This is a genomic window from Streptomyces sp. ASQP_92 (assembly GCF_025399895.1).
Lineage (GTDB): Bacteria > Actinomycetota > Actinomycetes > Streptomycetales > Streptomycetaceae > Streptomyces.
Genome location: NZ_JAODUA010000016.1, coordinates 1 through 183,399, shown reverse-complemented (window position 1 = coordinate 183,399; position 183,399 = coordinate 1). Strand labels below are relative to the sequence as shown.

Annotated in this window: 161 protein-coding genes, 2 tRNA genes, 2 pseudogenes and 1 riboswitch; of the genes and pseudogenes, 84 read left to right on the top strand and 81 right to left on the bottom strand. The window is 71.1% G+C overall.

Annotation, left to right across the window (positions count from 1 at the left end):
* A partial coding sequence (locus tag N4G70_RS28335; RefSeq protein WP_261715574.1) for a CAP domain-containing protein occupies window positions 1–698 on the top strand: 698 nt, incomplete at its 5' end.
* An 88-nt stretch (window positions 699–786) separates the two neighbouring features.
* Here N4G70_RS28335 and cobN read toward each other — a convergent pair.
* Window positions 787–4,290, bottom strand: a pseudogene (cobN, locus tag N4G70_RS28330) (cobaltochelatase subunit CobN); the annotation flags it as partial.
* A gap of 429 nt (window positions 4,291–4,719) precedes the next feature.
* Window positions 4,720–4,808, bottom strand: a riboswitch (cobalamin riboswitch).
* A gap of 669 nt (window positions 4,809–5,477) precedes the next feature.
* Between cobN and N4G70_RS28325 the strand changes: the two are divergent.
* The 3 genes from N4G70_RS28325 to N4G70_RS28315 all read left to right on the top strand — a co-directional run bounded on the left by N4G70_RS28325 (window position 5,478) and on the right by N4G70_RS28315 (window position 9,248).
* On the top strand, window positions 5,478–6,899 hold the full coding sequence (locus tag N4G70_RS28325; RefSeq protein WP_399037155.1) for a cobalamin biosynthesis protein CobG: 1,422 nt from the start codon (window positions 5,478–5,480) through the stop codon (window positions 6,897–6,899).
* Window positions 6,900–6,921: 22 nt separating this feature from the next.
* A complete protein-coding gene (locus N4G70_RS28320; protein WP_261715571.1) occupies window positions 6,922–7,563 on the top strand; it encodes a precorrin-8X methylmutase in 642 nt (213 codons plus the stop codon).
* Window positions 7,564–7,721: 158 nt separating this feature from the next.
* On the top strand, window positions 7,722–9,248 hold the full coding sequence (locus tag N4G70_RS28315; protein WP_261715584.1) for a precorrin-2 C(20)-methyltransferase: 1,527 nt from the start codon (window positions 7,722–7,724) through the stop codon (window positions 9,246–9,248).
* Window positions 9,249–9,262: 14 nt separating this feature from the next.
* Here the strand turns inward: N4G70_RS28315 and N4G70_RS28310 are convergent, their stop codons facing one another.
* Complete coding sequence (locus N4G70_RS28310) at window positions 9,263–10,039, bottom strand: cobalt-precorrin-6A reductase (RefSeq protein ID WP_261715570.1); 777 nt, start codon at window positions 10,037–10,039, stop codon at window positions 9,263–9,265.
* A 135-nt stretch (window positions 10,040–10,174) separates the two neighbouring features.
* Here N4G70_RS28310 and N4G70_RS28305 point away from each other — a divergent pair, with 135 nt between their 5' ends.
* On the top strand, window positions 10,175–11,296 hold the full coding sequence (locus tag N4G70_RS28305; RefSeq protein WP_261715569.1) for a cobalt-precorrin-5B (C(1))-methyltransferase: 1,122 nt from the start codon (window positions 10,175–10,177) through the stop codon (window positions 11,294–11,296).
* A 537-nt stretch (window positions 11,297–11,833) separates the two neighbouring features.
* Here the strand turns inward: N4G70_RS28305 and cobM are convergent.
* Window positions 11,834–12,577: a precorrin-4 C(11)-methyltransferase gene (gene cobM, locus N4G70_RS28300; RefSeq protein WP_261715568.1), complete on the bottom strand. Its 744-nt coding sequence runs from the start codon at window positions 12,575–12,577 to the stop codon at window positions 11,834–11,836.
* Window positions 12,574–13,872, bottom strand: a complete 1,299-nt coding sequence (cbiE, locus tag N4G70_RS28295) for a precorrin-6y C5,15-methyltransferase (decarboxylating) subunit CbiE (protein ID WP_261715567.1) — start codon at window positions 13,870–13,872, stop codon at window positions 12,574–12,576. The genes cobM and cbiE overlap by 4 nt, the downstream gene beginning before the upstream one ends.
* 601 nt (window positions 13,873–14,473) lie before the next feature.
* On the opposite strand from cbiE, the gene N4G70_RS28290 reads away from it, so the two are divergent.
* Together N4G70_RS28290 and N4G70_RS28285 are read left to right on the top strand one after the other, a co-directional pair.
* Window positions 14,474–16,477, top strand: a complete 2,004-nt coding sequence (locus tag N4G70_RS28290; protein ID WP_261715566.1) for a translation factor GTPase family protein — start codon at window positions 14,474–14,476, stop codon at window positions 16,475–16,477.
* A gap of 124 nt (window positions 16,478–16,601) precedes the next feature.
* Entirely contained in the window at window positions 16,602–17,483 is an 882-nt protein-coding gene (locus N4G70_RS28285) for a lytic polysaccharide monooxygenase (RefSeq protein WP_261715565.1), read from the top strand.
* A 68-nt stretch (window positions 17,484–17,551) separates the two neighbouring features.
* Here the strand turns inward: N4G70_RS28285 and N4G70_RS28280 are convergent, their stop codons facing one another.
* Both N4G70_RS28280 and N4G70_RS28275 read right to left on the bottom strand, forming a co-directional pair.
* A complete protein-coding gene (locus tag N4G70_RS28280; protein WP_261715564.1) occupies window positions 17,552–17,893 on the bottom strand; it encodes a hypothetical protein in 342 nt (113 codons plus the stop codon).
* A gap of 46 nt (window positions 17,894–17,939) precedes the next feature.
* Window positions 17,940–19,877 (bottom strand): APC family permease, encoded by a 1,938-nt coding sequence (locus N4G70_RS28275; protein WP_261715563.1) that lies wholly within the window; start codon window positions 19,875–19,877, stop codon window positions 17,940–17,942.
* Between the two features lie 168 nt (window positions 19,878–20,045).
* Between N4G70_RS28275 and N4G70_RS28270 the strand changes: the two genes are divergently transcribed.
* The 3 genes from N4G70_RS28270 (at window position 20,046) to N4G70_RS28260 (ending at window position 21,397) form a co-directional block, all read left to right on the top strand.
* Window positions 20,046–20,876: a helix-turn-helix transcriptional regulator gene (locus N4G70_RS28270; protein WP_261715562.1), complete on the top strand. Its 831-nt coding sequence runs from the start codon at window positions 20,046–20,048 to the stop codon at window positions 20,874–20,876.
* Window positions 20,873–21,136 carry a DUF397 domain-containing protein gene (locus N4G70_RS28265; RefSeq protein ID WP_261715561.1) on the top strand — a complete coding sequence of 88 codons (264 nt, stop codon included), beginning with the start codon at window positions 20,873–20,875 and terminating at the stop codon, window positions 21,134–21,136. Before N4G70_RS28270 ends, N4G70_RS28265 begins: the two co-directional genes overlap by 4 nt.
* A 99-nt stretch (window positions 21,137–21,235) precedes the next feature.
* A complete protein-coding gene (locus N4G70_RS28260) occupies window positions 21,236–21,397 on the top strand; it encodes a hypothetical protein (RefSeq protein WP_261715560.1) in 162 nt (53 codons plus the stop codon).
* Window positions 21,398–21,407: 10 nt separating this feature from the next.
* On the opposite strand, the gene N4G70_RS28255 is transcribed toward N4G70_RS28260, so the two are convergent.
* The 5 genes from N4G70_RS28255 to N4G70_RS28235 all read right to left on the bottom strand — a co-directional run bounded on the left by N4G70_RS28255 (window position 21,408) and on the right by N4G70_RS28235 (window position 26,301).
* Window positions 21,408–21,878 carry a hypothetical protein gene (locus N4G70_RS28255; protein ID WP_261715559.1) on the bottom strand — a complete coding sequence of 157 codons (471 nt, stop codon included), beginning with the start codon at window positions 21,876–21,878 and terminating at the stop codon, window positions 21,408–21,410.
* A 160-nt stretch (window positions 21,879–22,038) separates the two neighbouring features.
* Window positions 22,039–23,460, bottom strand: a complete 1,422-nt coding sequence (locus N4G70_RS28250) for an MFS transporter (RefSeq protein WP_399037152.1) — start codon at window positions 23,458–23,460, stop codon at window positions 22,039–22,041.
* A 307-nt stretch (window positions 23,461–23,767) separates the two neighbouring features.
* On the bottom strand, window positions 23,768–24,442 hold the full coding sequence (locus N4G70_RS28245) for a lytic transglycosylase domain-containing protein (RefSeq protein WP_261715557.1): 675 nt from the start codon (window positions 24,440–24,442) through the stop codon (window positions 23,768–23,770).
* A 138-nt stretch (window positions 24,443–24,580) separates the two neighbouring features.
* Entirely contained in the window at window positions 24,581–25,621 is a 1,041-nt protein-coding gene (gene trpS, locus N4G70_RS28240; protein WP_399037137.1) for a tryptophan--tRNA ligase, read from the bottom strand.
* 281 nt (window positions 25,622–25,902) lie between these two features.
* A complete protein-coding gene (locus N4G70_RS28235; protein ID WP_261715556.1) occupies window positions 25,903–26,301 on the bottom strand; it encodes a hypothetical protein in 399 nt (132 codons plus the stop codon).
* Window positions 26,302–26,396: 95 nt separating this feature from the next.
* Here N4G70_RS28235 and N4G70_RS28230 point away from each other — a divergent pair, with 95 nt between their 5' ends.
* The 3 genes from N4G70_RS28230 to N4G70_RS28220 all read left to right on the top strand — a co-directional run bounded on the left by N4G70_RS28230 (window position 26,397) and on the right by N4G70_RS28220 (window position 29,992).
* Entirely contained in the window at window positions 26,397–26,720 is a 324-nt protein-coding gene (locus tag N4G70_RS28230) for a hypothetical protein (RefSeq protein WP_261715555.1), read from the top strand.
* Between the two features lie 145 nt (window positions 26,721–26,865).
* Window positions 26,866–27,870, top strand: a complete 1,005-nt coding sequence (locus tag N4G70_RS28225) for an endonuclease/exonuclease/phosphatase family protein (protein ID WP_261715554.1) — start codon at window positions 26,866–26,868, stop codon at window positions 27,868–27,870.
* Window positions 27,871–28,033: 163 nt separating this feature from the next.
* Window positions 28,034–29,992 carry an FUSC family protein gene (locus N4G70_RS28220; protein ID WP_261715553.1) on the top strand — a complete coding sequence of 653 codons (1,959 nt, stop codon included), beginning with the start codon at window positions 28,034–28,036 and terminating at the stop codon, window positions 29,990–29,992.
* Window positions 29,993–30,747: 755 nt separating this feature from the next.
* On the opposite strand, the gene snpA is transcribed toward N4G70_RS28220, so the two are convergent.
* Window positions 30,748–31,407, bottom strand: a complete 660-nt coding sequence (gene snpA, locus N4G70_RS28210; protein ID WP_261715551.1) for a snapalysin — start codon at window positions 31,405–31,407, stop codon at window positions 30,748–30,750.
* A gap of 216 nt (window positions 31,408–31,623) precedes the next feature.
* On the opposite strand from snpA, the gene N4G70_RS28205 reads away from it, so the two are divergent.
* The 8 genes from N4G70_RS28205 (at window position 31,624) to N4G70_RS28170 (ending at window position 42,202) form a co-directional block, all read left to right on the top strand.
* A complete protein-coding gene (locus N4G70_RS28205) occupies window positions 31,624–32,568 on the top strand; it encodes a LysR family transcriptional regulator (protein ID WP_261715550.1) in 945 nt (314 codons plus the stop codon).
* A gap of 194 nt (window positions 32,569–32,762) precedes the next feature.
* The gene (locus N4G70_RS28200; RefSeq protein WP_261715549.1) at window positions 32,763–34,250 is read left to right on the top strand and encodes an APC family permease; all 1,488 of its coding nucleotides are present in this window, start codon (window positions 32,763–32,765) and stop codon (window positions 34,248–34,250) included.
* Window positions 34,251–34,264: 14 nt separating this feature from the next.
* Window positions 34,265–35,251, top strand: coding sequence for a hypothetical protein (locus N4G70_RS28195; protein ID WP_261715548.1), 987 nt, complete (start codon window positions 34,265–34,267; stop codon window positions 35,249–35,251).
* Window positions 35,252–35,381: 130 nt separating this feature from the next.
* Window positions 35,382–36,863: a VWA domain-containing protein gene (locus tag N4G70_RS28190; RefSeq protein ID WP_261715547.1), complete on the top strand. Its 1,482-nt coding sequence runs from the start codon at window positions 35,382–35,384 to the stop codon at window positions 36,861–36,863.
* Between the two features lie 145 nt (window positions 36,864–37,008).
* The gene (gene metG, locus N4G70_RS28185; protein WP_261715546.1) at window positions 37,009–38,589 is read left to right on the top strand and encodes a methionine--tRNA ligase; all 1,581 of its coding nucleotides are present in this window, start codon (window positions 37,009–37,011) and stop codon (window positions 38,587–38,589) included.
* Between the two features lie 215 nt (window positions 38,590–38,804).
* Window positions 38,805–39,482: a response regulator transcription factor gene (locus N4G70_RS28180; protein WP_120722533.1), complete on the top strand. Its 678-nt coding sequence runs from the start codon at window positions 38,805–38,807 to the stop codon at window positions 39,480–39,482.
* Between the two features lie 108 nt (window positions 39,483–39,590).
* Window positions 39,591–40,223, top strand: a complete 633-nt coding sequence (locus tag N4G70_RS28175; RefSeq protein WP_261715545.1) for a DUF4255 domain-containing protein — start codon at window positions 39,591–39,593, stop codon at window positions 40,221–40,223.
* Window positions 40,220–42,202 carry an ATP-binding protein gene (locus tag N4G70_RS28170; RefSeq protein ID WP_261715544.1) on the top strand — a complete coding sequence of 661 codons (1,983 nt, stop codon included), beginning with the start codon at window positions 40,220–40,222 and terminating at the stop codon, window positions 42,200–42,202. The genes N4G70_RS28175 and N4G70_RS28170 overlap by 4 nt, the downstream gene beginning before the upstream one ends.
* An 817-nt stretch (window positions 42,203–43,019) precedes the next feature.
* On the opposite strand, the gene N4G70_RS28165 is transcribed toward N4G70_RS28170, so the two are convergent.
* The 3 genes from N4G70_RS28165 to N4G70_RS28155 all read right to left on the bottom strand — a co-directional run bounded on the left by N4G70_RS28165 (window position 43,020) and on the right by N4G70_RS28155 (window position 49,838).
* Window positions 43,020–44,438 (bottom strand): hydrolase, encoded by a 1,419-nt coding sequence (locus tag N4G70_RS28165; protein ID WP_261715543.1) that lies wholly within the window; start codon window positions 44,436–44,438, stop codon window positions 43,020–43,022.
* Window positions 44,439–44,667: 229 nt separating this feature from the next.
* Complete coding sequence (locus tag N4G70_RS28160; protein WP_261715542.1) at window positions 44,668–46,239, bottom strand: peptidoglycan-binding domain-containing protein; 1,572 nt, start codon at window positions 46,237–46,239, stop codon at window positions 44,668–44,670.
* Window positions 46,240–46,289: 50 nt separating this feature from the next.
* Window positions 46,290–49,838 (bottom strand): BTAD domain-containing putative transcriptional regulator, encoded by a 3,549-nt coding sequence (locus N4G70_RS28155; RefSeq protein WP_261715541.1) that lies wholly within the window; start codon window positions 49,836–49,838, stop codon window positions 46,290–46,292.
* 287 nt (window positions 49,839–50,125) lie between these two features.
* On the opposite strand from N4G70_RS28155, the gene N4G70_RS28150 reads away from it, so the two are divergent.
* The 6 genes from N4G70_RS28150 to N4G70_RS28125 all read left to right on the top strand — a co-directional run bounded on the left by N4G70_RS28150 (window position 50,126) and on the right by N4G70_RS28125 (window position 54,902).
* Entirely contained in the window at window positions 50,126–51,601 is a 1,476-nt protein-coding gene (locus N4G70_RS28150) for a hypothetical protein (protein WP_261715540.1), read from the top strand.
* A gap of 134 nt (window positions 51,602–51,735) precedes the next feature.
* Window positions 51,736–51,891: a hypothetical protein gene (locus N4G70_RS28145; protein ID WP_261715539.1), complete on the top strand. Its 156-nt coding sequence runs from the start codon at window positions 51,736–51,738 to the stop codon at window positions 51,889–51,891.
* Window positions 51,892–52,208: 317 nt separating this feature from the next.
* Complete coding sequence (locus N4G70_RS28140) at window positions 52,209–53,792, top strand: phage tail sheath subtilisin-like domain-containing protein (RefSeq protein WP_261715538.1); 1,584 nt, start codon at window positions 52,209–52,211, stop codon at window positions 53,790–53,792.
* A gap of 59 nt (window positions 53,793–53,851) precedes the next feature.
* A complete protein-coding gene (locus N4G70_RS28135) occupies window positions 53,852–54,295 on the top strand; it encodes a phage tail protein (protein WP_261715537.1) in 444 nt (147 codons plus the stop codon).
* Window positions 54,295–54,747, top strand: coding sequence for a hypothetical protein (locus N4G70_RS28130; protein ID WP_261715536.1), 453 nt, complete (start codon window positions 54,295–54,297; stop codon window positions 54,745–54,747). The genes N4G70_RS28135 and N4G70_RS28130 overlap by 1 nt, the downstream gene beginning before the upstream one ends.
* A complete protein-coding gene (locus N4G70_RS28125; protein WP_261715535.1) occupies window positions 54,744–54,902 on the top strand; it encodes a DUF6760 family protein in 159 nt (52 codons plus the stop codon). Before N4G70_RS28130 ends, N4G70_RS28125 begins: the two co-directional genes overlap by 4 nt.
* Before the next feature lie 545 nt (window positions 54,903–55,447).
* Here N4G70_RS28125 and N4G70_RS28120 read toward each other — a convergent pair.
* The 3 genes from N4G70_RS28120 to N4G70_RS28110 form a co-directional block, all read right to left on the bottom strand.
* A complete protein-coding gene (locus tag N4G70_RS28120; RefSeq protein ID WP_261715534.1) occupies window positions 55,448–55,681 on the bottom strand; it encodes a hypothetical protein in 234 nt (77 codons plus the stop codon).
* 843 nt (window positions 55,682–56,524) lie between these two features.
* Window positions 56,525–56,746 carry a hypothetical protein gene (locus N4G70_RS28115; RefSeq protein WP_261715533.1) on the bottom strand — a complete coding sequence of 74 codons (222 nt, stop codon included), beginning with the start codon at window positions 56,744–56,746 and terminating at the stop codon, window positions 56,525–56,527.
* A 453-nt stretch (window positions 56,747–57,199) separates the two neighbouring features.
* Entirely contained in the window at window positions 57,200–57,562 is a 363-nt protein-coding gene (locus N4G70_RS28110; RefSeq protein ID WP_261715532.1) for a hypothetical protein, read from the bottom strand.
* Between the two features lie 139 nt (window positions 57,563–57,701).
* On the opposite strand from N4G70_RS28110, the gene N4G70_RS28105 reads away from it, so the two are divergent.
* From N4G70_RS28105 to N4G70_RS28070, 8 genes are read left to right on the top strand one after another with little or no spacing between them, the layout of a single operon-like run.
* The gene (locus tag N4G70_RS28105; protein ID WP_261715531.1) at window positions 57,702–58,589 is read left to right on the top strand and encodes a hypothetical protein; all 888 of its coding nucleotides are present in this window, start codon (window positions 57,702–57,704) and stop codon (window positions 58,587–58,589) included.
* Window positions 58,590–58,633: 44 nt separating this feature from the next.
* Window positions 58,634–59,071: a phage tail protein gene (locus tag N4G70_RS28100; RefSeq protein ID WP_261715530.1), complete on the top strand. Its 438-nt coding sequence runs from the start codon at window positions 58,634–58,636 to the stop codon at window positions 59,069–59,071.
* Window positions 59,072–59,073: 2 nt separating this feature from the next.
* Window positions 59,074–59,799: a LysM peptidoglycan-binding domain-containing protein gene (locus tag N4G70_RS28095; protein WP_261715529.1), complete on the top strand. Its 726-nt coding sequence runs from the start codon at window positions 59,074–59,076 to the stop codon at window positions 59,797–59,799.
* Window positions 59,796–61,724: a VgrG-related protein gene (locus N4G70_RS28090; RefSeq protein ID WP_261715528.1), complete on the top strand. Its 1,929-nt coding sequence runs from the start codon at window positions 59,796–59,798 to the stop codon at window positions 61,722–61,724. Before N4G70_RS28095 ends, N4G70_RS28090 begins: the two co-directional genes overlap by 4 nt.
* A gap of 10 nt (window positions 61,725–61,734) precedes the next feature.
* On the top strand, window positions 61,735–62,175 hold the full coding sequence (locus N4G70_RS28085; protein ID WP_261715527.1) for a GPW/gp25 family protein: 441 nt from the start codon (window positions 61,735–61,737) through the stop codon (window positions 62,173–62,175).
* The gene (locus N4G70_RS28080; RefSeq protein ID WP_261715526.1) at window positions 62,175–64,121 is read left to right on the top strand and encodes a putative baseplate assembly protein; all 1,947 of its coding nucleotides are present in this window, start codon (window positions 62,175–62,177) and stop codon (window positions 64,119–64,121) included. Before N4G70_RS28085 ends, N4G70_RS28080 begins: the two co-directional genes overlap by 1 nt.
* Entirely contained in the window at window positions 64,118–64,684 is a 567-nt protein-coding gene (locus tag N4G70_RS28075; RefSeq protein WP_261715525.1) for a phage tail protein, read from the top strand. Before N4G70_RS28080 ends, N4G70_RS28075 begins: the two co-directional genes overlap by 4 nt.
* 6 nt (window positions 64,685–64,690) lie before the next feature.
* Window positions 64,691–66,013 (top strand): zinc ribbon domain-containing protein, encoded by a 1,323-nt coding sequence (locus N4G70_RS28070; RefSeq protein ID WP_261715524.1) that lies wholly within the window; start codon window positions 64,691–64,693, stop codon window positions 66,011–66,013.
* Between the two features lie 390 nt (window positions 66,014–66,403).
* Here the strand turns inward: N4G70_RS28070 and aspS are convergent, their stop codons facing one another.
* Window positions 66,404–68,170 carry an aspartate--tRNA ligase gene (gene aspS / locus N4G70_RS28065; protein ID WP_261715523.1) on the bottom strand — a complete coding sequence of 589 codons (1,767 nt, stop codon included), beginning with the start codon at window positions 68,168–68,170 and terminating at the stop codon, window positions 66,404–66,406.
* 449 nt (window positions 68,171–68,619) lie between these two features.
* Between aspS and N4G70_RS28060 the strand changes: the two genes are divergently transcribed.
* Window positions 68,620–70,842, top strand: a complete 2,223-nt coding sequence (locus N4G70_RS28060) for a SpoIIE family protein phosphatase (protein WP_261715522.1) — start codon at window positions 68,620–68,622, stop codon at window positions 70,840–70,842.
* Window positions 70,843–70,873: 31 nt separating this feature from the next.
* Here N4G70_RS28060 and N4G70_RS28055 read toward each other — a convergent pair whose 3' ends face one another.
* On the bottom strand, window positions 70,874–71,470 hold the full coding sequence (locus N4G70_RS28055) for a TetR/AcrR family transcriptional regulator (RefSeq protein WP_261715521.1): 597 nt from the start codon (window positions 71,468–71,470) through the stop codon (window positions 70,874–70,876).
* Window positions 71,471–71,598: 128 nt separating this feature from the next.
* Between N4G70_RS28055 and N4G70_RS28050 the strand changes: the two genes are divergently transcribed.
* Window positions 71,599–72,006 (top strand): DUF6463 family protein, encoded by a 408-nt coding sequence (locus N4G70_RS28050; protein WP_261715520.1) that lies wholly within the window; start codon window positions 71,599–71,601, stop codon window positions 72,004–72,006.
* 37 nt (window positions 72,007–72,043) lie between these two features.
* On the opposite strand, the gene N4G70_RS28045 is transcribed toward N4G70_RS28050, so the two are convergent.
* From N4G70_RS28045 to N4G70_RS28030, 4 genes are all read right to left on the bottom strand, one after another.
* A complete protein-coding gene (locus N4G70_RS28045) occupies window positions 72,044–73,021 on the bottom strand; it encodes a pirin family protein (protein ID WP_261715519.1) in 978 nt (325 codons plus the stop codon).
* Window positions 73,022–73,188: 167 nt separating this feature from the next.
* Entirely contained in the window at window positions 73,189–73,650 is a 462-nt protein-coding gene (locus N4G70_RS28040; protein WP_100575483.1) for an SseB family protein, read from the bottom strand.
* Window positions 73,651–73,692: 42 nt separating this feature from the next.
* Window positions 73,693–73,908, bottom strand: coding sequence for a DUF397 domain-containing protein (locus tag N4G70_RS28035; protein WP_261715518.1), 216 nt, complete (start codon window positions 73,906–73,908; stop codon window positions 73,693–73,695).
* Window positions 73,889–74,740 (bottom strand): helix-turn-helix transcriptional regulator, encoded by an 852-nt coding sequence (locus tag N4G70_RS28030; RefSeq protein WP_261715517.1) that lies wholly within the window; start codon window positions 74,738–74,740, stop codon window positions 73,889–73,891. Before N4G70_RS28030 ends, N4G70_RS28035 begins: the two co-directional genes overlap by 20 nt.
* Window positions 74,741–74,858: 118 nt before the next feature.
* Here N4G70_RS28030 and N4G70_RS28025 point away from each other — a divergent pair, with 118 nt between their 5' ends.
* The 6 genes from N4G70_RS28025 to N4G70_RS28000 all read left to right on the top strand — a co-directional run bounded on the left by N4G70_RS28025 (window position 74,859) and on the right by N4G70_RS28000 (window position 83,255).
* Window positions 74,859–75,089 (top strand): hypothetical protein, encoded by a 231-nt coding sequence (locus N4G70_RS28025; RefSeq protein WP_261715516.1) that lies wholly within the window; start codon window positions 74,859–74,861, stop codon window positions 75,087–75,089.
* Window positions 75,090–75,204: 115 nt separating this feature from the next.
* Entirely contained in the window at window positions 75,205–77,034 is a 1,830-nt protein-coding gene (locus tag N4G70_RS28020) for an acyl-CoA dehydrogenase (protein ID WP_261715515.1), read from the top strand.
* Between the two features lie 574 nt (window positions 77,035–77,608).
* Window positions 77,609–78,904 (top strand): M18 family aminopeptidase, encoded by a 1,296-nt coding sequence (locus tag N4G70_RS28015; protein ID WP_261715514.1) that lies wholly within the window; start codon window positions 77,609–77,611, stop codon window positions 78,902–78,904.
* A 97-nt stretch (window positions 78,905–79,001) separates the two neighbouring features.
* Window positions 79,002–79,223: a DUF6458 family protein gene (locus N4G70_RS28010; RefSeq protein WP_261715513.1), complete on the top strand. Its 222-nt coding sequence runs from the start codon at window positions 79,002–79,004 to the stop codon at window positions 79,221–79,223.
* 213 nt (window positions 79,224–79,436) lie between these two features.
* The gene (locus N4G70_RS28005) at window positions 79,437–82,124 is read left to right on the top strand and encodes a BTAD domain-containing putative transcriptional regulator (protein ID WP_261715512.1); all 2,688 of its coding nucleotides are present in this window, start codon (window positions 79,437–79,439) and stop codon (window positions 82,122–82,124) included.
* Window positions 82,125–82,475: 351 nt separating this feature from the next.
* Window positions 82,476–83,255, top strand: coding sequence for a DUF4232 domain-containing protein (locus N4G70_RS28000; protein WP_261715511.1), 780 nt, complete (start codon window positions 82,476–82,478; stop codon window positions 83,253–83,255).
* On the opposite strand, the gene N4G70_RS27995 is transcribed toward N4G70_RS28000, so the two are convergent.
* On the bottom strand, window positions 83,252–85,087 hold the full coding sequence (locus N4G70_RS27995; protein ID WP_261715510.1) for an NHL domain-containing thioredoxin family protein: 1,836 nt from the start codon (window positions 85,085–85,087) through the stop codon (window positions 83,252–83,254). The two genes, N4G70_RS28000 and N4G70_RS27995, sit on opposite strands and share 4 nt — an antisense overlap.
* 77 nt (window positions 85,088–85,164) lie before the next feature.
* Here N4G70_RS27995 and N4G70_RS27990 point away from each other — a divergent pair, with 77 nt between their 5' ends.
* Window positions 85,165–85,659, top strand: a complete 495-nt coding sequence (locus N4G70_RS27990; protein ID WP_261715509.1) for an LURP-one-related/scramblase family protein — start codon at window positions 85,165–85,167, stop codon at window positions 85,657–85,659.
* 431 nt (window positions 85,660–86,090) lie between these two features.
* Here N4G70_RS27990 and N4G70_RS27985 read toward each other — a convergent pair whose 3' ends face one another.
* On the bottom strand, window positions 86,091–86,864 hold the full coding sequence (locus N4G70_RS27985) for a carbon-nitrogen family hydrolase (RefSeq protein ID WP_261715508.1): 774 nt from the start codon (window positions 86,862–86,864) through the stop codon (window positions 86,091–86,093).
* 165 nt (window positions 86,865–87,029) lie between these two features.
* Between N4G70_RS27985 and N4G70_RS27980 the strand changes: the two genes are divergently transcribed.
* Entirely contained in the window at window positions 87,030–87,854 is an 825-nt protein-coding gene (locus tag N4G70_RS27980) for a maleylpyruvate isomerase family mycothiol-dependent enzyme (RefSeq protein ID WP_261715507.1), read from the top strand.
* Window positions 87,855–87,983: 129 nt separating this feature from the next.
* Here N4G70_RS27980 and N4G70_RS27975 read toward each other — a convergent pair whose 3' ends face one another.
* The 6 genes from N4G70_RS27975 to pdhA (N4G70_RS27950) form a co-directional block, all read right to left on the bottom strand.
* Window positions 87,984–89,282: a nitrate/nitrite transporter gene (locus tag N4G70_RS27975; RefSeq protein ID WP_261715506.1), complete on the bottom strand. Its 1,299-nt coding sequence runs from the start codon at window positions 89,280–89,282 to the stop codon at window positions 87,984–87,986.
* 37 nt (window positions 89,283–89,319) lie between these two features.
* On the bottom strand, window positions 89,320–89,982 hold the full coding sequence (locus N4G70_RS27970) for a GntR family transcriptional regulator (RefSeq protein ID WP_261715505.1): 663 nt from the start codon (window positions 89,980–89,982) through the stop codon (window positions 89,320–89,322).
* A 63-nt stretch (window positions 89,983–90,045) separates the two neighbouring features.
* Window positions 90,046–90,513, bottom strand: a complete 468-nt coding sequence (locus N4G70_RS27965; RefSeq protein WP_261715504.1) for a hypothetical protein — start codon at window positions 90,511–90,513, stop codon at window positions 90,046–90,048.
* Window positions 90,514–90,677: 164 nt separating this feature from the next.
* Window positions 90,678–92,069 carry a dihydrolipoamide acetyltransferase family protein gene (locus N4G70_RS27960; RefSeq protein ID WP_261715503.1) on the bottom strand — a complete coding sequence of 464 codons (1,392 nt, stop codon included), beginning with the start codon at window positions 92,067–92,069 and terminating at the stop codon, window positions 90,678–90,680.
* Window positions 92,070–92,079: 10 nt separating this feature from the next.
* Window positions 92,080–93,060 carry an alpha-ketoacid dehydrogenase subunit beta gene (locus tag N4G70_RS27955; RefSeq protein WP_261715502.1) on the bottom strand — a complete coding sequence of 327 codons (981 nt, stop codon included), beginning with the start codon at window positions 93,058–93,060 and terminating at the stop codon, window positions 92,080–92,082.
* Complete coding sequence (gene pdhA, locus N4G70_RS27950) at window positions 93,057–94,241, bottom strand: pyruvate dehydrogenase (acetyl-transferring) E1 component subunit alpha (RefSeq protein WP_261715501.1); 1,185 nt, start codon at window positions 94,239–94,241, stop codon at window positions 93,057–93,059. Before pdhA (N4G70_RS27950) ends, N4G70_RS27955 begins: the two co-directional genes overlap by 4 nt.
* 386 nt (window positions 94,242–94,627) lie before the next feature.
* Between pdhA (N4G70_RS27950) and N4G70_RS27945 the strand changes: the two genes are divergently transcribed.
* The 3 genes from N4G70_RS27945 (at window position 94,628) to N4G70_RS27935 (ending at window position 96,837) form a co-directional block, all read left to right on the top strand.
* Window positions 94,628–95,290 (top strand): response regulator transcription factor, encoded by a 663-nt coding sequence (locus N4G70_RS27945; protein WP_120722491.1) that lies wholly within the window; start codon window positions 94,628–94,630, stop codon window positions 95,288–95,290.
* A gap of 101 nt (window positions 95,291–95,391) precedes the next feature.
* Complete coding sequence (locus tag N4G70_RS27940) at window positions 95,392–95,808, top strand: pyridoxamine 5'-phosphate oxidase family protein (protein ID WP_261715500.1); 417 nt, start codon at window positions 95,392–95,394, stop codon at window positions 95,806–95,808.
* Between the two features lie 15 nt (window positions 95,809–95,823).
* Window positions 95,824–96,837, top strand: coding sequence for a phosphotransferase (locus N4G70_RS27935; RefSeq protein ID WP_261715499.1), 1,014 nt, complete (start codon window positions 95,824–95,826; stop codon window positions 96,835–96,837).
* Between the two features lie 28 nt (window positions 96,838–96,865).
* Here the strand turns inward: N4G70_RS27935 and N4G70_RS27930 are convergent, their stop codons facing one another.
* Complete coding sequence (locus N4G70_RS27930; protein ID WP_261715498.1) at window positions 96,866–98,551, bottom strand: protein kinase domain-containing protein; 1,686 nt, start codon at window positions 98,549–98,551, stop codon at window positions 96,866–96,868.
* Between the two features lie 323 nt (window positions 98,552–98,874).
* Between N4G70_RS27930 and N4G70_RS27925 the strand changes: the two genes are divergently transcribed.
* The 3 genes from N4G70_RS27925 (at window position 98,875) to N4G70_RS27915 (ending at window position 101,909) form a co-directional block, all read left to right on the top strand.
* Window positions 98,875–100,494 (top strand): protein kinase domain-containing protein, encoded by a 1,620-nt coding sequence (locus N4G70_RS27925; protein ID WP_261715497.1) that lies wholly within the window; start codon window positions 98,875–98,877, stop codon window positions 100,492–100,494.
* Window positions 100,495–100,679: 185 nt separating this feature from the next.
* Window positions 100,680–101,231 (top strand): hypothetical protein, encoded by a 552-nt coding sequence (locus N4G70_RS27920; RefSeq protein WP_261715496.1) that lies wholly within the window; start codon window positions 100,680–100,682, stop codon window positions 101,229–101,231.
* Window positions 101,232–101,369: 138 nt separating this feature from the next.
* The gene (locus tag N4G70_RS27915) at window positions 101,370–101,909 is read left to right on the top strand and encodes a bacterial proteasome activator family protein (RefSeq protein ID WP_315904296.1); all 540 of its coding nucleotides are present in this window, start codon (window positions 101,370–101,372) and stop codon (window positions 101,907–101,909) included.
* Between the two features lie 87 nt (window positions 101,910–101,996).
* Here the strand turns inward: N4G70_RS27915 and N4G70_RS27910 are convergent, their stop codons facing one another.
* The 7 genes from N4G70_RS27910 to pdhA (N4G70_RS27880) all read right to left on the bottom strand — a co-directional run bounded on the left by N4G70_RS27910 (window position 101,997) and on the right by pdhA (N4G70_RS27880) (window position 110,088).
* Window positions 101,997–102,974: an NAD(P)H-quinone oxidoreductase gene (locus tag N4G70_RS27910; RefSeq protein ID WP_261715495.1), complete on the bottom strand. Its 978-nt coding sequence runs from the start codon at window positions 102,972–102,974 to the stop codon at window positions 101,997–101,999.
* A gap of 10 nt (window positions 102,975–102,984) precedes the next feature.
* The gene (locus tag N4G70_RS27905) at window positions 102,985–104,064 is read right to left on the bottom strand and encodes a TrkA family potassium uptake protein (RefSeq protein ID WP_261715494.1); all 1,080 of its coding nucleotides are present in this window, start codon (window positions 104,062–104,064) and stop codon (window positions 102,985–102,987) included.
* A gap of 99 nt (window positions 104,065–104,163) precedes the next feature.
* Entirely contained in the window at window positions 104,164–105,525 is a 1,362-nt protein-coding gene (locus N4G70_RS27900) for a molybdopterin molybdotransferase MoeA (protein ID WP_261715493.1), read from the bottom strand.
* The gene (locus N4G70_RS27895; RefSeq protein ID WP_261715492.1) at window positions 105,522–106,448 is read right to left on the bottom strand and encodes a molybdenum cofactor guanylyltransferase; all 927 of its coding nucleotides are present in this window, start codon (window positions 106,446–106,448) and stop codon (window positions 105,522–105,524) included. Before N4G70_RS27895 ends, N4G70_RS27900 begins: the two co-directional genes overlap by 4 nt.
* 129 nt (window positions 106,449–106,577) lie before the next feature.
* A complete protein-coding gene (locus N4G70_RS27890) occupies window positions 106,578–107,933 on the bottom strand; it encodes a dihydrolipoamide acetyltransferase family protein (protein WP_261715491.1) in 1,356 nt (451 codons plus the stop codon).
* Window positions 107,933–108,964 carry an alpha-ketoacid dehydrogenase subunit beta gene (locus N4G70_RS27885; protein ID WP_261715490.1) on the bottom strand — a complete coding sequence of 344 codons (1,032 nt, stop codon included), beginning with the start codon at window positions 108,962–108,964 and terminating at the stop codon, window positions 107,933–107,935. Before N4G70_RS27885 ends, N4G70_RS27890 begins: the two co-directional genes overlap by 1 nt.
* Window positions 108,964–110,088: a pyruvate dehydrogenase (acetyl-transferring) E1 component subunit alpha gene (gene pdhA / locus N4G70_RS27880; RefSeq protein ID WP_261715489.1), complete on the bottom strand. Its 1,125-nt coding sequence runs from the start codon at window positions 110,086–110,088 to the stop codon at window positions 108,964–108,966. The genes N4G70_RS27885 and pdhA (N4G70_RS27880) overlap by 1 nt, the downstream gene beginning before the upstream one ends.
* Window positions 110,089–110,270: 182 nt before the next feature.
* Between pdhA (N4G70_RS27880) and N4G70_RS27875 the strand changes: the two genes are divergently transcribed.
* The gene (locus N4G70_RS27875; protein ID WP_261715488.1) at window positions 110,271–110,759 is read left to right on the top strand and encodes an Lrp/AsnC family transcriptional regulator; all 489 of its coding nucleotides are present in this window, start codon (window positions 110,271–110,273) and stop codon (window positions 110,757–110,759) included.
* A 60-nt stretch (window positions 110,760–110,819) separates the two neighbouring features.
* Here the strand turns inward: N4G70_RS27875 and N4G70_RS27870 are convergent, their stop codons facing one another.
* Genes N4G70_RS27870 through N4G70_RS27860 form a run of 3 tightly spaced genes read right to left on the bottom strand, consistent with a single transcriptional unit; the run spans window position 110,820 to window position 113,801 of the window.
* Complete coding sequence (locus N4G70_RS27870; RefSeq protein ID WP_261715487.1) at window positions 110,820–111,617, bottom strand: hypothetical protein; 798 nt, start codon at window positions 111,615–111,617, stop codon at window positions 110,820–110,822.
* Between the two features lie 49 nt (window positions 111,618–111,666).
* Window positions 111,667–112,260, bottom strand: a complete 594-nt coding sequence (locus tag N4G70_RS27865) for a TetR/AcrR family transcriptional regulator (protein WP_261715486.1) — start codon at window positions 112,258–112,260, stop codon at window positions 111,667–111,669.
* Complete coding sequence (locus N4G70_RS27860) at window positions 112,257–113,801, bottom strand: 3-hydroxyacyl-CoA dehydrogenase (RefSeq protein ID WP_261715485.1); 1,545 nt, start codon at window positions 113,799–113,801, stop codon at window positions 112,257–112,259. Before N4G70_RS27860 ends, N4G70_RS27865 begins: the two co-directional genes overlap by 4 nt.
* Before the next feature lie 199 nt (window positions 113,802–114,000).
* On the opposite strand from N4G70_RS27860, the gene paaN reads away from it, so the two are divergent.
* Window positions 114,001–115,665: a phenylacetic acid degradation protein PaaN gene (paaN, locus tag N4G70_RS27855; RefSeq protein WP_261715484.1), complete on the top strand. Its 1,665-nt coding sequence runs from the start codon at window positions 114,001–114,003 to the stop codon at window positions 115,663–115,665.
* Between the two features lie 94 nt (window positions 115,666–115,759).
* Here paaN and N4G70_RS27850 read toward each other — a convergent pair whose 3' ends face one another.
* The 3 genes from N4G70_RS27850 to N4G70_RS37210 form a co-directional block, all read right to left on the bottom strand.
* A complete protein-coding gene (locus N4G70_RS27850; RefSeq protein ID WP_261715483.1) occupies window positions 115,760–116,446 on the bottom strand; it encodes a TrmH family RNA methyltransferase in 687 nt (228 codons plus the stop codon).
* Window positions 116,443–117,585, bottom strand: coding sequence for an HTTM domain-containing protein (locus tag N4G70_RS27845; protein WP_261715581.1), 1,143 nt, complete (start codon window positions 117,583–117,585; stop codon window positions 116,443–116,445). Before N4G70_RS27845 ends, N4G70_RS27850 begins: the two co-directional genes overlap by 4 nt.
* Window positions 117,586–117,833: 248 nt before the next feature.
* Window positions 117,834–119,333 carry a DUF5819 family protein gene (locus N4G70_RS37210; protein WP_399037095.1) on the bottom strand — a complete coding sequence of 500 codons (1,500 nt, stop codon included), beginning with the start codon at window positions 119,331–119,333 and terminating at the stop codon, window positions 117,834–117,836.
* Window positions 119,334–119,468: 135 nt separating this feature from the next.
* On the opposite strand from N4G70_RS37210, the gene paaA reads away from it, so the two are divergent.
* The 6 genes from paaA (at window position 119,469) to N4G70_RS27810 (ending at window position 124,490) form a co-directional block, all read left to right on the top strand.
* Complete coding sequence (paaA, locus tag N4G70_RS27835) at window positions 119,469–120,563, top strand: 1,2-phenylacetyl-CoA epoxidase subunit PaaA (RefSeq protein WP_261715482.1); 1,095 nt, start codon at window positions 119,469–119,471, stop codon at window positions 120,561–120,563.
* A complete protein-coding gene (paaB, locus tag N4G70_RS27830) occupies window positions 120,560–120,847 on the top strand; it encodes a 1,2-phenylacetyl-CoA epoxidase subunit PaaB (protein ID WP_261715481.1) in 288 nt (95 codons plus the stop codon). Before paaA ends, paaB begins: the two co-directional genes overlap by 4 nt.
* Window positions 120,844–121,563, top strand: coding sequence for a 1,2-phenylacetyl-CoA epoxidase subunit PaaC (paaC, locus tag N4G70_RS27825; RefSeq protein WP_261715480.1), 720 nt, complete (start codon window positions 120,844–120,846; stop codon window positions 121,561–121,563). The genes paaB and paaC overlap by 4 nt, the downstream gene beginning before the upstream one ends.
* Window positions 121,557–122,060 carry a 1,2-phenylacetyl-CoA epoxidase subunit PaaD gene (gene paaD / locus N4G70_RS27820; protein WP_261715479.1) on the top strand — a complete coding sequence of 168 codons (504 nt, stop codon included), beginning with the start codon at window positions 121,557–121,559 and terminating at the stop codon, window positions 122,058–122,060. The genes paaC and paaD overlap by 7 nt, the downstream gene beginning before the upstream one ends.
* Window positions 122,061–123,113 (top strand): 2Fe-2S iron-sulfur cluster-binding protein, encoded by a 1,053-nt coding sequence (locus tag N4G70_RS27815; RefSeq protein ID WP_261715478.1) that lies wholly within the window; start codon window positions 122,061–122,063, stop codon window positions 123,111–123,113.
* A 234-nt stretch (window positions 123,114–123,347) separates the two neighbouring features.
* Window positions 123,348–124,490: an acyl-CoA dehydrogenase family protein gene (locus N4G70_RS27810; RefSeq protein ID WP_261715579.1), complete on the top strand. Its 1,143-nt coding sequence runs from the start codon at window positions 123,348–123,350 to the stop codon at window positions 124,488–124,490.
* 49 nt (window positions 124,491–124,539) lie between these two features.
* On the opposite strand, the gene N4G70_RS27805 is transcribed toward N4G70_RS27810, so the two are convergent.
* The 6 genes from N4G70_RS27805 to N4G70_RS27780 form a co-directional block, all read right to left on the bottom strand.
* A complete protein-coding gene (locus N4G70_RS27805; RefSeq protein WP_261715477.1) occupies window positions 124,540–124,884 on the bottom strand; it encodes a rhodanese-like domain-containing protein in 345 nt (114 codons plus the stop codon).
* Between the two features lie 44 nt (window positions 124,885–124,928).
* Window positions 124,929–125,837, bottom strand: a complete 909-nt coding sequence (locus N4G70_RS27800) for a J domain-containing protein (protein WP_261715476.1) — start codon at window positions 125,835–125,837, stop codon at window positions 124,929–124,931.
* Window positions 125,838–125,964: 127 nt separating this feature from the next.
* On the bottom strand, window positions 125,965–127,431 hold the full coding sequence (locus tag N4G70_RS27795) for a DUF2252 domain-containing protein (RefSeq protein ID WP_261715475.1): 1,467 nt from the start codon (window positions 127,429–127,431) through the stop codon (window positions 125,965–125,967).
* Window positions 127,432–127,712: 281 nt separating this feature from the next.
* On the bottom strand, window positions 127,713–128,372 hold the full coding sequence (locus tag N4G70_RS27790; protein ID WP_261715578.1) for a response regulator transcription factor: 660 nt from the start codon (window positions 128,370–128,372) through the stop codon (window positions 127,713–127,715).
* Between the two features lie 156 nt (window positions 128,373–128,528).
* Window positions 128,529–130,223 (bottom strand): sensor histidine kinase, encoded by a 1,695-nt coding sequence (locus N4G70_RS27785; protein ID WP_399037087.1) that lies wholly within the window; start codon window positions 130,221–130,223, stop codon window positions 128,529–128,531.
* A gap of 436 nt (window positions 130,224–130,659) precedes the next feature.
* A tRNA-Leu gene (locus tag N4G70_RS27780) sits at window positions 130,660–130,742 on the bottom strand.
* A gap of 378 nt (window positions 130,743–131,120) precedes the next feature.
* On the opposite strand from N4G70_RS27780, the gene N4G70_RS27775 reads away from it, so the two are divergent.
* From N4G70_RS27775 to pknB, 6 genes are all read left to right on the top strand, one after another.
* On the top strand, window positions 131,121–131,981 hold the full coding sequence (locus N4G70_RS27775) for a DUF3662 and FHA domain-containing protein (protein ID WP_261715474.1): 861 nt from the start codon (window positions 131,121–131,123) through the stop codon (window positions 131,979–131,981).
* A gap of 10 nt (window positions 131,982–131,991) precedes the next feature.
* A complete protein-coding gene (locus N4G70_RS27770; RefSeq protein WP_261715473.1) occupies window positions 131,992–132,528 on the top strand; it encodes an FHA domain-containing protein in 537 nt (178 codons plus the stop codon).
* 129 nt (window positions 132,529–132,657) lie between these two features.
* Window positions 132,658–134,139 (top strand): Stp1/IreP family PP2C-type Ser/Thr phosphatase, encoded by a 1,482-nt coding sequence (locus N4G70_RS27765; protein WP_261715472.1) that lies wholly within the window; start codon window positions 132,658–132,660, stop codon window positions 134,137–134,139.
* A 26-nt stretch (window positions 134,140–134,165) separates the two neighbouring features.
* On the top strand, window positions 134,166–135,587 hold the full coding sequence (locus N4G70_RS27760; protein WP_261715471.1) for an FtsW/RodA/SpoVE family cell cycle protein: 1,422 nt from the start codon (window positions 134,166–134,168) through the stop codon (window positions 135,585–135,587).
* A complete protein-coding gene (locus N4G70_RS27755) occupies window positions 135,584–137,047 on the top strand; it encodes a penicillin-binding transpeptidase domain-containing protein (RefSeq protein WP_261715470.1) in 1,464 nt (487 codons plus the stop codon). The genes N4G70_RS27760 and N4G70_RS27755 overlap by 4 nt, the downstream gene beginning before the upstream one ends.
* A 188-nt stretch (window positions 137,048–137,235) precedes the next feature.
* The gene (gene pknB / locus N4G70_RS27750; RefSeq protein WP_261715469.1) at window positions 137,236–139,251 is read left to right on the top strand and encodes a Stk1 family PASTA domain-containing Ser/Thr kinase; all 2,016 of its coding nucleotides are present in this window, start codon (window positions 137,236–137,238) and stop codon (window positions 139,249–139,251) included.
* Window positions 139,252–139,335: 84 nt separating this feature from the next.
* On the opposite strand, the gene N4G70_RS27745 is transcribed toward pknB, so the two are convergent.
* The 6 genes from N4G70_RS27745 to N4G70_RS27720 form a co-directional block, all read right to left on the bottom strand.
* Window positions 139,336–140,070, bottom strand: coding sequence for a class E sortase (locus N4G70_RS27745; RefSeq protein WP_261715468.1), 735 nt, complete (start codon window positions 140,068–140,070; stop codon window positions 139,336–139,338).
* A 26-nt stretch (window positions 140,071–140,096) separates the two neighbouring features.
* Entirely contained in the window at window positions 140,097–141,389 is a 1,293-nt protein-coding gene (locus N4G70_RS27740) for a class E sortase (RefSeq protein ID WP_261715467.1), read from the bottom strand.
* On the bottom strand, window positions 141,320–141,958 hold the full coding sequence (locus tag N4G70_RS27735) for an aminodeoxychorismate/anthranilate synthase component II (protein ID WP_261715466.1): 639 nt from the start codon (window positions 141,956–141,958) through the stop codon (window positions 141,320–141,322). The genes N4G70_RS27740 and N4G70_RS27735 overlap by 70 nt, the downstream gene beginning before the upstream one ends.
* Window positions 141,955–142,134, bottom strand: coding sequence for a hypothetical protein (locus N4G70_RS27730; RefSeq protein WP_261715465.1), 180 nt, complete (start codon window positions 142,132–142,134; stop codon window positions 141,955–141,957). Before N4G70_RS27730 ends, N4G70_RS27735 begins: the two co-directional genes overlap by 4 nt.
* Window positions 142,135–142,202: 68 nt before the next feature.
* Window positions 142,203–142,889: a class E sortase gene (locus tag N4G70_RS27725; RefSeq protein WP_261715464.1), complete on the bottom strand. Its 687-nt coding sequence runs from the start codon at window positions 142,887–142,889 to the stop codon at window positions 142,203–142,205.
* 23 nt (window positions 142,890–142,912) lie between these two features.
* A complete protein-coding gene (locus N4G70_RS27720) occupies window positions 142,913–143,692 on the bottom strand; it encodes a DUF881 domain-containing protein (protein WP_261715463.1) in 780 nt (259 codons plus the stop codon).
* 137 nt (window positions 143,693–143,829) lie between these two features.
* On the opposite strand from N4G70_RS27720, the gene crgA reads away from it, so the two are divergent.
* Complete coding sequence (gene crgA, locus N4G70_RS27715; protein ID WP_261715462.1) at window positions 143,830–144,084, top strand: cell division protein CrgA; 255 nt, start codon at window positions 143,830–143,832, stop codon at window positions 144,082–144,084.
* A gap of 291 nt (window positions 144,085–144,375) precedes the next feature.
* On the opposite strand, the gene N4G70_RS27710 is transcribed toward crgA, so the two are convergent.
* Together N4G70_RS27710 and N4G70_RS27705 are read right to left on the bottom strand one after the other, a co-directional pair.
* On the bottom strand, window positions 144,376–145,266 hold the full coding sequence (locus N4G70_RS27710; protein ID WP_261715461.1) for a rhomboid family intramembrane serine protease: 891 nt from the start codon (window positions 145,264–145,266) through the stop codon (window positions 144,376–144,378).
* 85 nt (window positions 145,267–145,351) lie between these two features.
* Window positions 145,352–145,885, bottom strand: coding sequence for a peptidylprolyl isomerase (locus tag N4G70_RS27705; protein ID WP_261715460.1), 534 nt, complete (start codon window positions 145,883–145,885; stop codon window positions 145,352–145,354).
* A 316-nt stretch (window positions 145,886–146,201) separates the two neighbouring features.
* Here N4G70_RS27705 and N4G70_RS27700 point away from each other — a divergent pair, with 316 nt between their 5' ends.
* Window positions 146,202–146,915 (top strand): DUF5324 family protein, encoded by a 714-nt coding sequence (locus N4G70_RS27700; protein WP_261715459.1) that lies wholly within the window; start codon window positions 146,202–146,204, stop codon window positions 146,913–146,915.
* A gap of 648 nt (window positions 146,916–147,563) precedes the next feature.
* Here the strand turns inward: N4G70_RS27700 and N4G70_RS27695 are convergent.
* Window positions 147,564–147,636 (bottom strand) — tRNA-Ala (locus N4G70_RS27695).
* A gap of 152 nt (window positions 147,637–147,788) precedes the next feature.
* Here N4G70_RS27695 and N4G70_RS27690 point away from each other — a divergent pair.
* The gene (locus N4G70_RS27690; RefSeq protein WP_261715458.1) at window positions 147,789–148,337 is read left to right on the top strand and encodes a DNA-binding protein; all 549 of its coding nucleotides are present in this window, start codon (window positions 147,789–147,791) and stop codon (window positions 148,335–148,337) included.
* A 31-nt stretch (window positions 148,338–148,368) separates the two neighbouring features.
* Complete coding sequence (locus N4G70_RS27685; RefSeq protein ID WP_261715457.1) at window positions 148,369–150,237, top strand: serine/threonine-protein kinase; 1,869 nt, start codon at window positions 148,369–148,371, stop codon at window positions 150,235–150,237.
* Between the two features lie 54 nt (window positions 150,238–150,291).
* Here N4G70_RS27685 and N4G70_RS27680 read toward each other — a convergent pair whose 3' ends face one another.
* Both N4G70_RS27680 and N4G70_RS27675 read right to left on the bottom strand, forming a co-directional pair.
* The gene (locus N4G70_RS27680) at window positions 150,292–151,599 is read right to left on the bottom strand and encodes a hypothetical protein (RefSeq protein WP_261715456.1); all 1,308 of its coding nucleotides are present in this window, start codon (window positions 151,597–151,599) and stop codon (window positions 150,292–150,294) included.
* Between the two features lie 135 nt (window positions 151,600–151,734).
* Window positions 151,735–151,869 (bottom strand): DLW-39 family protein, encoded by a 135-nt coding sequence (locus N4G70_RS27675; protein WP_003958712.1) that lies wholly within the window; start codon window positions 151,867–151,869, stop codon window positions 151,735–151,737.
* A gap of 222 nt (window positions 151,870–152,091) precedes the next feature.
* On the opposite strand from N4G70_RS27675, the gene N4G70_RS27670 reads away from it, so the two are divergent.
* Window positions 152,092–152,460 carry a DUF6344 domain-containing protein gene (locus N4G70_RS27670; protein ID WP_261715455.1) on the top strand — a complete coding sequence of 123 codons (369 nt, stop codon included), beginning with the start codon at window positions 152,092–152,094 and terminating at the stop codon, window positions 152,458–152,460.
* Between the two features lie 544 nt (window positions 152,461–153,004).
* Here N4G70_RS27670 and N4G70_RS27665 read toward each other — a convergent pair.
* From N4G70_RS27665 to N4G70_RS27605, 13 genes are all read right to left on the bottom strand, one after another.
* Window positions 153,005–154,546, bottom strand: coding sequence for a LacI family DNA-binding transcriptional regulator (locus N4G70_RS27665; RefSeq protein WP_261715454.1), 1,542 nt, complete (start codon window positions 154,544–154,546; stop codon window positions 153,005–153,007).
* A gap of 13 nt (window positions 154,547–154,559) precedes the next feature.
* Window positions 154,560–154,910, bottom strand: a complete 351-nt coding sequence (locus N4G70_RS27660; protein ID WP_261715453.1) for a helix-turn-helix domain-containing protein — start codon at window positions 154,908–154,910, stop codon at window positions 154,560–154,562.
* Complete coding sequence (locus tag N4G70_RS27655; protein WP_261715452.1) at window positions 154,907–155,929, bottom strand: AAA family ATPase; 1,023 nt, start codon at window positions 155,927–155,929, stop codon at window positions 154,907–154,909. The genes N4G70_RS27660 and N4G70_RS27655 overlap by 4 nt, the downstream gene beginning before the upstream one ends.
* Window positions 155,926–156,525 carry a hypothetical protein gene (locus N4G70_RS27650; RefSeq protein WP_261715451.1) on the bottom strand — a complete coding sequence of 200 codons (600 nt, stop codon included), beginning with the start codon at window positions 156,523–156,525 and terminating at the stop codon, window positions 155,926–155,928. The genes N4G70_RS27655 and N4G70_RS27650 overlap by 4 nt, the downstream gene beginning before the upstream one ends.
* Window positions 156,522–157,433: a bifunctional DNA primase/polymerase gene (locus N4G70_RS27645; protein ID WP_261715450.1), complete on the bottom strand. Its 912-nt coding sequence runs from the start codon at window positions 157,431–157,433 to the stop codon at window positions 156,522–156,524. Before N4G70_RS27645 ends, N4G70_RS27650 begins: the two co-directional genes overlap by 4 nt.
* A gap of 128 nt (window positions 157,434–157,561) precedes the next feature.
* On the bottom strand, window positions 157,562–158,224 hold the full coding sequence (locus N4G70_RS27640) for a hypothetical protein (RefSeq protein ID WP_261715449.1): 663 nt from the start codon (window positions 158,222–158,224) through the stop codon (window positions 157,562–157,564).
* Between the two features lie 86 nt (window positions 158,225–158,310).
* Window positions 158,311–158,541 carry a hypothetical protein gene (locus N4G70_RS27635; protein WP_261715448.1) on the bottom strand — a complete coding sequence of 77 codons (231 nt, stop codon included), beginning with the start codon at window positions 158,539–158,541 and terminating at the stop codon, window positions 158,311–158,313.
* Window positions 158,542–158,564: 23 nt separating this feature from the next.
* On the bottom strand, window positions 158,565–158,753 hold the full coding sequence (locus N4G70_RS27630) for a DUF677 domain-containing protein (protein WP_261715447.1): 189 nt from the start codon (window positions 158,751–158,753) through the stop codon (window positions 158,565–158,567).
* Between the two features lie 16 nt (window positions 158,754–158,769).
* Window positions 158,770–159,024, bottom strand: coding sequence for a hypothetical protein (locus N4G70_RS27625; protein WP_261715446.1), 255 nt, complete (start codon window positions 159,022–159,024; stop codon window positions 158,770–158,772).
* A 140-nt stretch (window positions 159,025–159,164) separates the two neighbouring features.
* Window positions 159,165–161,342, bottom strand: coding sequence for a cell division protein FtsK (locus N4G70_RS27620; RefSeq protein ID WP_261715576.1), 2,178 nt, complete (start codon window positions 161,340–161,342; stop codon window positions 159,165–159,167).
* 166 nt (window positions 161,343–161,508) lie between these two features.
* On the bottom strand, window positions 161,509–162,636 hold the full coding sequence (locus N4G70_RS37205) for a hypothetical protein (RefSeq protein WP_399037067.1): 1,128 nt from the start codon (window positions 162,634–162,636) through the stop codon (window positions 161,509–161,511).
* A gap of 134 nt (window positions 162,637–162,770) precedes the next feature.
* The gene (locus N4G70_RS27610; protein WP_261715445.1) at window positions 162,771–163,073 is read right to left on the bottom strand and encodes a hypothetical protein; all 303 of its coding nucleotides are present in this window, start codon (window positions 163,071–163,073) and stop codon (window positions 162,771–162,773) included.
* A gap of 94 nt (window positions 163,074–163,167) precedes the next feature.
* Window positions 163,168–163,539, bottom strand: a complete 372-nt coding sequence (locus tag N4G70_RS27605; protein WP_261715444.1) for a hypothetical protein — start codon at window positions 163,537–163,539, stop codon at window positions 163,168–163,170.
* A gap of 363 nt (window positions 163,540–163,902) precedes the next feature.
* Here N4G70_RS27605 and N4G70_RS27600 point away from each other — a divergent pair, with 363 nt between their 5' ends.
* Together N4G70_RS27600 and N4G70_RS27595 are read left to right on the top strand one after the other, a co-directional pair.
* On the top strand, window positions 163,903–164,691 hold the full coding sequence (locus N4G70_RS27600; protein WP_261715443.1) for a GntR family transcriptional regulator: 789 nt from the start codon (window positions 163,903–163,905) through the stop codon (window positions 164,689–164,691).
* A 3-nt stretch (window positions 164,692–164,694) separates the two neighbouring features.
* Entirely contained in the window at window positions 164,695–165,456 is a 762-nt protein-coding gene (locus N4G70_RS27595) for a glycosyltransferase family 2 protein (RefSeq protein WP_261715442.1), read from the top strand.
* Here the strand turns inward: N4G70_RS27595 and N4G70_RS27590 are convergent.
* Window positions 165,443–166,198: a GntR family transcriptional regulator gene (locus N4G70_RS27590; protein WP_261715441.1), complete on the bottom strand. Its 756-nt coding sequence runs from the start codon at window positions 166,196–166,198 to the stop codon at window positions 165,443–165,445. The genes N4G70_RS27595 and N4G70_RS27590 overlap by 14 nt on opposite strands.
* Window positions 166,199–166,310: 112 nt before the next feature.
* On the opposite strand from N4G70_RS27590, the gene N4G70_RS27585 reads away from it, so the two are divergent.
* From N4G70_RS27585 to N4G70_RS27570, 4 genes are all read left to right on the top strand, one after another.
* A complete protein-coding gene (locus N4G70_RS27585; RefSeq protein WP_261715440.1) occupies window positions 166,311–166,556 on the top strand; it encodes a hypothetical protein in 246 nt (81 codons plus the stop codon).
* Between the two features lie 508 nt (window positions 166,557–167,064).
* Window positions 167,065–167,283 carry a hypothetical protein gene (locus tag N4G70_RS27580; RefSeq protein ID WP_261715439.1) on the top strand — a complete coding sequence of 73 codons (219 nt, stop codon included), beginning with the start codon at window positions 167,065–167,067 and terminating at the stop codon, window positions 167,281–167,283.
* Between the two features lie 9 nt (window positions 167,284–167,292).
* A complete protein-coding gene (locus N4G70_RS27575) occupies window positions 167,293–168,039 on the top strand; it encodes a GntR family transcriptional regulator (protein ID WP_261715438.1) in 747 nt (248 codons plus the stop codon).
* Window positions 168,036–168,422: a hypothetical protein gene (locus N4G70_RS27570; protein ID WP_261715437.1), complete on the top strand. Its 387-nt coding sequence runs from the start codon at window positions 168,036–168,038 to the stop codon at window positions 168,420–168,422. Before N4G70_RS27575 ends, N4G70_RS27570 begins: the two co-directional genes overlap by 4 nt.
* Before the next feature lie 257 nt (window positions 168,423–168,679).
* Here N4G70_RS27570 and N4G70_RS27565 read toward each other — a convergent pair whose 3' ends face one another.
* A complete protein-coding gene (locus tag N4G70_RS27565) occupies window positions 168,680–169,600 on the bottom strand; it encodes an FkbM family methyltransferase (protein WP_261715436.1) in 921 nt (306 codons plus the stop codon).
* Window positions 169,601–169,993: 393 nt separating this feature from the next.
* On the opposite strand from N4G70_RS27565, the pseudogene N4G70_RS37200 reads away from it, so the two are divergent.
* The 3 genes and pseudogenes from N4G70_RS37200 to N4G70_RS27555 all read left to right on the top strand — a co-directional run.
* A pseudogene (locus N4G70_RS37200) lies at window positions 169,994–170,191 on the top strand (ParB N-terminal domain-containing protein); the annotation flags it as partial.
* Window positions 170,192–170,557: 366 nt separating this feature from the next.
* Complete coding sequence (locus N4G70_RS27560; protein WP_261715435.1) at window positions 170,558–170,887, top strand: hypothetical protein; 330 nt, start codon at window positions 170,558–170,560, stop codon at window positions 170,885–170,887.
* Window positions 170,884–171,738 (top strand): DUF6551 family protein, encoded by an 855-nt coding sequence (locus N4G70_RS27555; protein ID WP_261715434.1) that lies wholly within the window; start codon window positions 170,884–170,886, stop codon window positions 171,736–171,738. Before N4G70_RS27560 ends, N4G70_RS27555 begins: the two co-directional genes overlap by 4 nt.
* Window positions 171,739–171,835: 97 nt before the next feature.
* Here the strand turns inward: N4G70_RS27555 and N4G70_RS27550 are convergent, their stop codons facing one another.
* The 3 genes from N4G70_RS27550 to N4G70_RS27540 all read right to left on the bottom strand — a co-directional run bounded on the left by N4G70_RS27550 (window position 171,836) and on the right by N4G70_RS27540 (window position 177,654).
* Window positions 171,836–173,059, bottom strand: a complete 1,224-nt coding sequence (locus N4G70_RS27550; protein ID WP_261715433.1) for an amidohydrolase family protein — start codon at window positions 173,057–173,059, stop codon at window positions 171,836–171,838.
* Window positions 173,060–173,681: 622 nt separating this feature from the next.
* Window positions 173,682–174,170, bottom strand: a complete 489-nt coding sequence (locus tag N4G70_RS27545; protein ID WP_261715432.1) for a hypothetical protein — start codon at window positions 174,168–174,170, stop codon at window positions 173,682–173,684.
* Window positions 174,171–174,180: 10 nt separating this feature from the next.
* Entirely contained in the window at window positions 174,181–177,654 is a 3,474-nt protein-coding gene (locus N4G70_RS27540) for a hypothetical protein (protein ID WP_261715431.1), read from the bottom strand.
* A gap of 389 nt (window positions 177,655–178,043) precedes the next feature.
* Here N4G70_RS27540 and N4G70_RS27535 point away from each other — a divergent pair, with 389 nt between their 5' ends.
* The 5 genes from N4G70_RS27535 (at window position 178,044) to N4G70_RS27515 (ending at window position 183,277) form a co-directional block, all read left to right on the top strand.
* Entirely contained in the window at window positions 178,044–178,556 is a 513-nt protein-coding gene (locus N4G70_RS27535) for a hypothetical protein (protein WP_261715575.1), read from the top strand.
* A 364-nt stretch (window positions 178,557–178,920) separates the two neighbouring features.
* Window positions 178,921–180,453 (top strand): trypsin-like serine protease, encoded by a 1,533-nt coding sequence (locus N4G70_RS27530; protein ID WP_261715430.1) that lies wholly within the window; start codon window positions 178,921–178,923, stop codon window positions 180,451–180,453.
* A gap of 506 nt (window positions 180,454–180,959) precedes the next feature.
* Window positions 180,960–181,514 (top strand): hypothetical protein, encoded by a 555-nt coding sequence (locus N4G70_RS27525; protein ID WP_261715429.1) that lies wholly within the window; start codon window positions 180,960–180,962, stop codon window positions 181,512–181,514.
* Window positions 181,515–182,050: 536 nt separating this feature from the next.
* A complete protein-coding gene (locus N4G70_RS27520) occupies window positions 182,051–182,458 on the top strand; it encodes a hypothetical protein (protein WP_261715428.1) in 408 nt (135 codons plus the stop codon).
* Between the two features lie 228 nt (window positions 182,459–182,686).
* Entirely contained in the window at window positions 182,687–183,277 is a 591-nt protein-coding gene (locus N4G70_RS27515) for a hypothetical protein (RefSeq protein ID WP_261715427.1), read from the top strand.
* The last annotated feature ends 122 nt before the right edge of the window (window positions 183,278–183,399 follow it).

Sequence of the window (183,399 nt, the reverse complement as noted above, 5' to 3'; positions counted from 1 at the left end):
TCATCGCCGCGCTCGCCGCGGTCGCCACCCTCGGCGGGGCGTACCACTTCATGACGGACTCCGGACAAGCCCCCGCGCGCTCGGTCGCCGACGCCCCGGCCACCCTCACCGACGCGGCCGCCGCCGACGGCAGTACGCAGCCGCTGTCGCCGAGCCCTTCTGCCACCAACTCGCCGCCGAAACCCACGAGTTCGCCCTCGCCCAGCGCGTCCAAGAGCTCCGCGTCACCCAGCAGGCCGGCCGCGCGTCCCACCCCGTCGAAGGCCGCCCCCAGCACCCGGCGCGCGACGCCCCGCCCTGCGGCACCCGGGGTCCCGGCCGATGTCCAGCAGGTGCTCGACCTGGTCAACTCCGAGCGGAGCAAGGCGGGTTGCTCGGCGCTCACCACCAACTCCAAGCTGTACGACGCGGCGCTCAAGCACTCCGAGAACATGGCCGCGCAGAACTTCTTCGACCACACCGACCCGAGTGGCGCGGGCCCCGGTGAGCGGATCACCGCGGCCGGCTACAAGTGGAGTACGTACGGCGAGAACATCGCCCGCGGCCAGGCCGACGCGGCCGCGGTCATGGACTCCTGGATGCACAGCTCCGGTCACCGCGCCAACATCCTGAACTGCGCGTTCAAGGAGATCGGCATCGGTGTGCACCACGGCTCCGGCGGCCCCTGGTGGACGCAGGACTTCGGCACCCAGGGCTAGCGCGGACAGGACACGCGGAGGCGACGCGCGAACGGGGCACGCGAACGGGCCCGGGTCCAAGGACCCGGGCCCGCCGTTCGAGAAGGACTCAGCCCTCGTCCTCCAGGTCGCCCTCGGTCTCCAGGTACACCTGGCGCAGGGCTTCGAGGACCGCCGGGTCCGGCTTGGCCCACATGCCGCGCGACTCGGCCTCCAGGAGGCGCTCGGCGATGCCGTGCAGCGCCCAGGGGTTGGCGTTCTGGAGGAACTCGCGGTTGGCCGGGTCCAGGACGTACGTCTCGGTCAACTTGTCGTACATCCAGTCGGCTACCACGCCGGTCGTGGCGTCGTAGCCGAACAAGTAGTCCACGGTGGCTGCGAGTTCGAAGGCGCCCTTGTAGCCGTGGCGGCGCATCGCCTCGATCCACTTGGGGTTGACGACCCGCGCCCGGAAGACCCGTGAGGTCTCCTCGACCAGGGTGCGCGTCTTGACGGTCTCCGGACGCGTCGAGTCGCCGATGTAGGCCTCGGGCGCGGTGCCGCGCAGGGCGCGCACGGTGGCGACCATGCCGCCGTGGTACTGGAAGTAGTCGTCCGAGTCGGCGATGTCGTGCTCACGGGTGTCGGTGTTCTTCGCCGCGACCGCGATCCGCTTGTACGCCGTCTCCATCTCGTCCCGGGCCGGGCGCCCGTCCAGTTCGCGCCCGTAGGCGTAGCCGCCCCACACCGTGTAGACCTCGGCGAGGTCGGCGTCGGTGCGCCAGTCGCGGGAGTCGATGAGCTGGAGCAGGCCCGCGCCGTAAGTGCCGGGGCGGGAGCCGAAGATGCGGGTGGTGGCCCGGCGTTCGTCGCCGTGCTCGGCGAGGTCGGCCTGGGTGTGGGCGCGGACGTAGTTGACGTCGGCGGGCTCGTCGAGGGAGGCCGCGAGGCGCACCGCGTCGTCGAGCAGGCCGATGGTGTGCGGGAACGCGTCGCGGAAGAAGCCCGAGATGCGCAGCGTCACGTCGATGCGGGGGCGGCCGAGCTCGTCGAGCGGGATCGGCTCCAGGCCGGTGACGCGGCGCGAGGCGTCGTCCCATACGGGGCGTACGCCGAGCAGCGCCATCGCCTCGGCCACGTCGTCGCCCGCCGTGCGCATCGCGCTCGTACCCCACAGGGAGAGCCCGACCGACGTCGGCCAGGAGCCGTTGTCGGCGCGGTAGCGCTCGGCCAGCGACTCGGCGAGCGCCTGGCCGGTCTCCCAGGCGAGCCGGGAGGGGACGGCCTTGGGGTCCACGGAGTAGAAGTTGCGGCCGGTCGGCAGGACGTTGACGAGCCCGCGCAGCGGGGAGCCGGAGGGCCCGGCCGGGACGAAGCCGCCGTTCAGGGCGTGCACGGTGTGGTCGAGTTCGGCGGTGGTCGCGGCCAGGCGCGGTACGACCTCGCGGGCGGCGAACTCCAGGATGGCGCGCACCTGTTGGGGCTGCTCGGCCGGGATCGCCGCGAGGTCCCATCCGGCGTCGTCCATCAACTGCACGAGCGCGCGCGCCTGTTCCTCGGCCTCGTCGGCCGAGGTGCGGGTGGCGGCGGACTCGTCCAGGCCGAGGGCCTCGCGCAGTCCGGGCAGGGCGGTGGTGCCGCCCCAGATCTGGCGGGCGCGCAGGATCGCGAGGACCAGGTTGACGCGGTCGGCGCCGGCCGGGGCGTTGCCGAGGACGTGCAGCCCGTCGCGGATCTGGACGTCCTTGATCTCGCAGAGCCAGCCGTCGAGATGCATGATGAACTCGTCGAAGCCCTCGTCCTCGGGCCGGTCTTCGAGCCCCAGGTCGTGGTCGAGCTTGGCGGCCTGGATCAGCGTCCAGATCTGGGCGCGGATCGCGGGCAGCTTGGCCGGGTCCATGGCCGCGATCTGGGCGTGCTCGTCCAGGAGTTGCTCCAGGCGCGCGATGTCGCCGTAGGAGTCGGCGCGGGCCATCGGCGGCACGAGGTGGTCGATCAGGGTGGCGTGCACGCGGCGCTTGGCCTGGGTGCCCTCGCCCGGGTCGTTGACCAGGAACGGGTAGACCAGCGGAAGGTCGCCGAGCGCGGCGTCGGGGCCGCAGGCCGCGGACAGGCCCGCGTTCTTGCCGGGCAGCCACTCCAGGTTGCCGTGCTTGCCCAGGTGGATCATGGCGTCCGCGCCGAACCCGCCGTCTGCGGTGTTCGCCGCGATCCAGCGGTAGGCCGCCAAGTAGTGGTGCGAGGGCGGCAGATCGGGGTCGTGGTAGATCGCGATCGGGTTCTCGCCGAAGCCGCGCGGCGGCTGGATGAGGATCAGCAGGTTGCCGCGGCGCAGGGCCGCCAGCACGATGTCGCCCTCGGGGTCGCCGCCCTGGCCCACACGGCTGCGGTCGAGGAACATCTCGCCGGGCGGCGGCCCCCAGTGCCGCTCGACGTTCTCGCGCAGTTCCTCGGGCAGGGTGGCGTACCAGCGCTTGTAGTCGGCGGCCGGGATACGGACCGGGTTGGCGGCCAGCTGCTCCTCGGTCAGCCACTCCTGGTCGTGGCCGCCCGCGTCGATGAGCGCACGGATCAACTCGTCGCCGTCGCCGGACACCAGACCCGGGATCTCCTCCTCGGGCCCGAAGTCGTACCCCTCGGCGCGCAGCCGGCGCAGCAGCGCGACCGCGCTCGCCGGGGTGTCGAGGCCGACCGCGTTGCCGATGCGGGAGTGCTTGGTCGGGTACGCGGACAGGACGAGCGCGATGCGCTTGTCGGCGGCCGGGATGTGCTTGAGGCGGGCGTGCCGTACGGCGATCCCGGCGACGCGGGCGGCGCGCTCGGCGTCGGCGACATAGGAGGGCAGCCCGTCCTCGTCGATCTCCTTGAAGGAGAACGGGACGGTGATCAGGCGGCCGTCGAACTCGGGCACGGCGATCTGGCTCGCCGCGTCCAGCGGGGAGACACCCTCGTCGTTCTCCTCCCAGGCGCTGCGCGAGCCGGTGAGGCAGAGCGCCTGGAGGATCGGTACGTCCAGACCGCTGAGCGCGCCCGCGTCCCACGACTCGTCGTCGCCGCCGGCCGAAGCGGTGGCGGGCTTGGTGCCGCCGGCCGCGAGCACGGTCGTCACGATGGCGTCGGCCGCGCGCAGCTCCTCGATGAGCGCGGGCTCGGGGTCGCGCAGCGAGGACACGTACAGCGGCAGCGGCCGGGCCCCGGCGTCCTCGATTGCCCCGCACAGGGCGTCCACGAAGGCGGTGTTGCCGCTCATGTGGTGGGCGCGGTAGTAGAGCACGGCGACGGTGGGCCCCTGAACCGCCTTGGCCGTACGCTCCAGCGGCCCCCACGACGGGGCGGGCGCGGGCGGCTCGAAGCCGTGGCCGGTGAGCAGCACGGTGTCGGAGAGGAACCGCGCGAGCTGGTCGAGGTTGGCCGGCCCGCCGTGCGCGAGGTAGGCGTGCGCCTCGGCGGCGATGCCGACGGGCACGGTGGAGGCGGCCATGAGCTGGGCGTCCGGGGCCTGTTCGCCGGTGAGCACGACAACGGGCAGCCCGCTCGCCGTGAGCCGGTCCAGCCCGTCCTGCCAGGCGCGAACGCCGCCGAGCAGACGGACGACGACGAGGCCGACGCCGTCGAGGAGGCTGTCGAGGAGATCCGGCTCCCTCTGGCCCGCGCCGGTGGCCTGGGCGGGCGGGGGGGTCTGGTTCGCTTGGGCGGGCGGGGCGGCTTGTGCGGCCGGATCGTTCTGGTTCGCCTGGGCCGCGCTGGGGGCCTGCGTGGCCTGGGGGTTCTGGTTCGCCTGGACCGCGCCGGTGGCCTGCGTGGCCGGGGGGTTCTGCGGGCTCAGGGGGGTCAGCGCGAGGCGGGAGGGGTTGGCGAACCGGTAGGGCACCGGGCCGTTCGCTGCGCGGGCGCTGAGGAGGTCCGTGTCGGACGTCGACAGAAGCAGGATGGGGCGGGGGTCCTCTGTGGGCTCCCCGGACGAGTGCAGCATGCGGCGTCAGGCCTTCCTCGGGGTGTCCGCGCCCCGGGTGGTGTCGGAATGGGTCTCCCCGTCCGGGCGGAAGCCCGAAGCTGGGAAGGGGAGTTCCTGACTCACTCGGCCAGGTCCGCGAGGGCCTGGGTCCGGGCTCACAGTGGCGGGACCGCGCCGGAATCACACCGGGCTTCCTCCCCCTGTCGCCGTCGCCGGCGCGTGGCGGGCCGGGTGGCCCGTCGTCTGCATAGTAGCGACCCCGGTCCGCGGTTCTCCGGGCGCGGGCCGGGGCCGCCGCCGTGGGGGCCGAGGCCGACACCCCGCGCCCCCCAAACCCCCTCTTGCGCAGTTCCCCGCGCCCCTGACCCTCTCGACCCTGCGGCCCGTGGTCCCTTCTCGCGCAGTTCCCCGCGCCCCTGGCGGGGTCAGTGCTGGCCCGCAGCGGGGCATTTCAGCCCGTCCGGCGTTTGAGGACGAGCGCCGTTCAGGCGCGATACGGGGTCTGGGGCGGAGCCCCAGGCAACCCCGCTCTCGGCTGCGGACCGTGGTCGCTTCTCGCGCAGTTCCCCGCGCCCCTTAACTACTCGGCGCTGGCCCGCATCGGGCATTTCAGCCCGTCCGGCGATTGAGGACGAGCGCCGTTCAGGCGCGAACGGGGTCTGGGGCGGAGCCCCAGGGATCCCGGAACCGACCAACCCGTTGCACGGGCGGGTGGGTGGGCGAGGTGCCTGGGGTCTGGGGCGGAGCCCCAGGGGGCCCGGAACCAACCAACCCCCGTCACGGGCGGGTGGGTGGGCAAAGGTGCCCGGGGTCTGGGGCGGAGCCCCGGGGGGTTGGGGGCGGGGCACCCCTGGCCGGGCGTGGGTATGCTCGCCGCCATGCCGCCGCCCCCCACCCCCACCACCCCCCAACAGGGCGAACCCGCGACACAGCCCCCCGCCCCGGGCACCACCCGCGACGCACCCCCCGAGGCCCACCCCCTCACGCGGGACCGCAGCGACGCCTGCCCCGGCGCCCTTCGCCTGCACTCCGCCGACGACGGCCGCCTCGCCCGACTGCGCCTGCCCGGCGGCATCCTGACGAACCGTCAGGTCGAGGCCCTCGCGGTCGCCGCCGAGCGCTACGGGGACGGCCACCTCACCATCACCTCCCGCGGCAACGCCGAGTTGCGCGGCATCGGCGAGAGCTGCGGAACCGGACTCGCCGAACTCCTGCGCCACACCCACCTCCTGCCCTCCGAACGCCACGAGCGCATCCGCAACATCGTGGCGTCCCCGCTCGCCGGACTCGACGGCCTCGGCCACGGCACCCTGCTCCCCCGGCTGCGCGCCCTGGACGCGCTGCTGTGCGCCGAGGAGTGGACCGCCGCCCTGTCCGGCCGCTTCCTGTTCGCCCTGGACGACGGCCGCGGCGACGTCGCGGGCCTCGGAGCCGATGTGACCTTGCTCGCACAGGCCGGGGACGCACCGGCCAGGGACGCACAGGCCGGGAACGCACAGGCCGGGAACGCACAGGCCGGGAACGCGGTGGTCGTACGCGTCGGGGCGAGCACGCTGAAGGTGGCCGCATCCGACGCCCCCCGCGCGGCCCTGGAAGCCGCCCGCGCGTTCCTGGCCACCGCGGCCGCCGCGGGCACCGGCGCCTGGCGGGTACGCGAACTCCCCCCGGGCCACACCGTCGACCTCGCGACCGCCCTGGCCCACGCGAACATCCCGGCGGACCCCACCCTCGTACCACCCGCACCCGCACCCACACCCGCGACCACACCCACCCCCGGCATCCTCGCCGGCCCCGAAGGCGCGTACACCGTCGTCGTGGCCCCCGTCCTCGGCCGGGTCTCCGCCGCGCAACTGCGGGCGCTCGCCGGCCCCGGCGGCGAGGTCAGGGTCACACCCTGGCGCGGGTTCGTCGTCCCCGGGTTCGACGAGCGCGGCGCCCGCGAGCGGCTGCGGGAACTCGGCGACGCCGGATTCGTCACCGCGCCCGACGCACCGTGGGCCGGGGTCGGGGCGTGCACCGGGCGGCCCGGCTGCGCCAAGGCGCTGGCCGACGTGCGCCGGGACGCCCTGCCGGGAACGGGCGGACTTCCGGTCCACTGGTCCGGGTGTGAACGCCGCTGCGGCCGTCCGCACGGCGACTGGGTGGATGTGACCGCGACCGCCGACGGCGTCTACACGGTCGCGGTGCGGGGTGCGCGAGAGCGTCAAGTACCGCTGGAGGAAGGCGAGTTGACGCAAGCGGTGGCCGCCGCACGGAGGGCACCACACGGGCCCCCACGAACCACATGACCACTCCGGGGACAACGACGAGATGAGCGAGAGCACAGTGTTCGACTACGAGAAGGACGGCGCGGAGATCTACCGCCAGTCCTTTGCCACGATCCGCGCCGAGGCGGACCTCACCGGTCTGCCCGCCGACGTCAGCCAGGTCGCGGTCCGCATGATCCACGCCTGCGGCATGACGGACCTGCCCCGCGACCTCGGCTTCACGCCCGGCGTCGTGGCGGCGGCCCGTGAGGCGCTGCGCGCCGGGGCGCCGATCCTGTGCGACGCGCGGATGGTGGCCAGCGGAGTGACCCGCAAGCGGCTGCCCGCCGACAACGAGGTGCTGTGCACCCTGGCCGACCCGTCGGTGGCCGAGCTCGCCGCGAAGATGGGCACCACCCGCAGCGCGGCCGCCCTGGAACTGTGGCGCGACCGGCTCGACGGCGCGGTCGTGGCCGTCGGCAACGCGCCCACCGCGCTGTTCCGGCTGCTCGAAATGATCGAGGAGGGCGCCCCGCGCCCGGCGGCCGTCATCGGTGTGCCGGTGGGCTTCATCGGCGCCGCCGAGTCCAAGGACGCGCTCGCCGCGCACCCTTCGGGCCTGGAGCACCTGGTGGTACGGGGCCGGCGGGGTGGCAGCGCGATCGCCGCCGCCGCACTCAACGCGATCGCGAGCGAGGCGGAATGAACGAGAGCGCGATGAACGACGAGACCAGCAACGACAACGCGAACACCACCGGGGCCGGGAACGCGAACGGGAACGGGAACGGGAACGGGACCGCAAACACCAACACCAAGGCCGACGCCACCGCCACCGCCACCGCCACCGCCACCGTCACCGCCGCCATGAACACCACCGCCGGCAGCGACGGCACCGGCGGCCGTGCCACCGGCCGGCTGTACGGGGTCGGGCTCGGGCCCGGCGACCCGTCCCTGATGACGGTGCGCGCGGTCGAGGCGATCGCGCAGGCCGATGTGGTCGCCTACCACTCGGCGCGGCACGGCCGCTCCATAGCGCGCTCGATCGCGGCGAAGCACATCCGGGCCGACCACATCGAGGAGAAGCTGGTCTACCCGCTGACGGTGGAGACCACCGATCACCCCGGCGGCTACCGGGGCGCGCTCAACGACTTCTACGAGGAGGCCTCGGCCCGCCTCGCCGAGCACCTCGACGCGGGCCGTACGGTCGCCGTGCTCGCCGAGGGCGACCCGCTGTTCTACGGCTCGTACCAGCACATGCACAAGCGGCTCGCGCACCGCTATCCGACCGAGGTGATCCCCGGGGTGACCTCGGTGAGCGCCGCGGCCGCCCGGCTCGGGGAGCCGCTGGTGGAGGCCGAGGAGGTGCTCACGATCCTGCCCGGCACGCTGCCGGAGGAGGAGCTGACCGCGCGCCTGGCCGCCACCGACTCGGCGGTGGTGATGAAGCTGGGGCGTACGTTCACCAAGGTCCGCCGGGCGCTCGAGCGTTCGGGGCGCCTGGAGGAGGCGCGGTATGTGGAGCGCGCCACCATGGCGGGCGAGCGTACCGGTCGACTCGCCGACGTGGACCCGGAGTCGGTGCCGTACTTCTCCGTCGCGGTGCTGCCCAGCCGGATCGACGCCACTCCTCCCGTGCGCGAGCGGGGTGAGGTCGTGGTCGTGGGTACCGGGCCCGCCGGGCCGCTGTGGCTGACCCCCGAGTCGCGGGGCGCGCTCGCCGCCGCCGACGACATCGTGGGCTACACGACGTATGTGGACCGGGTGCCCGAGCGCCCCGGACAGCAGCGGCACGGCTCGGACAACAAGGTGGAGTCCGAGCGCGCCGAGTTCGCCCTCCAACTGGCCATGCGCGGAAGGCGGGTTGCCGTGGTGTCGGGCGGCGACCCGGGCATCTTCGCGATGGCCACGGCCGTTCTTGAGGTGGCCTCGCAGCCCGAGTACGCGGACGTGCCCGTGCGGGTCCTGCCGGGGGTGACGGCGGCGAACGCGGCGGCCGCCCGCGCGGGCGCCCCGCTCGGCCACGACTACGCCACGATCTCGCTGTCCGACCGGCTCAAGCCGTGGGACGTCATCGCGGAGCGCCTGCACGCGGCGGCCTCCGCCGATCTCGTCCTGGCGCTCTACAACCCGGGCTCCGCCAGCCGCACGTGGCAGGTGGCCAAGGCCCGTGAGCTGCTCCTGGAGCACCGGGCGCCGGACACCCCCGTCGTGGTCGCCCGCGATGTGGGCGGCCCCGGCGAGCGCGTCCGCATCGTGCGCCTGGGCGAGCTGGACCCGGCCGAGGTCGACATGCGCACGATCCTGCTGGTCGGCTCCTCGCAGACCCAGGTGGTGCGCCGGGGCGGCGGCGAGGAGATCGTCTGGACCCCGCGCCGTTACCCGGAGGGCTGAGCCCGCGCGTACGGCTACCGCCGCCCGGGCCCGTTCGTCCGGTGCGGGTCGCTGAACCGGCGCACCCAGGCGGCCGCCTCCTCGGGGGTGGCCGCCACGCTCACCCCGTCCGGGACGGGCGGGCGGCGCACCACGACGACGGGGAGACCGGCCTCACGGGCGGCGGTGAGCTTGGGGGCGGTGGCGGCCCCGCCGCTGTCCTTGGTGACCAGCACGTCGATCCGGTGCGTCCGCAGCACCTCCCGCTCTCCTTCGAGGGTGAAGGGGCCCCGGTCGAGCAGCACCTCCATGCGGGCGGGGAACGGCGGCTCGGGCGCGTCCACGGACCGCATGAGGAACCACAGCGCGTCCAGGCCCGCGAAGGCGGCCAGGCCCATGCGTCCGGTGGTGAGGAAGACGCGGCGGCCCAGCGCGGGCAGCAGGGCGGCGGCCTCGTCGAGGGAGTCCGCCGGGTGCCAGCGGTCGCCTTCGCCGGGGACCCAGCCGGGCCGGCGCAGCGCGAGCAGGGGAACATGGGCGGCGGTCGCGGCGAGCGCCGCGTTGAAACTGATCGTCCGGGCGAAGGGGTGGGTGGCGTCGATGAGTGCGTCCACCTGGTGCGTACGCAGCCACCGCGCGAGCCCCTCGGCGCCGCCGAACCCGCCGACGCGGACCTCTCCCGGAGGCAGCCGGGGCTCGGCGACCCGTCCCGCGAGCGAACTCGTCACGCGCATGCCGGGGTCTTCCGCGTCGTGCAGCAGGTCCGCCAGCCGACGGGCCTCGCCCGTACCCCCCAGAATCAAGATGTGCACAGGTTCCGGTTCCGTTCGTGAGTGCGTGGGTGACCGCGTGAGTGAGTCGCGAGTACGTGAGTACGTGAGTGTGAGGCCGAGGGTCATGAGTGTGACGAGTGGGGCCGGGGCCGTGCGCGGCCGGGGGTGCGGGGCATGAGCGAGGCGAAGGGCGGGCGCGGCGCCCAACTCAAGCACACCGGTCTGCGGTCCGGCTGGACGACCGGGGCGTGCGCGACGGCGGCCACCACGGCCGCGTACACCGCGCTGCTGTCCGGTGACTTCCCCGACCCGGTGACGATCACGCTGCCGCGTGGCCAGACGCCCGCATTCGCGCTGGCCGCCGAGGAGCTGGCCGCCGGGTGGGCGATGGCGGCCGTGGTGAAGGACGCGGGCGACGACCCGGACGTCACGCACGGCGCGCTGATCCGCTCGACGGTACGGCTGCTGCCGCCCGGCTCGGGCGTGGTGTTCCGGGCGGGCGAGGGCGTGGGCACGATCACCCTGCCCGGGCTGCCCCTGCCGGTGGGTGAACCGGCGATCAACCCGGTGCCGCGCCAGATGATGACGGAGCACGCGACGCGGGTGGCGGGGGAACACGGCGCCTCGGCCGACGTCGAGATCACCATCTCCGTCGACCACGGCGCCGAGATCGCCCGCTCCACGTGGAACCCGCGCCTGGGCATCCTGGGCGGCCTGTCGATCCTGGGCACGACCGGCATCGTGGTGCCGTACTCGTGCTCGGCGTGGATCGACTCGATCCGGCGCGGGGTGGACGTGGCGAGGGCCGCGGGCCGCACCCATGTGGCGGGCTGTACGGGCTCGACGTCGGAGAAGACGGTGGTGGCCGAGTACGGGCTGCCCGAGGACGCCCTGCTCGACATGGGTGACTTCGCGGGCGCGGTCCTGAAGTACGTACGCCGTCACCCGGTGGACCGCCTCACCATCTGCGGCGGCTTCGCCAAACTGTCGAAACTGGCCGCGGGCCATCTGGACCTGCACTCCGCCCGCTCCCAGGTGGACAAGCCGTTCCTCGCGGCCCTGGCCCGCGAGGGCGGCGCGAGCGATGCCCTCGCTACGCAGGTGTCGACCGCCAACACAGGCCTTGCGGCACTCCAGTTGTGCACGGCGGCGGGCGTCCCCCTGGGCGACCTGGTCGCAGCCCGGGCCCGCGACGAGGCGCTCGCGGTGCTGCGGGGTGCGCCGGTGGCGGTGGACGTGATCTGCATCGACCGCGCGGGAACGGTGGTGGGCCGCAGCACCCCCACCGGCCCCTGACGGGTGTGGCCGCCCCCTACCCACCCCGGGGCTCCGCCCCAAACCCCGACGCGTTTTCCCACCCACCCGCCCGTGCAGCGGGGTTGGTCGGTTCCGGCCCCCCTGGGGCTCCGCCCCAAACCCCGAGGCACCTCGCCCACCCACCCGCCCGTGCAGCGGGGTTGGATGGCCCGGGCCTTCCTGGGGCTCCGCCCCAGACCCCGATCGCGCCTGAACGGCGCTCGTCCTCAAACGCCGGACGGGCTGAGGTGGCCTGCGCGGACCAGCACCGAGCAGTTACGGCCCGAGGTGGCCGATGCGGGCCGGCACCGAGTAGCCAGGGGCGCGGGGAACTGCGCGAAAAGCGAGCACGATCCGCAGGATCAAGCGGGTTTCAGGGGCGCGAGGAACTGCGCGAGACGCGACCACGATCCGCAGGTGGACGGGGGTTTGGGGGGCGCGGGGAACTGCGCGAAAAGCGAGCACGATCCGCAGGTGGACGGGGGTTTGGGGGGCGCGGGGAACTGCGCAAGAAGCCCCGGCCGGCCCGGCCACCCCCTAGCAGCGGTGCCGATCCGCCGAGTACAGATGACTGTCCCGGAACTCGGCCGCCCCGAGCGTACGGCCCACCAGAATCACCGCCGTACGCACCACCCCCGCCTCCCGCACCTGCCCGGCGATGTCGGACAGCGTGCCGCGCAGGATCAGCTCCTCGGGGCGGGAGGCGAAGGCCACGACGGCGGTGGGGCAGTCGGCGCCGTAGTGCGGGAGCAGCTCCTCGACGACCCGATCGACGTACCCCGCCGCGAGGTGCAGGACGAGCAGCGCCCCACTGCGCCCCAGCGTCGCGAGGTCCTCGCCCTCGGGCATGGCCGTCGCGCGCTGCGCGATGCGGGTCAGGATGACGGTCTGCCCGACCGTGGGCACGGTGAGCTCCCGCTTGAGCGCGGCCGCGGCCGCGGCGAACGCGGGCACCCCCGGCACGACCTCGTAGGGCACCCCCGCCGCGTCGAGCCGCCGCATCTGCTCGGCGACGGCGCTGAACACCGACGGGTCACCGGAGTGCAGCCGCGCCACGTCCTGCCCGGCCTCGTGGGCGCGTACCAACTCCCCGGTGATCTCATCCAGGTTGAGCTGCGCGGTGTCGACGAGCCGGGCCCCTTCGGGGCACTCGGAGAGGAGTTCGCGCGGCACGAGGCTGCCCGCGTACAGACACACCTGGCAGGAGGCGAGCGTACGGGCGCCGCGCACCGTGATCAGGTCGGCGGCGCCGGGCCCCGCGCCAATGAAGTACACGGTCATGTGGCGTCTCCTGAAGGGGTGTTGAGGGATACGGAGTCAAGGGGGTCGGAGTCGAGGGCGGCGGGGCCGGGGGACGCAGGGCCCTCCTTGACGACCGCCCACTGGGTGACCGGCATGGCCTGGCGCCAGCCCGTGAACGTGCCGACCGGCACGGCGTGCGCTACCGCGAGCCGGACGAGTTCGCCGCCGTGGCGCCGGTACCAGTCGGCGAGCAGCGCCTCGGACTCCAGGGTGACGGTGTTGGCGACGAGCCGTCCGCCGACCGGCAGCGCGTCCCAGCAGGCGGCGAGCAGACCGGTCGCGGTGAGTCCGCCGCCGATGAACACGGCGTCGGGGGTGGGGAGTTGGGCGAGTGCGGCGGGCGCGGCGCCGGTGACGACCCGCAGCCCGGGCACGCCGAGCCGGTCCGCGTTGCGCGCGATGCGCTCGGCCCGTACGGCATCCCGCTCGACGGTGAAGGCCCGGCAGGAGGGGTGCGTACGCATCCACTCGACGGCGATCGAGCCGGAGCCGCCGCCGATGTCCCAGAGCAGCTCGCCGGGCGCGGGCGCGAGCGCGCCGAGGGTGGCGGCGCGGATGTGCCGCTTGGTGAGCTGGCCGTCGTGCTCGTACGCGGTGTCGGGCAGCCCCGGCACGGCGCCGAGGCGGAGGGCGTCGGGGGCGCGCCGGCAGTCGACGGCGACGAGGTTGAGGGGGTCGCCGGGAGGGACGTCCCAGCCGTCGGCGGTCCCCGCGACTTCCCTCTCCTCCCCCGACCCGAGTTGTTCGAGCACCCGCATGCGGCTGGGCCCGAACCCGCGGTCGCGCAGCAGGGCCGCGAGGTCGCGCGGGGTGTCGGCGCCGGCGCTCAGCACGATCAGGCGCCGCCCGTCGTGGAGCGCGGCGGCGACACGGGCGAGCGGCCGCCCGACGACGGTGACCACCTCGGCGTCCTCGACGGGCCAGCCGAGCCGGGCGCAGGCGTACGCGACGGAGGAGGGGTGGGGGAGGATGCGGGGCGGGGCGCCGAGCGCCTCGGTGAGGGTGCGGCCGATGCCGTAGAACATGGGGTCACCGCTGGCCAGCACGGCGATGCGGCGGCCCGCGTGGGCCTGGAGCAGCGTGGGTACGGCGGGGCGCAGCGGGGTGGGCCAGGCGATGCGTTCGCCCGCGCACTCCGGGGGCAGCAGGGCGAGCTGGCGGGGGCCGCCGAGGACGACGTCGGCGGTGGTGAGCGCGTGTCGCGCGGCGGGGGTGAGGCCGGCCCACCCGTCGGCCCCGATTCCGACGACGGTGACGTGGGGGGTGGGGTTCACGGTGGGCGTACCTCGGGGTGGGGGTGGGTCGCGGGTACGTTTCCCCCCGACGCCCGCACTTTACTGTCCACCCCGACCCCCACGCCCCCCGGGTCCAGCCCCCAGCCCCCTGCGCCCCTCGCACCCCGTTCCCCCTCTCGCGCAGTTCCCCGCGCCCCTAAAACCCGCTCGCGGCTGCGGACCGTGCCCGCGTCTCGCGCAGTTCCCCGCGCCCCTGAAACCCCCGGTCACGTGCGGACCGTGCCCGCTACTCGCGCAGTTCCCCGCGCCCCTTAACTACTCGGTGCCGGCCAGCACAGGCCACCTCAGCCCGTCCGGCGATTGAGGACGAGCGCCCTTAAGGCGCGATACGGGGTCTGGGGCGGAGCCCCAGGAAGGCCCGAACCATCCAACCCCGGGTCACGGGCGGGTGGGTGGGCGAGGTGCCTCGGGGTCTGGGGCGGAGCCCCAGGGGGTTGGAAAAGGGGTGGCCCGCGCAAGTCCCACCCCTCTAGCGTGGCCCGCACCACACCCCCCACCCCGCAGGAGCAACCCGTGCGCCGTCCCTCCGAACCCGCCCAGAGCCCCAACCTCCCGGCCCCCTTCGGAGAACCCCGCACCCATGCCCACCCCCACCCGCACCCTGAACATCGGCATCCTCGCCCACGTCGACGCCGGTAAGACCAGCCTCACCGAACGCCTCCTGTACGACACCGGCACGATCTCCCGGCTCGGCAGCGTGGACGGTGGGGACACCCAGACCGACACCAGCGCCATCGAGCGGCAGCGCGGCATCACCGTGCGGTCCGCCGTCGCGTCGTTCCGCGTGGGCGGCACGCAGGTCAACCTCATCGACACCCCGGGCCACAGCGACTTCGTCGCCGAGGTGGAGCGCGCGCTGGGCGTGCTGGACAGCGCCGTACTCGTGCTGTCCGCCGTGGAGGGCGTACAGGCCCAGACCCGTGTCCTGATGCGCACCCTGCGCGAGGCAGGCCTCCCGACGCTGATCTTCGTCAACAAGATCGACCGCGCGGGCGCCCGCGTCGAGGGGCTCCTCGCCGACGTCCGCCGCAAGCTGACCCCCCACATCGTGCGGATGACGGACGTATGCGACGCGGGCAGCCGGCACGCCACCACCTCCCCACGCCGCGCCGCCACGGCGGCCCAATTCGCTGCGGAATGCGACGAGTTGCTCGCCGATCACGACCACGACATCCTCACCCGCGTCGTGGACGGACCACCCCTCACCCCCGCCGAACGCACCACGGCCCTCGCCGACCAGACCGCCCATGCGCTGGTCCACCCCGTGTACTTCGGCTCGGCGATCAGCGGCCAGGGCGTCGCCTCCCTGATCGAAGCCCTGGCAACTCTGCTCCCGCCCCCGCCCGCGACAGCAGCTCCCACCGACACCCCGCCCCGGGGCACGGTCTTCGCCGTGGAGCGGGACGAGGCCGGCCACAAGACGGCGTACCTCCGCCTCTTCGAGGGCGCGCTGTTGCCCCGTCAGTCCGTGACCTTCACCTCCCCCGACCCCGTCGGCACAGGCGCCAACACCACCACCCACACCGGCCGCCTCACCGGCCTCGAAGTCGTGGGCAGGGAGGACGAGCCGGGTACCGTCCGGCTCATCGCCGGGGAGATCGGGCGACTGCGCGGCCTGCCCGGCATCCGCGTGGGCGACCAGCTCGGCCGCCCCACCGGACGGCGCCGGCACTTCGCCGCCCCCACCCTCCAGAGCGTCGTACGCCCCCGCGAGCCCGGCCCCGCGATGGCCGCCCGGCTGCACTCCGCGCTGAGCGACCTCGCGGAGCGGGACCCGTTGATCCGGGCCCGTACCGAAGTCGGTGGGGCCACCTCGGTGTTCCTGTACGGGGAGGTGCAGAAGGAGGTCATCGCCGCCACGCTCGCCGACACGTACGGCATCGAGGCGGTCTTCGAGCCCAGCCGTACGGTCTGCACGGAACGCCCCGCCGGCACCGGCGAATCGATGCGGGAGCTCGCCCATCGCGGGCCCGCGCCCACCGGGCACTGGGCGACCGTCGGGCTGCGCGTGGAAGCGGCCCCGTACGGCACCGGGAACAGTTTCCGCTACGAGACCGAGCTCGGCGCGCTGCCCCGCGCCTTCCACCAGGCCATCGAGGAGACCGTGTACGAGGCGCTGCGCGCGGGCGGCCCACGTGGCTGGGCCGTCGCGGACTGCGCGGTCACCTTGGTGCGCTCGGGCTTCGACAGCATTCTCAGCACGGCGGGCGATTTCCGCGCCCTCACCAGGATCGTCCTGACCCAGGCGCTGAGGGAGGCGGGGACACTGCTCTACGAGCCGTACCAGGCCTTCGAGTTGGACGTCCCGGCCGACACCCTCGCGGCCGTGGCCCGGCAGCTCACGGCGCTGGGTGCGCTCATCGAGGAGAGCGGGAGCACGGCCACGGCCGGGGTCTGGCGGCTGCGCGGCACGGTCGCGGCCCGTCGGGTGGCGGACATCGAGCGGCGCCTTCCCGGCCTGACCCACGGCGAAGCCCTGTGGTGGGCCCGCCCCGCCGACGACCGGCCGTCGTCCCCGCCCCACACCCACGGGGACGGGCACGGGCACGGGGGCCAAGCGATCTCGCCCGCCGGGTTGGCGTAGACCTCTTGCCACTTGGTCCAGACCAATGCCAGGCTGCCAACTACCGCTCCCGCGCGGGCACTTGGCCGCGCACCGCTCCGCCGCACCTGGTCCCTCCCTGCCCTCCCCACCCCAAGGAGCCCCCATGTCCCCCCGGCTGTCCCCCCGGCACACCGCAGCGACCCTCACCGCCCTGGCCGCCTCCCTCACGCTGCTCGCCCTCACCCCCGGCGCCGCCGCAGCGCACGGCGCCGTGTTCAATCCGGTCAGCCGGATCGCCGCCTGTTACGCCGAGGGCCCGGAGCATCCGGTGTCGCAGGTGTGCAAGGACCTCGTCGCGGATTCGGGCACCCAGCCGCTCTACGACTGGAACGAGGTGAACATCGCCAACGCCAACGGCCAGTCCCGCCAGCTCATCCCCGACGGCAAACTCTGCTCGGCCAACCGGGACAAGTACCGGGCACTCGACTGGGCCCGTACCGACTGGCCGTCCACCAGCGTCGCGGCGGGCGCGTTCGACTTCAAGTTCCGTGCCACGGCGGCCCATTCGGGCACGATGACGGTGTACATCACCAAGGCGGGCTTCGACCCGACGAAGCCGCTGAAGTGGTCCGACCTGGACACCACGCCCGTCGCCGTCTACCAGACCCCCCGCACCGCGACGGACGGCTACTACACCTTCACCGGCACGCTGCCCGCCCGCACCGGGCGCCACATCATCTACAAGGTCTGGCAGCGCAACGACAGCCCGGAGGCGTTCTACAGCTGCTCCGACGTGGTGTACGGCGGCGCCGCCAAGGCCGCCGCGGCGCCCACCGAGCAGAAGATCGCCGCGGGAGCCGGCCACTCCACGGTCAGCCACCACGGCCACGGCGGCGACCCCGCGACCCCCGCCCCGGCCACCGCCACCCCGGCCAACTCCGGTTCGGGCGACGGCCATTCATCCGCTCCCCAGGCCGTGGCCGCCGCCTCCACCGCGGGCGTCGCGGCCGGCGGCTTCCTGCTTCTGCGCCGCCGCCGCGACTGAGCCCGTAAAGGGACCGCCACGGCGGGGCCGCCCTCCCCGCTCGCGCCGCCCCTGACCTCCGCGGCGCGTCATCGCCGCCGTTGCCAGATCGGTTCCTCGTGCCGGAGCCTGTCCCTGCGGCGCTCCACCCAGTCGAAGAACTCCTTCGGTTGTGCTTCGTACGCGGCCGACAGCAGCTGATAGAGGCGGACGGCGTCGGCGTCCATCTCGTACTCGCACCCGGGACACGCGCGCCAGTCGCCGCGTGCCCGGGTGAGATCAGCCGCACACCGGGGACAGGCCGGGTCAACCGCGTCTACGCAGGCTGGGAAGTCCCGCAGGGGTAGCAGATCCACCAGCCGTCCTGTGTCTTCGTCATCTGTTGTCCGCAGTTCGTGCACTGCATCGGTCTTCCTCTCGAAGGTCCGCATGGCGTACCACAGGAACTGGCTACCCAGCCAGGGGCGTGGCCGATACCTACCCCTGCGGGGGACGGCGCGCGGACCGCAGGCGGTAGGGCACGTCGATCACGGTCACCCCGGACATGAACAGCAGCCGCGCCTTGAGCCGCAGCGCGTTCTGGTTGTGCAGCGGCTGCTCCCACCAGTGGCCGACGATGTACTCGGGGATCACCACCGACACCATCGCGCCGGGCTCGGCGTCCGCCGTCTCCTTCACATGCGCCAGGACCGGCCCGACGACCTCCCGGTACGGCGAGTCGATGATCGTCAGCGGTACGCCCAGGTCGTACGCGGTCCACTGCTCGCGCAGCCGGTCCGCGTCCTCGTCGGCGGCGACGGTCAGCGCGGTCAGGGTGTCGGGCCGCAGAGCCTGGGCGAAGCCGATCGCCTTGAGGGTGGGCGCCTGCACACTGGAGACCAGGACGAACGCGTGATGACGCGAGGGCCGGGGCGGTTTGGCGTCGGGCCCGACGGCGATCTCCCGCGCCACCTGGTCGTAGTGCCGCCGTACGCCCTTCATGCCGAAGAACAGCACCGGCATCGCGATGACGACGAGCCACGCCCCGTGCGTGAACTTCGTGATCAGCACGATGACGAGGACGAGCCCGGTCAGGGTCGCGCCCACCGCGTTGATCGCGAGCGAGCGGTGGATGTGCCGCCGGTTGTCCCGCCCCCTGTCCCGCACCTCGGGCGTCGCCAGCTCCTTGCGCCAGTGCTTGACCATGCCCGCCTGGGACAGCGTGAACGAGACGAAGACGCCGATGATGTAGAGCTGGATCAGCCGCGTCAGCTCCGCGTCGAACGCCACGATCAGCGCGATCGCGGTGAGCGCGAGCAGCACGACCCCGTTGGAGTAGACGAGCCGGTCGCCCCGGTTGTAGAGCTGGCGCGGCGCGTACCGGTCGCGCGCCAGGATCGAGGCGAGCATCGGGAACCCGTTGAACGCGGTGTTGGCCGCGAGCACCAGCACGCCCGCCGTGAACGCCTGCACCAGATAGAAGAGCAGGTCCGCGCCGCCGAAGGTCGCGCGGGCGATCTGCGCGAGCGCGGTGGACGGTGTCGCGCCGGGCGCGAGCCCCAACTCCGTTGGATCGGCGGCCACATGGACCCGGTAGGCCATGGCGAGCGTGGTGATCCCGACGAACATCGTCACCGACAAAAGGCCCATCACCGCCAGGGTGTTGGCGGCGTTGCGGCTCTTGGGCTTCTGAAAGGCGGGTACGCCGTTGCTGATCGCCTCCACGCCCGTCAGGGCCGTACACCCGGACGCGAAGGCGCGCAGCGCGAGCAGCACCACGGCGATCCCGGCGTAGGTCCCGGTGGCGTGCAGGGGCAGGTCGGCGGATTCGGCGCGGATGGTCGCGCCGGTCGCGAGCCGCACGGCGGCGAACGCGAACATCAGATAGATGACACACACGAACCCGTACGTGGGAATGGCGAAGATCCGCCCGGACTCGCGCACCCCCCGCAGGTTCATCACGGTCAGCAGCACCACGAACCCCACGGACAGGGCGACTTGGTGGGGTGCGAGGGACGGCACCGCGGAGGTGATGGCCGCGACACCGGACACCACCGACACCGCGACGGTCAGGACGTAGTCCACGAGCAGCGCGCTCGCCGCGGTGAGCGCGGCGGTCGGCCCCAGGTTCTCGGCGCTGACCACATAGGCGCCGCCACCCCCCGGGTAGGCGTGACAGGTCTGCCGGTAGGACGCGATCACCACCACCAGCAGGAAGACGATGGCCGCCGCCGCGTACCAGGCCAGATGCAGCAGGCCGGCCCCGCCAAGCGCCAGGATCAGCAGGATCTCCTCCGTGGCGTACGCGACCGAGGACAGCGGGTCGCTACAGAAGATCGGCAGCGCGAGCCGCTTGGGCAGCAGCGTCTCCCCCAGCCGACTGGTGTCCAGCGGCCGCCCGACCAGCATCCGCTTCACGGAACTCGAAACTCCCATGACCCAGGAAAGTAGCCGTAATGCCGCATACGTGACGGTTTGCCGCACCGGATCGCCAGCAGGCCCGCCGTTTTCACATTCCGTGCGTCTCGCGTCACCCTGTGCAGCTACGCTCGGTCCCGGTACGTCCCGTTCCGACAACGACGTTGGCGCACAGGGGAGTTGCTCATGACGCGACCCAAGGACCTCAACCCGTGGGACTCACCCCGCGCGTTCTACGGCACGGAGCTACGACGCCACCGTGAGGCCGCCGGGCTCTCCCAGGACGAGCTGGGCGCCCTCGTCTTCTGCTCCGGCGCGTACATCGGCCAGATGGAGAGCGCGACGCGGCGCCCGCCGAAGGAAATGGCCAAGCTGCTCGACGCGGTGCTCAAGACCGACGGCATCCTCACCCGGATGTGCGAGGCGATGGAGCAGGCCTCCCAGCACGCGGAGTACTTCCGCCTCGCGGCCGAGCTTGAGGCGATGGCCTCCGCGATCTGCGAGTACGCGCCGATGATCGTGCCGGGGTTGCTTCAGACGCCTGAGTACACGCGGGCCCTGATCCGGGCGTCCCGGCCGTTCGCGGGCGAGGAGTTCATAGAGAAGAGCGTCGCTACGCGTCGGGAGCGGGCCCAGTTGCTGGACGGGCCTGAGCTGCCGGAGGTGTGGTTCATCGTGCACGAACTCGTGCTGACCACCGCGGTTGGCGGAGCAGAGGTGATGCGAACCCAACTCGCCCACTTCATCGAGCTGATCGAGCAGCATCGCGTACTGGTGCAGGTCATCCCGACGGCGGAAGGGCCGCATCCGCTCATGGATGGCCCGTTCCGGGTCATGGACTTCACCGACGCACCCCCGGTGGTCTACACCGAATCCGCTTACTCCGGGCAGTTGTTGGACAGTCCCGCCCTGGTAGCCAGCTATGTGAAGACCTACGATCTGGGAAGGGCCGCCGCTCTGCCGCCGAAGGCATCCCTCCAAATGATCCAGGCGGCACTGGAGGACTACGCAGCATGAACATAACGCCCCCTCTGACCACCGCCCGCTGGCGGAAGTCGTCCTACAGCAACGCGGAGGGCGGGAGCTGCGTCGAGGTGGCCGAAGGGGCATGGCGCCGGTCTTCGTACAGCAACGCTGACGGAGGGAACTGCATCGAGGTCGCGGACGGGTTCGGGGACGTCGTCCCCGTGAGGGACAGCAAGGTCCCGAGCGGGCCCGTACTGCTCGTGGACGCCGCCGCGTGGTCGCGGTTCGTGGGGGCGGTCAAGGGGGCCTGAAGGGTCCGTACGTAGGATCCGGCCATGGCGATCCCGCAGCTTCCACCGGTGGTTCCGGAGTCATGTCCCTTGTGTGAAGGGGCACTTGAGTCCGTCGAGTTGCACACGACCAATGCCCCGACTGCTCACTTCACGGTGAAGTTCTACCGCCCGGACAAGATGTTCGCGAGCAAGAGCTATGTGCTGGCCCTGGCCTGCCGGGAGTGCGGGCACGTCCTGATGTTCCTGGAGAACCGGGGCATCCTGGCGCCGAAGGAGTAGTTCGGCGGGGTCAGACGGTCGTGGCCTGGGCGTGGCGGAGGGTGCGCAGGATGAGCCACTGGTCGCCCCAGGCCATCGCGGTACCGATGACGGCCATGACGATGCCGAGGGTGATCTGCCCGGTGGCCGCTCCCAGGGCGAGGCCGGCGATGCCGAGGCCGTAGCGGACGACGAAGCGGACGGCGACGAGGCCGATGGCCAGGAAGCGGGTGCGCTTGTTCTTCCACAGGGCCTTCATCGCGCGGATGCGGGGCCGCAGGATGGTGAAGGCGAGCACGATCTGGACGATGGCGACGACCGGGATCAGCGCGTACAGGACCGGGTAGGCGCGGGCGATGTCGAAGAGGCCGGAGAAGAGGCCGACGAGCGGGAAGTACCAGTTGGGCAGGCCCAACAGGGGCGCCTCGGCCGGGGTGTTGGTGGTCTTGTCCGAACCCTCAAGAACCTGAACCGGCATCTCCATCGCGACCGTGGCGCTCATGGCGTTCCCCTCACCTTGTTCCCAGTGACCCGCCGGCCCTTGCCGACATCACTGATCCTCCCGTGAGGGGCGGGGGCGGCGGCAGAGTGAAGCGTCCTGACTGCCGCAGGACAAATGTCATCGCCACCCTGCCGTCGCTCGCCGTGCGCCGGTGCCGGGTTCACATGTGGACGGGGCCCTCCGTGGGGCCGACCGCCTGCCTCGGCGGGCCCTTGCGGTACAGGATCACCGACACGACCAGGCCGAGCGCGAAGAAGGCGGCCGACCACCAGTACGCGGTGGAGTAACTCTGGAGCTGGGCCTGGACCCTGGCGCCGGGGGTGGGTTGGCGGCCCACCAGATAGCTGGTGGCGGCGCTGGTGGCGAGCGTGTTGAGCAGGGCCGTACCGATCGAACCGCCCACCTGCTGGCTGGTGTTGACCATCGCGGAGGCGACACCCGCGTCGTGCGCGGCGACGCCCGCCGTGGCCATGCTCATCGCGGGGGCGAAGATCAGGCCCATGCCGACGCCCATCACGAGCAGCGGGGGCAGCACATGGGCGGCGTAGCTGCTGGTCGCGTCGAGGGCGGTCATCCAGGCGAGCCCGGCCGCGCCGAGTCCCATGCCGAGCGGCACGATCGGCTTCGCGCCGAACCGGGGGACCAGCTTGTTCTGCGCGACCACGGAACTCACGATCATCGCGAACACCATGGGCAGGAAGGCGAGGCCGGTGCTGACCGGGGAGTAGCGCAGGATCTGCTGGAGGTAGTAGGTCAGGAACAGGAACACGCCGAACATGCCCGCGCCGGAGATGAACATGGCGAGGTAGGACGCGCCCCGGTCCCGGTCCAGGACGACGCGCAGCGGCAGCAGCGGGTGCTTGGCCCGCGTCTGCCACCAGGCGAACGCGATCAGCAGGACGCCGCCGACCGCCAGGAATCCCCAGGTCTGGGCCGAACTCCAGGCGTGGGTCTCGGCGTTGGAGAACCCGTACACGATGCAGAACAGTCCGGCGGACACCAGGACCGTGCCGGGGATGTCGAGCTTGGGCCGGTCGCTGGGGGCTCCGGGGTGCAGCAGGCGCAGCGCGCCGAGGAAGGCGAGCGCGGCGAAGAGGAGGTTGACGTACAGGCACCAGCGCCAGTCCAGATACTCGGTGAGGATGCCGCCGAGCAGCAGTCCCACCGCGCCGCCCGTACCGGCGACCGCACCGTAGATGCCGAACGCCTTGGCGCGTTCCTTGGGGTCGGTGAAGGTCGTCGTCAGGAGCGAGAGCGCGGCCGGGGCGAGCAGCGCGCCGAAGACGCCCTGGAGGGCGCGGGCGGTGACGAGCACCTCGAAGTTGGGGGCGGCGCCGCCGATCGCGGAGGCGACGGCGAAGCCGACGAGGCCGATGAGGAAGACGACTTTGCGTCCGACGAGGTCGGCGATCCGGCCGCCGAGCAGCAGCAGCGAGCCGAAGGCGAGCGCGTACGCGGTGACGATCCACTGGCGGTTGCCGTCGGAGAACCCGAGATCCTGCTGGGCGGAGGGCAGCGCGATGTTCACGATGGTCGCGTCCAGGACGACCATGAGCTGGGCCAGCGCGATCACCCCGAGCACCAGCCAGCGGTGCTCGTGCCGGGCCCCGGTGTGCGGCGCCTGGGGCGGCGGCCCGCCCTCGCCGGTGTACGCGGCAGGGGGTGGCGGGGCGGCCGGGTGCGCGCCCGAAGGTGGGGAGTGCCCCTCGACGGAAAGCGCGTCGGACGCGGCGGCTGTCCGCTCGGCGCGTCCGACCTCGACAGAGTCCTTGGTGTGACGGCCCATGTGCCGGTCTCCCTCGGTGATCTCCCGTTGGTGATCGCCCCTTCCTCACGCTAAGTGAGGCACAGCGGTTCCGCCACGCGAGTGAGGGATGGGCCTCCTGGGGTCATCCCGCGACGGCGGCCCCGGCCTTCTTCCAGTTGTCCCGCAGCCGGGTCAGATAGTCCGAGGCCTGACTGCCGGGCTTCGCGCCGCGCGCGAAAGCCGCCATGTTGCCGCCACCCGCGTTGTAACCGAGCGCCATGAGCTCGTCACGGGAGTAGCCGCCGGCCCAGTGCGCGGGGAGCTGCGCGGACATGTCGTGCAGATACCAGGCCGCCGCCTCCACGGCGAGCGCGCGGTCGTCGGGCAGCTCCTCCCACGTGCGCGAGGCGAAGGGGCGGCCTCGCTTGGTCTGGTCGAAGGCGGCCCGGTGCATATTGGCGATGCCGAACGCCGCGTCCGGCTTGTACTTCTGCCAGCTCCGCTCGAAGGCGGGGTCGTGCGGCTTGTAGTCCTCGTTGTAGAGCACGGCCATGAGCAGTTGAGGGCTGATGCCCGCCTTCTTGGCGTACGTCCGCACCTGGGGCGCGTAGGCGGCGGGATCGTAGGCGCCGCTCGACGCCGACGCCGAGGGGCTGGGCGAGCCCCCGGCGGACGCGGAGGCCGACGGCTTCCCGGCCGCGCTCCCCGGCGCCGCCCCCGACCCGCCCGTACATCCGGACACCATCACCGCGGCGACCGGCACCACCAGCCACCACCCCCACCCGTCCCGCACACCCCGCCCGCCCTGCCCAGCCATCGCCGCCCCGTCCGTCGGGACCGGGTCCGTCGCACCCGGTCCGGGAACGGCCCAGTCTAGGAAGGCGCGACGGCGGACGGGGCGGGGTGAGGGGGTGGGGCGAGGGGGCAGGGCAGTGGGGCAGGGCAGTGGGCGGGCCTAGCGGAACATGCCCATCGCCTCCCTCACCTCGGCCAGCGTCGTCTCGGCGACCTCGTTGGCCTTCGCGTTGCCCGCGCGGAGCAACTCCCTTACATAGCCCATGTCCTGGGCGTATTCGGCGCGCCTCGCACGCAGCGGGGCGAAGTAGGTGTTGACGGCCTCGGTGGCGGCGGCCTTCAGCGCGGACGCGCCGCCGTCGCCGATCTCGGCGGCCACCTCGTGCGGGTCCCTGCCCTCGCACAGGGCGGTGAGCAGGACGAGGTTGCTCACCTCGGGGCGGTGCTCGGGGTCGTAGGAGATCAGCCGGGCCGCATCCGTCTTCGCGCCCCGGATCAGTCGTGCCGTGTCGTCCGAACTCGCTTTCAGGGCAAGGGAGTTGTTGCGGCTCTTGCTCATCTTGGTGCCGTCGGTGCCGAGCAGCAGCGGGGCCTCGGAGAGCAGGGTGCGCGGCTCGGGGAAGACCGGGCCGTAGCGCTCGTTGAAACGGCGCGCGATCGTGCGGGTCAGCTCCAGGTGCGGCTCCTGGTCCTTGCCGACCGGCACAAGGGTCGCCTTGCAGAACAGGATGTCGGCGGCCTGGTGGGCGGGGTAGGTGTACATCAGACCGGAGACGGCGGACTGGCGCGAGTGCGCGATCTCGTCCTTCACCGTGGGGTTGCGGCCGAGCTCCGCGACCGACACCAGACTCAGGAACGGCAGGAGAAGCTGGTTGAGGGCCGGGACGGCGCTGTGCGTGAACACCGTCGCGCGGGACGGGTCGACGCCCGCGCCCAGGTAGTCCAGGACCAGGCCCTCCACATGGTCCGCCAGGCGATCCGCCACGTCCCGGTCGGTCAGCACCTGGTAGTCCGGGATCACCAGGAAGAGGTCCACGCCCTCGTTCTGGAGCCGGACCCGGTTGCGGAGCGTGCCGAAGTAGTGGCCCAGGTGCAGGGGGCCCGTGGGGCGGTCGCCGGTCAGGACGCGGTCGGTGACCCGTGCCTCCGGGCCGGTGGGCATGGTGGGCGTGGTGGCGGCGGGCGTGGTCAGGGTGGTCATCGTGGGCTCCTCGTGGGCCGTGGCGGGGGCAGGGGTGGAACGGGCCTGGACGGCGCGCCCCCTGCGGGACCCGGCGAGGGCGAGGGGCAAACAAAAAGGGCCGTCCATGGTTCGAACGGCCCGTCGGCGATGTCGCGCGTGGATGTCGTGGCCGCTCCTAGGAGGAGCGCCACCAGCAGAGCGGAGTGCGGTGCTGCGATGCGGACGACATGGGTTCACTGTAGCCCGGGGAGGCGGCCGGGGCCCAGGGTTTCGAGGACGCGCGGGCCGAGCCGCCGCCGTCAGTCCTCGTGCGTGTAGAACACGTAGAACGCCACCAGGAACATCCCGCCGCCGAACACCGCCCCGATCCCCGACGACCGCAGCACACTGTGGTCGGCCAGGCTGTACAGGAAACCCATCGCGCCGCCGAAGAGCGTGCCGTACGCGGCCGCGCGGAGCTCGCGGGGCAGCGCGGACTGGAAGCGCAGGAGACAGAGGCCCAGGACCATCACGGCCACGCCCGACACGACGCCGAGGACGATCTGGCCGCCCGTGAGCACGCCGCCGCCGCGCTGGATCTGAGCGGCGTAGAGGCCGTACACCACGCCCAGGACCACGGGGGTCGCGAGGACGGCCCTGCTCAGACGGTGTGGAGCCGCCCGGCGGCTCGTGACGGGTACCGAAGCGTGTGTGGCCATGGCGGCACTCCTTCCGCTTGCCCGGGGCACGGGCGCGTCCCCCATCCAGCCCACACCCGCGCGCGCCGATGGGCAACCCGGGATGTCGTGGACGGGTGCCCAGCTTCTGGTCGACGGCTCCGATCGTTGTGGCGGCCGCCCTGGTCCCGCTCGTCGCGGTACGCCGCCGTCGCGCCCTCGTCGCGGTGGGGATCGGGCTCGCGGTCGGCGCGGCGGCCGTGCGGGTGCTGGTCGCCGTCGGCCGGTCCCGCACGCTCGACGGACTTCCCCCGGACTCCGACCCCTCGGCGGCGGGGACGGTCTACGACACGCTCACCGATGTCCTCAGCACGGCGTCGTGGGCCGTCCTCGCCCTCGGCCTCGCGCTCGCCCTGGGGGCGTGGCCGGCCGGCCGGGTGGCGGCGCGCCGGAGGGCGTGAACGGGCGGGGGCCGGTGGAGGGTTGGCGGGCGGTCGCGGCGCGGCGCGCGCACACGGTTGAGCGACCGTGCCCGATGGGCGGCCCTCCTTGAGGGAGGATGCGAGCGCTGTGACCGGATAGCGGGAGGCGGCCGCCTTGGACACCATGAGCACCACGACCATGCCGGACCGGGTGGTGGCACCCGCACGGCGCCGGCACCCCTGGCGGGTGGTGTCCTCGCTGGCCGGGGCGCTCCTGCTGGCCGGGGTCAGCGCGGTGGTGGGGTGCCGGGCCGCCGACTCGGACGGGGTCACGCCCGTGCCGCAGGCCCTCGCCTTCCTGCCCTGGCTGCTCGTGCCGGGCGGCGCGGGGCTCGCGCTCGCGGCGTTCGGCCGGTGGCGTACCGGCGTGGTGTGGGGCATCGCGGTGCTCGCGGTCACCGGCTGGTACACGCAGCCCTACGGGGACGCCACGACGCGGCCCAGCGGCGCGATCCTCGCGGAGTTCCAAGTCCTCACCGCCAACACGGAGTTCGGGTGGGCGACGGACGATCTGATCGCCACCGTCCGGCGCGAGAAGCCGGACCTGGTGTTCGTCCAGGAGTGCTCGTTCCGCTGCGCCGACGCGCTGGCCGCCGAGCTGCCCGCGTCCGTCTATCCGTTCCGCGATGTCGTCCGGGAGGACGGCTCGGCGGGCTCGGCGATCCTGAGCCGGTTCCCGCTCGAGCCGGCCGAGCGCATCGCGTCGGTGATGGCCATGCCGGGCGCGGTGGTCACCATCGGCGGGCGGGACGTACGGATCCAGCTCGCGCACCCCTCGCCACCGCTCCCCCGCGATGAGGCGAAATGGCGTCAAGAGACGGGCAGGCTGAGGGAGTTCGCGCGTTCGGCGCGCGGCGGGCCGGTCATCGTGGCCGGGGACTTCAACGCGGGCCAGGACCACGCCCTGTTCCGCTCGCTGCTCGACACGGGCGCCCTGCACGACAGCGCCCGGCTCACCGGCCAGGCGCGCACCTGGTCGTGGCCCGCCGACCGCACCACCCCGCTGCGCACCCAGATCGACCACGTCCTGGTGAGCGACGACTTCAAGGTGGGCTCCGCGCGCTTCCTCACCCTGCGCGGCACCGACCACCGCGCGCTGCTCGTACGGCTCGGCCTGTACGGCGGCTGACGCGGACACCGCCGGCCACCCTGCCGGACGTGAGCGGTCGGCCGCCCGTCCCGATCAGAACCGAAAGAATTCTCCACAATTATCCACAGGCTGTGGACAACATTTACGATTCTGTTGATCGTCCCGTTTGCGTCGAGTGATCTTTTTACGGTGTTGTGTGCTCATGGCTGATCAGAAGCGGGCTGAGGGCGGCACGCGGCAGGGGCGGCTCGCGCCGCCGGAGTGGCTCATCGGAGGGCTGCGGCCCGCGCCCGCGCCGATCCCCTGGCCGGCCGTCGCCCGCGCGGCGATCGCCCTTGCCGCACCGCTGGCCGTGGGCCTGGCGACCGGGCAGAGCGCGTACGGCGCGCTCGCCTCCATGGGCGCGCTCAGCGGGGTCATCGGCGACACCGCCGACGCGTACCGCATGCGGATCTACAACATCGCCGTGCCGCAGCTGTTCGGCGCGCTCGGCGTGACCGTCGGCAGCCTCGTCTTCGGACACGGCTGGCTCGCGGTGGCCGCCCTCACCCTGGTCGCGCTGGTCTCCGGGATGATCTCCTCGATCGGCGCGGTCGCCTCGGTGGCGGGGCTGCTGCTGCTCCTGAACGCCGTCGTCGGCGCCGGCCTGCCCATGCCGGGGCCCTGGTGGAAGGCCCCGCTGCTGCTCGCGCTCGGCGGCCTGTTCGTGCTGCTCCTGAGCCTGCTCGGCTGGCCCCTGCGGCGCACCGAACCCGAACGGGCCGCCGTCGCCGGAACCTACCGCGCGGCCGCCGACGCCATCGAGGCCGCCGCGACCGAGGCATACGACACCCGACGCCAGGCCCTCACGCACTCCCTCAACACCACCTACGACCTGATCCTGGGCCGCCGCGCCCGCGAACACGGCAGAAGCGGCGAGCTCGTACGCCTGCTCGCCCAGCTCAACGCGCTGATCCCCCTCGTGGAGGCGGCCCCCGCGGTGCATCTGCGCGGCTGGGGCGTGGACCCCGCGATCCCGGCCGCCGTACGGCAGTTGGCGGACGCGGTCGACACCGGCAGCACCGCCACCGCCGACCCCGAGCTGCCCGCGCCCGTCACCCCGGCCGAACGCGCCCTGGACATCGCACTGCGGCACGCCTTCACCGTCGTGCACCACCCCGACCCCGACCAGACCAACATCGACGACCGCCTCGGCCGGCCCGCCGCGCTGCGCATCCGGCTGCGCCGCGCGACCCGCAACGTCCTTCTCTCCGGCGCCTCCTGGCGCTACGGACTGCGCCTCGCGCTGTGCATCGGGCTCGCCCAGGTGCTGGTGTCCGTCGTCCCGGTGGAACGCTCGTACTGGGTCGCGCTGACCATCGTCTTCGTCCTCAAGCCCGACTTCGGCTCGGTCTTCGCCCGCGCTTTGACGCGGGCCGTCGGCACCGCGGGCGGCCTCCTCATCGCGGCCGCCGTCCTCGCCGAGGTGCCGCGCGGCTGGTGGGACGTGCCGGTGCTGCTGCTGCTCGCGGCGCTCATCCCCGCCTTCTCCGCGAAGGGGTACGCCTTCCAGACCGCGGCCATCACCCCGGTGATCCTGCTCCTCTCCGACGTCCTCAACCACCAGGGCTTCGAGCTGGTCATGCCGCGCCTGTGGGACAGCCTCATCGGCTGCGCGATCGCACTCGTCGCGGGCTATCTGCTGTGGCCCGAGAGCTGGCACACCCGCATCGGCGCCCGGCTCGCGGACACGGTGGCGGCGACGGCGGAGTACGTGGAGTACGCGTTCGGCTCCGAGGACGACCGCGCCGAACGGGTCCGCCGGCGGCGCCGGTTGTACCGGGACCTGTCGACCGTACGCAGCGAATTCCAGCGGGCCCTGACGGAACCGCCCCCCACCGGGCCCCGGGCCGCCGCGTGGTGGCCGCTGGTCGTCGCCGTCGAACGCATCGTGGACGCGACGACGGCTGCGCGGGTCCGCGTCAACCACGGGGCGGCCTGGCCTGCGGCGCGGGAGGCGCGGGATGTCGCGGAGCAGCTCCGCGGGTTGGCTCGGGGGTTGCGGGAGAGCGAGAATCTGGTGGCGGTTCGGGTGCGGCTCGAAGGCGACGCGGAGGGTGTCCTCGCCCCCCTCCGCCAGGAAGTCCTGGCCGCCCGAGCCATCGCGTCCCCCCGCCGGTGAGCCCCCTCCCCCCTCCCGCTCCTGCGGACCGTGCCCGCGTTGTGCGCAGTTCCCCGCGCCCCTGAAACCCGCTCTCGGCCTCGGACCGTGTGGGGCTGGTCGCGCAGTTCCCCGCGCCCCCAAAAACCCTCGGTCGTCTGCGGACCGTGGTCGCTTCTCGCGCAGTTCCCCGCGCCCCTTAACTACTCGGCGCCGGCCAGCATGGGCATACCCAGCCCGTCCGGCGATTGAGGACGAGCGCCGTTCAGGCGCGATACGGGGTCTGGGGCGGAGCCCCAGGAACCCCGCTTTCGGCAGCGGGTCGTGGTCGCTACTCGCGCAGTTCCCCGCGCCCCTTAACTACTTGGTGCCGGGCAGCACGGGCATACCCAGCCCGTCCGGCGATTGAGGACGAGCGCCGTTCAGGCGCGATGCGGGGTCTGGGGCGGAGCCCCAGGAGGGCCGGAACCGATCAACCCGCTGCACGGGCGGGTGGGTGGGCAAAGGTGCCCGGGGTCTGGGGCGGAGCCCCAGGAGGGGCTAGAACAGAGGGAGTTGGCCCGGTGACGGGGGGTGGGGGAAGGCCGCCAGGGTGGGCTGGGCCGCGTTCAAGGGGGCGCGGCGTTTGGAGCCGGGGCAGAGCACCAGCTCGCCCCCCTCCCACGTACGGGGATCGTGGCGCACGAACTTGCCCGCCACCACGGCCACCTCACGGCCGCAGGACGGGCAAGAACGACGAGGAGAGACGCTGGGCATCCCCCCATGCTGCCAGAGGGCTACGCCCCCGGCTTGAACGCGGACGCGAGCCCGTTGCGCCACAGGCTGTTCACGCGGGACTTCTCCGTGCTGTTCGGGTACGCGTTGCGGCACGACGTACCCGGCCCACCGCCCGACATCAGCTCACTGCACGGCCCCGAGTAGTGGTCGGGAAGCCCGAGCACGTGCCCGGTCTCGTGCGCGACGACCCGCACCGAGTAGTACTGCTGGTTCTGGCTGTAGTCGAGGAAGATGTAGCCGTTGCCGTGCCCGTCGGTCGAGGCGTACGAACCGTTCTGCGGGTCGTTGCCCTCGTAGTACTGGAAGTCCGCGCCGGAGCTGCTCTCGGCGAGCCGGACGTTCTGCACCGAGGAGTTCCAGATCTGCGCGGACTGCGATATCTGGGAGCGGAAGCTGGGCGCGTTGGAGGCGCTGTAGTACACGGTGACGGAGGCCGCCAGCGGATTGGCGGCACGCTTCTTGGCGACCGACTTCATGACGGCGTCGTAGAACGCCCGGTCATTGGCGGCGGTGTGCTTCCCGGCGGCGGTGTAGTGCGCGGTGGAGGCGGCGGTGGGCGCGTCGGCGGCCGGGGTGGCGGCGGTGGCGGGGATCGCGCCGAAGCCGGCGAGGGCCAGGCCCAGGGCTGCGGACACGGCGAAGGTACGAGGGTGTCTCATGGGGGGTTACCTATCGTTGGGGGGTTCCGCGTCCGGCTGGGTGGGCCGGGCACGGGTGGGGGTGTTCGCTGCGTGACGACGTTCGGCGATGTCGTCCCGGTGATTGTGGGGGCCGAAGCGGCGCACGGGAATGATGCCGATCTGCGATAACTCCCGTGTATCGGAGTGGTTTTGGCCATCTGGTGCGATGCCCCGGCGCGCCCTAACGTCTGCCGCATGGACCTGGAGGTGAGACACCTGAAGGTGCTGTGCGCCATCGCCGACGCCGGCAGTCTGCACGGCGCCGCGCGCGCCCTCGGCACCAGCCAGCCCGCCCTGACCAACCAACTGCGGCGCATCGAGAACACCTTGGGCGGTCGTCTCTTCACGCGCGAGCGGACCGGCTGTGTGCCCACGGCACTGGGCCAGGGCGTGGTCGGCCGGGCCCGCCCGCTGCTCGCCTCGCTGAACGCGCTGGTCACCGAGACCCGGGCCGCGGCCGCCCGCACCACCGGGGGCGAGCGGCTGCGCATCGGCTCCACCGCGAGCCGCGCCATCCCCGGCTGGCTGCGCCGGCTGCGCGAGCGCCTGCCCGGCACCGAGACGGAACTCCAGGTGGCGGTTTCGGCCACCGCACTGCTGCGTCGGGTCGCGGCGGGTGAGCTCGACATGGCCTTCGTGCACGAGGTGGAGGGCTGTCCGCTGCGGGTGCCGCCCGGCCTCGACATCCGGACGCTCGTGGAGCGCGAGCCGCAGTTCGTGTGCCTGGCCGTCGAGCATCCCGCGGCCCACCGCGCGGTCGTGGACCTGGGCGACCTGGCCGCCGACCAGTGGATGGTCGACCCCAGCGTGGACGGCGAGTGGGAGGGTCTGCGCCGCGTCCTCAACGCGGCGGGCCTCAACCCCCGTGTCCTGCACGGGGACTATCTGACGGCGGCCGGCCTGGTCGCCACCGGCGAGGTCGTCACCATGTGCCAGCCCACCTCACGGCCCCGCCCCGACATGGCCGTCCGGCCGCTGCGCGGCGACCCGCTGGGGGTGCGCCTCTTCCTCGCGGTACGCAGCGGTGAATACCGGGGCGAACTGGCCGGGGCAGGCGCCGACTTGGCGGCGTCGTACTGGGAGGCCGCCTCCCACTCGCCCGCGTACCGGAACTGGCTGGAGGAGCGGAGCCGCCGCTAGCACCGGGCGACGGGCCCGGTGCGTATCTCCGCCACCCGGAGCATCCGAAAACTGGAAACGGAATTACGCTCTCCGGCGGTCTGGATCCGCGAATCGGCGACTACGATGCGGTCCACTTCGGGTTGTTGGAGTACAGAAAGCCCGGAGTTTCTGACATACCGCCATATGTCGCGCCGTCAAAGGATGTTCGGGCCATGCGTACCACCACCGGGGGCCGAGGGCTTCAGTCCGACGCGCTGTCCACGTTCGACACCGTTGTCATGGCGATCGCGGGCAGCGCCCCCGCCTATTCGCTGGCCGCCACCTCCTCCGTGCTGGTGGGGGCGGCCGGGCTCGCCAGCCCGGCGGCACTGCTCTACTGCGCGATACCCATGCTCGGCATCGTGCTCGCCTTCGGGCGGCTCGGGCGGATCGACGTCAACGCGGGGGCCGCCTACTCCTGGGTGGGGCGCACCCTGCACCCCTTTCTGGGGTTCCTCAGCGGCTGGGCGCTCGTCGTCGCCGCCACCTTGTTCATGGTGGCCGGATCGCTGCCCGCCGGGGAGCTGACCCTGGGCCTGTTCGACCCCGCGCTCGCCCAGAACACCGCCCTCGCCACCGCCACCGGCGCCGGCTGGTTCCTCTTGATGCTGGCCGTGGTGCTCGGCGGCGCTCGGCTCTCGGCGCGGGCCCAACTCGTGGTGTCAGGTGTGGAGTTGGCGATTCTGGGCGGATTCTCCGTCGCCGCCCTCGTCCATATCGCCGCGGGTGACGGAGTCGTCCCCTTCGCCTGGGGATGGCTCGGCTTCGGACACTTCGACGGGGTCTCCGGGTTCGCCGTGGGCACCCTGATCGCCGCGTTCTACTACTGGGGCTGGGACGTCACCAGCAACCTCAGCGAGGAGACCCGCCACAGCCGGCGCACCGCCGGGCTGGCCGCGCTGGTCGGCGTCGGCGTCGTCTTCGCCCTGTTCCTCGCCTTCACCATCGCCATGAACGCCCTGCTCACCAGCGACGAGATCGAAACCGGCCAGTCCCATGTGCTGGCCCTGCTCGGCGCCCGGATCTGGCCGGGCGTCGGCGGCAAGCTCATGGTGCTCGCCGTGGTCCTGTCCACCGTCGCCACCCTGGAGACCACGCTCATCCAGGTCACCCGCTCCCTGTTCGCGATGGGCCGCGACCGTACGATGCCGGGCGCGCTCGGCACCGTACACCGACGGTGGAACACGCCGTGGGTGGCGATCGTCGCCGTCGGGGCGGTGGCGCTGCTGCTGTTCGTCGCCTCCAACGCGCTCGGCTCGGTGCGGGACATCATGTCCGACGCGCTCGCCGCCATCGGCCTCCAGACCACCCTGTACTACGGACTGGCCGGCCTCGCCGCCGTCGTCGCCTACCGCAGGACGCTCACCGAGTCCGTCGGATCCTTCCTGCTCGGCGGGGTCTGGCCGCTGCTCGGCGCGCTGTTCATGTTCTGCGTCTTCGGCGCCTCACTCACCCGGCTCGGCGCCGCCGCCCTCACCATCGGCATCGGCAGTCTGCTCGCCGGGCTCGTCCCCATGCTCTGGTACTGGCGCCGGGGCAGCGCCTACTACCGCCCCGCCCGCCTGGACGCCACCCGCTCCTTCGACGCCGGAGCCGGACGCCCCAACACCCCGACCCGCGCTCCCAGTTATCTCAACGCCGGCCACCCCACCGACTTCTGAGAGGCGGTCCGCGCATGGCAGCACTGCGCCGCCGCTCCGACCGCAGGGCGGCCCCGCGCTTCGACCCCGACCTCGGCGACCGCGCGCTCACCGTGGCCCGGCACGACATCGCCATCGGCCGCTGGCAGGGCGTCCGCGACCTGCTGCGGGCCACCGGCGACAACTGGCCGCTGCGCTCCCACCGCGTACGGGCCCTGGCCGGGGCCGCCGCCGGCTCGTCCATCGTCGAGGCCTGGCGGGCCGCCGAACCGGACAGCCCGGACGCGGCGGTCCTGCGGGCCGCGACCGAGGTCACCCGCGTCTTCAACGGCGCCATCGCGGCCGGACGCGGCGCCGGAACCGCCCGCGACCGCGTCGACGCCGCCGTCCTGACCTGCCTCCGCGCCGCCCGAGCCCGCCCCGCCGACCCCACACCGTGGGCCTCGCTGCTCACCGTGGTCCGGCTGTACGAAGGCGGCGTGACCCGGCGCGAACTGCGCTCCTGGTGGGACGAGCTGCGCCGCCGCGACCCGTACCACCTCGAAGGGCACGTCCAGATGCTGCGCTACTTCTCGGCGCGCTGGCACGGCACACACGGCTCGATGTACGACTTCGCGCGGGACGCGGCGGGCGCGGCCCCGGCCGGCTCCCCGCTGCCCGTACTGGTGCAGATCGCCCGGGTAGAGGAGTACCGGTACGTGTCCGACGCGGCGAAGGGGCGGCCAGTGCGGGGCTTCGGACAGCACTGGACCCATGAACTCGCCGTGACCGAGCTGCACCGCACCTACGACCGCTGGCTCGGCGGACGACCCCCCGGCCCGATCCGCGCGGAAGAGGCGGCCGAGCTCAACTACCTTGCGCACGCGGCCAGTTGTGCGGGACTGGCGCCCGAGGCGGAGGCGCTGGTCGGGCTGCTCGGGGAGCGCGTCGCGACCGTACCCTGGGTGTACACCGGAGACCCCGCCCAGCAGATCCTGCGCTGGCGCGGCCGGGCCGGCGACCGGAGCCCCCGGCGGACTTGACCCGCCCCTTTCCGGGAAACCCCCCGCCGGGTCGCTAACCTTACGTGTCTGCGCTGGCCAGGGGTCTCATCCCGGATCCGTGGCGCAGTGCGGTACTTATCGCACCCAACTCATGCGAAAGGCCTCGCCCATGGGCATTCGGAGCTTGCTGCGCAAGGTGTTCGGACGCGATCGCACGGAGCGTGCCGAGCAGACGGCGGCTTCCGTACCGCCCCAGTCGGAACGCGCCCCCGAGGCGGTCGAGGCACCAGCCACCACGACGGCTGGAGCCACCGCCCCGCCGTCCGTCCCGGCGCCGGGACGGCGCGACCTGTCCCCGGCGGAGGCCCTGGTGGCCGCCGCGTTCGACGGACCGGCCCCGGCCGACACGTCCCGCCCCTCGGAGCCGTCCTCTCCCTCGGACTCCTCCCTTCCTTCCTCGGACTCACCTTCTTCCTCGGACTCCCCCCGGGCCGACACGGCTCCTGAGCCGGCCGTCGCCGAGGTACCGCAGCCGCGTACCGAGGCGAAGCCGGAGAAGGTGGCTGAGCCGGAGAAGGCGGAGGAGCCGAAGCAGGCGGAGGAGCCGAAGCAGGTCGAGGCGCCGGCCGAGGAGCCGGAGGTTGTCGCCGCCGAGGCCGAGCCCGAGCCCGCGAAGGCCGAGGCCGAGCCCGTCGTCGAGGCCGAGCCCGAGCCCGCGAAGGTCGAGGCCGACATCGCGCCCATCGCGGAGCCGGAGCCCGAACCGGAACCCGAGCCGGAGCCGGAGCCCGTTCAGGCTGACCCGGAGCCGGAGCCCGAGCCCGTGAAGCCCGAGCCCGTGAAGACGGTGGCGAAGTCGAAGGCGAAGGCGAACGCGAAGGCGGAAGCGAAGGTCGCCGACGCGGAAGCCGAGGCCGAGGACGAGCCCGAGGCCGGCCCGGCCGAAGGTGCGGCCGAGTCCAAGCCCGCCCCTTCCGCGCAGGCCGCGCCCTCCGCGCTGTCCGCCGCCAAGGTCAAGTCCCGCGCCCCGGGGCTCGCGGGCGCCTACAAGGCGGCCGGTGCCGCGCTCAAGAAGGCGGGGATCGCCGGGGCGCGGGCCAAGGTGTACCTCGTGCTCGACCGGTCCGGGTCGATGCGCCCGTACTACAAGGACGGCAGCGCCCAGGGCCTCGCCGAGCAGGTGCTCGCGCTCGCGGCGCACCTCGACGAGGACGCCACCGTGCACACCGTGTTCTTCTCGACCGACATCGACGGGTCGGTGGACCTCACCCTCGACACGTACGAGGGTCTCGTCGACGAGACGCACGCCGGGCTCGGGCGGCTCGGCCGGACCAGCTACCACCGGGCCGTCGAGGAGGTCGTCGAGCACGTCGAGAAGTCCGGGCACGAGGGGCCGGTGCTCGTCGTGTTCCAGACGGACGGCGCCCCGGACGCCAAGCTGCCCGCCCGCCAGGCGCTCGCGGACGTCGCCGACAAGCCGCTGTACTGGCAGTTCGTGGCGTTCGGCGAGGACGACTCGAAGGCGTTCGACTTCCTGCGCACCGCCGAGGGCGACCACGACCACGTCGGCTTCTTCCACGCCGGGCCCGCCCCGCGCGAGCTGAGCGACGCCGAGGTCTACCAGGGGCTGCTCAGCTCCTACCGCCCCTGAGGCGCCGCACCACTCCCCTCACGGAGCCCGTCCCCTTTTCTGTTCTGCCGGGGGCGGGCTCCGTCGTTCGCCGGCGAGCCGTCGCGCGTCCGGCATCCGGACATCCCGGGCGGTCGCGGTGACCCCGGCGGATAGCATTCAGCGCATGCCTTCGCCGACGTACTACGTTTCGACGCCCATCTACTACGTCAACGACGCCCCGCATCTGGGCCACGCCTACACCACCGTCGCCGGTGATGTGCTCACCCGCTGGCACCGCCAGCGCGGCGAGAAGGTGTGGTACCTGACGGGTACCGACGAGCACGGTCAGAAGATCATGCGGACGGCCGAGGCGAACGGCGTCACCCCGCAGGAGTGGTGCGACAAGCTCGTCGGCGAGGCGTGGCAGCCCCTGTGGGAACACCTGAACATCGCGAACGACGACTTCATCCGCACCACCCAGAAGCGGCACACCGACCGGGTGCAGGAGTTCGTGCAGGACCTGTACGACAAGGGCGAGATCTACAAGGGCGGTTACGAGGGCCCGTACTGCGTGGGCTGCGAGGAGTACAAGCTCCCCGGCGACCTGATCAGGGCGGAGGACGGCACCGAGCTGTGCGCCATCCACAAGAAGCCGGTGGAACTTCTCAAGGAGGAGAACTACTTCTTCAAACTGAGCGAGTACGGCCCGAAGCTCCTTGAGTTCTACGAGGCGAACCCCGGCTTCATCCAGCCCGAGTCGGCCCGCAACGAGGTGCTCAACTTCGTGCGCCAGGGCCTTCAGGACCTGTCCATCTCGCGGTCGACCTTCGACTGGGGCGTGCCGGTGCCGTGGGACCCCCAGCACGTGATCTACGTCTGGGTGGACGCGCTCCTCAACTACGCGACGGCGGTCGGCTACGGCGCCGACCAGGCCCGCTTCGAGGAGATCTTCCCGGCCGACGTGCACCTCGTCGGCAAGGACATCCTGCGCTTCCACGCGATCATCTGGCCCGCGATGCTGATGGCCAACGGGCTGCCGGTGCCGGGGAAGGTGGCGGCCAACGGCTGGCTGATGGTCGGCGGCGAGAAGATGTCGAAGTCCAACCTGACCGGCATCAAGCCCCAGGACCTGACCTCGCACTTCGGCGTGGACGCCTACCGCTGGTACTTCCTGCGGGCCATCGCCTTCGGCCAGGACGGCTCGTTCTCCTGGGAGGACTTCACCGCCCGCTACACCTCGGAACTCGCCAACGACTACGGGAACTTGGCGTCCCGGGTGGCCGCCATGGTCGGCAAGTACTTCGGTGGCGAGCTGCCCGCTTCGGTCGCCGACGGCGCCGCCGAGCGCGCCGTCCAGGAGGGCCTGGCTCGGGCCGCGGCCGAGGCCGACCGGCGCATCGGCGACGAACTCGACTTCCAGGGCGGCATCCTGGCCGTCTTCGACTTCGTCAAGCAGGTCAACGGCTACCTCACCGAGCAGGAGCCGTGGAAGGTCGCCAAGGACGAATCCGCCGAGGGCCGGGCGCGGCTCGCGACGATCCTGTACACCGCGGCCGAGGCGCTGCGCGGGGTCGCGGTGCTGCTCAACCCGGTGATGCCGGACACCTCGCAGAAGCTGTGGGACTCGCTCGGCGCGGAGACATCGCTGGGGGCGCTCGCCGGCCAAAGGGTCCAAGAGGCGAGCAACTGGGGCGCGTTGGCGCCGGGCGCGAAGGTCACCAAGGGCGCGGTGCTCTTCCCGCGCCTTGAGGAGAAGCCCGCGTAACACGGCGCGCGGTGCGCGGGATGGCGCGGCGCGGTGAGCCATGCGCCAGGTGCGGGGCCCGGGATCGGTGGATCCCGGGCCCCGCACCACTTTTCCTGACGACTTCTCCCCTCCCTGGCAGGATCCGTGGCCCATTCAACGGTTGTTGATTCGCTGTTGATCGGGGCCGCCCAAGCTGTGCGGGTCGGTACGCACGGGGAAGGAAAGGACAGGGAATGCCATTGCTCGCGAATCGTGTCACGGTGACCGTTCACGCCTCCGATCCGCTGAGCCGGGCCGGGGTCATCAGCCACCTCCAGCACCAGCCGACGGTAGAGGTCCTGCGGGACACCCGGGAGAGCCGTGAGACGGACGGCCGCCCGGCCGATCCGGCGGTGGCCGTCATGCTCGTCGACCAGGTCGACGACACGGCCTCCGCGGAACTGCGCCGCGTGGTGCGCGGCGGCGAGCAGCGCGTGGTGCTCATAGCCCGCGAACTGCGCGAGCCCGATCTGCTGACGGTGGTCGAGTACGGGGTACGGGCCATCCTGTGGCGCCACCAGGCCACCGAACAGCGCCTGTTGAAGGCCGTGCACAGCGCGGCGCGCGGCGAGGGGGAGCTGCCGCCGGACCTGATCAGCCGACTGCTCGTCCAGGTCGGACGGCTGCGCCGCTCGGAGACCACCTCCGCCTCCGCCGGCTCCTCCTCGGCCGCGCCGCTGTTCGGTATGGCGCCGCGCGAGGTCGATGTGCTGCGCCTTGTCGCCGAGGGGCTCGACACCCGGCAGATCTCCGAGAAGCTCGCCTACTCGGAGCGGACCGTCAAGAACATCCTGCACGCGCTCATGACCCGCCTCCAGCTCACCAACCGCGCGCACGCCGTCGCCTACGCGCTGCGCGAGGGCTACATCTAGCCGCGACGGCCCGCGCCGCCGCGACCCCGGCCGCCGCGGGCCCGCTCCGCTCACTCCTCGTCGCGCCCGTCCGGCGCGGCGGGTCCGGGAACTCGGGAAATTGGCTCAATGATCCACGAAATCGACGAGGCGCTGCGGCGCATCCTGCGCGGCGGGGCGCTGCCCGAGGGAACGGGGGAGGTCGTCTTCGAGGCACCCACCCGCGACTGGGCGGCCCGGCGCAACACCCCCACCCTCAACGCCTACCTCTACGACATCCGCGAGGACGTGGGCCGCCGTGAGCGCGGCTCGTACGCCGAACGCGACGCCAACGGCGTGGTGCTGCGCAGGCGGCAGCCGCCGCGCTGGTTCCGGCTCTCCTATCTGCTGACCGCGTGGACCAGCCGCCCCGAGGACGAACACCGGCTGCTTTCCGGGGTGTTGGCGTGCCTGCTGCCGCACGAGATGCTGCCGCAGGAGCATGTGCCGCGGGCGCTCGACGCCTACAACGTGACGCTCCCGATCACCGTCGCGGTGCCGCCGGCCGAGTCGCGCTCGCTCGCCGACATCTGGTCGGCGCTCGGCGGGGAGCTGAAGCCCTCGCTCGACGTGGTGATCACCACGCCGTTCCCGGTCACCCCGGTGTACCCGGTCGCGCCGCCGGTCACCGAGGGCGTCATCACCGTACGCGGCCGCGACGGGGTGCCCGACGACGCGAAGCCGCGCCGGATGCGGACCCCGCAGGAGGGGGGCTCCCGGTGAACGAGGCCGCTGTCGCCCTGCTGCTCCGGCTCGACCATCTGCGGGCCACGGTCGCGTCCCTGGTCGCGTCCCGCTCCGCCGACGACCCCAGCGCCCAGGACCCGTTGCGCGGCCTGTACGTCTCGGCCGAGACCGCGGCCCGCCTCGCCGCGGCCCCTGCGCCCCAACCCCCGCTCCCGGACGACTCGTTCGAGCCCGCGCCGGGCGACCGGCTCGACGCGCTGGCCGGCGGCTTCGGGCTGACCGCGATCGACATGCGGCTCCTGGTCGCGGCGCTGGCCCCCGATGTGGACCGGCGCTTCGAGCCGCTGTACGGCTACCTCAACGACGACGTGGGCCGGCGCAGGGCCTCGGTCGCGCTGGCCCTGGAACTCGCCGGGACCGGACCGCACGACCCCGCCGCACGCGCCCGGCTGCATCCGGCGGCGCCGCTGATCAGCGGCGGCCTCCTGGTCCTGGAGGACGAGGAGCGGCCGCTGCCGGGGCGGGCGCTGCGGGTCCCCGAGCGCGTGGTCGCCCACCTCCTGGGCGACGACACCCTGGATGGTCAACTGAAGGACGTCAGCGCCGAGTTGCTGGCTCCGGGCGGGGCCGCCCCCGGGTCCGGGCTCGCCGCGCGGATCGCCCTGGCCCCGGCCCCGGTCGCCGTCCATCTGCGCGAGCGCCGGGCGGGCAGCGGCGCGGACGCGGTGACCGCCGCCCTGCGCGGCGCCGGGCGGGCCGTCCTGCGCCACCGCCCCGAACGCGCCGACCCCGCCGCCGCGCGCGCCCTGCTGCGCGAGGCCCGGCTGCGCGGGGCCGGTACCGCGGTCGTCGTCGAGCTGCCCGACGAGCAGCCCGGACCGCTGGTCCGGGAGCTGGCGGTGCCGGACGTGACCGTGGTGTTCGCCGGGACGCTCCCGTACGACCCGACCTGGGCCCCCGCCGCGGGCCTGCTCGCCCTGGAGGACACCGCCGTCGAAACGGACCCGCTGACCGCCTGGACCGAGGAACTCCCCTCGTACGAGGGCGACTTGGCGGAGGCCGTGGGGCCCTACCGGCTCGGTGCCGGACAGGTGCGGCGGGCCGCACGCGGGGCACTCGCGCTCGCCGGGTTCGAGGGTGTTCCGGTGGGGCTCGGCCATGTGCAGAAGAGCGCCCGGCTCCTGTCGGCGCCGCTGCTCGACCGGCACGCCCGCCGGGTCCGGCCCGCCGTCGGCTTCAAGGACCTGGTGCTGCCCGAGGAGCCCCTCGCGATGCTGCACGAGCTCGCGGGCCGGGCCAGGCACCGCGACCGGGTCCTCGGCGAGTGGCGGCTGCGGACCGGCGGGGGGCGCGGCCGGGGCGTGGTCGCCCTGTTCGCGGGGGACTCCGGAACCGGCAAGACCCTCGCGGCCGAGGTCGTCGCGGGCGAGCTCGGCCTGGACATGTACGTCGTGGACCTGTCGTCGGTGGTCGACAAGTACGTGGGCGAGACCGAGAAGAACCTGGAGAAGATCTTCGTCGAGGCCGACCGTACCGACTCGGTGCTGCTCTTCGACGAGGCGGACGCGGTGTTCGGCAAGCGATCCGAGGTCAAGAGCTCGCACGACCGGTACGCGAACCTGGAGAGCGCGTACCTGCTCCAGCGCCTCGAAGCCTTCGACGGCATCGCGGTGCTCACCACGAACCTGCGGGCCAACATCGACGACGCCTTCACCCGCCGTCTCGACCTCGTCGTGGACTTCCCGTTCCCGGACGTGGCGCTGCGCGCGACGCTGTGGCGCGGCTGCCTGGCGGGGGTGCCGCAGGAGGAGGGCCTGGACACGGAGCTGGACGCCTGCGCGAAGGAGTTCGAGCTCGCGGGCGGCGCGATCCGCTCCGCGGCGGTGACGGCGGGCTATCTCGCGGCGGGCCGGGGCTCAGCGGTGACCGCGGCGGACGTACGCGCCGGGGCGCGCCGCGAGTACGTGAAGTCCGGCCGACTGGTGCCGGGGGCGGGCACGGCCTGGGCGCCGTAACGCGCCGCTGACCAGCTCTCTTCCTGACGCACGGAAATCTATCCTGGCCGGAGTAGACATTGCGCTGTCGCATGGCTATGGTTTCTCTTGTAGCCGAGATCAACAAGGCCCGGCAGAAACGAACTGCCGGGCAGCAGGACCCCCGCTCGCGGGGTGCAGTACGCAGTGCGGTGCGGTCGTGGAGTGTCGAAGCCAGAGCGGTTGCAGGACGGCGACGGGACTGACGACCGGACCGGGTGGCCCGCAGTGATCAGGGGCCGCCACCGGCAGTGCCAGCAGTACGCAGTATCAGTAGTTCGCAGTACCAGCAGGTCGCAGTATCTGAAGTACGCAGTACCAGCAGTACGCAACACCAGTAGTACGCAGTACCGGTAACACCAAGCAGTATCAGCAGTACGCAACACCGCAGTTCGCAGTACCAGCAACACCAAGCAGTACGCATCACCCGCAGTACGCAGTACCAGCAACACCAGCAGTACGCAGTACCGGTTCAGCAAGTTCAGAGGGAAAGAACGGAGGAGTTGAGCGCCATCAGGATCGCCCGGGCGGTAGGTCGGCCCGGGTACCGCAGGACATCGATAGCGAGGTGGTCTCCGGTCACGCATCCGCGATCCCCGCACGCCCGACAGCTCCCAGGCCGGGTCGGCGGAAAACAGTAGGCCGACGCAGGAACAAGGTCGGCAGATGGTGTAGCAGTTCCTTCGGGGCCCGGGTGCCGTATGGCACCCGGGCCCCTCAACGTGTTCCGGCTCCTCAACGCGTTCGGCCCCCTCCGTGTCGGAGGGGGCCGCGAGTCGTCCGGGTTGCGCCCCGGCGCCTACGGGACGATGCGCCAGCGCTGCTGGTCGGCGGGGAGGGCGCCGCAGGGGCGGACCTCCGAGACCTGGAGCACCTTGTCGTTGGGCGAGAGGTCGGACAGGCACCAGCCGCCGTCCCTGCTGACCAGACGCACGAACCCGTCCGCCCCCTCGATCGGCTGGATCGACCACTTCTGGTTGCTGGTCATCTGCCCGGTGGTGAGGCTCGCCTTGCCTCCGGAGGCGCCCCACATCTGGATCTGGTTGCCCTCCCTGGTGTTGTCCGCGACGGCCCAGTCCTCGGACGACGAGCTGAACGCGAACTCGTCCTGCGGCAGCGGCCGGACGTACCAGTACTGGTCCCAGACGGGCTGGTTGCGGATCTCGTTCGCGGTGTAGACGTAGCGGCCCTCGGGCTTCTGGTCGGTGGCCGTCGTCAGATACAGGCCGAGCCCGGACTGGATGCGCACCAGCTTGTTGGGGTCGTACTGGGGCTTCTTCGGACCGCCGCCGGCCGGCTTGCCGCCACCGGGGTTCTTGGGCTTCGGCTGCTCGGCTGCGGGGGCCGCGGGTGAGGGCACCGTGGACGGGGCCTTCGGCGGGTCCGAGGGGGGCGGCGGCGCGGACGGCAGGGGGCTCTTGGAACCCTGCGGGAGCGGTTCCTCCTTGGCCGGCGGTTGCTCGGAGGCCTGGGTCTTGACGCCCAGGTCGTGCTGGAACCAGATCACCGCGAACGCCACGAGCGCCGCCACCAGGAGCGAGCCCACGGTGAACACCCAGCGCGGGAGCACCGACGGCTGGACATAGGTGCCGCGCAGCTCCTGCGGGGTGGCGTCGCCGGACCTCAACACCGAGACGGTGAAGGGGTGTTGGCGTACGCCGCCGACCCAGCTGACGTTCACCGCGGTGAGCTGCACCTCGGCGAAGCCGGCCCGGCCGGGGTCGACCTGGATGGCGGTGGGGTTGGCCTCGACGGTGACGGAGTCGCCATTGTCGCGGGTGGAGAAGGAGGCGGTCAGCGGCTGGTTGCCCAGGTTGTCGACGGCCACCCGCACGCGCGCCCGGCGCCGGCCCCGCACGGTGCGCGGGACCAGTTCGGCGCGGAGCTCGGAGAACGGGCTGATGGTGAGGCGGCCCTCGACGACATCCGCCTCGTGCGGGTGCTCGCGCGGCTCCACCCGGATACCGAAGGGAGTCGGGCCCGCCACCGCGTCCGGGGTCCGGGGCGGCGCGAAGGTGACCTCCGCCGTGCCCTCCGTCCCGGGGTAGAGCCGCAGCACGGCCGGCTCGACACTCGCCCACCCGGCGGTGTCACCGACCGGCGAGAGCCGGTACTCCTCGACGGTGTCCCCGGTATTGCGCACCCGAAGCCGCACGACGGCGCTGTCACCAGGGGCGACGGTGGTGGCGGGGGGCTCCAGGGCAGTCCACATACTCACCCCCCGAGTCAAGTGCCACGAGCGGTGAAGTACAGGGCCGGAAGGGGCAGTTCCGGGGGCAGCGCTCACTGCCCGACCGGCCATCCCCGCTGGTCCGGCGGCCCCTGACCGGGGCCGCCGAAGGGGCCTGAACCCGGACGGTTGCGGGGGAACAACCGCCCGGGAGTCTGTGGTGCGAGCAGCCTCTCAGGCCGCGATCAGCAGCGCCTAACGTCCACTAACGTCCGCGCTAACGGCCCGGGACACCGCGGTCCTTCACATCGCCGCCGACGAGCCAGTTGATGGTCTTCTGGTCGGCGACACCGGTCGTGGGCAGGCCGACGTAGGACTGGTAGTCCTTGATCGCCTTGGCCAGGTTGCCGTCGGACTTCATCGGTGCGCCGCCCTGCTGGGCGGCCTTGAAGTAGTCGATGCCCTGCTTGGCGTAGCCGCGGTCGCGGTCGAGGTCGGCGTCGGAGATCTGGGACTGGTTGGCCCACCACAGGGCCGCGGCGAGCTGCCTGACCTTGAAGTTGTTCGCACCGGCCTTCACGTCCTCGGCCTGGATGCCCTGGGCCCACATCGAGGCGAGGGTGGCGCGGCCCAGGGTGCCGGGCTTCTTGTCGGTGGCCGTCAGCTGGCGGCTGCTCTTCTGGTCGCGCATGACGTGCTGCTGGTAGCAGGCCAGCGAGGTCTGGGTGGCTTTGTCGATGATGCCCGCGGTCCAGCCCGGCCGGAGGGTGCACTCGTTGCCGAGGGTGGCCAGGCGGTACTGGGCGAACGTGACGATGTCGTCCGGCTTGTATCCCATGTCCCAGACCGGGCCCTGGGGCGCGTTCGGCGCGGCCTTGGGCGCCGCCTTCGGGGGCGGCGGCACGACGGGCGGCCCGGCGCCGAGGTCCGAGGCCGCCGCGTCACCGCCGCCACCGCCTCCACCGCCGCCCGCGCCGGCACCGGCCGGGACCGAGGCGCCGGGCTGGACCGGCGGCACGGACGCGGGAGCCGACGGCAGCGGGGACTCGGCGCCCTGCGGCACCGGCTGCGCGCTGGAACCGGCCTGCATCTCGCCCGTCGCCGTGTTCACCTTCGGCTGGAAGCCCATCCACAGCGCGACGAACGCGACCGAGGCCGCCACGAGCCCGCTGCCGGCGACGAGCAGCCAGCGCGGCAGCACCGGGCGCTGGTCGAAGGTGCCGCTGACGGCGAGACCGGTGTCGTCGCCGGAGCGGCGCACCATCAGGGTCAGCCGGTGCTGTTCGCTGCCGCCGGTCCAGCGGACCTGCTGCGGCCGGATGACGAGCTTGGCGAACGCGGCCCGGCCGGGCGCGACCTGCACCGAGTTGGGCGCCATCTCGTACGTGAGGCGGTTGGTCTCGTCGCGCAGCGTCAGCGACGCCGTGAGCGCGGTGTTGCCCAGGTTGTCGACGGCGACCGAGGCCCGGGTACGGAACCGGCCCACCAGGACCGAGGGCAGCAGTTCGGCACGCAGCTCACTGAAGGGCGCGACCGTGACCTGACCCTCCAACACATCGCGGACGTCGGGGTGTTGGCGGGGTTCCACGCGGATGCCGTACGAGGCCGGGCCGGCGGGCGCGTCGGGCGAGCGCGGCGGCGCGAAGGAGATCTCCGCGGTGGCCTCGCTGCCCGGGTACAGGCGCAGGGTGTCGGGTTCCACCCGGGCCCAGCCGGCGGGGGCGCCCACCACCGAGAGGCGGTACTCCTCGACGGTGTCCCCGGTGTTGCGCACGCGCAGTCGCGCGGTGGCCCGCCCGCCGGGCTCGACGGCGACGGCGGCCGGGTCCAGAGACGTCCACATGGTCATGGGGGAAGGCTAGGGGGCGCGCCGTGCGGCCCCCTGCCCAAAAGGCTCTGTCAGAGGGCAGCCCGTGCTGCACTCGCGGCCCCGCGCGCCGGGCTGCCCGGCGGGACGGCCGGGCGCCGGGGTGCGGGCGGCGCCGTCCACAGGAGCGAGGTCAGCTCGTCGGCCTCGGCCGCGCCCCGGGCGCTGAGCAGCCGGTGCGCGGTGCGCAGCGAGGCCAGCGCGGAGAGCGCCGGTGCCTCGCCGAGCGCGAGCAGTGCCCGGCCGCGGGCCGCGAGCGCGAGACCCCGGCAGAACGGGTCCCCGAGCTCACCCTCGATGGACAGGGCCTGTGTGGCACAGGCCGCCGCCTCCCCGGGCCGCTCCCTGGCCAGCGCGCAGTGCGCGAGACGGGCCCACGCCAGCGCCTCCCAGCGCAGGTCGCCCACCCACTGGTGGTGCTGGCGCGACTCGCGCAGATGGGCCGCGGCCCGTACCGGGCGGCCGCCCGCGAGCAGCGCGCAGCCGATCTGGTACAGGACGTGCCCCAGCGTACTGCGGTCCCCCAACTCCCGCGCGCCGCGCAGCACTTCGTCGGCGGCGGACTCGGCGCGCTCCTTGTCCCCGAGCAGCATGTGGGCGCGTACGCCATGGGCCAGGACGCGCACCGCGTCGCCCCGGCTGCCCAGGTCGACGTAGCGGGCCCAGGCCTGCTCGAACAGGGGCAGCGCCTCGGCGGGGCGGCCCATCGCGGCCAGGATCATGGCGAGTTCGTGGGCCGCCTCCGACTCGGTCAGCGGGTCCGGCGCGAGCGCCGCGAAGCGCAGCGCCTGGCGCAGGGCGCGCTCGATGCGCGGGTAGGTGTCGGCGCCCTGCTGCGGTACGGCGGCGATCAGGCGCAGCGCCCGGGCCGCCGACCGGGAGTCGCCGTGGCAGTGCGCCCCGGCCAGGGCGAGCCGGGCCGGGCCCTGGAGTTCGCGGCGCCGGGCGGTGCCGAGGACCAGGTGCGCCCAGCCGGTCAGGAGGTCGACGGCGGGCCGCAGCGCCTCCTGGCCCAGGTCCTCCCAGGGGCCCTTGCCCAGGGCCTGCTCGGCGGTGGCGCGGATCAGCTGGTGGGACTCCTGGAGCCAGGCGCGGGCGGCCTCGGCGTCGGCGGGCCGGTATCCGGGGGTGCGCGGGGCGTGCAGGAGGTCGGGCAGCATGCTGTGCGGGCGCAGCCGGCGTACGGCGTGGGTGACCGTGGCCAGGAGGTGGTCCAGGAGGCGGCGCTGGGCGGCGGGCCGCTCGGCCGCGTCGGGCGAATCGTCCAGAACGCGCCGGGCGAAGATCCGTACCAGGTCGTGGAAGCGGTAGCGGTCGATGCCGCAGGCCTCCAGGAGACCGGCGTCGACGAGCGCCTCAAGAGCGTCCTCGGCGGCGTCCTCCTCGATGTCGAGCAGCACGGCGGCGGTGGTCCGCCCGAAGACCGGCACGGCGGCGGCCGACGCCAGGCGGAAGGCCCGGGCGACGTGCGGGTCGAGGCCCTCGTAGCTGAGCCGGAAGGCGGCGTCGATGCCGAGCCCGTCGGCCTCCAGCTCGTCCAGGCGGTGGCGCTCGTCGCCGAGCCGGGCCGTCAGGTCGGCCACCGCCCAGTCGGGGCGGGCGGCCAGGCGGGCGGCGGCGATCCGTACCGCGAGCGGCAGGCGTCCGCAGGCGGCGACGAGCCGGCGGGCCGCGTCGGGGTCGGCGGCCACCCGCTCGCCGCCCACGATCGTCTCCAGCATCGCCAGCGCGTCCCGTTCGCTCATCGCCTCCAGGTCGAACAGCCGGGCGCCGGGCAGCCCGACGATCCTGGTCCGGCTGGTGATCAGGACGGCGCTGCCCGGGGTGCCGGGCAGCAGGGGCCGGAGCTGGGCGGTGTCGTGCGCGTTGTCGAGCAGGATCAGGACGCGGCGGCCCGCGAGCAGGGAGCGGTACAGGGCGCCCCGCTGGCCCGCGTCGTCGGGGACGGCGCCCTCGGGCACGCCGAGGGAGCGCAGGAGGTGGGTCAGGACGTCCGCGCTGTCGGCGGGCTCGGCGGCACCGCGCAGGTCGGCGTAGAGCTGGCCGTCGGGGAAGGCCCTGCGCATCCGGTGGGCCGCGGTGGTGGCGAGGGCGCTCTTGCCCACGCCGCCCAGACCGGTGAGGACGGCCACCGCCATCGCCCGGACCTCGGACGCGCCCTGGAGAAGGGTGGTCAGCTCGTCGAGAGCCCCGTCCCGGCCGGTGAAGTCCCTTATCGCGGGCGGCAGTTGGGCCGGTCGGCATCGGGGCGTCTCACCCTGCCCGGCGCCTGAGGACGAGCGGCGTTCAGGCGCGGACGGGGTCTGGGGTTCGACCGGGGGGCGCTCCTCGGGGACGGCGGGGATGCGTTCGGCGTCCGGGCGCCGGGGCCCGGCCGCGTGCGGAGCAGGGGTGGTGGAAATCCGTTCCGCGGCAGGCCTTTGGGGATCGGTCCCGTGCGGGGCCGGGGTGCTGAAGGGCCCCTCCACGGGATGCCGTTGGGGGTCGGCCGCGTGCGGGGCCGGGGCGACGGGGGGCCGGGCCGCGAGCGGTTGGCGGGCGTCGTGCGCGGTCGGAGCCGTGGGGATCCGTTCCGTGGCGGGACGCCGGGGGTCGGCCGCGCGCGTCGCCGCGTGGTTGAAGGCGCGTTCCGCAGACGGCTGTTGAGGGTCGGCCGCGCGGGGGGACGCGTTAGTGAAAACGCGTTCCGAAGACGGCTGTTGGGGGTCGGCCGGGAGTGTGGCAGGGGTGCGCCCGGGGGCCGTCGGGGGCTGGTGGCGGTTGAGCAGGCGGGTGTGCAGGGCGGCCAGTTCGGGGCCGGGCGGGACGCCGAGTTCCTCGTTCAGGGTGCGGCGGGTCGTCTCGTAGACGGCGAACGCGTCGGCCTGGCGGCCGGCCCGGTGCAGGGCCAGCATGAGGAGGGCCTGGGTGCGTTCGCGCAGGGGGTGTTCGGCGGCGAACGCGCGCAGCGAGGCGATGGTGGCCGCGTGGCGGTCCAGGGCGAGGGCGCCGTGGAAGTGGTCCTCGCGGGCGGAGAGCCACAGTTCGGTGAGCCGGTCGCGCTGGCGCTCGGCGTGCGGGCCCGGAAGACCGGCGAGGGGGCTGCCGCCCCACAGGGCGAGCGCGCCGGTGAGCTCGTGGTGGGCACCGGCGGTGTCCCCAAGCCCGCGCAGCCGGGCGGCCTCGGCGAGCCGCGCCTCGAAGACGGCGGTGTCCAGGGCCGTGGAGGGGACCCGCAGCGCGTAGCCGTCGTCGGCCGACACCAGGAGGCGGGCCGGGGTGCGCGCGGGGCGGTCCGGTTCGAGCAGGGTGCGCAGCCGCGACACATAGGTGCGCAGGGTGCCCACGCCGCGCGGCGGCAGCCGCTCGCCCCAGATCGCGTCGAGGAGTTCCGGCATCGAGACCGGCCGGCCCTCGCGGAGCAACAGGACGGCGAGCAGGGCGCGTTGCTGGGGCGGACCGAGCGGCAGGGCACGGCCGTCGAAGTCTCCCTCGACCGGCCCGAGCATCCGAAAGCGCAGGCCGCCGGTCACACCCCCGGCCACGCCGCTGGATATGCCCCCGGTTGTGCCGCCTTCGCCCGTTCCGCCGGATTCCGTCACGCGCCGCCGCCTCTTCCTCTTCCTCACCCGGCCGACTCGTCCCCCGACGTTTGCCCTTCCGGCCCCCGGATCCTGTTCGTCCGGCCCACCGAAACGCTACGCCAGGACCTTCCGAAGGCCCGCATCAGCACATGTATCGCACAAGGAGTTGGCTTGAACTGCCCCTGTATCCCGCCGGTAACCGGTCGAAAGGGCACCCTCCCTGCCCCCAAGACGGGCCGAACGCCTCCTGCGTTCCGTTGTACTCGTGCGAAGAATCGCGAGCCGACGAGCAAGGGGGGACCAGCGTGCGGATCGGGCTGCACCAGCGGGCGGAGCGTCAGCGGGGCACCCCGGGGACCACTCCCGTCCGGCAGGACACCGCGCTGGCCGAGCTCCACCGCACGGCGGGCAACGCCGCGTTGTCCCGGCTGCTCGCCCCGGCCGCGCCCCGCGAGCGGGAGTCGGCACCCGACGAGCGCGAGTCCGTGCACCTCCAGCGGATCGCCACCCACGAGGGCGGCAGCTACGACGCCCAGGACCGGCCGGGCGAGCGCGGCCCGTTCTTCGTCGCGCAGGGCCCCGCGCCGAGGGTCGCCATGGGCGGCGGCGGCGAACCCCGGGACATTCGCGAGCGGTTGCGGTACGAACTCGCCGAGGTGGGACCCGCCGACGCCCCGCTGCGGGTGGCCGACGACGGGACGCTGGCCGTGCACGGGGTGGCCGAGCCCAAGGAGTTCTACGCGGTCCAGGCCGTGGTGGACAGCGCCAACGAGGCGCTGCGCGCGGTCGGCAGCACCGTGGAGCTGGTCGCCGGCGGCCGCAGCATCGGCGTCGGCGCCCACCGGCTGCTGCGGGTGCGGCCGAGCGTGGTGCGGGACGCGACGGACAAGAGCCAACTCGGCCCGTTCGTCTCGCTGCTGCGCTCCACCTGCATCTCGGTGGCGTGCAGCCTGATCGGCTCCGAGCACGCCAAGCGCGCCCAGGCGGTGCTCGGCGGCGGCGACGGAAACTTCCTGCTCACCCCCAACTCCGACAGCGACGCCCGCGCCAACCGGCTGGCCGACGCCGTCGCGGGGGACACCGCCTCCACCCTCGACGTGGACGGCGCGGTCGCCGCCGCCGACGGCGCTCACACACCCGGCCCCGACCTCGGCCGCCGCTACGGCGAAGCCACCCGGGACGGCGGCCGGGACGCCACCGAGCAGCGCCTTGGCATCAACAAGTACGCGTCGCCCGGCCCCGGCGACGGGTTCGCGATCTTCAGCATGCTGGCGCAGGACGGCCTGGACCACTCGGTGGCGCCGGCCGCCGAGCGCGGCGAGGACGTCTGGGGCTACCACTTCGCGGCGGTCGTGGCGCGCTCCCTGGACGGCACCTGCCAGGTGACCCTGGAGAACTACGCCCGCAACGAGTTCGACGCCAAGGCCCGCTCCGAGCTGTACGAGGTGCTGCTCCAGCGGGCCAACGCGAGCCGCGGCTGGTTCGCGCAGCTCAAGCCGCTCCTGGAGAGCGACGACCAGCATGCCTTCAAGGCGAAGTTCGACGAGGTGCTCGCGGCACTCGTCAGCGACCCCGAGGTCAGGAAGAAGCGGGGCATGCCACGGCTCCAGCTCCAGCAGGACTTCGAGGACCACACCTGCCGCTCCTGGTTCTTCCGGGTGTACGGCGGCGGTCCCGGCGAGAGCTTCCACGAACAGCAGGCGGCCTCCGGCTACTTCAACAACCCGATGACGCTCCGTGTCGCCCGACCCCAGCCCGGCATGAACTCGGCGGCACAGTAAGGGAGTTGGCGCGCCCATCCCCTGGCAGGTCGGGCGTCGGGGGAGCACGCTGCTGAGAGTACGGACAGCCACCGCCCTCACGGACCGGGGAGCCGTGGAGGAAAACCGGCAGACGTGCCTAGGGGGTGCGGGCCATGGGTGACAGCAGTGCGGAACAGCAGGCGGCCGAGGCCGAGCGGCGCAGGGAGGAACTCCTGGAGAAGGTCCGCGAGGCGAACCGGCTGAGCGCCGGGCGCCTCCCGTCCGCCGGGGCCCCGGCGGCGCTCGGCGGCGACGAGGACGAGAGCTGACCGAACCTCCGTGTGTCCACGGCGGACGCGGGTACCGGGTCCGCAGTCGCCGTACCCGATCCGGCCGGGCGAACCCGCTCCGATGACCGGAAGGGCAGCTTGTGCTGCCCTCGTCCACGCACCTTCTTCCCTCCCCGCGGCGCCCGCGCTACGCGAGCCTGGAGGGGTAATGGGCCGGTGGCAGCGTTTCGGGGGGCGGGACAACCGCATGCGGCTCGGATTCGGAGTGAGCCGTCCGCCCCGCGCTCAGTTGGGCCCCTCGGCTTCGGGGAGCCGGCCCACACCTCCGTACACCCAGTAACAAGGAGCAGCTTCCCGTGCCCAACTACCTGTCCCCCGGCGTCTACGTCGAGGAAGTCGCCAGCGGATCCCGCCCCATCGAAGGGGTCGGCACCTCGGTGGCCGCCTTCGTCGGGCTCGCGCCCGTGGGGCCGCTCAACGAGCCGACGCTGGTGACCAACTGGTCGCAGTACGTCGCCGAGTTCGGCGAGTTCACGGACGGGTACTACCTGGCGCACTCCGTCTACGGCTTCTTCAACAACGGCGGTACGGCCGCGTACGTGGTCCGCGTCGGCGGCTCGGACAACGGGGTCGGCCAGGCCGCCCCGCAGTCCTCGGCGACCGCCCCGCAGGCGATCACCGCCGGTGAGGCCGTGGCGCTCGGCACGTTCAAGGTGTCCGCGATCGCGGCCGGCTCCGGCGCCGGCGGCGCGCTCACCGTCGAGGTGCAGGACGCCGAGGGCGAGGGCAACGGCGACCGCTTCAAGCTGGTCGTCAAGGACGGCGAGACCGTCGTGGAGAACTTCGACGTCAGCGCGAAGAAGTCGGCCCGCAACTACGTCGTCACCCAGGTCAAGCAGCGCTCCAAGACGATCTCCGTCGAGGAGGCCACGGCCGGCGCCCAGCTCGCCAAGCCGGACGCGCAGGCCATCACCCTGGCCCCGCCGGCCGCCGCGCCCGCGCCGGTCTCGCCCGGCGCCACGGTCGCCCGGATCGAGTCCGGCCAGTTCATCGGCGACTCCGCCGACCGCACCGGCTTCGGTGGCCTGGAGGCCTTCGACGAGATCAACATGGTCGCCGCGCCGGACCTGATGGCCGCCTACCAGCAGGGCCTGATCGACCTGGAGCAGGTCAAGGCCGTCCAGCTGGGCCTGGTCTCGCACTGCGAGCTGATGGGCGACCGCATGGCCGTCCTCGACCCGCCGCCCGGGCTCAACGCCCGCGACATCCGCAAGTGGCGCATGGAGGTGGCGGGTTACGACTCCCGCTACGCCGCCCTGTACTACCCGTGGATCAAGATCTTCGACCCGTCGAGCGGCCAGACCAAGGTCGTCCCGCCGTCCGGCCACATGGCCGGCATCTGGGCCCGCAACGACTCCGAGCGCGGCGTGCACAAGGCTCCCGCGAACGAGATCGTGCGCGGCGCCGTCGACCTGGAACTCCAGATCACCCGCGGCGAGCAGGACCTCCTGAACCCGGTCGGCGTCAACTGCATCCGCGCCTTCCCGGGCCGCGGCATCCGCGTCTGGGGCGCCCGCACCCTCGCCTCCGACCCGGCGTGGCGCTACCTGAACGTGCGCCGCTACTTCAACTACCTCGAAGAGTCGATCCTGATCGGCACCCAGTGGGTCGTCTTCGAGCCGAACGACCAGGCGCTGTGGGCCCGCATCCGCCGCAACATCTCCGCCTTCCTGGTCAACGAGTGGCGCAACGGCGCCCTGTTCGGCCAGCGCGCCGAGGACGCCTTCTACGTGAAGTGCGACGCGGAGACCAACCCGCCGGAGTCGGTCGACCTGGGCCGCGTGGTCTGCGAGATCGGCATCGCGCCGGTCAAGCCCGCCGAGTTCGTCGTGTTCCGGCTCGCCCAGTTCTCGGGCGGCGGCGGCGAGCTGGAGGAGTAGGACCGACCCTCAACTCGCTTGGCCCCCAGCCGGTTTCGCACGAACAGGAGTAACCCAGCATGTCGCTTCAGCCCGGTGACGCTCTCACCACACACAACTTCGGCCTTCAGATCGACGGCATCATGGTCGAGTACTTGCAGGAGGTCAGCAGCCTCTCGATGGAGCAGGACGTCATCGAGTACCAGCAGGTCTCGGCCGACGGCAAGCCGATCATCAAGAAGCTGCCCGGCGTCAAGAAGGCCGGCGAGTGCACGGTGACCCGCGGCGCCACGCAGTCCGCCACGTTCTCCGAGTGGATCAAGGAGTCCATCGACGGGAACATGGGCTCGGCCCGCAAGAACGCCTCCATCATCATGATGGACTACCAGGACAACCCGGTGAAGCGCTACCACCTGCGCAACGCCTGGTGCAACAAGGTCGAGATCAGCGCGGTCAAGGCCGGCGACGCCTCCGCCATGACCGAGCAGGTCTCCATCACCTTCGAAGAGCTGGTCATCGAGTAATGCGCCGCGAAGGTCCTGGAGTTCCCGGCGGCGCGGTCGCCGGAGCCGAGACTCCGTCCGCCTCGGGCGGTGCGCGGGACACCCTGCGCACCGAGTTCGAGTTCGAGCTGCCGCGCGGCTACGTCGACGAGTCGGGCACCGTGCACCGGCACGGCGCCATGCGCCTGGCGACGGCCCGCGACGAGCTGCTGCCGCTGCGGGACGTACGGGTCCGCGAGAACCCGGCGTATCTGTCGGTGGTCCTGCTGGGCCGGGTCATCACCCGGCTCGGCACGCTCGGTGACGTCCACGACGGCACGGTGGAGAACATGTTCGCCTCCGACCTCGCCTTCCTCCAGGACTTCTACCGGCAGATCAACGCCGAGGGGCACACCCGCGCGGCCGTGGCCTGCCCGCACTGCGAGCAGTCCTTCGAGGTCGAGCTGGCCGGGAGCCGCCTGGGGGAATCGTGACGTACGCGGCCGACCGGATCGAGGAGGAGACCGCGTACCTGGCCTACCACTTCCACTGGGACATGGACTCCATCCTCGATCTGGAGCATGCGGACCGGCGGTCGTACGTACGGCGGGTGGCGGCACTGGTGGAACAAGGCGAAGGGGAGCGGTGACGGGGGATGGGCCTGTTCAAGCGCCGACGTAATCGGCCGGAGGCCGGGGACGGCGGCGGTGCCGGGGGCGCCGGGCAGGCCGGCGCGGGCACGGGGGCTTCGCTCGCACCCTCCTCGCCCTCGTCCGCACCCGCTCCCGCCCCGGCCTCGGCCGACGGGGGCTGGGCCGCCGCACCCCTGATGCGGCGCGCCCTGGCCGCCCCCCGGCTCACCGCGGAGTCGGGCTTCGGCTCGACCCTGGCCGCCCACCAGGACCTCTCCGTCGTCCGCCCGCTGACCCACGCGGTCTCGCCCACGGCACCCCATGGCGTCCTCCACAACGCCCTGACCACGGTCGCGGGCGCCCCCTCGCCCCTTCCGCTGCAACTCCTGCGCCTGCCGGTGGCGGGCCGGCCGAACCCGGAGGCCCCGGAGGCCGGGGAGGCTTCGGTCGAGGGCGAGTTCACCCCCGCGCCGGGTTCGGCTCCGGCCCCGGTTTCGGGTTCGGCACCCGTTCGGCGTGCGACTGCGCCCACGCCCGCGCCGGGCAACGCGACACCGGCCGTTCAGCGCGCCGCCGTGCCTTCGGGCGGCCCGGCGAGCGGTCCGGCCGGGGCGGCGCCGGTGAGTGGTCCGGGGGCGGCAGGTACGGCCCCGGCGGTCCAGCGCTCCGCCAACTCCCCCTCGGCCACGCCCAGTTCGGCTCCTGGCCTGCGCCGCCCGGCCGCGCCCTCGACGGGCTCGGCGAACACCCCTGCCGCCCCGGGCACTCCGGCTTCCTCGCCTTCCCCGTCCGGCACGGCTCCGGGCGGCCGGCGCGCGGCCGCGTCCCCGGCGGGACCCGCGCACGACCCTGCCGTCGCGCCGGGCGCGCCTGCGGCTCCTCCAACCGGCCCTGCACAAGGGCATGTTGATCGCACTGTGCGCCCAGCCGAGAGCACCGGCCTGAGGACCGCCTCGACACCGGGACCCGCGTCGCGCCCGGCCACCCCGACCGCCCCCGCCGCACCGGCCGTGCAGCGCGCGGTCACGCACCCGAGCGCACCCCCGGGTACGCGCCCGGGCGCCACCCCCGGCCCGGGTCCCGCCGTGCAGCGCGCGGTCACGCCTCCGCGCGCACCGGGAGCCAACCCCGCTTCTTCGACTCCCGTAACCAGTTCGCCCATCAGCTCAACTCATGCTGGTGAAGCGGTAGTTGACCCGTCGACCCGCGCCGCGAACGACCCGCGTCCCGCGTCGTCCTCCGCCACCCCCGGCCCGGGCCCCGCTCCCGACGTGCGGCGCGCCGTCACGCCCCCGCGCGCCTCGACGGGATCCCCCGATGCGACGCCGTCGTCGGTGACCCCCAGCCCCGCCCAGCGGCGGGCCACCCCCGCGTCCGGCCCGGCGAACGCGAACACCCCCGGCCCCGCGCCCGCCGTACAGCGGGCCCAGCCGCGCGCCGCCACGCCCCCGGCACAGGCGAACGTCCCGCAGGCCGACCCCGGCCGCCCCCGTCCGAGCGGGACCGATGCCTCGGAGCAGGCGGGCCCCGGCGGGCCCCGCCCGACGCACTCCGCCCCCGCCGTACAGCGGGCGGCCACCACCCCTGAGAACCCCGGCCGTTCGGCCACCCCGGCCGCATCCGGCCCGGCGCCCGCCGTTCAGCGGGCCACGCCCCAGACCCCGGCCGCACCCGCCCCCATGCCCGTACGCGGTGAGGGCCCCCGGCCGAGCTCGGCCACGGAGAGCTCCCCCACGCATCCGGCGCCCCCGGTGCAGCGGGCCACCCCCGCACCACCCGCGCCCGGCCGTGCGGACAGGCCGGTTCCGGCGAGCCCCATCGGGCCCCCGATCCAGCGGTCCACCGCCGTTCCGCCCAGCACGACGGCCGACCCAGCCCGGCGCCCCGGCGTGAACCCGACCGGTTCGCAGAGCGGCCCGGCGTCCCGGGCGGCCGACGCCCCCACCTCCGTGCAGCGCGCCGCGAACCCGGCTCCGGGTGCGGCCGGGACGACCGGGCCCGCCCGTACGGCTCCGGGTACGGCGTCCGGCTCGACTCCCGTCGGGGCGACTCGCTCGGGGTCGACTCCCGTCGGATCAGCTCCCTCAGGGGCGACTCCCGCCGGATCACCTCCCTTCGGTGCAACGCCCTCGGGGTCGACTCCCGCCGGAGCGACTCCTTCGGCATCGGTTGCCCCGGGGCCTGCTCCCACCCGGTCGACCCCTTCGGGGCCGACTCCCACCGCGTCGGGCCCCGCTGGCTCCGCGCCCTCGCCGTCAACTCCCTCTGCCGTACGCCCAGTTGGGCCTGCCTCGGTCCCGCCGGGCAGCCCCGCTCAGGGCGCGTCCGGGGTTTCCCGGGGGTTGGGCTCACCCTCGTCCGGCCCGGCGGGTCCCCGCTCGGCGGAGGGTGCCCGGGGTGGGTCCGGGGTGACTCCTGCGGTGCAGCGTGCGGTCGCGGCGCCGCCGAGCCGCGCCGATGCCGCTCCGCTGTCGTCGAGCCCGCATCGGGGCGCCCAGAACCCGCCGCACGGCAGCCCCGTGAACGACGCGATGCCGGTACGCGGCACCGCGCCGGGTGGCTCGGCTCCCGTATCGCCCATGCCGGTGCGCGGCACCGCGCCGGGTGGCTCGGCTCCCGTATCGCCCATGCCGGTGCGCACCCTGGCTCCCAGGGGGTCGGCCTCCGTGCCGACCACGCCGGGCGGTGGCGTAACTGATGGCGGCTCAACTGCCGTGCGCCCGCTGCCCGTTCAGCGGGTCGCCGCGCCGGGGCGGTCCCTCACGTCCGCTCCTCGGGCGGTGCACCCCTCGCATCACCTCGATCCCGTCGGTGTGGTGCGACGGCCCAGCAAGCCCGTCGAGAACACCCCCGCTCCCACACCCGCGCCGGAGCCGGAGCCCACTCCCACTCCCGCCCCGGCCGCTCCCCCCGTCCAGCGCAAGCCCGCCGTGCGCCGGGTCAGCCGGGTGCAGAGCCAGGGGCCGGACGCGGCGCGGCGGCGCCCGCTCATCGGGGCCCCCATCACCCCGGCCCCCGCACCGCCGCAGGCCCCCGTGCCCGTGCCCTCTCCGTTCGCCGCGCCCACCCCCGCGTCCACCCCCGTGCCGCCCGTCGTCCAGCGGGCGACCACCCCGGCACCCGCGGTCGAGGCGGTGGCTCCGGCGGAGCCCGCCGCCCCGCTGCGCAAGGTGCGGCTTCCGGGACCGACTCCCTTGCAGCGGGCGCCCCTCGCGGGCCCCCCGCTCGCCTCGGCCCGTCCGCTCACCACCCGGCACCAGAGCGTCCCGAGCGCCCCGGGCCCGGTCGTCCCGCCCTCGCCCGCCCCGCTCCGGCACGCGCCCGCGAGCGCCGACAGCCGTCCGGTGGTGCCGTTGAACGGCCCCGCCGCCCGGCCCGGCACGGCGCGGCCCAGCGTGCAACGGGCCGCCGAGCCGACCCCGGCGCCCGTCGTGCCCGTACGCCGCAGCAGCGCGCCGTCCGCCCCTCCAGCGCCCGCGCCGAGCCCGCCGCCGCCCGCCCCCGCCCCCGTACAGCGCCGGTCCGATCCGCCCGTACAGCGCACCGCGACGGCCACCCAGGCCGCCGCGCCCGTACCGGACGCCGATCAGCCGTCGCCCGACATCGACGCGCTGGCCCGCCGACTCGTCGCCCCGCTCTCCCGGCTGCTCCGCGCCGAGCTGCGCGGGGACCGCGAGCGGATCGGGCGCCTGCGCGACCGCTGACCCGCCCCGCCCTGTGACCCCTCCCACCGACGGAAGAACACCCGATGCCCTCCACCCTTGACCCCGGCTCCACCGTCTTCTTCAAGCTGACCATCGACGGCCAGAACCTCGGCCTGTTCAACGGCTGCGACGGTCTCGCCTCCGAGGTCGAGGTGGAGCAGCGCCAGGAGGGCGGCAACAACGGGTTCGTGTGGCAACTGCCCACCCGGGTCACGTTCTCCACGATCCGGCTGACGCGTCCGCTCACCGCCGACACCTCGAAGGTGGCCGCCTGGATCTCCTCGCTGGCCACCGGCATCACCCGGCCCACCGCCCAGATCGCGGCGCTGCGCGCCGATGGTTCGATCGTCGCGCAGTGGGGTCTGGTCGAGGTGCTTCCGGTGCGCTGGACGGGGCCGAGCCTCGACCCGGCGAGCCCGGGCGTGGCCACCGAGACCCTGGAGATCGCCCACCACGGCTTCACCGACGCGGGAGGTGCGTGAGCATGGCCGCTCCCGTCGGAGGCAAGGCCGCCAAGGGCCTGTCCCGCGCCACCCTCGCCATCCACCAGCCCCCCACCGACCTGGGCGGCTCCATGGGCGGGCGGATCGGCGAGGTCAAGTTCCAGTTCAACCCTTCGCAGGTGCAGTTGGGCCGGTCCGCCAACTGGATCACCACGCCCGCCATCTCCTACAACCGGGGCGCGCCGCCCAAGTTCACCGGCGCGATGCCGGCCTCGCTGCAACTGGAGGTGTTCCTCGACGCCTCGGGCACGCCCAGCTCCAACACCGTGCAGAACCAGGTGGAACTGCTGCTTTCCTGCTGCGAGGTGACCTCGCAGAGCATCAGCGCGAAGGCGCCGTCGCCGCCGTGGGTGGAGTTCAGCTGGGGTTCGTTCTCGACGGTCCAGTTCGTCGCGTACGTCACCAGCGTGAACGCCAGTTACACCCTGTTCAGCCCCAACGGCATGCCGCTGCGCGCCACCTGCACGCTGGCGCTGACCGAGGTGGCCAGCGAGACCAAGCGCCAGAACCCGACCTCGGGCGCCCTGTCGGCACGCCGGGTGCACCGCACCGTCGCCGGGGACACGCTGGCTTCGCTGGCCTGGCGCGAGTACGGCGACGCCACCCAGTGGCGCACCATCGCCGAGGCCAACGAGATCGACGACCCCATGCGGCTGCGTCCCGGCACCGAGCTGCTGCTGCCTGCTTCCTCGGAGGGCACCACGTGACCGAGAAGACCTTCACCACCGTCCTGCACGTCCAGTTGAACGGCACCGTGCTGCCCGACCCGCTGGCGCTGCGGCTCGTCGAGGGCTGGGTGGACTCCTCGGTGAACGTGCCGGCCGCCTTCCAGCTCACCTTCAGCGACAAGGACTCCAAGCTCACCACCAAGTTCCCGATGCTGAAGATCGGGGCGAAGGTGATCATCAGCCCGTTCACCGACGGGCGGCGCGGCGACCCGATGATGACCGGCGAGGTCACCGCCCTGGAGATGGACTCCGAGCCCGGCAGCGGCCGCCATCTGCTGGTGCGCGGCTACGACCCGGGCCACCGCCTCCTGCGCAACCGCCGGGTCGAGGGCTACCCGAACATGACGGCCTCCGACATCGTGCGCCGCATCGCCGGGCAGAACGGCCTCAAGCTCGGCAAGATCGAGTCGACGTCCGCGGTGTACGACCTGGCGACCCAGCCCAACATCACCGACTGGGACTTCCTGTCGCGCCTGGCCGCCGAGAACGACGTGCGCCTGTCCTTCGACAACCAGGGCAAGCTCAACTTCGCCGGACTCGACCCGGCCTCCGGCGCCCCGTCCGACACCACCCCGGCCGCGCAGAGCCCGTACGTCCTGGACTTCGGGGCGAACAACCTGCACAGCCGGGCCACGATGACGGCCGCCGGGCAGGTCAGGAAGGTCAATGTGCGCGGCTGGGACATGCGCACCCGGCAGAAGTTGCAGGCGCCCGTGCCCGCGGTCACCAGCAAGGACATCTCCGCCGACATGACCCCGGGCCAGGTCACCCTGCCCTTCGGCGCCTCCGAGCTCACCGCCACCCAGGTCCCGTACACCACCCTGTCCCAGGTCACGCATGCCGCGAAGGCGCTGGCCGACGACGTGACGGGTGCCTTCGCCGAGCTGGAGGTCGCCATCACCGGCAACCCCGAGCTCAAGCCGGGCACCCCCATCGCCGTGAAGGGCGCGGGCTTCCCCTTCGAGGGCAAGTACACCGCGACCGGCGTACGTCACGTCTTCGCCTCCGGTGACCTGTACACGACGTGGCTGACGGTCTCGGGCCGCCAGTTCCGTTCGCTGTACGGGCTCGCCTCGGGCGGCACCGAGCAGGCGCCCCCGATGCCGGGCGTCGCGGTCGCGCTCGTCACCAACACCAAGGACCCGCTGCGCATGGGCCGGGTCAGGCTGTCGTTCCCGTGGCTGTCCGCCACGTACGAGAGCGACTGGTGCCGGGTCGCCCAGTTCGGCGGCAAGGGCGGCGGCGGGCTGCTGCTGCCCGAGGTCAACGACGAGGTGCTGTGCGCCTTCGACCGCGGCTCCCTGGAGCACCCGTACGTCATCGCCGGGCTCTACAACGGCATCGACAAGCACACCCGGGAACCCGACAACTACCCGGCCGTCGACCCGACCAGCGGCGAGATCAACTGGCGTTCCCTGACCGGCCGCAGCGGCCACACCGTCGAAATCCTCGAATCGGGCGGGGCCGCGCGGATGGAGAGCGGCATCCGGCTGCGCACCGGCAAGGGCCGGCTGCACATCCAGATGAACGAGGCCCGCACCTCCCTCACGATCAACAGCGACGGCAGCGTCGAGATCAAGGGCACGCGCAGCGTCGACATCGAGGCCGGCGGCAACCTGTCCCTGAAGGCGGGCGGCAATCTGAGCCTGAAGTCGGGCGGCGCCATCGAGATCGACGCGGGCATGGCCATCAACGTGAAGGCGGGCCTGGCCCTGGACCTGAAGGCGGGCGGCGAGGCATCCCTCGGCGCGGGCGGCCTGCTGGCGCTGAACTCGGTCGGCGCGACGACCATCAACGCGATCGCCAACATCACCATGGACGCGGCGACCATGGCCGTCAACGCCTTGGGCGCCTACGCGCTGAACTCGCCGGCCCCGGTGGTCAACGGCATGCCCATCATCTAGGAGAGTTGAGATGAGCGAACACTTCGTCGGGGCCGGCTGGGCGTTCCCGATGCGTACCGAGCCCGGCGGCGGCATCGCGCTGGCCCGGCGCGACCGCGAGATCGAGGAGTCCATGCGCCTGGTGCTCGCCACCGCGCCGGGCGAACGCCCCATGCGCCCCGAGTTCGGCTGCGCCGTGCACGACCTGGTGTTCGCGCCCGTCAACGACGCGACCGCCGGGCGCATCCGCTACGAGGTGCGCACCTCGCTCGACCGCTGGGAGCCCAGGATCGAGGTCGAGGACGTCACGGTCACCCCGGCGCCCGACGAGCCGACGGTGCTCCACATCGACGTGCGGTACTCGGTGCGCGGCACCAACAACCCGCGCAGCCTCGTCTTCCCCTTCTATGTGATTCCCTCCGAGGGCGGCGACCAGCCAGGCCCGACGGCCGGCGAAAGCGAACGACACTGATGGCCCTGCCCGCACCCCACCTCGACGACCGCCGCTTCCAGCAGTTCGTCGACGACGCCAAGCGCTACATCCAGCAGCGCTGCCCCGAGTGGAGCGACCACAACGTCTCCGACCCGGGCGTCACCCTCATCGAAGCCGTCGCGCACATGGCCGACCAGGTCGTGTACCGCCTCAACCGGGTCCCCGAGAAGAACCAGCTCGCCTTCCTCGACCTGCTGGGCGTGACCCTGTTCCCGCCGTCGGCGGCCCGCGCGTCGGTGACGTTCTGGCTCTCGGCGCCCCAGGCGGAACCGGTGGTGCTGCCCCGGGGCACCGAGGTCGCCACCGGACGCACCGAGACCGAGGAGGCGGTGGTCTTCGCGTCCGTGGACGATCTGACGATCGTGCCCTGCACCCTCACCCACGTCCTGCGCCAGCCCGCCGGCTCCGCGCCCGAGGACTGCTCCCAGGACGTGCTCGGCAACACCGACGTCTCGGTGTTCAGCCCCAGCCCGCTCCCCGGCGACGTGCTGCTGTTCGGCCTGTCGGCGGCGCTTCCGCACTGCACCGCCGTGCTGCGCCTGGAGAGCCGCGTCGACGGCGTCGGCGTCGACCCGCGCCAGCCTCCGCTGGTGTGGGAGGCGTGGACGGCGGACGGCTGGAGCGAGTGCGAGGTCGCCGAGGACACCACCGGTGGCCTCAACCGCCCGGGCGAGGTCGTCCTGCACATGCCGACCACGCACGCCGTGTCCCGGATGGGCCGCGTGGAGGCGGGCTGGCTGCGCTGCCGCGTCGTGGAGGCCGCCGCGGGCCAGCCCTTCTACAGCGTCTCGCCCACCGTGCGCGCCGCGTCCGCCTTCACCATCGGCGGCACCACCCAGGTCTCGCACTCGGAGTCGGTGCGCGACGAGTCCCTCGGCGATTCCGAAGGCGTCCCGGGTCAGCGGCTGATGCTCGCGCACGCGCCCGTCGTCGGCGGGGTGCGCCTGGAGGTCTCGGCGGGCGAGGGCTGGGAGGAGTGGGAGGCGGTGGACGACTTCGCGTCCTCCAGCCCCTTCGACCGGCACTTCACCCTCGACGCGGCCACCGGCGAACTCGCCTTCGGCCCCTCGGTGCGCCAACCCGACGGCAGCGTACGGCAGTTCGGCGCCGTGCCCCTCAAGGGCGCCGCCATCCGCGCCTCCCAGTACGGCACCGGCGGCGGCCGCTCCGGCAATGTGGCCCGGGGCGCCATCCAGGTGCTGCGCAGCTCCATCCCGTACATCTCCCGGGTGGAGAACCGGGAGGCGGCGCGCGGCGGGGTCGACGGCGAGACCGTCGAGGAGGCCAAGACGCGGGCGCCGATCGCGCTGCGCGCCCAGGAGCGCGCCGTGACCGCCCGCGACTACGAGGAGCTGGCCCGCCGGGCCGCCCCCGAGACCGCCCGCATCGCGTGCCTGGCGGCGGACTCCACCGATGCGGGCGACAACGCGGTACGGGTCCTGGTCGTGCCGCAGGCCGTGCCCGACCGGGGCGGACGGCTGCGCTTCGAGCAACTGGTCCCGGGCGACGAGCTGTTGGGGCGCGTCACGTCGTTCCTCGACGACCGCCGCCCGCTGGGCACCCGCCTCGCGGTGGGGCCGCCGTTCTACCAGGGCGTCACCGTGGTCGCCACCCTGCACGCGTTCCGCGCCGCCAAGGCCGACCACGTACGCGACGAGGCGCTGAACACCCTGTACTCCTACCTGGACCCGCTGACCGGCGGCGCCCACGGCACGGGCTGGCCGTTCGGCCGGCCGCTGCGCGCGGGCGAGATCTTCGCGGCGCTGCAACGGGTCCCGGGCGTGGAGCTGGTCGACGAGGTCCTGCTGCACCCGGCGGACCCGCTGACCGGCCGCCGGGGCGACGCCACCGACCGCATCGACCTCTCGCCCTCGGCGCTGCTCTTCCCCTTCGACCACCGCGTCCGCGTCATCGAGGCGCGATGAGCGCGCGCGGATCCGTCGACGGCCTCGCCTCCTCGCACCCGCTGGGCGCCCAACTGCCCGCCGTGTACGCGGACGACGACCTCGCGCAGCGCTTCGTCGAGGGCCTCGACGTGGTCCTGGCCCCGCTCTTCAACGTCCTGGACTGCCTGGAGGCCTACTTCGACCCGGCGCTGGCCCCCGAGGACTTCGTGGACTGGCTGACGGGCTGGGTCGGCACCGAACTCGACGGCACCGAGCCGCTGGAGATCCGCCGCCACGCGGTGGCGACGGCGGTCTCCCTGCACCGGGTCCGGGGCACCGCCCAGGGCCTGGCGCGCGCCGTCCAACTCGCCTTCGGGGTACGCCCCGAGATCAGCGAGAGCGGCGGCGCGGCCTGGTCGGCGCGGCCGCTGGGCCCGTTCCCCGGCGACCCGAAGCCGTCCCTGCGGGTCACGCTCCGCCTCTCCGACCCGTCCTCCGTCGACCCCCACCGCCTCCAGGCGGTGGTGGCGGCGGCCCGCCCCGCCCACCTCCCTTTCACGGCCGAGGTATCCGCGAAAACCCTGACTCCCGAAGGGAATTGACCTCTCATGACCACCCCGGCCATGGTCCCCTGCCCCGACTGCGGCACCCCGGCCCGCGCCACCGGCCAGTCGTTCTGCGACTCGTGCGGAGCCTTTCTGCGCTGGTCGGCCCCGGCCGCCCCGCCGTCGAACGCCGACACCGAGACCGCGTCCGCGTCGGCGCCCGCCACCGGAACGGCCCCGGAGGCCGTGACGACCCCGATCCCGGCGGTGGCGAACCCCGACGGGGCGAGCGCCGCGAACCGCGCGGCCCGCTCCGGCGCCACGAGCCCGGCGAGCCCGGCGAGCTCCGTGAACGCCGCGCCGAAGCAGCCGAACGCGGCGGGGGCCGCGGGGTCCGCGGGGTCCGGTGCGGGTGCCTCGGCCGGGGACACCACCCCGCTCCCGGAGGTGACCCCCGGGGCACGCCCCGCCGCCCCCGCGGGCGCCCGCCCCGAGGCGCCCACCGACGAACCCGTCACCCCGCACCCCGAGACGCGCGCTCCCTCGGTGTCGGACGCGGCGCGGGCCCTGCTGGTCCCCGTCGAGGAGCCGTCCGCGCGGGCGCCCGAGGCCCCCGGGACCGTGCTGCCCGGCCGCCCCGAGGCGGCCCGCCCCAAGGTGCGTGCGGCGACCCCGGCGCCCGCCCCGGAGAACGGCACGCCCTGCCCCGCCTGCGGCACCCCCAACCACCAGCACCGCAGCTTCTGCCGCAGCTGCGCGACCCCGCTCACCCCGCGCCGCGAGGACAACGCGACGGGCCCGTACGCCGGCCAGCGCCCGCCGCTGCACCGGGACCGCAAGCGCTGGATGGCGAGGGTGCTGACGGCCGCGGCGGTCGTGGCGCTCATCGCGGGCGGCGTCTTCGGCGGCCCTCCGGCGGCGCGGGCCGTACAGGACCACTTCGCCAAGCGCGTGGCGGTCCACCCGGCTACATGGACGGCGTCGCACTGGGACCCCAAGCACGGCCCGGAGCTGGCGGGCGACAGCTACTCCAACACCTGGTGGGGTACGGGCTACGCGGGTGACGCGCAGGGCACGTACCTGGAGGCGACGTTCGGCCAGCCCACGGACCTGCTGGCGCTGCTGATCACCCCGGGCACGTCCAAGCGGCAGGGCCAGCAGTCGGAGCAGGCGCGTCCGCAGGAGTTCGACCTGCTGGTGACCGACACGAGCGGCAAGGCGCACCTGTCGCACCGCTCGATCAACGACGGCGGGGTGCAGCGGATCGACGTACGGGTACGGGATGCGGCATCGGTCCGGCTGACCCTGCGGTCGGCGTTCGGGGCGGCGAAGGACAAGCAGGTGGCGATAGCCGAACTGGAATTCTTCGCCCGCTCGAAGAACTAGCCCCCGGCCCCCTGGGGCTCCGCCCCAGACCCCGATCGCGCCTGAACGGCGCTCGTCCTCAAACGCCGGACGGGCTGAGGTGGCCTGCACTGCCCCGCACCGAGTAGTTAAGGGGCGCGGGGAACTGCGCGACCAGCCCCTCGCGGTCCGCAGACGAAATCTGGTTCTGGGGGCGCGGGGAACTGCGCGAAAAGCGACCGCGGCCCGCGGACGAAGGCAGGGGTTTTTCAGGGGCGCGGGGAACTGCGCAAGAAGCGAGCACGGTCCGCAGGATCGAGGGGGATTGGGGGGCGCCCCCCACCCCCCGGAGGGTTTCGGGAAGGGGCGGGGCGGGGCGAAAACAACCAACCCCCCGGGCCACCGCCCAGGGGGTTGGAAAGGGCCACGCCCTTACTTGTCAGCCACCGGCTTGCGCAGCGCGATGTTCAGCTCGCGCAGGCGGGACTCGTCCAGCTCCGTCGGCGCCCCCATCATCAGGTCCTGCGCGTTGCCGTTCAACGGGAACGCGATGGTCTCCCGGATGTTCGGCTCGTCCGCGAGCAGCATCACCATGCGGTCGACCCCCGGCGCGATACCACCGTGCGGCGGCGCCCCGAGCCGGAACGCCTTGAGCATCCCGCCGAACTCGCGCTCCACGGTCTCCCGGTCGTACCCCGCGACCTCGAACGCCTTGAACATGATCTCGGGCTCGTGGTTGCGGATCGCGCCCGAGGACAGCTCGATGCCGTTGCAGACGATGTCGTACTGCCAGCCGAGGATGTCCAGCGGGTCCTGGGTCTCCAGGGCTTCCAGACCGCCCTGCGGCATGGAGAACGGGTTGTGCGAGAAGTCGATCTTGCCGGTCTCCTCGTCCTTCTCGTACATCGGGAAGTCGACGATCCAGCAGAACCGGAAGACGCCCTCCTCGAAGTACCCGGCCCGCTTGGCCGCCTCGACGCGTACGCCCGACATGATCTTGGAGACCTCGTCGAACTCACCCGCGCCGAAGAACACCGCGTGCCCGGGGGCGAGGCCGAGGCGCTCGGTGAGCACCTTGACGTTCTCCTCGGTGAGGAACTTGGCGATCGGGCCGGACAGCGAACCGTCCTCGCCGACCCGCACCCAGGCCAGGCCCTGCGCGCCGAGCGAGACGGCGTACTCGCCGAGCCCGTCGAAGAACTTGCGCGACTGCCCCGCGACGTCCGGCACCGGCAGGGCACGCACGTGCTTGCCGGCGAACGCCTTGAACTCCGAGCTCTCGAACACGTCGGTGATGTCGGCGAGTTCGAGCTTGGCGCGCAGGTCGGGCTTGTCGTTGCCGTACTTCAGCATCGACTCGCGGAACGGGATCCGCGGGAAGGGCGACGTGACGTGGCGGCCGCCGCCGAACTCCTCGAAGAGCTCGGTCATGAGCTTCTCGATGGGCTGGAAGATGTCCTCCTGCTCGACGAAGCTCATCTCGACGTCGAGCTGGTAGAACTCGCCCGGCGAGCGGTCGGCGCGGGCGTCCTCGTCGCGGAAGCAGGGCGCGATCTGGAAGTACCGGTCGAAGCCGGAGATCATCAGCAGCTGCTTGAACTGCTGCGGGGCCTGCGGCAGGGCGTAGAACTTGCCGGGGTTCAGACGGGAGGGGACCACGAAGTCGCGGGCGCCCTCGGGGGAGGTCGCCGCCAGGATCGGCGTGGCCATCTCGTTGAAGCCGAGCGCGACCATCTTGGAGCGGATGGAGGCGATCACGGCGCTGCGCAGCATGATGTTGCGGTGCATGCGCTCGCGGCGCAGGTCCAGGAAGCGGTACTCCAGGCGCCGCTCCTCGTTGACGCCGTCGTCCGCGTTGATCGTGAACGGCAGCGGGTTCGCGGCGCCGAGCACCTCGACCTCGCCGACCTCGATCTCGATCTCGCCGGTCGCCAGCTCGCCGTTCACGTTCTCGGCGCCGCGCGAGACGACCTTGCCGTCGACGCGCACGACGGTCTCCTTGGACAGCTTGTCCAGGGCTTCGGCGCCGGCCGTGCCGGGGCGGGCGACGAGCTGCGTGATGCCGTAGTGGTCCCGCAGGTCGATGAAGAGAATGCCGCCCAGGTCTCGGCGGTTGTGCAGCCAGCCGCTCAGCCGGACGTCGGCGCCGACGTCGGAGGCGCGGAGCTCACCGCAGGTGTGGGACCGGTACCGGTGCATCGTTCATCCAATTCTTCGCGAGATTCTTCGCGAGACAGGCGGGAATCAACCCGCCCAGGTTACCGCCCGGTGCACGGCCCCCTCCCCGCCGAGGACCAGCACCCGCCGCCAACCCCCTGGGGCTCCGCCCCAGACCCCGTATCGCGCCTGAACGGCGCTCGTCCTCAATCGCCGGACAGGCTGAAATTCCCCGACGCGGGCCAGCACCAGTACTGCCAGGGGCGCGGGGAACTGCGCGAAAAGCGACCACGGCCCGCAGCCGACCGAGGGTTTAGGGGCGCGGGGAACTGCGCAAAAGGCGGGCACGGGTCGCAGGATCGAGAGGGTTGAGGGGCGCGAGGAACTGCGCGAAAGGCGGGCACGGGCCGCCCGCACCCGGAGAACCCCCACGGGGCCTCCGGCCCCGCCCACGGTGGCGGCAGCTGCGTACATCTTCTTAAATAGGGGCAATGCGCACAGAGGACGTCCTGGCCGCGATCGCGACTGGCCTGTGGCGCTGGGACAACGCCTCCGGGACGGTCACCCTCGACGCCGAGGCCGCCCGGCTCCTGGGGCTGCCCGCGCAGCGGGTGACCCTGAGCGAGGCCGCCGTGCGCTCCCGCTTCCACCCAGTGGACTGGAACGAAGTCGACGGCATCGTCCACCTCGCCCTCGCCGAAGGCACCCTCGCCGAGGTGAGGCTGCGGATCATGGACGAGAACGGCCGCGTCCTGCGCACCGTACGCAGCCGTTCCAAGCCGATGCTCAACGGCAAGAACTACCTGCTCATCGGCACCATCCAGGAGGTCGCCGAGCCCCAGCCCGGCACCACCGCCGCCCAGCCCTCCATCACCGGCGACTGGCGGCGCTCGCGCGAGGCCTTCCTGCTGGACGCCGGCCGCGCGCTCGCCGAGGCCCGCTCCACCTCCGAGGTGCTCCGCGTCGCCGCCTCCCTGTCCATGCCGGGCTTCTCCCCCGACGGCCTCGCCGTGTTCGGGGTGGCCGGCGAGCGGCTGACGATCATCGGGCACCACGGGCACAACCCCGGGGACGACGGCCCGTTCACGGACATGGCCCTCGACATGGACTATCCGGCCGCCGACGTCGTACGCAACGGCCGCGCGATCTATCTGCCGAGCCCGCAGGAGTACCGGCGCCGCTTCCCCGCCACCTGGCCGCTGGCCCAGCGCTTCGACCGCCAGTCGTGGGCGTTCGTCCCGCTGATCGTGGCCGGGCGCACGATCGGCGCCTGGATGGCCGCGTTCAAGCACCCCGTCGCCTTCACGCCCGACGAGCGCTCGGTCCTGACCACGGTGGCCCGGATGCTGGCGCAGGCCCTGGCCAGGGCGGGTGAGGCGGAGAACGAACGCGAGCTCTCGCTCGGCCTCCAGCGCTCCATGATGCCGACGCTGGGTCCCGAGATCCCCGGCATGGCGGTCGCCGCCCGCTACGTTCCCACCGGCGGCGGCCTCCAGGTCGGCGGCGACTGGTACGACATGATCCCGCTGCCCGGCGGCGGCTCCCGCACGGAGTCCGGCGGCGGCAGGTTCGCCCTGGTCATCGGGGACGTACAGGGCCATGACGTCCGGGCGGCCGGGCTCATGGGCCAGCTGAGGATCGCGCTGCGGGCGTACGCCAGCGAGGGCCACAGCCCCGACGCGGTGCTCTCCCGCGCCTCCCGCTTCCTGTACGGGATCACCGAGTCGTACGGGGTGCCCGACCCCTATGGCGACGGGTACGAGGACTACGCCCCGCGCTTCGCGACCTGTCTGTACATCGAGGTCGACCCGGCCACCGGAACCCTCGACATCGCGCGGGCCGGTCACCCGGACCCGGTGATCCGCACCGCCGACGGCACCGCCCTGATCCGCTCCACGGCGGGCGGGCTGCCGCTGGGCATCGAGGCGGACTCCGACTACCCGACCACCCGGCTCGTCCTCGACCCCGACGAGACGATCATGCTCTGCACGGACGGTCTGATCGAGACGGGCGGCCACGACATGGCGAGCGGCTGGACGCGGCTGCGTCCGGTCCTGGAGAAGCACACCGACGACAATCTGGAACAGCTCGCCGACGAACTGGTCCAGGCCGTGCACGGCCCTTCCTCGCACCACACCACCGGCCCGCTGGTGGACCGCCGCGAGGACGACATCGCGCTCCTTCTGCTGCGCCGCAACCGCCTCGCCGGACGGCCCGGGGCCGCCCCGCCCCCCGCCGTCCGCCGTACCGCGCTCACCATCGCGCAGGCCGAACCGGAGCAGATCGCGGGCGCGCGCAGGCAACTGCGGGAGCTGCTGCACGACTGGGCGGACGACGACCAGGTCGACTCGGCGGTCCTGATGATCTCCGAGATGATCACCAACGTCCTGGTCCACACGGACGGGGACGCGCTGCTCGTGGCCGAGGCGCGGGGCCCTCTCGGCACCCGCCGCCTGCGCGTCGAGGTCGCCGACGCGAGCGACGAACTCCCGCACCGGCGGCGCCCCGGCGAGCTGGCGTCGAGCGGGCGCGGCCTGATCCTGATGGAGATGCTGGCGGACGCGTGGGGGGTGGACCCCCGGGGCGACGGCAAGTCGATCTGGTTCGAGCTGTACGAGACTGGCGAGGCCGGCGAGGCTCACGACGGCCGGGGTCGCGGTGCTCGGGAAGGTGCTGCCACTGACCGAGGCGGCCAGGGCCCACGAGCTGAGTGAGAGCCGGCCGAGTCCGCGGCGAACTCGGGCTCTATTCCGGCTCCGCCCGGTGTACGGCGGGTCGGGCCAGCTCGGTGATGAGGTGCTCGAGCGCGGCGCCGGCGACGGCGCCCTCGGTGGCGACCTCGGGAACGATGTCGCAGACGGAGTGGCGCAGTTCGTGCCATCCGAGGTACGTGGCATACGCGGCGACGGCCTGACGCCGGGCGGCGGCGGGGGCCAGGCCCAGGTCGGCGTAGAGGTCCGTGAGGTAGGCGATGCGCCGCTCGGTGACCCGGCGCAGGACCCGGGCGACGGCGGGGTGATCGGCGTGGGCGACGATCGCGGGCTCCAGGCCGTCGCTGCTTCCCTGCCCCAGCCCGGTGGTGAGCAGGACCCTCAGCCGCTGCCGGGGGTCGGTGATGTCACCCAGCTCCGTGATGAGGGCCGTGGTGGTTTTGCGCTCCCACATTTCCAGCGCGGCGGTCAGCAGTGCGTCGCGATCCTTGAAGTGCCAGTAGAAGCTGCCCCGGGTCGCCCCCAGCTCGCCCGCGAGGGCGTTGACCGACACCGCGGCGACTCCCCCGCGTGCCATCGCACGCAACGCCGCGGTGGACCAGTCCTGGGGTGTGAGGTGCTTTCTCGCCATGTCCGTACAGTACTGTATGGTCCAGCCGTACAGGGGTGTACGGATGACAGGGGGAGCAGCATGACACTGACGGAACTCGCCGGCGCGGCGGTCACGGTCGGCCTCGGCGCGACCGGGGGAGGCCGACGATGACCCGATGGATTCCCAGACTGGTGGCAGGGCTGGCCGCACTGCACTTCGCGGTCGCCCTGAGCGCCTCCAGCACCTTCGGTGACGTGGCCCGCGCCGGATTCTGGAACGCCGTCCCCGGAAATCCGCAGCGTGGGTACGAGACGTGGTTCTTCATCGCGGGGTTCGGCCTGCTCGCCCTGGGCACCCTCAGCCAACGCATCGTCCGTGACACCGGGATCCTCCCGGCGCAGCTGGGCTGGTATCTGCTCGCCATCGGCGTGCCGCTTCAGATCCTCTGCCCCGTCTCGGGCGCACCCGGACTGATCGTGCTCGGGGTGCTGGCCCTGATCGCGGCCCGGCGGGGGCGTGCCGGCGAGAGCCGGACGCCCCTGTCATCGACTGCCGAACGCCAACAGGGCTCATGATCACCCCGTGATGCGGGCGGGCGCGCCCCGCAGGAGATCAGCCCTGCGGGCCGCTCGCGGTCATGCCGTGCACGGCCGGGATCGTGCCGAGCCGGCCCTTCTGGAAGTCCTCGAAGGCCTGCTCAAGCTCGGCGCGCGTGTTCATCACGAACGGCCCGTAGTGCGCCATCGGCTCCCGGATGGGCTGCCCACCGAGCAGCACGACCTCCAGGTCGGGCGCGTTGGAGTCCTGCTTCTCGTCCGCCCGGACGGTCAGCGAACCGCCCTCGCCGAACACCGCGGTCTGCCCCATGTGCACGGGCCGCCGCTCCGCGCCGACCGAGCCGCGTCCGGCCAGCACGTACGCGAGGCCGTTGAACTCCTCCCGCCAGGGCAGGGTGATCTCCGCGCCCGGCGCGAGCGTCGCGTGGACCATCGTGATCGGGGTGTGCGTGATCCCCGGCCCCTCGTGGCCGTCGAGCTCACCGGCGATGACCCGCATCAGCGCGCCCCCGTCGGGAGAGGTGAGCAGCTGGACGGATCCGCTGCGAATGTCCTGGTAGCGCGGGGCCATCATCTTGTCCCGGGCCGGCAGGTTCACCCACAGCTGGAGCCCGTGGAAGAGCCCGCCGGACACGACCAGCGACTCCGGCGGCGCCTCGATGTGCAGCAGGCCGGAGCCCGCCGTCATCCACTGGGTGTCGCCGTTGGTGATGGTTCCGCCGCCACCGTTGGAGTCCTGGTGGTCGAAGATCCCGTCGATGATGTACGTGACGGTCTCGAACCCCCGGTGCGGGTGCCACGGCGTGCCCTTGGGCTCGCCCGGCGCGTACTCCACCTCGCCCATCTGGTCCATCATGATGAACGGGTCGAGGTACTTGTAGTTGATCCCGGCGAACGCGCGGCGCACCGGGAACCCCTCCCCCTCGAACCCCTGCGGAGCGGTGGTCACGGCGAGGACCGGCCGCGCCGAGGCTCCCTCCGGCGCGGTCACGCGCGGCAGGGTCAACGGGTTTTCGACGGTCACAGCAGGCATGGGACGGCCCTCCTTGCGGGGATGCTCTACGTTCAAAGTAGTTGAATGGTGAACATCCTGCAAGGCGTGCCCATTCCCGCCCCCTTCCGGCCCCCGCCCCGGACACACTTCGGGCCCGCACCCCGAGGGGTACGGGCCCGAAGAACGGCTACGCGGACGCGGTATGGCTATCCGTACATCCGCCGCATCGCGAAGTCGACCATCTGCTCCACGGCCTTCGCGTCGAAGACCATCCGGTGATCGCCCTCCATGTCGAGCACGAAGCCGTACCCGGTCGGCAGGAGGTCGATCACCTCGGCGCCGGTGATGACGAAGTACTTGGACTCCTTGCCCGCGTACCGGCGCAGCTCCTTGAGGGAGGTGAACATCGGGATCACCGGCTGCTGGGTGTTGTGCAGCGCCAGGAACCCGGGGTTGTCACCGCGCGGGCAGTACACCCGGGCCCCCGCGAAGATCTGCTGGAAGTCCTCGGCCGAGAGCGAGCCCGTGGTGAACGCCCGCACCGCGTCGGCGAGCGACGGCGGCGACGGCTCCGGGTACAGCGGCTGCTCCCCGTAACCGCCCTGCATCTGCTGCTGCGGCGGGGCGTACTGCTGCTGCGCGCCCGGGTTCTGGTCGTAGCCGTACATGGGGCCAGCCTACCGACGCGGGGTCCTGGCGGACAGCGGGTCTCAGCCGCGGATGCCTGCCCCCTTCACCGCCGCCACGAAAGGCACCCAGGCGCCGGCCGGGATGATCAGTGCGGGGCCGTTCGGGGCCTTGGAGTCCCGTACGGGGACGACCCCGGGCACGTTGTCGACTACCTCTACGCAGTCCCCGCCGGTGCCGTTGCTGTAGCTGCTCCTGCGCCAGCAAGCCGCCGTCAAATCACCATCGCCGCTTGCCATTTCGGAAGTCCTCTGCCGCTTTTTCGATCAGGGCGAGGGACGCCTGGGGGGACAGCGCGGCGGCCCTGAGCAGATCGTACGACTTCCCGTACTGCTTCACGACGGCTGGATAGTCGATGAGTTGTCCGGTGTACAGGGATTCCGTATAGACCAGTGGTGGAGCATCCGAGAAGGTCATGACCTTGGCCATGCCCATCATGAACGGATGGGTGGCCATGGTTTCCGGCACGATCTGCAAAACGCCGCGAGTGGCGTGCAGCACCCCAGCCATGTGCTCCAGCAGCTCGGCCATCTGCAACGGCGGCAGTACGCGGCGCAAGATCACCGACTCGTCCAAGATCACCCAGAACTCCGGGGGATCGTCCTGCTCGAAGAGAGCGGCCCGTGACACACGTGCCGACACCTTCTCTTCGACCTCGCCGTCGGCAGCACGAGGCATGGCGGCCCGAACGATGGCGCGTGCGTAGTCCGCCGTCTGGAGCAGGCCCGGCACCAGCATGGGCGCCCACTCCTCAATGGTCTCCGCCCGCGGCTCCATTTCGGCCACGTCGGCGAAGTACTCCGCATGCCCGGACTGGCGGGCGCGCCGGGCGTCTTCACAGCGGCGCTGGAAAAAGCCGTCCGTACCGAGGCGCTCGTCCACATGCTTGGCCAGGTCCAGCGGCATGCGGCGCTCGCCGCGCTCGATCTGGCTCAGGAATGGCACGCCGCGAAAGCTGCCCTCGGCCAGTTGCTCAAGGGTGAGGCCCGCAGCCTCCCGCTTGTAACGCAGCTCGGCGCCATAGAAGGACGGCACATTCGCCGACGCGTCGGTTTCCTTGCGAGGGGGCACAACTCACCACCGCCATTTGCCAGTTGCCGGGCGCAACGTGAACCACTTCCGACGGTAGGGCAAGCAACGTCACTGTGTGAGGGGTTCGTCACACACCGCACTCACAGGAGGCGCCACCATGAGCAAGACCCCCCTCACCCCCCGCCGGGACGACACGTACAACACCGTCATGGAGCTGCGAGCCGCACTCGCAGAACACGGCATCACGCTGCCCTCGCTCGGGCGGGACTTCGGTACTCCCCCGCTCGTCATCCTCGGGAACTGCAACACCGACACCGCGCGGGCGCTCACGGCGGCACTGGAGCGGCACCCGGAGCCACACCCGGCTCACCAGAGTTCCACTGCCTGACACGTCACAGTTCTCGGCCAGAGGTTGCGCGTTATTACCGGTGGGTAGCATCATCGTAGGGACTGACCTACTTGCTGGTAGATGTAACCGACACCCTGCTTACGGAGCCGTCGCCATGGGGCACTACAAGTCGAATCTCCGCGACATCGAGTTCAACCTCTTCGAGGTGCTCGGACGCGACAAGCTGTACGGCACCGGCCCGTTCGGGGAGATGGACGTCGACACCGCCAAGTCGATCCTGGAGGAGATCGCCCGTCTCGCCGAGAACGAGCTGGCCGACTCCTTCGCGGACGCGGACCGCAACCCGCCGGTCTTCGACCCGGCCACGAACACCGCTCCGGTACCGGAGTCCTTCAAGAGCTCCTACAAGGCGTTCATGGACTCCGAGTACTGGCGGCTCGGCCTGCCCGAGGAGATCGGCGGCACCGTTTCGCCGCGCTCGCTGATCTGGGCGTACGCGGAGCTGCTGCTCGGCTCGAACCCGGCGATCTGGATGTACTCCTCCGGTCCCGCGTTCGCCGGCATCCTCTTCGAGGAGGGCAACGAGCAGCAGAAGAAGATCGCCGAGATCGCGGTCGAGAAGCGCTGGGGCTCGACGATGGTGCTCACCGAGCCGGACGCCGGTTCGGACGTCGGCGCCGGCCGCACCAAGGCCGTGCAGCAGGACGACGGCTCGTGGCACATCGAGGGTGTGAAGCGCTTCATCACCTCGGGTGAGCACGACATGGAGGAGAACATCCTCCACTACGTCCTGGCGCGCCCCGAGGGTCACGGCCCCGGCACCAAGGGCCTGTCGCTCTTCCTCGTCCCGAAGTTCCACTTCGACTGGGAGACCGGCGAGCTGGGCGAGCGCAACGGCGTGTACGCGACGAACGTCGAGCACAAGATGGGCCTCAAGGCCTCTAACACGTGCGAGATGACGTTCGGCGACCAGCACCCCGCCAAGGGCTGGCTGATCGGCGACAAGCACGACGGCATCCGCCAGATGTTCATGATCATCGAGTTCGCCCGCATGATGGTCGGCACGAAGGCGATCGCGACGCTGTCGACGGGTTACCTCAACGCCCTCGAGTACGCCAAGGAGCGCGTCCAGGGCAGCGACCTCTCGCAGTTCATGGACAAGACCGCGCCGAAGGTGACGATCACTCACCACCCGGACGTGCGGCGCTCGTTGATGACGCAGAAGGCGTACGCGGAGGGCATGCGCTCGCTCGTCCTCTACACCGCCTCGATCCAGGACGCGATCCAGGTCAAGGAGGCGGCGGGCGAGGACGCGAAGGCGCTCGTCGGCCTGAACGACCTGCTGCTGCCCATCGTGAAGGGCTACGGCTCGGAGAAGTCGTACGAGAAGCTGTCGCACGAGTCGCTCCAGACCTTCGGCGGCTCCGGGTACCTCCAGGAGTACCCGATCGAGCAGTACATCCGTGACGCGAAGATCGACACGCTGTACGAGGGCACGACGGCAATCCAGGGTCAGGACTTCTTCTTCCGGAAGATCGTCCGTGACCAGGGCGCGTCCCTGAACGCGCTCTCCGAGGAGATCAAGAAGTTCCTCGCGGAGCAGAACGGCAACGAGGCGCTGGGCGGCTCGCTGGACGCGCTGGCCAAGGCGGCCGTCGACCTGGAGGCGATCGTCGGCACGATGATCACGGACCTCACGGCGACGGGCGAGGACGTCAAGAACATCTACAAGGTGGGTCTCAACACGACCCGTCTGCTGATGGCCTCGGGTGACGTGGTCGTCGGCTACCTGCTCCTCAAGGGTGCGGCGGTCGCGGCCGAGAAGCTGTCCTCGGCCTCCGCGAAGGACGTCCCGTTCTACACCGGCAAGATCGCGGCTGCGAAGTTCTTCGCGGCGAACGTTCTGCCGGGGGTCGGTACGGCTCGGGCGCAGGCCGAGACGGTCGACAACTCGCTGATGGAGCTGGACGAGGCGGCGTTCTAGCCACCCGCGGTACCGGGGGCTCGGGGTGGTCGGACCCCGAGCCCCTTCTCCATGCCCCCATCCCGGGGCCCCGTCCCGCGCAGTTCCCCGCGCCCCTAAACCCGCTCGATCCTGCGGACCGCGGTCGCTTCTCGCGCAGTTCCCCGCGCCCCTGAACCCTGCTCGCGTCCGCGGACCGCGGTCGCTTCTCGCGCAGTTCCCCGCGCCCCTGGCTGCTCGGTGCGGGGCAGCACGGGACACCTCAGCCCGTCCGGCGATTGAGGACGAGCGCCCTTAAGGCGCGAACGGGGTCTGGGGCGGAGCCCCAGGCAACCCCGCTCTCGGCTGCGGACCGCGGTCGCTTCTCGCGCAGTTCCCCGCGCCCCTAACTACTCGGTGCGGGGCAGCATGGGACACCTCAGCCCGTCCGGCGATTGAGGACGAGCGCCGTTCAGGCGCGAACGGGGTCTGGGGCGGAGCCCCAGGAAGGCCCGAACCATCCAACCCCGGGTCACGGGCGGGTGGGGGCAGAGGTGCCCCCGGGGTCTGGGGCGGAGGCCCGGGGAGGGGGGCGGGGCGCCGCTAGGGTGGCGGCATGAGCACACCGCCCCGCTTCGACCGCGGCCACACCGACGACCTGATGACCTTCCTCGCGGCGAGCCCGTCGCAGTACCACGCCGTGGCCAACGCGGCCGCTCGCCTGGAGAAGGCCGGGTTCCGGCAGGTCCAGGAGACGGACGCCTGGGACGGCACGCACGGCGGAAAGTACGTGCTGCGCGGCGGCGCCATCGTGGCCTGGTACGTGCCCGAGGGCGCCGAGCCCCACACCCCGTACCGGATCGTGGGAGCCCACACCGACTCCCCGAACCTGCGCGTGAAGCCGCGGCCGGACTCGGGGGCGTACGGCTGGCGGCAGGTGGCCGTGGAGATCTACGGCGGGACGCTGCTCAACACCTGGCTCGACCGCGACCTCGGCATCGCGGGGCGGCTCACCCTCAAGGACGGCAGCCACCGCCTGGTCAACGTGGACCGCCCGCTCATGCGCGTACCGCAGCTCGCCGTGCACCTGGACCGCTCGGTCAACACCGACGGGCTCAAGCTCGACCGCCAGCGCCACCTCCAGCCGATCTGGGGCCTCGGCGACGACGTGCATGAAGGCGATCTGATCCGCTTCCTGGAGCAGGAGGCCGAGCTCGACGAGGGCGAGGTGGCCGGCTGGGACCTGATGCTGCACTCCGTCGAGGCGCCCGCATACCTGGGCCGCGACCGGGAGTTGGTGGCCGGGCCCCGCATGGACAACCTGCTGTCCGTGCACGCCGGGGCCGCCGCCCTGGCCGCCGTGTCCGGCGACGACGACCTCCCCTTCATCCCGGTGCTCGCCGCCTTCGACCACGAGGAGGACGGCTCGCAGGCCGACACCGGCGCCGACGGCCCGCTGCTCGGCAACGTCATGGAACGCTCGGTGTTCGCCCGCGGCGGCAGCTACGAGGACCGCGCCCGCGCCTTCGCAGGAACGATCTGCCTGTCCTCCGACACCGGCCACGCCGTGCACCCCAACTACGCCGAGCGGCACGACCCCACGCACCACCCGCGCGCCAACGGCGGCCCCATCCTCAAGGTCAACGTGAACGCCCGGTACGCCACCGACGGCGCCGGCCGTGCCGTGTTCGCGGCGGCCTGCGAGCGCGCCGGGGTGCCGTGGCAGACCTTCGTCTCCAACAACGCGATGCCCTGCGGCACGACGATCGGCCCGATCACCGCCGCCCGGCACGGTATCCAGACCGTCGACATCGGTGTGGCGATCCTGTCGATGCACAGCGCGCGCGAACTGTGCGGCGCCGACGACCCGCACCTGCTCGCGGGCGCGCTGGCCGCGTTCCTGGCGGGCTGAGGCGCGACGGCGTACAACCGCCGCACCGCACAAGGTGATTGACCGTCCGGGGCGCGGGTACCCGGACGGTCCACCACCTTTCACGGAGGCGAGATCCATGGGCTTGGGCGGTTGCATCATCCTCATCGCGGTGGGGGCGATCCTCACGTTCGCGACGGACTGGCACGCAAGCGGTGTGAACGTCGACGTCGTGGGCCTGATCCTGATGGCCGTCGGCATCATCGGCGTGGCCGTCTTCACCAGTGTGCTGCGCAGGCGGCGCGTGGTTCCCGGAGCCACCACCGTCGTGGAGGAGGACCGCCGCGGCCCCCTCATGTGACGCGCACCCACACCCGGCACCCCCGTGTCGGCACCCCTCATATGACGCGCACCCACAGCACCGGCACCCGGTGTGTCGACCACCTCACGTGACCCGCGCCACCTGGGCCCCGTGACGTGAACCTCCCCCCTTCGACCCCGCGTATCCTCGACTGTCCGGGCCCTGACCAGGTCCGGGAAGTCCGGGTACGGGGAGCAAGGGGGTACCGCCACCGTGGAGTTCCGCGTCCTGGGAACGGTGGCCGTCGCGACGGAGGACGGAGCGTTCCTCCCGCTCGGCCCGGCCAAGCGCCGCAGCCTGCTCGCCATGCTGCTGCTGCGCCCCAACGTCGCCGTCCCCGTGGAACGCCTCACCGAGGCCCTGTGGGACGAAGAGCCACCCCTGCACTCCCGCACCGTCCTGCAAGGCCATGTGTCACGGCTGCGGGCGCTGCTCGCCGAGCACGGCGCCGAGGCGTACGGGATCGAGCTGGCCACCCAGGGCCCGGCCTATGTCCTGCGGCTGCCCGAGACCCTCATCGACGCGCACCGCTTCGAGGAACTCGTCACCCTCGCCCGCGGCCGGCGCGATCCGGGCGACGCGGTGCTCCTGCTGCGCGAGGCGCTCGCCCTGTGGCAGGGCCCCGCCCTCACCGGCACCGTCACCAGCGCCCCCCTGCAAGCTGCCGCGCACACCCTGGAAGAGCTCAGGATCGCCTCCGTCGAGGCGCTCGCCGAGGCGTACGGCGAGCTCGGCGAGCACGGCCGGGCCGCCGCCGTCCTGCGCACCGAGGCCGTCGTCCACCCCTTGCGCGAGCCCCTGTCGGCCGCGCTGATGCTGGCCCTGAGCCGCTCGGGACGCCAGTCCGACGCCCTGGAGTGGTTCCACCGCACCCGCCGGCTGCTCGCCGACGAACTCGGCGTGGACCCCGGCCCCGCGCTCTCCGAGGCGTACGCCGAGATCCTGCGCACCGGCGTCCCCGCCGCCGCTCCCCGACCCGCCCCCGAGGAACCCGAAACGTCGTTCACCGTCCCGGAGTTGCTGCCCCGCAGGCCCCGCGGGTTCACCGGCCGGCACGCCGAGCTGAACGCGCTCGGGCTCGCCGCCGCCGGGCAGTACGGCGCGGTCGCGGTGGTCACCGGCGGCGCGGGCGTCGGCAAGACCGCGCTCGCCGTGCACTGGGCGCACGAGCGCCGCGGCGACTTCCCCGACGGGCGCCTCTTCGTCGACCTGTGCGGCTACAGCGACACCCCGGCCCGCCAAGTCACCGTCGTGCTGCGGGAGTTCCTCCTCGCCCTCGGCGTGCCCGTCCAGCGCATACCCGAGACCGAGGCCGGCATGGGGGCGCTCTACCGCTCGCTCACCGCCGACCACCGGATGCTGGTCGTCCTCGACAACGCCCGCGACTCCGAGCAGGTCCGTCCGCTGCTGCCGGGCGGCGACCACTGCGTCACCCTGGTCACCAGCCGCGACCGGCTCGGCGGCCTCGTCGCCTCCGACGCCGCGCGCCCGGTCCGCCTCGACGAACTGCCCGCAGCCGACTGCACCACCCTGCTCGGCGCCGTCCTCGGCGAGAACCGGGTCGCAGCCGAACCCGAGGCGGCCGCCCGCCTCGCCGCGCTCTGCGACGGCCTCCCGCTCGCGCTGCGCGTCACCGCCGCCCGCCTCGCCGCCCGCCCCCAGTGGACGCTGGCCGCACTCGCCGAGGAACTCGCCGACGAACAGCGCCGGTTGGGCCTGCTGCGCGTCGAGGACACCGGCGTCGCCGCGGCCCTGCACCTGACCGTGCAGCAACTGCCCGAACAGGCCCGTCGGATGTTCCGCGCGCTCGGCCTGCACACCGGCTCCGAACTCGACCGCTACACCGCCGCCGCCCTCGCCGGCTGCACCCCCGACCAGGCCGCCACCGCCCTCGAACGCCTCGCCGCCGCCCACCTGGTCGTCGAGTCGGGCCCGCACGGCCCCGACGGGCGCGCCCACCCGGACTCGTACACCCTGCACGACCTCGTCCGCCTCTACGCCCGGCAGCTCGCCCCCGAGGCCGACCCGGACGGCCTCGCCCGGCTCCTCGACCACTATCTGCACACCGGTCTGGTCGCGACCGCCACCGCCGAGCCCGGCAGCCAGCCCTGCTTCGCGCCACCCCCCGGGGCCCGGCGGCCCGCCGCGGTGCGCGAGTTCGAGGACCGCCAGGCCGCGCTCGCCTGGTACGACGCCGAACGGGCCACCCTGCGCGGAGCGATCGCCGCCGCCGTCGCCGCCGGAATGCACGACCGCGCCTGGCGCCTCGTGCTGCTCCAGTGGCCCCTCATCCTGTGGCGGGTCCGCGACGGCTGGGTGCCGCTCCTCGAACAGGCCCTGGAATCGGCCGAGTTGGAGCAGGAGCTCGACGCACAGTCACGCACCCGCGCACTGCTGGGCTGGGTCCTGCACGAGGAAGGCCGCTACGACGAGGCGCTGGCCCAGCTGGAGAAGGCCCCCGACCTCGCCCGCCGGGCCGGCTCCACCACCAGCGAGGCCATCGCCCGCATGAACCTCGCCCTCATCCTCACCCAGTACGGCGAGGTCGAGCGGGCCGGCGAACTGCTCACCCACGCCCTGGCGCTGGCCGGCCGGGCCCGCGACCGCTCCACCGAGATGCTCGCCCACCAGCACCTGGCCCGCCACCACCTCGAAGCGGGCGCCCACCAGGCCGCCCTGGAGCACTCCCGGTGCGGCCTGGACCTCGGGCCCTCGCCGGAGGCGATCCCGCGCCGGGTGCTGCTGCGCACCAGCTACGGCGAGGCACTGGCCGGCCTCGGCCGCCCCGAGGAGGCCCGCCGCGAGCTCACCCACGCGGCCCGCGAGGCCGACGACCACGGCTACGAGGAGGGCGCGGCGGCGGCCCGCGCCCAACTGGACGCGCTGCCCCGCGTAATCTGACCCCGGCTCATGACGCACGGCGCCGCCGCGCCCCGCGAGCCCATTAGCCAAACGATAGGCACACCCGCGAGGCTCTCGGACGAGGTACCTCAGGTGGAGGTACCTGCGGTGGAGGTACTTGCGGTGGATGTGCGTCCGGCGGCTGTCCGGCAGGCTGAGGTCCGGCAGGTGCCCGGGCTTGCGGTGGCCGGGCTTCCGGTGTCCGGGCTTTCGGTGTCCGGGCTTCCGGGGTCCGGGCTTCCGGGGTCCGGGCTTCCGGTGGCCGTGTACCCGGCGGTTGTCCGTCGGGCGGCTGTCCGTCGGGCGGTTCTCCGTCGGGCGGTTGTACTTCGAGTGGGGATCGGGGGGCGTATGCGCGGGGTCAGGGGCAGGGGGGCCGCCGTCGGCCTCGTCGTGCTGTTGGCCGCCCTCACCTCGTGCACGGACCGCGTCCCCGCCGCCGCCCCCGCGAGCTCCGCGCACCCGGTGGCGCACAGCTCCACGGCGGCCTCCTCCACCACCCCGCGCGAACGGCCCGCGCCGTCCGGTCCCACGCCCGCCCCGGGCGCGACCGGACAGAGCCCCTCGCCGGAAAGCCTCCCGGGCGCCGCGTCCGGGGCGCCGTCGGCGACGCCCCGGCCCAGCCCCTCCGGCACGGACACCCGCACCGGCCCGATCGACGACGGCGGCGACGACGCCCGCGCCTTCTGCGCGCCCACCGCGCTGTCCTTCACCTTCCGCACCGCGGACGGGCCCCGCGGCCCGGGCGGCTCACGTCCCGGCGCCGACGTCCGGGCCGAGAGCGACGCCGTCCTGGTCGTACGCAACACCTCCGGGCACACCTGCGTGCTGCACGGCGCCCCCACCCTGACCGTCCTGGACGACAGCGGGCACGGCGCCCCGCTCGTCTCCGCCCCGGCCAAGCCGTTCGCGAAGCCCTTCGCCCTGCATCCCGGGGCGAACGGCGTGGCCCGGGTCCACCACACCCCGCGCCGGGGCTGCGCCTCCCACGGCTCGGCGGTACGGGTGACGCTGCCCGGCTCAGACACGGCGATCACCGTGGCGGTCCTGGACGCGCACGGCCGCCCGGCCGCGCTGGCCCTGTGCGGGCCGGCCCCGCGGACCGGCCCGTTCAGGCCCGGCTTCGGCTAGGGCCCGTCCGGGGCGCCCCCGGCCTCCCGGTCCATCCCGGCCAGCACGAGCGGCAGCCGCGCCGCGCCGTCCTCGACGATCCGTACGGGCACGCCCCAGTCCTGCTGGTGGACATGGCAGGCGGGGTATTCGTTCGCCGGGTCGTCGTCGCACGAGGCGGCCATCGCCGACACATGCAGCACGCCCTCGCCGATCTCCGGGTTGAGGGCGAGCTCGCGCGCGAGGTCGGTTCCGGTGCCCTCGCCCGTGAGCAGCAGCTCGGGCGGTGTCGAGGAGACCAGGAGCCGGGTGGAGGGCCCGTAGCGGGTGTCCAGCTTCTGCCCGGCGGGCGCCTCGAACACCACGTCCAACCGGAGTCTGCCCGGGGCGACTTCGGTCGCCGCGCGCTGGGTGCGGTGGGCCACCGCCTCGACCCGTACCGCCTCCTCGGGCAGCCGCAGCCGGGTCAGCCGGTGGCGCGCCGACTCGACGACGACGATGTCGTCCCCGACCAGCACAGCGTCGCTCGGCTCCCTCAAGTCCGTTGCCAGTGTGGTGACTTGACCGCTCGCGGGGTCGTAGCGGCGCAGCGCGTGGTTGTACGTGTCCGACACGGCGACCGAGCCGTCGGGCAGCGCGGTGACGCCGAGCGGGTGCTGGAGCAGGGCCTGCGCGGCGTCCCCGTCGCGGTGCCCGAAGTCGAAGAGGCCGGTGCCGACGGCGGTGTGCACGGCGCCGTCGGTGTCGACCCAGCGCAGCGCCGAGGTCTCGGAGTCGGCGACCCAGAGCCGGTCCTCGGTGGCCGCGAGCCCGGAGGGCTGGGCGAACCAGGCCCCGGCACCGGGCCCGTCCACCAGGCCCTCGTTGGTGGTGCCGGCCGCCACCTCGACGGTCTTCGTCTCCGGGTCGTACGTCCACAGCTGGTGCACCCCGGCCATGGCGATCCACACCCTGCCCCGCCACCAGGCCACGTCCCACGGCGAGGAGAGGTCCACCTCGAGGGCGGGCCCGGAGGTCGGCCTTCCCTGCCACCACTGGGTGCCCGTCCCGGCGAGCAGCTCGATCTCGCCGCTCACCGGGTCGAAGCGGCGCAGCGCGTGGTGCACCGTGTCGGCGACGACCACCGTGCCGTCCGGGAGCAGCGCGAGGCCCTGCGGCTCCTTGAGGACGCCCTCGCCGCCGATCCGGCGTACGACGTCCTCTCCGTCCGGGGTGAGCTCGACCAGTTGGTGGCGGGTGGTGTCGGACACCAGGAAGTTCCCGCTGGGCAGGGCGATCGCCTTGCCGGGGAAGCGCAGGTCGCTCGCGACGGGCTCCGGCGGCACATAGGGGCCGTCTCCGCGCCGCAGCGTGCCCTTCGCGCCGTGCTCGGCCTCCAGCTCCTCGACGAGCCGCTCGATGGCGTGGGCGTGGCCCTCACCGGCGTGCTGGGCGACGACGTACCCCTCGGGGTCGATCACCACGAGGGTGGGCCAGGCCCGCACCGCGTACTGCTTCCAGGTGGCCAGCTCCGGGTCGTCGAGCACCGGGTGCTCCACGCCGTACCGCTCGACGGCGTCCACCACGGCCTGGTGCTCGGCCTCGTGCACGAACTTCGGCGAGTGCACGCCGACGATCACCACGGTGTCCCGGTGCTTCTCCTCCAGTTCGCGCAGCTCGTCCAGGACGTGGAGGCAGTTGATGCAGCAGAACGTCCAGAAGTCGAGGATCACGATGCGCCCGCGCAGCTCGGCGAGGCTCAGCTCCTTCCCGCCGGTGTTCAGCCAGCCGCCCCTGCCGATCAGCTCGGGGGCACGGACTCGGGCACGGCGGGGGGCGGGCGCGGGGGTGGGCGCCGGGGCTGCGTCGTTCATGGTTCAAGCTTGCCATCCCGGTATGAACAGCTTGTGTCGCCGTTCGGCGGGGGTCCGGGGCGGGCAGGGGTGTACCCATGAAATACCTGGTGCGGGACAAGATCTTCGCCATCGGTGACGACTACTGGATCGAGACCGAGGACGGCCGCCAGGCCTTCCTCGCCGACGGCAAGGCGCTGCGGCTGCGGGACACCCTGGAGCTGAAGGACCCGTCGGGTCGGGTCCTGATCACGCTGCGGAAGAAGATGTTCAGCCTGCGTGACGCGATGACCATCGAGCGCGGCGACCAGCCCCTGGCGACGGTGCGCCGCAAACGCCTCTCGCTGCTGCGCAACCACTACCGGGTCAGCCTGGTCGAGGGTACGGAGCTGGACGTCACGGGCAAGATCCTGGACCGGGAGTTCACCGTCGAGTACGACGGGGAGCTGCTGGCCCATGTCTCGCGGAAGTGGTTCCGGGTGCGGGAGACGTATGCGGTGAATGTGGTGCGGGAGGAGGCGGATGCGGCGCTGATGATCGGGGTGGTGATCTGTGTGATCCGCATGGACGAAGACGAGCGGGATGGTGCCTAGCCTGGGGGGCGTTTTCCCACCCACCCGCCCGTGCAGGGGATTGGCTGGCTCCGGGCCCTCCTGGGGCTCCGCCCCAGACCCCGAGGCACCTCGCCCACCCACCCGCCCGTGCAGCGGGGTTGGAGGGTTCCGGGACCCCTGGGGCTCCGCCCCAGACCCCGATCGCGCCTAAAGGGCGCTCGTCCTCAATCGCCGGACGGGCTGAGGTGTCCCGCGCGGACCCGCAGCCGAAGACGGGTTTCTTGGGGGCGCGAGGAACTGCGCGAAAAGCGACCATTCAGGGGCGCGGGGAACTGCGCGAGAAGCGACCACGGTCCGCAGCCGAAGGCGGGGTTTTCAGGGGCGCGGGGAACTGCGCGAGAAGCGAGCACGGTCCGCAGGATCGAAGGGGGCTGGGGGGCGCGGCGAGCCGCGTGGGTGGGCGGGAGGGGCTAGAGGACGCGGTCGCGGAGCGCCGGGAAGAGCTCCCGGGTCTCCGTCACCTTCCCCGGCACCAGCTCAACCGTAAGGACCTCCTCCCCCGCCCCCGCCTCCGCGAGAACCTCCCCCCACGGGTCCACCACCACGCTGTGCCCCGCCTGCGCCACCCCCGCATGGGACCCCGCCGTACCGCAGGCCAGTACATACGCCTGGTTCTCGACCGCGCGGGCCCGCGCGAGCAGCGACCAGTGGGCGCGGCGCCGCTCGGGCCAGCCGGCCGGGATCACGAAGGCCTGGGCGCCCGCGTCGACCAGGCCCCGGAACAGTTCGGGGAAGCGCAGGTCGTAACAGGTGGCGAGGCCCAGCGTGAGGTCGGGCAGCGGCACGGTGACGAGCCGGTCGCCCGCGCCCATGAGGACGGCCTCGCCCTTGTCGAAGCCGAACCGGTGGATCTTGCGGTAGCTGTGCGCGAGTTCGCCGTCGGGCGAGAACACGAGGGAGGTGTTGTACAGCGCGCCGTCCTCGCCCCGCTCGGGAACGGAGCCCGCGTGCAGCCAGACACCGGCGTCGCGGGCGGCCTCGGACATGGCCCGTGCGGTGGGCCCGTCGAGCTTCTCGGCCTCGTCGGCGAAGAGTTCGTAGGCGAAGGCCCCGGTGGTCCACAGCTCGGGCAGGACGACCAGATCGCTGCCCCGCTGCTCGCGGACCAGCGAACCCGCGCGCTCGCGGCGGGACTTGACGGACTCGTCGGGGTCGACGTCGATCTGGATGAGGGAAGCGCGCACAGTACCACCGTCCTGGCCTTCGAGCCGTCAGCACTACGGGAAACAGCCTACGATCGTCACACGAAAGCACTGCCGGGGTGCTGCCCGGCAGCGTAACTTAGCGACCAAGCCTCCCACGCAGTCCCGCAGTCCAGCCCGCGTACAAAAGAACCGCCGAGGGGTCCCGTGACCGTCCATCCCAGCCTTCAGACCTACGCCGATGCCTGGACCCACTCCATCGAGGCGATATCCGAGCTGGTGCAGCCGCTCGTCGAGGGCGAGTGGAACCGGCCCACCCCGTGCCCCAACTGGTCGGTGCGGGACATCGTGTCGCACATCATCGGCATGGAGAGCGAGCAGCTCGGCGATCCCCGGCCGATCCACACCCTGCCGCGCGACATCTTCCATGTGCAGACCGAGTTCGCCCGCTACATGGAGATGCAGGTCGATGTGCGCCGCCACCATACGGCGCCGGAGATGACCTCCGAGCTGGAGTACACGATCATTCGCCGGGCGCGCCAGCTGCGCAACGAGAACCGCGACCCGGACACCAAGGTGCGGGCGCCCCTCGGTGCCGAGCAGACCCTGGAACTCGCCCTGCGCATGCGGGCGTTCGATGTGTGGGTGCACGAGCAGGACCTGCGCTGGGCCCTGAACAAGCCGGGCAACCTGGACTCCCCGGGTGCGTACGTGGCCCGCGACATCCTGCTGCACACGCTGCCCCGGGTCGTCGCCAAGGACGCGGGCGCGCCGCCCAACTCGGCGGTGGTCTTCGACATCCACGGCCCGCTGGAGTTCCTGCGCACGGTACGGGTGGACGCGGACGGGCACGGCACCATCGACGGGGCGCCCTCGCTCGGCCCGCTCGTCACCCTCGCCATGGACTGGGAGACCTTCCTGCGCCTGGCCTGCGGCCGGGTCCGCCCGCACGCGGTGGCCGACCGCGTCAAGAAGGAGGGCGACCAGGCACTGGCCGACGCCATCCTGCGGGAGTTCGCGGTCACGCCGTAGTCGGTTCGCGGTCACGCAGTAGTCGGTTCGCGGTCACGCGCGCGGGCGCACTCGGGGGCCACCAGGTGTCGCTCGGGTGCCACCAGGTGTGGTGGCACCCCATGTGGTCCCACCACACGGGCTCCCGCCCTACACCGGCACGTGGACCGCTTCCACTCTGCTCGCCACCAGCCGCTCCCGTTCGCGGCGCTGGGCCCGCCTGCGCAGGCGCAGGATCTGGACGATGCCCAGCACCTCCAGGACGAACACCGAGGAGAAGGCGATCCGGTAGTTGTCGCCGGTCGCGTCGAGCAGGACGCCCACCGCCAGCAGCGTCGTCATGGAGGCGATGAAGCCGCCCATGTTGGTGATCCCGGAGGCGGTGCCCTGGCGTTCCGGTGGGTTGGCGGGGCGGGAGAAGTCGAAGCCGATCATCGAGGCGGGACCGCACGCCCCCAGGACCAGGCAGAGCGTCACCAGCAGCCACATCGGGGCGTGGGTGCCGGGGTAGGCGATGATCGCGGCCCACAGGAGGGCGGTCGCACCTATGGTGCCGAGCGCCAGGGGCAGCCGGGCCGCGTGGTGGCGGGCTATGAGCTGGCCGAACACCAGGCCCACGACCATGTTGGAGAGCACCACCAGGGTCAGCAGCCCCCCGGCCGCGCCCCGGTCGAGGCCCTGCGCCTCGACGAGGAACGGCATTCCCCAAAGCAGCAGGAACACCATCGCGGGGAACTGCGTCGTGAAGTGCACCCACATTCCGAGCCGGGTGCCGGGCTCGCGCCAGGACTCGACGATCTGACGCCGGACGAACGCGGCCCCGGCGTGATGGGCCGGCGGTGGCTCGTGGCCCTCGGGGTGGTCACGCAGGAACAACAGCAGCAGGACCAGCACGACGACTCCGGCGAGCGAGCTGCCCGCGAAGGTCGCCGTCCAGCCGAAGTGGTGCAGGGCGCGGGCGATGACGAGGGTGGACACCAGGTTGCCGGCCATGCCGAACAGCGCGGCGACCTGCCCGATCATCGGGCCGTGCTTCGGGGGGAACCAGCGCGAGCCGAGCCGCAGCACGCTGATGAAGGTCATCGCGTCCCCGCAGCCGAGCAGCGCCCGGGAGGCGAGCGCGGTGCCGTACGAGGGGGACAGGGCGAACCCGAGCTGTCCGACGGTGAACAGGGCGGTCCCCAGCACCAGGACCCTCTTGGTGCCGAGCCGGTCGACCATGAGGCCGACGGGTATCTGCATGCCCGCGTACACCAGGAGCTGGAGGATGGAGAAGGTGGACAGCGCCGAGGCGTTGACGTGGAAGCGTTCGGCGGCGTCCAGGCCCGCGACGCCGAGCGAGGTGCGGAAGATGACGGCGACGAAGTAGACGCCGACGCCTATGCCCCACACGAACGCGGCGCGGCGCCCGCCCAGCGGCCGCGGCGCGGGCGCTCCCGCTGAGCTCATCGGTCCTCCCCCCGCCTCGGCGCTCGTCCCTGGTGGCTCATCGGTCGTCCCCCCTGACCAGGACCTTGACCCAGCTGAGGTGCTGGCGCACACAGTGCGCGGCCCGCTCGCCGTCGCCGGCCCTGATCGCCTCCAGCATCTCCTCGTGCTCGGCGATGTTCTTGGCGACGCGGTCGGGCTGGGCATGCATCACGGCGACGCCCATGCGCAGTTGGCGGTCCCGCATCTGGTCGTAGAGCCGGGACAGGATCTCGTTTCCGGCGTTGCTCACGATCTCGGCGTGGAAGCAGCGGTCGCTGACGGCGACGGCGGCCAGGTCTCCGGCGGCCGCGTGCGCCTTCTGCTCGGCGAGGAGTTCCTGGAGGCGGCGGACGAGACGGTCCGGCGCGGGGACGGACCGGCGGGCCGCGAACTCCTCGACCAGCAGCCGGGTTTCGACCACGTCGGCGGTCTCCTGGGCGGAGACGGCGAGCACGAGCGCGCCCTTCTTCGGGTAGAGCTTGAGCAGCCCCTCGACTTCGAGCTTGAGCAGCGCCTCGCGTACCGGCGTCCGTGACACTCCGACCGCCTCGGCCAGCTCGCCCTCGGTGAGCAGCGTGCCGCCCGCGTACCGGCGGTCGAGCACCGCCTGCTTGACGTGCATGTAGACCCGGTCGGCGGCAGGCGGCTGCTTGGTGGCGGGGGCCGGAGCGGAAGGCATGCGCACAGGATAGATACAACAGAGGTGCATCAGAAAGCGCCGTCCGGATCGCGGGACGGGGTCCTAGGCGGCGGGCGTTCTGACGCTCTTCAGGGCGCAGCCCCGGGGGAGCCGGGGGAAGTCCTGGAACTGGTACGGGGCCGCGGCGCCGCCCTCGACCTTGGTCCTGAGCCGTGGCGCGGTGCCGTACGGCGTGAGGATCTCGGCCCGGACACCGGCCGACGCGGGCGCCTTGGGGTGGGCACGGTCGAGGGTGCCGAGGCCCGGGAGGGGGCGGCCCGGCCCGTCCTTGAAGGTGACCCGGGGCCCGGCGGGGCTCAGGGTCAGCAGCGCGGAGACCCCGGCCCCGATGGACACCTCCCGGGAGGCGGTGCAGGCCTTGGCGTCGCCGACGACCTCCGTGAAAGAGAACGTCCTCACGGGCGGCGCGGAGGCGCCGTGCCGGTTTCCGGCGGCCGGGTCCAGCAGGGCCGCGGTACAGATGGCCGCGGCGATCGTGGCGCCGAGTGCGACGCGGACGCGTGTCCTCATGAACGGCTCCCCTCGGGCCCCGGCCCCCCCTTCACTCTCCGGCCGGCCCCCGCCCCTGTCCACCGGGGCCGGCCCGGACGCGCACCGGCCCCCGGCGCGCGGGGTGCGCGCCGGGGGCCGGGGGAGCGGTCGGGTGCGGGGTGCGCACCGGGGACCGGGGGCGGTCAGGCCCAGGTGATGAGCCGCTTCGGCTGCTCCAGGACCGCCGCCACATCGGCGAGGACCTTCGAGCCGAGCTCGCCGTCGACCAGGCGGTGGTCGAAGGAGAGCGCGAGCGTGGTGACCTGGCGCGGCTTGACCTTGCCCTTGTGCACCCAGGGCTGGAGCTTGATCGCCCCGACCGCCAGGATCGCGGCCTCGCCCGGGTTCAGGATCGGGGTGCCGGTGTCCACGCCGAACACACCGACGTTGGTGATGGTCACCGTGCCGCCCGACATCGCGGCGGGCGATGTCTTGCCCTCGCGGGCCGTCGCCACCAACTCGCTCAGGGACTGCGCGAGTTGAGGCAGCGTCTTGTCGTGGGCGTCCTTGATGTTGGGGACGATCAGACCGCGCGGGGTGGCCGCCGCGATCCCCAGGTTCACATAGTGCTTGAGGACGATCTCCTGGTTCGCCTCGTCCCAGGAGGCGTTGACGTCCGGGTTGCGCTTGATCGCCACGAGGAGCGCCTTGGCGATCAGGAGCAGCGGGTTGACCCGCAGGCCCGCCATGTCCTTGTCGCCCTTGAGCTCCTCGACGAGCTTCATCGTCCGCGTCACGTCGACCGTCACGAACTCCGTGACGTGCGGCGCCGTGAACGCCGAGCCGACCATGGCCTGCGCGGTCGCCTTGCGTACGCCCTTGATGGGAATGCGCGTCTCGCGGGCGTCGCCCTGAACGGGAGCCGCCGGAGCGGGAGTTGTTTCACGTGAAACAGGGGCGTCGCCCTGGACGGGAGCCGCCGGAGCGACCGCCGCGTGCACGTCCTCGCGGGTGACGATGCCGTCGGGGCCGGTCGGCACCACGGTGGCGAGGTCGATGCCGAGGTCCTTGGCGAGCTTGCGCACCGGGGGCTTGGCGAGCGGGCGGGCCGGCGCGGGGACCGTGCCGTTCAGCTCGGTCTGCACGGCGCGCAGCGCCTCGGCCGGGGCCTGCTCGGGAACGGCGGCGCCCTTGCGGGGGCGGCGCTTGGTCGAGGCCTCGGAGACGCCGTAGCCGACGAGGACGGGCTGGCGGCCCTTGGGCTCCTCCTCCGCGGCGGGCTCGGCCGGTGCGGCGGCGGGCTCGGCGGCCGGGGCGTCCTCGGTGCCCGGGGCCACGTCCACGGTGATGATGGACGTGCCCACGTCCACCGTCACGCCCTCTTCGAAGTGGAGCGAGCGCACCACTCCGTCGTAGGGGATGGGGAGTTCGACGGCCGCCTTGGCGGTCTCGACCTCGCACACGACCTGGCCGTCGGTGACGGTGTCACCGGGCTGGACGTACCACTTGAGGATCTCCGCCTCGGTGAGTCCTTCGCCGACGTCCGGCATCTTGAACTCGCGGTAGCGGGCTGCGTTCTCAGTCATTGTCGTCACGACCATTCCCTCAGTACGCCAGCGAGCGGTCGACGGCGTCGAGCACCCGGTCGAGACCCGGCAGGTACTCCTCCTCCAGGCGCGCCGGCGGGTACGGGGCGTGATAGCCGCCGACCCTGAGCACCGGGGCCTCCAGGTGGTAGAAGCAGCGCTCGGTGATCCGCGCGGCGATCTCCGCTCCGGCGCCGTAGAAGACCGGCGCCTCGTGGGCGACGACCAGCCGGCCGGTGCGCTCGACGGAGGCCTGGACGGCGTCGAAGTCGATGGGCGACATCGAGCGCAGGTCCAGGACCTCGATCGACTTGCCCTCTTCCTGCGCGGCGGCCGCGGCTTCGAGGCAGACCTTCACCATCGGGCCGTACGCCACCAGCGTGAGGTCCGAACCGTCGCGTACCGTGCGGGCCTTGTGCAGCGGCTCCGGGATGGCGTCGGTGTCGACGTCGCCCTTGTCCCAGTAGCGCCGCTTGGGCTCGAAGAAGATCACCGGGTCGTCGCACTGGATGGCCTGCTGCATCATCCAGTACGCGTCGGACGCGTTGGACGGGCTGACCACCTTCAGGCCCGCCACGTGCGCGAACAGCGCCTCGGGGGACTCGCTGTGGTGCTCGACCGCGCCGATGCCGCCGCCGTAGGGGATGCGCACGACGACCGGCAGCTTGATCTTGCCGAGCGCGCGGGCGTGCATCTTCGCGAGCTGGGTGACGATCTGGTCGTAGGCGGGGAAGACGAACCCGTCGAACTGGATCTCCACGACGGGCCGGTAGCCGCGCAGGGCCAGGCCGATCGCGGTGCCGACGATGCCGGACTCGGCGAGCGGGGTGTCGATGACACGGTCCTCGCCGAAGTCCTTGAACAGGCCGTCGGTGACCCGGAAGACGCCGCCGAGCTTGCCGACGTCCTCGCCCATGATCAGGACCTTGGGGTCGGTCTCCATCGCCTTGCGCAGCGACTCGTTGATCGCCTTGGCGATCGGCAACTTCTGTACGGTCATCGCTGGTTGCCCTCCCCCGCGGCGGAGCCGCCCTCGGACTCGGCCGCGAACGACGCCTGGTAGGCGGCGAACTGGGCGCGCTCCTCGTCGACCAGCGCGTGGCCGTCGGCGTAGATGTTCTCGAACATGGCCATCGGCTCGGGGTCCGGCATGGCACGGACCGCCTCGCGCACCCGCTTGCCGAGCGTCTCCGACTCGGTCTCCAGCTCCTCGAAGAACGCCGCGTCCGCGTGGCCGGCCTTCTCCAGGTAGGCGCGCAGGCGCAGGATCGGGTCCTTGGCCTCCCACGCCTCGCGCTCCTCGTCGGCCCGGTACTTCGTCGGGTCGTCGGAGGTGGTGTGGGCGCCCATCCGGTAGGTGAACGCCTCGACCAGGGTGGGTCCTTCGCCCCGGCGGGCCCGCTCCAGGGCGGACCGGGTCACGGCCAGGCAGGCCAGCACGTCGTTGCCGTCGACCCGCACGCCGGGGAAGCCGAAGCCCTGGGCGCGCTGGTAGAGCGGGACGCGCATCTGCTTCTCGGTGGGCTCGGAGATCGCCCACTGGTTGTTCTGGCAGAAGAACACGACGGGGGCGTTGTAGACGGCGGAGAAGGTGAAGGCCTCCGCGACGTCGCCCTGGCTGGAGGCGCCGTCACCGAAGTAGGCGACCACGGCGCTGTCGGCACCGTCCTTGGCGACGCCCATGGCGTACCCGGTCGCGTGCAGCGTCTGCGAGCCGATGACGATCGTGTACAGGTGGAAATTGTTGGTCGTGGGGTCCCAGCCACCGTGGTTGACGCCACGGAACATGCCGAGCAGGTTCGTCGGGTCGACGCCGCGACACCAGGCGACGCCGTGCTCGCGGTAGGTGGGGAAGACGTAGTCGTCGTCCCGCAGCGCACGCCCGGAGCCGATCTGCGCGGCCTCCTGGCCCAGCAGCGAGGCCCACAGGCCCAGCTCGCCCTGGCGCTGCAACGCGGTCGCCTCGGCGTCGAAGCGCCGGGTCAGCACCATGTCGCGGTAGAGCCCGCGCAGTTCTTCGGCGCTCAGGTCGACGTCGTAGTCAGGGTGCTCGACCCGCTCGCCCTCGGGCGTCAGCAGCTGTACGAGCTCGGGCTCGGCGGCCGTCTTCCTGGCGCCGGCGCCGGCGGTGCGCTTGCTGCTGCGTCGCGGTTTACGCGCGGCAGTGCTCTCCACGGTCACGTGCGTGCTCCTCCGTCTGTCCGGCTCCCGGGTTCGCCGGTGAGCCTGGGGGTCCCCCCGGCTCGTCCAGAGCTGGGGAGAGGCTCGCCTGTCCGTCTCAAGTGCACGGGGGTGTGCGCGCTCGGCCGGGGATCAGGCGTGACAGGTGCCCCGGCGAGCGCCCTGCCAAAGGCACGTTACCCAGTGCTGCGCATTACTGCGAAACCCCACTTGACCTGCGATTTTGCTTGGATTTCCAAGTAAATCGAGAAAGTAGGGAACAGTCGCTGGTCACAGCCTTGCAGGCCGCCGGAACAACGGCACGTTATCCCGGTCGCGGACGTTCGGGAAGGGGTCTCTTATGGCACCTTCCGGCGGCCTTCGGATGAATGTGTGAGACTGATTCCGTGCGCGAAACAGGCAAAATCACCGTATTCCTGCTCGACGACCACGAGGTGGTCCGTCGCGGCGTCCACGAAATGCTCTCCGTCGAGGACGACATCGAAGTGGTCGGCGAGGCCGGCACCGCCGCGGACGCGCTGGTCAGGATCCCGGCCACCCGCCCCGACGTCGCGGTGCTCGACGTGCGGCTTCCGGACGGCAGCGGAGTCGAGGTCTGCCGGGAGATCCGTTCGCAGAACGAGGACATCAAGTGCCTGATGCTCACCTCGTTCGCCGACGACGAGGCGCTTTTCGACGCGATCATGGCCGGGGCCTCCGGCTATGTCCTCAAGGCGATCCGCGGAAGCGAGCTTCTGACCGCCGTGCGGGACGTCGCCGCGGGCAAGTCGCTGCTCGACCCGGTGGCCACCGCCCGGGTCCTGGAGCGGCTGCGCGACGGCGGCAAGAGCAAGGGCGACGACCGCCTGGCCAACCTCACCGACCAGGAACGCAAGATCCTCGACCTGATCGGCGAGGGCCTCACCAACCGCGTGATCGGCGAGCGGCTGCACCTCGCCGAGAAGACCATCAAGAACTACGTCTCCTCCCTGCTCTCCAAGCTCGGCATGGAGCGCCGCTCCCAGGCCGCCGCGTATGTGGCCCGCATCCAGGCCGAGAAGAGCCACTGAGGGCCTTGCCCCGCTGAGCTGCCCTTTCGGGACTTACGGCCCGTCCCGTCGGGGCGCCGGGCTCTTTCGGGGGGCGTCCTCGAAGGACGAGAGTGGGGGGCATGTCCTTCGAGGAAGCCCGCGCCATCGAGCTGCTCGGCCGTGTTCCCTACGGCCGGGTCGCGACCAGTATGCGCGCCCTGCCGTTCGTCGCCCCCGCCCGCCACGTCGTGGTGGACCACAGCGTCCTGCTCCGCCTGCACGCGGGCCTCGGCTACCACCACGCCTGCCTGGGCAGTGTGGTCGCGTACGGCGCGGACAACCTCAGCACGGGCGAGCGCCAGGTGTGGTCGGTGCAGTTCACCGGCACCGCCGAGCCCTTCGAGCCGACGCCCGAACAGCGCGGACTCTTCGGCGCCGACCCGCGCGAGGTGGATGGAGAACCCTTCGACCCCGTCTACATGCGAATCGAACCTCAGTTCGCGACCGTTCATTCGCTGGACTACTCCACAGAGCGCCGACTCAAACACGCTGCGTGATCTAACATCTGTCGGGTGCCGCGCTCATCTGCAACTCCACCCGTGGGCGACCTGCTGCGCCGCTACGAATCCCCCGGTGAGCCGCTCTCCTGCGAACGGGTCGCCCAGGGCCTGCTGAACCGCGGCTACCGCCTCGCCACCACCCGCGGCGACTACTTCCTCAAGCACCACCTGGACGGCGACCACGAGGCCATCGCCCGCCAGCACCGCGCGACCGAACGCCTCCAGGCCCTGGGCGTGCCCGTCGCCCCGCCCGTCCCCGCCGCCGACGGCGACACCGTCGCGGTGATCGGCGGCGACTGCTACGCCCTGCACCCCTGGGTCCAGGGCAGCCACCGCGACGGCGCCCAGCTGTGCGCCGTGGAGTCCCGCCGGCTCGGCGCCCTGCTCGGGCTCGTCCACACCTGCCTCGCGCAGGTCATGGACCCCGACGTGCCCCGGTCCGAACACCGCAGCGCCGACCCCGCGGACACCCTCGCCCTCATCGACGACCTGGTCGCCCGGGCCCGCGGACACCAGCCCCGGGACGTCTTCGACGAGCTCGCCGAACACCGCCTCCTGGAGCGGCGGGTCCTGCTCGGCCGGCACGCCCACCGCCGCCCCGCGACCCCCGTGACGGGCGCCTGGGTGCACGGCGACTTCCATCCGCTGAACCTGCTGTACCGGGGCGAGGGCCGCTCGGCCGAGCCCGCCGCGATCGTCGACTGGGACCGGCTCGGCGTCCAGCCCCGCGCCGAGGAGGCCGTGCGGGCCGCGGCGATCTTCTTCGTCCGCCCCTCGGGCGAGCTGGAACTGGCGAAGGTACGGGCCTACGCGCGGGCCTACCGGCGGGCCGCCGGCGCCGACGCCGAGGAGTTGGCGGCCGCCGTGCACCGGGTGTGGTGGGAGCGGCTCAACGACTTCTGGATCCTGCGCTGGCGCTACCAGCTCCACGACAGAAGGGCCGACCCGCAGTTTCCTGCGGCGTCGGCCCTTGCCGTCTGGTGGACCCGCGAGTACGAGGCGGTGTGCGAGGCCTTCGCGGGGTGAGGCGGGGTGGGTCCCGGGGGGCGTCGGGTCAGGGGCTCGGCGTACCGCCGGGGCCGGCCGAGGTGCCCTGGGTGGTGCCCTTGCTGGTCCCGGTCGTGGTGCCCTCGGTCGTGCCCTTGCTCGTACCCGTCGTGGTGCCCTCGGTCGTGCCCTTGCTCGTACCCGTCGTGGTGCCCTCGGTCGTGCCCTTGCTCGTACCCGTGGAGGTGCCCTCGGTCGTGCCTTCGGTGGTGCCCTCGCTGGTGCCGGTCGTGGTGCCCTCGCTCGTTCCCTGGTCCGTGCCCGGGGAGTGCGAGGACTGCGACTTGCTCGGCGACGGCGAGGCCGAGCGCGAGCGGTGGCGCGAGGGGGACTCGCCGTTGCCGCTCGTGCTGCTGCCGTACGTCTGGCCCTGGCTGGTGCCCGGGGTGTCCGGCGTCGAGGGGGTGTCCGACTGGGAGACCGACGGCGAGGTCTTCGGCGAGTTGGAGGTCTTGCCGCCACCCCCGGAGCCCGAGTCCGAGCCCTTCGTGGCGCTCAGCGCGAACGCGACACCCGCGGCGATCGCCACGATCGCGAGCACCACGAACAGCACCATCTTGCCGCTGCGGCCACCGCCCTGCTTGTGGCCGCCGTGGTCGTAGCCGTCGTAACCGCCGTCGTTCGGGTTCATCGGCGGCAGCATCGGGCCGCCGAACTGCGAGGTCTCCCCGTGCACCGGGTGGCCCATGGCCGCCGTCGCACCGGCGGTGCCCATCGCCGGGGTGTGGGCGCCCTCGTGCATCAGCTCGACCGGGCCGGTGTTCCAGGTGCCGGTGTGGCCGCCCTGCGCCTGGAGCATCTGCAAGCCGTACTGGACCAGGCCGCGCATCTCCTCGGCGGACTGGAAACGGTCGTCCGGGTCCTTGGCGAGAGAACGCATGACGAGGCCGTCGAGTTCCGGCGGCGCCACATGGGCCACCTGCGACGGCGGCACCGGCATGTCCTGCACGTGCTGGTAGACCACGCTCAGCGGCGTCTCACCGATGAACGGGGGCCGCAGCGCGAGGAGTTCGTACAGCAGACAGCCCGTGGCGTACAGGTCGGAGCGGTGGTCGACGGCCTTGCCGAGCGCCTGCTCGGGGGAGAGGTACTGCGGGGTGCCCATGACCATGCCGGTCTGGGTCATCGTCGACTGGGCGCCGTGCAGGGCCCGCGCGATGCCGAAGTCCATCACCTTGACCGCGCCGGTGTCCGTGATGATCACGTTGGCGGGCTTGATGTCACGGTGCACGATGCCGTGCTGGTGCGAGTAGGCCAGCGCCTCCAGGACACCGGAGACGATGATCAGCGCCTGCTCCGGCGGCGGGGCGTCCGCGTCCACCAGGAGCTCACGAATGGTGCGGCCCTCGACGAGCTCCATCACGATGTACGGGACGACCTGGCCGCCCACGACATCTTCACCGGAGTCGTACACGGCCACCACGGCGTGGTGGTTGAGACCGGCCACCGACTGCGCCTCACGCGTGAAACGCGCCTTGGACACCGGGTCCTCGGCGAGATCGGCACGCAGCAGCTTCACGGCGACGGTACGGCCGAGGCGCACGTCCTCGGCGGCGAACACCTCCGCCATGCCACCGCGGCCGAGCCGGTGGGTCAGGCGGTACCGGCCGTCGCCGACGAGGCCGCCGACCCAGGACTCGTGGTCCTGACCATCGGCCATCCCGGCGCCGTTTCCGTCGGGTTCGGGTGCCATCAGTCCTCGCCGTCGTATCTGGCCGCGTCCGCGGTCTTCCGTGGGGGCTTCCGTCGTGCGCCACCGCTGGTTGTGCAGTAGTGCACGCTACAGCGTTCGTGCGGGGCGCCGGTCCGGGATGGACCGGCCATCCAATCGGTTCCGCGTGTACCCATGCAAATCCCGTACGTTTTCCATGCCGTTCCTGTAACGCTTGCGAGACTCTTCCAGCGCGTACGGTCACGGAACGGGCACTCGGCTTGACGTGTCCGACCCCTCGGGCAGACTTGGCCTGAAAAATCGAGGATCATCACTGGCCACCGCGCCAAGGGGGATGCACAGTCATGAGCCAGGACGGCGCACACGGTCGCTATGCGGGCGGTTCCATCGCGGGCGGGCGCTACCAGCTGCGCGACCTCCTCGGCGAGGGCGGCATGGCGTCGGTGTACCTCGCGTACGACTCCGCCCTCGACCGCCAGGTCGCCATCAAGACACTGCACACCGAACTCGGTCGGGAGCAGTCGTTCCGCGAGCGGTTCCGCCGCGAGGCCCAGGCCGTCGCCAAGCTCCAGCACACCAACATCGTCTCCGTCTTCGACACCGGCGAGGACACGGTCACCTTCAACGGGGCCGCCGGCGGCGAAGGCGTGATGCCGTACATCGTCATGGAGTACGTGGAGGGCGAGCCGCTCAGCTCGACGCTGCACCGCGACACCCAGCAGTACGGCGCGATGCCCGCCGACAAGGCCCTCAAGGTGACCGCCGACGTGCTGGCCGCCCTGGAGGTCAGCCACGAGATGGGCCTGGTCCACCGGGACATCAAGCCGGGCAACGTGATGATGACCAAGCGCGGCGTCGTCAAGGTGATGGACTTCGGCATCGCCCGCGCCATGCAGTCCGGCGTCACCTCGATGACCCAGACCGGCATGGTCGTGGGCACCCCCCAGTACCTGTCGCCCGAGCAGGCGCTCGGCCGCGGCGTGGACGCCCGTTCCGACCTGTACTCGGTCGGCATCATGCTCTTCCAGCTCCTGACCGGGCGCATCCCCTTCGACGCGGACTCGGCGCTGGCGATCGCGTACGCACACGTCCAGGAGGAGCCGGTCGCGCCCTCCTCCGTCAACCGGTCGATCACCCCGGCCATGGACGCGCTGGTCGCCCGCGCGCTGAAGAAGAACCCGAACGAGCGCTTCCCGAGCGCCCAGGCCATGCACGACGAGATCCTGCGGATCGCCTCCGCGGGCCAGATGGGCGCGGCCCCGGTCATCACCGGCGGCGCCCCGCCCGTCAGCGGCACCGGGGTCGCCGCGACCGTCTTCCCGCCGCTCGGCTCGCAGGCCGCGCCGGGCCCGCAGGGCAGCGTCCAGACGCCGTACCAGCCGGGCCCCTACGGCCCGCCCACCCCGGCGCCGACGCCGCAGCCCTCCTACGGCTACCCGCAGCAGGCCGCCCCGATGGCGGCCACGCCGCCGCCGTACACGATGTCCCCGGCGCACACCCCCGCCGCCACCTCCGGCGGTTCCAAGCGGAACACCCCGGTGATCGTGGGCGCGATCGTGGTGGCGCTGCTCGCGGTCGGCGGTCTGATCACGGCGCTGGCCATGAACAAGAACGACGACACGGGCGGCGGCGGTGACGCCAAGTCCAGCAGCTCGGCGGCGCCCGCGGGCCACAAGGGCCCGGAGCGCGAGCGCACGATGCAGACCGAGAAGTGCACCTCACCGCAGACCTCCACCCTCGACCCGGGCAAGGTCCAGGCACCCGACTTCTCGTACAAGGACATCCTGTCGGTGAAGTCCTGCATCCAGGCCGCGGGCTGGAAGGTCAACACCGAGACGATCGACAACGGCCAGTGGGGCCAGGACGTGGTGGTCACCCAGTTCCCCGCCGCCGGGGTCGACGTGGACAAGAAGAACGCCCAGTTCACGCTCCAGATCTCGTCGGGCAACCCGCCCTCGCAGTAACCCCGCACCGCTCGTTCGGCGAAGGCCCGGCACCCCTGGTGCCGGGCCTTCGCGCGTGGGGGGCGGTGAAGTGCGTCCCGTTCGGCGCAGAACGGACGCTTCCCGGGATGCCGCGCAACTCCCCCCGTGTGACGCTGATTCGGTCATCCCAGGCGATCCACGTCGTAGCGGAAGGGGTCCCTCGCATGGCTCCAGGGATCCGGTCGCTCGGCGCGGCCGTTTCGCTGACCGGGGCGCTGCTTCTGACGCCCCTGCCGTACGCGGCCGCTGTCGGCACCCCCTCGCCCGGCCCGTCCACGAGCGCGTCCCCGTCCGGCACGGCCTCCCCGCGGACCGAGCCATCACCGCGGGGCGACCCCTCGCCGCAGGCCGACCCCTCACCTCAGGCCGTCTCCCAGGACCAGCACCTGGCGGGCAGCCGGGCGGGCGAGGGCCGCACCCGGCCGGGCCGGACAGCGCAGAACCTGCTCCCGGACGCCACCGACGCGGTGGCACCCGAGTCGGGCCACGAAGCGGTCGCACCACCTCCCCCCGCCGAGGTCCCGCCCCCCGAGCCCTCCCCTCCGGCGCCCGCTCACACGATCGGCGGCACCCGTCCCCCGGGACGCCACCACCGGTCGCCCCAGGCCCTCTCCAACGGCTCCGATCTGCGCGTCCATGTCCTTTCCATGGGAGCCGGGTTGACCCTGACCGGGCTGGGGCTCGGATTTCTGGCGCTGCGGCTGCGCAGGCCGTGAGGCGAGGTGCCGACACACAGCTCCCGTTTCACGTGAAACATCGCCCGTCCGGGAGGAATCGCCGCGCGCAGGGCGGTGGATCATCTCTTCGCGGGGGCACAACGGGATGTGAGGCACGTGTGCGAGAGAATGGGCGGCATGGAGATGCCGAGGAACGATAAGTCGCCGGACAGCCCCCCCATCCTGGTCGTAGGCCAGGACGGCATGGCCATCGGCGGTGGAGACGACGAGTCCCGCGAGGTCCCGGTGACGGAAATGGTCGAACAGCCCGCGAAGGTCATGCGCATCGGCAGCATGATCAAGCAGCTCCTGGAGGAAGTCCGCGCGGCTCCTCTCGACGAGGCGAGCCGCGTTCGCCTCAAGGACATCCACGCGTCGTCGGTGAAGGAGCTGGAGGACGGTCTGGCGCCTGAGCTGGTCGAGGAGCTGGAGCGGCTCTCCCTGCCGTTCACGGACGAGGCGATCCCCTCGGAGGCCGAACTCCGCATCGCCCAGGCCCAGTTGGTCGGCTGGCTCGAAGGGCTTTTCCACGGGATCCAGACGGCGCTGTTCGCCCAGCAGATGGCGGCCCGCGCCCAGTTGGAGCAGATGCGTCGCGCCCTGCCGCCGGGGACGCTCCACGAGGACGACGACGAGGACGGCCCGCACGCGGGCGCCCGCTCGGGCCCCTATCTGTAACCCGAACCCGTAGGCGCACCGCGGTCGCCACCGAGCAACACAAGAGGGGGCGCCTTCCCGGCGCCCCCTCTTGACGTTCTTGTGCCCTCAGGCCGTCAGCAGCACCTTGCCGACGTGGCTGGAGGCTTCGAGTACCCGGTGCCCTTCGGCGGCGTCCGCGAGCGGCAGCGTCCGGTCGACGACGGGACGCACCTGGCCCCCGGCGATGAGCGGCCACACGTGTTCGCGTACGGCCGCCACGATGGTCGCCTTCTCCGAGGCGGGACGGCCGCGCAGCGAGGTCGCGGTGACGGCGGCCCGCTTGGTGAGCAGCGCGCCGAGGTTCAGCTCGCCCTTGGCTCCGCCCTGGAGGCCGATGATCGCGAGGCGCCCGTTGACCGCGAGCGCCCGCACGTTCCGCTCCAGGTACTTGGCGCCCATGATGTCGAGGATGACATCGGCGCCGACGCCGTCGGTGGCCTTCAACACCTCGTCCACGAAGTCCTGTTCGCGGTAGTCGATCAGGATGTCGGCGCCCAGCTCGGCGCAGCGCTCCAGCTTGGCGGGGCCGCCCGCGGTCACCGCGACCTTGGCGCCGACCGCCTTGCCGAGCTGAATGGCCATGGTGCCGATGCCACTCCCCCCGCCGTGCACCAGGAGCGTCTCGCCGGGGCGCAGATGGGACACCATGAACACGTTGGACCAGACGGTGCAGGCGACCTCGGGCAGGGCCGCCGCCGTGACCAGGTCCACGCCCTCGGGCACGGGCAGCAACTGACCGGCCGGCACGGCCACCTTCTGGGCGTATCCGCCGCCGCCCAGCAGCGCGCACACCTCGTCGCCGACGCTCCAGCCGGACACCCCCGGCCCGAGCGCGGCGATCCGCCCCGAGCACTCCAGGCCCGGGTACGGAGAGGCACCGGGAGGCGGGTTGTAGAAGCCCTGGCGCTGAAGCACATCGGCACGGTTGACGGCGGCGGCGGCCACCTCGACGAGGACCTCGCCCTCGCCCGGTACGGGATCGGGGGCCTCGGCCCAGATCAGCGCCTCGGGACCGCCCGGCTCGGGAATCGTGATCGCATACATGCCGCCGACGCTACTCCGGCCGGCCCTGCGGCGCCGTACTGCCCGCCCGCACGATCGTGATGAGCCGGTCCGTCAGCTGGAGAGGGCTGGCCCTGGGGTCGTCGTAGGCCAGCAGCCGGTGGCCGCGCAGCACGCTCACCACCAGGTCCTCGGTCTCCCGCACTCCGCGGCCGACCTCGCTCTTCTTCACGGGCCGCTCCACCATGTCGAGCCCGCTGCCCTGCTGGATCAGGTCCTCCATGACGGTGCCCGCGCTCGGGCTGAGCACGGAGAGGCCGAGCAGCCGGCCGGCCGCGCTGGCGCTGGTGATGACGGCGTCCGCGCCGGACTGGCGCAGCAGCGGCGCGTTCTCCTCCTCACGCACCGCGGCGACGATCTTCGCGCCTCGGTTGAGCTGGCGGGCCGTCAGCGCGACCAGGACGGCGGTGTCGTCGCGCTGGGTGGCGATGATGACCTGGCGGGCCTTGTGCAGTTCGGCCCGTACGAGGACATCGCTGCGGGTGGCGTCGCCGATGACCCCGACGAAGCCTTCCGCGTTGGCGGTCTCGATCACCTTGGCGCTGGGGTCGACGATGACGACCTGGTCCTTCTTCAGGCCCGTCGCGCACAGGGTCTGAAGCGCCGAACGGCCCTTCGTACCAAAACCGACGACGACGGTGTGCTCGCGCAATTGGGCCTTCCAGCGGTTGAGCCGCCACTCTTCGCGGGTCCGTTCGGTGAGGACTTCGAGAGTGGTTCCGACGAGAATGATCAGGAACAGCACACGCAGCGGAGTGACCAGCAGGATGTTGGTCAGCCGGGCGCTGTCGCTGTAGGGGACGATGTCGCCGTAGCCCGTCGTGGAGAGCGTGACGGTGGCGTAGTAGACGGCGTCGAGGAAGTCGACCTTGCCGTTGGCGTTGTCGTGATAGCCGTCGCGGTCCATCCAGACGATGAGGGTCGTCAATATCAGCACGGCGAGCGCCATGAGGATGCGCTTGGCGACCTGGCGCAACGGCCGGTCGACGACCCGGCGGGGCAGCTTCACCCGTCGGATGACCAGGTCCTCGCCCGCCTGGCGTGCCATCGCGTCATGGCCGGGCAGTTTCACGTGAAACGCCCTCCATCGGGGCCGGGATGAGCACAGCGGTTCGGGTGTTTCACGTGAAACACCCTTGTCGGCGGCGGGAGTTGAGGACGGTGACGTGTTTCACGTGAAACACCCCGGCCCCGAGTCCGCTTGAGCCCACGGCAGGTCGAGGATCTCGACCTCCTGGCCTGCGCGTGCCCCGCCGGGTGCCACCACCGCGAGGCCGTCGGCGGCGGCGATCCCCCGCAGCATCGCCGGCCCGTTGTAGTGCAGCGGCACCACCCGTTCCGCGCGGTGCACCACCGGAACGAGCCGGGTGTCGTGCGGATGGCCCTGCACCTCGTTGCGCAGCGGCGCGGTGTAGGGCGCCGGCCTCGGCCGACGGGCGAGTTCGCACAGCAATGGCTCGGCCAGGGTCAGAAGGCCGGAGACCGCGGCGAGGGGATTGCCGGGCAACCCCACCAGGTGCTTTCCCACCCCGATCTGCGCCAGCAGCATCGGGTGCCCCGGCCGTACGGCGACCCCGTCGACCAGCAGCTCGGCCCCGGCGCTGTGCAGCACGGGGTGGACGTGGTCGACGGGTCCGGACGCGGTGCCGCCGGTGGTGATCACGACGTCGGCCGGGGAGCCGGTGACGGCGGCGAGCAGCGTCCCCGCGTCGTCCTTCAGCCGTCGGGTCCCGATGACGTCGGCGCCGAGCGCGCGCAGCCAGACCCCGAGCATCGGCCCGAGCGCGTCACGGATCAGCCCGTCGTGGGGGAGCCCCTGGGTGAGCAGTTCGTCGCCGAGGACCAGGATCTCGACCCGGGGTCTCGGCACGGTGCTCAGCTCGTCGTACCCGGCGGCCGCGGCCAGACCGAGCACTGCCGGGGTGACCAGCGCGGTGGCGGGCAGCAGGACGTCGCCCGAGCGGCACTCCTGGCCGCGCGGGCGGATGTCCTGGCCGTGCAGCACCACGCGGTCGGCCTGGAGCTGGGTGCGGGCCGCGTCGCTGCGGGCGTGCTCACTGCGGATGACCGCCGTGGCGCCGGCGGGAATGCGGGCGCCGGTCGCGATACGGACGGCTTCGCCGTCGGCGAGGGCGCCGGGCGCTGCGTGTCCGGCGAGGATGCCGCCGTCCTGCACCGTCCAGGGGCCGGGGCCCGCGACGGCCCAGCCGTCCATGGCGGAGGTGTCGAAGGACGGCAGGTCGGTGAGTGCGGCGAGCGGTTCGGTGAGGATCTCGCCCAGGGCCCGCTCCAGCGGCACCCGATGGGAGCGGGCCGGGGCGGCGCGCCCCGCCCGTGCGGCCACCGCGCGGGCGTCGGCCCAGGCGGTGGCCCGGCGGCGCGGGGCCTTGTGAGCGGCGGACGGTGCAGTACCGGCCCCGCTCTCGCCCGTGGGCGGGGCCTCGCGCTCGCGGGCCCCCGCGGCCGGGGCTTCGCGCAGCAGGGCGAGAGCCTCGTCGGATCCGTCGTCCGCCCCCGTGGTTCGGGCGGTCATCCGGCGTCGTTCTTCGGACCGTCGCCGGCCTCGGCCTCCGCCGCCCAGCGGTTGGCGAGCGCGGCCGCCCTGCGGGCCGCTTCCGCCACGTCCCTGCCCTCACCGCCCGCCTTCGCGGCCGCGTAGCCGACGAGGAAGGTGGTGAGCGGAGCGGCGGGCCGGGCGACACCATGGGCGGCGTCCCTGGCCAGGTCGAGCAGGACGCCGGTGTCGACGTCCAGCTCGATGCCGAGTTCGTTCTTGACTGCGGTGATCCATTCGTCCAGCACGCCCCCATGGTCCCTGATCCGGGCCCGGGCGGCGGCGAGGTCCTCCCAGGTGTCGCAGTCGAACGAGGCGAGGGGGTCCGCCGTGACGCGGGTCAGGTCGAGTTCGCGTACGAGGAGCCGGAGCGGAAGGCCCGCGAGGGAGCCGTGTTCGGTGGCGGCCAGCGCGAGCTCGCGGCGCAGGGGTTCGGCCCGGTAGACGGCGACCAGGGGCTGGTCGCGGCCGTCGGCGTCGGTGCAGAGCGCGCCGTCGCTTCCGGTGCGTTCCAGCGCGCCGAGGAGATCCGTGACGGTCGCGGCCGACAGGAACGGCAGATCGGCCGAGAGGACGAGCACGCGGTCGGCCGAGGTGAGGCGCACTCCGGCGCCCAGCGCGGCCAGCGGCCCGCCACCGGCCGGTTCCTCCCGGGTCCACACCACGGGCCGCGCGGTGGGCCGCCGCCCGCCGACCACCACGGTGGTCGCGGCGCCGGCGCAGGCGGTGAGCACCCGGTCGAGCAGGGGGCGGCCGCCCACGCTGAGCCCGGGCTTGTCGGCGCCGCCGAGGCGCTTGGCGGCGCCTCCGGCCAGAACTACCGCGTCGTAGACGGGGGTTGTGGCGCCAGGGGAGATGGCTTCGGCGTCGTGCGCGGGCGTGGCGGCGTCATACGCGGTCATCCCCCGAGTATGGGCCGCCGATCGACGCCCCCACCCCCGCGCACGTCCCGAGTGCGCGGGGACCTTCGTCCGTCCTCACACCCCCGCGCACCTCCCGATCGCGCGGGGGCCTTCGTCCGGGGACCTTCGTCACAGGGTGCGCAGCAGAACCGCCGGGTGTTCCACACAGTCCGCGACGTGGCGCAGGAAGCCTCCCGCGGTGCCGCCGTCGCACACCCGGTGGTCGAAGGTGAGGGAGAGCTGCACCACCTGGCGCACGGCGAGCTCACCCTCGTGCACCCAGGGCTTGGGGATGATGCGGCCCACGCCCAGCATCGCCGCTTCGGGGTGGTTGATGATCGGCGTGGACCCGTCGACGCCGAACACCCCGTAGTTGTTGAGGGTGAAGGTGCCGCCGGTCAGTTCGGCCGGGGTCAGGGTGCCCGTGCGGGCCGCCTCGGTGAGCCGGGCGAGCTCCGCGCCGAGCGAGTCGACGTTGCGGCGGTGGGCGTCGCGGACGACCGGGACGACCAGGCCGCGCTCGGTCTGCGCGGCGAAACCCAGGTGCACCTCGGGCAGCCGCACGATCTCGCGGGCCGCCAGGTCGACCGTGGCGTTCAGCTCGGGGAAGCGGGCGAGGGCCGCCGCGCAGATCCGGGCGAGCAGCGCGAGGACGGACACCTTGGGGCCGCCCACGGCGTTCATGGCGGCGCGGGCCGCCATCAGCTCCGTGGCGTCCGCGTCCACCCAGCAGGTGGCGTCGGGGATTTCGGTCCGGCTGCGGCTGAGCTTGTCGGCGACCGCGCCCCGGATGCCCTTGAGCGCGATCCGCTCCCCGGCAGGCGCCCCGGAGGTGCGCGCGGCGGGTGCCTGAGCGACGCGCGCGGCCGGTGCCGGGGTCTCGGCGGGCGCCCGCACCGCCGACTCGACGTCGACGCGCAGGATGAGGCCCTCGGGTCCGGTGCCCCGCAACTCCCGCAGATCCAGGCCGTGTTCGCGGGCCAGCCTGCGTACGAGCGGCGAGATGACCGGCACGGGTCCCGTCGCCGCGGCGGGCGCGGCGTCCACCGTGACGGCGGTGTCGGGCGCGGCCGGGGCGGGCGCGGCGGACACGGGCGCGGCGGGCCGTACGCGGGCGCGGCGGCGGGTGGTGGCCGTGCCCGTCCCGTACCCCACCAGGACGTTGCCCGAGTGCTCGGAGGACCCGGCGTCCGGGGACCCGGCGCCCTCGGAGGCCCCGGCGCTGTCCCGCTCCGGCGGCGCGCCGACCGCGACGGTCAACAGCGGTGATCCGACCGGCAGTTCGGTGCCCTCTTCGCCGAAGCGGGCGGTGACGACGCCGCCGTAGGGGCAGGGCACCTCGACCATCGCCTTCGCCGTCTCGACCTCGACGACCGGCTGGTCCACGGCCACCACGTCGCCGACCGCGACGAGCCAGCGCACGATCTCCGCCTCGGTGAGTCCCTCACCGAGGTCGGGCAGCTTGAACTCCAGCACCTTCGGCATCAGTGCCCCGCCTCCCACTGCAACCGCGCCACCGCGTCCAGAACCCGGTCCACGCCGGGCAGATGGTGCTTCTCCAGCATCGGCGGCGGATACGGGATGTCGAAGCCGGCCACCCGCAGCACGGGCGCCTCCAGGTGGTGGAAGCAGCGCTCCGTGACGCGCGCCGCGATCTCGCCGCCGGGGCCCCCGAAGCCGGAGGACTCGTGGACGACGACGGCCCGCCCGGTGCGGCGCACCGATGCGCACACCGTCTCGTCGTCGAACGGCACGAGGGAGCGCAGGTCGACGACTTCGAGGTCCCAGCCCTCCTCGCGGGCGGCCTCGGCCGCCTCCAGACACACCGGCACGGACGGGCCGTAGGTGATCAGGGTGGCGCTGCGCCCGGCACGCCGCACGACCGCCTTTCCGATGGGCTCCACAGGCGCGGGGCTCTCGGGCGACCAGTCGGACTTCGACCAGTACAGGCGCTTGGGCTCCAGGAAGACGACCGGGTCGTCGCAGGCGATGGCCTCCCTGAGCAGGCCGTACGCGTCCTCCACGGTGGCGGGCGTGACGACCTTCAGGCCGGGCGTGGCCATGTAGTAGGCCTCGCTGGAGTCGCTGTGGTGCTCGACGCCGCCGATGCCGCCGCCGTAGGGCACACGCACCACGATGGGCATCGCCATGGCCCCGCGGGTGCGGTTGCGCATCTTGGAGACATGGCTGATGAGCTGCTCGAACGCCGGATACGCGAAGGCGTCGAACTGCATCTCGACGACCGGGCGCAGCCCGTACATCGCCATGCCGACGGCCGTGCCGAGGATGCCGGCCTCGGCGAGCGGGGTGTCGGTGCAGCGGTCCTCGCCGAACTCCTTGGCGAGCCCGTCGGTGACCCGGAAGACGCCGCCCAGGGTGCCGACGTCCTCTCCAAGGACGTGGACGGTCGGGTCCTCGGCCATCGCGTCGCGCATGGCGCGCTGGAGGGCCTGCGCCATGGTGGCGGGCTTCTTGTCGGCTCGCCGGGCGGTGGTGTTGTCGGTGGCGGTGGTCATCACCGGGCCTCGGCTTCCAGCTCGGCGCGCAACTGGGCGGCCTGCTCGCGCAGTTGGCCGCTCTGTTCGGCGTAGACCTCGGCGAAGAGGTCCATGGGGGCGAGGGACGGCTCGGTGTTCATCTGCTCGCGCAGGGCCGCGGCCATGGTCTCGGCGGCCTCGGCGGCGGCGCGTATGCCGTCCTCGTCGAGGAGCCCGCGGGCGGTCAACTCGCCCTCCAGGAGGCGGATCGGGTCATGGTCGCGCCAGGCGTCGACTTCGGCGGAGCCCCGGTAGCGCGTCGCGTCGTCGGCGTTGGTGTGCGCCTCCATGCGGTAGGTGACGGCCTCGATCAGGGTGGGCCCGCCACCGCGCCGGGCCCGGGCGACGGCCTCGCCGAGCACCTGGTGCACGGCCGGTGCGTCATTGCCGTCCACCAGGCGGCCGGGCATGCCGTACCCGACGGCCTTGTGGGCGAGGGAGGGCGCTGCGGTCTGCTTGGCGAGCGGCACGGAGATCGCGAAACCGTTGTTCTGGACCAGGAAGACCACCGGGGCCTGCCAGACGGCCGCGAAGTTCAGCGCCTCGTGGAAGTCGCCCTCGCTGGTGCCGCCGTCGCCGACCAGGGCGAGCGCCACCACGTCGTCGCCCTTGAGTCGGGCCGCGTGGGCCAGGCCCACCGCATGCGGGAGCTGGGTGGCGAGCGGGGTGCACAGCGGGGCGATGCGGTGGCGGCGCGGGTCGTAGCCGGTGTGCCAGTCGCCGCGCAGCAGCGTGAGGGCCTCGACGGGGTCCAGGCCCCGGGCGACGGCGGCGAGGGTGTCGCGGTAGCTGGGGAACAGCCAGTCGCGCTCCTCCAGGGCGAGCGCCGCGGCGACCTCGCAGGCCTCCTGGCCGGTCGAGGACGGGTACACGGCGAGGCGGCCCTGCTTGGTGAGGGCGGTCGCCTGGGCGTTGAAACGGCGCCCGCGCACCAGCTCGGCGTACAGCTTCAGCATCAGCGCGCGGTCGAGCTCAGCGCCCGTACCGAGGACCCGGTACGGCTCGGGGTCCGGCAGGAGCGGTGCGGGGTCGGTGCGGGGCCTCCAGGCGGGCGGAGGGGTCGGCCGGTATGCGGCGGCCCCGGGGAGCTCTTGGACCGTCATGCCAATGCACCTCCGTGTCGGGAGCGGACATCCAGAACGAGGCGCGCGACTGTGACGCCCCTCACCTACCGATTGTTCGGTCGTGGACGCATTTTGGCTACAGGCGCCTCCAGCCTGTGGACAAACGGTTCTCCACAGCCTGGGATGGGAACAGGTCGTCCACAACAGGAAGGCGGGGGGACATGGCAGCTGAACAAATGGCCACCGGCGAGATTCGGCCGGTACCGCCACGCCCGCTGGACCAGATCGACCACGACATTCTGCGCATCCTCCAGACCGACGGCAGGGCCTCGATACGCTCCGTCGCCGAACGGGTGCACGTCTCGCGCGCCAACGCCTACGCGCGCATCAACCGGCTCGTCGAGGACAACGTGATCCGCGGCTTCACCGCGCGCGTCGACCACGAGCGGGCGGGGCAGGGCGCCGCCGCGTACATCACCCTGAAGATCGTGCAGAACTCGTGGCGCACGGTCCGCGAGGAGCTCCAGAAACTGCCGGGCGCCGCCCACATCGCCCTGGTGAGCGGGGACTTCGACGTGCTGCTTCTGGTGCACACCCCCGACAACAGGGCGCTGCGCGAGCTGGTCCTGACCCGTATCCAGTCCATCCCGGAGGTGCTGTCGACGCGCACCCTGCTCGTGTTCGAGGAGACCGATCTGGACCCCGCGTAGGGGCCGGGACGGCCGGCCGAAAAGGTCGGGGCCGCTCAGCTGCGGTCCTTCGTCCACACCTCAGGTGCGGTACTTCTTCAAGAAGGCGAGCACGGTCTTCCAGGTGTCGGGGTCGGCCAGCAGGGCCACACCGTGCGCGGCCGACCCCTGGACGGTCACGAGCCGGTGCTCCGGGGCCTTCACACTGGCCGCGCTCAGCTCCCGGGCGGCTCTGGTGAACGTGCCGTCCTGGTCACCGGCCGCATAGAGCACCGGGGCCGTCAGTTTTCCGGCGGCGTCGAGCGCGTCCATGAAGCCGTACTGCTCGGGGGCGGACAGCGAGACCACCGCGTCCGGTTTCAGCGGCATGTGGGCCCCTGCCGCCACCGTGGCCGTCGCTCCCTTGGACGCGCCCATGAGGAGCAGTTTCCAGGCGCCCCCGGCCCGCAGGGTGGCGGCCGCGCCCTCGATCTCGGCCTCCTCGTCGCCGGTCGTGCTGTTGACGGCGAGCACCCGGAAACCGGCCTTGCCGAGCTCGGCTGCCTTGTCCTTCCACTGGCAGACGTTTCCGTCCGACTGGTGGGCGAGAACGATCCCGGTGGTGCCACTACCGGTCAGAAAGCCGCCAGTGGGCGCTCCCTTCGCACTCTTGAAGACGATGGAGCCGGTCGAGGCCTGTTCGGGGCTCAGACAGCCGAAGTCGTCGCCCTTGGCCGGACCCGGCGAGGCGGACGGCGTCGCCCCGGCCGCCGTCCGGGCGCCCGGAGACTTCCCCGCCACATCGTTTTTTCCGCCCCCGCACCCGGCCAGCGTCACCCCCACGAGCAGCACCGTGGCGCAGAGGGACACAAGGGGCGCGGGAGTTCGCGGGGCAGCCATGTCAGGGGATGGTGATCGACTTCGGTGGCCGGGTCAACGGTGGCGGAAGTCAGTGCCCGGTCCGCAGCCCCTCGAGCGCCATCCGCACCACGGTGTCCGCCACCTGCGCCCCGTCCGCCTCGCCCTCGCGCTGCGGCCGGTACCACTCCACCAGCGAGTTGACCATGCCGAACAGCAGCCGGGTCGCCAGTCGAATGTCCAGGTCGGCGCGGAGGTCGCCGTCCGCGACGGCCGCCTTGAGCAGATCGGCGACGCGCTGGTCGAACTCGCGCCGGCGCTCCATCGCCCAGCGTTCGGTCTTGGTGTTGCCCCGGACGCGCAACAGCAGGGTGACGTAGGGGAGTTCGGCCATCAGGACTTCCACGGTACGCCGAGTGACGTATTCAACCCGCTCGATGGACCGGCCGCGCACGGCACCCGGCTCGTCCAGCACACCGAAGAGTCCGTCCAGGGCGCGGCTCACCGCCCGGCGGAGCAGCTCCTCCTTGCCGGCCACATGGTGGTAGATCGACGACTTGGAGATCCCGGCCGCTTTGGACAGATGCTCCATCGACGTGCCGTCGTAGCCGCGCTCGTTGAAGACCCGCACCGCGACCGTGAGCAGTGTTTCGGGCGTGTAGGTGTCGCGCTTGGCCGTGGTCATGAGCCCGTCTCCTCATCGCCCGCGTACGCCTGGCGGTAGAGCGCGAGCGAGGGGGCATAGCGGCCGGTGGGGCAGCGCTCGTGCAGCGCGGAGAGCAGGTCGTACGCCCAGTCCCGGCCGAGCCGGCGGTTCCATTCGAGCGGCCCCAGCGGGTAGTTGACGCCCAGGCGCATCGCCGTGTCGATGTCCTCGGCCGTGGCGACGCCCTTGGCGACGGCGTCGGCGGCGAGGTCGACGAGCATCGCCACGGTCCGGGCGACGATCATGCCCGGCACGTCGCCGATGACGCTGACCTCCTTGCCGAGCCTCTGGAACAGGCCGACGGCCTCGGTGACGGCACGCTCGGAGGTGTCCTCGCTCGCGGAGAGCGCGATCCGGGTGGCGCCCCGGTAGTCGAGGGCGAGGTCGAAGTAGACGACGTCAGCGAACTCGACGGACGTCTTGCCGTCGGCCGGGACGAGCTGTCCATCCCCCGGAAGCTCGATGTAGGGACCGCCCTCGTTGACGCTCGTCACATCGATGCCGGCCTCGGTCATCATCGCGACCAGTTCACGGGCCGGCCCCAGGTCACCGACGACGGTGACGGCATCCGGCGCCTTCGTGGGCGGCGCGGTGTGCGGCGCGGGACGCGCAACCTCCTGTGAAGGCGCGCCGGGCGTCCCATAGGCGTACCAGCCGCGTCCGCTCTTGCGCCCGTGCAGCCCCGACTCGACCAGGCGCCGCTGGGCGAGGGACGGCGTGAACTTGGGGCTCTGGAAGAAGGACTCCCAGACCGAGCGGGTCACCGCCTCGTTCACGTCCTGCCCGATGAGGTCGGTGAGCTCGAAGGGGCCCATCCGGAACCCGCCGCTCTCACGCAGCACCGCGTCGATGGTGGCCGGGTCCGCGCCGCGCTCCTCGTGGATCGCGAAGGCCTCGGCGTAGAAGGGCCGGGCGATGCGGTTGACGATGAAGCCGGGGGTGTCGGTGCAGCGCACCGGCGTCTTGCCCCAGGCCCTCGCCGTCTCGTACGCCCGGTCCGCGGCGGCCTCGTCGGTGGCGAAACCGCTGACGACCTCGACCAGGGGCAGCAGCGGCGCCGGGTTGAAGAAGTGCAGGCCCACGAAGCGGCCGGGGTGCCGGAGCGCCCCCGCGATCGCGGTGACGGAGAGCGAGGAGGTGTTGGTGGCCAGCAGGCAGTCCTCGCCCACCACGTCCTCCAGGGCCCTGAACAGCTCCTGTTTGACGGAGAGTTGTTCCAGGACGGCCTCGACGACGAGCGCCGCGTCGGCGAGCTCGGACAGCTCCGCGGCCGGGTGCAGACGGGCCAGCGCCCCGTCGCGGTCGGTGGCGTCCATACGGCCCTTGTCGACCAGCCGGTCCAGGCGTCCGGCGAGGGCGTCGGCGGCCTCGCGCGCCCGGTCCGGCACGGCGTCGTAGAGCCGTACGCGGTGTCCGGCGACGAGGGCGACCTGGGCGATGCCCTGCCCCATGGTCCCGGTGCCGACGACGGCGACGGTACGGCTCGGCGCGATCGCTGAGGCGCTGGCGGTTTCGGTCATGAACGCGATCCTCCCCTACGGCTCGCCCACGGGCCCGGCGGGCCCCCTCGCGGGGCCCGGGGACAGGGTCCTGGCGGGCTTGGCCGGTAGTTGTCCACAGGTTTCCCCGGGCCCTCTTGTCCCGACCGATCGTTCGGTTACTCTAACGGTGTCCGGCTCTCCCTGCCCAGCTCGAAGACTCGACGAGGAGTTGCACGCCATGCAGCTGACCGAGAAGCACAGGCCCACCCTGGACGGGGCCCTGGAAGCGATCCGCACGCGTGCGTACTGGTCGCCGCACCCGGAGCACCCCAAGGCCTACGGGGAGACGGGCGCCGAGGACGGCAAGGCCGCCTTCGACGCGCTCCTGAACCGGCGCTTCGACCTCGACCAGCCGGGCACCGACGACTGGACGGGCGCCGAAGTCTCGCCCTACGGCATCGAGTTGGGCGTCCAGTACCCGCACCCCGACCTCGACGTGCTGCTGCCCGCGATGCGGGCCGGCATGGCCGACTGGCGGGCCGCCGGGCCCGAGACGCGCGCCCTGGTGTGCATCGAGATCCTGTCCCGCATCGGCGCCCGCACCCACGAGTTCGCGCACGCGGTCATGCACACCAGCGGCCAGGCCTTCATGATGGCCTTCCAGGCGGGCGGCCCGCACGCCCAGGACCGGGGCCTGGAGGCCGTCGCGTACGCCTACCAGGAGCAGACCCGCACACCCGCGGGCAGCGCCGCCTGGTCCAAGCCGCAGGGCAAGCGCGACCCCCTGGAGCTCACCAAGACGTTCACGCCGGCCGGGCGCGGCATCGCCCTGCTGATCGGCTGCAACACCTTCCCGACGTGGAACGGCTACCCGGGCCTGTTCGCCTCCCTGGCCACCGGCAACCCGGTCCTGGTCAAGCCGCATCCGCGCGCGGTGCTGCCGCTGGCCATGACGGTCAAGGTCGCCCGCGAGGTCCTGGCCGAGGCGGGCTTCGACCCCAACCTGGTGGCGCTGGCGGCCGAACGGCCCGGCGAGGGCATCGCCAAGACCCTCGCGGTCCGCCCCGAGGTCAAGATCATCGACTACACGGGGTCCTCCGCCTTCGGCGACTGGCTGGAGGCCAACGCCCGCCAGGCGCAGGTCTACACCGAGAAGGCCGGCGTCAACACGGTGGTCATCGACTCCACCGACAACTACAAGGGCATGCTCGCCAACCTGTCCTTCTCGCTGTCCCTCTACAGCGGCCAGATGTGCACCACCCCGCAGAACCTGCTGATCCCCCGCGACGGCATCACCACCGACGCGGGCCCCAAGACCTTCGACGAGGTGGTCGGCGACCTCGCGGGCGCGGTGGGCGGCCTCCTCGGCGACGATGCCCGCGCCAACGCGCTGCTCGGCGCCCTGGTCAACCCGGACGTGAAGTCCCGCCTGGAAGCGGCGTCGGGCCTCGGCGAAGTCGCCCTGCCCTCGAGGGAGGTGACCAACCCCGAGTTCCCGGACGCGGTGGTGCGCACCCCCGTGATCGTCAAGCTGGACGGCGCGAAGCCGGACGCGGAGGCCGTCTACCTGTCGGAGTGCTTCGGCCCGGTCTCCTTCGCCGTCGCCGTCGACTCCACGGCGGACGCGGTGGAGCTGCTGCGCCGCACGGTCCGCGACAAGGGTGCGATGACGGTCGGCGCGTACACCACCTCCCCGGAGGTGGAGAGCGCGGTGGAGGACGTCTGCCTGGACGAGTCGGCCCAGTTGTCGCTGAACCTGACGGGCGGGGTGTACGTCAACCAGACGGCCGCGTTCTCCGACTTCCACGGCTCGGGCGGCAACCCGGCGGCCAACGCGGCCCTGTGCGACGGAGCGTTCGTGTCCAACCGGTTCCGCGTGGTGGAGGTCCGTAGGCAGGCCTGAGCGGACCGGCACGGAACGGGCCCGACACGGGCTGGAGCCGAGACGGGCTGGGCCCGATACGGGTCGGGCCCGCCACGGGTTGGGGGGAGGCGCGTCAGTCGGGGACGACGGCGTGTCTCTGCACCCAGGCGTGCATCGCGATGGCCGCGGCGGCCCCCGCGTTGATGGAACGCGTGGAGCCGAACTGGGCGATGGAGCACACCATATGGGCGTGCTTCCGCGCCTCCTCGGTGAGCCCGGGCCCCTCCTGGCCGAAGAGCAGCACACAGCGGCGCGGCAGCTCGGTCCGCTCCAGCGGAACCGCGCCGGGCAGGTTGTCGATGCCGATGATCGGCACGTCCTGCGCCAGCGCCCACGCGGTCAGCGACTGGGTGTCGGGGTGGTGGCGCACGTGCTGGTACCGGTCGGTGACCATCGCACCGCGCCGGTTCCAGCGGCGCCGCCCGACGATGTGCACCTCCTTGGCCAGGAAGGCGTTGGCGGTGCGCACCACGGACCCGATGTTGAAGTCGTGGCCCCAGTTCTCGACGGCCACGTGGAAGTCGTGCCGCCGGGTGTCGAGGTCGGCGACGATCGCCTCGCGCGTCCAGTACCGGTAGGCATCCACCACATTGCGCCGGTCGCCGTGCGCGAGCAGCTCCGGGTCGTAGCGCTCACCCTCGGGCCAGGGCAGCGCGTGCGGCCCCACCCCGACCTCGGTGGGCCCGAAGCCCTCGTCGTACTGGAGGGGCTCATCGGGCGGGGTCGGGGCGGCCGGGGCCGGCTGTTCGGTGCTGCTCACCCCACGAGCGTACGTGGCCGCTCGGACTCGTCCGCCCGCTGTTCACGCTGCTCGGGAAGGCTCCCGCCCGGCCGCAACCGGGCCGCGAGCGCGCCCACCTTGCGCAGGAAGGACGTCGGCAGGAACACGGCGTCCGCGGCGATCATCGCCAGCGAGAAGAACGGCAGGCCCAGCAGGACCGCGATCCCGGCGTGCTCCAGCATCATCGCCACCAGCAGCACGTTCTTGACCCGCCGATTGAACAGCGTGAACGGGAACGCCACCTGCACCATGACCGTTCCATAGGTGAGCAGCATCACGATCACCCCGCTCGTGCCCAGCAGGGAGGAGAGTTCGGGCCACGGCGAGAAGTAGTCCAGCTTCAACGGGTAGAACAGCGCGGTGCCGTCCTGCCAGCGGCTGCCCTGGATCTTGTACCAGCCGGCCGTCGCATAGACCAGGCAGACCTCCGCCATGATCACGACCATGGCCACGTTGTGGACGAGGTTGGCGATCACATCGAGCAGCGCCCGCGCGTCGGCGGCGGCGAACCGGCCCACCGCCCACCACAGGCCCTGCGCCGCCCACGCGCCCCAGAACACGACCCACAGCCACCACTCGCCGCCCCCGACGACGCCGGACCCGGACGTACACCAGGTCGCGGCGGCGAGACCCAGCCCACACACCGCCCACAACACCGGCCCGACCCGGTCGCGGACCGCCCCGCGCGCCGCACGGCGCGCGTCCAGCGACCAGACCTGGGCGCACCGCGTGAACACCAGATAGATCGCCATCAGATGGATGACGTTGTCGCCGCCGTCCCCCATGAAGACGGAGCGATTCTGCAGCGAGAGCACGCCGATCATGAACACGACGGAGGTGGTGCGGGTACGCCAGCCGAGCAGCAGGAGCGCGCTGGACACGATGGCCAGCGCGTACACGAACTCGAACCAGAGGGTGCTGTCACTCCACAGCAGCGCCGTGAAGGCGTGGTTCCCGCTCACCAGGCGGTTGCCCAGGTCCCAACTCCAGGGGCCGTCGGGCCCGTACAGCTCACGGCGGTGCGGCAGCTCACGCAGCAGGAAGAACAGCCAGGTCGCGGCGAAGCCGATACGGACGACGGCGCTCTGATACGGGCCGAGAGCGGCCGCCGAAACCATCCGCACGGCCCGCGCCACCCGCGTCTCCCCGGCGTCCGTGGCACCTGAGGAGACACCTCTGGGGACGCCTGTGGGGACGCCCGCGGGCTCCCCGTGCCCGTGGGCCGAGCCGTGGGGTTCGGGGGCGGTCGGGCGGTGGGCCTCGCGGGGGGCGGGGTGCTCGGCCGCGCGGGGGACGGAGCTGTCGGCCGCCTCTCGGGAGGGCGGGCCAGGCCGGCCGGAGGTCGGGCCCTCGTGGTCGTACGTGCTCACCGCTTCGCCTCCGTGCGTGCGTCACCGGCGCCCGGGGGCAGGTCGGCGGGGGTCACCGTCCACCACGGCACTTCCCGGTAGAAGGGACGCGTGTCGCTCTTCTCGTCGCTCCATGAGGGGCTCTTGACGGCCGTGGTCATGGACCTGACCTGGATCCTCTCGACGGTTCCGCCGTCGCGGTGCGTGCCGAGGCGGAGCATCACGATGCGGCGCAGGTACTGCTCGGAGAGTTCGCCGCGCAGACCGTTGGGCTTGTTGTCGTCGCCGTGCGAGCCCACGAAGAAGTCCCAGCCGCGCCGCAGTTCGTTCTGCTGGGTGTGGCTGGGCAGCAGGTTGTGCTGGATCGCGGCGCCGTCCTGCGCCGAGAAGTCGATCCAGGCGGTCGTCCTGGTGCTGCCGTCGGGCATCTTGATCTCGGCACGCGCCTGGACGTCGATGTTCTGCTGGAGCGGATTGGGCGCGAAGAGCTTCCAGTTCTGCTCGAACTCGGGGTAGATCCAGTCGTCCACGCTCTTGCCGTGCTGCTTGCTGATCGTGTTGGGCGGTGCCACGTGCAGGAACACCATCCCTATCTGCGCGCAGCCGACCACGGCGATCACCGCGAGCGCGACTGCGGCCACCACCTGGAACCGCAAGGGCAGCCCCGCGATGCCCCGCGATGCCCCGCCGCCGGGCCCCGCAGGGGCGGGAGACTCGGAGGGGGTGGGGTCCTGGGGGGTGATGGGGCCACTGGGGGCGTGGCCGGTGGAGGGGGCCGGGCCGACGGCCCGCTCGTCACCGGCGGCGGCGCGCGAGTGCGGGGTGGGGCGTTGGCCGGGGCGCACCAGCGGCCAGGGGGCGCGGGCGTGGGCGTGGGCGTGGGCGTCGGAAGCAGGGGCGCGGTCTTGGGCCGAGGGGCGGATTCCATCCGAGGGGCGTCCCCCGGCGGAACCGACAGCAGAGGCGCGGTCCTCGGCGGAGCCGTCCGTCGAGGCGTGGTCCTCGGAGGGCCCGGCAGTTGAGGCGCGGCTGACGGGGGAGCCGCCAGCAGAGGCGCGGTCCTCGGAGTGCGCGGCGGTTGAGGCGCGGCCGACGGCGCCGCCGCCAGCAGGGGCGTGGTCCTCGAATGACGCGGCAGTTGAGGCGTGGGCGTCGGGGAAATCGTCGGCCGACGCCCGGTGCGCGGCGGACCCGTCGGGGCCTTCGCCGCCCCCCGCAGGCGTTCCCGAGGCGGGATCCGCAGCCGGATCCGCAGCCGGATCCGCAGCCGGATCAGTGGCCGGATCAGTGGCCGCGCCCGCGGCGGAATCCCGCTCGGGGATCGTCGGCGAATCGAAAACGGCACCGTCGGCAGGGTCGGAGGCGGGGTCGGTTCGCCGGGGCACGACCCGTCCGGCCGAATGCCCCCGGCCGCTTTCCGCAGGGTCGCCGGACCCCGCCGCAGCCGCGTTGACCTGCCCGGATTCCGTACCAACGGCCTTGCCGCCGACTCCGGCCTCGTCCTTGTGCGAATCCATCCCGCCCCGATCGGCACCCACTGAGTTATCCACAGGGTTGACACCCTACGGGCCGTCGACTCACCATTGAAGTCATTGAACCGAACGATCGGTCGGTTGGTGGACAGCCGCACAGCAGCTCGGCAGGGGGCCGGAATGACCGGAGTGACCGCGACAGCCACGGCAGCCGCAGGGACGGACGCGTCGTACCAGGCGGTGTTCGACGCAGCCGTCGCAGCGGACGAGCGGATCGAGCCACGTGACTGGATGCCGGAGGAGTACCGCTCCTCGCTGGTCCGCCAGATGGCGCAGCACGCCCATTCCGAGATCATCGGCATGCAGCCGGAGGCGAACTGGATCAGCCGGGCTCCGTCCCTGCGCCGCAAGGCGATCCTGATGGCCAAGGTCCAGGACGAGGCGGGCCACGGCCTCTACCTCTACAGCGCCGCCGAAACGCTCGGCACCGGCCGCGACGAGCTCCTGGACAAGCTGCACTCCGGTCGGCAGAAGTACTCGTCGATCTTCAACTACCCGACCCTGACCTGGGCCGACGTCGGCGCGATCGGCTGGCTGGTGGACGGCGCGGCGATCACCAACCAGGTCCCCCTGTGCCGCTGCTCGTACGGCCCCTACGCGCGGGCGATGGTGCGCATCTGCAAGGAGGAGTCCTTCCACCAGCGGCAGGGCTATGAGTTGCTGCTCGCCCTGTCCCAGGGGACGCCGGAACAGCACGCGATGGCGCAGGACGCGGTGAACCGCTGGTGGTGGCCGTCCCTCATGATGTTCGGCCCGCCCGACGACGAGTCGGCGCACTCCGCGCAGTCGATGACCTGGAAGATCAAGCGGCACTCCAACGACGAGCTGCGCCAGCGCTTCGTGGACATAGCGGTGGGCCAGGCCGAGGGCCTGGGCCTCACCCTGCCCGACCCCGAGCTGCGCTGGAACGAGGAGCGCGGTCACCACGACTTCGGCCCGATCGACTGGACGGAGTTCTGGGAGGTCCTCAAGGGCAACGGCCCCTGCAACGAGCAGCGGATCACCCAGCGGCGCCGGGCCCACGAAGAGGGTGCCTGGGTGCGGGAGGCGGCCGCCGCCTACGCAACGAAGCAGACGCAGCGGACGCAACGGACGCAACGGACGCAGCAACAGACCCAGCAGTCACAGCCGTCACAGCCGTCACGGCCACAGACGAAGTCGCAGTCGCAGTCGCAGTCGCAGTCGCAGCACACGAACGGAGAGGCAACGGCATGAGCACGCACGACTGGCCGCTCTGGGAGGTGTTCGTGCGCTCCCGTCGCGGGCTCTCCCACACCCACGCGGGAAGCCTGCACGCGCCGGACGCCGAGATGGCGCTGCGCAACGCCCGCGACCTCTACACCCGCAGGTCCGAGGGCATTTCGATCTGGGTCGTGCCGTCCAACGCGATCAGCGCGTCCTCGCCGGACGAGAAGGACTCCTTCTTCGACCCGGCCGCCGACAAGCCGTATCGCCACCCCACGTTCTACGAGATCCCGGAAGGGGTGAAGCACCTGTGACGGCCATCGTCTCGGCGGACGCCGCCCTCGCCCTCGGCGACGACGCCCTGGTGCTCTCGCACCGGCTGGGGGAGTGGGCGGGCCACGCGCCCGTCCTCGAAGAAGAGGTCGCCCTGGCGAACATCGCCCTCGACCTGCTCGGCCAGGCTCGCCTGCTGCTCTCTCTGGTCGGCGACGAGGACGAACTCGCCTACCTGCGCGAGGAGCGGTCCTTCCGCAACCTCCAGCTCGTCGAGCAGCCCAACGGCGACTTCGCCCACACCATCGCGCGCCAGCTGTACTTCTCGACGTACCAGCATCTCCTGTACGGCGAACTGGCCGTGGCAGAAGGCGAGTTCAGCGCCATCGCGGCCAAGGCGGTCAAGGAGGTCGACTACCACCGCGACCACGCCGAGCAGTGGACCCTGCGGCTCGGCGACGGCACCCAGGAAAGCCACCGGCGGATGCGGGAGGCCTGCGAGGCACTGTGGCGCTACACCGGCGAGATGTTCCAGCCCGTGCCCGGCCTGGACCTCGACTGGGCCGACCTCGACGCGCGTTGGACGGCATCGGTGACCTCGGTCCTGGGCCGCGCCACGCTGTCCGTCCCCGAAGGCCCCCGCACCGGCGCCTGGGCGGCGGGAGCCGGCCGGCAGGGCCTGCACACCGAACCGTTCGGGCGGATGCTCGCCGAAATGCAGCACCTGCACCGCAGCCACCCGGGGGCGTCATGGTGACCGACACCGCCCCCACCCCCCTGGAGACCGAGCTGCGACGCCTCGCCGGCTCCGTCCCCGACCCCGAACTGCCCGTACTGACCCTCGAAGAGCTGGGTGTGCTGCGCGGCGTAACGGTCGAAGGACCCGGCCGGGTACGCGTCGAACTCACCCCCACCTACACCGGCTGCCCCGCCGTGGAGGCCATGTCGTCGGACATCGAGCGCGTGCTCCACGACCACGGCATGGAACACGTCTCGGTCGTACGGGTGCTGTCCCCCGCCTGGTCCACCGACGACATCAGCGCGGAAGGCCGCCGCAAGCTCGCCGAGTTCGGCATAGCTCCACCGCGCCGGCACGCAGCCGACGGACCGGTGGCGCTCACCCTCTCGGTGCGCTGCCCGCACTGCGGATCCACCGACACCGAGCTGCTCAGCCGGTTCTCCTCCACCGCCTGCAAGGCACTGCGCCGCTGCGTGTCGTGCCGTGAACCGTTCGACCACTTCAAGGAGTTGTAGATGTTCCATCCGCTCCGGGTCAGCGAGGTCGAGCAGCTCACCGACGACGCGGTCGCCGTCACCTTCGCCGTCCCACCCGAACTCCGCGAGGCCTACCGCCACCTCCCCGGCCAGCACCTCGCCCTGCGCCGCACCGTGCTGGGCGAGGAGATCCGCCGTACGTACTCGATCTGCGCCCCCGCCGTCGAGGCGCCGGACGAGCCGGTGCTGCGCGTCGGCATCCGCGTCGTGGAAGGCGGGGCCTTCTCCACGTACGCCTTCAAGGAACTGGCCGTCGGCGACACCGTCGACGTCATGGAACCGATGGGCCGCTTCGTGCTGGCCCCACGCCCCGGGCACTTCGCGGCGATCGTCGGCGGCAGCGGCATCACACCGGTCCTGTCCATCGCGGCCACCCTCCTCGCCCGCGAGCCCGAGGCCCGGTTCTGCCTGATACGCAGCGACCGCAGCGCCGCGTCGACGATGTTCCTCGAAGAGACGGCCGACCTGAAGGACCGCTACCCCGAGCGGTTCCAGCTGGTCACCGTGTTGTCCCGGGAGGAGCAGCAGTCCGGGCTGCCCTCGGGCCGGCTCGACCAAGAGCGACTGGGCGAGCTGCTGCCCGCGCTGCTCCCGGTGACGGACATCGACGGCTGGTTCCTCTGCGGCCCCTTCGGCCTGGTCCAGGGCGCCGAGCAGGCCCTGCGCGGGCTCGGCGTCGACCGCAACCGCGTCCACCAGGAGATCTTCCACGTGGACGCGGCCCCGGCCCCCGCGGCCTCCGCCGCCGCCCCTGCACACGCCACGCTCACCGCGACCCTGGACGGCCGCTCGGGCAACTGGCCGGTGCGCGAGGGCGAGACCCTGCTGGAAACGGTGCTGCGCGCCCGCGCGGACGCCCCGTACGCCTGCAAGGGCGGCGTGTGCGGTACGTGCAGGGCGTTCCTGGTCAAGGGCGAGGTCCGGATGGAGCGGAACTTCGCCCTCGAACCGGAGGAGACCGAGGCGGGCTACGTCCTGGCCTGCCAGTCCCACCCCGCCACGGGGGAGGTGGAGCTCGACTTCGACCGGTGAGGAGCCGGGGCCGGAGCTCGGCTGACGCCGGTGAGGAGAGCCGGAGCCGAATCTCGACTTCGACCGGTGAGGAGCCGGGGCCGGGACTCAGGGGTCGCAGGCCACCGCGCGCCCATTCCCATCCCGTAGAACCTGTTCTATCTTGACGATCCGTCAGATTCGTTCGGGCGACAGGCGGTTCACCCCGCGCCGCCTCGGTCCGGACAGAGCCGGTGCGTGCGGGAGGACAAGGCCGTGGACTTCACCTTCACCGAGGAGCAGCGGGCCGCCGTCGAGGCGGCCAAGGCGGTCTTCGCCGGCGTCGCCCCCGACGCGGTGCCCAGCCCCGCGCTCACCCCGGGCGCCGTCGCCGAGGACTTCGACCGACCGCTGTGGGCCAAGCTCGTCGCGTCGGACCTGCTGAGCCTGGTCCTCGACGCCGAGTACGGCGGAGCGGGCCTCGACCCGATCGCGCTGTGCCTGGTGCTGCGCGAGTCGGCGCGCGTTCTCGCCCGGCTGCCACTCCTGGAGACCAGCGCGGTCGCGCTGGCCGTACAGCGGTACGGCCGGGCCGAGTTGGCGCGCGAAGTGCTGCCCGCCGTCGGTCGGGGCGAACTCGTCCTGACCGTCGCCGCCAACGGCCGCACCGGCCACGACGGAGCCGAACTCGCCGTCGCCGCCCGCCGGGACGGCGACCACTGGGTCCTCGACGGCGCCCAGACCGGAGTGCCCTGGGCCCAGATTTGCGACCGCGTCGCCATCCCCGCCCACACCACGGACGGCCACACCGTCATAGCGCTGGCGCCCCGCACCCAGCAGGGCATCACCCTCGCCGACCAGATCTCCACCAGCGGCGAGCGCTTCGCCGACATCGGCCTCGACACGGTACGCGTCGACGCCGCCTCGGTCATCGACGCGGACGGCGCGTGGGAATGGCTACGAAACCTGCTCACCACCGGAACCTGCGCCCTGACCCTCGGCCTCGGCGAGGCCGTACTGGCCATGACCAGCCAATACACCGGAAAGCGCGAGCAGTTCGGGCATCCGGTCGCCACCTTCCAGGCCGTCGCCGTCCAGGCCGCCGACCGCTACATCGACCTGCGCGCCATGGAGGTCACCCTGTGGCAGGCGGCCTGGCGCATCAGCACCGGCGCCCAGAGCGCCCTGCCCGTCGCCGGGGACGTCGCGGTCGCCAAGATCTGGGCCTCCGAGGGCGTACGCCGCGTCGTACAGACCGCCCAGCACCTGCACGGCGGCTTCGGCGCCGACACCGACTACGCGCTGCACCGCTACCACGCCTGGGCCAAGCAACTGGAACTCTCCCTCGGCCCGGCCGCCGCCCACGAGGAAACCCTGGGCGACCTCCTCGCCGCCCACCCCCTCGGCCAGACCGTGTAGCGGGCGCGCGGCGGCCCGGGAGAGGAAGGCAGAGGGGAAGAGGAGGGGGTCAGACGACCGTGCCGACAGCGCCCTGGGCATCGACGACCCGGCGGCCCGCGGCCTCCCACACCTGCATGCCGCCGTCGACATTCACGGCGTCGATGCCCTGCTGCACCAGATACTGCGTGACCTGCGCCGACCGTCCGCCGACCCGGCACATCACATACGCCCGGCGCCCATCCGCCACCGCTTCGGTCACCTCACCGAAACGGGCCACGAACTCGCTCATCGGCACATGCAACGCACCCTCGACGTGCCCCGCCGCCCACTCGTCGTCCTCGCGGACATCGAGCACCAGGGCGTCGGCCGGCACGGCCGCGACATCCACCGAGGGAAGCTGGGCGAAATTCATGGGTCATGCCTTCTCTCGTACGAACCCGGCAGGTCCCTCAAACGCTACTGCACCAGCTTCGCGAGCTCCGCCTCACGACCGGCCACCTCGGCCAGCAACTGCTCCGCGATCTCCTCGAGGAGCCGGTCCGGGTCGTCCGGCGCCATGCGCAGCATCGAACCGATCGCGCTGTCCTCCAGCTCCCTGGCCAACAGCGACAGCAGCTCCTTGCGCCGGCTCAGCCACTCCAGACGCGCGTACAGCTCATCGCTCTCGCTGGGCCGCGCCTCCGCCGGCGCCGGCCCGGCCGCCCACTCCTCGGCCAGCTCCCGCAGCAGCGCCTCGTCACCGCGGCCGTAAGCCGCGTTGACCCGGGCGATGAACTCGTCCCGCCGCGCCCGCTCCTCCTCGTCCTGCGCCAGATCCGGGTGCGCCTTGCGGGCCAGCTCGCGATACAGCCTGCGCACCTCCTCGCTCGGCCGGACCCGCTTGGGCGGCCGCACCGGCTGGTCGGTCAGCATCGAGGCCGCCTCGGGGGAAAGCCCGTCGGAGTCCATCCAGTCGTGGAAGAGTTCCTCGACCCCAGGCATGGGCATGACCGCCGCCCGCGCCTCCTGCGCCTTGCGCAGATCCTCCGGGTCTCCGCTCTGCAACGCCCTGGCCTCGGCGAGCTGCGCGTCCAGCTCATCGAGCCGCGCGTACATCGGGCCGAGCTTCTGGTGGTGCAGCCGGGAGAAGTTCTCCACCTCGACCCGGAACGTCTCCACCGCGATCTCGAACTCGATCAGCGCCTGCTCGGCCGCCCGCACCGCCCGCTCAAGCCGGGCCTCGGGCCGCTCGCCCCCCGCACCCGACGGCGCCCCGGGCTCACCCCCCGCACCCGGCGGCGTCTCCGGCTCGCCCCCCGCACTCGGCGGGGCGGTCTGCGGGTCCTCGTTCCGGGCAGTCGTACCGCCGGCAGCTTCGTCCGTCACCGGTCCAGCGTACGGGCGGACGGGGCGGGGGCCCTCCCCCTCCCCCCAACCCCCCGCCCCCCACCCCCGCCCTCCCCGGCAACCCCAGCCACCCCCGCCCAGCCCAAGCCGGCCCCACCCAGCCCCCTCAGACCCCCAGCTCCGCCGCGATGCGGCCGTCGCGCACGGCGGCGGCCAGGACCGCGTGGTCGGCCTCCATGCGGTCGGCGTAGGTGACCGCGAAGGCGGCCACCGCTTCATCGAGCTCCTCGTTCTTTCCGCAGTACCCGGCTATGAGCCGCGGGTCGACGCTGTGGGCGTGCGCCCGGGCGAGCAGCGCGCCCGTCATACGGCCGTAGTCGTCGAGCTGGTCGGCAGCGAGGGCGGCCGGATCCACGCTGCCTTTGCGGTTCCTGAACTGCCGCACCTGGTAGGGGAGTTCACCCACCGTGGTCCAGCCGAGCAGGATGTCGCTGACCACCTGCATCCGCTTCTGGCCGAGCACCACCCGGCGGCCTTCGTGCCCGGGCTCGGGCGTCTTGAACCCGGCCTTGGCCAGATGCGGAAGCAGCGCCGACGGCCGAGCCTCCTTGACCTGGAGCACCAGCGGCTCGCCGCGGTGGTCGAGGAGCAGCACCACATACGACCGTGTTCCGACGCTCCCGGTGCCGACCACCCGGAAGGCCACGTCGTGGATGGCGTATCGGGCGAGCAGCGGTATCCGGTCCTCGGGCAGGGTGTTCAGATACCGCTCCAGGGAGGCGGCGACAGCGGCCGCCTCGGTGTCGGTGACGCGGCGCAGCACCGGGAGTGCGTCGACGAAGCGCCGGCTGCCGTCTTCCTCCTGTTCGGTGGCCTTGGCGGCGAAGCGTGCGCTGGTGTTGTTGCGGGCCTTCTTGGAGACCCGCTCCAGGGCGCCGGCCAGGTCGTGGGCGTCCGCGTGGGAGACGAGTTCCTCGTCGGCTATCGCGTTCCAGGCTTCGAGGACCGGCAGTTTCGCGAGCAGGCGCATGGTGCGGCGGTAGGCCCCGACGGCGTCGAACGCCGCGGCCCGGCAGGTGTGTTCGTCGGCGCCCGCTTCTCGGCCGGCCAGGACCAGGGAGGCGGCGAGCCGTTTCACGTCCCATTCCCAGGGGCCGGTGGCGGTCTCGTCGAAGTCGTTCAGGTCGATGACGAGGCGGCCGCGTGCGTCCCCGTACAGGCCGAAGTTGGCCGCGTGTGCGTCACCGCAGATCTGTGCGCCGACGCCGGTGACGGGCGTACCGACGAGGTCGTGCGCCATCAGCCCGGCGGACCCGCGCAGAAACGCGAAGGGGCTCGCGGCCATGCGGCCCACCCGTATCGGCACGAGCTCGGGCACCCGGCCCGTGTTGGATTCCTCCACCGCGCGGACGGCGTCCGGCCGGTCCCCCGAGAGCAGCAGCGAGTCGTGCGAGGCGCGCGGGAACCGGCTCCGCAGCGCCTTCCCCTCGGCCTTCGGCGACCCCTGTGCCCGGCGGCGCCCCGCGCCCGCCGTTTGCGTGTGGTGGGCGAAGCCGGGGACGTGAGGGATCCGTCCCCGCCCGTCCTCCGCTCCGGCCCGTTGTGCCGGAACCACCGCCTCGACCTCGCTCATAGCGTGTCGCCTCCCCCGTCTCGTGCAGCCTGGTGCGGTGCCCTCGATCAAGGCCGAGAGCTCAACTGCCTCTGACGGTACCGGCGTCGGCGGAAAGCCGTCTGCCCCTGTGGATAACTCCGAGTGACGGCCCACAACCCGGTGCTGTTTCACGTGAAACGACGCGGCTCCACCGGAACAACCCGGCGGCCCCAGCGCCCGCGAGGCAGGCCGTGGAAGGTTCCCGGCCCCCTGTCCCGGAACCCCGTCCCACCCGCCACCGCGCCCTCCCCCGCCTCCCCCTACAGCCCCGCGTCACGGGCGAGCAGCGCTGCCTGGACCCGGTTCTCGCAGTCCAGCTTCGCCAGGATCCGGCTCACGTACGTCTTCACCGTGGCCTCGCTCATGTGGATCCGCTTGCCCGCGTCCGCGTTGGAGAGGCCTTCGCCGAGCAGGGCGAGAACGTCCCGCTCGCGCTCGGACAGCACGCCGACCCGGCGACGTGCCTCTTCGGCGCGGGCCGCGGCCCGGCCGGTGGCGAGCTGGTCGACGACGTGCCGGGTGGCGGCGGGCGAGAGGTAGGCGTCGCCGGCCGCGGCGGCTCGTACCGCACGGATCAGTTCCGCCGGTGCGGTGTCCTTGAGGAGGAATCCGGCGCCGCCGTGCTCCAGTGCGCGCAGGACGTTCTCCCGTTCCCCGAACGTCGTGAGGATGATCACCCGCGCCGCCGGGACGGTCCGGCGCAGCTCGGCCAGCGCGCTCAGCCCGTCCATCTCGGGCATCTGGATGTCGAGCAGGACCACGTCCACGGCGTGGGAGCGGGCGAGTTCGACGGCTTCGCGGCCGTTGGCGGCCTCCGCGACGACGTCGATCTCCCGGTCCGAGGTGAGGATCATGCGGATTCCGGCCCTGATGAGGGGCTCGTCGTCGGCGATGACCACCCTGATGTGCGGTCCCGGCACGCCCGTCTGGCCCGTCACGCCCACACCCACATTCCGTTCCGCATCCCGTCCATCACGCCGCCGGGCCAACCCCGGCCGCCCGCGACCACCAAGGGCCGTCGCCGACCGCCCCTGTCCGGGCCGTCCTGAGCCGCCCCAAGGCCGCCGGCGACGCCGTCAGCGCGCCACGTCGTACGACTTCTTCTCGATCAGCTTGCCGTCCCGGAAGCAGAAGCGGAACACCGGTTCGGTCTTGAGGGTGTCGCCGGTCTCGGAGGACATCAGGACCAGGCACTGGGAGCCTTCGGGTGTGGCGGGGCCCTTTCCGGCGAGTCCGGCGGTCAATACCGTGTCGCCGTCCGGGAGTTGGCTGCGGACCTCCGACTCTGCGGCGCCGACCTTGATCTTTTCGTACTCGGACGGGTCGATCATGCCCTTCTTGGCCGACCCGACGAGGAAGAACAGCCCGACTCCGGCCGCGATCGCCAGCAGCACCACCGCTCCCACGGCGATGCCGCATCCCAGCGCGACGCCACCGGCCCTGCTCCTGCCGCCCATGCCCAGCTCCTTCTCCGCGATGTTCCAGTCCACGACCGAATCACCGTCACCGGACGCCATGGCGGACGACTGCTGCCGGAAGTCGTCGGGGGCATCGACCAAGGTCGCGGCGTCGGCCGTCCCGTAGGGCAGGACGCCCGCGACGCGGAAGCCTCCGTCGTCGGTGGGGCCGGTGTGCACCATGCCGCCGACGAGGCGGGCCCGCTCGTGCAGCCCGGTCAGGCCCTGTCCTCCGCTGACGACTTCGCCGGCCTGTCCGGCGGCGGCGCGGTCGACGACACCGTTGACGACCTCCACGACGAAGGAGTCCGGTTCGTAGCGCAGTTCCACGGTGATGGGGGCGCCCGGCGCGTGCTTGTAGGCGTTGGTGAGGGCTTCCTGGACGATCCTGTACGCCGCGTGGTCACCGGCGGCGGCCAGTGGACGGGGATCGCCCCCGGCGCGCAGTTCGACGGTGTTTCCGGCGGCCCGTGCGGCCGCCACGAGCGTCTGGATCCCGGCGGTGCCACGGGCGGCGGGCTGGGCGCCGTCCGGCGCCGCGGGCGCTTCGACACCGTCGCGCAGGATGCCGACGACCTCGCGCAGCTCGTGCATGGCGGTCACCGACGCCTGCCGCAGCACCCCTACGGCCTCGCGCTGGCGGCCGGTCAGTTCGGGGTCGACCTCCAGGGCGCCGGTGTGCACGGAGATGAGCGCCAGCTGGTGGCCGAGGCTGTCGTGCATGTCCTGCGCGATGCGCTGGCGTTCGCGCAGCCGGGCCTGCCCCGCGACCATCGCGCGTTCGCGCAGCAACTGGGCGTTGTGCTCCCGCATGGCACGCAGCAGGGTGCGCCGCTGGGACCAGTACCGGCTGGTGAGCCCGGGTACGACGGCCACCGCCAGGAAGAACAGGGTGCTGAAGACGCCCATGAGGAGGGGCTGCGGAATGGGCCACAGGGTGATGACGCCCAGCGCCTGGTAGATGACGAAGGCGCCCGTGAAGGCGGCGAGGGCCCGCCCGGCGCCGATGACGCGCCGACCCGCCGACCAGGCCGCGACCATCAGGAGCGGGGCGGATTCGGGGGTGGTCACGGACAGGGCGGTGGCCGCGAGCAGTACGCCGGTGGGCAGGGAGCGGCGCAGCAGCGACAACAGCGCGACGCCGACGGCCACGGCCGCGACCCGCGGGGGCCCTCCGGCGAGCAGGGCGAACGCGCCCGCCAGCAGGGCGAGCGTGAGGGCGAGCGCGGTCTCGCCGACGATCCGGCGCCGCGTCCAGGGTTCGGGCCCCTTCAGCAGGCGCCATGCGGTACGGGCCCTCGATGACACATTCACGCCCGCACCCTAGGCAGCACGCGCCGGGCCGCACGGTTCTCTTTCGTCGCGCCCCGCCACGACGAAGGTCTCGCGGCCGCTTCGGGCCACCCGGGGGGTGGTCCGGAGCGGTTGCTCCAGCCCCTTCGGCCGTCGTGGGCCCGACGCGGTGTGCCGAAGCGGAACGCGACATAGGACACAGAGGGACAGAGGCCACGGAAACGCGAAAGGGCGACGGGCGTGGAAGAAGGCGGGTTCCGGCGTGACACAGAACGCTCGGACTGGGCACACGGACAGGGAGCTGATCGGGCACACCTACCGAGACGGGTGAGCACACCTACCGAGGGTGGTGACACCACGGAAACCGCGCAGACTTCCCGGAACGGGGCAGCGTCCCGGGAACCCCGGAGACGACAGAAGCCCCGCAGATCCGGGGATCTGCGGGGCTTCCGACTTGTGCGCGAGGGGGGATTTGAACCCCCACGTCCCGAAGGACACTGGCACCTGAAGCCAGCGCGTCTGCCGTTCCGCCACTCGCGCAAGAGTGGTGTGCTGGGCTCTCTCACTTTTCGGTGCGATTGCCTGGCGACGTCGAGAAGATTAGCACGCTGGACAGGGTGGATTCACATCCGTTGTTTGCGGTGACCCTGGTGGGGAGGAGGAGGTCAGGAGAGAGGCAACCCCCGGCATGGTTACCCGCTCCTCCTGAGTGCACCCGAGGTGCGGGACACTGTCGGGAAGCCACCTCTACGATCCGTACGAGAGGTGCGTGTGAGAGGTGACACTCGTCCACAGGGCACAGAAGGGGAACCAGCCGATTTCCCGACGCGTGGATACGATCAGTAAGCAGTACCAAGAGAGCGACCCAGAGCAGAACCGGCAGCAAGACCAGGACGACAACGACGGAGGAGGTGCCCCATGGGAGTCCTGAAGCGTTTCGAGCAGCGTCTCGAAGGCCTGGTCAACGGCACCTTCGCGAAGGTCTTCAAGTCCGAGGTCCAGCCCGTCGAGATCGCCGGCGCGCTCCAGCGCGAGTGCGACAACAACGCGTCGATCTGGAACCGGGACCGCACGGTCGTCCCCAATGACTTCATCGTCGAGCTGAGTGCTCCGGACTTCGAGCGGCTCAGCCCGTACTCGGGTCAGCTCGGTGACGAACTGTCCGGCCTGGTGCGTGACTACGCGAAGCAGCAGCGCTACACCTTCATGGGCCCCATCAAGGTGCACCTGGAGAAGGCCGAGGACCTCGACACCGGTCTGTACCGGGTGCGCAGCCGCACGCTCGCGTCCAGTACCGACCAGCAGGGCCCCGGCCCCGGTCCGGGCGCCCCGCAGCGTCCCGCGCCCGTGGCCCCGCAGGGCGGTCGTGGTGGCTACGGCTATCCGCCGGCCGCGGCGGCCCCGCCCATGCCCGCGGCGCCGCCTCCGGGCCGTCCGAACGTTTCGCCCGCCGACCGCCGCCCGGCGGGTCCGGGGCCGATGCCGGGCGGACACGGCCAGGTGCGACGCTGGATCGAGATCAATGGCACCCGCCACCAGATCTCCCGCCCGACTCTGGTCCTTGGCCGCAGCACCGATGCGGATGTGAGGATCGACGATCCCGGCGTCTCGCGCCGGCACTGTGAGATCCGGACCGGAACGCCCCCGACGATCCAGGATCTCGGGTCCACCAACGGCATCGTGGTGGACGGGCAGCACACCACCCGCGCTACGCTCCGCGACGGCTCGCGGATCGTCGTGGGCAGCACCACCATCGTTTACCGGCAAGCCGAAGGGTGAAGCGGGGGCAATGTCAGAGCTGACCCTCACGGTCATGCGGTTGGGTTTCCTCGCCGTACTGTGGCTGTTCGTCATCGTGGCCGTTCAGGTCATTCGCAGTGATCTGTTCGGAACGCGCGTCACCCAGCGCGGTTCGCGCCGGGGCAATGAGGCCAACCGGCAGCAGCAGACCGGCCGGCAGGCGGCCGCGGCCGCCGCGCCGCCGCCGCAGCGCGGCCAGCAGCAGGGGGGTGGCGGGCGCCAGCGCCGCGGCGCCCCCTCCAAGCTGGTCGTCTCCGAGGGCACCCTCACCGGCACCACGGTCGCCCTTCAGGGCCAGACCATCACGCTGGGCCGGGCGCACGATTCGACGATCGTCCTGGACGACGATTACGCGTCGAGCCGCCATGCCAGGATCTACCCGGACCGGGACGGCAATTGGATCGTCGAGGATCTCGGGTCCACCAACGGCACCTATCTGGACCGGACCCGGCTCACCACCCCGACCCCGATTCCGCTGGGCGCGCCGATCCGCATCGGCAAGACCGTCATCGAGCTGCGGAAGTAGTACGACAATGAGCGAGCGGAGCGAGCGAGCCGCGGCGGTCCTCAGGGACCGGGACGGGCTCCCGACCGGAGGGTGGGCAGTGTGGCTCGACATGACCGGCCGTACCCCGAGCCGACAGGCGAGGTGCGCATGAGTCTCTCCCTGCGTTTCGCCGCCGGATCGCACAAGGGCATGATCCGCGAGGGGAACGAGGACTCCGGCTATGCCGGTCCCCGTCTCCTGGCCATCGCCGACGGCATGGGCGGTCAGGCCGCCGGTGAGGTCGCCTCCTCCGAGGTGATCTCCACCCTGGTCACGCTCGACGACGACGTACCCGGTTCCGACATCCTGACCTCGCTCGGCACGGCCGTGCAGCGGGCCAACGACCAGTTGCGCATGATGGTCGAGGAGGACCCGCAGCTGGAGGGGATGGGCACCACGCTCACCGCTCTGCTGTGGACGGGCCAGCGCCTGGGTCTGGTGCACGTCGGCGACTCGCGTGCCTATCTGCTGCGCGACGGCGTCCTCACCCAGATCACCCAGGACCACACCTGGGTGCAGCGCCTGGTCGACGAGGGCCGCATCACCGAGGAAGAGGCCACCACTCACCCGCAGCGCTCGCTCCTGATGCGTGCCCTGGGCAGTGGCGACCACGTCGAGCCCGATCTGTCGATCCGTGAAGTGCGGGCCGGAGACCGGTACTTGATCTGTTCCGACGGTCTGTCGGGCGTGGTCTCCCACCAGACGATGGAGGAGACCCTCGCCAGCTATCAGGGCCCGCAGGAGACCGTGCAGGAGCTGATTCAGCTCGCGCTGCGCGGTGGTGGCCCCGACAACATCACGGTGATCATCGCCGATGTGCTGGACGTCGACTCCGGGGACACCCTGGCGGGCCGGCTCAACGACACTCCGGTCATCGTGGGCGCGGTCGCCGAGAACCAGTTGCAGCTGAACGACGGCGGCGCCATGCAGACCCCGGCGGGCCGGGCCTCCGGGCTCGGCCGTCCCGCGCCCTCCCCCCCGGGTGGCTTCGGCCCGCCCGGCAGCGGCGAGGAAGGCGGCGGCTACGGCGCCCCGCCCGAGGGCGCGTTCGGTTCGTACACGGACGAGGACTTCGTCAAGCCGCGCCGGCGTGGCAAGGGCCGCTGGATCCGCAGGTCGCTGTACATCGTGCTGGCCCTGGCGGTCGTCGGTGGCGGTCTGTACGGCGGTTACCGCTGGACGCAGACGCAGTACTTCATCGGCACCAACAGCGACGGCACTCCGCACGTGGCGCTGTACCGGGGCATCAGCCAGGACCTGGCGTGGGTGAAGCTCTCCAAGGTGGAGACCGACCATCCCGAGATCGAACTCAAGTACCTCCCGCAGTACCAGCGCAACCAGATCGACTCGACGATCGCCGCGAGCAGCCTCGACAAGGCGCAGGCCAAGATCCGGGAGTTCGCGACGCAGGCGTCCGCCTGCAAGAAGGAGGAGGAGCGCCGGGCCGCCGAGGGCAACAACGCCCAGAAGCCCGGCACGGGCGCCACCAGCGCCCCGTCCAACAAGACCGCCACCACCGCATCTCCCACACCCGGCCCCAGTTTCTCGGAGGACGAGCAGAAGCTGGTCTCGCAGTGCGGTAAGCAGTAGGCAGCCGTAGGGGGCCTTTCCACACCATGAGCGTTGTCACCAACACCACCACCATTGGCGCGATCGAAGCACCGAGCCGCCGCAACACCGAGCTGGCCCTGCTGATCTTCGCGGTGGCCATCCCGGTGTTCGCGTACGCCAACGTGGGGCTTGCCATGACCGGCAAGCTCCCCTCCGGCATGCTCGGATACGGTCTGGGCCTCGGCCTGATGGCGGGTGTGGCGCACTTGGTGGTGCGCAAGTTCGCCAGGTACGCCGATCCTCTGCTGCTGCCGCTCGCGACGCTGCTCAACGGGCTCGGCCTGGTGCTGATCTGGCGGCTCGACCAGTCGCCGCGGCTGATCCAGCGCGCCAAGAACGCCTGGGGCAAGTTCTCGCCGGACGCCCCCCACCAGTTGCTGTACACCGCGATCGGTGTGGCCCTGTTCATCGGCGTGCTGCTGCTGCTCAAGGACCACCGCATCCTGCAGCGCTACACCTACATCTCGATGGCGGTGGCGCTGTTCCTGCTGGTGCTGCCGATGTTCTTCCCCGCCGTCAACGGCGCGAAGATCTGGATCTCGATCCCCGGGCTCGGCACCATCCAGCCCGGTGAGTTCGCGAAGATCATCATCGCGATCTTCTTCTCCGGCTATCTGATGGTGAAGCGGGACGCGCTCGCGCTGGCCAGCCGCCGCTTCATGGGCCTGTATCTGCCGCGCGGCCGCGACCTCGGCCCGATCCTGGTGATCTGGGCGCTGTCGATCCTGATCCTGGTCTTCGAGACCGACCTCGGTACCTCGCTGCTGTTCTTCGGCCTGTTCGTCGTCATGCTGTACGTCGCCACCGAGCGCACCAGCTGGATCGTGTTCGGCCTGGTGATGTCGGCGGTCGGCGCGGTCGCGGTGGCCTCGTTCGAGCCGCACGTCCAGTCGCGTGTGAACGCCTGGCTCGACCCGTTCGCCTGCTACAAGACCGACAAGACCGGCGCCTGCCAGCAGATCGGCGACGCGATCATGTCGTTCGGCTCCGGCGGCACCCTCGGCACCGGCCTCGGCCAGGGCAACTCCGACCTCATCGGCTTCGCCGCCAACGCCGACTTCATCCTGTCCACCGTCGGCGAGGAACTCGGCCTGGCCGGGATGATGGCGCTGCTCCTCCTGTACGGCCTGATCGTGGAGCGGGGTGTGCGCACCGCGCTCGCCGCCCGCGACCCGTTCGGCAAGCTGCTCGCGATCGGCCTGTCCGGCGCCTTCGCGCTCCAGGTCTTCGTCGTCGCCGGCGGCGTGATGGGCCTGATCCCGCTGACCGGTATGACGATGCCGTTCGTCGCCCAGGGTGGTTCCTCCGTCATCGCCAACTGGGCGCTGATCGGCATCCTCATCCGGATCAGCGACACCGCGCGCCGTCCCGCCCCGGCCCCCGCCCCGTCCTCCGACGCCGAGATGACCCAGGTGGTCCGCCCGTGAACAAGCCCCTGCGCCGGATCGCGATCTTCTGCGGGCTGCTCGTCCTCTCGCTGATGATCCGCGACAACTGGCTCCAGTACGTGCGTGCCGACGAGCTGAACGCGCACAAGTACAACCGCCGCGTCCAGATCGAGCGCTTCGCCCATGAGCGGGGCAACATCATCACGGCCGACGGGCAGACGATCACCGGCTCCACCGAGTCGACGGGCACCGACTTCAAGTACAAGCGGGTCTGGAAGGACGGCACCATGTGGTCGCCGGTCACCGGATACGCCTCGCAGATCTTCGACGCCTCCCAGCTGGAGAAGATCGAGGACGGCATCCTGTCCGGCACCGACAACCGGCTCTTCTTCGACCGGACGCTGTCGATGTTCACCGGCGAGAAGAAGCAGGGCGGCAACGTCGTCACCACCCTGAACAGCGCCGCGCAGAAGGCCGCCTTCCAGGGCCTCGGCGACAAGAAGGGCGCCGTCGCGGCCATCAACCCGCAGACCGGCGCCATCCTCGCGCTGGCCTCCACGCCCTCGTACGACCCGTCGGTGTTCGCGGGCAGCAGCAACAAGGACAGCCAGGCGTACAAGACGCTGCTCGACGACAAGAACCAGCCCATGCTGAACCGGGCGCTGCGCCAGACCTACCCGCCGGGCTCCACCTTCAAGGTGGTCACCGCCGCCGCGGCCCTGGAGAACGGCCTGTACTCCGGCATCGACGACCCGACGAAGTCGCCGGTGCCGTACATCCTGCCGGACACCGCCCACCAGCCGCTGAACAACGAGGGCGACATCCCCTGCGAGAACGCCACGCTCAAGGTGGCTCTCCAGTGGTCCTGCAACACCGTCTTCGGCAAGATCAGCGCCGACCTGGGCAACGAGAAGATGAAGGCCGAGGCCGAGAAGTTCGGCTTCAACAAGCAGATCTTCAACCCGGTCCGCACCGACGCCAGCATCTACCCGAAGGACAACCGCCCGCAGAACGCCATGGCGGGCATCGGGCAGGCCTCCAACCGCGCGACCCCGCTCCAGATGGCCATGGTCGCCGCCGCCGTCGCCAATGACGGCAAGCTGATGAAGCCGTACATGGTCGACCAGCTCCAGGCACCGAACGTGGACGTCTTGAGCAAGACCCAGCCGGAGCAGATGAGTCAGCCGATGTCGGCCGCCACCGCTCAGAAACTCCAGAAGATGATGGAGTTCGTGGTCACCGACGGCACCGGCAAGGCGGGGCAGATCAACGGCGTGACCGTCGGCGGCAAGACCGGTACCGCCCAGCACGGTGTGGACAACAAGGACAACCCGTACGCCTGGTTCATCTCCTACGCCAAGACCGACAACGGCTCCCCGGTCGCCGTCGCCGTGGTCATCGAAGGCTCCGACACGACCCGCGACGACATCGCGGGCGGCAAGCTCGCCGCCCCCATCGCCAAGAACGTCATGAAGGCGGTACTCGACGGCAAGAAGTGACCGGGGTTGTTTCACGTGAAACGCTCGCCCGTTTCACGTGAAACATCACACGTGCCCTGTACCGGTCCGGTATCAGGTGACGGTCGCGAGCTGATCGGCTCGCGGTGCCCGGTAGCGTATGCGCGAACAGCACACCGCCGGACCACCCATGGGTACGGTCGGGACAGACGGAGAGGGCTGGATTAGCTATGGAAGAGCCGCGTCGCCTCGGCGGCCGGTACGAGCTGGGCCAGGTGCTCGGCCGTGGTGGCATGGCCGAGGTCTACCTCGCGCACGACACCCGGCTCGGCCGCACCGTCGCCGTGAAGACGCTGCGGGCCGACCTCGCCCGCGACCCGTCCTTCCAGGCCCGGTTCCGCCGTGAGGCCCAGTCGGCCGCCTCGCTCAACCACCCGGCAATCGTCGCTGTCTATGACACTGGCGAGGACTACGTCGACAACGTCTCCATCCCGTACATCGTGATGGAGTACGTCGACGGCTCCACCCTGCGTGAGCTGCTGCACTCCGGGCGCAAGCTGCTGCCCGAGCGCACCCTGGAAATGACCATCGGCATCCTCCAGGCCCTCGAGTACTCGCACCGCAACGGGATCGTCCACCGCGACATCAAGCCGGCGAACGTCATGCTGACGCGCACCGGCCAGGTCAAGGTCATGGACTTCGGCATCGCCCGCGCCATGGGCGACTCCGGCATGACGATGACCCAGACCGCGGCCGTCATCGGCACCGCCCAGTACCTCTCCCCGGAGCAGGCCAAGGGCGAGCAGGTCGACGCGCGAAGCGACCTCTACTCCACGGGCTGTCTGCTGTACGAGCTGCTCACCGTCCGGCCTCCCTTCGTCGGGGACTCCCCGGTCGCCGTTGCCTATCAGCACGTACGCGAGGAGCCTCAGGCCCCCTCGAACTTCGACTCCGAGATCACGCCCGAGATGGACGCCATCGTCCTGAAGGCGCTCGTCAAGGACCCGGCCTACCGCTACCAGTCGGCGGACGAGATGCGCGCCGACATCGAGGCCTATCTCGACGGCCAGCCGGTCGCCGCGACCGCCACCCTGGGGGCGGTGGGATACGGCGGCGGGTACGACGGCTACGGCAACGACCAGCCGACCACCGCGCTGCGCCACGCCGACCCGGGCGCCGGCCAGACCTCGATGCTGCCACCGGTCAACCCCGACGACGGCGGCTACGGCTACGACGACCGCCCCGACCGGCGCCGCCAGAAGAAGTCCCACACCTCGACGGTGCTGCTGATCCTGGCGGGCGTCCTGGTGCTGGTCGGAGCGATCCTGATCGGCAAGGCGGTCTTCAGCAACAGCGCCGACAGCAGCTCGATGGACGTGCCCCAGCTCGTGGGCAGCAGCCAGGGCGACGCCGAGAAACTGGCGATCAATGCCGGCGTCAAGATGTCCGTCACCAAGAACGAGCCGTGTGCGGACCAGCCCAAGGGCAACATCTGCACCCAGTCCCCGGCCAGCGGCACCATGAAGAAGGGCGAGACGATCTCGGTCACCGTGTCCACGGGTGCGCCCAAGATCGAGGTCCCGGACGTCACGCAGAAGGACAAGGACAGCGCGACCCAGCTCCTGCAGAACAAGGGCTTCCAGGTGAAGACCAAGGAGGTCGAGTCCAGCTCGACTCCGGGCACGGTCGACAAGCAGGACCCGGCGGGCGGCTCGCAGGCGGAGAAGAACTCGACGGTCACGCTCACGATCGCCAAGAAGCAGACCGTGAATCTGCCCGATGTGACGGGCAAGGACTACACGGCCGCGCTCACGCAGCTCAACAGTGTCGGCTTCACCAATGTGGTCCGCCAGAACGTGGACGACCAGAGCCCGCTGGACCAGGTCGTCTCGATGTCCCCGAACGGCAACACCAGCCAGTCCAAGGACGTCCAGATCACCCTCAAGGTCTCCAAGGGCCCGCAGTCCCAGACACCGCCGACCCCGCCGGGCCAAGTCGCCATTCCGCAGGGCCTGGCCGGCATGACGGTGAAGAAGGCCACGCAGACGCTCAACAACGCGGGCTTCAGCAACATCCAGTTCTCGCCGGGCAGTTCGGACGACGGCAAGGCGCGGGTCATGATGGTCACGCCCAACTCGGGCACCATGGCCGATCCCAACCAGCCGGTCACGCTGACCACCGTCAGCGGCGGCGAGAACGGTGGCCCGGTGTTCTTCGGCGGGCCCTCCGGCTCACCGCAGGACTAGCTCCCCACCGCGCATCGCACTGAGCCCCGGCCCCCTTCACAGGGGCCGGGGCTCAGTCGCGTACGGGATCGGTCTACGGGCCGCTCAGCGCAGCTCGGCGGGCGGGGTGCGCCGGGTGTCGACCTTCTCGGTGCGTACCAGCTCGCCCCACACGATGTAGCGGTACTTCGAGGTGTAGACCGGGGTGCACGTCGTGAGGGTGATGTACGGGCCGGGCTTCGTGACGCCCGAGCCCTTCGGGACCGGCTGGAGGACGTCGACGTTGTACTTCGAGGTCTCGGGAAGCTCGGCGAACACCTTGTAGACGTACCAGGTGTCCTTGGTCTCGAAGACGATCGGGTCGCCGTTCTTCAGCTTGTCGATGTTGTGGAACTTGGCGCCGTGACCGTCGCGATGGGCGGCGAGCGTGAAGTTGCCGGTCTTGGCCGCTCCGGGCAGCGAAGCCGCCACCGGGTCCGTGTAGTAGCCGGCCACACCGCCGTTGAGGACGTCGGTGTCGGTGCCCTTCTTGACGAGCACCTCGCCGTTCTTCATCGCCGGAACGTGCAGGAAGCCGATGCCGCCCTTGGTGTCGAGCGCGCCGGGGCCCGTGGAGGCCGCCCAGCCGCGGCGCACGCTGTCGCTCTGCGCGGACGCCTCGCGGTCGGCCATGACGTTGGTCCACCACAGCGAGTAGACGACGAACAGGGCGAGCAACAGGCCCGCGGTGATGAGGAGTTCACCGAAGACGCTGACGGCGGTGGCGATGGCGCCGCCGCGCCGGGCCGGGGCCGGTCCGGACTCCCCGGTCCGCTCCTCGTGGTCGGTTCCCGTCGCCACCGCACCCGCCCCTGCTGTCCGTTCGGTCATCCCACGAGCGCGTCGGGCTTGCCCTTGCTGCGCGGTCGGTCGTCGACCATCTTGCCCCACACGATCAACCGGTAGGTACTCGTGAATTCCGGCGTGCATGTCGTCAGCGTCAGATAGCGGCCCGGCTTGGTGAACCCGGAGCCCACGGGGATCGGCTTCAGCACCGACACGTTGGAGGGCGGGGTCTGCGGCAGCTCGCTGGTGATCTCGTAGGTGTAGTACGCGTCCTGCGTCTCGACGACGACCTTGTCGCCCGCCTTCAGGCGGTTGATGTACCGGAACGGCTCGCCATGGGTGTTGCGGTGGGCCGCCACCGCGAAGTTGCCGGTCGCGTCGGAGGGCATCGCCGTCTTGAGGCCGGCCTCGTCGTAGTGGCCGATCATGCCCTTGTCGAGGACCTTCGCCTTGCTGGTGCCCTGCGCGATCGGGGCGACGACGTCGAGCTGGGGAATGTGCATGAGGGCGAACCCCTCGCCCGGCGCGAAGGCGCCCGGCTTGCGCCCGTCCGCCCAGTCCTGCGCGATCTTCTTGGCGGCGCTGCCCGCCTCCTGGTGGGCGCGGACGTTGGTCCACCAGAGCTGGTACGTCACGAACAGGAGCATCACCACGCCCAGCGTGATGAACGCTTCACCCAGGATCCGGCTGGCTATCACCGCGGCGCTGTCCTTGCGCGCCTTGGCCGCCCGGCGCGCCTCCGCCCGGGTCAGCCGCCGCCCGTCCGGCGCGGAAGCGGGAGCGGGTGTGGGCGTCGGGGCCGCGCGGCCCCTGCCCTTGGCGGCCCTGCGGCGCTCGGCCCGCCCGCCGGTGGCGGGGGGAATACCGGTGGCCTGGGGAACGCCCATGGCCGGGGGAATGCCTGCGTCTGCGGGCGCGGCCCCCTGATCGGTCGGGGGTATCTCGGGGGCGCCCGGGCCGGCCGGTTCGGCTATCGGCTCCGGCGCGGGTGCGGGATACCAGTCCTGCCCGGAGGCCGCGGGCTCCTGCCCGGGCCACTCCTGCGGTCCCGTCGCGGGACCGGGCTCGTACCACTCCTGGGGGGCCGCCGCGGGCTCCGGCGGGGGCCCGTACCCCGGCCGGTCCCCGGGCTCGTATGCGGGCTCCTGTGCGGGGGCTGACGCCTGGGGCGCCAGGTTGCCGGACCGGAACCAGGGCGATGCGTGCCCGCCCGGTGGCAGGGGGTCCGTCAGCGGGTCGTACTCGTGCTCCGGGCGCGCCGGAGTCACGCCGCGGCCTTGCCCACCACCGGCGCGAGCCCTGCCGAGCGCCCGACGGCCCCCGCGTCCCCGCATCGCACCAGCCAGTTGGCCAGCATCCGGTGGCCGTGCTCGGTCAGCACCGACTCGGGGTGGAACTGGACGCCCTCGACCGGCAGTTCACGGTGGCGCAGCCCCATGATGATGCCGTCCTCGGTGCGCGCGGTGACCTCCAGCTCGTCCGGCAGCGTGGCCGGCTCGGCGGCCAGCGAGTGGTAACGGGTCGCCGTGAAGGGGGAGGGCAGCCCCGAGAAGACACCGGTGCCCTGGTGCAGCACCGGGGACGTCTTGCCGTGCAACAGCTCGGGGGCCCGCCCCACGACACCGCCGTACGCGACCATCATCGACTGCATACCCAGGCAGACGCCGAAGACAGGGACGCCGGTTGCGGCGCAGTGACGCACCATGTCGACGCAAATACCGGCCTGTTCGGGCGTGCCGGGCCCGGGGGAGAGCAGGACGCCGTCGAAGTCGTCCTGGGCGTGGCCGAGGGAGACCTCGTCGTTGCGGACGACCTCGCACTCGGCGCCGAGCTGGTACAGGTACTGGACGAGGTTGAAGACGAAGCTGTCGTAGTTGTCGACCACGAGAATGCGCGCGTTCACCGGGCTGTCGTCCCCATCCCCTGGTCCACCGTCACGTCGTTGAACGGGAGCAGGGGCTCCGCCCACGGGAAGACGTACTGGAAGAGCACGTAGACGATCACGAGCACCATCGCGAGCGAGATGAACGCCCGCAGCCATGTGTTGCCCGGCAGATGCCGCCAGATCCAGCCGTACATGCTGTCCCCGCTGTCCCTTCCGACGATCGTTACGGCACCAGACTAAGGGGCCTGGCTGTGGAGTGGGGTCAGCCGTCCAAAGCCGGGGGTTCGCCCCGTGTCACGGGCTGGGTGGCCTCCAGGTGCCCCCAGGCGATCAGCCGGTGGCTGCTGCCCCATTCCGGGTCGCAGGTGGTGAGGGTGAGATAGCGGCCCGGGGAGCGGAAGGGCGACTTGGCCGGGACGGGGTCGATGACGCCGATGTCGCCGGGCACGGTCCGGTAGGGCTTGTTGTCGAGCCGGTAGGTGTACCAGGTGGTGTCGTCCCGCAGCACGACCGCGTCACCGGGCCGCAGTTCGGGGAAGTCCTTGAACGGGTCGCCGTAGGTGCGCCGGTGGCCCGCCACCGAGAAGTTGCCCTGCTGTCCGAGCCGGGTGGTGCCGGCGTAGTGGCCGAGGCCCTTCTGGAGGTCCTTGACGGCGGTGCCTTCGAGGACCGGCCTGTGCCAGTCCTTGCCGAGCCGGGGGACGTACATGACGGCGAAGGAGCGGCCTTCGGCGTACGGAGGCGGCGGCGGGGCGGCCTTCTGCGGGGCTGCGGGGCGGGGCGGCGGGCTCTGCGCCCACTGCTGCTCGAGGCCGCTGATCTGGTCGCCGGCCGCGTGGTCCGCCTTCACTCCGGTCCAGTACAGGAGGTAGGCGACGAACAGAACGATCAGGGCGCCGACGGTGATGCACAGTTCGCTGAGGGATCGGACGAGGACCCGCACGGACATCGGCGGTGCCTCCTCCCGCGCCGCTACTGCACCGGTTTCGCGTAGTGGAGATCCACTGTGCCCGAGTAGGCGGCGAGAGTCATCGTCCTGTGCTCGCCGACTTTCCAGCCGAGCCCGTAGGCCTTCACATAGAGCTGGTAGTTCTGGATCGCCTTGGAGGCGCTCAGCGCCCCGCGCAGCTTGCCGGTGTCCCCGACCGCGGTGATCTTGTACGGGGGCGAGTAGACGCGGCCCTGGAGGATGAGGGTGTTGCCCACGCAGCGGACCGCGCTGGTGGCGATCAGGCGCTGGTCCATGACCTGGATGCCCTGGGCACCGCCCTGCCACAGCGCGTTGACGACGGCCTGGAGGTCCTGCTGGTGGATGACGAGGTCGTTGGCCTGCGGGGCGGGGTAGCCGGGGGCGGCGGTGGCGTTGGGCGGGGCGTCGTTGAGCGTGACGGTCAGGCCCTTCCCCGAGACCGGGGCGGTGCCCGAGGCGTCCTTGAGGGCGTTGAGGAGCTGGTCCTGGGCCTTGGTGGAGCCGTCGTCGCGCTGGGCCAGCGCGTCCACGTCACCGCGCAGGGTCGCGGTGGAGTCGCCGAGTTCCTTGTTCTTGTGGTCGCGCTGCTTGATGAGGTCCGACAGCTTCAGAAGCGAGGCGTCGGTACGGATGTTGGTGCCCTTGGCCGTGTTGAAGCTGGTGACGAAGATGAGGCCGGCGAGCGCGAAGACGGCGGCGGAGAGCAGCCGCACCGGGCGGGCGCGCGGGCGCCGCGGGGGCTGCTCGGGGACCCCGCCGGGGGAGTCGGCAGAATTGCTCAACGTACCCTTATCTCCTTCGACGCCACGGAAGCACTACGCTAACGGACGCTTGGGGGAGGCCTCCCCCGCAGCCCCGTCCCCCGGCGCCGCCACAGTTCCCTGCGCGGTCACGCAGCGCATCGACAGGAGAGTCCCTCGTGCCGAAGTCACGTATCCGCAAGAAGGCCGATTTCACGCCGCCGCCCGCGAAGCAGGCGACCGCCATCAAACTGGGCAACCGCAGCTGGGTCGCCCCGGTGATGCTGGCGCTCTTCCTCATCGGGCTGGCCTGGATCGTCCTCTTCTATGTGACCGAGGGGGATCTGCCGCTCAAGTCGCTCGGGAACTGGAACATCGTCGTCGGTTTCGGCTTCATCGCGGGTGGCTTCGGCGTCTCCACGCAGTGGAAGTAGCGCTTCGACCCCAGCGCGATCCGGGGCCGAAAGCAAGCTCTGCCCCTAGTTATCCACAGCGCTATCCACGGGGAGTGGATAACTCAGACCATCTGTGGATAACTTCCGGGATGTTGACGCCGGTGTGACTGGCTCCGCCCGCCCCGCCGCCTCCTGCGCCCCTTGTCCCGCCTGGAAAACACCAGGTCAGGGCCGAGGGGCGCAGGCGTTCCCCACCCGGTGCACAAAGGCGGGCACCCTCTGTGGACAACTCTGGGGAAAGCTCGTACCCGATGTGGTGATGGATGGGTGTCAGGTGAGTTGGGCCGTACGGATCAATACGAGGACGACCGACACGGCGAGCACCAGGGCACAGCTTCCCCACTGCACCAGTGCGCGCCGCCGGGCCGGGGCGTGCACCATGCCGATGCCGACCAGGACGCCCGCGACCAGGCCGCCCACATGGGCCTGCCAGGCGATGCCCACCCACGGGTTGAACGTGAAGATCAGGTTGACCACGAGCAGCCCGATGACCGGCCGCATGTCGTACTTCATGCGGCGCATCAGCACCGCCATGGCACCGAACAGGCCGAAGATCGCGCCGGAGGCGCCGAGCGAGCCCTTGTCCGGCGCGGCGATCACATAGGTCAGCGCTCCGCCCGCCAGACCCGACACGAAGTACAGGGCCAGATAGCGCGCCCGGCCGAGCGCGCCCTCCAGGGGGCCACCGAGCCACCACAGGCTGAGCATGTTGAAGGCGATGTGGGCGATACCGAGGTGCAGGAACATCGAGGTGACCAGGCGGTACCACTGGCCCTCGGCTACGCCCTGGACACCGTCGAACCCGACGACGGGAGAACGTCCCAAAAGGAAGAACGCGTCGGTGAACCGGTTCCCGACCGTCTCCTGCACCAGAAAGGCAGCCGCGTTGATCCCGATGAGGATCTTGGTGACCAGGTGCGGATCACCGCTCGCCAGGACCCCGCCCGCCATGGTCCGCGGCTGGTTCGCCGTGAGGGCGTGGCCGGTGCCGGATCCGGAGCGGACGCAGTCGGGGCACTGGAAACCGACGGACGCGCTGATCATGCACTCCGGGCAGATCGGCCGCTCGCAGCGCGAGCAGCTGATGCCCGTCGGCACTCCGGGGTGGCGGTAGCAGCCGGGCAGGCCGGACTGGCGCACCTGGTCCTGGTCCTGGTTCATCGGGCTCCTTCGTCCTCGTGCAGCAGCTCCGCCCCGCTCGTCATACGGACGAGCGGGGCGGAAAGGTTCCCTGCGGAGCCGAAGTTCAGCCTTCGCGGCTCTCCACGACGACCGACTCGATGACGACGTCGTCGACCGGGCGGTCGGTGCGCGGGTTGGTGGCGGTCGACACGATGGCGTCGACGACCTTGCGGCCGGCGTCGCTGGAGACCTCGCCGAAGATGGTGTGCTTGCCGGTCAGCCACGCGGTCGGCGACACGGTGATGAAGAACTGCGAGCCGTTGGTGGCCGGGCCCGCGTTCGCCATGGCCAGCAGGTACGGCTTGTTGAAGGCCAGGTCGGGGTGGAACTCGTCGGCGAACTCGTAGCCCGGGCCGCCGGTGCCGTTGCCCAGCGGGTCGCCGCCCTGGATCATGAAGCCGCTGATCACGCGGTGGAAGACGGTGCCGTCGTACAGCGGGGCCGTGGTCTTCTGGCCGGTCGCCGGGTTCGTCCACTCGCGCTCACCCTTGGCGAGTTCCACGAAGTTCTTGACCGTCTTGGGTGCGTGGTTCGGCAGGAGCCGAATCTCGATGTCGCCCTGATTGGTCTTCAGGGTGGCGTAAAGCTGCTCGGCCACGATCTGCCTTCCTTGAAGCGCTGCAAAGATCTGCTCTGACGTCCCACGATCCTCGCACGGACGCCGCCGACGGGTGGAAAACCGCCCGGCTTCCGACAGATACCCGCCGAACGGTGCCGTACCGCCCCCAACCGTGGCATTGTCGTCGACGAGCTCCCCCTCAGTACCGCGCTCCACACCCCGCCCCTCATTTCTTTTCAATACACGCCGCCCACCCGGATGCCTTTCCGCACATGCCGGGTACCCGCAGGACAGGCATGATTTCGAGCTGGGTGGAAAGGCGACATACCGAACCGCCACCAAGGAGGAGGATCACGTGACCCGCATGGAGAGCGTGCGCGCCGCAACCGGAACGGCGAAGGAGAGCGTGCTGCACGCCGCGGAAGTGGTGGCGCCCTACGCCGACTCGGCCAAGCAGCAGGCCGCACAGTACGCACAGCATTACGCCAAGGAGGCGCGTGTGCGCGTCGCGCCGAAGGTGACCAAGGCCGCGGCGCAGGCCCGCCACCAGGCGCGGCACCAGTACGACGCCCATGTGGCGCCGCGCGTCCCGTCGAAGATGGACGAGGTCGCCCACCAGGCGGCGGAGCGCTCGCGTCGCGCCGCGCGTCAGGCCGCCGACTACGCGGCGCCCCGCGTGGAGCAGGCGGTCGCCGCCGCCCAGCCGCTGCGCGAGGAGGCCATGGCGCGCTCCGCGGCGGCCCTGGCCGCGCTGCGCGGGCAGGTGACGACCAAGGAGATCGAGAAGCTCGCGCGCAAGCACCGGCGTCAGGCCAAGATGGCCCGCGCCGGCAAGGGCTTCCTGATCTTCGGCGTCCTCGCGGGCGGCGCGTACGCCGCGTGGCGCTGGTGGGACAAGCAGGCCAACCCGGACTGGCTGGTCGAGCCCCCCGAGCCGACCGAGGTCGCCGCCGACCGGCCGCCGCTCACCGCCGTGGACGGCACGACCGCCGACGCCCTCGACCCCGAGGTCGAGGCCAAGCAGGCCGAGGCGGAGGCCGACGCCGCGGACGGCGACGAGCGGCACTGAGCAGTACCGGACGCGCCGGACGCCCGGCGGCCCTTCGAGGGGCCGCCGGGCGTCCGGCGTTCTCGGACCGAGCGAGCGCCGCCGCACGCCGGGGCGCCACCAACTCCCGCCCGCCGCCGTAACGCGTGTTGAACCTGAACGACGGCGGCGCGACCCCTGTCGCTGTCCCGTACCGGGGAGGCCGGCCGACCGCCGTCGTCGCGGGAGCGCGGAGGTGATGTGCGGAGCCGGGGCGCGCACTGACCCCGGCGACGCCGAAGGTTCACCGGCCGGTGCGACGTCGGCCGGGCGGGTTCGGCCGGTGAGAGCGCGGCCGTGCGGGTCCGGCCGTGCGGGTCCGGCTGGTGAGGACGCGGAGGGCCCGTGCGGGTTCGGCCGCGCGGGTTCGGCGGCGCGGGTTCGGCGGCGCGGGTTCGGCGGCGCGGGTCCAGCGGTGAGGACGCGGTGTGCACCGGCCTCGACCGCGGCTCCGCGATCGCCGACACCAACCGCCGCCGTCCGGTCGTAACCCCTGCCCCTGCCCCTGCCCCCGCCCCCGCGGGCAGGCGGGCAGGCCCGGTTCGGCACCGCCCCCCATCCGATCCGACCAGGCAGCACTAAGAGGCCCCCTGATCCGCGTTTCCGCAGGTCAGGGGGCCTCTTGGGATGTGGAGCCTAGGAGATTCGAACTCCTGACATCTGCCTTGCAAAGGCAGCGCTCTACCAACTGAGCTAAGGCCCCGGATGAGGTGTTGCGGAACAAGAGTACCGGGTGAAACCGGGGATCTCGCAAAAGGATTGGGACTCCCGGTGAACGACCACTCTCCGTAAGATGCTCGGCGAGGTTCGCACCCGTGAAGCGGCCTCAATGGGGAAGCGATGGGGAGACGCGCAATGGACGCAGCACAGCAGGAAGCGACCGCCAGAGCCAGGGAGCTTCAGCGAAGCTGGTACGGGGAGCCGCTGGGGGCGCTCTTCCGCCGGCTGATAGACGACCTCGGGCTCAACCAGGCCCGGCTCGCCGCTGTTCTCGGGCTCTCGGCGCCCATGCTGTCGCAGCTCATGAGCGGACAGCGCGCCAAGATCGGCAATCCGGCCGTGGTGCAGCGCGTCCAGGCCCTCCAGGACCTGGCGGGGCAGGTCGCCGACGGCAGCGTGAGCGCTGCCGAGGCCACCGACCGGATGGAAGAGATCAAGAAGTCGCAAGGAGGCTCGGTGCTGACCAACACCGGCCAGACCACGTCCAGTTCCGGCGCCCCGACCGTGCGCCGCGTCGTGCGCGAGATCCAGTCGTTGCTGCGTTCCGTCGCGGCCGCGGGCGACATCATCGACGCGGCCGACACCCTCGCCCCCGCCCACCCCGAACTGGCAGAGTTCCTCCGGGTGTACGGCGCAGGGCGCACCGCCGAGGCGGTCTCGCACTACGAGGCGCACCAGAGCTGACAACGGTCCGATCGATCCTGGGGGGCGTCGGGTGGGCGAGGTCTTCGCCGGTCGGTACGAGCTGATCGATCCGGTCGGACGGGGCGGGGCCGGAGCCGTCTGGCGCGCCTGGGACCGGCGCAGACGCCGTTACGTGGCGGCGAAGGTGCTTCAGCAGAGCGACGCGCACACCCTGTTGCGGTTCGTCCGCGAGCAGGCCCTCAGGATCGACCACCCCCATGTTCTGGCGCCCGCCAGTTGGGCCGCCGACGACGACAAGGTCCTGTTCACCATGGACCTGGTGAGCGGGGGCTCGCTGGCCCATCTCATCGGTGACTACGGGCCGTTGCCGCCCCGGTTCGTGTGCACCCTGCTCGACCAGCTGCTGTCCGGCCTCGCCGCCGTCCACGCCGAGGGCGTCGTCCACCGCGACATCAAACCGGCCAACATCCTTTTGGAAGCCACCGGAAGCGGCCGCCCCCATCTGCGCCTCTCCGACTTCGGCATCTCCCTGCGCAAGGACGAGCCCCGGCTCACCGAGACCAACTACGTGGTGGGAACGCCGGGTTACTTCGCGCCCGAGCAGATGATGGGCGCCGAACCCGACTTCCCCGCCGACCTGTTCGCCGTCGGTCTGGTCGCGCTGTACCTCCTGGAGGGCAGCAAACCGGACGCGCGGGCCCTCGTCGAGTACTTCACCGCCCACGGCACCCCCGGCGCCCCTCAGGGCATCCCCGAGCCCCTCTGGCAGGTCCTGGCAGGGCTCCTCCAACCGAACCCGCAGAACCGGTTCCGCACCGCGACGGGGGCGCGCAAGGCGCTGGCCTCGGCCGTCGAGCTGCTGCCCGACCCCGACCCCGACGAGGAGCCCGTCGAGGTCTTCGACCAGATCGGCCCCCTACCCCCCGGCTGCACCGACCAGGGCCCCACGCAGCCGCCGCGACGTCCGGAGCCCTCAGCCTCCGGGCGTGACGGGGGGCCGCCGTTTGGACCGGGGGCGTACGGCGGGGAGGCGTACGAGACGGGGGTACGCGGCGGGGAAGCGTATGGCTCTGGGGCCTACGGCCAGGGGGCCGATGCCTCGGGTGCGTATGGATCGGGCGCGTACGCCTCGGGGGCGTACGCATCGGGGGCGTCCGGTATGTCGGCGGTGGGCCCGCCCGTGTCGGGTCTCCCGCAGGGCCCGGCCGAGGAAAGTCGTCCCGGGGAGGGCCACGCCCTGGAGGGCCGTTCCATGGAGGGCGGCTCCGTACAGGGCGGTTCCGTGGAGGGCCGTTCTATAGAGGGCCGACCCGAGCTCGGCCGACCGATGCCGGGTCAGCCCTTGCCCGGCCAACCCTGGCCGGGCCAATCGACGCCGGGCCAGTGGGGGGCGAGCTCGGTGGTGGGTAACTCGGTGGCAGGCGGTCCGTTACCGGGCCAGCCGGCCCCGGGCCAGTGGGCGGCGAGTGACTCGGCGGCGGGCCACCCCCTGCCCAACCCGGCGGCCCGGGCCACCCCGGGTCACGCGGCACCCACTCCCGCCCCCGCTCCCGCACCGGCACCGGCACCGGCACCGCACAGCTTCGGCACCGGAACCTTCCCTCCCGCCCCGCAGCAACCGCCCACCCCGCCGACCCAGGCCCCGCCGCCGGCTGCCCCGGCCGCACCATATGCAGCACAGCACTACGACCGGACGCCTCCCACCCCCGCGACGACCCCTTACACAACGCCGTACCCCTATGCGGCCGAGGCGCCCCAAGTTCCCCTCCAGGGCTCCTCGTTCGGGTCATCCGTCGCACAACCTCAGTCCCAGCCGGCACCACAACCACAACTCACACCGCGGCCCCGGCCCGGGCCGCCCGCCAAGGTCGCCGTCCCGGTGCTCCTGATCGCGCTGGTGTGCTTCGCCGTGGGGATCTGGGCACTGACCCAGATGTGAATTGGGCGCCGACCCCCACCTGAAGCTGGCACCGACCCATACCTGCGGCCCCGGCTATCGGGCCCCGGACGCCCCACCCCCGTGGTGAACCGGTCCCGGGCCGGCCGCGGCCGCGCGCCTGCGGGCCACCAGCGTCCATGCCCCGAGCCCGGACACCAGCACCGTTCCCGTGCCGATTCCGATGGCTGCGAGAAGTTTCATCGAGCCGTCGCCGGCTGAGGGCCTGCCGGAACCGAAGTCCGGCGCGCGACCGGCGTACGACGGGCCGGCCTTCGTCTGTCCCCGTACGGTCAGCCACAGCGTGAGGTCGTACGGCGTGGCCCCGAAGGTCTGCCCGACGTCGGGGCTGAGCGACACGGCCAGGTAATAGGGGCCGTCGACCCGCATCGCAGAGGTGTCGTCCGAGGGTGAGAAGCGGTTCTCGTAGGCGACCGGCGCGAGCGGGTCGAGCACGGTCTCCTTGCGCCGTCCGTCGTACGGGGCCGATGTCCCGGTGACCGGTCCCCACACGGGGTTGTAGAGCTGGAGCGAGAGGGCGGTGCCCACATAGCCGTCCTTCGGCGCGGCCATGCCCCCCAAACCTCCTCCCACGGAGATCTGCTGGCCCCAGCTCAGCGGAACCCGGAAGAACAGGGTCTCGCCGGGCTGGATGGAGTCCTTCCACTGCCCTTCGGACAACTCGGCCGCGTCGTGGAAACCCGTTCCGCCATGGACCTGACGGGGTGCTCCGGTGGGCGGGACGGGTGACGCGGAGGGCCGGGTGGAGGGCGCCGTGCCGGGCCCGGGGGCGCTGCGGGTGGGCTCGGTCGTGTAGCGCAGATCGAGCCCCCAGTCGGAGCGGGTCGAAGCGGCCTCGGTCTGACGCTCGATCACCACGTAATAGGCGCCCGCCTCCTGACAGGACGACAGTCCCGCGCGCACGGCGCGATAGGCCGAGGCGGCGAAGGGGTGCGGGTACTGCGCCGAGCCGATCGAACGCCGCTGGGAGTCGCAGTCCTCGCCCGCGGCATCCTGAAGGGACACCTTGATGGAGTCGCTGTAGGCGAGCTTCGCGCCGGTCGGCCCCGGCAGGGCGACCGCCGACACGTAGGCGTCGCTCTTGCCGTCCAGAACCAGCCGAAAATAGAGCTTGCCACCGGGCTTGATGACCGACCTGTAGGCAGTGTCGGCCTCAAGTAACGGGCCGTCCTTGTCCCGCTGACCCCCCACCACATCCCGTACACCGTCGGGAAACCGGTACGAAGGGGACGGCGGACCGGCCGCGTGGGCGAGCCCCGGCGCCCCCAGCAGCACACCGAGCGCGGCCGCCGCCGCTCCGATCCTTCGTGCCCCCGCCCTGGACCTGCCGCACCTCGTCCTCACGTCGCCCCGCCCACCTTTGCCCTCGCAAGTCAACTATTCGCTCACGTGAACTCGCCGGCGCCCGGGGCACCCCGGGACAGCACGAAGCCCCGGCCACCTCAGTGGGCCGGGGCTTCGCAACCGGGTCTTTCGGTCTCACACACCCGAACCTGCGGGCACGGAGTCGGTCGCCTCCGTCCACAGGTCCTGCTCGGCGCGATCCGCCTGGATCTGGCGGTACACGAGGAGCCCGCCGATGGCAGCCAGTGCGACCAGGAGAAGCTTCTTCACCGCGCGACCTCGTCTTTCCTTGACGTAAGGGACCTCTGCCGCCCGACTATACACACCGATCGATATCAACCGGTGATGCTCCATCCGTGTGTAGTTCATCGGAAGATCCGTCGATACGGTGCGTCGCTCCTCGCTTCCCCGGCGCCCCCCGCACATAGTCGGATACAACGCAATTCGGGCAACCCCACAGCACGCACTGCTTACGGAAGAAGCGAGGAAGTCATGGCTACGAGCAAGATCACGACCTGGTGGACCGCACTCATCGGCGCGCTCGTCGCCCTTCTCGCCTCCCTCGGCCTGGCCGGCCAGGCCACCGCCGCGGCCCCGGCGGCTTCTGTACCGCAGCACGGCGCTACGTTCAACAGCGTCGAACCGGCCACCCCCGTTGCGCCGAGCGTGCAATGGGCCCTGCCCGCCCCTTCGGCCCTGCCGCCCACGATGAAGCAGCGCATCCGGGCCGAGGCCCACGGCTCCTCGCCCTCCTCGCGCCACCGCGGCGACGTCCGTGACGCGGCCGACGACCCGGTGGCCACCGACAGCGGCACCGCCGAAGACCCGGCCGACGACTCCGCCGAGACCCCTTCCCCCTGACCCACCCCGCTCCGCCCGAGCTGCGAGCCCGGCAACTCCCCCGAGTTGCCGGGCTTTTCGGTGTCCTGACTCGCTCCGAGCCGCCAAGTCTGTCGACAGGCGCCGGGGTCCGTTGTGTATGTGGGGGGGAGGGTGATGTGCGGAGGGCGGGCGCCATGACGCCCGACGAGTGTCCCCGGGCCCTGGGGGACGTAACGCGCAACCCGAGGGCCGGCAGACCACGGACTGCGGGACCTTCACCGCGGCAAGCCACGGACCGCGAAATCTTCAACGCCGATGGGGCCGCCACGCCCCCGAGAGGATTCCCCGCCCCTCACACCAGCCACCCAGCCAGCAGACTCTCGGCCTGTCGCCCCCGGGGGCCGCCCAAGCCCCGCCGGTCCCGGAAACGCCGAAGACCCCCGGGCTTTCGCCTCGGGGGTCTTCGTCACTGTGGGGCTAACAGGATTTGAACCTGTGGCCTCATCCTTATCAGAAATGACCTACGGCCAACGCAATTCGCCGAACGCCCAGTTCAGAAGCGATTTCTCCCACCCCCGATAGATCATCGGGGAGAATTCTGGGAGAAAAGCTGTCCGGCCCGCTCGCTGAGCAGCTCGTCGAGAACGGCGACGGACGAGCGCGGACTGATGGCCAACCTCGCGTCGAGCGCTGCGAGCCAGCTCCGAGTCAGGCCCGCGAGCAAACGCTGACGCATCTCGTCCGTCACGTGGGCGTACCGAGCGGAGATGGAACCGTCCTTGTGCCCCATGCGCTCGTCCATGAGGACCTTCTCCGTCCTCAAGTCCTCCATGTGCGTGCGGTGCGAATGCCGAAGGCCGTGCGGCGTGAGGCCCGGAGCGATCGGCACCCAACACGCCGTCGCCCTGGTCGCCGCGCCTCGCCCTTGGGCGAGGGTGCCCGGCCACAGTCCGGCCATGATCGGGACCGGGGTCCTCGGGCGGGTACCCACCGCCTCGTAAAGACCAGTCGCCGCCGGATGAAAGAGGCGGGACTCGAACGTCTTCCTCCGCCAGTGCGCCGCAGTCTCCTCGGGCGTCCGGCCGCGGAAGTAGTCGAGCTGGGTCATGGCCTCGACCACTCGCAGGCGGGTCTCCTCCGTGACCGCCCCGGGCCGGTGCACGACGTTGGACACCGTGCCCGTACTGACGCCGGCGAGTTTGGCGACGTCCTTCACCGTGGGACCGCCGCCCCTGCCCCAGCGGCGGACCGTGCCGAAGCTGCTGAAGACGTACGTCTCGCCGTGACAGGCGCACGGCTTGGGCCTGGTCCGCGAGATGTGTCCTGAGAGCAGAGACGACAGCCACTCCGGGATGTCGATGGTCCGATAGCTGTCGTCTTTCGGAGGGCAGCGCTCCAGTTCCCCGGTGTCGAGTTCCACGAGCTGCCACTCGACCCGTACGGCGCCTGTCCGCGCATACCGAGTCTCCAGACCGACGAGCTCGCCCAGCCGCATCCCCGTGTAGCCCTTGAGGATGCCGGCGACGAACTCGTCGTCCCTTCCGGAGAGCACTGCCAGGCGCTCGGCCACGAGCAAGATGCCCAGAGCCGACGTGAACGCCTTCTCCGGATCCCGGTCCGCGGACCGGCCTGCTCGCTTGCCGCGGCCTCGGCGGCGGGCAGCGGGGTTCGCGTCGATCAGCCCTTCCTCCACAGCGTCCGCGAGGACCAAGTGGAGGCGCGAGCGATACGTCCGGATACTGGCCGCTTCGTAGCCGGCCGCTCTCTCCTTCTTCTCCCAGGCACTTACGTCGGTCGCGCTGATCGCCTTGAGCGGGCGGTCCCCGAACTCGGGCAGCAGATGCACCTCGATGTCACGGCGATAGTTCTGCATCGTCGTGGATGCGAGCTCCTGAGCCTCGTACCAACGGCTCGCGTACTCACCGAAGGTCTCCAGCCCGACCGCCGGATCCTTCCACCCCTTCTCCTCTACCTTCAGCTCTTCCGCGTCCGCTGCCTTCTTGGCGTCACGCTTGGTCTTGAACTTGATCGTCCGGCCTTGCGCGTCACAGACCGTTCCGTACTTACCCGGCTCGATCTTGTAGCGGCCCCGGAAGTAAGTGCCGCGCTTCTCCCCATAACCCATGCGCCCCCCTGTCCTAACTGGCGATGGTCAGTTGCTGGGTGGTCAGAGCCCGCCGGGGCGGCCGGGCCTTGAGGATTGTGGCCCGCTCGGCCGGGCGAACGGACCGGGTCCGGCGCTGGACCGCCACGTTCTCGGAAGCGTTCACGCGCCGGTTCGGCCGCTCCTCGAAGAGCCGGATGATCTCCGCGACATGATCCGCCGTGAAGCGATATGCCCCACCGAGCCGCGTGAACGGGATGCGGCTCTGGCGAGCCTGTTCCTTCAGCCACCACTCGGAACAGCCGAGGGCGGTTGCGACCTCCGCCGGGCGGAAGAGGTGCGGCAGCGTGACTGCGGTGACACTGTGACGGCTGTGACTCGTCATGCCTGTCCCCCGTTCTCGCCAGGGACGACATAGCCCCCGGCCTTCCGGATGAGCTGGACGTCGTTGACCATGCGCGAGCAGGTCTGCCGTACGAGATCGGACTGAAGTCCGGTCCCCTCGGCGATCTGCTTCGGCTTGGCCTCGGGGTGCTCCCGCACATAGCGCAGGATCGCCACCCGGGTATCACCGATTGTGTGGTCGGCAGCGGGCCCTTCGAGGAGCTGCCACGCGCCGGCCTCCGGGTAGAAGCGGAGCGCGTACTCGGCTTCGTCCACGTCGCGGCCGGTTACGTGAAGGACTCCGTCGGCCTGGCCCCGGGACCGCTTCAGCACCAGCGTTGCGTCAGCGGCTCCCGCAAGGCCGTTGGTGCCGGAGACCTCCGCGAGGAAGTCGTCCGAAGCGGCTTTGCGGACGTGGTGGACCAGGACCACGGCAATCCCGTAGTGATCCGCGATGCGCTTGGCGTGACCCACGGCCGCGTAATCCGCGTCGTACGCCGAAGCGCCCGGTGCGGACGCCCCGCGCATCTTCGCGAAGACATCGATCACGACCATGCGGGCCTCGGGGTTGCGCTCGCACCACTGGGCGATGGCCTCGTTGCCGCCTTGAGGAAGCGGCGGGCAGGAGGTCGCCAGCGTCAGCGAGGCAGGCGCGCGGTCGGTGCCGAGGAGCTTGCGCATTCGGGTCTGGAGGCGGCGGGCGGTGTCCTCAAGAGCGAGGTAAAGCACCGGGCCGCCCTCGACGGGCACGCTGTCCATGGCAGTGCCACCGGCCGCCACCGACAGGGCCAGGCCGAGAGAGAGCCAGGACTTGCCGACCTTCGGCGGACCGGCGAGGAGATTGACGCCTTCCGAAATGAGTCCGGGAACAGCCCACTTGGGGTCCGGGAACTGGGTGGCCATCAGTTCGTCGGCGGTCCAGGCCGTACGGATGCGCTGCTGGGCGGGTTGCAGAGGCTGAGGCTCCGCGGGGATGGATGCGGAGTAAAGGTGAGGCGGGTTGCTCAGGTCGTCGTTCACTTCGCCTCATCGCTCTCGGGGGCCTGAGCGGCAATCCACTTCGCGGCGGCGTAGAGGGATGTGAAGCCCTTCTCCGCGCGTGACCAGCGGAGCTTGCCGTACCCGTATGTACCGTTCGTCGCCGGAAGCGCGGTGGCGGAGAACTGCTTGCCGCCCCGGGGCCCGCGCCCCTCGTGAATCGAGCCGATCACGTTGGACGCCTGGACGCGTTTCGGCTTGTCGTGGGTGACCAGGAACTCGTGAGGCTCGTCGTCAAACCACGGCTCGCCCGGCCACAGGTAGAGGCCGGCCACCTTGCGGGGTGCCTCACCGAACCCGGTCGCCTTCGTGGTGGCGGCCTGGCTACTGATTGACTCACCGCTGATGAGGTGGGCGCAGTGGCAGGAGAGGCAGACCACGCGCACGGTCGTACGGGCATAGGAGCGGCCGTGGTCGCAGTCCTCGTCCGGGCAGGTGTGCCGGGTGGTGGCGCCACCGTACGAGGAGCGGAAGTGCTCGTCCTCCCGGATGTCGACCGCCCACGAGGAGAACGCGCAGCCGGGACCATGCGGCAGATCGGTCCAGCCCAGGTAGATGTCCTGGACGTTGAGGTTCATGCGGCCCTCCGCACCACGACACGCGGCTTCCTGGCTCCGGCACGCAGGCCGGAGGCGACGGTGGCGCGCGCCTCGGTCTCGGTGAGGCCGACGCTGACGGCCGCGTCAACGAGCCGCCCTGTCACCTCTGTTGCCGACAACTCGCCACCAGCGACGAGCTGCCCGAGGGCCACCGACGCGATGTAGAGGGAAGCGTTGCGGTTGCCGGGCGCGGTGCCCGTTCCGGGCCGCGCACGCTTGACCCGCTGCGATTCCGCCGTGACAGCCGCCGTCAGGTAAGCGTCGGTCCTGCCGCCCTTGATCAGCGGGGCAACCGTGCGCACCTGGGGCGGCAGCGGTACTGGCGTGAGCCGCTTCGTCAGCCACTCCGGCAGCGGTGCCGGGGCCATGTCGCGCACAACGGTGTAGGCCCTGCCGTCGACCACGCTGCCCGCTCCCACGACGTATCCGCCGTGCGCCCGGGTGTCGACCTTCCACCCGAGGGAGCCCGCGGTATTGCGGAGCCTGATCTCCGACGGTGCCTCGAAGTAGAGGTGGAGACCGCCGCTCGCCGTACGGACCGTATACGTGTCGGCGGGGAAGGGCTCGCCGAGCTGCTCGGCGAGCAATGCCAACATGTCGGCGCCGGTCTTCACCGAGGAGGGGGCGCCGGCGGGCGGGATGTCCACGTCGTGCTTGGGCACATCCAGATCGACGACGACGAGAGCGGAAGGTCCAGCGGCGATGCCGACGTTGTAGCGGCCGGCCGACCAGCACCGGGCAACGCGCTCGGCGTCCGAGGTCGCACGCTGCTCCCACGCGCGGATGGCCGGACGCTTTCCGCCGGGTACCAAGGGGATGACCTGCCAGCCTCGCTCTACCGCTGCGAAAGCAGCGCGGGGCAGCGAGCCAGGGGTGATGTGGTGCATTCTGGTAGCACCTCCTGTTTCTTGGATGGGATGGGAGTGACCGGAGCAGCGGGCTTCGTTGACCCGTCGGCCGCTGCTCCGGGCCGATCACGTGCGGCGGTACTGGTCCCTGGTGAGGCGTTGCGCCCTCACTCGCCACCCGCCGCAGTGGGGTTCCTCTTCGCGCTCATGAGCACGAAGTGAAGGGCCCGCTCGATGTGCTCGCCGTAGCTCAGGGCGCTGTCGGCGAGACCCCTCGCAAACTCCGAGGTCTCGGCGAACTCGCTGGTCTCCCAGTCCGCCAGATCCTCGAAGAAGTCGCGCTCTCGAATCTCCTTCTTGGCTCGTACGTGCTCGACGACGACCTCCTGAAGCGCACCGAGGTAGGGGCCGCCGATCCATTCGTCGAGCAGGCCGTCGAAGTGGGGCAACGGCTCCTTGGGGATCACATACCGACCGTCGATGCGACCAAGCTCGACATGCGCGGGGCAGCGGCCTTCGAGGACGCTGGTCACCGCGGCGGCGGTGCCGTATGCGTAGGCCAACGCTGCGTTCTCGTAGAGGTCGTGGAGCTGGCGCTCAACCTCGGTGTGGAGATCACTGAGCTGGCGCACCGCATCGTCGTACGGGCTCAGATAGTGCCGTCCTCGGACGCTGACGGTGCCGGGCACGGTTGCAAGGCGGGCGCGGTCGACGCTCCACGCGGCGAGGCGGGCCGACTGAGCAGCCATCGCGTACTCGCGCGCCGCCAGACCGAGGGCGGACACGCTCTGGGTCAAGCTGTGGAACCACGGGATCGTCGGGGTGGACATGGGGCGGCCTCCGGGGCGCACGGGCCGGGCTTTCCGGTCCTCTGCGCGGCTCCACCTCCCGGGAGTTGGAGCCGCACGGGGGATCGTCAGACCAGCGGTGAGCGCGTGACGGCGGCGAGGAGCAACGACCGCAAGTCGTCACCTACGAGTGCGGCGAGCCGCTTCTCGATGCCCTGCCAGGACTCTTCGTCGATGGCCATCAGGGCGGCAACCGCGGTCGGGCCGTGGCCCAGCTCGATGGCCATGAGCGCGTCGCGCAGTTCACCGGCCGCCATCTTGGAGATACGCGGCGGGACAGGTGCAGAGGGAGTCGACACGGGCGGGTTCCTCTCGGTGATGGTCAGAGGCTGGGGATGGCGCTGGCGAGCGCGGCCACGATCGAGTCGACCGGGGGGGCCGCTGGTGTGCGCGCCAGGTAGAAGCCGAAGAGCACTGAGACGATCGCGGCCCCGAAGCCGACCGCCTTGGAGCGGATGAGCATGGCGAGGAGGATGCCGAAGAGCACGATCGCGTTGAGCGTGAAGGACATTGAGGCTCCGTCCGTGTCAGCGGGTGCCTTCATGACGAAGGCGGGAAACGGCGTTGTAGACGCGGCGGCCTATGCGGATGCGCTGGCCGTAGCCACGGCAGCGGCGGCACTCGCGCCCGCGCTTGAGGCGGCCGGCCCAACGGGAGGTGGAGACCTTGGAACCCCACCCCTTGCACTTGCGGCAGGTTCCGAACGGGCTCGCGGCGCACAACGCCGCGTAGCCGGTGACTATGAGCAGGGCGAGGGGCAGGTACGAGATCGACGCAGGCATGAGAATCCCCTTCAGGGCGGGAACCTGGGTACTCGGAGAGGCCCCGCTAGGGGCTAGTCCGCAGGTCAAGGGCCAGATAAGCCGCTAGCAGGGGTGCTAGACCTAGCGGGGGTGGCCGCTAGGTCTAGCACCGGGGCGAGCTATGCGGCCTCGCTCTTTCCGTCACGCTCCGCAGCGGCCTTGAGGAGGTCGGCGCGCTTGATTCCGCGCCGGTTGGCTCCCTTGCCGTCCTCCGTGATGCCCCACACCTGAGTCGTGCGGATGCCATACGGCTTGATCGCAGCCGCGAGCTGCTCCGCCGTCCACTGGCCGTAGACATCGGGCCGCAGGTCCGCGAGGAGAGTGAGTACGGACTCGGACCAGACCTTCGACTCGGCGCTCGGGACCACGGCGAGCAGGTCGGTGAGTAGGTCATACGTGGTGCCCGGGTCGGCCGCGGGCTGCTCACCGAGGCAGTGGCCGGCCAGGGCGCCTGCGCGCTCGCGCAGGGAACGGGCTCGAAGGGCGATGACATCGGCCTTGACCGCGTCGATGAAGGCCGAACGGACAATGCGAGCGTCGGCGCCCTCACCGAGGAAGTAGCAGATGCCCTTGTCACCCCAGGCGAACATGTTCGCGCGCACCCCGCGCTTGTAGGACCCGGTCCCGAGGACCATGTCGTTCTCGATCTGGCCCATGACCTTCAGGCACCAGCGTGCCGACGCGTTGGCGCTGATCGCGGTCGGGATGGCGTCCTTGTCCGGTCGCTGCGTAGCAAGCAGGAGCACGATGCCGGTGGCCGGGCCGCGCTTCACCAGGTCGGTGCAGATTTCCTTGAACTCGGCGCCGTACTTGGGGTGTTCGAACCAGACTTGGCACTCGTCGACACCCACCACGATCGGGTGGAGGCCGAGCGATCGTTTCGAGGCCAGTTCCGTCGTGACCTTCGACTCCGGGCAGATGTCGCGCGGCAGCGACCGAATCACCTTCGCCCGCCTCCGCAGTTCCCCTTGTAGCTCCCGCATGTCCGCGATCGCGTACTCGATGTCGGCGTCTTCCTCGCCGGCGCGGTGCCGGTAGGAGACGCGGTCGCCGACCGCGTCCAGGTCACCGGTTCCCTTCAGGTCGTACGTGTGGAGCTCCGCCCGGACGTCGAGGGCGGCGATCAGAAGCAGGAGCCGCAGGAGGAAGGTCTTACCCATACGCGGAATGGCGCCGATGATGCCCGCGATGAACATCAGCGTGACGCCAACCCAGCGGCCACGCTGGTCAGTTCCCCAGCTAACGGCCTTGAAGAGGTCGACTCCCCCGCCCTTCTCCAGCGGCCACGGTTCCTGCTTGGACTGCGACATGTCCTGATCGCCGACCCACAGCTTGAGTCGGCCGGTGTGCTCGTCCGGCACGGGCTCGGGCCACACGCACCCCAGGGGGCGACGCAGACCAGAAGCCAAGCGGTCCCGGCGCTCGATCACGTCCGTCACGGTGACCCCGTACGGAAGGTCGCCCTCGGCGAGCCAACCGGGACCGTCCCGCGTGATCGGGGAAGTGAAGAAGAAGCCGGGTCCGCCCTTGGTCTGTGCTTGGTTGATGGCCGGAATCCCCAGCGCTCCGAGGGCCCGAAGCACGATGTCGCTGGTGAGCTTGGTGGCCTTCGGGATCTCCACAGCCCTGTGGATAACGGGATCGTCGGCGGCTTGCCCCAGACGTCCCATCGCCAGCGTCGTGACCGAACCGACGAGCAGCAGAAGCCAGTTGGGGGCCAGCACGAACAGCGAGAGCGACGTGCTCAGGCCCACGACCATGCCGCCGATGCTGACGACGGTCCGCCAGCGGACCCGCCGGTCCCGCTGCCGTGACAACTTCAGGTAGCTCTCGATATCCGCCTTCGAGGCGGCGACCTGGCGGAGGGGTTCCCCCTCCCTGTCTACCGTCCACGCCATCGTGTCGCCGATGAACCGGGCGACTCCGCGGGGAGCCTGCCAGAGAAGCCGCGCCGTGTACCAAGGGGTTCGCACCGCGTGGTACGCGGCTACATGCCATCCGTATTCGACGACCCCCCGACCCGCCTTCTTGAACTCGTTCCACGATCGCGCCCATTCGGGAACGACCGCGCGCCTCTTCGCTCCGAACACCCGGTCAAGCAGACCAGGCCCGCTCGGTCCGCCGGGAAGGTCAACCATGACGATGTCGTCCGGGTCGGTCTCGTTCGTCGGGTCGGACGTGTCCGGCTCGTCCTTGCTGCCGTTCCGCCGGCGCTTGACGAAGTCGAAGACCGACCCGCCGCCCGCCTCGGGATCCGCCTTGGCCTGGACTTCAGGCTCGGCGCTCTCAGGGTCCATCTCCCTTTCCAAGCGGTCGAAGAGCTCCCGCTCGGGATCGTTGGAGTCCTCGTGTTTCACTGGCACTTCCTTCCGCACTGCTGGAGGGAAAGCCGGTGCCCAGCCCTACCCGCCAAAGCAGCGGCCGGGCACCGGCGAAGGAAATCTGTGGATCTTGCAGGACCGCTCAGTGCGCGGCAGAGTCGGCGCTCTCGGACGCCGCATGTCCGTTCACGGAAGCGAGTCGACTGGGGACCGGCCGAGGGCCACGGTCCTTGTCGAGCCTGATGAACACCTCGTGGACGTAGCTCGGAGCGCGGGTGGCCTTCGCTGCCGTCTCCCGGACGCTGAGGCCTTCGGCCCACCCCTCCTCGATGGCGGTGCGGGCCTCGTCCTTGCCGAGCTTCTCGGGCTCTGTCGGCACCGCGTTGCCGACAGCGAGATCCTGCGAATGCGGCCAAGGGTGTTCGGGTGAACGCTCCCCGCCGTCCACCCTGTGACCTGGCAAGACGTCCGCGAAGAGCAAATGCGGGCGCGCCCTGCCTCTGATGTCGGCAGCAGCCCGCCGCATCTGCTCCCGTGCCTGGACAGCCAGGGCGGACGCCGCGGCGTCCGGGCGGTGTTCGTCCCACGGCGACGGAAGGTCGACGGTCGCCAGGCTCGAAGCGTGCCGACGCGCCGCGAGCATGTCGAGCAGCTTCCGCCGCTGCTCACGATTCATGCCGGCCGAGGCGCGAGCAACGGCCTTGGAAAGGCGCCGATTGACTCGCTGCCCCCTCCGTCGGCCCCGCTGCTTGGGGGTCATCTCAGCGAGCCGGGCCGCGAGCTCCACAGCACGCAGAGTGGCGCGGTCGCGGGTGATCTGAGCAGCGTCTCTGTCTCGCTCGGCGAGGCCGAGGCGTGAGAGGAACCGCTCGCGGAACTCTCTGCCCACCATCGCGAGCAAGCCGCGGGACGCAGCATCGGGCTTGTGGTGCCGGAGATCGATCCCCATGGCGAGATGCCAGAGCATCGCGGCCATGACCGGCCCGACGAAAGCACGCACCGTACCGCCGACGACGCCCGACTCGGCATACGCCGGAATCACCTGGACACCAGTGATTACCCAGACCAGAACGCCAGGCGCGCCAGGCGTGCCGTTCGGTCCGCTGAGGTTCTGCCGAGCCAACAGCGAGTTGGCGAAGAGGGCCAGCTCAGCGGCGGCGAACATCGCGATGCGCTCGGCGGTCCCTCCCATGTCGAGGTAGTCCGCCGCGAATCGCCAGCTCGTATCAGCCGTATACGCCGTACAACCAACGGCGGCAATCGCGGCCACACGGACGGCGGGAGTTGCCCGACCTCGGACTCGCCGCCTTTTGCGGACGACGAGCCCGAGCAAGCACGCCGCAACGGCTGTCACGGCGAGGTACGGGGCCGTGCCACCCACGCTGTCCGCAAAGTGGGGGATGCTCATGCCGCCGTCCGCATCCAGTTCAGCCGAGGGTGGGAACCCCGGCTCCGCGGCGGGAAGACGCAGGCGAGGTGTGCCGCGTAGACGGCGTTCGCCCGGTCGATTTCGTCGTCGATGCCCATTTCCAGGAGCTCCGCGAGAACCTCACGCGCCACCTGCTCACGCGCCGCCCGCTCCTCGGGGGACTCACCGGCCTGGCCGAGGAACAGTTCCCGGAAGTCCTGGTAGTCGCCGACTCCGAGGGCCAGCTCCTCGAACTCGTCAGCGCTGACGGCTTCCTGCTGGCCAATGTACGTACGCATGGATCTCTCCAAGGCTTGGATGGGATGGGAGAGCCAGCGCGGTGGGCTGATGTGACCCGTCGGCCACCGCCGCTGACCGAAGGGTGCGAAGTGCTCAGACGCGGGTGCGCCGGGAGCCGGCCAGGCGAACGCCCAGGCTGTAAACCGTGTCGAGCCCGGTGTACGTGCCGAGAGCGGCGGCGACCATCAACAGCCAACTCCCACCGAGCAGTTGAACTGAGTGGGCTGCGACGTAGGCGGCGGTGAGAGCCCCGACGACTACGGCCAGCGCCACCACACGGTGCTTCGTCGACCGCGGCCGGGTGTAGCGCCGGACGATCTCCAGATCTCGTCCGGGGAGCACCCGCACGGTCTGGCCCGGCACCTGCACCACGACGAGCCGGCTATTGCCGCTGTCGAGACCAATGACGGTGCCCATCACCAGGTCCCGGCGATCGCGGACCACGTCACCAACGGCGAGACGCATCGAGTCCCCCTTGGGATGTAGAGGCAGGAACGCCGAGGGCAGGAGCCGCGACCGGCGTAGTTCCACGGAGACCACTCAACTCACGAGTGGTCATGACCTCCCGGCGGCGCCGTCCGAGGGCGGCAACGCCGGGGATCAAAAGCACTCGTTCATTCGGACCACTGTGGAGTTCTCAAGTAGCGGACGCGGCCTTCGTACTCACCCCTGCGGGCTTTCCTCCGGGCGAGGCAACTCCTAAAGACAACGAGTCCTCTAGTCCTCTTTAGGAGTTGCCAAGACTATGGCGTACGACTCCTCCACTCGTCAAGACCTCTTTAGGAGTCGTATGCTGTGCGCGTCGGATCAACGGAACGGTGAGCAGCGATGGCCAAGGCGTACGAGCGGATCGCGGACGAGCTCCGCACGTCTATCCGCGCAGGTCAGCTCAAGCCTGGCGACCAACTGCCCCCGGAATCCGCGCTCGTGGAGCGCTTCGGCCGAAGCCATGTGACAGTCCGGGAAGCGCTCCGCGTGTTGCAGGTCGAGGGACTCATCGAGAAGCAGCACGGCCGTGGCAGCTTCGTGCGCCGTCCGCGCACGCTCGTCCAGCGGAACAACAGCCGGCACCAGTGGGAGAAGGACCGCGCTCGCCAGTCCGAGGAGGAACGGTCCGGCACCGGGGCCACTGAGCACGACACCGGGCTGGGCGTCAACGATCTGGTCTTCCACGCCTCTTACCGCGAGATCGAAGCACCTGAGGAGATCGCGGCCGCCATGGGTGTCCCCGAGGGCACCGCCCTGGTGGAGCGCACCTATCGCACGCGGTACAGCGCCGAGCGGGCCCCGTTCAACCTGGTCACCTCGTACCTGGTCCGCGAGCGCGTCGCGAGTAACCCCGACCTACTCGACGAGACCAAAGAGCCGTGGCCCGGCGGTACTTGGAACCAGCTCTACACCGTGGGCATCGAGATCGACCGCGTGGAAGAGCGAGTGACCGCCCGGCCGCCGAAGGCGGAGGAAGCGGAGGAGCTGGACCTTCCTCCGGGCACCTCGGTGCTGGTCCTGCGGAAAACGTCGTACGACACCGAAGGCCGGGTGGCCGAGATGTCTGACCTCACGCTGCCCGGCGACCGTACGGAAATGCTGTTCACGACTCACTTGGAAAGGTGGTGAGCCGTGACCCGGCGCATCATCATCGTCACGGCCGTCCATGGGCCTTCCGCCCACTTCCTTCCGGAGGCCTTCAAGTCCCTCTGCGACCAGGAGCTCCCTGACGGCTGGGAGTGGCATTGGCTGATCCAGCAGGACGGCACGAGCGACGATGTCGCTCCTCACGTGCCGACCGATGACCGCGTGTCCTTCAGGCAGGGGCGCCGTGGCGGCCCTGGCGTCGCGCGCACCATTGCGTTGGCGCACGCCGACGGCGAATACGTGAAGGTCCTGGACGCCGACGATCAACTTCCTCCGGGCGCGCTGGCACGCGACCTCGCGGCCCTCGAAGCCGACTCGTCGATCGGCTGGGCAACTTCCCGCGTCCTCGATCTGCTTCCCGACGGGACGACCGCCGGCTTCCCGGGTGACCCGGAACCCGGCGCGATCGAGCGCAAGGCCGTCCTCGACTACTGGGCCACGCACGACTACCGCGCGCAGGTCCACCCCGCGACGCTCTTCATCCGCCGTGACCTGCTCGTCGCCCTGGGGGGATGGATGGCGCTGCCGGCCTCGGAGGACACCGGCCTCCTGCTCGCCCTGAACGCCGTGGCGCGCGGATGGTTCTCCTCCGAGGTGGGGCTCCTCTACCGCAAGTGGGAGGGCCAGGCCACGGGCCAGTCCGCGCACACCAACGCGCCCGAGCGCGACGCACGGATGGCGGTCGTCGAAGCACGGGCACGGGCGCTGGACCACTTCCAGTGGCGCTACCCGATCAGCTCGAACTGACCGGAAACTCGTACTCGATCACACACAGGGACTCGGGCACGACGATGTCAGCCGTCTCGATCGCCCGCCCGTCGTCGCTGTAGTACGTCCGCTGGATACGAGTGACCAGCGCGCCGCGCTGAATGCCGAGGAGGTCCGCCTCCTCGGCATTCGCATGTCCTGGAGCAGGACGCTCAACCACACGACTGACCTTGATGCCGATCTCAGCCATCCGGCGCGGCACCCCTTTGCCCGCCAGCGGGCCGCCATCCGGCATGACCACGAGCGTGCCGCCGGTGATGCTGTACGGCTCCCAACTGGTCAGCACATGAGAGGGCCGGCCGTCGGCCAGGAACTCGTACGAGGTGCGTACGCAGTAGTCGCCCTCAGGGATACCGAGCCGCTCCGCGATGTGTGCGGGCGCGGGCACCATCGCATCACTTCGGGATTCCCACGTCGCCTTCTTGCCGAGCGCGGCCATGTCCGTGCGGAACGATGAGTCGCCCCGCCCGTGCTCCCGTGCTCGGACCATGAGCAGTCGCTGGCGCGGCTCGGCAACGTAAGTACCCGAGCCGGCTCGCCCCTCCAAGACGCCCTGCGAGATGAGGGCCTCCTGTGCGCGCCGGATGACCGCGTCACTCACCCCGCACTCGCGCGCGAGGTCCGCACGCGACGGCAATTGATCACCTGGTGACCATTCCTGGTCCGCGATGCGCTGACGAAGTACGTCAGCGATGCGGAGATAAGACGGCTGCTCGCGCATATGGCAAATCTAGCCGACTATCTCTAAGCTAGACCGCTAGGTGAAAGCTAGTCGTCTAGCTTGATCTGAGACGACTAGCTCGACGGAGTGCCAGTGGCGACGGAGGAACGCCTTGTGCTCGACCGAGGCACGCGCGCACGAGCTCGTGGCGCGTCTGACGGCTGCTGGATTCACCCCGCGCCTCCAGGACCAGGCCGACCGCATCGCCATAGAGGTGGACGTGCCGGACCTGCCCTCCTCGGCGAGCTGGCATGAGCTCTTCGGGTTGCTGGGGACTGCCGACGAGTGGGGGCTCGACAGCGGCGCGAACGGGCGCACGGCACGGGCCGCATTACAGAAGAAAACCCCCGCGACGTAGAGGCGTCCGGGGGCACGGCTATCAGCTTTTGGGAGCTGCAGCGTGTTCAACCGTATCCGCAGCACTACCGCGTGGGCCAGACAGCGGCTCACCTGCGTTTTCCTTCGTGAGCGGCACCCGGTGAAGGTGCCGGTCACGGAGTTACCGGCACCTCCGGACTGGCCCGCGGTGACGCGCCGACGGTCCTGGCCCGTAGACACCATCCGCGGTGAGGAGGTGGCCCTCATCCGCCCGTACCTGCTCACCGCGGAGGAACACGCCGCTCAGCGAAGGGCGCCCAAACGCTGGATGTCGCAGGGCTGCCCGCGCCCTTACATGACGGAGGGGGCCCGATGACCAGGGAGATTCTCAGCGTCCCCACGCCCTCCCGGTCCCTCGTCTGCCACGTCGGCACGGACCCCGAGTGTCGCGAGGCGGAGCTGAAGGACATTCCCCCCGGGGTCACCTGCGAACCGTGCACCTGCTCCTGCCACCCCCACACCAAGGCCCTGCGGCAGGGGGTGGCCCTATGACGTACCGATACGGGCCGACCGTGATCCCTGTGGAGGCCACGGCTCGCACGATCCAGGTCCACGACGTCATCACGATCGGCGGCATGGCCTTCGAGGTCACGAACCTGTCCGACCTCCCTTACCGGGCAAGGCAGTTGCGTTTTGCCAGCGGCGAATCCATGACCGTGCACGCGAAGACCCGACTGCCCATCACACGCGCCGTCAGGAAGTGGTGATCACCAGCCATGGCAACCAACCGGTATGCGCACATCGCAGATGACATCCGACGTCAGATCACCACGGGGTCATTGTCCGCAGGCGACCAACTGCCCTCCGAGGCGGTACTGGCACGTCAGTACAGCGCCAGTCATGTGACCGTCCGAGAAGCCATCCAAGCCTTGGAGAACGAGGGTCTGATCCTTAGGAAGCACGGCCGGGGGAACTTCGTCCGCCACACGTTCGGCCGGATCGCGTACTTCGCCGACTACGCCTCGGCGGACACCTGGGCGGCGGACAACATCGCGGTCGACGTCAGCGTTCGAAGCGGCGAGGTCGAATCGGGCCCTCGCCTTGCCTCCCTGCTGGGCCTGCCCATGAAGACGCTGCTGACCGAATACGTCTATCTCGGTCACCACAGAGGCTCGCCCTGCACCCTCGCCCGCGTCTACGTGCCGTGCGACGTCGCGAAGCTCGATGTGCCACTGACGAGCCCGACAACGCCCTTCGGCGAAGACATCCGAGTCCGGCTCGCAGAGGTGGGAATCGAGGTGACGCGCACGGTCTCACGCGTCACGTCACGGTTGCCCGGCGCAGAGGAAGCGTGGGCGCTCCGGATCGGCACTGGCACCGCGGTTCTCACCATCGAGCGGCGCTCATGGGACGCCTCGGGCCGAGTGGTGGAGGCCGCGCTCCTGGTGCTCCCCGGCCACAGCTCAGAGGCCATCTACGAGTCCCCTGCCCCCGCGGCGCGCGGCCTGGAGGCGACGGCGTGACGACCGATCCGACTCTCGGCGTTCCCTCCCTGTCTCCGTACAGGGACGCCACTGCATCGCAGATGCGGCTTCTCCCTTGGACAAGCGTCGAAGGGAAACGGTGCTATCTCAGTCCCGGCAGCACGGACAGTGGCCTGTCCCGCCTGGCTGACGAGTTGGAGGAAGCCCAGACGAGTTCGGCGGAGGACGTACTCGCCGGCGCTCGGGCGGTGCTTGACAACCCGAGCGCCACCATCGACGAACTCCGCTTCGCCCTTACCCGTACACGCGAGGCTCTCACCGACATCCTGCTCATCGCCGAGAGCCGCGGCTATCGCGTGATGCCCCCGGAAACCGACACTGGGGACGACGGGCCACACCTTCCTGCGAGCGCGTTCGGATGACGACGGCGGAGCGGGTAGGGCCGTCTGAACAGGACAGCACCGACCACGAGCCCGCCCTGTTCTACTGCGGTTGCTGCACCGGGCACCGCACGATTTGGTGCCCGCACTGCTGTGGCTTCGAGGGGTGCTCGGTCTGCCGACACACCCGTCGCGTGCCCTGCCCGGTGTGCGCCGGCGGCGAGTGGGACCCGATCCACTGGTGAGGGGCCGAAGAGGCCTGGCTCTCGTGCAGCACCGAGGACCGGGCCCTTCGCGTGTCAGCTCAGAAACTCGGCGTCCACGCGGGAGAAGACAAGCTCGGTCTCGCCAACGATCGGCTCCCGCCACCGCTGGGGCCGGATGGGCGACCGGACGGCGCAGGGGTAGCTTCCTGCCGAGTAGTCATTCACGAGCCGATAGGCATTGAAGCCGTGCTTCCGCATGATCCCCATCAACTCATCGACAGAGTCGCCGAGTTGCTCCATGCGGTCGGGCGTCACCTCCACAGCGATCTCGACGTCCGGGCGTAGCTCATCGAGCACGGGGGCCAGGCCCCGGACGGCCCCGCCCTCCGCACCCTCGACATCGATCTTGATCACGCGTGCCTTCGCGATCTCGTCCGCCCGCAGGACCTCTGACAAGGGGAGCGCCGCCATCTCGAAAGTGGACTCTGCCGGCCCGTCGTACGGGACGATCGAGTTGGCGCCCATGTTTTTCGAGCTGGCGAGGACGAAGGTCAGCGTCTTCCGACTGTCGGCCACGGCGACGTTGACCGCTCGGACGTTGCGGCACCCGTTGAGATCGACGTGCTGGAGCACACGGCGATGGAACTCGGGCGAGGCCTCGATGGCTACGACACGTCCGCTGTCGCCCACCGCGCGGGAGGCAAGGATGGAGAAGGCGCCGATGTTGGCCCCGACGTCAACGAAGACGTCGCCAGCCTGCAAGCGCGCCTGCAACCAATGCGTCATGTGGGGCTCCCACACCCCGAAAAGGTAGAGGTAGCGCTGAATCAGATCCTGGGTGTCGACAGCGAACCTGACTCCGGATCGGGCCTCGACCACGCGTCGCCGCGGATGGTCACGGAGGTAGGGATTCAAAAGACGCTCGGCCATAGCCGCCTTGCCAAGGCTGCCCGGCGCATCGCGCACGTACCTGCGGCCAAGCGTGACCAGCGCGTCTGAGAGAGGGGTAGCCATGTGTCCGCCTTCCGTGGAGCCCGGGACACCGTAACCCTCGGCGCGAGCACGGGACATACCTCACTAGGAAGGAGCCGTGTGAGCGCCCCGGAAGGCCTCTCATCTGGGCACTCCAAAGATCGTCTACAGGGGCAGGCGCGGCCCACGTTTCCCCTATGGCGTCCTACAGCCACCGCCTAGACGCCAAGATTCACGTAGGCGCGAAATACACATTGAGCAACAAGTAATCACAGATTACTGGTCAGACTTTCCAGGATTGGTCATATCGCTTTTGAGGCCACAGAGACCGCACTACGCCCAGGGAGTGATCAGGTACACCACAGCTTGCAAATCGCGTACCTCATTATCTAGGTTCACGCTGGAAACAAGAGACGCCTCGAAGGCTGGAGAAGCGTGGCCGATTTTAAGACAATTCCACTCGATCATATCAACGTCGACTTCCCGGTCCGCCACGCCATCCCTTCGCTGGACGGTCTGAAGGCCTCGGTCAAGCGGGTCGGAATTCGCACCCCCCTTCTCGTGAACCCCGCGAGTATGGAGCTCGTGAGTGGGTACCGCCGATATCGGGCATGTGTTGAATTGCGACGGGCTACCGTTCGCGTCGCATTTCCGGCCGATGTAGTAGACGCCTGCACTGTGCTTGGAGACCATGTCACAGCTTCGGAGGAGCAGTTGTGCGCGGTCCCCATGGCTCCTAGAGACCGAGTAAATCTCGCCATAAGGCTGAATGAATTCCCAAAACCCGCAGACGTCCCCAAGAGATCTTTCTCATGTTCGGCGCATACCGCACTAGCAGTTGACCTAACTCCAAAATCACTGCGCCGCGTAGTCCGCATGATCGACGCATGCCAAGAGGGGCAACTCGAGTGCGACGAAAAATGCTACTCGGCTCGCAAAACTCTCACAGTAATGCTTTCCGCAGTCGACCTATCTCCGAATAGCGTGGACGCCGAACGAATGATCGACCGCATCTACGCCAAGTTTCGCCGCGGCCAAACCCCTGAAACTCTTTCAGAGTTCGAAGAAGGAATGACCAATAAGGAAGGAAGTGGTCAACTGGAAATCGCCACCGCCATCACCAAGGTAGCAGCACAAAGATTCCGAAAGCGAACAATCGCCGATTTCAGGATGGGAATTGATCAAGTCACAGGCGGAATCTCGGGGCTAGTAAGTTTCGGCCTACCTGATGACATCCCTGCCGGTAGTCGAGACTACGCCATGAAGGAAATCAAAAGGGGCCGTCAAGACTTGTACGTGCTCCTTAAACAACTCCAGGAGATGCAGTGACAACCGTAGAAGTTCACCAGACCGCAGAAATCGAACTCGTCGCGCCGAATGAGGTTGGCACCGACGACCGGGTGAATACTCGCCCGGCGGATCGAGTGTGGGTCACCCGCAAGTGCAGGGAGGGGTATGACGAGAGGCGGGTGGGCGTTCCAACTGTTTCCGCCAGAACTGACGGATCGTTCGTTTGGCTTGATGGACAAAATCGGGGCGAGCTCTGCAAGGCAGCGGGACACGGAGACACCAAAATCCGGATGAAGGTGTTTCGCGGACTGACACTGGCCGAAGAGGCGGAACTCTTCCTGGGGCTCAACGACAACCGACGAGTAGCGACGATTTACAAGTTCCTTGCCGAGGTGACAGCTCGTCGCCCTGAGGCGCTGGAAATCACACGGATCGCCAAGCAGTACGGATGGAAGGTGTCGGACTCGGGCCCCTGTAGCATCGCTGCGGTATCTGCGCTTAGTTCCATCTACCGCTCTTCTCGACGCCCTGGAGACACGCTACAAACGGTCATTGCAGTGGTGACGAAAGCTTGGGGGAACGAGCCAGCAGCGGTCAACGCGCACGTCTTGCTCGGACTCGCGTCCTTCCTGGGCGACTGCCCTCACATCAACATCGATTCGCTGACCAAGAAGCTCTCGAATTTCGATGGAGGCCCTTCAAGCGTTCTTGGTAAAGGACGAGGGATGCGAACCTCGACAGGCTGCACCGTGACCCAGGGAGTTGACACAGTGATGCGAATGGCCTATAACACCAGTCGCCGTTCCGGGAAGGTCCCCACCATGTGGGGCGTGCCACAGCAAGCCTCATCAGCACAAAAGAACCAAAAGCAGCTTAGTATGAGTCTCTGAGTCCTGCATGTTAAAGGGCGCTTCATCAGATGGATGGAGCGCCCTTTGACGCGTACCTACCTCGCGTTTCCATTTCTGCGCAGTAAGCTCCCTCGAGTTAAACGCGGCCTCCGTCAAGCGGGAGGCCCAACATTCGGATGGCGTTGCCGCGCAGCAATTTGTACGCAACGTCATCTGTGAGACCTGCCATGTGCTCTGTGGCCACCTGCTTCGTGTTGGGCCACGTCGAGTCGACATGCGGGTAATCGGTCTCGAAGGTTGCATTGTTCACGCCGACGGTCTCGATGGCTTCGATTCCGTGCTTGTCACGGAAGAAGCAGCAAAAAATCTGCCGGTAGTAGTACGAGGACGGCGGCTCCGGGATCAAATCCTTGACCCCACCCCAAGCTCGGTGCTCTTCCCAGACGTCGTCGGCCCGTTCCAAGGCGTACGGGATCCACCCCATCTGCCCTTCGCTGTATGCGAGTTTGAGGCGGGGGAACTTGACCAGGACCCCCGAGAAGAGGAAGTCCATCATCGACGCCATGGCGTTGTTGAAGCTGAGCGCGGCCTGGACAGCGGGCGGAGCGTCGGGCGAAGCCGCAGGCATCTGCGAGGACGAACCGATATGCATGTTCACGACGGTCCCGGTCTCCTCGCACGCCGCGAAGAAGGGATCCCAGTACCCGGAGTGGATGGATGGCAGGCCCAGGTACGTCGGGATCTCGGAGAACGTCACCGCGCGCACGCCGCGAGCAGCGTTTCGCTTGATCTCCGTAACCGCAAGGTCGACGTCCCACAGGGGAATGAGGCACAGCGGGATCAGCCGACCACCGCTGTCTCCACACCATTCCTCGACCATCCAGTCGTTGTAGGCCCGGACACAGGCGAGCGCGACCTCCTTGTCCTGAGCCTCGGCGAAGGTCTGCCCGCAGAAGCGCGGGAAGGTTGGGAAGCAAAGGGATGCCTCGACATGGTTGAGGTCCATGTCCGCCAAGCGGGCTTTGGGATCCCAGCACCCGCGGCGCATCTCTTCACGCGTGATGCCGTCGAGCGTCATCTCGTCGCGGGAGAAGCCGACGGCCGCGATGATCCGCTTGTACGGGAAGATGCTGCCCTCGTACTCCCACCAGTCCGTGACCTGCCCCTTGGGGTCGGTGGTGAACTTGTACTTCCCGCCGATGTACGCCAGCTCCCCGATGCCGGCCGTGAAGGGTTTCGGCCCCCGGTCCCGGTACTTGATCGGCAGCCAGGTCTCGAAGAGGTGCGCCGGTTCGATCACGTGGTCGTCAACGCTGATGATCCGGGGAAGATCGACGCTCTCACTGTCCGTGCTGACCATGCCACTTTCCCCCAACTGCCTGTCGGCTCAGCCGACCTAGATCTGACGGTCCATCAGATCCAGCGTATGGCGCGCACCAGCTGACGACAAGCGGCCCAACCCGATCAGCCCCCTTGTGCAGTCAAGGAACATCCGCTGAGCAGGCGTTCCGTCAGGTCTGATCACGGAGGCATGCCGTGCAAATGATGTGGTTCAGCGGGCCCGGGTGGTTCGTCATGCTCCCGATCAGGCTCGGCAGACAGGGAGCGCGCAAGCGGTTCGGCTCTCAAGCCGTGCCGCCGGACTCCGCGTGGGTCTCCTTGATCCGTCCGGTCAGCTCGACATTGCGGCACCGCCGTTCGCACTCGGCTCGTTCCCCACACGTGCCAGCGGTAGTGGGTGGGAGGTGGTGGAGAGTTCCCGAGGTACGCACTCGACGCCCAGAGCATAAGCCAGCCCCAGGATCGCCATGATGTCCTAGACCGAAGTCACCGGATCGGCACCCGCTTCAGCACGATGCCCACACGCTTTAAAGGCGAGAAACACTAAAGGCCCGACACGGTAAACCGGCGGGCCTTCAGAGTAGAGCGATCTTACAGAATTGCGAATTGCCCTCTACGACAACGGCGACCCGTCAAGCGTGTCAAAGGCAGGCGGTGATTTGAACCAGGCTACCGGCGCTCGAGACCCCAACTGTTACGCCTTCGCAGCGTACGTGTCGGGCGGGGGCTTCGTCAGAGAACGTCACCCCAATTATATCTGGGTCTTGAATAAACCCAAGATTCTCGACGGTCTCCGCGATGGACTTGTGCGGCTCCGCGCTGTCCGGGGTTTCAACCCATCCCCAAGGGGAACGATCAATGACTGGAGCCTGACCTTGTACTTGCAAGACAGGAAGTGCCGAATGCCTGTTCTCGACCTGTGGGGGCGGGATGATGACGATTAGCTGGGTCAGCATCCCGTTCAGCGGGTCGATTTTCAGTTCGACTTCTCCGCCGTTGACTCCAGAGATTCTGAGATACAGCGGCCTCCCAGATGAGCGAGGTTCCCATGTGACACTCATCGGGATCCACTCATCTCTTTCCAGGAACGCTCCCGCACATTCCTGCGCACCCACAACCGCGATGGACATCGCCTGCCTCCTATCCTCCCGTATACAGCGCGTGGACGAGGGCAGGCAGCTGCCCCGGGCTCCTCGGCGCCCCGAATTTTAGCTCCCAGCCGCCGACTATGATCAGCTTGTCGAAGGGTATGCCGCCGACTCCTGCCCCGTGCACTGCAGATTGCAAACTCTTGAGCTGCGCCTGAGTGGCCAGATCAACTTGGGCTTTCGTCGCGCCACGCTGAACCATACCCTGGAGGTACTCAGCGATATGTTCCGTCGCATTACCGTGGACCCAGACCTCGGTTTCACCTGCTGCCAGAGTAAACGACTTAGGGAGTTTCGACCCGCTATAGACAGGCTGTGTTGCCTTGATCCCGTCCCATACTGTTTCGCTCCCAGCTTTAGCCGCTTTGCCGATCCGTGTGCCCTCGGCAAGGAGTTCGACTCCCTCCACGAGCCCCTTGGCTTTACTTCCCGGTAGCGGAAGCACCATCATGAGAGCTATCGAGCACTGAGTAAGGGCAGGATCCTTGATGCAGGCCTTTACGTCATTCAGGCCTGTAACGGCCCAGACGAACTCCGTCAGCCTTTCGTCAGGTTCCCACGTCTTCAGTTCGATGTTGGCTGGGTCGTATGCGCAGATCGGCAGGCTGTCCCGGTTTATGGGCACGTAGCAAGCCTTCTTGGGCTTCTGCTCTTGTTGTTTTTTACGCCAATCCTCAGCCTCCTTCCTCAGGTCGGCTTCTTCAGCCTCCCGCTTCTTCAGGACATCGTTCCACGCCTGTGAAGCAAACTCCTTCGCCTCTTGGGCGCTTGCTCCCGCAGCCAGCTTGGAGTTTTCGGCTTCCTTGGAGTAGAGGTTGGCTTGGGCGGCCGAGTCACGGGCGTACGTGGCGGAGAATTCAGCCTGCTCTGCCGATTCGGTGGCACTCTCAGCGGCCTGGTCGGCGCGATCCGCAGCGCTGCGAGCGGTGGTCGCTGATTTCATAGCCTGGGTGGCAGACTTCTCGGCCTGAACGGCGGACTTGTTGGCCGCTGCGGAGTATCCCTGGGCCTTGTCAGCACTATCCTGCGCTGACTTCGCAGCGTCCTGGGCTTCCTTGGCAGCGTTGTTGGCTGTAGCGGCGGCCTTAGCAGCGAGCCAGCGGTTCTTCTGGGCCTCCGCCGCGACTCCATCGGCTTGGTTGATCAGATATTCGACCTGGGCGATGTGGGTGCTCGCGAGCTGGTCCTTGCGATCCGCCATGTATTGGCCGACCTGGATGAATGTGTGAAGTTGGTCGGCGGAGCCTGCGAGGGCGATGGTGGCGGCGGCCTTGACTTCCGGACCGCCGTCGTTGACCAGGCTGGCAGCAAGGACTCTCTCGTCGATGTTTCGCGCCTTGTACTGGCCGTTGTTGACGAAGGCGATCAGTGCCTTGGTGTCGGTGCTCTTGAGGGCGGCCGTAGCAGCTTCCTTCACACCTGGTCCACCGTCGTTGTAGATCTGGGCTACGAGGACGCGGTAGTCGATTCGCCCGACGGTGTACTGGCCGGTGGTGTAGAAGTCGCTGATCTGCTGGTTGGTTCCCTTGAGCGCGTCTTGGGCAGCGGTGCGCACCGATTCGAACGGGTTCTGGGTGGACAGGTCCACGACCCGCTGGCGGACTTCGTCCTGTACGCCCTTCTTCCAGCCGGTGAGCAGGTAGTCGAGGACATCCTGGTCGGTGCCGGCCAGTGCCTGTGCGGCAGCTTCCTGCTCCCAGGAGCCGCGGGACTTCATGGCTCGCATGGCGAGGTCACGGCCCTTGGTCGCGAGCGTGCTCTTGTCCGGGTTCGGCTTGACGGCCTCTGCGGCAAGAGAGGCGGCGGTTTCGTCCAGCTCCCGTGCATCGACCACGGCGGCCGCCGTGGCAGAGGTGAACTGTTCGACCTGGGCCTTGTGCGTCTTGGCGCGTTCGATGGCGGCGTTAGTGCGAGTGGCGAGGTCTTCCGTCTCGCTGTCCCGGGCGACCGCATAGACCTTCTTGGCATTAGCAACGGCCGCAGTGGCTTGCTTAGCAGCTTCCTCAGCCGCGTGGGCCTGCTTGGTGGCCTCCGTAGCTGCACCGGCGGCTTCGCCCGCATGCTTCGCTGCGTCTTCGGCGGCTGCCGCCGCCTTATCCGCGTAGTCGGCAGCCTTGTTGGCCGCATTGCGAGACTCGTCGGCGGCCTCGGCGGCCCTGCCCGCCAGTGTGGCTGCGGCATCGGCGGCGCGGTTGGCCTCTCGAGCATGGCGGCGCGCCTCATCAGCGGCAGCCTGGGCCTCACCGGAGTGCACACCGGCCGCATTCGCGGCCCGATTAGCCGCCTCTGCGGAGTTAGCTGCGTCGAGGGCGTTGTCAGACGCACTCTTCGCCGCAAGGGCTGCCTTCTGAGAGGCACGGGAGGCATCGCCGGCGCGCTGTGCAATAAGAGTTGAGGTGCGTACGAGGGCGGCGGCCGTCCGGGCGTTCTTCGCCGCATCCCGGGCCTCGGCAGCCTTGCTGGCGTCTTGGCTGGCCGCAAGGGCGGAGCTGTAGGCCTTTGCCGCCGCGCCGGCGGCGGCGTTCGCGGCACTGGCGGTTTGCAAGGCAGCTAGGGCAGCAACCCGGGCGGCGCGCTGGGCAGCATTGGCCGAGCCGATTGCCTCCTGGGCAGCCGCAGCGGCGGCCCGAGCGGCGCCGGCAGCCTCCAAGGCCTTGCCTGCGGCAATTTTGGATTCCTTTTGGGCTGCTACGGTCTGTTCGGCTGCGGTCTGCGCGTCCTCCTTAGCCTTAGCCGAAGCCTTGACTGCCTTGAGGGAGGCGTCCTCGGCTCTCTTGGTTGCTTCCTCCGCCTGCTGGCCAGCCTTGGCCGCCTGCTCGTTGAGCTGGGCGATAGTGGCGTGTTCCTGGTCACGGTTGCGGGCAACGAACTGGCCGACCTCGACGAACTCGGCGATGTCGGTCGGGCTCCCCTTGAGAGCGAGTTGGCCGGCGGCCTTTACGTTCGGGCCGCCGTCATTGATGATCTGTGCGACCAGTACCCGGTCGTCCGTCTCGCGCGCCTTGTACTGACCGACTTCGAGGAAGTTCTTGACGTCTTCGGGCGTGCCCTTCAGGGCTACGGTGCCTGCGTCCTTGACGCCATTCCCACCGAAGTTGACGACCGTCGCAGCTTCGACGCGCTGGTCCTGCCGAAGCGGAGCCTGCCAGCCGTCCCTGATGAAAGCGTGCACCTCGTCGGTGGATCCCTTGAGCGCCTTTTGCGCGGCATCTCGTACTGCAGGGCCGCCAGCGTTATAGATGCTGGCAACGTCAACGCGGTCATCCAGGTTCTGGATGCGCTCCCTGTCGGCGAGGAACGCCCTGACGTCGCCGTCGCTGCCCAGCAGCGCCTGTTCGGCCGCCTCCTTGACTCCCGGACCGCCGGTCTTCCACAGCTCGACGGCGAATGCCCGGTCTGACGGCCGGTACAAGTCGTCATTCGCATCGGCCCAAGCAGGCGTGGCGGTCAGAAGTCCGGTGAGCAATGTGGAGGGAAGCAGCGCAGCGCATGCCCAGCGCAACCCCGCACCCCCCCTGCGGCCCCTCCGTCTGTCTATGGGCTGGGGTGCTCGTGCAGAGCTCGATCCCCTTTTCATGCCGTGCATTCCCTCCTAGTCCAACGCCCTAACAGCCGTGGAGGGCCCGCGAGTTCTAGCCGTCCGTCGACTTGTCCGTTTCGTCGGAATGGAGGCGAATCGGCGGGTTCGAAGCAGGATAGGTGAGAGCTTCCTCGGGGGCGCTCAATCCACAGCCACCCAAGTCCCGTGGGGCTCTTGGGGGCGAATTTAACTTGATCTTACATGTGCTTTACTGATGTGAATCCTTGGGGTGGGAACTGTGCTCACCCCTGCCTTCTAGGAAGGAAGTTGTGAAGATGTTCCGTGCTCACAGGGCACTTCTTGTCAGCCTGATCGGCGCGGCCGCAGGTTCAGCCGTAATCGCGGCCTTCACAGTGGCGCAAGCCGCCCCGCAGGGGCCGACACCTGCCGCGACAGCCACCGCCTCATCGACCGAAATGCCCTCGGCTGTTGAGGACTTCACATATCCCGGAGCCGCGAGGATCCTTCAGGACCAGAAGATCATCCTTAAGCGTGGCGATGGTCACATCATGCTGGCCGACTGCAAGGCCAGTCAGGACATCGTGGTGGAAACGCGCACCGGTCAGGAGCAGTACTGCTTCTCGGTCAGCGGTAAGCAGGGCTACCTCACCCTGGAGCTTCCGAACTCCTTCGGGATTTGGCCTAACGAGCACCCCGTTCAGGCCAAGATCACAACCGACGGCAAAGAGACCGTCATCAATGCTCCCCAGGGCCCGCTCAAGACCTTCGGCGAAGCGGGCGACACCAAGAAGAAGTCCGTACTCGTTGAGCTCCGCGTCACCGGCTGACCCGCCCGACGCCCTCAGCCGAGTCACACCGAACCATGGTGTAGCAGCGTCTCGGCAGCCGCCTCCAGCGGGGGGCGCTTCTCGCCCTAGCCCGCGCTCATAGGCACACCAGTACCACGGCCGCACGTGACATAGGCGAGCGCTTCGCCCTCTGTCGCACGCTGCGCCGTAACCTCCGCGCAGCCTGCTGCCCCGTTGTGCTATCTGTCCTCCAGGTACCGGCATCACTCGGTACTCGAGGTGCACGCTCCGGCAGTCGCCACACGGGAGAACCCGCTCCGGGCTGCGGTCGATCACAGCCCAAGGAAGCCTGCACAGGTAACTACCCGGGCACTGTCACCTCCGTATCACTCAAAGGATTTTCATGTCTGCCAGAAGCGCACGTACCGCCTGGATATCGGCTGCCACAGCCGTCGTCGCAGCCACAGGAATCGCCGCCGCCCCCTCCGCTGGAGCGACCGTCGGTACTGACGCCACCAGTGACAGCTACGCTTTCACCGCCAAGCTCAACATCGGTGACGGCGCAGCCTGTTCCGGTGCACTGGTGGATCCGCAGTGGGTGTTGACCGCGGCCAGTTGCTTCCCTGCGGCCGACAAGCCCGCCGTGGCAACGACTGTCACTGTGGGCCGCACCGATCTCGCCACTACCGGCGGAACCGTGACCACGGTGATCCAGATCGTTCCGCATCCCGACCGCGACATAGCCATGGTCAAGCTGGCCAAGCCCGTAACTGGCATCGCCCCGGTCAAGGTCGCCACCACCGCCCCCGCTGTTTCGGACAAGCTGACCGCCACCGGGTATGGCCGGACCAAAACGGAGTGGGTGCCGAGCAAGCTGCACGCCTCCACGTTCACCCTCGCCTCGTTTGAGGACAAGTCTGTTGGCCTGAACGGATCCGCCGACGCGGTGATCTGTCAGGGAGATGCCGGCGGACCCGCGCTGCGCGACAACAACGGCACCCCCGAACTCGTTGCCGTCAACTCTCGTTCATGGCAAGGCGGCTGTCTGGGGACCGACCCCGCCGAAACCCGCACCAGCGCTGTCAACACCCGCCTCGACAACACCAACGGGTGGGTCCAGCAAATACGCCTGGCCACGATCGTCCCCAACGTAACGGCCTTGATGACGTCGGGTGACTTCAACGGCGACGGCATCACTGACGTCGCCGCCACGCTCAAGGACGGCAACCTGCACGCCTTCTACGGGCGCAAGGACGGCACCTTCGAATACGGCCGCCCGTTGTGGAACACCGACGGCACCTGGGGCAAGTCCGTCACCAAGATGGTCGGCGGCGACTTCAACGGCGACGGCATCACCGACATAGCCGCCGTCTGGGCCAATGGTCCCCTGCGCCTGTACCTCGGCACGGCCAACGGTCCCCTCACCTCCAGCAAGCCCATGTGGCTCGATGAGACGACCGACTGGAACCCGATGCTCCAGCTCACACGTTTCAAGGCAGACGCCTCCGGCCGCGACGGCCTGCTCGCCGTCTGGAACTCCGGCCCCAAGGGCGCCCTGTACGCCTACACCACCGCTGCCGACGGCAAGCTCACCGGCCAGAAGCGCAACATGTGGCGCGACAACACCTGGCAGTACACCCAGAAGGTGGTGTCCGGAGACTTCAACAACGACGGTTTCGACGACGTCGTCGCCCTCTCCGACACCGGCGCCCTCGTCCGCTACGGCAACGCCCAGGGCAGCCTCGAAAACGGCGTCTCCATGTGGCCGGACAACGGCTGGAACGGCATGCCCGTCGTGCTGGCCGGCGACTTCGACGGCGACGGCAACACCGACATGGGCGGCCTCTGGAACAACCAGCAACGCTTCAACTTCTACAAGGGCAACGGCAAGGGCTCCATCACCACCGGCACCAACGCCTGGCCCAACAACCTCTAGCAAGCCGCAGCCCTTTCGATCTTGAATCGCGTCGGTCGAACGCAGGTTTCGATTGGGTGGCTACGGCCGGTGCTGGGTACGGGAACTGGCCTCTTGGTAGCTGCGAGGGTTTATAAGCCAACTCTCCTACCGTGAGGCCCTGTTGTCGCAGTTGTATGCCTCGGCCACGGTCCACCAGCATCGCAATTAACTGCTCCTCCCGTCGCCACTCGACGGCGCCTGAACCGGCTACTCAGCGGCTCGTGCTCAATGAGCGGTTAGGCCATCGTTGCCTCTCCTCAATCATCAGGTCCACCGTGGGTTAGACACCCTTGAAGCGGAAGCCGATATAGAGGATGCCGCGCACAGACGGCTGAAACAGGGGTGTCACACCCGTCACAGCGTCACGCGCCCCGTCGTACGGCGCGTTCCGGCCGTGACGAGCCGTGACACCCCCTGTTTCAGCAACGCCCCCACACCTAAAATCCTCTAGACGTCTTTAGGAGCGGGCTTCACCTGGGGGAACCGTGGGAACCGGCGAGCAGATCGTCACAGTCGCCGCTGTGCTGTTGGGCGCGCTGACGACTCACGCGACCAACTACCTCATGGAGCGGAGCCGCATGAGGCACCAGCTCATCACTCGGTGGGACGGCAAGAAGCTCGATGCGTACGAGGGCTATGTCGACGCGGTGCGAACGTGCATCTTCGCTGCGGTCCACCTCTACGAGACCAAGGAAGGACTCCGCGAGCGAGTACAGGAAGACGCGGAGATCCAGGCGCACATGGGGGAGGTGGGGCGTCTTCGCGGCCGGGCCTTCGAGCGCGTCATGCTGCTCGGTGGTGACGATGTCGTCGAGGCCGCTCATGAGCTCAACGCGTTCGCATTGAGCGTTGACTGGCAGGCCACCGGCAAGGTGCACGGCACCTTGGAGGAGTGGCGGGAGCGCAACCGTGCCGTCTTCCGTTCGATCAACGCGTTCCACGAGGCCGCGCGTGCGGATCTCGGCGTAACAGGCAGCGTCAGCGGTGAACAGCACCCGGAGCGCGACCTTCTGCTCCCGCCTCCACGCGCCGACGCATGATGTCCTGTGGCAGCGAACCTTGAGCGCGTGCCCTCGAAGGTTGATCGGCTTCACGCGTCGCAGATAATGCCGACATGGACCAGGGGTGGGCTGCGGTCGCGGGCGCTGGTGTTGGTGTCTTTGGGGCTGTGATCTCGGGGTTGGTTTCTGCCGCCGCGCTCCGGCGGCAGTCGCAAGACCAGCTAGCCGGTAGTCGTGCACAGTGGCGCCGTCAGCTGCGCCGAGACGCCTACGTGGCGTTCATCGGCGCGGTTCACCATTTCCAGGCTCAGGCACGGTCCGTTTCGCCATCCCTTGGCGGGTGTGAGCGGTCGCGTAATTCCCCACGACCTTCATGATCAGCGTCGCGTAATTCCCCACCTAGGCTGCGGTCGTACCGGGCCGCCCGACGACTGAGTGTGCGGCTGATCCGGTCGGTCAAGGGCGCCTACGGCGGCGCTCCGCGCTGGCCTTGCGGCCACCCTGGACAGCCCTGACCAGCCTGAACGACGGTCTGGCTATCGGGCGGCCCGGGACCCTGCGGCACCCTGGGGATCTTGACGCACGGTCGCCGTCCCCAGGGCCACGACGACCGCAACACCGGCGTCCCCCTGGCCCATTACGGGACGTTCAGGATGGGGAATTACGCGACCGTCCACAGCGGGAACCAAGCGGAACCGGTCCAGCGCGCGGTTGCGGGTCTCCGGTCTGCCGAGGAGGTGCTTCTAGAGCAAGCCCGGATCGTTGATCTGGAAGCGCCTGACCAGGTCGTCGAAGCCGTAACCACCCTGCTCGCGACCGCCAAACAAATCGTCGTGGACACCAGCATCTGGCTGGAGCTGGCTGAGCGTGGAGACTCCGCTGTAGGGGCCTACCACAGGCGGTTTGCTGAGGACCGAGAGGTTCTCAGCCAGCATGTAGACCTACTCCGGGACAAGATCCGTCAAGATCTCCAGGGCCAGTGAAAACCCCTCATCGCCGATCAACCTTCGGTGGCACGCGCTCAAGGTTCGCTGTCACAGGCCACATGACGTGACGCCAGACCGATTGCCACGCGGCCGCACCAGCCTCCACGTACCGCTGGTCTGTTGATGCCCGACATGCCACCCTGCCCGGCATCGTTCGCTTTTCGGGGTGATCTGCCGGCGGAGAGCGTCACGCGCACTGTCGTCCTGGTCGACGAGGAGAAGGCAATGAGCGAGCAGAATCACGGCCAAGCAGCGGGTACGTCCTCCGGAGCGGCTGAGCACCAGGAGTCTGAGGACGTCTTCAGGGCAAGTCACCTGGCGCGCGCTCAAAGCGCCGCCTCACGCGCCGCCGCCGTCTTGCGCCATGTCGAAGGGCTTGGCGCCGACGAGAAGCACCTAGACGAGGCTGCATGGGCCGAGATCCTTTTCAAGGCCAAGCACGCTGCCCGCGTAGCCGCGCAAGCCATCGCCGTTCTCTGCGAAAGCCAGCCCAATCCCGCAGCAGACTCCCGCTGTGCGAGGAACGCTGCCGCTGCCGCGTCTCAGGCTGCTCAGATGGGTCAGCTCTGCGACGACGGCAGCGAGCTTGCCGCAGCAGCGTCCCGAGCCGCCGTCAAAGCGGCCCAAGCCGCCGGGGCCGCTGCGGTCGCGGGAGCCCAGGGTGAGAACGAGACGTTGAACGCGGAGGCGGACGCAGCCGAGAGGGCCGCCGTCGCAGCCGCCGAGGCCATCGGCTGGATACGTCCGGGGGAGCGGATTCAATTGGTCTCGACAGGCACCAGGAGCGCCGACGTGATGGCGATGATGCACTTCTGACGGTTCCCCGTCGCGACGCCCACTTCCCTGGCAGTCGCGGGAAGAGGCGGCTCCCGGAAGACCGGTCTGCTCTGCTTCTCGGTTGTCCCCGGTGAGGGTCGTCCGCGGCCGCCCGACGCACA

What these genes read in the sequence shown, in the direction of transcription:
- N4G70_RS27805 (WP_261715477.1), bottom strand. Translation starts at nt 124,884, where the DNA reads ATGAATTTCGCCCAGCTTCCCTCGGTGGATGTCGCGGCCGTGCCGGCC.
- N4G70_RS27995 (WP_261715510.1), bottom strand. Translation starts at nt 85,087, where the DNA reads ATGAACGACGCAGCCCCGGCGCCCACCCCCGCGCCCGCCCCCCGCCGT.
- N4G70_RS28305 (WP_261715569.1), top strand. Translation starts at nt 10,175, where the DNA reads ATGAGCGAGGCGAAGGGCGGGCGCGGCGCCCAACTCAAGCACACCGGT.
- N4G70_RS27580 (WP_261715439.1), top strand. Translation starts at nt 167,065, where the DNA reads ATGACGTACCGATACGGGCCGACCGTGATCCCTGTGGAGGCCACGGCT.
- N4G70_RS27900 (WP_261715493.1), bottom strand. Translation starts at nt 105,525, where the DNA reads ATGACCGCCCGAACCACGGGGGCGGACGACGGATCCGACGAGGCTCTC.
- N4G70_RS28015 (WP_261715514.1), top strand. Translation starts at nt 77,609, where the DNA reads ATGAGCACACCGCCCCGCTTCGACCGCGGCCACACCGACGACCTGATG.
- N4G70_RS27530 (WP_261715430.1), top strand. Translation starts at nt 178,921, where the DNA reads ATGTCTGCCAGAAGCGCACGTACCGCCTGGATATCGGCTGCCACAGCC.
- N4G70_RS28135 (WP_261715537.1), top strand. Translation starts at nt 53,852, where the DNA reads ATGTCGCTTCAGCCCGGTGACGCTCTCACCACACACAACTTCGGCCTT.
- N4G70_RS28075 (WP_261715525.1), top strand. Translation starts at nt 64,118, where the DNA reads ATGAGCGCGCGCGGATCCGTCGACGGCCTCGCCTCCTCGCACCCGCTG.
- N4G70_RS28315 (WP_261715584.1), top strand. Translation starts at nt 7,722, where the DNA reads ATGAACACCACCGCCGGCAGCGACGGCACCGGCGGCCGTGCCACCGGC.
- N4G70_RS27630 (WP_261715447.1), bottom strand. Translation starts at nt 158,753, where the DNA reads ATGTCCTTCACGCTCAACGCGATCGTGCTCTTCGGCATCCTCCTCGCC.
- paaB (WP_261715481.1), top strand. Translation starts at nt 120,560, where the DNA reads ATGAGCACGCACGACTGGCCGCTCTGGGAGGTGTTCGTGCGCTCCCGT.
- N4G70_RS28130 (WP_261715536.1), top strand. Translation starts at nt 54,295, where the DNA reads ATGCGCCGCGAAGGTCCTGGAGTTCCCGGCGGCGCGGTCGCCGGAGCC.
- N4G70_RS28160 (WP_261715542.1), bottom strand. Translation starts at nt 46,239, where the DNA reads ATGACCATGTGGACGTCTCTGGACCCGGCCGCCGTCGCCGTCGAGCCC.
- N4G70_RS28025 (WP_261715516.1), top strand. Translation starts at nt 74,859, where the DNA reads ATGAGCAAGACCCCCCTCACCCCCCGCCGGGACGACACGTACAACACC.
- N4G70_RS27610 (WP_261715445.1), bottom strand. Translation starts at nt 163,073, where the DNA reads ATGCGTACGTACATTGGCCAGCAGGAAGCCGTCAGCGCTGACGAGTTC.
- N4G70_RS27940 (WP_261715500.1), top strand. Translation starts at nt 95,392, where the DNA reads ATGTCCTTCGAGGAAGCCCGCGCCATCGAGCTGCTCGGCCGTGTTCCC.
- N4G70_RS27650 (WP_261715451.1), bottom strand. Translation starts at nt 156,525, where the DNA reads ATGAACCTCAACGTCCAGGACATCTACCTGGGCTGGACCGATCTGCCG.
- N4G70_RS28195 (WP_261715548.1), top strand. Translation starts at nt 34,265, where the DNA reads ATGGCAGCACTGCGCCGCCGCTCCGACCGCAGGGCGGCCCCGCGCTTC.
- N4G70_RS27690 (WP_261715458.1), top strand. Translation starts at nt 147,789, where the DNA reads ATGGACGCAGCACAGCAGGAAGCGACCGCCAGAGCCAGGGAGCTTCAG.
- N4G70_RS27920 (WP_261715496.1), top strand. Translation starts at nt 100,680, where the DNA reads ATGGCTCCAGGGATCCGGTCGCTCGGCGCGGCCGTTTCGCTGACCGGG.
- N4G70_RS27765 (WP_261715472.1), top strand. Translation starts at nt 132,658, where the DNA reads ATGAGTCTCTCCCTGCGTTTCGCCGCCGGATCGCACAAGGGCATGATC.
- N4G70_RS28095 (WP_261715529.1), top strand. Translation starts at nt 59,074, where the DNA reads ATGGCCGCTCCCGTCGGAGGCAAGGCCGCCAAGGGCCTGTCCCGCGCC.
- N4G70_RS27560 (WP_261715435.1), top strand. Translation starts at nt 170,558, where the DNA reads ATGATCGACCGCATCTACGCCAAGTTTCGCCGCGGCCAAACCCCTGAA.
- N4G70_RS28325 (WP_399037155.1), top strand. Translation starts at nt 5,478, where the DNA reads ATGCTCGCCGCCATGCCGCCGCCCCCCACCCCCACCACCCCCCAACAG.
- N4G70_RS28040 (WP_100575483.1), bottom strand. Translation starts at nt 73,650, where the DNA reads ATGTACGGCTACGACCAGAACCCGGGCGCGCAGCAGCAGTACGCCCCG.
- N4G70_RS28205 (WP_261715550.1), top strand. Translation starts at nt 31,624, where the DNA reads ATGGACCTGGAGGTGAGACACCTGAAGGTGCTGTGCGCCATCGCCGAC.
- N4G70_RS27910 (WP_261715495.1), bottom strand. Translation starts at nt 102,974, where the DNA reads ATGTATGCGATCACGATTCCCGAGCCGGGCGGTCCCGAGGCGCTGATC.
- N4G70_RS28275 (WP_261715563.1), bottom strand. Translation starts at nt 19,877, where the DNA reads ATGGGAGTTTCGAGTTCCGTGAAGCGGATGCTGGTCGGGCGGCCGCTG.
- N4G70_RS28055 (WP_261715521.1), bottom strand. Translation starts at nt 71,470, where the DNA reads ATGGCGAGAAAGCACCTCACACCCCAGGACTGGTCCACCGCGGCGTTG.
- N4G70_RS27600 (WP_261715443.1), top strand. Translation starts at nt 163,903, where the DNA reads ATGGCCAAGGCGTACGAGCGGATCGCGGACGAGCTCCGCACGTCTATC.
- N4G70_RS27575 (WP_261715438.1), top strand. Translation starts at nt 167,293, where the DNA reads ATGGCAACCAACCGGTATGCGCACATCGCAGATGACATCCGACGTCAG.
- N4G70_RS27860 (WP_261715485.1), bottom strand. Translation starts at nt 113,801, where the DNA reads ATGACCGAAACCGCCAGCGCCTCAGCGATCGCGCCGAGCCGTACCGTC.
- N4G70_RS27990 (WP_261715509.1), top strand. Translation starts at nt 85,165, where the DNA reads ATGAAATACCTGGTGCGGGACAAGATCTTCGCCATCGGTGACGACTAC.
- N4G70_RS28080 (WP_261715526.1), top strand. Translation starts at nt 62,175, where the DNA reads ATGGCCCTGCCCGCACCCCACCTCGACGACCGCCGCTTCCAGCAGTTC.
- N4G70_RS27970 (WP_261715505.1), bottom strand. Translation starts at nt 89,982, where the DNA reads ATGCCTTCCGCTCCGGCCCCCGCCACCAAGCAGCCGCCTGCCGCCGAC.
- N4G70_RS27890 (WP_261715491.1), bottom strand. Translation starts at nt 107,933, where the DNA reads ATGCCGAAGGTGCTGGAGTTCAAGCTGCCCGACCTCGGTGAGGGACTC.
- N4G70_RS27975 (WP_261715506.1), bottom strand. Translation starts at nt 89,282, where the DNA reads ATGAGCTCAGCGGGAGCGCCCGCGCCGCGGCCGCTGGGCGGGCGCCGC.
- N4G70_RS28285 (WP_261715565.1), top strand. Translation starts at nt 16,602, where the DNA reads ATGTCCCCCCGGCTGTCCCCCCGGCACACCGCAGCGACCCTCACCGCC.
- N4G70_RS28070 (WP_261715524.1), top strand. Translation starts at nt 64,691, where the DNA reads ATGACCACCCCGGCCATGGTCCCCTGCCCCGACTGCGGCACCCCGGCC.
- N4G70_RS28225 (WP_261715554.1), top strand. Translation starts at nt 26,866, where the DNA reads ATGAGCACCACGACCATGCCGGACCGGGTGGTGGCACCCGCACGGCGC.
- N4G70_RS27625 (WP_261715446.1), bottom strand. Translation starts at nt 159,024, where the DNA reads ATGCCTGCGTCGATCTCGTACCTGCCCCTCGCCCTGCTCATAGTCACC.
- N4G70_RS27965 (WP_261715504.1), bottom strand. Translation starts at nt 90,513, where the DNA reads ATGAGGACACGCGTCCGCGTCGCACTCGGCGCCACGATCGCCGCGGCC.
- N4G70_RS28190 (WP_261715547.1), top strand. Translation starts at nt 35,382, where the DNA reads ATGGGCATTCGGAGCTTGCTGCGCAAGGTGTTCGGACGCGATCGCACG.
- N4G70_RS27515 (WP_261715427.1), top strand. Translation starts at nt 182,687, where the DNA reads ATGAGCGAGCAGAATCACGGCCAAGCAGCGGGTACGTCCTCCGGAGCG.
- N4G70_RS28280 (WP_261715564.1), bottom strand. Translation starts at nt 17,893, where the DNA reads ATGCGGACCTTCGAGAGGAAGACCGATGCAGTGCACGAACTGCGGACA.
- N4G70_RS28145 (WP_261715539.1), top strand. Translation starts at nt 51,736, where the DNA reads ATGGGTGACAGCAGTGCGGAACAGCAGGCGGCCGAGGCCGAGCGGCGC.
- N4G70_RS28200 (WP_261715549.1), top strand. Translation starts at nt 32,763, where the DNA reads ATGCGTACCACCACCGGGGGCCGAGGGCTTCAGTCCGACGCGCTGTCC.
- N4G70_RS28290 (WP_261715566.1), top strand. Translation starts at nt 14,474, where the DNA reads ATGCCCACCCCCACCCGCACCCTGAACATCGGCATCCTCGCCCACGTC.
- N4G70_RS27535 (WP_261715575.1), top strand. Translation starts at nt 178,044, where the DNA reads ATGTTCCGTGCTCACAGGGCACTTCTTGTCAGCCTGATCGGCGCGGCC.
- N4G70_RS28270 (WP_261715562.1), top strand. Translation starts at nt 20,046, where the DNA reads ATGACGCGACCCAAGGACCTCAACCCGTGGGACTCACCCCGCGCGTTC.
- N4G70_RS28045 (WP_261715519.1), bottom strand. Translation starts at nt 73,021, where the DNA reads ATGCCTGCTGTGACCGTCGAAAACCCGTTGACCCTGCCGCGCGTGACC.
- pknB (WP_261715469.1), top strand. Translation starts at nt 137,236, where the DNA reads ATGGAAGAGCCGCGTCGCCTCGGCGGCCGGTACGAGCTGGGCCAGGTG.
- N4G70_RS28010 (WP_261715513.1), top strand. Translation starts at nt 79,002, where the DNA reads ATGGGCTTGGGCGGTTGCATCATCCTCATCGCGGTGGGGGCGATCCTC.
- N4G70_RS27885 (WP_261715490.1), bottom strand. Translation starts at nt 108,964, where the DNA reads ATGACCACCGCCACCGACAACACCACCGCCCGGCGAGCCGACAAGAAG.
- N4G70_RS28180 (WP_120722533.1), top strand. Translation starts at nt 38,805, where the DNA reads ATGCCATTGCTCGCGAATCGTGTCACGGTGACCGTTCACGCCTCCGAT.
- N4G70_RS27845 (WP_261715581.1), bottom strand. Translation starts at nt 117,585, where the DNA reads ATGGTTTCGGCGGCCGCTCTCGGCCCGTATCAGAGCGCCGTCGTCCGT.
- N4G70_RS27895 (WP_261715492.1), bottom strand. Translation starts at nt 106,448, where the DNA reads ATGACCGCGTATGACGCCGCCACGCCCGCGCACGACGCCGAAGCCATC.
- N4G70_RS27640 (WP_261715449.1), bottom strand. Translation starts at nt 158,224, where the DNA reads ATGTCCACCCCGACGATCCCGTGGTTCCACAGCTTGACCCAGAGCGTG.
- N4G70_RS27590 (WP_261715441.1), bottom strand. Translation starts at nt 166,198, where the DNA reads ATGCGCGAGCAGCCGTCTTATCTCCGCATCGCTGACGTACTTCGTCAG.
- trpS (WP_399037137.1), bottom strand. Translation starts at nt 25,621, where the DNA reads ATGACCACCCTGACCACGCCCGCCGCCACCACGCCCACCATGCCCACC.
- paaA (WP_261715482.1), top strand. Translation starts at nt 119,469, where the DNA reads ATGACCGGAGTGACCGCGACAGCCACGGCAGCCGCAGGGACGGACGCG.
- N4G70_RS27770 (WP_261715473.1), top strand. Translation starts at nt 131,992, where the DNA reads ATGTCAGAGCTGACCCTCACGGTCATGCGGTTGGGTTTCCTCGCCGTA.
- snpA (WP_261715551.1), bottom strand. Translation starts at nt 31,407, where the DNA reads ATGAGACACCCTCGTACCTTCGCCGTGTCCGCAGCCCTGGGCCTGGCC.
- N4G70_RS27925 (WP_261715497.1), top strand. Translation starts at nt 98,875, where the DNA reads ATGAGCCAGGACGGCGCACACGGTCGCTATGCGGGCGGTTCCATCGCG.
- N4G70_RS27795 (WP_261715475.1), bottom strand. Translation starts at nt 127,431, where the DNA reads ATGAGCGAGGTCGAGGCGGTGGTTCCGGCACAACGGGCCGGAGCGGAG.
- N4G70_RS27775 (WP_261715474.1), top strand. Translation starts at nt 131,121, where the DNA reads ATGGGAGTCCTGAAGCGTTTCGAGCAGCGTCTCGAAGGCCTGGTCAAC.
- N4G70_RS27550 (WP_261715433.1), bottom strand. Translation starts at nt 173,059, where the DNA reads ATGGTCAGCACGGACAGTGAGAGCGTCGATCTTCCCCGGATCATCAGC.
- N4G70_RS28020 (WP_261715515.1), top strand. Translation starts at nt 75,205, where the DNA reads ATGGGGCACTACAAGTCGAATCTCCGCGACATCGAGTTCAACCTCTTC.
- N4G70_RS27545 (WP_261715432.1), bottom strand. Translation starts at nt 174,170, where the DNA reads ATGTCCATCGCGGTTGTGGGTGCGCAGGAATGTGCGGGAGCGTTCCTG.
- N4G70_RS27730 (WP_261715465.1), bottom strand. Translation starts at nt 142,134, where the DNA reads ATGTACGGCTGGATCTGGCGGCATCTGCCGGGCAACACATGGCTGCGG.
- N4G70_RS28000 (WP_261715511.1), top strand. Translation starts at nt 82,476, where the DNA reads ATGCGCGGGGTCAGGGGCAGGGGGGCCGCCGTCGGCCTCGTCGTGCTG.
- N4G70_RS27875 (WP_261715488.1), top strand. Translation starts at nt 110,271, where the DNA reads ATGGCAGCTGAACAAATGGCCACCGGCGAGATTCGGCCGGTACCGCCA.
- N4G70_RS28265 (WP_261715561.1), top strand. Translation starts at nt 20,873, where the DNA reads ATGAACATAACGCCCCCTCTGACCACCGCCCGCTGGCGGAAGTCGTCC.
- N4G70_RS27645 (WP_261715450.1), bottom strand. Translation starts at nt 157,433, where the DNA reads ATGCACCACATCACCCCTGGCTCGCTGCCCCGCGCTGCTTTCGCAGCG.
- N4G70_RS28085 (WP_261715527.1), top strand. Translation starts at nt 61,735, where the DNA reads ATGAGCGAACACTTCGTCGGGGCCGGCTGGGCGTTCCCGATGCGTACC.
- cobM (WP_261715568.1), bottom strand. Translation starts at nt 12,577, where the DNA reads ATGACCGTGTACTTCATTGGCGCGGGGCCCGGCGCCGCCGACCTGATC.
- N4G70_RS28255 (WP_261715559.1), bottom strand. Translation starts at nt 21,878, where the DNA reads ATGAGCGCCACGGTCGCGATGGAGATGCCGGTTCAGGTTCTTGAGGGT.
- N4G70_RS27955 (WP_261715502.1), bottom strand. Translation starts at nt 93,060, where the DNA reads ATGACCGTACAGAAGTTGCCGATCGCCAAGGCGATCAACGAGTCGCTG.
- aspS (WP_261715523.1), bottom strand. Translation starts at nt 68,170, where the DNA reads ATGCACCGGTACCGGTCCCACACCTGCGGTGAGCTCCGCGCCTCCGAC.
- N4G70_RS28060 (WP_261715522.1), top strand. Translation starts at nt 68,620, where the DNA reads ATGCGCACAGAGGACGTCCTGGCCGCGATCGCGACTGGCCTGTGGCGC.
- N4G70_RS28100 (WP_261715530.1), top strand. Translation starts at nt 58,634, where the DNA reads ATGCCCTCCACCCTTGACCCCGGCTCCACCGTCTTCTTCAAGCTGACC.
- N4G70_RS28245 (WP_261715557.1), bottom strand. Translation starts at nt 24,442, where the DNA reads ATGGCTGGGCAGGGCGGGCGGGGTGTGCGGGACGGGTGGGGGTGGTGG.
- N4G70_RS27660 (WP_261715453.1), bottom strand. Translation starts at nt 154,910, where the DNA reads ATGACGAGTCACAGCCGTCACAGTGTCACCGCAGTCACGCTGCCGCAC.
- N4G70_RS27870 (WP_261715487.1), bottom strand. Translation starts at nt 111,617, where the DNA reads ATGGCTGCCCCGCGAACTCCCGCGCCCCTTGTGTCCCTCTGCGCCACG.
- N4G70_RS27760 (WP_261715471.1), top strand. Translation starts at nt 134,166, where the DNA reads ATGAGCGTTGTCACCAACACCACCACCATTGGCGCGATCGAAGCACCG.
- N4G70_RS27710 (WP_261715461.1), bottom strand. Translation starts at nt 145,266, where the DNA reads ATGAACCAGGACCAGGACCAGGTGCGCCAGTCCGGCCTGCCCGGCTGC.
- N4G70_RS27565 (WP_261715436.1), bottom strand. Translation starts at nt 169,600, where the DNA reads ATGGCTACCCCTCTCTCAGACGCGCTGGTCACGCTTGGCCGCAGGTAC.
- N4G70_RS27865 (WP_261715486.1), bottom strand. Translation starts at nt 112,260, where the DNA reads ATGACCACGGCCAAGCGCGACACCTACACGCCCGAAACACTGCTCACG.
- N4G70_RS28035 (WP_261715518.1), bottom strand. Translation starts at nt 73,908, where the DNA reads ATGGCAAGCGGCGATGGTGATTTGACGGCGGCTTGCTGGCGCAGGAGC.
- N4G70_RS27725 (WP_261715464.1), bottom strand. Translation starts at nt 142,889, where the DNA reads ATGTCCGTGCGGGTCCTCGTCCGATCCCTCAGCGAACTGTGCATCACC.
- N4G70_RS27665 (WP_261715454.1), bottom strand. Translation starts at nt 154,546, where the DNA reads ATGGGTTATGGGGAGAAGCGCGGCACTTACTTCCGGGGCCGCTACAAG.
- N4G70_RS27620 (WP_261715576.1), bottom strand. Translation starts at nt 161,342, where the DNA reads ATGGACCCTGAGAGCGCCGAGCCTGAAGTCCAGGCCAAGGCGGATCCC.
- N4G70_RS37210 (WP_399037095.1), bottom strand. Translation starts at nt 119,333, where the DNA reads ATGGATTCGCACAAGGACGAGGCCGGAGTCGGCGGCAAGGCCGTTGGT.
- N4G70_RS28050 (WP_261715520.1), top strand. Translation starts at nt 71,599, where the DNA reads ATGACCCGATGGATTCCCAGACTGGTGGCAGGGCTGGCCGCACTGCAC.
- pdhA (WP_261715489.1), bottom strand. Translation starts at nt 110,088, where the DNA reads ATGACGGTCCAAGAGCTCCCCGGGGCCGCCGCATACCGGCCGACCCCT.
- N4G70_RS28320 (WP_261715571.1), top strand. Translation starts at nt 6,922, where the DNA reads ATGAGCGAGAGCACAGTGTTCGACTACGAGAAGGACGGCGCGGAGATC.
- paaD (WP_261715479.1), top strand. Translation starts at nt 121,557, where the DNA reads ATGGTGACCGACACCGCCCCCACCCCCCTGGAGACCGAGCTGCGACGC.
- metG (WP_261715546.1), top strand. Translation starts at nt 37,009, where the DNA reads ATGCCTTCGCCGACGTACTACGTTTCGACGCCCATCTACTACGTCAAC.
- N4G70_RS28175 (WP_261715545.1), top strand. Translation starts at nt 39,591, where the DNA reads ATGATCCACGAAATCGACGAGGCGCTGCGGCGCATCCTGCGCGGCGGG.
- N4G70_RS27930 (WP_261715498.1), bottom strand. Translation starts at nt 98,551, where the DNA reads ATGGCACCCGAACCCGACGGAAACGGCGCCGGGATGGCCGATGGTCAG.
- N4G70_RS27915 (WP_315904296.1), top strand. Translation starts at nt 101,370, where the DNA reads ATGGAGATGCCGAGGAACGATAAGTCGCCGGACAGCCCCCCCATCCTG.
- N4G70_RS27605 (WP_261715444.1), bottom strand. Translation starts at nt 163,539, where the DNA reads ATGCGTCTCGCCGTTGGTGACGTGGTCCGCGATCGCCGGGACCTGGTG.
- N4G70_RS27670 (WP_261715455.1), top strand. Translation starts at nt 152,092, where the DNA reads ATGGCTACGAGCAAGATCACGACCTGGTGGACCGCACTCATCGGCGCG.
- paaN (WP_261715484.1), top strand. Translation starts at nt 114,001, where the DNA reads ATGCAGCTGACCGAGAAGCACAGGCCCACCCTGGACGGGGCCCTGGAA.
- N4G70_RS28220 (WP_261715553.1), top strand. Translation starts at nt 28,034, where the DNA reads ATGGCTGATCAGAAGCGGGCTGAGGGCGGCACGCGGCAGGGGCGGCTC.
- N4G70_RS27815 (WP_261715478.1), top strand. Translation starts at nt 122,061, where the DNA reads ATGTTCCATCCGCTCCGGGTCAGCGAGGTCGAGCAGCTCACCGACGAC.
- N4G70_RS27740 (WP_261715467.1), bottom strand. Translation starts at nt 141,389, where the DNA reads ATGCGGGGACGCGGGGGCCGTCGGGCGCTCGGCAGGGCTCGCGCCGGT.
- N4G70_RS28235 (WP_261715556.1), bottom strand. Translation starts at nt 26,301, where the DNA reads ATGGCCACACACGCTTCGGTACCCGTCACGAGCCGCCGGGCGGCTCCA.